This is a genomic window from Clostridium sp. AF35-15 (assembly GCF_003477745.1).
Lineage (GTDB): Bacteria > Bacillota > Clostridia > Lachnospirales > Lachnospiraceae > Otoolea > Otoolea fessa.
The window spans coordinates 1-164323 of record NZ_QUDY01000005.1; the positions used below are offsets into that span (position 1 = coordinate 1).

149 protein-coding genes, 2 tRNA genes and 3 pseudogenes are annotated in these 164323 nt (G+C 49.2%); 140 read left to right on the forward strand and 14 right to left on the reverse strand.

The genetic code is table 11. The features are described 5' to 3' along the window. The 33 genes and pseudogenes from DWZ76_RS15045 to DWZ76_RS07155 form a co-directional block, all read left to right on the forward strand. Positions 1-199 (forward strand): annotated as a pseudogene (locus tag DWZ76_RS15045) (hypothetical protein); the annotation flags it as partial. A 118-nt stretch (positions 200-317) separates the two neighbouring features. Next, positions 318-440 (forward strand): hypothetical protein, encoded by a 123-nt coding sequence (locus DWZ76_RS15405; RefSeq protein ID WP_279220581.1) that lies wholly within the window; start codon positions 318-320, stop codon positions 438-440. Between the two features lie 48 nt (positions 441-488). Next, the gene (locus tag DWZ76_RS07010; RefSeq protein ID WP_118472257.1) at positions 489-1397 is read left to right on the forward strand and encodes a hypothetical protein; all 909 of its coding nucleotides are present in this window, start codon (positions 489-491) and stop codon (positions 1395-1397) included. A gap of 288 nt (positions 1398-1685) precedes the next feature. Further along, complete coding sequence (locus tag DWZ76_RS07015) at positions 1686-2525, forward strand: ParA family protein (protein WP_118472258.1); 840 nt, start codon at positions 1686-1688, stop codon at positions 2523-2525. Next, positions 2518-2916 carry a hypothetical protein gene (locus DWZ76_RS07020; protein ID WP_118472259.1) on the forward strand — a complete coding sequence of 133 codons (399 nt, stop codon included), beginning with the start codon at positions 2518-2520 and terminating at the stop codon, positions 2914-2916. Before DWZ76_RS07015 ends, DWZ76_RS07020 begins: the two co-directional genes overlap by 8 nt. Next, entirely contained in the window at positions 2906-3568 is a 663-nt protein-coding gene (locus tag DWZ76_RS07025) for a hypothetical protein (protein WP_118472260.1), read from the forward strand. Before DWZ76_RS07020 ends, DWZ76_RS07025 begins: the two co-directional genes overlap by 11 nt. A 288-nt stretch (positions 3569-3856) precedes the next feature. After that, positions 3857-4309, forward strand: coding sequence for a hypothetical protein (locus DWZ76_RS07030; protein ID WP_182431284.1), 453 nt, complete (start codon positions 3857-3859; stop codon positions 4307-4309). Between the two features lie 144 nt (positions 4310-4453). Then, positions 4454-4526: transfer RNA gene (locus DWZ76_RS07035), tRNA-Ile, on the forward strand. Between the two features lie 230 nt (positions 4527-4756). After that, positions 4757-5614 (forward strand): terminase small subunit, encoded by an 858-nt coding sequence (locus DWZ76_RS07040; RefSeq protein ID WP_118472261.1) that lies wholly within the window; start codon positions 4757-4759, stop codon positions 5612-5614. Beyond that, entirely contained in the window at positions 5604-6977 is a 1374-nt protein-coding gene (locus DWZ76_RS07045) for a PBSX family phage terminase large subunit (RefSeq protein WP_118472262.1), read from the forward strand. The genes DWZ76_RS07040 and DWZ76_RS07045 overlap by 11 nt, the downstream gene beginning before the upstream one ends. A 6-nt stretch (positions 6978-6983) precedes the next feature. Continuing rightward, positions 6984-8348: a phage portal protein gene (locus tag DWZ76_RS07050; RefSeq protein WP_118472263.1), complete on the forward strand. Its 1365-nt coding sequence runs from the start codon at positions 6984-6986 to the stop codon at positions 8346-8348. Continuing rightward, positions 8345-9892, forward strand: a complete 1548-nt coding sequence (locus tag DWZ76_RS07055; RefSeq protein ID WP_118472264.1) for a phage minor capsid protein — start codon at positions 8345-8347, stop codon at positions 9890-9892. The genes DWZ76_RS07050 and DWZ76_RS07055 overlap by 4 nt, the downstream gene beginning before the upstream one ends. After that, positions 9873-10052, forward strand: a complete 180-nt coding sequence (locus tag DWZ76_RS07060; protein ID WP_118472265.1) for a hypothetical protein — start codon at positions 9873-9875, stop codon at positions 10050-10052. Before DWZ76_RS07055 ends, DWZ76_RS07060 begins: the two co-directional genes overlap by 20 nt. Before the next feature lie 160 nt (positions 10053-10212). Further along, entirely contained in the window at positions 10213-10758 is a 546-nt protein-coding gene (locus tag DWZ76_RS07065) for a phage scaffolding protein (RefSeq protein ID WP_182431286.1), read from the forward strand. Between the two features lie 3 nt (positions 10759-10761). Next, a complete protein-coding gene (locus DWZ76_RS07070; RefSeq protein WP_118472267.1) occupies positions 10762-11958 on the forward strand; it encodes a phage major capsid protein in 1197 nt (398 codons plus the stop codon). 15 nt (positions 11959-11973) lie between these two features. After that, complete coding sequence (locus DWZ76_RS07075; protein WP_118472268.1) at positions 11974-12366, forward strand: hypothetical protein; 393 nt, start codon at positions 11974-11976, stop codon at positions 12364-12366. A gap of 2 nt (positions 12367-12368) precedes the next feature. Then, positions 12369-12728 carry a DUF6751 family protein gene (locus DWZ76_RS07080; RefSeq protein ID WP_118472269.1) on the forward strand — a complete coding sequence of 120 codons (360 nt, stop codon included), beginning with the start codon at positions 12369-12371 and terminating at the stop codon, positions 12726-12728. After that, positions 12728-13162, forward strand: coding sequence for a minor capsid protein (locus DWZ76_RS07085; RefSeq protein ID WP_118472270.1), 435 nt, complete (start codon positions 12728-12730; stop codon positions 13160-13162). The genes DWZ76_RS07080 and DWZ76_RS07085 overlap by 1 nt, the downstream gene beginning before the upstream one ends. Before the next feature lies 1 nt (position 13163). Then, positions 13164-13601, forward strand: a complete 438-nt coding sequence (locus DWZ76_RS07090; RefSeq protein WP_118472271.1) for a hypothetical protein — start codon at positions 13164-13166, stop codon at positions 13599-13601. After that, entirely contained in the window at positions 13598-14104 is a 507-nt protein-coding gene (locus DWZ76_RS07095; protein ID WP_118472272.1) for a hypothetical protein, read from the forward strand. The genes DWZ76_RS07090 and DWZ76_RS07095 overlap by 4 nt, the downstream gene beginning before the upstream one ends. A gap of 10 nt (positions 14105-14114) precedes the next feature. Further along, complete coding sequence (locus DWZ76_RS07100) at positions 14115-14420, forward strand: hypothetical protein (protein WP_118472273.1); 306 nt, start codon at positions 14115-14117, stop codon at positions 14418-14420. Further along, positions 14417-15043 (forward strand): Gp15 family bacteriophage protein, encoded by a 627-nt coding sequence (locus tag DWZ76_RS07105; RefSeq protein WP_118472274.1) that lies wholly within the window; start codon positions 14417-14419, stop codon positions 15041-15043. The genes DWZ76_RS07100 and DWZ76_RS07105 overlap by 4 nt, the downstream gene beginning before the upstream one ends. Before the next feature lie 191 nt (positions 15044-15234). Then, complete coding sequence (locus DWZ76_RS07110) at positions 15235-17859, forward strand: phage tail tape measure protein (protein ID WP_118472275.1); 2625 nt, start codon at positions 15235-15237, stop codon at positions 17857-17859. Further along, a complete protein-coding gene (locus DWZ76_RS07115) occupies positions 17856-18554 on the forward strand; it encodes a mtfA protein (RefSeq protein ID WP_118472276.1) in 699 nt (232 codons plus the stop codon). Before DWZ76_RS07110 ends, DWZ76_RS07115 begins: the two co-directional genes overlap by 4 nt. Next, complete coding sequence (locus DWZ76_RS07120) at positions 18555-20792, forward strand: phage tail spike protein (RefSeq protein ID WP_118472277.1); 2238 nt, start codon at positions 18555-18557, stop codon at positions 20790-20792. After that, complete coding sequence (locus tag DWZ76_RS07125; protein WP_118472278.1) at positions 20789-20992, forward strand: hypothetical protein; 204 nt, start codon at positions 20789-20791, stop codon at positions 20990-20992. Before DWZ76_RS07120 ends, DWZ76_RS07125 begins: the two co-directional genes overlap by 4 nt. Positions 20993-20994: 2 nt before the next feature. Beyond that, a complete protein-coding gene (locus DWZ76_RS07130) occupies positions 20995-21927 on the forward strand; it encodes a hypothetical protein (protein ID WP_118472279.1) in 933 nt (310 codons plus the stop codon). Between the two features lie 452 nt (positions 21928-22379). Next, complete coding sequence (locus tag DWZ76_RS07135; protein WP_118472280.1) at positions 22380-23402, forward strand: tyrosine-type recombinase/integrase; 1023 nt, start codon at positions 22380-22382, stop codon at positions 23400-23402. 933 nt (positions 23403-24335) lie between these two features. Beyond that, positions 24336-24713: a hypothetical protein gene (locus DWZ76_RS07140; RefSeq protein WP_118472281.1), complete on the forward strand. Its 378-nt coding sequence runs from the start codon at positions 24336-24338 to the stop codon at positions 24711-24713. Beyond that, positions 24713-24835 (forward strand): CD1375 family protein, encoded by a 123-nt coding sequence (locus tag DWZ76_RS15410; RefSeq protein WP_279220582.1) that lies wholly within the window; start codon positions 24713-24715, stop codon positions 24833-24835. Before DWZ76_RS07140 ends, DWZ76_RS15410 begins: the two co-directional genes overlap by 1 nt. Beyond that, entirely contained in the window at positions 24832-25320 is a 489-nt protein-coding gene (locus DWZ76_RS07145) for a phage holin family protein (RefSeq protein ID WP_118472282.1), read from the forward strand. The genes DWZ76_RS15410 and DWZ76_RS07145 overlap by 4 nt, the downstream gene beginning before the upstream one ends. 117 nt (positions 25321-25437) lie before the next feature. Beyond that, the gene (locus tag DWZ76_RS07150) at positions 25438-25761 is read left to right on the forward strand and encodes a DUF4406 domain-containing protein (protein ID WP_118472283.1); all 324 of its coding nucleotides are present in this window, start codon (positions 25438-25440) and stop codon (positions 25759-25761) included. A gap of 4 nt (positions 25762-25765) precedes the next feature. After that, the gene (locus tag DWZ76_RS07155; RefSeq protein WP_118472284.1) at positions 25766-26614 is read left to right on the forward strand and encodes a M15 family metallopeptidase; all 849 of its coding nucleotides are present in this window, start codon (positions 25766-25768) and stop codon (positions 26612-26614) included. Positions 26615-26766: 152 nt separating this feature from the next. Here the strand turns inward: DWZ76_RS07155 and DWZ76_RS07160 are convergent. Further along, positions 26767-26849: transfer RNA gene (locus DWZ76_RS07160), tRNA-Leu, on the reverse strand. A 207-nt stretch (positions 26850-27056) separates the two neighbouring features. Between DWZ76_RS07160 and DWZ76_RS07165 the strand changes: the two genes are divergently transcribed. The 7 genes and pseudogenes from DWZ76_RS07165 to DWZ76_RS15450 all read left to right on the forward strand — a co-directional run bounded on the left by DWZ76_RS07165 (position 27057) and on the right by DWZ76_RS15450 (position 34866). Then, the gene (locus DWZ76_RS07165) at positions 27057-27395 is read left to right on the forward strand and encodes a zf-HC2 domain-containing protein (RefSeq protein ID WP_022360432.1); all 339 of its coding nucleotides are present in this window, start codon (positions 27057-27059) and stop codon (positions 27393-27395) included. A 38-nt stretch (positions 27396-27433) separates the two neighbouring features. Beyond that, positions 27434-30106: a DNA polymerase I gene (polA, locus tag DWZ76_RS07170; RefSeq protein ID WP_118472285.1), complete on the forward strand. Its 2673-nt coding sequence runs from the start codon at positions 27434-27436 to the stop codon at positions 30104-30106. Next, positions 30093-30707, forward strand: coding sequence for a dephospho-CoA kinase (gene coaE, locus DWZ76_RS07175; protein WP_333549076.1), 615 nt, complete (start codon positions 30093-30095; stop codon positions 30705-30707). The genes polA and coaE overlap by 14 nt, the downstream gene beginning before the upstream one ends. Positions 30708-30714: 7 nt before the next feature. Beyond that, complete coding sequence (locus DWZ76_RS07180; protein WP_022360435.1) at positions 30715-31512, forward strand: MBL fold metallo-hydrolase; 798 nt, start codon at positions 30715-30717, stop codon at positions 31510-31512. A gap of 261 nt (positions 31513-31773) precedes the next feature. Next, positions 31774-32046: an ACT domain-containing protein gene (locus tag DWZ76_RS07185; RefSeq protein WP_022360436.1), complete on the forward strand. Its 273-nt coding sequence runs from the start codon at positions 31774-31776 to the stop codon at positions 32044-32046. A 30-nt stretch (positions 32047-32076) separates the two neighbouring features. Next, entirely contained in the window at positions 32077-33441 is a 1365-nt protein-coding gene (locus tag DWZ76_RS07190) for a PFL family protein (RefSeq protein ID WP_106999746.1), read from the forward strand. 12 nt (positions 33442-33453) lie between these two features. Further along, a pseudogene (locus DWZ76_RS15450) lies at positions 33454-34866 on the forward strand (SAM-dependent methyltransferase). Positions 34867-34910: 44 nt separating this feature from the next. On the opposite strand, the gene DWZ76_RS07200 reads toward DWZ76_RS15450, so the two are convergent. Next, positions 34911-35804 (reverse strand): selenium metabolism-associated LysR family transcriptional regulator, encoded by an 894-nt coding sequence (locus DWZ76_RS07200; RefSeq protein ID WP_147341917.1) that lies wholly within the window; start codon positions 35802-35804, stop codon positions 34911-34913. A 341-nt stretch (positions 35805-36145) separates the two neighbouring features. Here DWZ76_RS07200 and yedE point away from each other — a divergent pair, with 341 nt between their 5' ends. The 3 genes from yedE to DWZ76_RS07215 are packed head-to-tail and all read left to right on the forward strand — an operon-like array spanning position 36146 to position 37804. Continuing rightward, a complete protein-coding gene (gene yedE / locus DWZ76_RS07205; RefSeq protein WP_117795250.1) occupies positions 36146-37294 on the forward strand; it encodes a YedE family putative selenium transporter in 1149 nt (382 codons plus the stop codon). A gap of 19 nt (positions 37295-37313) precedes the next feature. Next, positions 37314-37535: a sulfurtransferase TusA family protein gene (locus DWZ76_RS07210; protein WP_106999760.1), complete on the forward strand. Its 222-nt coding sequence runs from the start codon at positions 37314-37316 to the stop codon at positions 37533-37535. A 32-nt stretch (positions 37536-37567) separates the two neighbouring features. Continuing rightward, the gene (locus tag DWZ76_RS07215; RefSeq protein WP_117795253.1) at positions 37568-37804 is read left to right on the forward strand and encodes a DUF3343 domain-containing protein; all 237 of its coding nucleotides are present in this window, start codon (positions 37568-37570) and stop codon (positions 37802-37804) included. Positions 37805-38027: 223 nt separating this feature from the next. On the opposite strand, the gene udk is transcribed toward DWZ76_RS07215, so the two are convergent. Next, positions 38028-38663, reverse strand: coding sequence for a uridine kinase (udk, locus tag DWZ76_RS07220; RefSeq protein WP_243017787.1), 636 nt, complete (start codon positions 38661-38663; stop codon positions 38028-38030). Positions 38664-38881: 218 nt separating this feature from the next. After that, complete coding sequence (locus DWZ76_RS07225; protein WP_118472288.1) at positions 38882-40099, reverse strand: nucleotidyltransferase family protein; 1218 nt, start codon at positions 40097-40099, stop codon at positions 38882-38884. Positions 40100-40396: 297 nt separating this feature from the next. Between DWZ76_RS07225 and pta the strand changes: the two genes are divergently transcribed. From pta to DWZ76_RS07300, 15 genes are all read left to right on the forward strand, one after another. Next, complete coding sequence (pta, locus tag DWZ76_RS07230; protein ID WP_118472289.1) at positions 40397-41392, forward strand: phosphate acetyltransferase; 996 nt, start codon at positions 40397-40399, stop codon at positions 41390-41392. A 231-nt stretch (positions 41393-41623) separates the two neighbouring features. Then, the gene (locus tag DWZ76_RS07235; RefSeq protein WP_022360442.1) at positions 41624-42814 is read left to right on the forward strand and encodes an acetate kinase; all 1191 of its coding nucleotides are present in this window, start codon (positions 41624-41626) and stop codon (positions 42812-42814) included. A 98-nt stretch (positions 42815-42912) separates the two neighbouring features. Beyond that, entirely contained in the window at positions 42913-43431 is a 519-nt protein-coding gene (locus tag DWZ76_RS07240; RefSeq protein WP_022360443.1) for a DUF177 domain-containing protein, read from the forward strand. Positions 43432-43433: 2 nt separating this feature from the next. Further along, a complete protein-coding gene (gene rpmF / locus DWZ76_RS07245) occupies positions 43434-43616 on the forward strand; it encodes a 50S ribosomal protein L32 (RefSeq protein ID WP_003499726.1) in 183 nt (60 codons plus the stop codon). A 788-nt stretch (positions 43617-44404) separates the two neighbouring features. Continuing rightward, a complete protein-coding gene (locus tag DWZ76_RS07250; protein ID WP_022360446.1) occupies positions 44405-45406 on the forward strand; it encodes a hypothetical protein in 1002 nt (333 codons plus the stop codon). Positions 45407-45815: 409 nt separating this feature from the next. Beyond that, positions 45816-47168, forward strand: a complete 1353-nt coding sequence (locus DWZ76_RS07255) for an SLC13 family permease (RefSeq protein WP_118472290.1) — start codon at positions 45816-45818, stop codon at positions 47166-47168. A 12-nt stretch (positions 47169-47180) separates the two neighbouring features. After that, on the forward strand, positions 47181-47795 hold the full coding sequence (locus DWZ76_RS07260; RefSeq protein WP_118293659.1) for a cytidylate kinase-like family protein: 615 nt from the start codon (positions 47181-47183) through the stop codon (positions 47793-47795). A 326-nt stretch (positions 47796-48121) separates the two neighbouring features. Then, positions 48122-48988 carry a patatin family protein gene (locus tag DWZ76_RS07265; protein WP_106999767.1) on the forward strand — a complete coding sequence of 289 codons (867 nt, stop codon included), beginning with the start codon at positions 48122-48124 and terminating at the stop codon, positions 48986-48988. 176 nt (positions 48989-49164) lie between these two features. Further along, the gene (gene plsX / locus DWZ76_RS07270; protein WP_106999768.1) at positions 49165-50154 is read left to right on the forward strand and encodes a phosphate acyltransferase PlsX; all 990 of its coding nucleotides are present in this window, start codon (positions 49165-49167) and stop codon (positions 50152-50154) included. Between the two features lie 101 nt (positions 50155-50255). Then, positions 50256-50486, forward strand: a complete 231-nt coding sequence (gene acpP, locus DWZ76_RS07275; RefSeq protein ID WP_106999769.1) for an acyl carrier protein — start codon at positions 50256-50258, stop codon at positions 50484-50486. Between the two features lie 185 nt (positions 50487-50671). Next, positions 50672-51364, forward strand: coding sequence for a ribonuclease III (gene rnc, locus DWZ76_RS07280; RefSeq protein ID WP_107000387.1), 693 nt, complete (start codon positions 50672-50674; stop codon positions 51362-51364). Between the two features lie 2 nt (positions 51365-51366). Then, on the forward strand, positions 51367-54948 hold the full coding sequence (smc, locus tag DWZ76_RS07285) for a chromosome segregation protein SMC (protein ID WP_118472291.1): 3582 nt from the start codon (positions 51367-51369) through the stop codon (positions 54946-54948). Positions 54949-54988: 40 nt separating this feature from the next. Continuing rightward, positions 54989-55939, forward strand: a complete 951-nt coding sequence (gene ftsY / locus DWZ76_RS07290; protein ID WP_106999771.1) for a signal recognition particle-docking protein FtsY — start codon at positions 54989-54991, stop codon at positions 55937-55939. Positions 55940-56107: 168 nt separating this feature from the next. After that, positions 56108-57385 (forward strand): threonine ammonia-lyase, encoded by a 1278-nt coding sequence (ilvA, locus tag DWZ76_RS07295; protein WP_118472292.1) that lies wholly within the window; start codon positions 56108-56110, stop codon positions 57383-57385. 48 nt (positions 57386-57433) lie between these two features. After that, positions 57434-58687 carry a chloride channel protein gene (locus tag DWZ76_RS07300; protein ID WP_118472293.1) on the forward strand — a complete coding sequence of 418 codons (1254 nt, stop codon included), beginning with the start codon at positions 57434-57436 and terminating at the stop codon, positions 58685-58687. A gap of 128 nt (positions 58688-58815) precedes the next feature. Here DWZ76_RS07300 and DWZ76_RS07305 read toward each other — a convergent pair whose 3' ends face one another. After that, positions 58816-59109, reverse strand: coding sequence for a helix-turn-helix transcriptional regulator (locus DWZ76_RS07305; RefSeq protein ID WP_022360458.1), 294 nt, complete (start codon positions 59107-59109; stop codon positions 58816-58818). Between the two features lie 528 nt (positions 59110-59637). Here DWZ76_RS07305 and pyrH point away from each other — a divergent pair. The 13 genes from pyrH (at position 59638) to DWZ76_RS07370 (ending at position 79323) form a co-directional block, all read left to right on the forward strand. Continuing rightward, positions 59638-60339, forward strand: coding sequence for a UMP kinase (pyrH, locus tag DWZ76_RS07310; protein WP_106999774.1), 702 nt, complete (start codon positions 59638-59640; stop codon positions 60337-60339). A gap of 13 nt (positions 60340-60352) precedes the next feature. Beyond that, a complete protein-coding gene (gene frr, locus DWZ76_RS07315) occupies positions 60353-60907 on the forward strand; it encodes a ribosome recycling factor (RefSeq protein ID WP_022360460.1) in 555 nt (184 codons plus the stop codon). Positions 60908-61032: 125 nt separating this feature from the next. Further along, complete coding sequence (locus DWZ76_RS07320; protein WP_117795278.1) at positions 61033-61758, forward strand: isoprenyl transferase; 726 nt, start codon at positions 61033-61035, stop codon at positions 61756-61758. A gap of 12 nt (positions 61759-61770) precedes the next feature. Then, complete coding sequence (locus DWZ76_RS07325; RefSeq protein WP_118472294.1) at positions 61771-62571, forward strand: phosphatidate cytidylyltransferase; 801 nt, start codon at positions 61771-61773, stop codon at positions 62569-62571. A 42-nt stretch (positions 62572-62613) separates the two neighbouring features. Then, positions 62614-63756 carry a 1-deoxy-D-xylulose-5-phosphate reductoisomerase gene (locus tag DWZ76_RS07330; RefSeq protein WP_117795280.1) on the forward strand — a complete coding sequence of 381 codons (1143 nt, stop codon included), beginning with the start codon at positions 62614-62616 and terminating at the stop codon, positions 63754-63756. A gap of 1 nt (position 63757) precedes the next feature. Beyond that, positions 63758-64885, forward strand: a complete 1128-nt coding sequence (gene rseP / locus DWZ76_RS07335; protein ID WP_118472295.1) for an RIP metalloprotease RseP — start codon at positions 63758-63760, stop codon at positions 64883-64885. Between the two features lie 228 nt (positions 64886-65113). Beyond that, the gene (ispG, locus tag DWZ76_RS07340; protein ID WP_118472296.1) at positions 65114-66190 is read left to right on the forward strand and encodes a flavodoxin-dependent (E)-4-hydroxy-3-methylbut-2-enyl-diphosphate synthase; all 1077 of its coding nucleotides are present in this window, start codon (positions 65114-65116) and stop codon (positions 66188-66190) included. A 4-nt stretch (positions 66191-66194) separates the two neighbouring features. After that, positions 66195-70721, forward strand: coding sequence for a PolC-type DNA polymerase III (locus DWZ76_RS07345; protein ID WP_118472297.1), 4527 nt, complete (start codon positions 66195-66197; stop codon positions 70719-70721). A 72-nt stretch (positions 70722-70793) separates the two neighbouring features. Further along, positions 70794-72068: an aminotransferase class I/II-fold pyridoxal phosphate-dependent enzyme gene (locus DWZ76_RS07350; RefSeq protein WP_117795288.1), complete on the forward strand. Its 1275-nt coding sequence runs from the start codon at positions 70794-70796 to the stop codon at positions 72066-72068. Between the two features lie 262 nt (positions 72069-72330). Next, positions 72331-73872 (forward strand): cardiolipin synthase, encoded by a 1542-nt coding sequence (gene cls / locus DWZ76_RS07355; RefSeq protein WP_347560922.1) that lies wholly within the window; start codon positions 72331-72333, stop codon positions 73870-73872. Positions 73873-73978: 106 nt separating this feature from the next. Beyond that, complete coding sequence (locus DWZ76_RS07360) at positions 73979-74539, forward strand: DNA-3-methyladenine glycosylase I (protein ID WP_118472299.1); 561 nt, start codon at positions 73979-73981, stop codon at positions 74537-74539. A 113-nt stretch (positions 74540-74652) separates the two neighbouring features. Next, positions 74653-77832 carry an ATP-binding protein gene (locus DWZ76_RS07365; RefSeq protein ID WP_118472300.1) on the forward strand — a complete coding sequence of 1060 codons (3180 nt, stop codon included), beginning with the start codon at positions 74653-74655 and terminating at the stop codon, positions 77830-77832. A gap of 39 nt (positions 77833-77871) precedes the next feature. Beyond that, positions 77872-79323 carry an AAA family ATPase gene (locus DWZ76_RS07370; protein WP_118472301.1) on the forward strand — a complete coding sequence of 484 codons (1452 nt, stop codon included), beginning with the start codon at positions 77872-77874 and terminating at the stop codon, positions 79321-79323. A gap of 136 nt (positions 79324-79459) precedes the next feature. Here the strand turns inward: DWZ76_RS07370 and rpmB are convergent, their stop codons facing one another. Continuing rightward, positions 79460-79645, reverse strand: a complete 186-nt coding sequence (gene rpmB / locus DWZ76_RS07375; RefSeq protein ID WP_003504147.1) for a 50S ribosomal protein L28 — start codon at positions 79643-79645, stop codon at positions 79460-79462. A gap of 442 nt (positions 79646-80087) precedes the next feature. On the opposite strand from rpmB, the gene DWZ76_RS07380 reads away from it, so the two are divergent. The 3 genes from DWZ76_RS07380 (at position 80088) to recG (ending at position 84490) form a co-directional block, all read left to right on the forward strand. Then, positions 80088-80444, forward strand: coding sequence for an Asp23/Gls24 family envelope stress response protein (locus DWZ76_RS07380; protein ID WP_022359718.1), 357 nt, complete (start codon positions 80088-80090; stop codon positions 80442-80444). 15 nt (positions 80445-80459) lie between these two features. Continuing rightward, the gene (locus DWZ76_RS07385) at positions 80460-82154 is read left to right on the forward strand and encodes a DAK2 domain-containing protein (RefSeq protein ID WP_118472302.1); all 1695 of its coding nucleotides are present in this window, start codon (positions 80460-80462) and stop codon (positions 82152-82154) included. Between the two features lie 278 nt (positions 82155-82432). Then, on the forward strand, positions 82433-84490 hold the full coding sequence (recG, locus tag DWZ76_RS07390; RefSeq protein WP_118472303.1) for an ATP-dependent DNA helicase RecG: 2058 nt from the start codon (positions 82433-82435) through the stop codon (positions 84488-84490). A 136-nt stretch (positions 84491-84626) separates the two neighbouring features. On the opposite strand, the gene DWZ76_RS07395 is transcribed toward recG, so the two are convergent. After that, positions 84627-85814, reverse strand: coding sequence for a ribose-phosphate pyrophosphokinase (locus DWZ76_RS07395; RefSeq protein WP_022359714.1), 1188 nt, complete (start codon positions 85812-85814; stop codon positions 84627-84629). Positions 85815-86093: 279 nt separating this feature from the next. On the opposite strand from DWZ76_RS07395, the gene DWZ76_RS07400 reads away from it, so the two are divergent. From DWZ76_RS07400 to DWZ76_RS07720, 65 genes are all read left to right on the forward strand, one after another. Beyond that, positions 86094-87548, forward strand: coding sequence for a DUF512 domain-containing protein (locus DWZ76_RS07400; RefSeq protein WP_118467626.1), 1455 nt, complete (start codon positions 86094-86096; stop codon positions 87546-87548). Positions 87549-87779: 231 nt separating this feature from the next. Continuing rightward, positions 87780-89111, forward strand: coding sequence for a ribosome biogenesis GTPase Der (gene der, locus DWZ76_RS07405; protein WP_118472304.1), 1332 nt, complete (start codon positions 87780-87782; stop codon positions 89109-89111). After that, on the forward strand, positions 89111-89743 hold the full coding sequence (gene plsY, locus DWZ76_RS07410; protein ID WP_022359710.1) for a glycerol-3-phosphate 1-O-acyltransferase PlsY: 633 nt from the start codon (positions 89111-89113) through the stop codon (positions 89741-89743). Before der ends, plsY begins: the two co-directional genes overlap by 1 nt. A 258-nt stretch (positions 89744-90001) precedes the next feature. Then, positions 90002-91012 carry an NAD(P)H-dependent glycerol-3-phosphate dehydrogenase gene (locus tag DWZ76_RS07415; RefSeq protein ID WP_118472305.1) on the forward strand — a complete coding sequence of 337 codons (1011 nt, stop codon included), beginning with the start codon at positions 90002-90004 and terminating at the stop codon, positions 91010-91012. A 322-nt stretch (positions 91013-91334) separates the two neighbouring features. Next, positions 91335-92528: an ABC transporter substrate-binding protein gene (locus DWZ76_RS07420; RefSeq protein ID WP_118472306.1), complete on the forward strand. Its 1194-nt coding sequence runs from the start codon at positions 91335-91337 to the stop codon at positions 92526-92528. A 290-nt stretch (positions 92529-92818) separates the two neighbouring features. Further along, positions 92819-93700 (forward strand): branched-chain amino acid ABC transporter permease, encoded by an 882-nt coding sequence (locus tag DWZ76_RS07425; protein WP_022359707.1) that lies wholly within the window; start codon positions 92819-92821, stop codon positions 93698-93700. A 112-nt stretch (positions 93701-93812) separates the two neighbouring features. Then, a complete protein-coding gene (locus DWZ76_RS07430; protein WP_118472307.1) occupies positions 93813-94877 on the forward strand; it encodes a branched-chain amino acid ABC transporter permease in 1065 nt (354 codons plus the stop codon). Between the two features lie 3 nt (positions 94878-94880). Next, positions 94881-95639 (forward strand): ABC transporter ATP-binding protein, encoded by a 759-nt coding sequence (locus tag DWZ76_RS07435; RefSeq protein ID WP_022359705.1) that lies wholly within the window; start codon positions 94881-94883, stop codon positions 95637-95639. Positions 95640-95652: 13 nt separating this feature from the next. Next, positions 95653-96363, forward strand: a complete 711-nt coding sequence (locus DWZ76_RS07440) for an ABC transporter ATP-binding protein (RefSeq protein ID WP_022359704.1) — start codon at positions 95653-95655, stop codon at positions 96361-96363. Between the two features lie 94 nt (positions 96364-96457). Beyond that, positions 96458-97933: a stage IV sporulation protein A gene (gene spoIVA / locus DWZ76_RS07445; RefSeq protein ID WP_106999830.1), complete on the forward strand. Its 1476-nt coding sequence runs from the start codon at positions 96458-96460 to the stop codon at positions 97931-97933. Between the two features lie 209 nt (positions 97934-98142). Continuing rightward, complete coding sequence (locus DWZ76_RS07450) at positions 98143-99750, forward strand: MBL fold metallo-hydrolase (RefSeq protein ID WP_118472308.1); 1608 nt, start codon at positions 98143-98145, stop codon at positions 99748-99750. 33 nt (positions 99751-99783) lie between these two features. Next, a complete protein-coding gene (rnhA, locus tag DWZ76_RS07455) occupies positions 99784-100257 on the forward strand; it encodes a ribonuclease HI (RefSeq protein WP_022359619.1) in 474 nt (157 codons plus the stop codon). 252 nt (positions 100258-100509) lie between these two features. Continuing rightward, complete coding sequence (locus DWZ76_RS07460; RefSeq protein ID WP_118472309.1) at positions 100510-101352, forward strand: lysozyme inhibitor LprI family protein; 843 nt, start codon at positions 100510-100512, stop codon at positions 101350-101352. Between the two features lie 214 nt (positions 101353-101566). Then, on the forward strand, positions 101567-104176 hold the full coding sequence (alaS, locus tag DWZ76_RS07465; RefSeq protein WP_207722918.1) for an alanine--tRNA ligase: 2610 nt from the start codon (positions 101567-101569) through the stop codon (positions 104174-104176). A 137-nt stretch (positions 104177-104313) separates the two neighbouring features. Beyond that, complete coding sequence (rpsU, locus tag DWZ76_RS07470; RefSeq protein ID WP_003504099.1) at positions 104314-104490, forward strand: 30S ribosomal protein S21; 177 nt, start codon at positions 104314-104316, stop codon at positions 104488-104490. A 97-nt stretch (positions 104491-104587) separates the two neighbouring features. Beyond that, positions 104588-106462 (forward strand): DUF6020 family protein, encoded by a 1875-nt coding sequence (locus DWZ76_RS07475; protein WP_118472311.1) that lies wholly within the window; start codon positions 104588-104590, stop codon positions 106460-106462. A gap of 65 nt (positions 106463-106527) precedes the next feature. After that, positions 106528-106800 carry a YabP/YqfC family sporulation protein gene (locus tag DWZ76_RS07480; RefSeq protein ID WP_106999834.1) on the forward strand — a complete coding sequence of 91 codons (273 nt, stop codon included), beginning with the start codon at positions 106528-106530 and terminating at the stop codon, positions 106798-106800. 9 nt (positions 106801-106809) lie between these two features. Next, on the forward strand, positions 106810-108099 hold the full coding sequence (locus DWZ76_RS07485) for a sporulation protein YqfD (protein ID WP_182431287.1): 1290 nt from the start codon (positions 106810-106812) through the stop codon (positions 108097-108099). Next, positions 108074-109108: a PhoH family protein gene (locus DWZ76_RS07490; RefSeq protein ID WP_243017788.1), complete on the forward strand. Its 1035-nt coding sequence runs from the start codon at positions 108074-108076 to the stop codon at positions 109106-109108. The genes DWZ76_RS07485 and DWZ76_RS07490 overlap by 26 nt, the downstream gene beginning before the upstream one ends. Then, positions 109105-109602 (forward strand): rRNA maturation RNase YbeY, encoded by a 498-nt coding sequence (gene ybeY, locus DWZ76_RS07495; protein ID WP_022359625.1) that lies wholly within the window; start codon positions 109105-109107, stop codon positions 109600-109602. Before DWZ76_RS07490 ends, ybeY begins: the two co-directional genes overlap by 4 nt. 82 nt (positions 109603-109684) lie before the next feature. After that, complete coding sequence (locus DWZ76_RS07500; RefSeq protein ID WP_118472313.1) at positions 109685-110809, forward strand: DUF3048 domain-containing protein; 1125 nt, start codon at positions 109685-109687, stop codon at positions 110807-110809. Next, complete coding sequence (locus tag DWZ76_RS07505) at positions 110790-112601, forward strand: polysaccharide biosynthesis protein (RefSeq protein ID WP_243017789.1); 1812 nt, start codon at positions 110790-110792, stop codon at positions 112599-112601. Before DWZ76_RS07500 ends, DWZ76_RS07505 begins: the two co-directional genes overlap by 20 nt. 75 nt (positions 112602-112676) lie before the next feature. Continuing rightward, positions 112677-113054 (forward strand): hypothetical protein, encoded by a 378-nt coding sequence (locus DWZ76_RS07510; protein WP_106999838.1) that lies wholly within the window; start codon positions 112677-112679, stop codon positions 113052-113054. Positions 113055-113138: 84 nt separating this feature from the next. Further along, a complete protein-coding gene (locus tag DWZ76_RS07515; protein WP_118472315.1) occupies positions 113139-114383 on the forward strand; it encodes an NAD(P)/FAD-dependent oxidoreductase in 1245 nt (414 codons plus the stop codon). Continuing rightward, positions 114380-116020: an FAD-dependent protein gene (locus DWZ76_RS07520; RefSeq protein WP_118472316.1), complete on the forward strand. Its 1641-nt coding sequence runs from the start codon at positions 114380-114382 to the stop codon at positions 116018-116020. The genes DWZ76_RS07515 and DWZ76_RS07520 overlap by 4 nt, the downstream gene beginning before the upstream one ends. 90 nt (positions 116021-116110) lie before the next feature. Then, positions 116111-116338, forward strand: coding sequence for a DUF896 domain-containing protein (locus tag DWZ76_RS07525; RefSeq protein WP_022359502.1), 228 nt, complete (start codon positions 116111-116113; stop codon positions 116336-116338). 16 nt (positions 116339-116354) lie between these two features. After that, positions 116355-116933 carry a 5-formyltetrahydrofolate cyclo-ligase gene (locus DWZ76_RS07530; protein ID WP_118472317.1) on the forward strand — a complete coding sequence of 193 codons (579 nt, stop codon included), beginning with the start codon at positions 116355-116357 and terminating at the stop codon, positions 116931-116933. Positions 116934-117288: 355 nt separating this feature from the next. Next, positions 117289-118656: a tRNA (N6-isopentenyl adenosine(37)-C2)-methylthiotransferase MiaB gene (gene miaB, locus DWZ76_RS07535; protein ID WP_243017797.1), complete on the forward strand. Its 1368-nt coding sequence runs from the start codon at positions 117289-117291 to the stop codon at positions 118654-118656. Positions 118657-118669: 13 nt separating this feature from the next. Further along, positions 118670-119947 carry a L,D-transpeptidase family protein gene (locus DWZ76_RS07540; protein ID WP_118472319.1) on the forward strand — a complete coding sequence of 426 codons (1278 nt, stop codon included), beginning with the start codon at positions 118670-118672 and terminating at the stop codon, positions 119945-119947. Between the two features lie 102 nt (positions 119948-120049). Beyond that, positions 120050-122692, forward strand: coding sequence for a DNA mismatch repair protein MutS (mutS, locus tag DWZ76_RS07545; RefSeq protein WP_118472320.1), 2643 nt, complete (start codon positions 120050-120052; stop codon positions 122690-122692). 32 nt (positions 122693-122724) lie between these two features. Further along, positions 122725-124821, forward strand: coding sequence for a DNA mismatch repair endonuclease MutL (gene mutL, locus DWZ76_RS07550; protein WP_118472321.1), 2097 nt, complete (start codon positions 122725-122727; stop codon positions 124819-124821). 24 nt (positions 124822-124845) lie between these two features. Next, positions 124846-125829, forward strand: coding sequence for a tRNA (adenosine(37)-N6)-dimethylallyltransferase MiaA (gene miaA, locus DWZ76_RS07555; protein ID WP_118472322.1), 984 nt, complete (start codon positions 124846-124848; stop codon positions 125827-125829). 241 nt (positions 125830-126070) lie between these two features. After that, a complete protein-coding gene (locus tag DWZ76_RS07560; RefSeq protein ID WP_118472323.1) occupies positions 126071-127369 on the forward strand; it encodes a methionine gamma-lyase family protein in 1299 nt (432 codons plus the stop codon). Positions 127370-127504: 135 nt separating this feature from the next. Beyond that, positions 127505-127759, forward strand: a complete 255-nt coding sequence (locus DWZ76_RS07565) for a DUF4321 domain-containing protein (RefSeq protein WP_106999848.1) — start codon at positions 127505-127507, stop codon at positions 127757-127759. Between the two features lie 67 nt (positions 127760-127826). Continuing rightward, the gene (gene radC, locus DWZ76_RS07570; protein WP_118472324.1) at positions 127827-128573 is read left to right on the forward strand and encodes a DNA repair protein RadC; all 747 of its coding nucleotides are present in this window, start codon (positions 127827-127829) and stop codon (positions 128571-128573) included. Next, positions 128570-129424, forward strand: a complete 855-nt coding sequence (gene mreC / locus DWZ76_RS07575) for a rod shape-determining protein MreC (protein WP_118472325.1) — start codon at positions 128570-128572, stop codon at positions 129422-129424. The genes radC and mreC overlap by 4 nt, the downstream gene beginning before the upstream one ends. Then, positions 129405-129923, forward strand: a complete 519-nt coding sequence (mreD, locus tag DWZ76_RS07580) for a rod shape-determining protein MreD (protein WP_022359512.1) — start codon at positions 129405-129407, stop codon at positions 129921-129923. The genes mreC and mreD overlap by 20 nt, the downstream gene beginning before the upstream one ends. Then, a complete protein-coding gene (locus DWZ76_RS07585) occupies positions 129916-132816 on the forward strand; it encodes a penicillin-binding transpeptidase domain-containing protein (RefSeq protein ID WP_118472326.1) in 2901 nt (966 codons plus the stop codon). The genes mreD and DWZ76_RS07585 overlap by 8 nt, the downstream gene beginning before the upstream one ends. A 14-nt stretch (positions 132817-132830) precedes the next feature. Then, positions 132831-133496: a septum site-determining protein MinC gene (locus DWZ76_RS07590; protein WP_118472327.1), complete on the forward strand. Its 666-nt coding sequence runs from the start codon at positions 132831-132833 to the stop codon at positions 133494-133496. A gap of 84 nt (positions 133497-133580) precedes the next feature. Beyond that, positions 133581-134372: a septum site-determining protein MinD gene (gene minD, locus DWZ76_RS07595; protein ID WP_022359515.1), complete on the forward strand. Its 792-nt coding sequence runs from the start codon at positions 133581-133583 to the stop codon at positions 134370-134372. Between the two features lie 11 nt (positions 134373-134383). Continuing rightward, positions 134384-134683, forward strand: a complete 300-nt coding sequence (locus tag DWZ76_RS07600) for a cell division topological specificity factor MinE (RefSeq protein WP_022359516.1) — start codon at positions 134384-134386, stop codon at positions 134681-134683. A 28-nt stretch (positions 134684-134711) separates the two neighbouring features. After that, positions 134712-135788 (forward strand): FtsW/RodA/SpoVE family cell cycle protein, encoded by a 1077-nt coding sequence (locus DWZ76_RS07605; protein ID WP_347560923.1) that lies wholly within the window; start codon positions 134712-134714, stop codon positions 135786-135788. An 82-nt stretch (positions 135789-135870) separates the two neighbouring features. Next, positions 135871-136266, forward strand: a complete 396-nt coding sequence (locus DWZ76_RS07610) for a methylglyoxal synthase (RefSeq protein WP_022359519.1) — start codon at positions 135871-135873, stop codon at positions 136264-136266. Further along, the gene (locus DWZ76_RS07615; RefSeq protein ID WP_182431289.1) at positions 136263-137240 is read left to right on the forward strand and encodes a serine hydrolase; all 978 of its coding nucleotides are present in this window, start codon (positions 136263-136265) and stop codon (positions 137238-137240) included. The genes DWZ76_RS07610 and DWZ76_RS07615 overlap by 4 nt, the downstream gene beginning before the upstream one ends. Positions 137241-137327: 87 nt before the next feature. After that, entirely contained in the window at positions 137328-137747 is a 420-nt protein-coding gene (locus DWZ76_RS07620; RefSeq protein ID WP_022359521.1) for a hypothetical protein, read from the forward strand. Positions 137748-138159: 412 nt separating this feature from the next. After that, entirely contained in the window at positions 138160-139401 is a 1242-nt protein-coding gene (locus DWZ76_RS07625; protein ID WP_118472329.1) for an aminopeptidase P N-terminal domain-containing protein, read from the forward strand. A 2-nt stretch (positions 139402-139403) separates the two neighbouring features. Continuing rightward, complete coding sequence (locus DWZ76_RS07630; RefSeq protein ID WP_118472330.1) at positions 139404-140465, forward strand: Xaa-Pro peptidase family protein; 1062 nt, start codon at positions 139404-139406, stop codon at positions 140463-140465. Between the two features lie 24 nt (positions 140466-140489). Continuing rightward, entirely contained in the window at positions 140490-142151 is a 1662-nt protein-coding gene (locus tag DWZ76_RS07635; RefSeq protein WP_118472331.1) for a peptide ABC transporter substrate-binding protein, read from the forward strand. Between the two features lie 194 nt (positions 142152-142345). Continuing rightward, a complete protein-coding gene (locus DWZ76_RS07640) occupies positions 142346-143266 on the forward strand; it encodes an ABC transporter permease (RefSeq protein ID WP_117795360.1) in 921 nt (306 codons plus the stop codon). Between the two features lie 8 nt (positions 143267-143274). Next, on the forward strand, positions 143275-144285 hold the full coding sequence (locus DWZ76_RS07645; RefSeq protein WP_243017790.1) for an ABC transporter permease: 1011 nt from the start codon (positions 143275-143277) through the stop codon (positions 144283-144285). A gap of 13 nt (positions 144286-144298) precedes the next feature. Continuing rightward, positions 144299-145390 (forward strand): ABC transporter ATP-binding protein, encoded by a 1092-nt coding sequence (locus DWZ76_RS07650; protein WP_118293701.1) that lies wholly within the window; start codon positions 144299-144301, stop codon positions 145388-145390. Continuing rightward, a complete protein-coding gene (locus DWZ76_RS07655; RefSeq protein ID WP_118472332.1) occupies positions 145374-146348 on the forward strand; it encodes an oligopeptide/dipeptide ABC transporter ATP-binding protein in 975 nt (324 codons plus the stop codon). Before DWZ76_RS07650 ends, DWZ76_RS07655 begins: the two co-directional genes overlap by 17 nt. 332 nt (positions 146349-146680) lie before the next feature. Beyond that, on the forward strand, positions 146681-147862 hold the full coding sequence (locus DWZ76_RS07660) for a MalY/PatB family protein (RefSeq protein ID WP_118472333.1): 1182 nt from the start codon (positions 146681-146683) through the stop codon (positions 147860-147862). Positions 147863-147907: 45 nt separating this feature from the next. Beyond that, positions 147908-148471, forward strand: coding sequence for a cupin domain-containing protein (locus DWZ76_RS07665; RefSeq protein ID WP_117795366.1), 564 nt, complete (start codon positions 147908-147910; stop codon positions 148469-148471). A 189-nt stretch (positions 148472-148660) separates the two neighbouring features. Then, positions 148661-150064 (forward strand): HlyD family efflux transporter periplasmic adaptor subunit, encoded by a 1404-nt coding sequence (locus DWZ76_RS07670; protein ID WP_118472334.1) that lies wholly within the window; start codon positions 148661-148663, stop codon positions 150062-150064. A 41-nt stretch (positions 150065-150105) separates the two neighbouring features. Next, on the forward strand, positions 150106-150804 hold the full coding sequence (locus DWZ76_RS07675) for a YggS family pyridoxal phosphate-dependent enzyme (protein ID WP_106999861.1): 699 nt from the start codon (positions 150106-150108) through the stop codon (positions 150802-150804). 4 nt (positions 150805-150808) lie between these two features. Continuing rightward, positions 150809-151318, forward strand: a complete 510-nt coding sequence (locus DWZ76_RS07680; protein WP_022358650.1) for a cell division protein SepF — start codon at positions 150809-150811, stop codon at positions 151316-151318. A 149-nt stretch (positions 151319-151467) separates the two neighbouring features. Next, positions 151468-152226: a YlmH/Sll1252 family protein gene (locus DWZ76_RS07685; RefSeq protein WP_243017791.1), complete on the forward strand. Its 759-nt coding sequence runs from the start codon at positions 151468-151470 to the stop codon at positions 152224-152226. Positions 152227-152247: 21 nt separating this feature from the next. Continuing rightward, complete coding sequence (gene aroB / locus DWZ76_RS07690; RefSeq protein ID WP_118472335.1) at positions 152248-153357, forward strand: 3-dehydroquinate synthase; 1110 nt, start codon at positions 152248-152250, stop codon at positions 153355-153357. 22 nt (positions 153358-153379) lie between these two features. Further along, positions 153380-153904: a signal peptidase II gene (lspA, locus tag DWZ76_RS07695; protein WP_106999863.1), complete on the forward strand. Its 525-nt coding sequence runs from the start codon at positions 153380-153382 to the stop codon at positions 153902-153904. Then, entirely contained in the window at positions 153901-154824 is a 924-nt protein-coding gene (locus DWZ76_RS07700; RefSeq protein ID WP_118472336.1) for an RluA family pseudouridine synthase, read from the forward strand. The genes lspA and DWZ76_RS07700 overlap by 4 nt, the downstream gene beginning before the upstream one ends. Before the next feature lie 161 nt (positions 154825-154985). After that, on the forward strand, positions 154986-155633 hold the full coding sequence (locus DWZ76_RS07705) for a cytidylate kinase-like family protein (protein ID WP_022358645.1): 648 nt from the start codon (positions 154986-154988) through the stop codon (positions 155631-155633). A 144-nt stretch (positions 155634-155777) separates the two neighbouring features. Beyond that, positions 155778-157634 carry an NlpC/P60 family protein gene (locus DWZ76_RS07710; protein ID WP_118472337.1) on the forward strand — a complete coding sequence of 619 codons (1857 nt, stop codon included), beginning with the start codon at positions 155778-155780 and terminating at the stop codon, positions 157632-157634. A 274-nt stretch (positions 157635-157908) separates the two neighbouring features. Then, entirely contained in the window at positions 157909-158748 is an 840-nt protein-coding gene (locus tag DWZ76_RS07715; RefSeq protein ID WP_022358643.1) for a tRNA 2-thiocytidine biosynthesis TtcA family protein, read from the forward strand. A 1-nt stretch (position 158749) separates the two neighbouring features. Further along, entirely contained in the window at positions 158750-159805 is a 1056-nt protein-coding gene (locus DWZ76_RS07720; protein ID WP_117795383.1) for a tyrosine-type recombinase/integrase, read from the forward strand. Between the two features lie 262 nt (positions 159806-160067). On the opposite strand, the gene DWZ76_RS07725 is transcribed toward DWZ76_RS07720, so the two are convergent. The 7 genes and pseudogenes from DWZ76_RS07725 to DWZ76_RS07765 all read right to left on the reverse strand — a co-directional run. After that, positions 160068-160430 carry a helix-turn-helix transcriptional regulator gene (locus DWZ76_RS07725; protein ID WP_118467674.1) on the reverse strand — a complete coding sequence of 121 codons (363 nt, stop codon included), beginning with the start codon at positions 160428-160430 and terminating at the stop codon, positions 160068-160070. 277 nt (positions 160431-160707) lie between these two features. Continuing rightward, complete coding sequence (locus DWZ76_RS07730) at positions 160708-160998, reverse strand: DUF4491 family protein (protein WP_182431291.1); 291 nt, start codon at positions 160996-160998, stop codon at positions 160708-160710. A 172-nt stretch (positions 160999-161170) separates the two neighbouring features. Continuing rightward, entirely contained in the window at positions 161171-161455 is a 285-nt protein-coding gene (locus tag DWZ76_RS07735; protein ID WP_118472339.1) for an Ada metal-binding domain-containing protein, read from the reverse strand. 539 nt (positions 161456-161994) lie between these two features. Next, positions 161995-162366, reverse strand: a complete 372-nt coding sequence (locus DWZ76_RS07745; RefSeq protein ID WP_106999873.1) for a DUF2500 domain-containing protein — start codon at positions 162364-162366, stop codon at positions 161995-161997. A gap of 288 nt (positions 162367-162654) precedes the next feature. Then, positions 162655-163257, reverse strand: coding sequence for a Type 1 glutamine amidotransferase-like domain-containing protein (locus DWZ76_RS07755; RefSeq protein ID WP_007888235.1), 603 nt, complete (start codon positions 163255-163257; stop codon positions 162655-162657). A 270-nt stretch (positions 163258-163527) separates the two neighbouring features. Next, entirely contained in the window at positions 163528-163665 is a 138-nt protein-coding gene (locus tag DWZ76_RS15050) for a hypothetical protein (RefSeq protein ID WP_181357141.1), read from the reverse strand. A gap of 132 nt (positions 163666-163797) precedes the next feature. Continuing rightward, a pseudogene (locus tag DWZ76_RS07765) lies at positions 163798-163908 on the reverse strand (AraC family transcriptional regulator); the annotation flags it as partial. 11 nt (positions 163909-163919) lie between these two features. On the opposite strand from DWZ76_RS07765, the gene DWZ76_RS07770 reads away from it, so the two are divergent. Continuing rightward, a complete protein-coding gene (locus DWZ76_RS07770; protein ID WP_333549080.1) occupies positions 163920-164078 on the forward strand; it encodes a helix-turn-helix domain-containing protein in 159 nt (52 codons plus the stop codon). Positions 164079-164323 lie beyond the last annotated feature (245 nt).

Here is a 164323-nt window from a genome sequence, read left to right on the forward strand (position 1 = left end):
CGTTGGCAGAGATAAGCAGATATATGAGGCTGCTGGGGAGGTGGAAGGAATGAAGAAAGATGCGGAGGACAGCATCCCCAAAGCGGCAGTGCTGGAGCTGATAAAAGAGATGGGCGGCTGTGATGCGGGCGATGAGTTTGCCAGGGGATGGGATGCCGCCTGTGATGCGTTTTACAAGACTATCATGGAGAGGTTTTGAGATGAATAGAGCAGAAACGACAAAATTAATTCATTATGCGTGGATATGAATTTGGGTGGAGATATCAAACAGAAACTATTGACGGGGAAGCTACCGAAGAAGAGGTAGAAGAAAGGACATGGAGATGAATGATAATTGCAATAGAGCGTGCTGGAACTGCTGGTATGACGAGTTTTGTGACTGGCATCCGGCGGGCGATGAGGAAGTGTGCGAGGAGTACATAGCAGATGACGAGGGTTAAGTGGTTAGATAAATCAGCCATAAGCGGGCGGCAGAAGAGGAAGAGCGGATGAGAGTAGCGTTGATCGATGTAGATGGACACAATTTTCCGAGTCTGCCGATTATGAAGTTGTCAACGTGGCATAAGCGGAAGGGCGATGCCGTGGAATGGTACGATCCGCTGACTGCATGGATGAATCCACCGGATAGGGTGTATATGAGCAAGGTCTTTACATTTACACCAGATTATCCGCATCCGATAAATGCCAGAGAAATCATAAAAGGCGGGACCGGCTACAATTATCCATCGGGCGGCGTCAGCTTGCCAGATGAAATTGAGCATATTTATCCCGACTATGGCCTGTATCCAGAACTGTGCAAAGATACAGCATATGGATTTCTGACTAGAGGATGTCCGCGCGGATGTAACTTTTGCATTGTGGGGGAAAAAGAAGGAAAGTGCAGCCGGAAAGTGGCAAATCTGTCCGAGTTCTGGGCAGGACAGAAGAATATTGTGCTATTAGATCCAAATATGTTTGCCTGTCGCGAATGGAAAGATTTGAGCCAGCAGCTCATTGAGAGTGGAGCGTGGGTTGATTTTTCACAAGGATGCGACATTCGTATTATGACGGCAGAAAAAGCGCAGTATCTCAAACAGATGAAGATTAAGCGGATTCATTTCGCTTGGGATCGATACGATGATAAAGACAAAATCGTTCCGCAGTTCGAGGCATTTAAACGTGTGACAGGCTGGGATTATCGTAAGATGGGCGTGTATGTGCTTTGTGGATTTGATACAACACTGGAACAGGATTTGGAACGGATTTATACTTTGCGGGATATGGGATATACCCCATACGTGATGATTTATGAGAAGTACAAACTTCGGCGAGGGGATGATTTGATAAGGTTGCAACGATGGGTTAATTCCAAATATGCGTTCGCATCAGTCAAAAAATTTGAAAACTATAAGGCGTAAAAGGCGAAGCGGCTGCCGAATTGCCGGGCGGATCGCCTGGGCGAGGATGCGGGCGGGCAGTTGAGGTTCGCGTAGAAAAATAGAGTGAGGTGGTAAGCACAGTCGATAGAGCGTCTTACATCCAGCGCGGAGGTTTGAACTCTTTCGTTCCGATTTGCCTGGTTTGGGGATTCTACGCCCGGATATTCCAGGGAATATGAGACATCTTTCAAAAAGGGTGTCTTTTTGTCGTTGTTTTTTGGGCAACATGTGTTATACTGAAAGAAAAATGTCGAAGGGGAAGATTACATGAGCGGAAAAGTTATTTCATTCATTAATATGAAGGGTGGAGTTGGAAAAACAACTTTATGCATTGGAATTGGAGAATACTTAGCTACATATTGTAAAAAGAAAATTTTATTTATTGATTTAGATCCACAGTTCAATACGACACAAAGTTTAATCAATGAGTTTGACTTAGAAGATGAGTATATGAACGAATATTCTAGTGGAGACAACAATAAAACAGTAATGAAGCTATTTCAATCACAACTTACACTTGCAAAAAAAGTTGACATTCCAACGCCGGATGATGTGTTAGTAAAATTGAATGATAATATGGATTTGCTTCCTGGAACTATCAATTTAATTCTTGTAGAAAGTGATAAAGATGGGACTAAAGCGAGAAAAGTAAAGCGTTTTATCAATGAGAATAAATTGAGAGATAACTATGATTTTATTTTTATAGATTGCCCACCTACCATTAGTGTATATACAGATGCAGCATTAATAGCTTCGGACTTTTATTTAGTTCCAAATCGAATTGATAGATATTCTATTTTGGGGATTAAATTATTAAAACAGGTAATAGATCGCTTGGATGACAATGAACATATAGGAATTCTCCCGTTAGGTATTGTATATACTATGATTAGAGATTTGACGCAAAAAACACTAATGCTTAAAGAAACATTTGAAAAAGATGATATCGTTAAAAAAATTGGATTGTTTTCAAATTCAACCTCTTTTGTTAACGACTTACTGGTTGGATTGCAGGGGAATATTTCTTCAAAGTATAAAAAATCGCGAGAAGAGATTGCTGTGCTTTGCGATGAATTTTTGAAAAAGGTGGAACAGTATAATGAATAATAGTGAATTTTTGTTTGAAAAAATAGTTAAAGATCGATTGAAGAAAAAACAGCTTGATATGTTAGATATAATAAGTTTGTTTTGTGTTTTTATTATATCAAGAAAATATATTAAGACCAATGTAGAAGTTAGTGAATTTATTGAACAGACATTAAAAGAAAAGTTTCCACCGTATGTGGTTAAATCACGTACTTTAATGGCAGCGAGAACTTGCAGGGTATTGCTAAATATTGAAGAAATCGATGGTGATAAAGTTTTACATATCATGCGTAAGATTATGAAAAATTCGGAAGAGATTTCAGAAAAAGATAAAGTTATAAAAAGATCTCGTAAAGGAAATGAAAATGATAAATTAGAAAAATGGTTAAGAGGATTTGGCGATGCTGAATAGATACTATGAAGCAGATAATTGCAAAAAAGACATTGAAAGATTTTGCAATATGGTATGCGGTGATAAAAGAATTCAGAAAAGTAAGATTACGTGTGTGGCCAAAAACGTGCTGTTCTTAAAGAAGTTTTTTTATTTTTATGTAGATAATAATCAGACGCATTATTATAGTTGCTTGATAAATGATATGCTAGTATTAGTACATTCATTATCTCAAAATTCAATAAGAATATATTATGTAACATTTCGTTCATTGATCGAAAATTTAATAAGAGTTTTATTGAAATATGATGATATGAATGCAACAGGTGTTAGGAATATGTTTACAGAATTTGCGGAAAATAGTTGTAAGGAATATTATAGCTATTTAGAGGGAGAATATGGAAAATGCTGTAATGTTGTACATAGTAATGCCAATTTTACACTTCCGATGTATAGTTTCTATGAGGAGTTATTGCTGGCAGATGAAGTGAATGATAAAATAATAGATGCGTTTTGTGATAGTATGATGACATTTTATAAGAAGCTAAAAGATTTCTTGATAGATAATAAACCTGATGATATATGGGCGGCTTTTCGTAACAACAATGAAGTTCTTTATACACTGGTTGGACAAAGAGATTATGAGCGTTTAGAAGGAAAGATAGAAAAATAGTAGTAGATTTAGTAAATGGGGCCGCCACTGCGTGGCTCTTTTCATTTATTTTAAGCTCGATGAGGTGAAATGAGAGCAATCAGCGCCTGTAGAATTAACAAAAGCATATGCATCTTTAATATCGGGGCTGTCGTATTAATGTGCGGCAGCCTTTTTCGATCCCCAAAAATCCAAACGTGCAGAGAACCCCTCCCGCCCCACCATGATAAAATAATGGCAGAATGCCAGAAATAAGGGAAGTGATAGGCATTGAAGGCTTGTGAAGTAAAATAGAGGGAGGTGGTACCGTTGGAGAAAAAGGTGCTGCTGCAGTATTGCGAAGTCATGGAAGAGATAAAAGATATTAGAAGACGCATCCGGGAACTGGACAAGTTCCTGGAAAACCCGCCGATTGTGGCGGACACCGTAAAAGGGAGCAGGGCGGATTTAACGATAGGCCCGATCAAGGTCAATGGTTTTCCAGATCCGATGCTGTATAGAAAGAAGCGGGCGGCGGAACGCTACCGGAAGCTTCTGACAGCCAAGGAAGCGGAGCTTCTGGAATTAACGACAAAGGCAGAGGAGTACATAGAGGCGATTAAAAAGCCTGATTTGAGAATTATGTTCCGCTTCTATTATCTGGAGGGATTGACATGGATTCAAGTAGCCTATCGACTGAACCGGATGTTTCCAAAACGTCGGGTTAAATATACGGAAGATGGATGCCGGATGAGAAATTCCCGATTTTTTGAAGAAAAATAAAAATGTTCGGTCGTGTTCGCTATAAAAGTAGTAGTATGGTATTAAGCATTCGTGTGACGGCGAATGTGGACGGTTCACGATGACGGAAAAATCCTCCGTATGTACTTCAACCCCGCTGGAAGATGGTCCCGGCGGGGAACCCCCTGGAACGTAGCTCAGTTGGTAGAGTGGCCGGCTTATATCCGGTGGGTCGAGGGTTCAAGTCCTTCCGTTCCGATTTGGCATGTTGAGCGGGCAGCATGCCGGTCTACTTGTGTTAGACATAATAAAATATCCTTTCGAGATGGCACCTGTCGCAAGATGGGTGCTTTTCTTCTGCCTATTATCATACGGCGCGCACGGCACCAGCCCACCTCCTGCGAGAAGGCAGCAGTCGGCTGTCTTGTATGGTGCCGGCGGGATCGTATTTGGTTACATAAAACTTAGAGAAATGAGAGGTGGTGGTGCATGGCCAGAGCGCCGGATGCCAGAGTAGATCAGGCGAAAGAATTATATCAGCAGGGTAAAAAGCTGGTTGAGATATCGGCGCAGCTGGGAGTGCCAGAAGGCACCGTCCGCCGGTGGAAACATACCTATGGATGGGATGGCGAACGTTCGGAAAAGAAAAGTGAACGTTCGAAAAAGAAGAACGAACGCTCGGAAAGAGTAAAGAAAGCAGTTGCTGAGGAAGTGGAGCGGGTTATAGAGAACCCGAATCTGACTGACAAGCAGCAGCTTTTTTGTTTGCACTATGTTCGATGCTTCAATGCGACGAAGGCATATCAGAAAGCGTATGGTTGCAGCTATGAAACGGCAGGGTCAAACGGCTATGCCCTACTGCAAAATACTGCAATAATAGCAGAGATTCAGAGGTTGAAACAAGCCCGCCTTAACCGTGAGCTTCTGGACGAGAGTGATATCTTCCAGAAATACATGGATATTGCCTTTGCTGACATCACAGATTATGTGGAGTTTGGGCGAGAAGAGGTTCAGGTTATGGGCGCGTTCGGTCCGGTACTGCAGGAGGACGAGGAGACAGGAAAGAAGATTCCAGTTACCAAAGTCGTCAATACAGTTCGCTTCCGGGAGTCTGGAGAGGTTGATGGTACGATCGTCACGGAAGTAAAGCAGGGCAGAGACGGAGTCAGTATCAAGCTGGCGGACCGGATGAAAGCGCTGGAATGGCTGGCGGCGCATATGGACTTAGCCACACCCGAACAGAAGAGCCGAATGGAGCATCTGAAAGCCCAGACCGATAAAATAACCGGACAGGGGCAGGAGATAGAGGATCTGGATGAGATAGAGGGCGAGATTTATGGCGGGTAAGGTAGTCAAAAAGAAAACCATAGAGTTTCACTTCTCAGAGAAACACAAGGAATACATCCGGCGGTGTCAGCAGTGCTCCTATAATGTGGCAGAGGGCGCAGTTCGAGCAGGCAAGACGGTGGACAATATCTTTGCGTTTGCGCATGAGTTAAAAACAACTCCGGATCGAATCCACCTGGCAACCGGTTCAACGGTCGGCAATGCAAAGCTGAACATCGGAGACTGCAATGGTCTGGGACTGGAATGGATTTTTCGGGGACAATGCCACTGGGGAAAATACAAAGATAATGAAGCTCTGTTTGTAAAGGGACCTTCGACGAGCTGGCAGCAGAAGATTGTTATCTTCGCAGGTGGCGGCAAGGAAGACAGTTATAAGAAGATTCGAGGCAACTCTTACGGAATGTGGATTGCCACGGAGATCAACCTGCACCATGACAAGACCATCAAAGAGGCGTTTAACCGTCAGCTGGCGGCGAAACGCTTAAAAGTATTTTGGGACTTAAATCCGGACAACCCGCGGGCGGCTATCTATTCAGAATACATCGACCGCTACCAGAAGCAGCAGGAAGCGGGGGAGTTCCCTGGTGGATACAACTACATGCACTGTACCATCTACGATAACATCAACATCACGCCGGAGCGTCTGCATGAGATAGAAAGCCGGTATGATGTCAATTCGATTTGGTTTCTTCGTGACATCAAGGGAATGCGTGTAGTAGCAACCGGTCTGATTTACCGACGCTTTGCGGATGATATCACTGCGGGAATCGGAACATTCCGGATCCAGGGCAAACCGACGGACCTCATGGAGATCAATCTGGGGATTGACTTCGGTGGCAGCGGATCGGGGCATTCGTTCACGGCTACCGCCATTACAAGAAGTTACCACAATGTGGTGGCGCTTGCATCGGAGTGGATTCGATGCAAGGATGAGTCGGGCAACCAGATAGAGATAGATCCTCAGATGCTGGGAGATATGTTCTGTAACTTCGTCCGGAAAGTCTTAGGGCAGTACGGCTATATTACGACGGTTTATGCAGATAGCGCAGAGCAGACGCTGATTGCAGGCATCCGGAGCAGTCTCCGGCACAACGGACTCGGTTGGATTCGGGTCGAGAATGCGCTGAAAGCTCCCATCAATGACCGAATCAACGCGGTGCTGATATTGATGGCGCAGGGGCGTTTTCAGTATGTTGAGGGAGAATGCGAGAGCTTGGTCAATGCACTATGCACAGCTGTGTGGGATCCAAAAGAACTGACGAAGAATGTTCGGCTGGATGATGGAACCAGTGATATCGACTCTCTGGATAGTTTTGAGTACACACTAGAGCGGCGAATCAGCCAGCTCATTAAATATGGGTGATGAAAAATGGATTATACGAAAATGTATGAGGCATTGCGGAAAGTCCTTGGAAATGAGCAGATTGATTTTGCCATGTCCGGGCGGAGCAGTGCCTTAATTGAATTGTGGTCCCGGATGTATGAAGAAAAATCGCCGTGGCTCCATGAGATAGATAACGCGAATATCCCGGCAACGGTGGCGGGAGAGATTGCCAGACTTACGACCCTGGAATTACAGAGCAAGGTTGATGGCAGTCCGAGAGCGGATTTTCTAAACAGCATGTATCAAAACGTTCTTGGAAAGCTCCGGGTTCAGACAGAATATGCCTTTGCGAAAGGCAGCATGGTATTCAAACCGTATGTTTCCGTAAATGGTATCGCGATCCAGTACATCCAGGCGGATATGTTCTTCCCACTGGATTTTGACTCTGAGAAAATGACGCGCTGTGCCTTTTTGGATCAGTTCCGGAAGGGCAATGCCATTTATAGCCGAATCGAATTGTATTCGCTGGATGGAGACACGCTCTCAATTAAGAACCGGGTCTTCGTGGCGAGGACAAAGGGAACTTTAGGCTCGGAGATTTCGATCGGAAGCGTTCCAAGATGGTCGGAACTGGCGGAAGAAATGCAGTTTTCTGGTGTCAGCAAGCTGCCGATTGGGTATTTTGCGGTGCCGCTTGGAAATAACAAAGATTCCGGCAGTCCGCTGGGCGTTTCTGTTTATTCACGGGCAATTAAACAGATTGAGGATGCAGATCGGCGGTATTCACAGATTAACTGGGAGTATGACAGCAAGGAAACGGCGGTACATATCGCTCAGAGCTTGCTTAAATACAATCCAGATACAAACAGCTATGAGTATCCGGGCGGCAAGGAACGTCTGTACAGGGGCGTCGAATATGCCGCTGGCGCGCAGGACAAGCCGCTTCTGGATGTCTTTTCCCCGGCTATCCGTGATTCGTCATATTACAACGGATGGAATCAGCAGATGCGCCTGATTGAGTTCCGCTGTAATCTGGCTTACGGTACTCTGTCGGATCCGAACAACACGGATAAGACGGCGGAGGAAATCAAAGCCAGTAAGCAGAGATCCTATGATTTCATTTCAGACTGTCAGAGAGCCCTGCAGAAGGCACTGACGGATTTGGTGGATGCGATGGCATTCTGGTGCGACATTTATTCTCTATGTCCTGCCGGAGCCTATCATCTGTCCTTCCAGTGGGATGATTCCATTGTGGTCGATGCGAAAGCCGAACGAGATAATGACCGCGCGGATGTGGCGATGGGTGCGATGGCTCTGTATGAGTACCGAATGAAGTGGTACGGAGAAACCGAAGAGGAAGCCAAAGCTGCAATCAGTGAAATCAGCAGCACAGGGGAAGTGATTGAGTGACGCAGGGAGAACTTGAAAAACTGGCGCTGAAAACCGGAAACTTGTTTTCGGAATTGGAGATCCGTATCATGTCGGATGTTGCCAGGCGAATCAAAGACGCAGGCTTTTCGACTGCTTCGTCTGACTGGCAGATCCGGAGGCTGGAGGAACTCGGAAAGGCAGAATCAGAAATAAAAGACTGGGTGCAGGAAACACTGCAGAAGAGTGACGAGGAAATGGAACACATTTTTTCGGATGAAGTGTATGAGCAGTATTATCAGCACTCCAGAGCCTACAAAGCATCCGGCGTCAAGATGCTGCCGTTCGAAGAGAACACGCCGCTCATCCGGCTGACCGAAGCGGTCAAGTCTCAGCTTTCGGGAGAATATAAGAATATCGCCGGTTCAATGGGCTTCGCGATTCGCGGACCTGATGGACGCATACAGGCATCGCCGCTTATGACGTTCTACCGCTCCACGCTGGATAATGCTGTTCTGGATATACAGTCTGGCGGGTTTGACTATGGGACTGTCCTCAAGCGTACCGTGAGCCGCATGACGAACTCAGGACTTCGGTGGATTGATTATGATTCCGGTGTTCACAGCCGCGTGGACGTAGCAGCTAGGAGAGCGGTTTTAACAGGATTTCGGCAGGTGCAGGGTAAGATAAACGAACAGGTGGCAGCAGACCTCAAAACGAACAGCTATGAGGTTTCTTATCATGTGGGTGCCCGCCCATCGCATCAACCTTGGCAGGGACGGGTCTGGACGATGGAACAGCTTCAGAGCGTTTGCGGACTCGGTACGGTGACTGGATTGCATGGAGCAAACTGCTATCATGATTACAGTCCGTTTATCCCTGGTATGTCCACGCGGACATATACCGACGATCAGCTGCAGGAGATGCTGGATGAAGAAAATACTCCGAAAGATTATTACGGCAAGTCCTATACCACTTATGAGGCGTTACAGGAGCAGCGCAAGATGGAGAGGAATATGCGTGCGACCCGGCAGCAGGTGAAGCTGTTGCAGACGGGCGGCGCGGATGAAAAGGATGTTATTCTCAAAAAAGCCAAGTATCAGGGACAGTTGCAGAAATATGCTGATTTTTCAAAGACAATGCATCTGCCAGAGCGGAAGCAGCGGATCACACAAGATGGTCTGCGCGGGCGGTTTACACCAACAAAGACAGAACAGAAAAGGCTTGAAGAGTCGGAGAAAAATGATAGAATAAAGGTAGAGCTAGCAGAAGCGAAGATTCGAGGAGTTCCGAAACTGAATCCAGATAAAGTGGATGTCTCTGGATTTACTTACGATACGGAGCATATCAATGACGAACGCCTACACGGAGTTACCAGAGCCGACGCAGAAAAGTTTATCCAAGAAGCGGATATTTCTCTTACAAGATGGAATGGTCAGTTTATAAATTATTACAGCCCTAACGGTGCGACGTATGTGGATGTGAAAAATAGAAATATAAGAACCGCATTTAAGAAAGAGCAATTTGATGAGCCAACACTGAAAATAAGGGAGGTGGCAGAACAATATGGCAATAAAAAAACTTAGCTGTCCGTTAATGGATGCGGAAATTGATGAAGGAATATGCTATGACATCCACATGAATGTGGAAGGGCTGGCACCAGAATGGACAATTCCCGAGAAGGTGTTAGAAACTCCAGATTATAAAAAAACATGCTTGCAATGTCCGAACCATAGGGACGATTAAATACCACCCGTCAGCAGATAGGTGGTATTTTTATACCCAAAATCAGTAATCAGCACGCAGAAATGTGTGTTATTTTTATACCCTTTTGGCGTGGCTGCCGTAAAAGCCTACTTTTAAGATGGACGGCTACCCATCGGAAAAAGCCGAGAAAGGAAGCAACATGGCAATTTTTAAGACTGAGGCACTCAAGGAAAAAGGACTGACACAGGAACAGATTGATTATATCATGGCGGAGGCCGGAAAGCAGGTGAACTCCCTGACGGCGGAGAGGGACGGCTATAAGAATCAGCTTGCGACCGCACAGGCATCCCTGAAAGCAATGGAGGGGATCGATGCAGCGGGACTCCAGACCAAAATCAATGAATTATCCGAGCAGATGAAGGGCAAGGATGCGGAGATCGAGAAAATCAAATCTGATTATGCATTTGATGCGGCGGTCAAGGAGGCGATCCGGAAGGCATCCGGCAAGAACGAGCGCGCGATCATGGCGCTTCTGGATGTGGATGGCTTAAAGGCATCGAAGAATCAGACACAGGACATTGACGCGGCTCTGGCAGCGGTTAAAAAGGATAATGATTACCTGTTTGGCAGTTCTGCGCCGGTTCCGAGAGTGGTAAGCAGCACATCAGGCATCAATAACGATGCACAGACAAAGAGAGAACAGGCGAACGAAGCACTGAGAAACCTGTTCGGAAAAGGAGAGTAAAATATGGCAGTAAATATCACAGATAGATCAGCAGTTGAAGCTTTAATCCGTGAGCAGATTGTATCTACCATCTTCCAGGATGCACCGAAACAGTCCGCATTCATGGGGATGGCGCGCAAGCTTCCAAACATGACATCCAAGCAGACCCGTATCCGCGTTCTGGATTTTCTTCCGACGGCTTATTGGGTGGATGGAGATACTGGAATGAAGCAGACCTCTATGCAGGCGTGGGACAACGTATACCTGACTGCGGCAGAGCTGGCGGTTATCGTGCCGATTCCGGAGTCTGTATTTGATGATGCCGAGATTGATATTCTGGGCGAGATTACCCCAAGAGTCAATGAGGCAATCGGTCAGAGAGTCGATGCGGCAATTATCTTTGGCGATAACAGACCGAGAGAGTGGCAGGCAGATATCATTACCCTGGCGCGTCAGGCTGGGAACAATGTTTCCCCATCTTCCGGCAAGGACTACTACGATCTGACCCTTGGAGAGGGCGGTGTATTTTCTAAAGTTGAGGATGATGGCTATGCGGTAACCGGAGCAATCGCCCCGATGACGTTCAAGTCCAAGCTGAGAGGACTGCGTGATTCAAACAAGCAGCCGATTTTCACACATAATATGCAGGATTCCAGCAAGTATGCGCTGGATGGCGTACCGATCCAGTTCCCGGAGAACGGTTCCTTCATGCCGGATATCGCACAGCTGGTTGTCGGCGATTTCTCCAAGGCTGTTTACGCGATTCGCCAGGATATTACCGTAAAACTGCTGACAGAGGGCGTTATCCAGGATCCGAATACGAAGGATATCGTTTATAACCTGGCACAGCAGGATATGATTGCGCTTCGTGTAGTATTCCGCATGGGCTGGGCGCTCCCGAATCCGGCAACCCGCCTCAATGAGGATCGTACCGGCTGCACATTTGCTTATCTGGAGCCGGGCACTCCGGCTGTTACCCAGAAGGTAACCTTTACGGTAACGGATGGCAAAGAGTCCAGCCCGACGGCCTATGAGGATGTCCGTATCAACGTAGATGGTGCGATCCTTAAGACGGATTCGGCTGGTAAAGCGGAGTTTAACCTGAGAAAAGGCACCTATGCGGCAAAGATCACGAAGAAAGGCTTTGTTCCGGTAACGGAGACGTTCACGGTTGACGCTTCTGCCGTAAACAAGGCGATCACTCTGGTAGCGCAGGCCTAGTAAGGAGCTGATGCAATGGCTTATGCAACGCGGGACTATTACATTTCTGGTTATCTGCAGGGGCGTTCCCCTGCGGTGCCGGATGCGGATTTCCTGTTCTGGGAAAAGCAGGCGGAGCGGATCGTAGACAGCTATACATTCGACCGAATCAAGGCGAATATCAGCCTTTTGACGGAGGGTGTGAAAGATTGCACCTGTGAGCTGACAGAACTGCTCTATCGGGCGGACAAGGCTTCGCAGAGCACATCTGATTTTGGCGGTCCGTTGACATCGTATTCCAACGACGGAGAATCCGGCACGATTGACCTGTCAAGGTCGATTTACACCGAAGAGGGGAAACGGAAAAAGTGCCGGGAGATCATCTGCCGGTATCTGGGAAATACGCCACTGCTTTATCGGGGGGTGTGAGAATGAACCCGAATTACAATCAGATAATTACAGTCTTCCGGAAGGTTGGAACGGCGTGGAGCAAGAGTGTGTTCGAGCAATGTTTTTGGAAGTCTGGGATCACCGTGGTTCAGAATGATACTGAAGCATCGCAGACGAACACCTACACAGTACGTATTCCCCTGGAAGCGGCTGGAAGCGATTTTTCGGTGTCTCCGGGGGATGTAGTAGTGTTAGGCGAATGTGCGGACGAGATCACTGGAAAAAGCCCTAACACGGCGGCGGAAGTCCTGCGCCGGAATAAGCCGAATGCGTTTCTTGTCAGCGCATATTCAGACAATACCGCCTATCGGATGGCGAAGCACTACAGACTGGGGGGCTGATGATGGATGTCGAAATCAAATGGAATAAAACATCGGATCAGATTGCCAAAGAGAAAACAAGGGGCAATGATGGTCTTCTGTTTCTCGCCAACGAGGCAAAACGGCTGATGGATCCGTATGTTCCGGCTGACAGCCTGGCACTTGCCCAGAATGTCAGTGTCCATGTAGAGGGAGACACTGGTGTGATTGAGTATCAATCGCCATATGCTCATTACCAATACAAGGGCGTGGCATACGGTCCGAACTATCCGCTGATGGATGGCGGCGCTGTGATGGGATATTATTCCCCACCACACAAGTCCTCCACCGGAAAGAAGCTGAAATACAGCCATTTCCGCCATCCGCAGGCTACATCCGAATGGGACAAGGCTATGATGAGGGCGCGCAAGGGCGATCTGGTGCGGGCACTGGAAAACTATCTCGGAGGTAAGTGACATGACAAAGCATGATGCAGTGACGGCGTTCTTCCAACCAAAAGCCGAGGAGCTGGCGGGTCAGTACCTGGAATTTAACTATTCGGATGATTACAGCGGCATTTCGCTGGTAACAAACTATTCGGACAAGCTGCTTAAAAAGTATCTTTGGGGGTCTGAAAAAGAATATGGTTTCTCGATTATAATTGTGCAGCCGTATTCGACCGATACGGACGATCTGAACCTCACGGCGATGAATTTCGCCCAGGCTTTCATGGATTGGCTGGAAGAGCAGAATAAAAAGCGGAACTATCCGGAATTTCCGAATAGTTGCCAGATAAAGAAGATGGAGACGCTCCAGAATATGCCAAATCTGGCGGGCGTCAATGTAAAGGAAGGAATGGCGCGGTACATGGTACAGTGCCGGATTGTCTATTTTGAGAAAGGAGACAAGCGATGAAAATCAGTGAATTAATGGCAGGCGTTACACCAAACGCATCTTATGAAGGCTGGGTAACGGCAGATGACTGGGTACTGGCGATTGATACCAGGCCGTCGGCAGAAGCAGCTACAGAAGTAAAAAATTATGAGGTTGTCCAGATGGGCGTCGAGGGACTGGATGCGAATCTTAACCCGGTAACGTCAGAAAAAACCTATATCCGTGCCGGAAAATCGACCCAGAAGACTGGAACAGCAAGATCCTTTGCGGTATCCGGTGATCGTTATATCGGCGATCCGGCGCAGGATTTCATGCTGTCCCATGCGATGAAATATGCGAAAGGTAACGCAGCGGTAACGAATTATGTGTACTTCTGTATGCTCAATGGTAAAGGTGAGAAAGGTCAAGTGTCCGTAATCGTCAATTCAGAGGGCGGCGGCAATGCGGGAGAATCATCGTCTATCGATATCAACCTGCAGAAGATTGGGGCAGAACCGGCGGAGTATACATATTCAGCGGAATAGGAGGATAAACATGCAGATCAGAGGAAGAGAAGTTGATTTTAAAATCGGGCGTTTAAAGGATGCCGCAGCATTTGAAAAGGCTCTTGACAAGATGAGCAAGACGGAAAAGGAAGTCAATAAAAAGGGGACACTCAGCGAGATTATTGCAGCAGAGATTGAAATGTTTCGTACTTTTGTTAAAGAATCAACAGGCGAGGATGTTCTGGAAGACTGTGATGATCTGGAAGAGGCGAAAGGCGCTTACATTGATATGCTTTTAGGAATCAAAAAACAGAAAGAAACGCTGCTCGGATTTTCAATGGATGAGATCAAATGAAATGGTCAGTAACGTTTGACAAACTTCCCGGTACGGCACGCATTGGTGGGATAGTTTATGACATTTCTTTTGGCTACCGCACCATGATGGCAGCGGAGATTGAAATGTTCCGGCAGGACATCAGCGACGAACAGAAGATGCTCAATGCGCTGAATCTGTTCTATGCCCGCAATATCCCGCCGGATCTGGATGCGGCAGTTGATTATATGCTCTGGTTCCACCGCGGCGGGGAGTCTGTCCGGAAGGGCAGCGGAGCAAAAAAACGAACAGCGCGGCGGGGATACTGTTTTTTGAAGGATGCCCCGCTTATCTACGCGGCATTCCGGCAGCAGTACAGCATCAATCTCAGGCAGACGCCGAACGACTCCCTGCATTGGTGGGAGTTCCTGGCGATGTTCGAGGCGTTGGATGAAAACACCCGGATGGCGAAGGTCATGTACTGGCGGACCTGTGATACCAAAGGAATGGGAAAAGAGCAAAAAGCGTATATCAAGCAGATGCGGACACTTTATTCCCTGGAAGAGCCGCAGGCAACGATGGATAGTCGGTTGAGACTGGCAAAGCGTAACGCAGATATGCGGGCGTATGTGAAAAGAAGGATGGAAGAATGCCAAAACGGGTAAAGTGCCCTTACTGCGGTTATTCCATGCTTATTTTTTTTTCTGAAAAATCAGATTGTCATGGGATAACCGTACCGTGTAAAGGGCGGAATTGTGGAAAAGAATTTGAAATTAAGATAAAGAATGGAGAGCAAATCAAGTAGAGCCATTATGAGCCGATGATTTTCTCTTGTCCGAGAGGCGAGGTGAAATGAATGGGCTATGATGGAACTGTAAAGATTGGCACGGAACTGGATAGTAGCGGAGTCAAAAAAGGCTTAGACGAGATTAATGGAACAGCGCAGTCAGGATTCTCAAAGTTTAGTGAGATTGGAAAGAATGCGCTGTCTGTTTTTGCCGGAAATATGCTGACCGGCGTTGTATCACAGGCCAAGAATGCCGCCGGGGCTGTCCTTGATATCGGCATGAGCTTTGAGTCGGGGATGTCGAAAGTAGAGGCAATCTCCGGTGCGACCGGCGAGGACCTGGCAGCCCTGACAGATAAAGCGAAAGAAATGGGCGCAAAGACGAAGTTCAGCGCCACCGAATCCGCCGAGGCGATGCAGTACATGGCAATGGCAGGCTGGAAAACCAGCGATATGCTGAACGGCATTGAGGGTATCATGAACCTTGCCGCGGCATCCGGCGAAGATCTGGCTACGACTTCTGATATTGTCACAGACGCACTTACCGCGTTCGGCTTGTCGGCACAGGATTCTACTCATTTTGCGGATATACTGGCACAGGCATCCTCCAACGCAAACACCAACGTCAGCATGATGGGTGAGACGTTTAAATACGTGGCTCCGGTCGCTGGTGCGATGGGATATTCGGCGGAGGATGTGGCGCTGGCGGTCGGATTGATGGCGAACTCCGGTATCAAAGCCAGCCAGGCGGGCACCTCACTGAAAGCGGCGCTGGTAAACATGGTAAAGCCAACGGATGATATGCGGGGCGTCATGGAGCGGCTTGGCATATCGATCCAAAATGCCGATGGAAGTATAAAGCCGTTTGGTGAGTTGATCGGGGATCTGCGAGACAAGTTTGCGATTACCACGGACGCTGAGCGTGCTCAGAACTATGCGATGGCGGAGCAGAAACTTACAGCGGAGGGGCTGGCAGACAGCCTGTCAGGGTTAAGTGGAGAGCAGCGGAATGCACAAATCGCATACCTTGAAGGCGTTGAGCTTATCAAGGATATGACCAAAGAAGAGATTAAGGCTCAGGCAAAGCAGAAACTTGGAATCAAGCTGACGAAAGAAAGACAGCTCTCGGAGGAAGAGCTATATCAGCTTGCATCTTCCCTCGGTAAAGAATCGTTGGATGGCATGACGGCGGCGATGCAGGAGGAGGCAGCTGCAACCCTGTTCGGAAAAGAGGCTATGTCCGGAATGCTGGCGATCATCAATGCGTCGGATGCAGACTATGAAAAACTGGCAGGTTCGATCGAAAACTGCGATGGTGCAGCGGCAGCAATGGCAGAAACCATGCAGAATAACCTGGAAGGGCAGCTGACAATTCTGGGATCCGCGGCACAAGCACTCGCCTTGGAGTTGTATGAATCAGTTAAGGAACCGCTGACGAACTTCACAAAGCTGGGAATCGATGTAGTCTCAAACTTAACGCAGGGGTTTGAGGAAGGCGGCGTCGTGGGAATGATCGAAGCCGCTGGACAGATGGCAAATGCGTTTGCCGAGAATCTTCCGTCGATTATCGAACAGGGGCTTCCGCTGGTAGAGGGCTTTACCGAAAACTTACGTTCCAACGCCGGAAAACTGGTTGATGGCGGCATTGATTTGATATTAAAGCTGGCACAGGGTCTGATGGACGGGCTGCCCGCGATGCTTCAGTATGTTCCGCAGATCATCATAAACATTGCCGGAATCATCAATGACAACGCACCAAAGCTGTTAATGGCCGGTGTACAGTTGATAGTGGTTCTTGGAAAAGGACTGATTCAGGCAATTCCGGATATTATTGCAGCCTTGCCGCAAATTATCCAGGCGATCGTAAGTACCTTGCAGGCATTTAACTGGGTTAATTCTGGAATATATATTATTACGCTGCTGAGAAATGGCATTATATCAATGGTAGGTGCGATTGCCTCAGCTGCTGCAGAGATACTCAAAGCAATTGTTGGAGCAATACAGAGCTTACCGCAAAAGCTTCTTGAAATTGCCAAAAAGGCAGGTGAAGGAATTTCAAGTGGCCTAAAAGGGATGCTCGGAGCGATTAAAGGAGCGGCTACCAGCATCCTGAGTGGCATTGTGAGTGCCCTCACATCGCTGCCATCCAAACTCTTAGGTCTTGCGAAAAATGGCGCCCAGAGCATCGTCAAGGGATTCACAGGGCAGTCGTGGGGCAATATCGGAAAGAATATCATCACAGGCATTACAGCCGGAATCACGGGTTCGGTTGGAAAGCTGGCAGAGGCGGCGAAGAATGCAGCGAAGAAAGCGTTTGACGCGGCAAAGGATTTCCTTGGTATTCATTCCCCATCGAAGCTGATGCGGGACGTTATCGGTAAGAACATGATCGCCGGATTTGAGAGAGGTATCGTGGCAGAAACACCGAATCTGGAAAAAACGTCGGCTGGCTCTGCTCAAAGGGCGGTGGAGAGTATGCAGGGAATTGCATTACAGAGATCCGGAACTGTGGTAGCAGGGAATCAGGTACCGCCGGCACCAACGCCGGGCGGCGGACAAGGAAGCACAGTGGTTGTCCTCGAAAAAGGCAGCATAACCGGAGATGTGACAATGGATGGAGAAAAAGTAGGCACACTTGTAGCGCCTACAGTGGATACCGAGATTGAACGAGCGCGGAAGGAGAGTGAACGATGATTTATCCAGATGTGCAGATGGCAGATATAAAAACCTTTACAGACTGGGGGCTGAAATTGGAATCGATAAATATTTCCTTCCCCGAAGCTAAGACGGATCTGTTAGATATTCCAGGAGCGAACGGGCTCCTGGATCTGTCTGAGGTAAACGGTCAGATTTGTTATAAAAACCGAACGCTGACCTTGAATTTTTCCCTGTTTGACGATTACACGGAATGGCATGATTTAAGCAGTAAAATCGCCAAGACGTTGCACGGAAAGGTTATCAAGTGCGTTCTGCCAGACGATCCGAACTATTACTATGAGGGGCGTTTTTCATTGCAGACGACAAAAAGCAATGATGTGCTGGCGGATTTTGTGATTACTGGCGATGTGCAGCCATTTAAAATGGAACGGTACACAGCGGCGGAAAATTGGCTGTGGGATCCGTTTTCATTCGAGAACGGCATAGTCAGAGGATATAGCGGCATATCAATATCCGGTTCCCTGTCGGTTGATGTGACCGGATCTGATATGCCGATAGTTCCGGAGATTACCTGCAGTGCGGCCATGACGGTAGAGGTAGGCGGTAAGACGTTTGAGCTGACAGAAGGAGTCAATAAAAACTATGACATCATCCTGGGATCCGGAACAAACGTTATGAAATTTACTGGCACCGGCACCGTGTCGATTGATTTCAGAGGAGGTGTGCTGTAGATGTATAAAGTTACAGTGGTTACGGAGGGAAAGGAATATCCGCTTTTGAACCAGGTTCTCCGGCTGGAGAATCCAACGCTGAAAGAATATGCCGGCAACTCTCCAGGGTATCTTAAATTTAAGATTACGCCGAAGCATCCGTATTATGACAAGATTCTGCCACTGTCTTCCGAATTATTTGTTTATGAGGACGGAATGGAGATCTTCCGAGGGCGGAGCATGACGACCGAAGAAGAGTTTAACCGGACACATCAAATCACTTGCGAATCGGATCTCGCATACCTATGCGATAGCATCATCCGGCCATTTGAGTTCCAGGGCAGTATTGTGGAGTTTATGACTCAGGTGTTGAAGGTTCACAATGAACAGGTAGAGGTACGTAAACAGTATCTTCTGGGGCGCGTCAATGTGGTAGATAGTAACAACTACATTAACCGTAGCAACTCTGATTATGCGTGTTCTCTGGACTGCCTGCGGGATAAGCTGGTAAAGACCCACGGCGGATATCTCCGGACCCGGTGCGAAGCTGGAAAGCGCTATCTGGACTATCTGACGGATGGCGGCGGGACAAACGATCAGGTTATCCGGTACGGCGTCAATCTGGCAGATTACAGCAAGACACAGGATGCCACGGAGCTTTTTACCGCACTGATTCCGACCGGCGCAGACCTGGAAGATACCTCCTCCAGCGGAGAGAGTACCACCAAAACAGTCGATATTACATCCGTGAATGGCGGCAAAGATTTTATTTACGATGAGGATGCGGTGCAGCGGTACGGCTGGATCTTCCGTCAGCACAAATGGGAGGATGTCACACTGCCGGAAAACCTCATCAAAAAGGCGCGGGCGTATCTGGAGCAGTCCATCTATTTGAGTGATGTTTTAAAGCTGACGGCGGTGGATCTGGCGAACGTGAATGTCGATATCAAGCGTTTGGAAACTGGGTACTGGACAAAGGTTATATCCCGTCCTCACGGTGTGGATGTTATGTATATCCTGGAAGAACGTACGCGAAACCTGCAGGAGCCAGGAAAAGACACAGTTTCTCTGGGCGGCACGATTGCTACGTTATCTGGCAGCATGGCGAAATCCCAAAAGGAATTATCTGCGAAAGTGGAGCAGGTGGGACAGGCGGCGACAAAGGGCATCGACCAGAAGATTAATAATGCAACGCAGCTCATCAGCGGCGGACTCGGCGGATATGTAGTGATCGGGCGGTCTGAAAATGGTCATCCGGAGGAAATACTGATCCTGGACGCGCCGACAAAAGCCAACGCCAAGAATGTAATTCGGCTCAATAAGAACGGTATCGGATTTTCCACCAGCGGATACAATGGAGTGTATCGGAATGCCTGGACCATCGACGGAAATCTGATTGCGGATTTTATTACATCTGGAACAATGTACGCAGACCGGATTAAGGGCGGGACGCTGATGCTTGGCGGCGTCGGCAATTCGAACGGTGTATTGAAAGCGTATGATACTGCAGGAAATGCAATTTGTTCACTTGATAACGAGAGTTTTTTGCTTACAGGTGATGGTGTGTCAGTGAGTTTCGATATATCTCATTATGTAGGAGATTCTGGCAATGGCGATGAGGGTTTGTGGTCGGCTGTAAAAATTTCCGATAAGTATACATGTATGCATATGACTCCGGACGATCTTAGGGTGTTCGATGGGATGGATGATAATTTAGATGGCAATTATTGTGAGTTATATCATTTTGGAATCGGATTTTACGAAAACGGATCTGTGACAGCTCAACTCAACCCAGATGAGATGTATGTTGCGGGTGATGCGACTGTCGAAGGTGATTTGAATGTTACCGGAAAGAAGCACAGAACAATACAAACTCCCAATTACGGGAAAATTAGTCTATCTGCCTATGAAACAGCATCACCAATGTTTGGCGATATTGGAAGCGGGCAGATTGGAGCTGATGGTTTGTGTTACATCTGGATCGATCCGGTGTTTGTGCAAACCATCTTCGGGGAATACCAGGTATTTGTTCAAGGTTACTCAGATGCTCCGTTTTATGTCACAGAAAGGGCTTCTGGTTATTTTGTGGTTAAAGGTCCGGCCGGAGCGTCCTTTGGTTGGGAGATTAAAGCAAAGCAGGCAGGGCTTGAGCAGGAGCGAATGGACGCGTTTCACCGGAGAGAAAAGAAAGAAAAAGAGACATATGGCAAAGACGGCGCAAGATACTATCAGGAATACATGGAGGGATTGACGAAATGAAAAAAGTAACAGCAATTACAATTTTTGATACGGCAGTTGGGACAAGAGCAAGCATCGTTTACAGCGAGATCAATGATGATGGCGTGATTGTAAAGGACAATATCCGTTTGGATCGCATCATCGTGGATAAGGCAGTTCTTAAGAGTGTGGCTGCGGTAACATCCTACGCACAGGAGCTGGTTGATGGATTGGAGGGCTAAAGATGGCGGTTGATAACATTGATTTAAGCGGAGAGATTAAAGCCTGGAAAGATGCGGCTTACGGCAAGGATGTCAGGGCGGCAAATGTAGCGGCATTTGAGAAGATACAAGGAACTGTGAACGATACGGTGCAGAATGTTAATCAGGCGTCCGAGGATGCTTCCAGCGCATCGCAGAATGCACAGAAAGCGGTTGATGATATCCAGTCCGCGATCGAAACTGCCACAAGCAAAGCGAGTGAGGCGGCCGGAAGTGCAACAGCAGCGGATACCTCGAAGAAAGCGGCGGCAAGTAGCGCAGCGGCAGCGGATAATTCAAAGACACAAGCGGCAGCATCGGCAGCGGAAGCAAAAAAGATTGCTCAGGGTTTGGGCGATTTTGACGGAACGGCTGCGAAAGTCAAGATTACCGATACATACGGTTTGGTAGTGAGTGCCTTAGGGGAGAGTACCGCGCAGGCGCTGATTGATGCGATTGCCAATAAGGTTGTGAATGAGCTTATCAATAAAAATAAGATTGTAAATAACCTTCTGGCAACGGATGCCTCCACCGTTCTGGCGGGAACGCAGGGCGCGGCGCTGGATAAAAGGTTGGTGGCGGCGGAGAAAGCGGTTACTCAGTTAAATAGCGAAATAGGGTATATCCAAAATTATGATATAGATACATTATCATCTCCATCTCAATTAACTCATTCTGGTTATTATCAATTTGTAAATTGTAGTTCAACAGTTAATGATAATGCATCCACTAAATTTACAGATTATCAAATTGGAGACTTTGTAGGCTTATTAATTACGAGAAATGGCTATGCTACTTCAGATGCAGGTTGCCAATGGGGTACATTTATCATTACTTCACCTAGATTCACAAATAAGTTTTGGATAGGTCGAATTTGGGGATATAAGTTCGTAAATTTCATTAAAATTGGATCATAAGTTCAGATTATGAGAACATTACACATTATACTGGTAACAGGCGTGTCATTCAGAATTACAATGTGGATACAGCAGCTTGGAAAAAGTATGAATTTCAAATTACCATGAAATAGCGAGGCCTTATTTACCAATGCTCTTCATACTGTCAGTGCCAACGACAGTAACGGCATAAAAAATGACATGTATGCTAATTGGAATACTTTTAAAACTGGTGTAGCTGCACTTCTGTACCGAAATTCTGCCGAGGCATGGATCGGACTTATCAATAAATACGATAATGCTAAAGGAAGCGTTTTACTGATCAACTCCTGGGGCTCAATTAAAGTTTACCGACACTATGGAACCGTTTTAACTGACATATATGTGGCATCTTGAAATCGTAATTTAACTGAGTAAATTTTACAGAATCTCTCCTTTTTGATACTCTGAAAGAGCTAGAAGGGAGAGATTTTATGATTGAAGAATTATTGATGAATGTAGTAAATGCGATGAGCAACAGCCTGGATGAGGAGCAGTTGGACAAGTTGCAGAATGTCCTGTACATCAATTTCCACGGCGTGAGAGTAGTAGAAGAGAAGAATGAACTCCAGGCAACTGGCACAGACAGCGACACTGTAAAGATGCGGCTGTTTGTTGCCAGTAAAAAAGTTTCCGGACGACAAGATAACACACTGGCTCAGTACATCCGGGAAGTTACCAACTGCCGGAATGCACTCCAAAAGAACATTGAAGATATCACCACAATGGACCTACGGTGGTATTTTGGAATGCTCCGGGAGCGGAATAAAATCAGCATGGTCACTCTGCAGGGGCGGATGCGGTATCTAAATAGCTTCTGGACCTTCCTACAAAAAGAAAACCTTGTGAAAGATAATCCTGTGGCGCGAATTGAATCACTCCGGATCGAAAGCACAATCAAAAAAGCCTTTTCGGCACAGGAGCTGGAAGCCCTCCGGATCGCCTGTGAGCGTCCGCGGGATAGAGCACTGATAGAGTTTTTGTATGCGACGGGAGTGCGTGTGTCCGAGCTATGCAGCTTAAGTGTAGGAGATATAGATTTATACAAGCAGGAGTTCAAAGTTATGGGTAAGGGCCGAAAGGAGAGGAGATTATACGTCTCAGACGTAGCTTGCTTTCATCTCTACCGATATCTAAGGTGGAGAATGGCAAAAGAGGGGCTGACAATGGAAGAACTGGCGCAGAAACCGCTTTTTGTATCTGCGAAGAAGCCGTATAGCTGCATGACAGTGGCGGGAGTACAATATCTTGTGAAATCTTTAGGGAAAAAGGCAGGGGTCGGAAATGTGCATCCGCATCGATTTCGCCGAACCTTTGCGACAGATCTCTTGAATCGAGGAATGCGGATCGAGGAGGTCATGGTGCTGATGGGACACACAAAGATAGAGACCACATTAATTTACTGCAATATCAAGCAGGATAACGTGAGAGAGTCGTATCGTAAATACGCAGCATAGAAGAGGAGAGGAGTAGTTTTTTGAGTCGGCAGAAATGGCGGCTTTTTTGTTGTACATAAAAATAGGAGAGCGGAGAGAAGAGGAGATCAGGCAGCATTTTGACCCGGAAGATGGGTAAGATTTTCACGGTTAAATTACGATTTCCTTAGTTATCTATAAGACACCCACATGTGCGAACTTTCTTTAACTTCCTGCCCGTATAATAATACTGAATCTATATAAATCCTCTGAATCGACACACCTATTCTGCCGCCTACATATGTTCCAGAATTAAAATACATACCAAAATTATAAAATCGAAATTCATTGCCGGATGCACGAACCAGAGGATAGACCAGTGGAATCGAAAAAGTCACGTGGTTATTTGAATTAACGATGATAAAAACATGAATTGCTTTCCATGACAAACTGCTTATATCTACTGATGATACGCCATTTGCAAAAGATTTCCACGATAGCTCGCTATTTCATGGGGACAACCTTTTGGCATATTATCCTATTTTTAAATACGTAACCGCTTTTAAAGCCAAATTATTAAATATCTGTGAACTACCTTTGAACAAGATACGAAACGTTACGGTTCCGGTATTCGAATCGAACGAAGCCTGAATTGTGCTTTTCCAATAAGGATCATCCGTAAATGTGTTTGCCACTGTCGTTCCATATGTGCGACCATTGCCTGTTAAGATAAGTATGTCGTATACTGCAGATTCAAAAGCCAAACTTACCATATTTGCGCCGATTAAACTATTGTGCTGATATTTATAGTCCGTATTTATTGCGCTTGGAATTACATTTATCCATAGTGTTTTAGGTGTGGCATTGTTCCAGCGGGCAGAGACCTCGCTATTTAAAAGAATAACTGAATTTGAAAATACTGAGCCGAAAGGCTCTTTATTTATATATCAAAAAAAGAAAGAGAGGGAAAAGAACATGGACAAAATGATTCTCAAAGACAACACAACAATCGAACTGCAGACGGGCGCATCCCTGTCAGCGGTGACAGCCAAGTTTGACAGCAAGGATGCTATGCTGGTGGCTTGGAAAACACTGACTCCGGAAAATCTGGCAGAAGTAAAATTCCAGAATAATGCTGGAATGACTGTCGGGACATATACGGACTTGATTCTTGAATCTGAAACCTCGCAGGAAGTATCTGATGGCGTACAGACCACGTTTTCTTTCCGTGAGAAAACCGATACGGAAAAACGTTTGGATGCCCTGGAAGAGGGACAGGCGGTGCAAGATGAGGCGATCAATGATCTTGGAACAGCGACAAGCGAGCTGGCAGAGAAAGAAGGTGTAGAGTAATGGGGGCGTTTTATGGGAAAAGAATCAGAAGCGGGAAAATGACACTGGAAGAGGTGCCGACTTACTGGAAAAAAGCGACTGAAAAATGGCTGAAAGAACATCCGGAGGAGGTGGAAAGATGAGTAGAAATGCGTGCGTAACAATGCAGATGCTGGCGACCGGATTGGTGGCCTACCTCAGCGACAAGCTGGGAGTTACTTTTTATTTGCTGGGGTTGCTTCTGGCTCTCATGGTGATTGATTATCTGTCCGGTATGGCAGCAAGCAGGGTGGAGGCGTTGGAGCATCCAAACGATAAGACTTATGGGTGGAGTAGCCGCAAGGGGGCGATCGGGATCGCCAAAAAAGTGGCTTATCTGTTTGTGATCGCGGTGGCGATGGTAATTGATTACGTTATTATCCAGACATCAAGTGTGCTGGGAGCATCGCTGCCTAATACGATGCTGTCATTACTGGTAACGGTCTGGTATTTACTCAATGAGGCATTGTCGATTACTGAAAATGCCGGGCGCATGGGAGCACCAGTGCCGGAATGGCTTGCAAAATACATAGCCGTCCTTAAAAACAAGATTGACAGCAAAGGCGAAAACGGAGACAACCATGCATAGAAGGAGGTGATCCGGATATCTCCCGCGGCAGCCTGGGTCATGGCTGCCATTGCGATATCGCAACAGGGCGGACCTAGTTCCGCTCCTTACATATTATAAAGAAAAGAGGACAAATCAATGATGAAAGCAATGTTATCTCAGCCGATGGCTGGAAAAACGGATGAGGAAATTATCGCAACCAGAGAAAAGGCGATCAAGGCGCTGGAGGCGCGGGGATACGAGATCGTGAATACCCTGTTTACAGATGAGTGGTACAACCGTGAAAACATGGAGAAACGCGGCGTGGTGCAGATCCCGCTTTGCTTCCTTGCAAAGTCACTGGAAAATATGTCTCTGTGTCATGCGGCGTATTTTTGTAAAGGATGGGAACAAGCGCGGGGCTGCCGGTTAGAGCACGAGGCGGCTGTAGCTTACGGTCTGACTGTTATTTATGAGGAGTGAGATTATGAGAGATATTACATTATGCCATCCGCGTCTCCAGACCCTGACTGCGCAGCTCGTCGATAAGTGTGCCGGTGCAGGTTTGCCGATTAAAATCGGGGAATCTTTCCGGAGCGTCGCCGAACAGGACGCTCTGTATGCACAAGGACGCACGCAGCCGGGCAGTATTGTCACGAATGCAAAAGGCAGCAGCTACAGCAGTCAGCACCAGTGGGGCATCGCAGCGGATTTTTACCGCGCTGACGGAAAAGGTGCATACAACGAAGCAGGAGATTATTTCAATCGGGTTGGAGCGATCGCCAAGCAGCTGGGGCTTGCATGGGGAGGCGATTGGAAAAGCATCGTAGACAAGCCACACGTATATTTGCCGGATTGGGGCAGCGGTACTGGGATTTTGAAACAGAAATATGGGACATTTGAGGCGTTTAAAAAGACCTGGGCGGTGGAGAACAGCACGGTACCAGAACAGTCAAAAACGGTGATCACCGATCTTAAAGAAATTAAGAGCGGCATACGCGGGTTGAGAGTCACTGCGTCCTCACTTATCATACGAACAACTCCAAAAGGTACAGACACAGGCAAGCGCTACACCAAGGATCAGCGTGTGCAGCCAATTAATAAATGCTTTGCCGACGGCGATCCGTGGATCCAGACTGCGGACGGCTGGGTGTCTGGCAAGTATCTTACTGGCTGGGTGTGCCAGGACGGGCGTTGGTGGTATCTGCTGAGTGGGTACACCTACCGGCACGATGCAGTCTGCCAGATTGACGGACAGGCGTATGCGTTTGATTCTGACGGCTGGATGATTACGGCTGACCGGATAGCAGAGGACGGTCATATCCAGAATGTGTGAAGTGATGTAAAAATAGTCCTTTTTTCGTGTTGCATTCGTGTTGCATAATACCTTTAAAAAGCCTGTTTTTACATTTACATGTTTTACCTCTAAAACGCCGAAACCCCTTGAAAATAAAGGAAAAATCCAATATTTTCAAGGGGTTTCAAATATGCCGGCTGCGGGACTTGAACCCGCACGGTGTTGCCACCAATGGATTTTGAGTCCACCTCGTCTGCCATTCCGACAAGCCGGCTGTCTATCGACGCTTTTTATCTTACCAAAATTGGAGACAGATTGCAACTGTTTTTTTGTTTGTTTTGAAATTAAGAAGCGAAGCATTCGCAGGGGCTTGCGTGTTTCATTAAAATAAGGTATGATTAGGTTCAAATGGGTTTATGAACGCGTCATGCGTGAATGATAATTCATATGGAATGACAGACTGGAAAAGGAGGTGGCGTCTGTGACCTGTCGGGAAGCGGAGCGTCTTGTGACGCCGTATATCCAGGATAAACTGAGCGGGGATGAGCTGGAAGCGTTTCTGGAGCATCTGGAACATTGTCGCAACTGTCAGGAAGAATTGGAAATTTATTTTATGGTGGATGTCGGACTGAAACAGCTGGACACCGGATCGGGTACTTTTGATATCATGGGCGCACTGCAGAAGCGGATCGCTGAGTCATATGCCCGTGTGCGCCGGATGTGGCGCTTCCGGAAAATGGAGTATGCGGTCAATACGCTGGGCGTGATGGCGGTATTGGTGACGGTGATGCTGCAGGTCAGGATTTGGCTGGCACCATAGAAAAAAGCAACAAGTGATAGAACAGGAGACGGAAACAGATGGGCAAATTAGTGCTGATAGATGGTCATAGTATACTCAACCGGGCATTTTACGGGGTGCCGGAGTTGACAAATTCGAAGGGACTCCACACCAATGCAGTGTACGGATTTTTAAATATCATGTTCCGGGTGATCGAAGATGAGGGGGCAGACTATCTGGCAGTGGCATTTGACTTGAAAGAGCCGACATTCCGTCACAAAATGTATGCGGCATACAAGGGAACGAGAAAACCGATGCCGCAGGAGCTGCATGAGCAGGTTCCGGTGATGAAGGAAGTGCTGACAGCGATGGGCGTGCCGATTCTTACCAAGGCGGGGTATGAGGCAGACGATATTCTGGGAACGATCGCGAAACGCTGTGCGGCGGAGGGCGTGGAGGTTTCTATCGTATCAGGAGATCGTGACCTGCTGCAGCTTGCAGATACGCACATTAAGATTCGGATGCCGCGTACTTCGAAAGGTACGACGGAGATACGCGACTATTACCCGGAGGATGTGAAGGCGGAGTATCAGGTGACGCCGATCGAATTTATTGATGTAAAGGCGCTGATGGGCGATACTTCGGATAATATTCCGGGCGTGCCATCGATCGGTGAAAAGACGGCAACCAGCCTGATTACCACCTACGGAAGCATTGAGAATGCGTATGCACACATTGATGAGGTAAAGCCGCCGCGCGCACAGAAAGCGCTTCGGGAGCATTATGACATGGCGCAGATGAGCAAGGATCTGGCAACGATCCGCATCAATTGCGAGATTGGTTTTTCGCTGGAGGAGGCGAAGCTGGATTCGCTTTATACGCCGGAGGCATATCAGTATATGAAGCAGCTGGAATTTAAGTCCATTCTGCAGAAATTTGGTGAGGACGCCTTTGCGTCATCAGAAATGGAAAAATCTTTCCGTCTGGTAAATGATTTTGGCGAGGCACAGGTGATTTTTGACCGTGCACAGCGGGCGGAGGAGATCGGCGCGCAGCTGGTGATTGAAAAAGGAGAGGTTGTGGCACTGGCACTCTGCCTGGACGGGACATCGATCTATGCGATCCCGGCGGTTGGGTTCCTGACCGGACAGTATCTGGCGGAGGAGCTGGAACGCCTGATGGAGGTGGTTCCGTCTGTGACGGTTCTGGATCTCAAAATCCAGCTTCCATTTCTTAAAAATCACAGCCGCCGGATCGTGGACGGCATCCGGAATGCAGAAGGAAACCGTGCGGTTATGGACGCAGGCGTGGCGGCGTATCTGTTAAATCCGCTCAAGGATACCTATGGATATGATGACCTGGCGCGCGATTACCTGGATATGACCGTGCCGTCACAGGTCGATTTGCTTGGAAAAACGGCGCTGTCGGATGCATTTGAGACAATGCCGGAGAAAGCGTTGAATTGTGTCTGCTACATGGCATATACGGCGTGGAAATCGCGGGAAATCCTGCTGGGGCGGCTTCGAAGACATGGAATGCTGCATCTCTTTTATGAGATAGAGATGCCGGTTATTTACAGCCTCTACCATATGGAAGAGGAAGGTATTCAGGTGCGCCGGGAGGAATTGAAAGCCTACGGCGAACGCCTCCAGACGCAGGTAGAGAAACTGGAGCAGGAGATTTACGCCGAGACGGGCTGTGAATTTAATATTAATTCCCCGAAGCAGCTGGGTGAGGTTTTATTTGAAAAAATGTCCCTGCCGGGCGGCAAAAAGACGAAGACCGGCTATTCGACGGCGGCGGATGTGCTGGAAAAACTGGCGCCGGAGTATCCGGTTGTGCGGAAAGTATTAGACTATCGCCAGGTGGCGAAACTCAAATCGACCTATGCGGACGGGCTGGGTGCATTTATCCGGGAGGACGGACGAATCCACGGAACCTTTAACCAGACGATCACAGCGACAGGACGTATCAGCAGTACAGAGCCGAACCTGCAGAACATTCCGGTGCGTATGGAGCTGGGACGCGAGATCCGGAAGCTGTTTGTACCGCGCGAGGGCTGTGTGCTGGTTGACGCTGATTATTCCCAGATTGAGCTGCGTGTGCTGGCGCATATGTCGAATGATAAGAACCTCATCCAGGCATACCGGCAGGCGGAGGACATCCACGCGATCACGGCGTCGCAGGTATTCCATGTGCCGCTTGAGGAAGTGACACCGCAGCTTCGCCGCAATGCAAAAGCAGTCAATTTCGGTATCGTATATGGTATCAGCGCGTTTGGACTGGGCGAAGATCTCGGCATTTCCCGCAAGGAAGCGACCGAGTACATTGAGCGCTACTTTGAAACCTACCCGGATGTCAAACGTTTCCTCGATGGTCTGGTAAAAACGGGCAGGAAATACGGCGAGGTCAAGACTATGTATGGGCGTGTGAGACCGATTCCTGAGCTGAAATCCGGCAATTTTATGCAGCGTTCGTTCGGTGAGCGTGTGGCGATGAATTCCCCGATTCAGGGAACTGCAGCCGACATTATCAAGATTGCGATGATCCGCGTCGATCAACGCCTGCGCCGCGAAGGACTGCGTTCCCGCATTGTCCTCCAAGTGCACGATGAACTCCTGATTGAAACCTGGAAAGAAGAGCTGGAACAGGTGCAGTCGATTCTGGCGACGGAGATGAAACGTGCGGCGCAGCTGCAGGTGGAGCTGGAAATCGATATGAAGATGGGAAATTCGTGGTTTGAAACGAAATAATGGAAAGGTACAGATAAACATGAAGATAATCAGTATTACCGGAGGCGTTGGTTCCGGTAAGAGTGAGGTCCTGCGTGTGCTGCAGGAGGAATTTGACGCGGAAATTATTAAGGCAGATGAAGTGGCTCACCAGCTCATGGAGCCGGGTAAGAAAGGCTATCAGCATGTGGTAGAGGCGCTGGGTGATTCCTTTTTAAATAAGGACGGCAGCATTGACCGCAAAAAGCTGGCGGCGCTTATTTTCCAGAATAAAGAGGCGGTGGAGACGATGAACGCCATCATCCACCCGATGGCGTGGGAGGAGATCCGCTATGCGATCAACCATTCCGACAAGGAGATCATCGTTGTGGAGGCAGCTCTCTATGATGACGAGCACAATGCGATGTTTGATGAAATCTGGTATGTATACACATCGGTGGAGAACCGCATCAAACGTCTGATGGCAAGCCGCGGCTACAGCGAGGAAAAATGCCGGGGCATCATGGCAAATCAGGCATCCGAGGACGATTACCGGAGTTTTGCGACGCGTGTGCTGGACAACAACGGCGGGATTGAGGATATTCGGAAGCAGATAGCGTCATTTTTAGGAAAAGAGGATTAGGATACATATGCGGATGGTTAGTATTGCCAGCGGCAGCAGCGGGAATTGTATTTATATAGGAAGCGACAACACCCACGTTCTGGTGGATGCGGGGATCAGCAACAAGCGTATTGAGATGGGGTTAAATGACCTGGGGCTGAATGCGCGGGAACTGGATGGAATTCTCATCACGCATGAACATTCCGACCATATCAAAGGGCTCGGCGTGCTGGCGCGCAAATATGGCACACCTATTTACAGCACAAAAGAGACATTAGAGGAAATTCAGGATTCCAAGAGTCTTGGCGAGATTCCGGAAGATCTGATGCACCCGATTACGCCGGATGTTGATTTTATGGTAGGAGATCTGGAAGTCAAACCGTTCCGGATCGACCATGATGCAGCGAATCCTGTTGCCTACCGGGTTCAGAATGAAAAAAGATCGGTGGCGGTGGCGACGGATATGGGGCATTATTCCCAGTACATCATTGACCATCTGCAGGGGCTGGATGCGATTTTGCTGGAAGCCAACCACGATGTCAAAATGCTGGAGGCAGGACCGTATCCGTATTACCTGAAGCGTCGTATCTTAGGCGATTACGGACACCTTTCCAATGAAAATGCGGGACGGCTTTTAAGTTCCATTCTGCATGACAATTTAAAGCATATTTTCCTGGGGCATCTGAGTAAGGAAAATAATTACGAAGAGCTGGCATATGAGACGGTGCGTCTGGAGATCACAGAGGGAGATACGCCGTATAAGGCGAATGATTTCCCGATCACAGTGGCAAAACGCGATGCAGTGTCGCAGATTGTGACGGTGTAGAAGACGTAAAAGTATTAAAATTGGTTATACAAAGTCTGAAAATAAGCCAGAAGATATATTTGGGGTTATGGCTTGGAGGCATGGACAAACGTGTGGGGTTGACAGAAATATCGTTACTGTACACGCATACGTGTCCAGTAACGGAATATCATTTTAGGTGTAAAAGTCAGCAGCCGGATGGCAGTTGAGTTTTTATAGAAATTAGTAAGTCATAAAAACATTTCCGCCATAGGACGGAGAGCACACAGGAGGATGAAACCTATGAGTAAGATTATTATTACTATCGTTGGACAGGACCGCGTCGGTATCGTTGCAAAAACGTGTAATTATCTGGCTGACCACAACATGAACATTCTTGACATCACGCAGACGATCCTGCAGGAATATTTCAACATGATGATGATCGTGGATATTTCCGGTTCCAAGACATCCTTTGATGATATGGCGCATGAGCTGGACAAGCTGGGACAGGAGATCGGCGTAAAGATTCTCTGTCAGAGAGAAGAGATTTTTACCAGTATGCACAGAATCTAAGCAAATATTTTCAGAAAGGACGTAAAACCAATGATTAACATGCAGGAAGTTCTGGAAACTAATAACATGATCGCGCATGAAAAACTGGATGTGCGGACGATCACGATGGGTATCAGCCTCTTAGACTGTGTGGACAGTGATCTGGCGAAGATGAATGAGAAGATCTACAATAAGATTACAACTTATGCGAAAGATCTTGTATCGACCGGCGATGCCATCGGACGTGAATTTGGGGTTCCGATCGTCAATAAACGTATCTCGGTTACTCCGATCGCGCTGGTAGGTGGAAGTGCCTGCAAGAAGAGCGAGGATTTTGTAGAGATTGCGAAAACACTTGATAAGGCAGCGAAAGAAGTGGGCGTCAACTTTATCGGAGGCTATTCCGCATTGGTTTCCAAGGGAATGACACCGGCGGAAGAGCTTCTGATCCGCTCGATCCCGCAGGCACTTGCCTGCACCGACCGTGTGTGCAGCTCCATCAATGTCGGTTCTACCAAGACAGGTCTTAACATGGATGCGGTCCGTCTGATGGGCGAGATGGTTGTGGCAACCGCAGAGGCAACGAAGGACAATGATTCCCTCGGCTGTGCGAAGCTGGTTGTATTCTGCAACGCGCCGGATGATAACCCGTTCATGGCAGGTGCATTCCATGGCGTGACTGAGGCGGATGCGATCATCAACGTCGGCGTCAGCGGTCCGGGAGTTGTAAAGACGGCTCTGGAAAAGGTACGTGGCGAGAACTTTGAGGTGCTGTGTGAGACGATCAAGAAGACGGCGTTCAAGATCACCCGTGTTGGACAGCTGGTAGCACAGGAGGCGTCCAAACGTCTGGGCGTTCCGTTTGGCATCATTGATCTGTCGCTGGCACCGACTCCGGCAGTCGGAGACAGTGTGGCGGAGATTCTGGAAGAGATCGGCTTAGAGCGCAGCGGTGCCCCGGGTACAACAGCAGCGCTGGCAATGTTAAATGATCAGGTTAAGAAGGGCGGCATCATGGCGTCCTCCTATGTTGGCGGACTCAGTGGTGCGTTTATTCCGGTCAGCGAGGATCAGGGCATGATCGATGCAGTTTCTGAGGGTGCGCTTACGATTGAGAAGCTGGAAGCAATGACCTGTGTCTGCTCTGTAGGTCTTGATATGATTGCGATCCCAGGCGATACGAAAGCGACCACGATCGCCGGTATCATCGCGGACGAGGCGGCAATCGGCATGATCAACCAGAAGACAACGGCAGTCCGCCTGATTCCGGTCATCGGGAAAACAGTGGGCGATACGGCAGAGTTCGGCGGTTTGCTTGGCTATGCGCCGATCATTCCGGTCAACCGTTTCTCCTGCGACAACTTTGTCAAACGTACCGGACGTATCCCGGCACCAGTACACAGCTTTAAGAACTAATAGGAGTTTCATATGGATAAATCACAGGAACTGAGAGAGGTGCTTCTGCGGTATCTTGATGCCGATCTGGAGCGAATCATTTTCAGCAACCCGAGAACCCGTGAATCCTATCTGAAATTAACCGTGCGTCCTCTGCTTCTGCGGGGGGCGCTTGCTTTTCAGACGGAAGAATTTACGGAAAAACAGGCATTTCAGAAAAATCAGAACGCAGAAAAGACCGTCGAGTACCTGCTCGGAGAACTGGAAAACCGTTACCGCAATGCGGAGATCGCGTCGCTTCACGGGATTGTCAATATTCTGATCAGTAAGAAGGGGACAGTGACGATCAAAGAGAAGAAGGTAGGGGTTAAAAGGGCAGAGAATCGGACGGTATCGGTGGCAGCAGGTGATGTGCAGAAAGCTGGAAAGCAGATGCCGGCGAAGAGTCATGCAGATGTGAAAGAAAATTCGCTCGAAAAATCGGGTCAGAGTCAGTCAAGTCACGAAAACGGAAAGATGCAGAGAAGTGCTAAAATACAGGGAAATGGTAAACTGCAGAGCAATGCGAAACAGCAGAAAAATGCAGGAACAGGACTGTCGGCTGGCATGGATGCCGCAGCGTTTTCAGAACGTCTGGCTTCGTTATCCCATAACCGTACTAAAAAATACGTCCTTCAGGAAGGCGTCCCAGTCCCATTTCTGGTAGATCTCGGTGTCATGACGGCAGAAGGCAAAGTTGTGAAATCCCGCTACGACAAATTTCGCCAGATCAACCGTTTCCTGGAATTTATTGAGGATGTACTTCCGAATCTCGATCCGAACCGGACGAATACGATCATTGATTTCGGATGCGGGAAATCATATCTGACGTTTGCGATGTATTAGTATCTGCATGTGCTGAAAAAATATTCGATCCGTGTCATCGGTCTGGATCTGAAAAAAGATGTCATTGCGCTCTGCAACCGCCTGAGCAAGAAGTTTGGATTTGAGAACCTGACCTTCCTGCACGGCGACATCGCCGGATATGAGGGCGTCGATCAGGTCGATATGGTCGTGACGCTGCACGCCTGTGATACAGCGACCGATTATGCGCTGGCAAAAGCGGTCAAATGGGGCGCAAAAGTCATTCTTTCCGTTCCATGCTGTCAGCATGAGATTAACAAGCAGATTCAGAACGACCTTCTGTCGCCGGTTTTACAGTACGGTCTTCTGAAAGAACGTATGTCGGCGCTTCTGACCGACGGAATCCGTGGGCAGCTCCTCGAAATGTCCGGCTACCGGACGCAGATTCTCGAATTCATCGACATGGAACATACACCGAAAAACATCATGATCCGTGCGATCCGCCAGGGCAAGAAAGCAGACGGGGCGGCATTAGAGACAATGATGAAGGAATTGCATGTGAAGCCGACATTGTATGGATTGTTGGTGGGGGAAGAGGCGTAGGAAATTTAGAAAGCACTTTTATGGGGGTTGATAATGCTGGACAGTTATAGCTGATAAAACCTCTTCGCAAATTCCAAAAACACCCCGCCTTCCTCCGCCATATACTTAACCGGTGAATACACCAGATAGAGTTTCCGGAGAAAGGCAGCTTCCCCAAGCGGAAAGAGAAGCAGTTTCCCCTGCCGTGCATCTGCCTGTATAGTTGCTTTTGAGAGAATGGAGATGCCCATTCCCAGCATGATACACTGCTTGAGGGCGGCGGCATCGTCCATCACGGCAATAACATTTAAATCATCGAGTGAAAGCCCTTTATTTTTCAGGAAATAAAGGGTTTCCTGTTTTGTGCCGGAATTATCTTCCCGGAGCAGAAACGGTTCTTTTAAAAGGGCATCCAGCGGTGATGGAATAGACTGGTAAGCCTGATAATGCGGTGTGGCGGGGGCAGCGATCACAAGCTCATCGGAGGCAAATGGGAGAAATTCGCAGGAGGTGTCCGAGGTAGTAGTTCCGACCAGACCGATGTCGCAGATGCCGTCATCCACCTTATGTACAACGTCCAGGCTGTCTGAGCAGGAGGCATAGACACGGATATCAGGATGAACTGCGTGATAAGCGCTTAAAAGTTCCGGCAGAAAATAAAGGGACGGAACGGAGGATGCGCCGATCCGAAGCTGCGGTTTCGTCTCGTTGGCGAGTTCCACGATTGCTTTCTGCTGCAGGGTCAGAATCTCCGTGGCATAGGAATATAATTTTGTCCCGGCAGGAGTCAGGGAGAGCGATTTGGTGGTGCGCTTTAAAAGCTGGGTGTGAAATTCCTCCTCCAGACTGCGGATGTGGGCGCTGACAGTCGGCTGTGAGATGTACAGCTTCTGGGCGGCAAGCGAAAAACTCTGATATTTGACGGTGTACACGAAAGCTTCTAATTGGCGGATGTCCATATATTTAAAATCCTTTCTATAGATAAAATCAATTTTTAATGATTCTGTGATAAAATCCAAAATTAAAATGAATAGTAGACAGGTGAAAACAATCTCTAAAGAAGAGTGTAGCTTTATTTATTGAAAATATCAATAAGTTTATAGCAAATATCAATATAAACGATTTTACCATAAAAATACAGGATGTTATACTTGTCTGCGGAAAGTATGGATAGATCCATGAAATGTACGCGCTTGAAATTTTTCTTGTTTGATTTTGTGAGATGATTTTTTTGCCAGATGCACTCAAATTTCTGATATGTATTGATGAAATGCGAGTGTGGTGCGTGAAATCACCCACAATGACGAGGGTGAGAAAAACTTTAAGAGTACATGAAATAAAAAAGGAGGCAGGTATGAAAGTATTTGACAAGACATGGAAGCTGGCAGTGGCAGGCGCGCTTGTGGGTGTGCTGGCAGCATTGCTGGCGTATTTTGGAAATCCGGCCAATATGGCGATCTGTATTGCGTGCTTCGTACGTGATACGGCGGGCGCGCTGAAACTTCACTCAGCAGCACCGGTTCAGTATTTCCGTCCGGAGATTGTAGGATTTGCAGTGGGAGCATTTGCGATCTCACTGGTGACGAACGAGTATAAGGCGACAGCAGGTTCTTCACCGATGATCCGCTTTGTTCTGGGTGCGATCATGGTAATCGGCGCGCTGGTATTCTTAGGGTGTCCGCTGCGTATGGTTCTGCGTATGGCAGCCGGTGACCTGAATGCGTATGTAGCGCTGGTTGGATTTGCAGGCGGTATTGCAACTGGTTCGTTCTTCCTGAAAAAGGGATTTTCACTGGGCAGAGCGTATGAGACGCAGAAATCAAGCGGATATGTGCTTCCGGTGCTCCTTTTGGCGCTTTTTATCATTGGAGCAGTAACAGGCGTATACGCAGCCAGCACGGAAGGACCGGGAAGCAAGCACGCACCGGTTCTGATTTCCCTGGTTGCGGCTCTCCTGATTGGTGCATTGGCACAGAAGAGCCGTATGTGTTTTGCAGGTAGCATCCGTGATGTGATTCTGATGAAAAACTTTGATCTGCTCAGCATTATCGGCGCACTGTTTGCAGTCATGCTGATTTTTAACCTTGCAACTGACAATTTCCATTTGAGCTTTTCCGGTCAGCCGATCGCGCACTCCCAGCATCTCTGGAATATTCTGGGTATGTATGCCGTTGGATTTGCAGCCGTTCTGGCTGGCGGATGCCCGCTGCGTCAGATCATTCTGGCAGGGCAGGGCTCCTCGGACAGTGCGGTAACCTTTCTGGGAATGCTGTTAGGGGCGGCACTTGCACACAATTTTAACCTGGTTGGTGCGGCAGCAAAAGCGGCAACCGAGACAGAGGCAGCCGTTTTGGGTGGTCCGGCGATGCCGGGCAAAATTGCCGTAATTGTATGTATTGCCCTGTTATTCGTGATTGCAGCGGCAAATATGAAACGTAGAAAGAAATAAAGAAAAGAGGAAACGGAAAATGTCAGATTTTGTTGAGGTAGATGTGCGGGGACTCTCCTGTCCGGAACCGGTTTTGATGGTGATGGATGCGATGGATGAACATCCGGGAAAACAGATCCGTGTGCTTGGCGATGAGGCACACACCCGGACGAATATTGAGCGCACGTTGGAGTATCATGGAAAAGAGGGGCACACCGAGGTGCTGGAAAACGGCTGTTTCACCATTACCTTTGAAGCGTGATGCTGCTCTGGAATATTAAATAGGTGGAAATGATGAGGCAGAAACGGGAATATCGGATTTTTACCTTTCACACGACGGCTGCGGCGATGGAGATGGAGGCATTCTGCCGGGAACAGGGAATCAGAGGGCGCCTGGTGCCTGTCCCACGCGAACTCTCAGCAGGCTGTGGAATTGCCTGGCGGATGGAACCGGCGGAATATGAACGGTTTCAGGGAGTGATTGCGGAGAGCCAGATTGAGATCGAGCAGAGCTGTGTGATGATGAATTAAACAAAATGTTATGTTAGAGCAGATATCATAGAAAAAGTATATAGGAAAAAGCGGCGGTATCGGCAGCAGCGAGACATTCAAAAAAGAATGGAGCGCTGACAGTGTGATACCGCTGCTTTTTGGTGTGTAAATCGAGGTCAGAATGAGGTCATTGAGGTCAGAAATCAAATCATGACCTCGATGACCTCATTTGTGACCTCGATGATCCCAATATTTTGAAATATTATTCTCCCGCCTTCGCCTCATTCAGCAGCCGTGCAATCTCCCCGCGCACCAGCGAGAATGCAACCTCATTCCGCCCGCTGTTGGTAACCACATCCGCATAGGCGCGGGTCGGTTCTACAAAGAGGGCATGCATCGGTTTGACGGTGGTCAGGTACTGATCGATGATGTTTTCGATATCGCGTCCGCGCTCTTTCGTGTCACGTAAGATTAGGCGGAGAATTCGCTCATCGGCATCGGCATCGACGAAAATGCGGATGTCGAGCAGATTGCGGAGTGCTTCGTCATAGAGAACGAGAATGCCCTCCAACAGGATAACCGGGCGCGGCTCGATGTGAATGGTTGCTTCGGCGCGGTTGTGGTTGGCGTAGTTGTAGGTTGGACAGTCGATCGCCTCCCAGTTTTTCAGTTTATTAAGGTGCTCAAGAAGCAGCTCTGTTTCAAATGCATCCGGGTGGTCGTAGTTCAGCTTTTTGCGCTGTTCAAATGGCATGTCATCGTGGGCGCGGTAGTAGTTGTCGTGGTAAAGCACGGTTACCTGATCACCAAATGCGTCTTTCAGACGGTTTGTAAAAGTGGATTTTCCTGAACCGGTTCCTCCGGCAATTCCGATGATAATAGGTGATTTTCTATTCACTATGTTTTCCTCCATTTGTAAGTTTTATCTCAGTCGAGAAGAGTCCCACCTCTTTAGGTGGCGAGTAATAGCAAATTTGTCTCAGTGGGAGGTGGGTCTCCGACTGAGATAAACGCTCCGCGGGGATGCGCAGTGATTCTGTATGGAATATGTCAGCTTTGCTGACCAGAATCACGCGCCAAGTCTCACGGACGTTCGACTTGAAAATTGGTTCATTTTTATACAAAAACCAGTCCTTCTGTATATTCATTTTGAAATACGCCGCTGCGCTTCATCCGCACCGTCTGGTATAAATGCGAGGCGTACACCTCCTGCTCCAGCAGCGCGAGCGCCGACGGGGAGAGGTTCTGGGCGGCATCTGCCATTTTAGTGATGAGGGGGATGCTGCTTTTTTTATGCAGACAGGAGAGCAGAGGGCTGCTCTGCCTGCGAAAACCGAGAATTCGTGCATAGAGTGCATAGCCCTCGTCCTTCCACCGGGAAATATCTTCCTCGCGCATACCGAGTACCAGATGCAGAAGCGCCCGGCTGACACGCGTGTAGGTAAGCTGGCGCGTCTTTAACGCCTGAATCCGTTCTTCAAAAGAGAGAGGAAAGTAAGGTGGTTTTGCAAGACGGGCGGCAAGCTCCGGGGAGAGATCTGCGATAGAGAATGTCGCCTGCATCTGTAAAACAGCAGCATTCAAAAGCTCTGAAAAATCATCCACAAAAACTGGAACCGCACCTGTATATGCGGGATGTGTTACGGCTGGCAAGTGAGATGCCAGAATATCGAGCAAATCTTTGTCTTTTGAAAGTGAGTTTCGAATTATCCCGCGAATTGCCGAAGCCGATGGAAAGTTAGCATCTGCCAGTGTATCTTCATGATATCCGCTTCCCTTCCGCGAAATCGTATAAAATTCCATCGGACTATGCAGATCTTCCGCCGCCCGCAGATATTCAATCCCGAGAATATTGTTCGGAGAAGTCAGAACCGAAGCCCATGTATCCTCCATTTCCAGCGCCTTCGCCCGTGCCTGCGGATAAGTCAGTCCCGCCTTCAACCCTTTCCGCAGCCGTTCCTGAAATTCTGCCGATTCGTGGTTCAGCGCAGAAGCAGCCTGCTTAAGGAATTCAATCTGCCCGCATTCACTGCCGAACACAACGGCATCCACACCGATCGCCGACAGAAGCGCGACTCCATAGGCGGCAAATTCATGCGCCGAAGCGGTAGAAAAAGCGACCGGCATCTCAAGTACCAGGTCGGCACCGGCGAGAAGAGCGGCTTTTGTACGACGGTACTTATCAAAGATGGCGGGTTCGCCGCGCTGGACGAAGCTGCCGCTCATCAGGACGACGCAGTAGTCTGCGCCGGTCAGTTCCCTTGCCCGCTGCATATGATACAGATGTCCGGCATGGAACGGGTTATATTCGGTAATTAAACCTACGATTTTCATAAATTTCAATCCTGTTTTTTGCATTTTTGCGAAGAATTTTGTAGCAGCCTTTTATAATAGAAGTAAAAACAAAAGTCTGTTGCTGTTGCGGCAGAAAATTCTGTAAAAAATAGCAGCCATTTTCTGCCTCATTTACATTATATAGTGGAAGTGCGGGAGCGTAAAGGACAAATTATAGTGCATCTTGTTAAAAATTTAATTAATCAAAAATTTGAAAATCGCTCTTGTATACAATAAACAACTGGTATATAATGTTAGCAGTAATAGACACACACTTATGAAAGGGGTTTTATAACCATGGCATTTATTGACAAAATTAAGGAAAGAGCAAAAACTGACAAAAAAACCATCGTTCTTCCAGAGTCAATGGACAAGAGAACATACGAGGCAGCTGAGAAAATTCTGAAAGAGGGTATCGCAAATCTGATCATCATCGGTACTCCGGAGGAGATTGAGAAAAACGGCAAAGGCTTCGACATTTCCGGTGCCACCATCGTTGACCCGTACAATGATCCGAATAAGCAGAAATACATCGACAAGTTCGTTGAATTAAGAGGCAAAAAAGGTGTTACTCCGGAAGTCGCAAAAGAGCAGATGGAGAAAGACTATATGTACTATGCTTGCCTGATGTGCAAGTGCGGCGATGCTGACGGCGCTGTATCTGGTGCATGCCATTCTACCGGCAACACCATTCGTCCGGCTCTGCAGCTTCTGAAGACCAAACCGGGTATTAGCTCTGTATCTGGCTTCTTCCTGATGGAAGTTCCGGATTGCGAGTTTGGTGAGAACGGTCTGTTCGTATTCGCTGACTGTGCAGTAAACACTGACTTCGATTCCAACAAGCTGGCTGAGATCGCTGGTCTGTCCGCAGAGAGCTTCAAGATGCTGGTTGGCGCAGAGCCGAAGGTAGCTATGCTGTCCTATTCTTCTATGGGTTCCGCTAAACATGATGATGTTACCAAGGTAGCAGATGCAGTTAAGATTGCTCATGAGAAGTTCCCGGAACTGAAACTGGATGGCGAGCTTCAGCTTGATGCAGCACTGGTTCCGTCTGTAGGCGAGGCTAAGGCACCGGGCAGCTCCGTAGCTGGACATGCTAACACCTTAGTATTCCCGTCCCTGGAAGCAGGAAACATTGGTTACAAACTGGTTCAGAGACTTGCAAAAGCAGGCGCTTATGGTCCGGTTCTTCAGGGTCTGTCCATGCCGGTAAACGATCTGTCCAGAGGATGCTTCGCAGACGATATCGTAGGCGTAGTAGCTATCACAGCTGTACAGGCTCAGCAGGCATAATTAATACCAATTGGAATCAAATGGATGGAGAACTGGCACCGCGTCAGAGAATCTTAAATCCGTTTAATTAAGAATTAAAAGTGATAATTACAGTTCAGCCCGGTATTCATACATAATCCTGCAGTTCACAACAGGGCAGTGCAGACGTTTTTGCAGATGCTTCCGTGTGAACCGCATATAGAGAATACCTGCGGCTGAATTGTGATGTTATAAAGAAAGGAATCTATTACCATGAATATTTTAGTTATTAACTGCGGAAGTTCTTCCTTAAAGTATCAGTTAATCAACTCTGAGACAGAGGGCGTTCTGGCTAAGGGTCTTTGCGAGAGAATCGGCATCGACGGTATGCTGACTTACCAGCCGGAGGGCGGCGAAAAAGAGAAATCTGAGATCGCTATGCCGACCCATACAGAGGCTATCAACGCAGTTCTGGCAGCCCTGACTAACGAGAAGAGCGGCGTTATCAAGAGCCTGTCTGAGGTAGGTGCAGTTGGACATCGTGTCGTACACGGCGGCGAGAAATTTACTTCTTCCTGCTTAATCAACGACGAGTCCATGAAAGCGATCGAAGAGTGCAACGATCTGGCACCGCTTCACAACCCGGCAAACCTGATCGGTATCCGTGCCTGCCAGGAACTTATGCCAGGCGTACCGATGGTAGCTGTATTTGATACCGCTTTTCATCAGACCATGCCGGATGTTGCTTACACCTACGGTATTCCGTATGAATACTATGAGAAATACAAAGTTAGACGTTACGGCTTCCATGGTACTTCCCACAGCTACGTATCTAAGAGAACCGCTGAGATCGTGGGAAAACCGTATGATCAGATGAAGATCATCGTTTGCCATCTGGGTAACGGCGCCAGCATCTCCGCTGTAAACTGCGGCAAATCTGTAGACACCAGCATGGGTCTGACTCCACTGGAAGGTCTGGTTATGGGTACACGTTCTGGTGACCTCGATCCGGCTATCATCGATTTCGTAGGTAAAAAAGAAGGTCTGTCCCTGGATGAGATGAACGAAGTCCTGAATAAGAAATCCGGTATGCTCGGTATCTCCGGCGTATCCAGCGATGGTCGTGATCTGGAAGCAGCAGCTGAGACTGGCAACAAGAGAGCACAGCTGGCTCTGGACGTATTCGATTACCGCGTAATCAAATATATCGGTGCATACGCAGCAGCTATGAACGGTGTAGATGCTATCGCATTTACCGCTGGTATCGGCGAGAACAACATCAAGATGAGAAAAGATGTTTGCAGCAGCCTGACCTACTTAGGCGTTAAACTGGATGAGGAGAAGAACAACGTAAGAGGTGAGGAGAGAATTATCTCTGCTGACGACTCCAAGGTTCAGGTTCTCCTGGTTCCGACCAACGAAGAGCTGGCTATCGCTCGCGAGACTCTTGCACTGGTAAAATAATTAAATATGAATTAAAATTTGCAAAAATATGTAAAATTAATCATTGACAAACGCGTTCGACCTTTGTATAATATCAAAGTGCGTATTAGGAGATTAGTATGCTGATTCATTTATCGGAACTTTTTAACTGCGAGGGTAGAAAGAAAGTCTATACAGTCGAGACTGCGCTGGACTCTGTCGATTTTGACGGAGAGACGTTTCAGATTGAGAAGGCTGAGCCTTTTGAACTGGAACTGACGGCTAAGACACGGCATAAGTATACGATGAGTGGTCATGCGACGCTGACGGTGGGAGGTCACTGTGCGCGTTGTCTGGAGCCAGTATCTTTCGACTGCGAACTGGATTTTGGACGAGAGTTTGAGGTGCAGGATGGTCAGGAGGAGAGTTTAGATGATGAACCCTTTATGAAGGGGTACAATCTGGATGTAGACCAGTTGGTTTGCAACGAACTGCTACTGAGCTTGCCTATGAAAGTCCTGTGCAGAGAAGACTGCAAGGGGATTTGCAATAGATGTGGTACAAATCTTAATCTTCGGACTTGTACCTGTGACACTAGGTCGCTCGATCCAAGGATGTCGGTTATCCAGGAGATATTCAATGAATTTAAGGAGGTGTAACCATGTCTATCTGTCCTAAGAACAAATCTTCCAAAGCAAGAAGAGACAGCCGCAGAGCTAACTGGAAAATGAGTGCTCCGAACTTAGTAAAGTGCAGCAAGTGCGGTGCTCTGATGATGCCTCACAGAGTGTGCAAAGCTTGCGGAAGCTACAACAAGAAAGAAATCGTTAAAGTAGAAGACTAAGCTACAAGTATTGAAAAATAAGGGGTTAAGCGATTTTTGCTTAACCCATTTTTCGTATTTTAGCCCATTTTTAGCCCATTTCAAGAGGGTGTTTAACAGGTGTTTTTGGGTAGATTTTAGCAACTATAACTTATGGCTTATAAAATGTGGTCAAAAACAGGAGAGATTATTAATTTGCAATAATCTCTCCATTTTTTATATTTCGTGAATATTATCAAATCTGTGATTTTTATTAGTAAAAATGTAAAAAATGGGGATAGAAGAGCATTAAGCTCAACTATCCCTATAAGAATGTTATTTAACAAAGTATTTTATGTACTGTTATTTGTTATTTAACTTTTACTAGCGAAAGTCATATATGTGCCTCCTGTAAATGAAAATATATTTCTAATTACAGGGGCCGCTCTCGCTACTTCTGAAAAAGATCAATAGCGAGAGCGGTCGCATATTTTGACATTTTTGTCAAGTATCAATTTAAAAATATGTTAGACTCCTATAGGGGATTTAACGCTAAAGCTTAACTTACTGACATTGGTTCATGGGTAGGCACTTTTGGAACCGAAAGTGCCGTAAGAAAACGTGGTGGCAGCAGGAATTTGCCGTGTTTAAATGCGAAGCCACGGCAAATTCAGTTACTGGACACGTATGTGTGTACAGTAACTGAGATACTATGTAGATGGCGGTGTTGTATGCAAAAAGGTGTACAATACCGCTATTTTTTGTTAATATAGAGAAGAAGAAAAAAGAGGGATATTGTTTTATAAATATCACGTTAGGAGGTTTTACATATGAAAAAGGGAAAATATTTACTTTTGACCGTCACAGCCGCCGCGCTTCTGGCGGCGATCCCATTTCAGGCATTTGCGTCGAAGGATACGGAGGACCGCAGCCCGGTTGGCTCGATCGGCTTAAATGTTTCGTCCTCGATCCATGTCGGTGATGAGAGTTCAGATGTGGATGTTTCGCTCGATTTCGGTGACTGCGATATTTCCAATGTTGATGTGATCAATGAGCCGTCCGGCAAATGGGTGGACAAGGATAAGCCAAAGCTGGAGGTTACTCTGGAGGCGGACGATGATTATTATTTTAAATCCGGTTATGCGAAAAAGAATGTAACCCTGAGCGGTGACAGTGCGACGGTTACTTCTATCAAGCGCAAGGGCGATGAGGAACTCCGGGTCGTGATCACCCTGAAAGCTTTAAAAGGAACCTCCAGTGATTACAGCCTGGATGTTGATGAGGCAGAGTGGGATCAGATGGATGGCGTTGCAGAGTGGAACGGCAGTGAGGATGCGAAATACTATGAGCTGCGCGTTTACCGGGATGAGAAATTTTTAAGTACGGTAAAACCGGGAAAAGAAACGAAATACAATCTTGGACGTTATCTTACGCAGGCGGGAACCTACACGTTTGATGTGCGCGCGGTTTACAGCGATTCACGGCACGGCGAATGGCAGACATCGGATTCCTTCACAATCACGGCGGAGCAGGCGCAGGAAATTCAGAAGACGCTTGTCTTCAAGGAAGCAGGCAGCGGTCCGGCAGCCGGTGCGTGGGAACAGGATGCGCTTGGCTATAAATACCGCAATTCCGATGGAAGCTATGTGACCAATAACTGGCAGCAGATCGGCGGTGTGTGGTATTTCTTCGATGAAAATGCATATTGCAAGACGAATACCTGGGTGTTCTGGAATGGAAAATGGTATTATCTGGATGTAAACGGTGCGATGTTAGTTAATACGACGACGCCGGACGGCAAGCAGGTCGGGGAAGACGGGGCGCTTCTGTAAAATGTTTAAGAAACAATTTTGATGAAAATCCGTCAGGGAAGATGGAGACAGAATTGTAAAATAGATGTGAGAAGAGGCAGATTGCACGGAATATGCGGTCAGTCTCTTTTACATTTAAAAGCAGAGAAAAATAAAGAGAATATTTGCAAACAGAACGATGGGTAGAATGAAAACACATACATGAAAAGAGTGCTGAAGAACAAGCTGACAGTTATTTCTGATGAAATAAAAAAAATAACAAAAAGTATACTTGCATATTGTGAAATAAGTAGTAAGATAGAGGTGGTATCTCATGACTGCCTATTTTTTAACAATCTAGGGGAAGAGGCGGTCTGAGAAGAGACTGCAAGGGGTTCTAAGCCAGTATGGAGGATGGCAGAAAAAGGACTGACAAAGGAGGGGCACAAAGATGGCAGCACAAATTTTGGCTGTGATTATTTTTATTGTAATGTTTGGACTTATCATCTGGGATCACATTGAGAGGCATATCGTATCGCTCGGATGCGGGCTTCTGACGCTGGTGCTGGTGTTTGGCGTCTGTATGCACAGTGAGGCGGCAGCGGCGGAGACACTGAGCCTGCACAGCTTCATGGTTCCGAACTTCTGGTTTCAGACCGAGGCGGCGGCAGAGTCCTCGAGCGGCATCAACTGGGCGACGATTCTTTTTATTGCCGGTATGATGCTGATGGTGGAGGGCATGGAGCGCGCGGGATTTTTCCGGTGGCTGTGCCTGACAATCGCCAAGGCGGTACATTATAAGACGATCCCGATTTTTATTTCATTTATGCTGATGTCGGCGTTTCTGGCGATGTTTATCGACAGTATTACCGTTATTCTTTTTTTGGCAGCGGTCACGGTAGAGCTGGCGCATCTTCTGCATTTTGATCCGATTCCGATGATCATTTCAGAGATCTTCTGTTCGAATCTGGGCGGCTCTGCGACGATGTGCGGCGATCCGCCGAATATCATCATCGGAACCTCGCTCGGATATTCATTTAAAGATTTTATTTTAAATACAGGTATGATGGCGGGTGTTTCGCTGATTTTTATCGTACTGTTTTTCTATTTTTCCTTTAGGAAAGAATTAAAGGCGAGTGAAAAGCATGACGAAGCGGTTACATATCCATCCCCACAGGAGGCGATCGCGGATCGGAAACGGTTTGCGGTCAGCGTGGTGATCTTTGCGGCGGCGATCGTGATGCTGGTGACGCATGCACAGACGGGACTGACAGTTGCGACGATCGGCGTATTTATCGGTGCTTTTTCACTGCTGGCATCCGGCGGTGAGGCGCTCAGCATGATTAAGAAGCTTGACTATAAGACGCTGCTATTCTTCATTGGTCTTTTTGTCGTGGTCGGCGGCATGGAGCAGACGGGCGTCCTAAATTCTTTAGCAGGGATCATTGACGCAGTCAGTGGAAATAATGTAAAATGGGTAGTAGCGATTGTGCTGTGGCTGTCGGCGCTTGCGAGTGCATTTGTGGACAATATCCCATTTGCGGCAACGATGATCCCGGTTATCCGGAGTCTGGCGCAGGCAGGCGGCATGGATCTCTCGGTTCTGGCGTGGGCGCTTTCGATGGGTACGGATATTGGCGGCTGCGGAACTCCGATCGGAGCCTCGGCAAACGTAGTTGGTATCTCAGTGGCAGCGAAAAACGGACATTTTATCGGCTGGGGGAAATATTGCCGGTATGCAGCTCCGGCGACGGTGCTGGTAATCCTGATTTCCATGGTTTGTATATATGTGAGATACTTTTAAGGGGGCTTTTATATGGAGGAGAGGAAAAACAGAGTGATCATCTCGGTCAGCAGACAGTTTGGCAGCGGTGGACACAAGATAGCGGAAGCGCTGGCAGAGCATTTTGAACTTCCGATTTATGATCATAGGATGCTGGACAGTATTGCCAAGGAAAAGGGTGTGGATCCTCGTGTGCTGGAAAAATACGACGAGAAGCCGCTAAACCGTTTTCTGGCGCGCAATGTCAGCGGATTTTCAAGCTCTCTGGAGAACAATCTGGCGCAGATGCAGTTCAGTTACCTGAAAGACAAGGCCGATTCAGGGGAATCGTTTGTGGTAGTTGGACGGTGTGCGGAGACGGTTTTAAAGGAATATGACGGACTGATCACGATCTTTGTGCTGGGCGATGAGGAAACACGGGTGAAGAGAATTGAGCAGCTGCACGGACTTTCAGAGGACGAGGCGAAACGTCTGGTAAAGACGAAGGACTGGCGGCGGAAATCCTACCACAACTGTTACAGCCGCGGACGCTGGGGAGATTCCAGAAATTATGACCTTTCGATCAACAGCAGCCGGCTGGGAATTGAGGGAACGACGAAGATGCTGGAGGAGTATGTGCAGGCGCGGATGGACGCGATGCAGAAATAAAATAATAGAGATATCGAAGGAAAAGAGAAAGGGGAACGTGTGCATAGGCGGCGCACGTCCCCCTTTCCCTTTTTCTGCCGAGGTGTTATACTGTTACTGTTCCCAGGTGGGCACTTTTGGAACCGAAAGTGCCGTAAGAAAACGTGGTGGCAGTAGGAATTTGCCGTATTTAAATGCGAAGCCACGGCAAATTCCGTTACTGGGCACGTATGCGTGAACAGAAACGTTATACTAAAAAATATGGAATTAGATAGAAAAATCGTATTTGCTATCTGTTCGATCTTGTTTTATAGTATATAAGATATTTAATAGGAGTTTGATGATATATGACAGAGTTAAAAAAAGAAAAAAAGACCGGTCTCGTTCTGGAGGGCGGCGGGATGCGCGGTATTTACACAGCGGGCGTCCTGGATGTGTTTTTGGATCATGATATTTCATTTGACGGCGTGATCGGCGTCTCGGCGGGGGCAGTGCATGGGGCTTCGTTTGTGTCGGGGCAGAAGGAGCGGAGCATCCGCTATTATAAAAAATACTGCAATGACAAGCGTTTTATGAGCTTTAAAAACTGGCTGCGGACGGGAAATCTGGTGGACGAGCAGTTCTGCTTCCATGATATACCGGAACGGCTGGATCCGTATGATTACGAGGCATTTGACCGGGGAAATACACGGTTTTATGTTGCATGCAGCAATGTGGAGACAGGGAAAGCAGAGTATCTGGAGATTAAAGATATGTTCAAAGATGTCGAATATTTCCGTGCGACGGCATCCCTTCCGTATGTGTCCCATATGGTCGAGGTTGGTGGAATGAAGCTTTTGGACGGCGGCTGCACGGACAGCATTCCGTTGCGTGCCTTCGCTAAGATGGGGTATAAAAAATGCGTCGTTGTGCTGACCCGTCCGGCGGGCTACCGCAAGAAACCGGGCAATTTCTGGCTGCCGGAGGCGGCATATCACAAATATCCGGCGTTCGTGAGGGCGCTTCGCAGCCGCTATTATTTCTATAATAAGACGGTGGAATGGATCGATCGCCTCGAACAAGAGGGAAAAATTTTTGTTATCCGTCCGAGCGTGGCGCTTCCAATCGGCAGAACCGAACATAGTGTTGAAAAATTGCAGGAGACGTATGATATCGGCAGGAAGGATGCTGCCAATCAGATGCATGCAATGGAAAATTGGTTCAAATCTTATTGATTTATAGATTGATCTCTAGTATAGTAAAGATTGATGTAATGTGGCTGTGGACAATAAAAAGCGGGACAGCTGCAGCGTGACGATGAAAGAGCGATTCGTTCGGACCACATATGCCGCAGTGGCGGAAGACAGGTTTGGTATGTGTATCGTTATAAATTATAGAAGGAGAACACGCAATGGTTAAGATAGCAGTAGATGCCATGGGGGGCGACAACGCACCGGGTGAGATCGTGGCAGGTGCCGTGATGGCAGCCCAGTCGAGGGAAGATATTCAGATTTTCCTGATCGGCAAGGAAGAAGTCGTATCAGAAGAATTAAAAAAGCATACATATAAGAAAGAACAGATCGAGGTTGTCAATGCGACTGAGGTCATCGAGACGGAGGAACCGCCGGTCAATGCGATCCGCACGAAGAAAGATTCGTCCATCGTGGTCGGCATGAATATGGTCCGCAGGGGTGAGGCGGATGCATTCTGTTCCGCGGGCAGCTCCGGCGCGATTCTGGTCGGCGGACAGGTGATCGTTGGCAGAATCAAGGGCGTTGAACGTCCGCCACTGGCTCCATTGATTCCGACAGAAAAGGGCGTGTCCCTGCTGATCGACTGCGGCGCCAATGTCGATGCAAGACCGTCCCATCTGGTACAGTTTGCAAAGATGGGATCCATCTACATGGAACACGTGGTTGGAATCAAGAATCCGCGTGTGGCGATCGTCAACATCGGTGCGGAGGAAGAGAAGGGCAATGCGCTGGTGAAAGAGACATTCCCGCTCTTAAAAGAATGTAAGGACATCAATTTCATCGGCAGCATCGAGGCACGCGAGATTCCGCACGGCGGCGCGGATGTCATTGTTTCCGAGGCATTTGTCGGAAATGTCATCCTGAAACTCTATGAAGGTGTCGGTGCAACCCTGATTTCCATGGTAAAACAGGGCATGATGACGAGCCTGCGCTCAAAGATCGGCGCATTGCTTGTAAAACCGGCGTTGAAGACGACGCTCAAAGCATTCGATGCGAGCCAGTACGGCGGCGCACCACTTCTGGGATTGAAGGGGCTGGTTGTCAAGACGCACGGAAATTCCAAGCGCATCGAGGTGTGCAATTCGATTCTTCAGTGTGTGACCTTTAAAGAGCAGGCGATTAATGAAAAGATCAAGGAAAGTCTGTGAAACTTTCGTGAAATTATAAAATGTAGCGAAAAAACGATATGTTTTTAATCAATCTAGAATTCTAAATATTTTAAAATAAGTTCATAGAAAGGAAGAAAATTATGGAATTTGAAAAATTACAGAACATTATCGCGGAGGTACTGAATGTTGAAGCAGATGAAATTACGTTAAATACGACGTTTGTGGATGATCTGGGCGCAGATTCGCTGGATATTTTTCAGATTATCATGGGAATCGAGGAGGCGTTTGATATCGAAATTCCGACTGAGGAGGCAGAAAAGATTGTATCTGTGGGCGACGCAGTAGAGCAGATCAAGAACGCACTGAACTAATTCAATGTTTGTTAAAAAGTTATAGAGAAGTCTGTCAGGCAAAGGGGCTGGGCGGGCTGCCGAAGGGCAGGATCGCGACAGCTCCTTTCCAAAAAGAACGGATGTTTGACTCTGGCTCACAGACACAAATAGCAATGATTGCCGGAATCAGTCAGCAGCAGGACAGGCTGGAAAGAGAGAAATATATGGAGTATACATTAAATAAATTGGAAAAACGGATTGGCTATTCGTTTCAGGACAAGAAGCTTCTGGAACACGCGATGATACACAGTTCGTATGCTAATGAGCACCATCTTGGAAAACTGGGATGCAACGAGCGTCTTGAATTTTTAGGCGACGCGGTGCTGGAAGTGGTATCGAGTGATTTCCTGTTTCGCACGTTTCCGGAGATGCCGGAGGGCGATATGACAAAGACACGTGCGAGTCTGGTCTGCGAGCCGACGCTTGCATTCTGCGCACAGGAGATCGATCTGGGTGGATTTTTGCTGCTTGGAAAAGGCGAGGATGCGACCGGCGGACGGGGGCGCGATTCGGTGGTGTCGGATGCGATGGAGGCACTGATCGGTGCGATTTATCTGGACGGTGGTTTTGCTAATGCAAAAGAGTTTATTCATCGATTTATTCTCAACGATATGGAACACAAAAAGCTCTTTTATGATAGCAAGACTATCTTGCAGGAGATTGTGCAGGGACATACGGACGAGACACTTACATACGTTCTTCTGAAAGAAGAAGGACCGGATCACAACAAGAGCTTCGAAGTGTCCGCGATGCTGGACGGTCAGGAGATCGGGCGCGGCATCGGACGGACGAAAAAATCAGCGGAACAGCGTGCGGCGTACCGTGGGATTCTCACTATCAGAAAACCGCAGGAGTAGGTATGTATTTAAAGAGTATTGAAATACAGGGTTTTAAGTCATTTGCCAATAAAATTCTGTTTGAGTTCCACAACGGAATCACGGGCATCGTCGGGCCAAACGGCAGCGGCAAGAGCAATGTCGCCGATGCAGTGCGCTGGGTGCTCGGTGAGCAGAGAAGCAGGCAGCTGCGCGGCGGCACGATGCAGGACGTTATTTTTGCTGGTACGGAGCTTCGAAAACCGCAGGGATTTGCCTACGTGGCGATCACACTGGATAATGCCGATCACAAACTTCCGATTGAGTACGACGAAGTCACGGTTTCAAGACGTCTTTACCGTTCTGGTGAGAGTGAATATAAGATTAATGGAACGAGCTGCCGTCTAAAAGATATCAACGAGCTCTTTTACGATACGGGTATCGGTAAAGAGGGATATTCCATCATCGGACAGGGGCAGATTGATCAGATTTTAAGCGGGCGGCCGGAGGAACGGCGCGAGCTGTTTGATGAGGCGGCTGGAATCGTGAAATTCAAGCGGCGCAAGGCGATCGCACAGAAGAAGCTGGAAGATGAAAAACAGAATCTGATCCGCGTGACGGATATTTTGTCCGAGCTGGAAAAACAGGTAGGGCCGTTGGAACGGCAGTCGGAGGAGGCGAAGGAGTATCTGCGTCTGCGGGAAGAGCTGCGCTGCCTGGACGCCAACCTGTTTTTGGCAGAATCGGAGGAATTGAAGCGCCAGATCCGGGAAGTGGAGCAGAAGGAGATGATTCTGACCGGCGATCAGGAGAGTGTGCGGGCGGAATCGGAGACACTGAAATCGCAGTACGAATTGCTCGGAACCGAGCTGGATGCGCTGGATGCGGCGATTGCCGCGGATCGTGAGGCGTGCAGCCGGGAAGACCTGGAACGCCAGGAGAAGACCGGACGGATCGGAGTTCTCAGAGAACAGATCCGGACGGAGCAGATGAACGAAGAACATATCCGCAGCCGGATGGCGTCGATCGACGGCGAAATGCATCAGAAAGAGGAAGAACAGGCGGGATATGAGTCTGAAAAACAGGCATTAAATGCATCGGTGCAGACGATCGAAGCAAAACAGCAGGAAGCGGAGGTAGCAGTCCGTTCGATGGACGAGGCGGTCAGCCGGACGGAAACCTTGATCGAGACGGCAAAAGCCGAGATCATGGACGCTCTGAACCAGAAAGCGGAACTTGCCGCCCGCCGTCAGCGCTATGAGACGATGCTGGAGCAGGCGGACGTGCGCCGGGCGGAAGTGACGCAGAAGCTTTTGAAATTCAAGAGCGATGAGTCGGTTCAGGAAGAGCAGAAAAAAGAAGAAGAAGCCAAATTAGGGAAGGTGCGGGAATGTCTGGAAGCGTTTTCGGCGCAGGAAAAAGAGCTGCAGGAGCAGACGCGCACGGAGGAAGAACAGGAACGCCGCCTGAACCAGAAACTTTCGAGCCTTCAGCAGGATTACCACACGAACCGGACAAAGCTGGAATCGATGCGGAATCTGGCGGAGCGCTACGAGGGCTACGGCGGCAGTATCCGCCGCGTGATGGAAGTCAGGGACCGTGTTCCGGGCATTCATGGCGTTGTGGCGGATTTGATCAGCACGACGAAGAAATATGAGACGGCGATCGAGACGGCGCTTGGCGGCAGCATCCAGAACATTGTGACGGATTCCGAGGAGACGGCGAAACGCCTGATTGAACATCTGAAAAAGAACCGGTATGGCCGTGCGACGTTTCTGCCGCTGACCAGCATGGAACGCCGCCAGAGTTTTGGACAGCCGGGGGCGCTGAAAGAAATGGGGGTTCTTGGACTGGCAAGCGAACTGGTCTCTGCGGATGAGAAATACAGCGGGCTGGTGTCCTATTTGCTGGGACGCGTGGTCGTGGTGGATCAGATCGATCATGCGATTGCGCTGGCAAAGAAATACCGGTATTCTCTCCGGATCGTGACGCTGGACGGCGAGCTTTTAAGCCCTGGCGGTTCGATGACCGGTGGTGCATTCAAGAACAGCAGCAATCTGCTGGGACGCCGCCGTGAGATCGAAGAACTGGAAGCTGCCTGCAAAAAGGCATTGGAACAGGTGGAAGCGGTACAGAAGGAGCTGGCAGAGACGGGACGCAGGTTGACGGAAGCGAAGAGAACACTGGCATCCGTCCAGGAGAGGCGCCAGCAGATGCAGATCCAGCAGAATACGTTGGAACTGACGATCTGCCAGTTAGAGGCGAGACGGCAGGAGATTGCAGATTCCTCGCAGGATCTGTCTTCAGAAAATCAGGAACTCGAACTGCAGGTAGGCGATCTGCGCGGGGCGCTGCGGGAGCTGCAGACCGAAGAGACGAAGCTTGAAACGCTAAGCAATGAGAAGAACCAGTACGTGGAAGAGCAGCAGACGGGTCTTGAGACGGCGAAAAAGCAGCGTGGGGAAGCGGCGGCAGCCCTTTCAGAGATACAGCTTGGGCATTCCCAGGCGGAGCAGAAGGGCGCGTTTATCGAGGAAAATCTGCGCCGTGTATTGCAGGAGCAGGAACGTCTCCGGGCAGAGAAAGAGAAACTTTCCGGCGGTCACGCGGACAGCAGCGAGACGATCGCTGCCAGAGAGCGCGAGATTGCAGCGCTGGAAGCCGAGATACAGGCGTCCGGGGACAAGCGGACGCAGATGGAACTGGTAATCCAGAACAAGCAGCGTGAGAAGGAAGAAAAGGCGGGGCGGCAGAAAACTTTCTTTGATAAAAAGGAAGAGCTGAACGAACGTCTCCAGCTTTTAGACCGAGAGAACTTCCGTCTCCAGAATCAGAGAGAACGCCTGAATGAGCGCCTGGAGTCGCAGGTCGATTATATGTGGAGTGAGTATGAGCTCACGTATTCGCGTGCGGAAGAGCTGCGGAAGGAAGCGTTGACCTCGATTCCGGAAATGAAGCGGTCGATCAATGAGAAGAAGATGGAGATCCGCGCTCTTGGGAATGTCAATGTCAACGCCATCGAGGACTACAAAGAGATATCTGGCCGCTACGAGTTTATGAAAAACCAGCATGAAGATCTGGTAGCGGCACAGGCGGCGCTTGAAAAAATTATCGAGGAGCTGGATGAAGGAATGCGGCGTCAGTTCCGGGAAAAATTTGGCGAGATTCGCCGCGAATTTGATAAAGTATTTAAGGAATTATTCGGAGGCGGAACAGGTACGCTGGAGCTGTCGCAGGAGGAAGATATCCTGGAGGCAGGCATCCAGATCATTTCACAGCCGCCGGGCAAAAAGCTACAGAATATGATGCAGCTCTCCGGTGGGGAGAAAGCATTGACGGCGATCGCACTGCTTTTTGCAATTCAGAACTTAAAACCGTCGCCATTCTGCCTGCTTGATGAGATTGAGGCGGCACTCGACGATTCCAACGTAGACCGGTTTGCCGGGTACCTGCATAAGCTGACGCGCTACACGCAGTTTATCGTCATCACCCACCGAAGAGGCACGATGGTGTCGGCAGACCGCCTGTACGGTATCACGATGCAGGAAAAAGGTGTGTCCACGCTGGTATCGGTCAGCCTGATCGAGGCGCAGATGGAGCGGGAAGAGGAAAAAGCAGAATTATAATTGCAAAAAAGAGTTCAGAAATAGAAAAGGAGGCGCAGCCATGGGAGATAAGAAAAAGGGTTTTTTCAGCCGTCTGGTAGAAGGGCTGACGAAAACGAGAGATTCCATTGTAAGCGGAATTGATTCCGTATTCAGCGGTTTTTCCGCGATCGATGATGATTTCTATGAGGAGATCGAAGAGACGCTTATCATGGGCGATCTAGGTATCCAGACGACGATGGCGATCGTCGAGGATCTCCGGAAAAAGGTAAAAGAAAACCACATCAAGGATCCGGCAGAGTGCAAGGATCTTCTGATTGCCAGCATCAAGGAACAGATGGATCTGGGCGAAAATGCCTACGAATTTGAAAACCGCAAGTCGGTTGTGCTGGTGATCGGCGTCAACGGCGTCGGGAAGACGACCTCGGTCGGCAAGCTGGCGGGTCAGTTAAAGGATCAGGGCAAGAAGGTCATTCTGGCGGCGGCGGATACATTCCGTGCGGCAGCGATTGAGCAGCTGACGGAGTGGGCAGGACGCGCGGGCGTTGAGCTGATCGCCCAGCAGGAAGGTTCTGATCCGGCAGCTGTTATCTACGATGCGATCGCGGCGGCAAAATCAAGAAATGCCGATGTGCTGATCTGCGACACGGCAGGTCGTCTGCACAACAAGAAAAACCTGATGGAAGAGTTAAAGAAGATCAACCGGATCATCGACAAAGAATATCCGGACGCCTACCGTGAGACATTGGTTGTCCTTGACGGAACGACCGGTCAGAACGCGCTTGCACAGGCAAAACAGTTTATGGAGGTGGCAGATATCACCGGCATCATCCTGACGAAGCTGGATGGCACGGCAAAGGGCGGTATCGCGGTTGCGATTCAGTCCGAGCTTGGTATTCCGGTTAAATACGTCGGAATCGGCGAGAAGATCGACGATTTACAGAAATTCGATGCGAATGATTTCGTCAATGCACTGTTTAAGAGAAATGAAGCATTGACAGAGAATGAATAAAGCTCTAAAAATAGCTGAGCATGCCACGGCTGAAACTGGTTTGGCGGAGAACAAATCTGCTTAAGCCGTAGATTCAGATAAACAGGACACACCCGGCAGACTGTCTGGTCAGAGAACCGACAAAAGCAGGGCGCATTCTGAGAAATACGGATAAATGGAGGAAAGACAATGAGTGAGACAATAAAGGAAGAGACAGCAGAGGCAGTACAGGCTGAGCCACAGGGACTGACACTGGAGAAATTCGAAGAAGCAACTGAGGTTGTCAGCAAGGTTATTTCCGAGACAAAACTGGTTTACAGTGAATATTTTTCGAATTTGACCGGCAATAAAGTATATTTAAAGCCGGAAAATATGCAGTATACAGGTGCTTACAAGGTAAGAGGTGCATTTTATAAGATCAGCACCCTAAGCGATGAGGAGAAACAGCGCGGTCTGATCACCGCATCGGCTGGAAACCATGCACAGGGCGTTGCATACGCGGCAAAACTGGCTGGCTGCAAGGCAACGGTTGTTATGCCGACGACCACGCCGCTCATGAAGGTAAACCGTACCAGAAGCTATGGCGCAGAGGTGGTTCTTCACGGCGATGTATTCGATGAGGCGCTGGCATATGCAAATGAGCTGGCAGCGGAGCACGGATATACCTTTATCCATCCGTTCAACGATCTGGACGTAGCCACCGGTCAGGGAACCATCGCGATGGAGATCATCAAAGAGCTTCCGACCGTTGATTATATTCTGGTTCCGATTGGCGGCGGCGGACTCTGTACCGGTGTTGCAACGCTGGCAAAACTGCTGAATCCGAAGATCAAAGTGATCGGTGTAGAACCGGCAGGCGCAAACTGTATGCAGGAATCCCTGAAAGAAGGAAAAGTAGTGACTCTCCCGAGCGTCAACACAATCGCGGATGGTACTGCCGTTAAACGCCCGGGCGATCTGCTGTTCCCGTACATCCAGATCAATGTGGATGATATCATCACCATCGAGGATTCCGAGCTGATCGTGGCATTCCTTGATATGGTAGAAAACCACAAGATGATCGTTGAGAACTCCGGTCTTCTGACTGTGGCTGCTCTGAAACACCTGAATGTGAAGAAGAAAAAAGTCGTATCCATCCTGAGCGGCGGCAACATGGACGTGATCACAATGGCATCCATCGTACAGCATGGTCTGATCCAGAGAGACCGCGTATTTACCGTATCGGTACTGCTGCCGGATAAGCCAGGCGAACTTGCAAAAGTCGCAACCCTGATGGCAGAAGAACAGGGCAATGTCATCAAATTGGAGCATAACCAGTTTGTCAGCATCAACCGCAACGCAGCAGTGGAGCTGCGGATCACCGTTGAGGCGTTTGGTACGGATCACAAGAATAGGATAGTGGAAGCGCTCAAGGAGGCAGGCTACCGTCCGAAGCTGGTAAAATCCAAAAATATCTATGATGTCTAAGGTGGAAATGAAAAGCAGTGTAGATAGAGCAGACAGGGGAGAATTGAAATGAAGCGGGAGAAATATGAGCCGGTGTTAAAAAATATTTCCTATTTTATAAAATGGGTGGAAGGCGCGATTGTGATTGGAATTGTGAGCGGCTGCATCGGCACGGCATTTGGAAAATGCGTCCTATGGGTGTCGGCATTCTTTCAGAGCCACCCGTGGATGGTCTTTCTGCTGCCGCTCAGCGGTCTTCTGGTTCTGGGCGTTTACCATGTGCTGGGAGAGGATAATAACCGGGGCACAAATATGGTGATTGAATCGATCTATTCGAACACAGAGATCAGTTTTGCGACTGCCCCGGCAGTCTTTGCAGGAACGCTTCTGACGCATTTGGGCGGCGGTTCTGCCGGACGCGAGGGCGCGGCGCTGCAGATGGGAGGAAGCATCGGAACCCAGATCGGAAAATGGCTGAAATTTGATGAGAAAGATAAGAAGATTGCGGTCATGTGCGGCATGAGCGGTGTATTTGCCGCCTTGTTTGGCACACCGATGGCGGCGGCGATCTTTTCAATGGAGGTTATCAGCATCGGCGTTATGTACTATGCAGCGCTGGTTCCGTGTGTCTTTTCTGCCTTTACGGCGGCGGCGCTGGCGAGGTTCTGGGGACTGATGCCGGAGCAGTTTGCGATTGGTGCGGTTCCGACGTGGAGTATTGAAACAGCGATCGTGGCTGTCGGTCTGGCGGCTGGCTGCGCGCTGGTGTCGGAGCTTTTCTGCATCACGCTTCACACAACGGAACATCTCTACAAAAAATATCTTCCATCGCCGGTCTGGCGGATTCTATCCGGCGCGGCGATTGTGATTGTTTTGACGCTTCTGACCGGTTCGACCCGCTACAACGGAAGCGGCGTCTCCCTGATTGAAAAATGTTTCGAAGGCGAGGGACTTCCATGGGATTTCCTGATGAAAATTCTCTTTACGACGGTTACGCTGGAGGCAGGCTTCAAGGGAGGCGAGATCGTGCCGACCCTGACGATCGGCGCGGCGTTTGGCAGTTTCTTTGCATTTCTCTTTGGACAGCCAGTCGGTCTTATGACCGCCTGCGGTATGCTGGGACTCTTCGTGGGAGTCACAAACTGCCCGATCTCAACGCTTCTGCTGGGCTTTGAGCTTTTTGGCTATGAGGCGATGCCGTTTTTCGTGCTGGTGATTGCAGTCAGCTTTAGTTTCTCTGGTTATTACAGCCTGTATGCGAGTCAGAAATTTATCTACTCGAAGACGAGGACGGAGTTTATTAACCGGAAGACGAATAAATAGGTGGAAAATGCTCACCATAATTTTGATTTTTTACTTTTGAATACCACAAAAAGGGTTCCAATTTATCTTTGGAACCCTAAAATGTCATGCTTTAAAGAAATTCATGAATCTACGTGCTCTATCATGATTTATTCATGAAAATCCTGCGGTTTCTCATCACGGAAATCGAGCAGGGCGCGCGGTGCAACCTGCAGAACACCTGCAATATCAAAGAGACTCTCTAAGGAAAGACTCGTTTTCATGTTCGGTGCCTCGATGTTAGATATATGAGTCCGGCTTAAATCGGTCGCCTCTGCTAAAGCCATCTGGCTCATGCCGCGGAGTTTGCGGTAATAAGCGATGTTGAGACCTATCTGACGGTAATATTTTTCATAACGGTTTGTCTGCTGCTTGTTAATTTGTTTTTGATCGATTGCTGTCATATTTTTCAAGTGCCTCCCCGATCCGAAAGAATCATGCGTTATTGTTATTTCAGAGATAATAAATAATTACAACTGATATAACTATTGTAGCTGGAAATTGATTTTTATCAAACAATATAATGATTCAAATTTGCAATGTTATAAAATGCATATCCAATAAAATAATGCACATACATGGATTGCACCTAGGAAGGTTGTTAAATAATGCACAGAAAAAGATTGCAGAGGATAAGTGCAGATAAATAATGAGAAGCTGGGGGCAGAATGAGAGCGGCGGGAAAAGGTGAAATAGAAAAAGAAGTAAAACGGGCACTAAAATTTGGAAAAAAATGAAAAACAGGGCGAAGAATCCGTATACAGAAAGGCGTTTGGGGAAAATGATGAAAGGATGCACAGGATTTACGAAAATTCTATCGCACATTCGGATTTTTTGTGGTAGAATATCTTTGATAAGGTGACGCGGCTTTTTACGGTCATCACAGATAAAATGTACATCAGAACGTACATATAGACAGGGAGAACCGAATTATGGAATTAAAGCGGGTATTACTGAAGCTGAGCGGAGAAGCGCTGGCAGGCGACAAGAAAACCGGGTTTGATGAAGCAACGGTCAAGGAAGTAGCCAGACAGGTTAAGACGGCGGTCGATGACGGAATCGAAGTAGGTATCGTGATCGGCGGCGGAAACTTCTGGAGAGGCCGCCAGAGCAATGCAATCGATCGGACCAAGGCGGATCAGATCGGAATGCTGGCAACGGTCATGAACTGTATTTACGTGTCGGAGATCTTCCGGAGCGAGGGTATGATGACACAGATTCTGACACCATTTGAGTGCGGTTCCATGACGAAGCTGTTTTCAAAGGACAGAGCCAATAAATATTTCTCAAAGGGTATGGTCGTATTTTTTGCAGGTGGTACAGGCCATCCGTATTTCTCAACTGATACCGGCGTAGCGCTGCGTGCGATTGAGATGGATGCAGACTGCATTCTTCTGGCCAAGGCGATCGACGGCGTCTATGACAGCGATCCGAAGATCAACCCGGATGCAAAGAAGTATGATACGATCACGATTCAGGAGGTGATCGATAAGCAGCTGGCGGTCGTAGACCTCACAGCTTCCATCATGTGTATGGAAAATCACGTTCCGATGGCAGTATTCAGCCTGAATGAAAAAGACGGAATTGTAAATGCAATGCGCGGAAAAATTAACGGTACAGTGGTTACCGCATAACTAGGAGGATTTTATGCAGGAGAGATTAAAAGTTTACGAAGAGAAGATGAATAAGTCCTATGACGCACTGCTGAATGAGTATACATCCATTCGTGCTGGACGTGCGAACCCGCATGTACTGGACAAAATCAAAGTAGATTACTACGGCGCACCGACCCCGTTACAGCAGGTGGCAAATATCTCTGTACCGGAGCCGCGTATGATTCTGATCCAGCCGTGGGAGAAGAAGCTCATTAAGGACATCGAGAAAGCGATCCTGACTTCCGATCTGGGTATCAACCCGAACAACGATGGAAGTGCAGTACGCCTGATTTTCCCGGAGCTTACTGAGGAACGCCGTAAAGATCTGGCAAAGGATGTTAAGAAAAAGGGCGAGGGCGCGAAGGTTGCAGTCCGCAATATCCGCCGTGATGCAAACGACCTGTTAAAGAAGCTGGAAAAAGGCGGCGAGATCACCGAGGATGAGCTGGCAGATGGCGAGGATCAGATCCAGAAGCTGACTGACAAGATGATCGCAAAGGTTGATAAAGCAGTAGAAGAAAAAACAGCTGAGATCATGACTGTATAAAAATACAATAGAGTTTAAATGTAAAAATCAGGCTGCCTCAAGCAGGGCTGGCCGGCATTGCAGATGCGGATGGCCGGCTGGTCCTGTTTTCTGGCTATTAAGGGAATATTATGGAGGAAAACTGGATGGAAAGGGACATCGAAAACCTGGTAATTCCGCAGCATGTCGCCCTCATTCTGGATGGCAACGGCAGATGGGCGAAGAAGAGAGGTCTTCCGAGAACCGTAGGTCATAAACAGGGGTGTGTGACGGTTGAACAGACGGTTGAGGATGCAGCGAGACTGGGAATCCGTTATCTGACGGTATATGGTTTTTCAACGGAAAACTGGAAGCGTTCTGCTGAAGAAGTAGGGGCGCTGATGCAGCTCTTCCGTTTTTATCTGAAACGGCTTTTAAAGATTGCCAAGAAAAATAATGTAAGAGTCAAAATGATCGGCGACCGCACGCGCTTTGACAGCGATATCATCGAGGGCATCAACCGCCTGGAAGACGAGACGGCGGCAAACACGGGCATGACCTTTGTGATCGCAGTCAACTACGGCGGCAGAGATGAGATCACGCGCGCGGTGCGCCATATGATGATGGACTGTCAGGACGGAAAGCTGGTGCCGGAGAACGTGACAGAGCAGACCGTTGCGTCCTATTTAGATACGGCGGGCATCCCGGACCCGGATCTTCTGATCCGCACCAGCGGCGAGATCCGCCTGTCCAATTATCTGCTGTGGCAGCTTGCCTACAGTGAGATTTATATCACGGACTGCCTGTGGCCGGATTTCAACCGCGACGAGCTTATAAAGGCAATTGAGCAGTTCAATCAAAGAGACAGACGCTTTGGCGGAGTCAAGGCATAAGGAGGAGTTGCCATGTTCAGAACGAGGCTGATAAGCGGGATTGTGCTTGTAGCACTCGCGATTTTACTGGTTACAAAGGGCGGTGTCCTTCTGTACTGTGTGACCGCCGCGATCTCCCTGATCGGTATGTTTGAGCTTTACCGGGTTATGGGGATTGAGAAAAAAGCGCCGGGCATCGCCGGGTATCTGGCGTGTCTGGGATATTATGGGCTGGTGTGGTTTGAAGGGCAGCATTATGTGACGCTGCTTGCGATTGCAGCCCTGATGGTGCTGATGAGCATTTACGTGTTCACGTTTCCGAAATATGGGACCGAGCAGATTACAGTAGCATTTTTCGGCATTTTTTATCTGGGAATTATGCTTTCCTACCTGTATCAGGTGCGGGCAATGGCGGATGGAAAATACCTTGTCTGGCTGATCTTTTTAAGCTCCTGGGGCTGTGACACCTGCGCATACTGCGCGGGAATGCTCCTTGGAAAACACCGTCTGGCACCGGTTTTAAGCCCGAAAAAATCGATCGAGGGCGCCGTCGGCGGTGTGGTCGGATCGGCTCTGTTAGGCTGCATTTATGCATATTTCTTCGGTGTGAAGATGGACGAGGTCAGCAATCCGATGGTGGCATGCGCGGTGGCGTGTGCGATTGCGGCGGTCATTTCCCAGATCGGGGATCTGGCGGCGTCGGCGATCAAGCGGAACCACAATGTCAAGGATTACGGAAACCTGATTCCGGGACACGGCGGCGTGCTGGATCGGTTCGACAGCATGATTTTTACGGCACCGGCGATTTATTTTGCACTGACGTTTTTACGATAAAACGAAAGTATGTATGAAAATACAGAAACAGGAGAATAAGAAATGAAAAAAATTGCGATACTTGGATCAACCGGATCGATCGGAACACAGACATTGGAAGTGGTCCGGGCGAATAAAGATATAGAAGTAACGGCTCTGGCGGCTGGAAGCAATATTGATCTTCTGGAGAAACAGATCCGGGAGTTTTCTCCGAAGATCGCGGCGGTCTGGAACGAGGAAAAAGCAAAAGAACTGAAAGACCGTGTGCGGGATCTGGATATCCGTGTTGAGAGCGGCATGGATGGACTTCTCGCAGTGGCGACAGAACTGAGTGCGGAGATTGTGGTGACAGCGGTGGTCGGCATGATCGGCATCCGCCCGACAATCGCGGCGATGAATGCCGGAAAGGATATTGCACTTGCAAACAAAGAAACTCTGGTGACGGCGGGGCATATCATTATGCCGTTGGCAAAAGAGAAACATGTCCGCATTTTGCCGGTGGACAGCGAGCACAGCGCGATTTTCCAGAGCTTGAACGGCGAGACGGGAAATAAGATCCACAAGATTCTCCTGACAGCGTCCGGCGGACCATTCCGCGGATGGACGAGAGAGCAGATGAAGGGTGTGCAGGTTGAAGATGCGCTGAAACATCCGAACTGGACGATGGGACGCAAGATCACGATCGACAGTTCCACGATGGTAAACAAAGGTCTGGAAGTTATGGAGGCGAGATGGCTTTTTGGCGTGGAGATGGATCAGGTGCAGGTGGTTGTGCAGCCGCAGAGTGTGATTCATTCAATGGTAGAATACGAGGACGGCGCGGTAATAGCGCAGCTTGGCACGCCGGATATGAAGCTTCCGATCCAATATGCGCTGTATTATCCGGAACGCCGCTTCCTGGCGGGCGACCGGCTGGATTTTGCAAAGCTGGCACAGATTACCTTTGAAGCGCCGGATTTTGAAAATTTCCACGGGCTTTCCCTGGCATACAAAGCCGGACGGCGCGGTGGCACGCTTCCGACCGTCTTCAACGCGGCAAATGAGCGGGCAGTCCAGAAATTCCTCGATCGCGAGATCGGATATCTGACCATCACTGATATGATTGAGGCGGCGATGGAACACCATACCGTGAAAGAGAATCCGACGGTTGAAGAGATTCTGGCAGCAGAACAGGAAACCTATGATTTTATAGAGAGCAGGTGGTAGATTGGTAAGTTTGCTGGCGGCGCTGATTGTATTCAGCCTGATCGTGCTGTTTCATGAATTTGGACATTTTTTATTGGCAAAACGGGGCGGAATCTGCGTCGTTGAGTTTTCACTCGGCATGGGACCGAGACTCTTCAGTTTTGTGAAAGGCGGGACGCGGTACTCGCTGAAACTGCTTCCGTTTGGCGGTTCTTGTATGATGCTGGGGGAAGATGAAGGGTATGATGCGCCGGATGAGGCGGAAAAAGGAAGTTCCTGCGATGAGAACCAGAGTCTGACAGATGGAAAAACGGAACGGATCCTGCTGCCTCCGGGCGCCTCCGGGACTTATTTTAATGCAGTTTCTGCCTGGACACGTTTTAAAGTCGTGGTGGCAGGACCCGTATTCAACTTCATTCTGGCGTGGTTTTGCGCCTTTTTCGTAATCAGCTGTGTGGGCTTTGACCCGGCATCGGTTGTCAGTGTCGAGGACGGCTATCCGGCACAGGAGGCGGGGCTGCAGGCGGGCGATACGATCGAGCGCTTAAATGGCACACGCACCTATCTGTACCGCGACGTGCAGACCTATCTGCAGTTCCATCCGGGAAAGAGTGTCACGGTGGAGTATGTGCGGGATGGGAAATCCCACACGACGCAGATGGTTCCGCGTTATTCCGAGGAGGCGGGACGCTATCTTATTGGAATCAGCGGCGGCGTTTACCAGAAACCGGCGTCTGTGATTCAGACAGCGCAGTATAGCTTCTGCGAAGTGCGCTACTGGATCCGTGTGACATTCAGCAGCCTTGGCATGATTCTGAAGCGGCAGGTCAGCTCGAACGATATCGCAGGTCCGGTGCGGATTGTGTCAATGATCGGCACGACGGTCAAGGAAAGCCAGAGCTACGGACTTATGATTGTGCTTGTCAATCTGGCAAATATGTGTATTCTGCTCAGCGCCAATCTGGGTGTCATGAACCTGCTTCCAATCCCGGCGCTGGACGGCGGACGGCTCGTCTTTATCATTCTGGAGATGCTGCGCGGCAAGCCGGTTGATCCGGAAAAAGAGGGCATGGTTCATATGGCGGGCATGGCGGCATTGATGACGCTGATGCTGTTTGTGTTGTTTAATGATATTAGAAATTTATTGTAATAATTCATGTAACTGTTCAGTAGGTCTGCGCATTTACTGCGCTGACCGTACGAAAACATGGGTCAGCAGGCAAAAATCCCATTGCCGTAGGCAATTTTTGATGGATTTTTGCGCGTGACTGTGAAGGTACTGAACAGTTACTAATTCATTTAATTCAAAGGCATGAAAGATTCGCTCGAAAAAGACCGGAAATTTCATGTCGGAGAAGAAAGGTTTGGGAGGAACGATATGGGATACCGGGACGAGACGAAAGTGGTGCAGATTGGAAAACGTCAGATCGGCGGCGGCAATCCGATTCTGATCCAGTCGATGTGTAATACGAAAACAGAGGATGTGGAGGCGACCGTCGAGCAGATTCTGGCGCTGGAGCACGCGGGCTGCGATATTATCCGTGTGGCAGTGCCGACAATGGAGGCGGCTGCTGCCCTGACGGAGATTAAACGCCAGATACATATTCCATTGGTGGCGGATATTCATTTTGACTATCGTCTCGCGATCGCGGCGATCGAGTGCGGCGCGGACAAAATCCGTATCAATCCGGGAAATATCGGTTCCAGAGAGCGGATCCAGGCGGTGGTTGACAAGGCAAAAGAGTATGGCGTGCCGATTCGTGTCGGCGTCAACAGCGGTTCTTTGGAAAAGCCATTGGTAGAGAAATATGGCGGCGTGACAGCGGAAGGACTCGTTGAGAGTGCGCTGGATAAGGTTGCCCTGATTGAGCAGATGGGTTATGATAATCTGGTCATCAGCATCAAATCTTCGGATGTTATGATGTGTGTAAAAGCACATGAACTAATTGCAAAAAAGACTCATTATCCGCTGCATGTCGGTATCACAGAGGCGGGAACTGTGATTGCGGGCAATATCAAGTCAGCGGTCGGTCTGGGACTGATTTTGAGTCAGGGAATCGGTGATACGATCCGCGTGTCCCTGACAGGCAGCCCGCTGGAGGAGATCAAGTCGGCAAAGCTGATTTTGAAGACGCTGGGACTTCGTCGGGGTGGCGTGGAAGTTGTTTCATGTCCGACCTGCGGACGCACGCAGATCGACCTCATCGGTCTGGCAAACCAGGTGGAGACGCTGGTACAGGGATATCCGCTGGATATCAAGGTTGCCGTCATGGGCTGCGTGGTCAACGGACCGGGCGAGGCGAAGGAAGCCGATCTCGGTGTAGCCGGCGGTATCGGCGAAGGACTTCTGATACGAAAGGGCGAGATTGTGAAAAAACTGCCGGAGAGTGAACTTTTACCGGCGCTCAAAGCGGAGCTTGACCGGATGGTGGAAGAGAAAAAAGCAAAGGAATGATAGAATGAAAACATTTCTGGAGGTATTTCCAGATTTACATATTGCGGAAAATGTGCGGGGACTGCTTGAAATGGTCGGGATCGAGAAGATCTCGACGAACCGTGACCGGAGCGTGATCCGCGTCTACATCGACAGCCCGCGCCTGATGCACAAGCAGAGTATCTACGATCTGGAAAAAGGCATCAAGGAGCAGTTGTTTCCGGGCAAACGGGTGACGATCAAGATTTTGGAGAAATACCATCTGTCCAGCCAGTACACGCCGGAAAAACTCATGAATGTGTACCGGGACAGTATTTTGATGGAGCTGAAAAATTACAGTATCCTTCTTTATAATATGTTCCGTAAGGCGGAGATGGATTTTGAAGAAGAAGGATACCTGAAGCTGTCGCTGGAGGACACGATGATCGTGCGCGATAAGGCACAGGAACTGGTGCGGATTCTGGAGAAAATCTTCACCGAGCGCTGCAATGTGCCAATGGTTGTGAAGACTTCCTACCGTCCGGTTGAGAAGAAGAATACTGAGCCGGAGATCATCTACATGAAGCCGCAGGCGGCAGGCGAGAGTGGCTCGGCAGGCGGAAGCGGCGCGGCTGCCGGGGCAGCAGGTGCCAATGAGGCGTATATGGAACCGTCGGGGGCAGAACCTGCCTCTGGCGGTGTCGATCTGCCATTTGACGAGGGAAAGACTGTTTTAAAACCGGTTGGTAAGCTGAAAGCCGGAGGGAATCCGGCAGGAGGCAGAAACCAGGCAGGCAGCGCAAATGCTGGATCTAGCAAGGGCGGCGAGTACCGCCGTTCGGGCTATATGAAGAAATCCGACAATCCGGATGTGCTGTTTGGGCGCGATTTCGATGAGGAGGCGAGCCCGATCGAGGAGCTGGAAGGCGAGGTTGGGCAGGTTGTCATCCGCGGAAAGATCCTGACCTGCGAGCTAAGGGAGCTTCGCAGCGGCAACACATTGTTTATGTTTTCGGTAACGGATTTTACAGATACAATCGGCGTCAAGATCTTTGCACGGGAAGATACGCTGGATGATTTGAAGATGGCGACCAAGGCGGGACAGTTTGTCCGCATCAAGGGTGTTGCCAACATTGATAAATTTGACGGCGAGCTGACGATCGGTTCGGTTTCCGGCATCAAGAAATGCGAAGATTTCACCAGCAAGCGGATGGACAACAGTCCGGTCAAGCGCGTGGAGCTTCACTGTCACACAAAGATGAGCGATATGGACGGTGTTTCCGAGGTCAAGGATATCATCAAACGTGCCAAACAGTGGGGCATGGACGCGATCGCTGTCACCGACCACGGCTGTGTGCAGGCATTTCCGGATGCGAACCATGCGGTCGATAAGGGCGAAAACTTCAAGATCCTCTATGGTGTTGAGGGCTATCTCGTCGATGATATGAAGGAGCTGGCGGAGAATGAGAAAGGACAGACGTTAGACCACACCTGCGTTGTATTCGATATCGAGACGACCGGTTTCAGCCCGATCAAGAACCGCATCATCGAGATCGGCGCGGTGCGTGTGACGGATGGAAAGATTGTGGACAAATTCAGCACATTTGTCAACCCGGAAGTGCCAATCCCCTATGACATTGAACAGCTGACAAGCATCAACGACGGCATGGTAATCAGCGCGCCGACGATCGAAGAGGTTCTGCCGGAGTTTCTGGCATTCTGCGAGGGTGCGGTCATGGTCGCGCACAACGCGTCGTTTGATATCAGTTTCATCAAAGAAAATGCGAGACGGCAGGGACTCACATTCCAGCCGACCGTTCTCGATACGGTTTCGCTGGCGCGTGTCCTGCTGCCGAACCTGAACCGCTTCAAGCTCGACACGGTAGCGAAAGAGCTTAAAATTTCCCTCGAAAACCATCACCGGGCGGTCGATGATGCGGGGGCGACGGCAGAGATTTTTGTCAAGTTCATCGAGATGTTAAAGGCTCGTGATATCGAAAACCTGACGCAGCTCAACGAACTCAGCAAAATGACACCGGAAATGATCCGGAAGATGCCGACCTACCATATTATTATTTTGGCGAAGAATGATGTCGGGCGAATCAACCTGTACCGGCTGATTTCCCAGTCAAACCTGACGTATTTTGCAAAACGTCCGCGGATTCCAAAGAGTCTGCTGGCGAGCCACCGCGAGGGGCTGATTCTTGGATCGGCGTGCGAGGCGGGCGAGCTGTTTCAGGCGATTCTGCGCGGGGTTCCGGAGGAGGAACTGGGAAAAATAGCGAATTTCTACGATTATCTGGAAGTGCAGCCGCTTGGAAACAACGCATTTATGCTGCGGGATGAGAAAAGTTCGGTCAACACCTGGGAGGATCTGCAGGATCTGAACCGCAAAGTGATTGAACTTGGCGAACAGTGGAACAAGCTGGTCTGCGCGACCTGCGACGTACATTTTCTCGATCCGGAGGATGAGGTCTACCGCCGTATCATCATGGCGAGCAAGGGCTTTAAGGATGCAGACGATCAGGCACCACTGTATCTGCGGACCACCGAGGAAATGCTGGGGGAATTTGAATATTTAGGCAGCGATAAGGCGGAGGAGATCGTTATCACAAACACGCGCAAGATCGCGGCGATGTGTGAGCGCATTTCCCCGGTACGCCCGGACAAGTGTCCGCCAGTTATTCCGAATTCGGATGATACGCTGCGTACCATCTGCTACAACCACGCGCATGATATGTACGGCGATAAGCTGCCGAAGGTGGTAGTCGATCGGTTGGAGCGTGAACTTCACTCGATCATTTCCAATGGATTCGCCGTTATGTATATCATCGCGCAGAAGCTGGTTTGGAAGTCGAATGAGGATGGATATCTGGTTGGTTCGCGAGGATCCGTTGGTTCCTCGCTGGCGGCGACGATGTCTGGTATCACGGAGGTAAATCCGCTGAGCCCGCATTATTACTGCCCGAACTGCCATTATTACGATTTTGATTCCGAAGACGTAAAGAAGTTTTCGGGTATGGCGGGCTGCGATATGCCGGATAAGATATGTCCAAAGTGCGGAAAACCGTTGAAAAAAGACGGGTTCGACATCCCGTTTGAGACGTTCCTGGGATTCAAGGGCGATAAGGAGCCGGATATAGACTTAAACTTCTCCGGCGAGTACCAGAGCCGGGCGCACAGCTATACGGAGGTCATCTTCGGAAAAGGACAGACCTTCCGTGCGGGGACGATCGGTACGTTGGCGGATAAGACAGCGTATGGTTTTGTGGCGCATTATTATGAGGATAAAGGAATCCGTAAGCGCCGGTGCGAGATTGAGCGCATCGTGTCCGGCTGCGTCGGCGTGCGGCGTACCACCGGACAGCATCCGGGCGGTATCATCGTACTGCCCCTCGGAGAGGAGATTGACACGTTTACACCGGTGCAGCACCCGGCGGACGATATGACGACACGCACCGTCACGACGCATTTCGATTACCACTCCATCGACCACAACTTGTTGAAACTCGATATTCTCGGACACGATGATCCGACCATGATTCGTATGCTGCAGGATTTGACGGGACTCGACCCGGTTAAGGATATTCCACTGGATTCGAAGGAGGTCATGAGTCTCTTCCAGAACACGGAGGCGCTCGGTGTCACGCCGGAGGATCTCGGCGGCTGTAAGCTCGGGGCGCTTGGCATTCCGGAGTTTGGTACAGACTTCGCGATGCAGATGTTGATCGATGCCAAACCGAAATATTTTTCGGATTTGGTGCGGATTTCCGGTCTGTCCCACGGTACGGATGTATGGTTAGGAAACGCGAAAGACCTTATCCTGAGCGGACAGGCGACGATTCAGACGGCGATCTGTTGTCGAGACGATATTATGATTTATCTGATTCAGAAAGGACTCGAAGAGGGACTCTCCTTCACTATCATGGAGTCTGTCCGAAAAGGAAAAGGACTGAAACCGGAGTGGATTGAGGAGATGAAAGCTCACGATGTGCCGCAGTGGTATATCGATTCCTGCCTGAAAATCAAGTATATGTTCCCGAAAGCGCACGCGGCGGCTTACGTTATGATGGCGTGGCGTGTGGCGTACTGTAAGGTATTTTACCCGCTGGCGTACTATGCGGCATATTTCAGCATCCGTGCGAGTGGATTTACCTACAAGCTGATGTGCCAGGGGCGCGATAAGCTGGAGTACCATCTGGCGGAGTACAAGAGCCGGTCGGATTCTCTTTCCAAGAAAGAGCAGGACACGCTGCGCGATATGCGTATCGTACAGGAAATGTACGCGCGCGGATTTGAGTTCATGCCCATCGATATTTACCGGGCAAAAGCCCGCAATTTCCAGATCATAGACGGAAAGCTGATGCCATCGTTAAGCAGTATCGACGGACTCGGCGAGAAAGCGGCAGACGCGATTGTTTTTGCGGCGGAGGACGGAAAGTTCTTGTCGAAAGAGGACTTTATCAATCGCACCAAGGTTACGAAGACGGTGTGCGATCTGATGGCAGAGCTGGGAATTCTGACGGGGCTGCCGGAGAGCAATCAGCTTTCGCTGTTTGATATGGTGATGTAAAAGAGCCGTACTAAAAAATGGGCTCAATTACTATATAATTATTTAAAAATAAACATATGAAGGAGAAGAAAAATGAAACGTTCAATGGAAACAACGTGCATCCAGGGCGGATGGCAGCCGAAAAATGGCGAGCCGAGAATTCTGCCGATCTACCAGAGCACGACCTTTAAGTATTCAACCAGTGAGCAGATGGGAAGACTCTTTGATCTGGAAGAAAACGGATATTTTTATACCCGTCTGGCAAACCCGACCAATGATGCAGTCGCAGATAAGATCCGTGAGCTGGAGGGCGGCGCGGCAGCAATGCTGACATCCTCCGGACAGGCGGCAAACTTTTATGCGGTATTTAATATCTGCGGCGCGGGCGATCATCTGGTCTGCTCGGCAACCGTATACGGCGGCACATCAAACCTGTTTGTCGTTACGATGAAAAAAATGGGCGTCGATGTTACGTTAGTTGACCCGGATGCGCCGGAAGAGGAGATCGAGAAGGCGATCCGCCCGAACACAAAGTGTATATTCGGTGAGTCGATTGCAAACCCGGCTCTGGTAGTGCTGGATCTGGAAAAATTTGCCCGGATTGCACACAGAAATGGTATTCCATTTATTGTAGATAATACGTTTGCAACTCCGATCAACTGCCGTCCGTTCGAGTGGGGCGCAGATATTGTAACGCATTCTACTACAAAATATATGGATGGACATGCGATGACCGTCGGCGGCTGCATCGTGGACAGTGGCAACTTTGACTGGGAGGCACATGCAGATAAATTCCCGGGTCTGACGACGCCGGATGAGTCTTACCACGGCATTATTTACACGAAGAAATTCGGTAAGGCGGCTTATATCACCAAGGCAACCGCACAGGTAATGCGTGATCTCGGTTCCATCCCGTCCCCGCAGAATTCCTTCTTATTGAATATCGGTCTGGAGACACTGCATCTGCGTGTGCCGCGCCACTGTGAGAATGCACAGAAGGTCGCCGAGTATTTACAGAGCCGTGAAGATGTGGCCTGGGTGAATTATCCGGGACTTGAAAATGATAAATACCATGCACTGGCGCAGAAATATATGCCGAACGGTACATGCGGCGTTATTTCTTTCGGCTTAAAGGGCGGTCGTCAGGCAGCTGGCGAGTTCATGGATAAGCTGAAACTGGCAGCCATCGTAACCCATGTTGCCGATGCGAGAACCTGCGTTCTGCATCCGGCAAGCCATACTCACCGTCAGCTCTCCGATGAGCAGCTCAGGGAGGCAGGCGTTGATCCAAGCCTGATCCGTTTGAGTGTCGGAATTGAGAATGTGGATGATATCATCGAGGATATCCGTCAGGCGCTGGAGGACTAAAATGCCAAGAATGGCGATATAACAGCTTTATGCCGGGTATCCGTGAGATGTTTCAATGCGGTTGTTAAAATGAGCGCTTACAACGACAGGTCAGTCGGGATGACACATAAATCTGTGTTAGTCTCTGGCTGACCTCTTGTTTTATTTGCAAAAATCTGTCATACTATGAGAGATGGCACTGTAGTTTTAAATGATATGGCAGATGCCCGATGAACAAGATAGAGAAATGGACTGGTAGAAAATGGAGAAAATACTTAAAAAATTGAAAAAACTGCTGCGTCTGATTTTCGGTCGTACCACGCTGGGAACGCTGTTTCTGCTGATACAGATTCTTGTGCTCTTTGCCGGGTTTGACTGGTTTAGAGAGTACCTGATCTATATGTATGGCGGATCTGCGATACTCAGTGCCCTGATATTGATCTATATTATCAGCGATGAAGGAAACAGCACGATCAAGCTGTCCTGGGTTGTGCCGATTCTGGTATTTCCAGTGTTTGGAACGCTGTTTTATCTGTTTTTGACGCTGCAGCCTGGCACGCACCGTATTAACCGGCGGATCGAGGAAGTTGGGACAAAACTGCGTCCGTACCTTTTACAGGATCCGGAGGTGCTGGCACACTATGAGAGCATCAGCGCCAGTGGCGGCAATCTCGTCCGCTATATGAACCAGTACGGACGTTTCCCGGCGTATGAAAATACGGGGGCACGTTATTTCCCGCTGGGAGATGATATGTTTCCAGTATTATTGGAAGAACTCAAAAAAGCGGAACATTTTATATTTATGGAATATTTTATCGTAGAACACGGAGTGATGTGGGATGCGATTTTACAGGTGTTAGAGACGAAGGCCGCCGAGGGCGTGGAAGTCCGATTTATGTATGACGGCATGGGAAATCTCTTCACGCTGCCGCACGGCTATGAGAAGGCGATGCAGGAGAAGGGGATTCAGTGCAAGATTTTTGCGCCGGTGCGTCCGGCTCTCTCGAGTTATCAGAATAACCGCGATCACCGGAAGATCTGCGTGATTGATGGTCATACTGCGTTTACCGGAGGCGTGAACCTGGCGGATGAGTATATCAACCAGCGGGTGCGCTTTGGACACTGGAAGGACACGGCAGTCCTGATCAAAGGAAAAGCCGTGGATAGTTTTACGATGATGTTTCTGCAGCTCTGGGATGTGACGGAGCGGGATGGCGAGGAGTACCGCCGATTTTTATGTCCGCCGGAATTTCATATGCCGGCGGGGATGGATTACGGCGGCTTTGTGATGCCGTATGCGGACAGCCCGCTCGACGGGGAAAATGTCGGCGAGTCGGTGTACCTCGATATTTTAGGGCGTTCACGCCGGTATGTGCACATCACGACTCCGTATCTGATTCTCGACGATACGACGCTGGCGGCGCTCAAGTTTGCGGCAAAACGCGGCGTGGAGGTCATTATTATCATGCCGCATATACCGGATAAGTTATATGCGTACCTGCTGGCTCGCAGCTATTACGCGGAGCTTCTGCGGGCTGGTGTCCAGATCTATGAATACACGCCGGGCTTTATCCATGCGAAGATGTTTACGAGCGACGATGAGAAGGCGGTGGTCGGAACGATCAACCTTGATTTCAGAAGCCTGTATCTGCATTTTGAGTGCGCGTCCTATTTCTTCCGCAATGCGGTTGTGATGGATGTGGAAGAAGATTTCCAGAAAACACTTGCAAAGAGCGAGCGGATCACTCTGGAAAGCTGCCGGAAGTATCCGTTTATCCGGCGGTTTGCGGGGAAGGCGCTGCGGATTCTGGCGCCGCTTATGTAGAACTTCAAAACGAGAGATATGGCATATTTATGTTTTCTTGAATGAAAAACAAGGATAAATAAGCAAAAAATGTGAGAGCAAATGACGAACAGGGAGAGATAAACGTATGGAATGGCACGATGGAAAACACCGCTGCCGCTGGGCGAATCCAAAGAATGAATTGTATATCCGTTACCACGACGAGGAGTGGGGAAAGCTGGTTCGGGATGATGCGAAGCTCTTTGAGATGCTGATCCTTGAATGCTTTCAGGCAGGGCTTTCGTGGGAGTGCATTCTCAATAAGCGGGAGGCATTCCGCGCCGCGTTCGATGAATTTGACCTGGACAAGGTGTGCGGTTACGACGAGGCGAAGGAGGAAGCACTCCGGACCGCCCCGGGAATTGTACATAACCGGCTGAAAATTCATGCCGCTGTCACGAATGCACGGATATTCCGGGAAATTCAGAATGAATATGGGAGTTTTGACGCGTATCTGACTCACTGGACAGGAGATGCGGTGATTCATGAGACAGGCAAGGTCAGCTCGCCGCTCTCAGATGCAGTGTCGGCAGATCTCAAAAAGCGTGGGATGAAGTTTGCCGGGACGGTGATTATTTATTCGTATCTGCAGGCGGTCGGGCGGATTGAGTCGCATGAGGATGGATGCTTTCTGGAATATAAGATGTAAAATAACAAGATGGCAGGTGCAGGAAAAAGGGCGTACCAGAAACATGTCGCAAGCGACCGCGCTTGGCGCGAGAATGTGCCAAGGCACATTCTTTTTCACGGGAGGACGGAGCGATGGATTCCGAGAATGCGAATAAGAGTAAGAAGAAAAAGACTTCAAACATAATACAGATCTGCATCGGCGTGCTGGCGGTTGTGCTGGCGGCACTGATTATCGTGATGATGGGAATTGTCTCCAGTATTCAGGGAACGGCGCGTGTGGTCAATTATGCGGGACTGGTGCGCGGAAAGACACAGCGTATCATTAAATTGGAAATTTCCGGTCAGCCGGAGGATGGTATGATTCAGGATATTGAGGCCTTCGTCGACGGTCTGCGAAATGGCAATGGCGAACTGGGGCTGGTGCGCCTTGATGACGGGGCGTTTCAGAGTAAGATGCAGGAGTTGGAGGAGTACTTTGCCGCGCTTCACTATGAAATCCTGCGTGTCCGAGAAGTCGGCTATGAGAATACAGAGATCATTGATAAGAGCGAGCGGTTCTTTGAAATCTGTGATGAGGCGACGGGACTGGCGGAGGCGTATTCCCAGAGGAAGGCATCCTCGCTGACGGTAATTGAAAAATATATCACGATTGATATTATTGTTCTGATGCTTCTGATTGGATATGAATTTATCAAGGCGGTGCGCTTTGCGGCGATGAACCGTGCGCTGCAGAAAAAGGTGTATTTGGACAAGGCGACCGGACTTCCCAATAAGAATAAATGCGAAGAATTGCTGGATGATCCGGAACCGGCGGCGGAGAATGTGGGAGTATGCAGTTTTGACCTGAATAATCTCCGCCGAATCAACAACAGCATGGGGCATGAGGCGGGGGATGCCTACATCAGGCGGTTCGCCGTCTGCCTGCGCGCGTCCATGCCTGCGGAACAGTTCGTAGGGCGGGACGGCGGCGATGAATTTATTGCCGTTACGCATGGTCTGGATGAGGAGGCCATGCGGGAATGCCTCACCCATGTGCGGGAGGCGATGACAGAGGAGTCAAAGGGATATCCGGATATGCCGCTCAGCTATGCGGTCGGGTATGCACTTGCCAGTGATTTTCCGGGCAGTACGATGCGGGAGCTTTTCAATTTTGCCGATAAAAATATGTATATCAACAAAAACCATGTAAAGCGCGAGGAAGCGGCAGCGGAAAAACGGCTGGATTTCCGCCTGCTCAAGCTTTTAAACCGGTTCGGGAGAAACTTTTCGGATTGTCTCTACTGCGACGCGCACATGGATACCTACCGGACACTCCGTGCCAGTGTTGATTTCTTCCTGGCGTCGGACGGAAGCTATTCCGGTGCGGCGGAGCAGATAGCAACGGAACGAGTGCCTCGTGCTGACCGCGCCTACATCCGCCAGAGTCTGCAGATTTCAAAGCTTTCCGGGAAGCTGCAGGCGGAGGGAGATCTACTTGAATTGCAGTATGACACTAACGATCAGGGACTCTACAGCCGCCTGACGCTGATCCCGGTAGATTGGGATGAGAAAGGAAAGCTGCATCATTTCCTGCTGGCATTTGAGACGATCCGGAAAAGTTCAGAAGGACGGGCAGATGCGAAGGAACAGCTGACGCTTTATTATGAACAGCTCAAACAGTCGATTCTGGAAAATGACAGCTATGTGGATGCACTCCTGGATCTGTCGGATATGATATATACAGTTAATTTGACAAAGGATCTTCTGGAGAAGGGTGTTGTTCTGAATGGAAAAGAAGAGAGATGCCGGGAGCTATTTATGGACTATCCGCTGCCGTGCTCTTACCGTGATTATTGCAGTGAATATATGAAGATGGTCACCCAGGAGACCTTGGGAAGCTATCGCATAGCAGATGATCCGGCTAAGCTTTTGAAGCGGTTTGAGGCAGGGGAGAAACATATTTCCGTGGAATACTGTATCCAGGAGGAGGATGGCACGATCTGCTGGGTACAGAAAACAGTTCTGATGACGCAGACGATCGTGTTTGATACGGAGCTTTCTTGTGAGATGCCGGTGGTTCATGCGATCATTCTTCTGCAGGATACGTCGCAGATGCACGCGCGGGATGAACAGGAGCACGCGCGCCTGCAGGCGGCATTTGATGAAATGCGGACGGCAAACCGGGCGAAAACAGATTTCTTAAGCCGCATGAGTCACGATATCCGGACACCGCTCAATGGCATTATCGGGCTTTTGAAAATCGATGAGGCACATTTTGATGATAAGGAGATGCTGATGGAAAATCACCGGAAAATGCAGGTGGCGGCGGGGCATCTGCTGTCCCTCATCAATGATGTGCTGCAGATGAGCAAGCTGGAAGAGGGAAAGATCATTCTGGCACATGATTATATTTCATTGGCAGAGATGACGCGCGATATCGTGAGCATCATCATCGAGCGCGCGGTAGATGCGGGCATTCAATGGGAGTATGATAAAAGAAAAGCGGAGATTCCGTATCCGTATATTTATGGAAGCCAGCTCCATCTGCGCCAGATTTTCCTGAATATTTATGGAAACTGCATCAAATACAATCGTCCGGGCGGAAAAATCAGTACCAGGGTGGAGGCGCAGGATGTACGGGACGGCTGGTGCGTCTATAGGTGGACGATCTCGGACACGGGAGTTGGCATGAGCCAGGAATTTCTGGATCACATCTTTGACCCGTTTGCACAGGAGAAAAATGATGCGCGTAGTGTTTACCAGGGAACTGGGCTTGGCATGACGATCGTCAAAGGGCTGATTGAACAGATGCACGGAAACATCGAGGTGACGAGTGAGGTCGGCATTGGAACGACGTTTGTGGTGGAAATTCCATTTGAGATTGCACCGCCGCCGGAGGAGTTCCCGGTTAAGGAAGCAGCGCCGTCAGGAGATATTCACGGTTTGAAGCTGCTTTTGGCGGAGGACAATGAGTTGAATGCAGAGATCGCGGAAACACTTCTGACCGATGCGGGTGCCCATGTCACGATTGTGAAGAACGGGAAGAAAGCAGTAGACTGCTTTGAGGCGGCACCTCCGGGGACGTTCGATGCGATTCTCATGGATGTGATGATGCCAGTGATGGATGGTCTGGCTGCGACACGCGCGATCCGGGCGATTCCGCGGGCGGATGCAAGGCAGATTCCGATTCTTGCCATGACGGCAAATGCCTTTGAAGAGGATGCCAGGCAGTGCTTGGCAGCTGGGATGAATGTGCATCTGGCAAAACCACTGCAGATGGATAAGGTGCTGGCGGCGCTCATGGAGTGCTGCGGCAAAAAGAGGGATCTATAAAGTTTGGAAAGGGCGAAAAGGAACGCAGGCGGTACAGGTATGAAAGCAATCTCTATTTACACGATTACCCGAAATCAGAATACGGAATACCTTCAAAAGCTGGAACGACAGCTTTCGGGGCGGGATGTGTTTCTGAAAATACGGGAATGGGAGCTGGACAGCATGAAAGCGCTTGTTTCGGAGTTGGAGAGACATATGCAGGCGGTGTACGCACTGCGTTTTTTCTATTCGTTTCAGATTCCGAGACTGGGGAAAGAGTTTGATCTGCTTCAGATCAAGGAAGAACAAATTTTAAACCTTGAATTAAAGAGCGGACAGGTGTCGGATGAGGCGATCCGCAAGCAGCTCATACAAAACCGGTATTATCTGGCGGCGCTGGGAAAGCCGATTCGTTCGTACACTTATATTAGCAGCCAGAACCGCCTGGTGCGTCTGACGAATCATGACCGCATTGTGGAGGCGGACTGGGAACAGCTCTGCTGGGATTTGCAACAGGAGAGTGCTGATTATCCAGGTAATATCGAAGACTTGTTTCAGGCGGAGCTGTACCTGATTTCGCCGCTCACAGAGCCGGGACGGTTCTTAAAGAAAGAATATTTCCTGACATACCAGCAGAGGGATATTGAACGCCAGATTTTAAAGAAAATCCGGGCAGACCGGACGGGATATTTCTGGTTTACCGGGCTTCCGGGGACGGGAAAAACGCTGCTTTTATATGATATTGCGATGAAACTCTCCGGGCGGCAGCGGGTGTGCATGATCCACTGCGGTGAAGCGGGAAAAGAGTGGAAGGTGCTGCATGAGCGGCTGCGGCGGGTGGAGTACCTGGCGGAGGATAGTGTTCAAACGGGAACGGAAATCAGGTTTGAAGCATACAGCGCGATCTTAGTAGATGAGGCACACCTTCTGTCGCCCAATACATTGGAAATTTTGCTGGAGATCGGCAAAACGCGTCCGATTATTTTTTCCAGTAACTGTGAGGATATGATTTCGCCGGAAGAATTGGAACTGGGTGCAATAAAGCTCTTGGGGGAGCAGCCGGGAATCCAGACATTCCACCTGACGAATCGGATCCGTGCGAATGCAGAACTTTCCTATTTTATACAAAATATGATGCACCTGCCGCACGGACGCGGAATGCGGCGCTATCCCCATGTCGCGGTGGTTTATGCCAACGATGAGTCAGAAGCAGCTAATTTGCTGAATGATTACATCCGTCAGGGATATGAGTGCCAGGAATCCGATTGGCAGGAAAAACTGGAAGAGCAATCCGATTCTGCCGTAGAAATACAATCTCGCCATACGCGAGAAGTCGATTGCATGGTGCATCGGCTGGATGGGCGCTATTATTATGATGAAATGGGATATCTGCGCTCGACGGAGCGCGATGTGAGGCATCTTTTTTATCAGCTCAGCGAGGCAAAAGAAGAGCTGGCGCTGGTGGTGATGGGAAATGAGAAGCTGTATGGAACGCTGCTGAACTTGTTTTAAGGTGTTTTGAAGGAAAAGTTTTATATAAAATGTTGGAATGTGTTCAAAAAGCATATTTCCAACATTTTTTGTCGTTCATTATGCTAAGGACAAGAAAAAAGCCTCAGGCAGACACCTGAGGCCAGTTAAACTCGATTTAGGCTCTTTCAACTAAACCGGATCTTAAGCAAGAAGTACATACATACATCTTCTGAGCTCCGCCATTAGTTTTAACCTTAACAGACTTAACGTTAGCTTTCCACATTTTGTTAGATCTTCTATGTGAATGACTCACTGCATTACCAAAATGAGCAGCTTTCTCGCAGATTGCACACTTAGCCATCGTAGCACCTCCTTAACCGATCATTGGACTTCCTATTAAAATCCATAACAAAGGTATAATAGCAGAAAATAGGAAAATATGCAAGTGAAAAACCAAAAAAAATAAAAAAAGTTTTCGACAGATGTCTATTTTCTATTTCCTTTTTAACGTGGGTGGTGTATAATATACGCGTAAGCCATGAGTCATGCGGATAAAAAAGGCTGAAAAACGGTGTTGTGCTTGCACATAAGCCGTATTTCAGACATTTTTATCCATAGGGCGAAGCCCGTGAGCGAGATGGAGCGAAGCGGAATCGAGCTGCATGACGGGGTAGAGAGACGCATATATTTCATCCCACGCGCCGACACAGGAGCCGCTCAGGCTCCGCATGTCCAGCCCGTAAAAAATCATGGCATAAAATTCGAATCAAACAAAAACAAGTAAAGAAACGGAGGCTGTCAATATGAAAGGACGCATCGACAATAAAATGGGTTCGATCCAGATCGATCCGGAAGTAATTGCAATGTACGCCGGAACGACAGCAGTAGAATGCTTCGGTATCGTTGGCATGGCGGCTGTCAGTATGAAAGATGGTCTGGTAAGACTGCTTAAAAGAGAAAGCCTGACACACGGCATCAACGTAGCCATCAAGGACAATGCACTCAGCATCGATTTCCACGTAATCGTGGCATACGGGGTCAGCATCTCTACCGTTGCGGACAACCTGATCGAGAGTGTAAAATATAAAGTAGAAGAGTTTACTGGCATGAAGGTTGAGAAAATCAGCATTTATGTTGAAGGCGTAAGAGTGATAGATTAAGGAGGAACAAACCCTGTGGGCATGAATTATATAGATGCCGGGATGTTAAAGAATGCATTTCTGGCTGGAGCAAAAGGCCTGGAGGCCAACAAGGAATGGATCAATGAGCTGAACGTATTTCCTGTTCCAGATGGAGATACCGGTACGAACATGACGATGACGATTCTGTCAGCCGCCAGAGAAGTGGCAGCCGTTGAAAATCCGACGATGGAGGCGTTAGCAAGAGCGATTTCCTCCGGTTCCCTGCGTGGCGCACGAGGCAATTCCGGCGTTATCCTTTCACAGCTCTTCCGCGGATTTACGAAAGAGATTAAGACGGTAGATGTCATTACGACGAGTGTTCTCTCAGACGCATTTAACCGTGCGACGGAGACAGCTTATAAGGCAGTTATGAAGCCGAAGGAAGGTACGATTCTGACTGTTGCCAAGGGAATGGCGGATAAAGCGGCAGAACTGGCACCGCAGACCGAGGACGTACTTGAATTTTCAGAGAAAGTATTGGAGTACGGCGAATATGTTTTAAGCCAGACACCGGAGATGCTTCCGGTTCTGAAAGAGGCAGGTGTAGTGGATTCTGGCGGACAGGGTCTGATTCAGGTTATCAAGGGCTGTATTGAGGGCTTAAAAGGAAAAGTCGTGGATATCGACGCGGCAGTTACTCCGTCTGTATCGGGAAATGGAGCGGCAAAAACAGCAACAGGCGCCGGAAGCACGCAGGCAGCGGATATCCGTTTTGGTTATTGTACGGAATTTATTATCAATGCAGAAAAACCGGCGGATGAGACGACAGAGCAGGAACTGAAAGATTATCTGAGCACGATCGGCGACTCCCTGGTAGTTGTGGCAGATGATGATATTGTCAAGATTCACGTTCATACAAACGATCCAGGTCTGGCGATTCAGAAGGCACTGACCTACGGTTCCCTGTCCCGCATCAAGATTGACAATATGCGCGAGGAACATCAGGAGAAACTGATCAAAGATTCCGAACGTCTGGCGGCACAGCAGAAGGCAGAAGAAGAAGCCAAAGAGAAGAAGGAAGAACCACGCAAGAAATATGGATTTATCGCCGTATCGGTCGGAGAAGGTCTTTCTGAGATTTTCAAGGGTATCGGCGCTGACTATATCATCGAGGGGGGACAAACGATGAATCCGAGTACGGAGGATATGCTGGAAGCAATCGAAAAAGTCCATGCCGAGACAGTTTACATTCTGCCGAACAATAAAAATATTATTCTGGCGGCAGAGCAGGCAAAGAGCCTGTCAGAAGATACCAAGGTATATGTAGTTCCGTCCAAGACGGTTCCGCAGGGTATCACGGCGCTGATTAATTTTGCTCCGGATCTGACGGTGGAAGAAAATATGGAACAGATGACCGAGGAGATGAGCCACGTTAAGACCGGTCAGATTACCTACGCAGTCCGCAATACATCGATCGATGGTATGGAGATCGCAGAGGGCGATATCATGGGGATCGGCGACAGCGGCATGCTGGCAGTTGGCAAGAATATCGAGGAGACCGCGATGGAGTCACTTCGTAAGATGGTAGATGATGAGTCTGAGCTTGTGACGATCTATTATGGTGAGGATGTCACGGAAGAGGACGCAGAGGCATTCTGTGAGAAAGCCCGCAAAGAATTTACATCCTGCGAATTTGAATGCCAGAATGGCGGGCAGCCGATTTACTATTATATGATTTCGGTAGAGTAGATTTAGGTCGTTTAAAGTGATTGAAATGCGTTAAATGAATCTGCACTATTGGCTGAGAAAATGCAGATAACGAGAAAATGAATTTTCTATGTGATGGCGCAGATAAAACATTTGACGTATAAAACAAAATAATTCATAAGTATGAAATGAGGCAGGTCAGGGGAGAGATCCCTGCGTCCTGCCTCTCTTTCATTCCAATGTATTCCCGGATTTTTTGTCCGGTAACTGTCCGCGTGGCTGATTTTCCGGAGAATATTCTGAAAAGCAGGAGGAGATAAATGGAACAGCAGAATATAACCGCTGTCAAGGGCATCGGTGAAAAGACGGCAAAGCTATTTCAAAAAATAGGCGTGGAAACGGTGGAAGAACTGCTTCATTATTATCCGCGTGCTTATGATGAGTTTAAGGAACCGCAGCCGATCGCGGAACTGAAGGAAGATACGATCGCGGCAGTCGGCGGAATCCTGGCAAAAACGGCGGATGTGGTGCGGTATGGAGCGCGCCTGCAGGTTACGACGGCTGGATTGCGGGATAGCGGAGGCACACTGGCGCTGGCATGGTACAATATGCCCTATCTGCGCGGGACGCTCAAGGCGGGGGAACGCTTTATTTTCCGTGGCCGTGTGGTAAAAAAACGGGGAAGACTTACGATGGAGCAGCCGGAGATCTACCGCCCGGAACAGTATGCGAAAGTCGTGTCGTCTATGCAGCCGGTTTACGGACAGACGAAGGGACTTGGCAATAAGACGATCGCAAAGGCAGTCACGGAAGCCCTCACGATGCGCCAGATGGAACGGGAATATCTGCCGGCTGGTCTGCGGGAAAAGTACGGATTGGCGGAAATCAACTATGCGCTGGAGCACATCCATTTTCCGGCAAACCGGGAAGAACTGATGTTTTCCCGGAAACGTCTTGTGTTTGATGAATTTTTCATGTTCCTGATGTCAGTGCGCCTGCTCAAAGACAAAAAAGAAGATAAAAAGAGCGCATATCCATTTACGTTTTCTGGGGAAATGGCGTCGGTGGAAGAGCGCCTCCCATATGCTCTGACCGGGGCACAGAAAAAGGTAATCCGGGAGGTGTACGCCGATTTGTCCGGCGGGCATATCATGACCCGATTGATTCAGGGCGACGTTGGTTCGGGTAAGACGATTGTGGCGATTCTGGCGTTGCTGCAGGCGGCGGCAAATGGATATCAGGGGGCGCTGATGGTGCCGACGGAGGTACTGGCGCGCCAGCATTACGAGTCGATGACCGAATTGTTTGCGTCGCTGGGAATCACATATCGTCTGGTGCTTCTGACCGGTTCGATGACAGCGAAGGAAAAACGGCTTGCCAGAGAGTCGATTGAAAATCATGAGGCAGATATCGTGATTGGAACCCACGCGCTGATTCAGGAAAAAGTGGTGTACGACAATCTGGCATTGGTAATCACGGATGAACAGCACCGTTTTGGAGTGGCACAGCGGGAAATGCTGAGCAAAAAAGGCGGCGAGCCGCATGTGCTTGTCATGAGTGCGACGCCGATCCCGCGGACGCTGGCGATTATTTTATATGGGGATCTTGATATTTCCATCATCGATGAACTTCCGGCAAACCGGCAGCCGATCAAGAACTGTGTCGTGAACCGTGAATTTCGCCCGAATGCCTACCGTTTCATCGAAAATGAAGTCCGTGCCGGCCGTCAAGCATACGTCATCTGCCCGATGGTCGAGCCGAGCGAGATGCTGGAGGCAGAGAACGTCATCGATTATACCGAAGAGCTGCGCCGCGCCCTGTCCCCGTCGATCCGGGTGGAATATCTGCACGGAAAGATGAAGGGAAAAGAAAAAAATGCGATCATGGAAGCATTTGCGGCAAATGAGATTCATGTGCTGGTATCCACTACGGTCATCGAGGTCGGAATCAATGTCCCGAATGCCACCGTTATGATGATCGAAAATGCCGAGCGTTTCGGTCTGGCGCAGCTCCATCAGCTCCGCGGGCGCGTCGGTCGAGGAAAAGATCAGTCCTACTGCATCATGGTCAACGCCTCCGGCGAGGAAGACGCCGGAAAGCGGCTGGATATTCTCAATAAGTCAAACGACGGCTTCTACATCGCCTCCGAAGACTTAAAACTGCGCGGTCCCGGAGACCTCTTCGGCGTCCGCCAGAGCGGCGATCTCGAATTCCATTTAGCGGATATATTTGCAGATGCAGATATATTGAAGGCAGTTTCGGATGAAGTGAAGAAATTAATGGATAAAGATCCGCTGTTGGAGGCGGAGGAGAATCAGGAACTGAAACGGAAGATGAATGGGTATTTGGAGAGAGGTTGGGAGAAGGTGAATTTGTGATGGGGATGGATTGAATTGCAAATCGCGGTTTGAGTAGATTAATTAGAAAAAGCTCCTGCATACACAGAATGAACATTCATCTGTGTATGCAGGAGTTTTTTGAAATTTCCAGCGGTTTATCAGCCGTCAATTCTCATTACATCTGTCCCTCGTTATACCGCTTAATCAGCTTCTGGATCTTCGCAGTCGGAGTCAGTGCGTTCTCCAGAGATACGTTATGGTTCAGGGAGTTGATGATTGCAGCGATAAACTTGCTCATATCAGCTTCTACATACCAGTCACGTTTAAGAAGTTCCGGCGTGTGGTAGTTTAAGTTGGTGGTTACGACGCAGTCGAGGTAACCTTTTGCGAAAAATTCGTCGAATTTCTCAAGTCCGTTGGTGAACAGACCGAAGGTAGCGCATACAACGACGCGTTTTGCCTTGCGCTCTTTGAGGGCGCGGCAGGTGTCCAGCATGCTCTCGCCGGAGGAGATCATGTCATCGATGATGAGAACGGTCTTTCCTTCAACGGAAGAACCTAAGAACTCATGGGCAACGATTGGGTTACGTCCATTGACAACACGGGAGTAATCGCGGCGTTTGTAGAACATACCCATGTCAACACCCAGGTTGTTTGCCAGATATACGGCGCGGGACATAGCGCCCTCGTCCGGGCTGATAACCATCAGGTTGTCCTTGTCGATCTTTAAGGTTTTGTCATGGTTCAGTAATGCCTTGATAAACTGGTAGGTCGGCATGAAATTATCAAAACCGCTTAACGGAATGGAGTTCTGTACACGCGGGTCATGTGCATCGAAAGTAATGATGTTGCTTACGCCCATCTGAATCAGTTCTTCGAGCATCATCGCGCAGTCAAGGGATTCACGACCGCTGCGCTTGTGCTGGCGTCCTTCATATAAGAACGGCATGATAACATTGACACGATGTGCGGTAGCAATGGATGCGCCGATGATACGTTTTAAATCCTGGTAATGGTCGTCCGGGGACATATGATTGGTAAATCCGCTCATTTTGTAGGTCAGGCTGTAGTTGGTTACATCGACCATGGCGTAAATATCGGTACCACGGACAGACTCATTGACGATGCCTTTTGCTTCACCGCTTCCGAAACGCGGGCACGCGCAGTCAAGCATGTAGGAATCAGCATCATAGCCGCGGTACTGTAAATTTTCCTGACGTTTTTTCAGGACTTCAATATCGTTGCGGCGGAAATTGATAATGTGGGAGTTGACTTTCTCAGCCAGATCCCGGCAGCTCTCCAGTGCGGCAATTTTAAGCGGCGCAACCGGAAGCGTGTCATTAAACACGTAGTCATTCGACATGATTATACCTCCAAACAGTGTAGGTCCTTCGATGCATGCGGGCAGAGCGTACAAGTTTGTCTGCCATTTGCAGGACATAATACAACTATTTTATACCATTTTACGATAAGAAACGTCAATAGCAAATGAGAAAATTACAAAAAAAATCAAATATTTGGCTTGCTTTTGAAAAAATCCACATCTGCGAATCAGAAGCACAACTTTACAAAAAAGCTGATTACTGTTAATATAATACTGGATTCTTAGGGTTTAAAAATATTTGAAATGAGGATTTTATAAATGAAAAAAGGTCATCTGATAAAATCGGTCGATCCGGGCTCGATTGCGGAGGAAATGGAGCTGGAGCCGGGGGACGTCCTTCTGACGATCGATGGAGATGAGATAGAGGATATTTTTGATTATGAATATAAGATAAACAGTGAGGAGATTACGCTGCTGGTCCGCAAGAAGAACGGCGAGGAGTGGGAACTGGATATCGTAAATGAGTATCAGGATCTGGGGATTACCTTTGAAAATGGTCTGATGAGCGATTATCGTTCCTGCAGGAATAAGTGCATCTTCTGTTTCATCGACCAGATGCCGCCGGGCATGCGTGAGACACTGTATTTTAAGGACGATGATTCCAGACTTTCGTTCCTGCAGGGCAACTATATCACGCTGACGAATATGAAGGATAAGGATATTGAGCGGATTATCCGGTTTAAGCTGGCGCCGATCAATATTTCAGTGCAGACGACGAATCCGGAGCTGCGCTGCAAGATGCTTCATAACCGCTTTGCCGGTGAGGCACTCCAGAAAATCGACCGCCTGTATGAGGCGGATATCCCGATGAATGGTCAGATCGTTTTATGCCGGGGCGTCAATGACGGGGCGGAGTTAGACCGTTCGATCCGTGATCTGACGAAATACATTCCGGCGATGCAGAGTGTTTCGGTCGTGCCGGTCGGTCTCTCGAAGTACCGCGATGGTCTGTATCCGCTTGAGCCGTTTACACCGGAGCAGTTGGGCGATACCATTGATTTGATAGAGAAATGGCAGAAGAAGATCTATGCGGAACACGGTATTCACTTCATTCACGCCAGCGATGAGTTTTACATGGGCGCCGGGCGCCCGCTTCCGGAAGCGGATCGCTATGATGGCTATATCCAGCTGGAAAATGGGGTCGGCATGATTCGCCTGATGGAGGAGGAGATAGCCGAGGCGCTGGAGCAGCTGCATCCGGGAGAGGCTGGCGAGGTGTGCCCGGAGGAGATTTCGATTGCAACGGGACGGCTGGCTGCCCCGTATATTGAGCAGTATGTAGAGCGCGTGTGCCGCCAGTTCCCGGGGAAAAAGGTACATGTATATGCGATCCGCAATGACTTCTTTGGTGAGCGGATCACGGTGGCGGGGCTGATCACGGCAAAGGATCTGATTGCACAGTTAAAGGAACAGCCGCTTGGCAGCCGCCTGCTGCTTCCAAGCGCCATGTTCCGAAGCGGCGAGGAGACATTTCTGGATGATCTGACCCGCACGGATGTACAAAATGCTTTACAAGTTCCGGTGGATATTGTAAAATCAAGCGGACGTGATTTTGTGGAAGCAATTCTGGCTCCTGTGAAGGAGGAAAGCTCCAGGCATGGCGAGTATGAGCCGGATCCGGAGGAATTTGCCGCTCAGATGGATGATAACTGGCAGGAAGAAGATCTGGATGGCGTACAGGTGTACGCATATGAGCCGGAAGACCTGGATTAGGATGCCCCGGACGAAGTCGTTTGTTTTGAAGAGGAAGACTCAGATCTGGAGGATGAGAAAGAAACGTGATGGCTGGAAATACAGAGGAAAACGTGCTTTCGGACACACAGAAAGAAAGCGTCTGGATGTGAAATGCATCACAATGAATGAAACAAGTAACTGGACAATAAAAATAGCAGCTGTGGATTTACAAACCAGCTGCGGAGCATGAAAATAAATGGAGGCATAAATATGAAAAAGAAACCGGTGGTGGCGGTCGTTGGACGTCCAAACGTGGGAAAATCCACCCTTTTCAACGTCCTTGCGGGCGATATGATTTCGATTGTAAAAGATACTCCAGGTGTAACGCGTGACCGTATTTACGCGGACTGTACCTGGTTAGACCATGCTTTTACCCTGATCGATACTGGCGGTATCGAGCCGGATACGAAGGATATTATCCTGTCCCAGATGCGTGAGCAGGCGGAGATCGCGATCGCGACGGCGGATGTGATCCTGTTTATCGTAGATGTGCGTCAGGGCATGACCGATTCGGATTCCAAGGTGGCGGATATGCTGCGTAAATCGAGAAAACCGGTTGTTCTGGCGGTCAATAAAGTAGACAATCCGGCGAAATTTGGCAATGATGTCTATGAGTTCTACAACCTCGGTATCGGTGATCCGGTAGCGATCTCGGCAGCCTCCCGTCTGGGACTGGGCGATCTGCTGGATGAAGTCGTGGCACATTTCCCGGAGGGAAGCGGTGACGAGGAAGAGGATGACCGTCCGAGAGTGGCGATTGTCGGAAAACCAAACGTAGGTAAATCTTCTATTATAAATAAGCTTCTGGGCGAGAACCGCGTCATCGTATCGGATATCGCCGGTACGACCCGCGATGCAGTCGATACAGAGATTGTCCGCAACGGTACCGAATATGTCTTTATCGATACGGCAGGTCTGCGCCGCAAGAGCAAGATCAAGGAGGAGCTGGAGCGCTACAGCATCATCCGTACCGTAACGGCGGTTGAGAGGGCTGATGTGGTTCTGATGGTCATCGATGCGAAAGAGGGAGTAACCGAGCAGGATGCAAAGATTGCCGGTATCGCACATGAGCGTGGAAAAGGTATTATCATCGTGGTAAATAAATGGGATGCGATCGATAAGACCGATAAGACTATTTATGAGTACACCAATAAGATTAAGACCGTTCTGTCCTTTATTCCGTATGCGGAGTTCGTGTTCGTATCCGCACTGACCGGACAGCGTATGAATAAGCTGTTTGAGATGATCGACATGGTGCGCGAAAATCAGACACTGCGTATTGCAACCGGCGTTCTCAATGAGATCCTGGCAGAGGCAGTGGCACTGCAGCAGCCGCCGTCTGACAAGGGCAAGCGTTTAAAGCTCTACTATATGACACAGGTAGCGGTCAAACCGCCGACATTCGTTGTGTTTGTCAATGATAAGGAACTGATGCATTTCTCATATACACGGTATCTCGAGAACAAGATCCGTGACGCATTCGGATTCAAGGGAACTTCCTTAAAATTCCTGATCCGCGAGAGAAAGGGGAAGGATCAATAATGGAACGTCTCATCTGTATTGTGATTGGCTATATCTTTGGTCTGATCCAGTCCGGCTATCTGTATGGAAAGGCAAATCATATGGATATCCGCCAGTACGGCAGCGGAAATGCCGGTTCTACGAACGTCCTGCGTGTGATGGGAAAGAAAGCGGGCGCGATCGTATTTTTAGGGGACTTTTTCAAGGCGGTGTTTGCAATGGCAGTCTGCCGTCTGCTGTTTAAGGGAAATGCGGATGTGGATCTTCTTGCATTGTATGCGGGTCTGGGAGTCACACTCGGTCACAATTTCCCGTTTTACCTGAAATTCAAGGGAGGCAAGGGAATTGCCTGCATGGCGGGCATCATGACAGCGATGGATCTGCGGATTACGCTGACCTGTTTCGTGATTTTCTCCGTAACGGTGTTCCTGACCCGCTATGTATCGCTTGGTTCGATTCTTGTGTCGATCACCTTTTTTGCAGAGCTTGTGATCTTTGAGAGCATGGGTTCCTACCGGGTAAGCACGCCGAACCGCATCCAGTTCTATGCACTGGGCGCGATTCTGATGTGCATGGCGATCTGGCGCCATCGGAGCAATATTGGGCGTCTGTTGTCCGGCACAGAAAACAAACTGGGCGCGAAGAAATCATGAAAGAAGTTTAGCAACACTTTACATAGTTGCCATAAGGTAATTGTTCACAGGTGGGCACTTTTGGAACCGAAAGTGCCGTAAGAAAACGTGGTGGCAGCAGGAATTTGCCGTATTTAAATGCGAAGCCACGGCAAATTCCGTTACTGGGCACGTATGCATGAACAGTAACGTCATAAGTAGTGGGAATGTATAAAAATTTCCAAATAACATTGACCTGTAGAGAGAAGAAGAGAGAAAAGCAGGTCGGGAGGTATCAGGATGGCAGCAGTAGGAATTATCGGAGCCGGAACCTGGGGCACAGCCCTGGCGGTGCTTCTGAACAATAATGGGCAGGATGTGACAATCTGGTCCGCATTTGATACAGAGATCCAGGAAATGAGCCGCACCAGACGGCACAAAAATCTGCCGGAGGTTGTACTTCCGGATCAGATCCAGATGACAGCTGATCTGCGCACCGCGATGGCGGAGAAGGATATGCTGATTATGGCGGTTCCGTCCGTCTATGTCCGCAGTACGGCGGCGAAGATGAAGGAATACCTGCGTTACGGTCAGATTGTCGTGGATGTGGCGAAGGGAATCGAGGAGCAGAGTCTTATGACGATGTCACAGGTCATCGAGGAGGAACTTCCGCTGGCGGAGGTAGCCGTCCTTTCCGGACCGAGCCATGCCGAGGAGGTGAGCCGGGGACTTCCGACTACCTGTGTGGCAGCGGCGCACCGCAAAAAGACTGCCGAGTTCATGCAGAGTGTGTTCATGAGTCCGGTGTTCCGCATTTACACCAGCCCGGACATGCTGGGCGTGGAAATTGGCGCGGCTCTTAAAAATGTCATTGCGCTGGCAGCCGGTACAGCGGATGGGCTGGGATGCGGCGATAACACGAAGGCGGCACTGATCACCCGCGGAATTGCGGAGATTGCCCGTCTGGGTATTGCAATGGGCGGAAAACAGCAGACCTTCTACGGATTATCCGGCATCGGTGATTTGATCGTAACCTGTGCGAGCATGCACAGCCGCAACCGCCGGGCGGGTATCCTGATTGGAAAGGGATACACGATGGATGAGGCGATGAAGGAAGTGCAGATGGTTGTCGAGGGCGTTTATTCTGCGAAAGCCGGTCTTCTGCTGGCACAGAAATACGGCTGCGATATGCCGATCGTTTCCCAGGTCAATCAGGTGCTGTTTGACGGAAAATCTCCGAAAGAGGCGCTGGCGGATCTGATGATGCGCGATCCGCGGATCGAATCGAGCGATCTTCCGTGGGAAGGATAATTCAGACGGCAGCCGTTTTTCTGAATTTGAGTGATAGAATTCGGAAAAATAGCAATGAGATCTACTATGTTTTTCTGGAAAATGCAGGTGTCTGTGTCAGGCGGACAAAACTTGTAAAAAGTGTTTACTATAACCCGTAAGAATATCTAATATAACTACAAGATCTGGAAAAGAGAGAATTTAGCGCAAAAAGTTGAAAATCTGCTAAATTCCCTCTTTTTTAGGTGGTTTTTGTATTGACAATTAGAGGGGTAAAATTTATAATTGCCTCATTCAAATAGTTGTTGTATTCCATTGCAGCATAGAATTGGAGGAGAATATTATGAAAAAAAGAGTAGTTAGTCTTGGGCTTGCGGCCATGATGGCGATGTCTATGACCGCTTGCGGCGGTTCTGGAAATGCGGGCACTTCTGAATCAGCAGCAGAAGATGCACAGGGCGCAGAGGGAGTTGACGGCGAAGTATTTAAAATCGGCGGCATCGGACCGATCACCGGCGCGGCTGGCGCTTACGGCGAGGCTGTAAAGAATGGTACTGAGCTGGCAATCAATGAGATCAACAAGGCTGGCGGTATCAATGGTTACCAGGTAGCGTTCAACTTCCAGGATGATGAGAATGATCCGGAGAAGGCGATCAACGCATACAATACCTTAAAAGACTGGAACATGCAGATGCTTCTTGGTACCGTTACTTCCAAGCCGTGTATCGCAGTTGTAGCAGAGACAGCAGCAGATAACCTGTTCCAGCTGACTCCGTCCGGATCTGCTGTTGAGAGTATTTCCGGCGACAACGCATTCCGCGTATGCTATTCTGACCCGGATCAGGGACGTGCATCCGCTCAGTACATCGGCGAGCACAAACTGGCAACCAAGATCGCTATCATCTACGACAGCTCCAGCGAGTACTCCGATGGTATCCGCGAGTCCTTCGTAGCAGAGGCCCCGAATCAGGGTCTGGAGGTAGTAGCCAGCGAGGCATTTACATCTGATAACAATACCGATTTCTCCGTACAGCTTGATAAAGCAAAAGAGTCCGGCGCTGATCTGGTATTCCTGCCGATCTACTATCAGGAGGCATCTGTTATCCTGAAACAGGCAAACGATAAAGATTTCCATCCGCAGTTCTTCGGCTGTGATGGTATGGACGGTATCCTGAGCGTTGATGGCTTTGATAAGTCCTTAGCAGAAGGTCTGATGCTTCTGACTCCGTTCTCCGTAGACGAGGAGTCCAGCCAGGACTTCGTAACTGCTTACCGTGATGCTTACGGCATCGACCCGCTTCAGTTCGCAGCAGATGCTTACGACGGCGTATATGCAATTAAGGCAGCTGCAGAGAAGGCAGAGATCACACCAGATATGAGCACTTCCGATATCTGCGATGCACTGAAAACAGCTATGACTGAGATCCAGATCGATGGTCTGACCGGTACAGAGATGCACTGGACGGCAGAAGGCGAGCCGCAGAAAGCGCCGAAAGCTGTAGAGATCAAAGACGGCAAATATGAGATGATGCAGTAATTAAAAATTTAAAAACTTCAGAACCGTTGCGGCTATATGTATGTAGCTCTGATGGGACTGCTACTGGATGTCCGGCGGCACAGATGGCTGCCGGGCATTTAGTAACAGCTTTCTTTTTAAAACGGTTCACTGCACATGCTTGCCTGCGACGGCAACCAGGTGTTTGCTTTCTGCAGACTGCGAGACGGTCATACTTGTTCTGCTAAATTCGGTCACAGGTAAACATGTGCAGCGAAATGCGTGTACAGGGAAATGCGAAAACGTAGAAACAAAGAGGTAGGTGTATACATATGAGTTTTCTTTCTTATTTAATCAATGGCATCAGTCTGGGAAGTGTCTATGCGATCATTGCACTGGGCTACACCATGGTTTATGGCATCGCGCGCATGCTGAACTTCGCACACGGCGATATCATCATGGTAGGCGGTTTCACAGTGTTTACGATTGTCACAACGATGGGCGGTTCTCCGGTTGTGGGTATTCTGGCTTCGGTGGTTGTGTGTACAGTGCTGGGCGTTACGATCGAGCGAGTTGCATACAGACCGCTGCGTGATGCGTCACCGCTGGCAGTTCTGATCACTGCGATCGGTGTCAGTTATCTGCTCCAGAACGTGGCGCTTCTGATTTTTGGTTCCAATGCGAGACAGTTTACATCGGTTATTACTGTACCGGCATTAAAGCTGGCTGGCGGCAAGCTTTCGATCTCCAGTGTCACGATCGTGACGATTTTAAGCTGTATCGTGATTATGGCTGCCCTGATGACATTTATCAATAAGACGAAAATGGGTCAGGCGATGCTGGCGGTTTCTGAGGACCGCGGTGCGGCAACCTTGATGGGTATCAATGTAAACCGCACGATCTCCGTAACCTTTGCGATTGGTTCCGCCCTGGCGGCAGTAGCAGGCGTGCTGCTCTGCTCGGCATACCCGTCCCTGTCTCCGTACACCGGTTCCATGCCGGGTATCAAGGCATTCGTGGCAGCGGTATTTGGCGGTATTGGTTCGATCCCGGGCGCATTTATCGGCGGTATCCTGCTTGGTATCATTGAAAACCTTGCCAAGGCGTACATTTCCTCCCAGCTTTCTGATGCGATCGTATTTTCTGTCCTGATTATTGTGCTTCTGGTCCGCCCGACCGGTATTCTCGGCAAGAAGATGACGGAGAAAGTATAATAGAGAAAATTATACGATGGTTCATGCCGGGGACTTTTGAAACGGAAAGTGCTGTGTGAAAACAAGATGGTGCATGAACTGCAATAAGCAAGAGAAAGTGCAGGTGTTTAAAATGAACGCATATAAAAATAAAATTCGGATTCAGAATGCGATCACGTATGCGATTGTAATCGGCTGTTACATTCTGATTCAGATTATGATGGCAGGCGGCCATGTAAACAGTCTTTTAAAGGGTATTCTGGTTCCACTTTGTACCTATACGATTTTGGCGGTTTCCTTAAACCTCACGGTTGGTATCCTCGGCGAGCTGAGTCTGGGTCATGCCGGATTCATGTGTGCGGGTGCGTTTTCAGGTGCATTTTTTAATCATGCCATGAAAAATCTGATCGCAAGCAACCAGGTACGCTTCATTCTGGCGCTCTTTGTCGGTGCGGCGGTAGCGGCGGTATTTGGTATCCTCATCGGTATTCCGGTTCTGCGTCTGAAAGGAGACTATCTGGCGATTGTAACGCTGGCATTCGGTGAGATCGTTAAAAATATTATCAATGTTCTGTACGTCGGCATCGACGGAAACGGAATCCACGTTTCCATGAAAGATGTAGCTTCCTTAAAGCTGGCAGCGGACGGTCAGGTGATCATCAAGGGTGCACAGGGTATCACAGGTACACCGAAGACGGCGACCTTTACGATCGGCATTATCCTGGTACTCCTGACCCTGTTTATTGTATTGAATATCATCAATTCCCGGACAGGCCGTGCGATCATGGCGATCCGCGACAACCGTATTGCGACAGAGTCTGTGGGTATCAATATCACGAAATACAAACTGATGGCATTTACCATCTCTGCTTCCTTAGCCGGTGTGGCAGGCGTTCTGTACGCACACAACCTGGCGACGCTGGCAGCGACCCCGAAAAGCTTCGGTTATAATATGTCCATTATGATCCTTGTATTTGTGGTTCTGGGCGGCATCGGAAATATCCGTGGTTCCATGATCGCGGCGGTTATCTTAACCCTGCTTCCGGAGATGCTTCGAAGCCTCAATAATTACCGTATGCTGATTTACGCGGTCGTCCTGATTGTAATGATGCTTTTGACCTCCAGTCCGAAGGCGATCGAGGTCCGCGGGCGCATCTTTTCATCATTCCGGAAAAAGAAGACAGAAGGGGAGGCGTAAATCATGGCAATGCTGGATGTAAAAAATTTAAGTATTTCTTTTGGCGGTCTGAAAGCGGTCGATGATTTCAGCATCACGATAGAAAAAGGACAGCTCTACGGCCTGATTGGACCGAACGGCGCTGGTAAAACGACTATTTTCAACCTTTTGACGGGCGTGTACAAGCCGGATGGCGGACGGATTCTGCTGGATGGAAAGGACATTACCGGTCACAAGGCAATCCAGATCAATCAGGCAGGCATCGCGAGAACCTTCCAGAATATCCGTCTGTTCAAGGAGCTGAGCGTGCTTGACAATGTAAAGGTTGGTCTTCACAACCATCATAAATATTCTACGCTGAGCGGCATTCTGCGTCTTCCGTCCTATTACAAGGTTGAGAAAGAGATGGATGAGCGCGCGATGGAGCTTTTGAAGGTGTTTGACCTCGACAAAGAGTTTGATTATAAGGCATCGAACCTCCCATACGGCAAGCAGAGAAAGCTGGAGATCGCCAGAGCGCTGGCGACCGAGCCGAAGCTTCTGCTTCTTGACGAGCCGGCAGCCGGCATGAACCCGAATGAGACGGCAGAGCTGATGAAGACGATCCGTTTCGTGCGCGATCATTTTGATATGACCGTACTTCTCATTGAGCATGATATGAAGCTGGTCTCCGGTATCTGCGAGCGCCTGACGGTCTTAAACTTCGGTCATATGCTGGCAGAGGGACCGACCAGCGAAGTACTCAGCAATCCAGAAGTTATCAAAGCATATCTGGGAGAATAGGGGGAAGTTTCGTATGTCAATGCTGGAAGTAAAAGATTTACAGGTATATTATGGTGTGATACAGGCACTCAAGGGAATTTCCTTTGAGGTAGAACAGGGCGATGTGGTAGCGCTGATCGGTGCCAACGGAGCCGGAAAGACGACGACGCTTCACACGATCACGGGTCTGCTGCCGTCCAAGGCAGGCAATATCACATTTGAGGGAACGGATATTACCCATGTACCGGGCTATAAGCTGGTATCAATGGGAATCGCCCACGTGCCGGAGGGGCGCCGTGTGTTCGCTTCCCTGACGGTTCTCCAGAACCTGAAAATGGGTGCGTATACGAGAAATGACAAGAAGGAAATTGAAGATACGATCGAAATGATTTACAAGCGTTTCCCGCGTCTGAAAGAGCGCAAGAACCAGCTTGCCGGAACTTTGTCCGGCGGCGAGCAGCAGATGCTTGCGATGGGACGCGCCCTCATGAGCCATCCGCGCCTGATCGTTCTCGACGAGCCGTCGATGGGTCTGTCCCCACTCTATGTTAATGAGATTTTCGATATTATCCAGGAAATCAACAAGGACGGAGTGACCGTTCTTCTGGTCGAGCAGAATGCGAAAAAAGCGCTCTCCATTTCCAATAAAGCATATGTGCTTGAGACGGGCAATATCGTTCTGAGCGGTGATGCGAAAGAACTGATGAATAATGAGAGAGTGAAGAAGGCTTATCTGAGCGAATAAAAATGTTCTGTGAGCCGGAGCTTTCCAAATGGGAATATTCATAACCCCCTTATGGTCTGAATACATTGTATCAGCAGACCAAGGGGGTATTTTTATGGATCATTTTAATGTATACAGCGATATCCAGGCGCGAACCGGCGGCGAGATCTATATTGGGGTGGTTGGTCCGGTTCGGACAGGGAAATCGACCTTTATTAAGCGCTTTATGGAACTTCTCGTCCTTCCGGGGCTGGAAGATGTCCATGCCCGTGAGCGCGCCCGGGATGAACTTCCCCAGTCTTCGGCGGGGAAAACGATCATGACAACGGAACCGAAATTTATCCCTAAAGAGGCGGCAAAGCTCTCGCTTGGGGACGGTGTGGAGGTGCGGGTCCGCCTGATCGACTGCGTCGGTTTCATGGTGGAGGGCGCTGCCGGTCATATTGAAAACGAGAAAGAACGCATGGTGCGGACGCCGTGGTATGAGGAGGAGATTCCATTTACAGCGGCAGCCGAGCTGGGAACGCGCAAGGTCATCACGGATCATTCGACGATCGGGCTTGTGGTTACGGCGGACGGCAGTTTTGGGGAGTTGAAACGGGAGAATTATGTTCCGGCGGAAGAGAAGACCGTGCAGGAACTGAAAAAACTGGGAAAGCCGTTTCTGGTGCTTTTAAACTCGCAGAAACCATATTCGGAGGAGACGCGGGCGCTGGCAGCCCGGATGACCGAAAAATATGAGGTGCAGGTGCTCCCAGTCAACTGTGAGCAGTTGCGCGCCGAGGATATCCGGGAGATTCTGGGGCAGGTGCTTCTGGAATTCCCGGTCACGGAGATCGATTTTTCGATTCCGAAATGGCTGGAGATTCTGCCAAACAGCCATTGGCTTAAATCGGAGGTCATACAGGCAGTCCGGGGGATGATGGATCGGACGGTACATATGCGCGATGTGGCGTTGGCGCTGCCGGAGGAAACCGGGGAAGCGATCCGTCGGATCCGGATTGTATCAATGAAAATGGATGATGGCAGCGTTCAGGCGGTGGTCGAGCTGGACGACGGGCATTATTATCAGATCCTCAGCGAGTATGTGGGAATGCCGATCGAGGGCGAGTACCAGCTGATGCAGACCTTGAAGCGGTTGGCGTCGATGCAGAGCGAGTATGAAAAGGCATCCGTGGCGCTCACGCAGGCGCGCAAGAAGGGCTATGGGGTTGTCACGCCGGAACGCGGGGAGATCGTCCTCGATGAGCCGCAGGTGGTGCGCCACGGCAATAAATATGGAGTCAAAATGAAAGCGCAGGCGCCGTCCATCAATCTCATCAAGGCGCAGATTGAGACTGAGATCGCGCCGATTGTGGGAAATGAACAGCAGGCAGAGGATTTGATCCGATACATCCGGGAGAATGCTGGAAAAGGTGAGGAAGGCATCTGGGAAACCAATATTTTTGGAAAATCAATCGCCCAGATCGTCGATGACGGGATTCAGGCCAAGATCTCCCAGCTCACTGAGGACTGCCAGGTGAAGCTGCAGGATACGCTGCAGAAAATCATCAATGACAGCAATGGGGGTATGATCTGTATTATTATATAATAGAATAGGTCTGGCTCTTGTTGGGAAAATGGTGCGTTGTCTGGAATGGGAATGTGGGACAGATAAGGTGATTTTATGAAAATTTTATCGAAACTTTATCGGGGAAATTGCAAAATTGTCAGAAATCAGTTATAATGAGGCTAATAGCAAAAACACTTTCCGCAAGGGGTATGCGGAGACACAAACGACAGAACAGGGGGGCTGATTTTATGAGGCTTACATTTATCGGTGCGGATCATGAGGTTACAGGCAGCTGTCATTTTCTGGAGGCATGCGGGCTGAATATTCTGATTGACTGCGGTATGGAACAGGGGATCAACAAGTATGAAAATGCAGAACTTCCGATTCCGTATTCGGATGTGGACTATGTGTTGGTGACGCACGCCCATATCGATCATGTGGGATTGCTTCCGCTTATCTATGCGAGGGGATTCCGCGGACAGATTATGGCGACGCGCGCGACCTGCGATCTGTGTGATATCATGCTGAAAGATTGCGCCCATATCCAGGAGTCAGAAGCGGAGTGGAAAAACCGGAAAGCCATGCGTGCCGGAAAACCGGAGGTGACACCGATTTACACGATGAACGATGCAGAAGGGGTACTGCATCACTTTGTCCCCTGCAATTACAATGAGATTATCCGTCTGAATGACAATCTGGAGATTCGGTTTGTCGATGTGGGACATCTGCTTGGTTCGGCTTCGATCGAGATCTGGATGAAGGAAGACGATTGTTCCAAGAAGATTGTATTTTCAGGTGATATCGGTAACAAAAACAAGCCACTCATTCGCAGCCCGCAGTACATCCGTCAGGCGGATTATGTTGTCATGGAGAGCACTTACGGCGGTCGGTTCCACAAGAATACAGGCGATCACGTGGAAGAATTTGCCCGCGTGATTCAGGAGACGCTGGATAAGGGCGGCAATGTCGTGATCCCGGCATTTGCGGTCGGCAGAACGCAGGAAGTGTTGAATTACATCCGTATTATCAAGGAGAAGAACCTTGTAACCGGGCACGGCGTATTTCCGGTTTACTTAGACAGCCCGATGGCGGTGGAAGCGACCGGCGTGTTCAAGGACAATATGATGGATTGCTACAATGAAGAGACGAAGGAGCTGGTAAAAAAGGGCATCAATCCGATTTCTTTCCCGGGTCTGCATCTCTCGATCACCAGCAGCGATTCCGTTGCAATCAACTTCAACGAGGAACCGAAGGTTATCATCTCGGCAGCCGGCATGTGTGATGCGGGCCGTATCCGCCATCATCTGAAACACAACCTCTGGAGACCGGAGTGTACGATTTTGTTTGCTGGCTATCAGGCAGTCGGCACACTGGGACGCAGCATTACTGAGGGACGCGAGGAAGTGAAGCTGTTCGGTGAGTCGATCGAGGTCAAAGCACGGATCGAGAAGATCGAGGGCATCAGCGGCCATGCGGACGAGACCGGGCTTTTGGAGTGGGTTGGCAGTTTTATGGAAAAACCGTCCCAGGTCTTCGTGGTACACGGCGATGACACAGTGTGCGATGCATTTGCAGAGACGGTCAAGGAGACTTACGGCATCAATGCGATGGCTCCGTTCTCCGGCAGTTCCTACGACCTGAAAGAGGGATGCTTCGTGACTGTTACGAAGGGTATTCCGATTCAGAAACCGGCAGTGAACGAAGCAACGAAGAAAGCGGCTGGTGTATTTGCCCGCCTGCTGGCAGCCTGCGACCGCCTGCGCCGTGTTGTTATGCATAACGAGGGCGGGGCGAACAAAGATTTGGCACGTTTTGCCGACCAGATCAACTCGCTCTGCGATAAGTGGGACCGCTAAGCTTCAATAATAGACATAAAGGAGATTTCTGACTTGAAAGTAACTATATACACAGACGGCGCCGCCCGCGGCAATCCAGATGGTCCGGGCGGATTTGGAACCGTCATTCACTATGTAGATCCGGCAGGAAAACTGCACACGAAAGAGATTTCCGGCGGCTACAAACGAACTACGAACAACCGTATGGAGCTGATGGCAGCCATCGCCGGTCTCGAGGCGCTCAACCGCCCCTGCGAGATCGAACTCTATTCAGATTCCCAGTATCTCGTCAACGCTTTTAACCAGCACTGGATCGAGGGCTGGATCAAAAAAGGCTGGAAACGCGGAAAAAATGAGGAGGTTAAGAATGTAGACTTATGGAAACGCCTGCTCGCTGCCAAGGAACCCCATCAGATTTCGTTTTTCTGGGTGAAAGGGCATAATGGACATCCGGAGAATGAGAGATGTGATTTTCTGGCTACTTCGGCGGCGGATGGGGACGAGCTGATGGTGGATCCGGGGGTATAGCTCGTTACTGCTCACACATGTGTGACCAGTAACAGGATTTTGCCGATGCTTCGCATTCCAAATCGGCAAAATCTGCATCCGGAACTGTATTGTACGGAATTTTCAGTTCAGAAAATTCCTACCTGTGAGCAGTTACTATAACAACCCTTACGATATGTTTACATCTTTCGATCATCTATTTTCAAACCGTCTTAAATGTGCTATTTTAAAATTATCAAGTGAACAGGAATAGCAAAGGCGGTTGAGAGTAATTTGAAAAATAAAGGAATGATCGCTGCCCTCGGTCTGATTCTGGTGCTGGGGATTGTGACGACGGCGGCAACGCGGCGTTATATCCGGGAGCAGGCGGGAAGTGAGAGAAGCCTGACGGTCGGACCGGAGGCGATGTATGAGGCGGAACCATTTGCGGCGGAAGCAGCGGAAAATGGTCTGGCGGAGGATGCGCCGGAGCCATCTTCTAAAAAAATGGCGCATGCGGAAAGCGTGGGGACAGAAGACAGAGCCTGTATGCAGGCGGAAGGAGATGTTTCTGTCCAGTCTTTAGGTGAACAAAAGGAAAAACGTGCAGATAATCGGGCGGCTGCTAAGGCGGCAGAGAAGCAGAGCGCGGGCGATGAGTCGGATCATTCTGTGAATACAGGGGCGGTTGTGTCCCCGGTTGAAAATGGAATTGTATCTCCTGCGCGAGGCGCGTCCTCCGGGACAGGTGCAGGCTCGGACCGGACAGCGGAAGATTACCGGAACCGGCTGGGCGAGATCGAGAATACGATTCAAAACCTGGAAAATTCGGGAAGTGCGAATACGACCGACGCGATGCGGGAGGCGGTCGCGTATGAGTACCGGCTCTGGGATGCCGAATTAAATCAGATTTATCAGGCAATCATGGCGGTGCTTCCAGACGAGGAGACAGACACGCTGCGTGGTCTGGAACGCAGATGGATCCGGGAACGTGATACGGCGGCGAAACAGGCGGCGGAGCGCTACAAGGGCGGCACGATGGAAAATGTCGAGTATACGGCGTCGCTGGCAAATTCGACGCGGGATCGGGCGTATGAGCTTTTGGATTTGTATGAATCGTATCTTCCGGCAGAGTAGTGAAAAAATTAGTAAATGGGACTTTTGCGGCATATAGAATTGCGGTAAGGGTCCCATTTTTGCACACTTTTTGTACACTTTTTGTACCGATAAACCTCTTGCGAAATGTAAATTCCTATGATAGGATATAAAGAATGAGGAAAATTTTACTTAAATAGAAGTAACTATAGGAGGAAGCAACGTGAAAAAATACGGTGTGAACGAACTTAGAAAGATGTTCTTAGACTTTTTTGAGAGCAAGGGACATCTGGCAATGAAGAGTTTCTCTCTGGTTCCGCATAATGATAACAGCCTTCTGCTTATCAACTCTGGTATGGCTCCGTTAAAGCCATATTTTACGGGTCAGGAGATTCCGCCGAGAACAAGAGTATGTACCTGTCAGAAATGTATTCGTACCGGCGATATCGAGAATATCGGTAAGACTGCCCGTCATGGTACCTTTTTTGAGATGCTTGGCAACTTCTCCTTCGGTGATTATTTCAAAGAGGAAGCGATTCACTGGTCCTGGGAATTTTTAACCGAGGTTGTCGGACTTGATCCGGATCGCCTCTATCCGTCTGTGTTCGAGAGCGATGACGAGGCATTTGATATCTGGAACAAAGAGATGGGTATTCCGGCAGAGCGTATTTTCCGCTTTGGCAGAGAGGATAACTTCTGGGAGCATGGCGCTGGTCCGTGCGGTCCGTGTTCTGAGATTTACTATGACCGCGGTGAGAAATACGGCTGCGGCAAACCGGGATGTACGGTAGGCTGTGAGTGTGACCGTTACATGGAGGTATGGAACAATGTATTCTCCCAGTTTAACAATGACGGTCACGGCAACTACACCGAGCTGGAGCACAAGAACATTGATACCGGAATGGGTCTGGAGCGTCTGGCAGTGATCGTACAGGATGTAGATTCCCTGTTTACGGTTGATACCAACAAAGCTCTGTTAGACCGTGTCTGCGAGCTGGCACATACCGAATATCAGAAAGATCATGAGACCGATATTTCTCTGCGTATTGTAGCGGATCATATCAAGTCCTGCACCTTCATGATTTCCGATGGCATTATGCCATCCAACGAGGGACGCGGATATGTTCTGCGCCGCCTTCTGCGCCGTGCAGCACGCCATGGCAAAAAACTTGGCATCGAGGGTGAGTTCTTAGCAGCTCTGTCCCGCACCGTTATCGACCTTTCCAAGGATGGTTATCCGGAACTGGAAGAGAAGAGCGCGATGATTTTCAAGGTTCTTTCTGAGGAAGAGGATAAGTTCAACAGGACCATTGATCAGGGTCTTGCGATCCTTGCTGATATGGAAGAAGATATGAACAAGAAGGGCGAGAAAGTGCTGTCCGGCGACAACGCATTCAAGCTCTACGATACGTATGGATTCCCGATCGATTTAACCCGTGAGATTCTCGAGGAGAAGAGTCTCGGTATCGATGAGGACGGCTTCAACGCAGCGATGAAACGCCAGAAAGAACAGGCGAGAGCGGCGAGAAAGACGACTAACTATATGGGCGCGGATGTTACGGTATATCAGTCCATCGATCCGGCTATTACAACTGAGTTTATCGGCTATGATCGTCTGACAGCGGAATCCGAGATTTCCGTTCTGACGACCGAGGATGAGATTGTAGAGGCACTGACTGACGGTCAGACTGGTACAATTATTACCAAGGAAACCCCGTTCTACGGAACCATGGGTGGTCAGGAGGGTGACTTCGGTCAGATTACCGCTCCGGACGGCTCTGTGTTTGAAGTAAAAGATACCATTCATTTACAGGGTGGCAAGATCGGTCATGTCGGTGTTGTAGTAAAGGGTATGTTCGAGGTGGGAGAAAAAGTAATCATGTCGGTTGACAAGGAAAACCGTGAGCTGACTTCCCGCAACCATTCCGCAACTCATCTGCTTCATAAAGCGCTGCGTACCGTACTTGGTAGCCATGTAGAGCAGGCTGGTTCCCTGGTAACCCGTGACCGTCTGCGTTTCGACTTTACTCATTTCTCTGCGATGACTCCAGAGGAGATAGAGAAGGTTGAAAAGATTGTAAATGATGAGATTGCAGCATCCCTGCCGGTTGTAACCGATGTTATGTCCTTGGATGAGGCAAAGAAGACGGGCGCAATGGCACTGTTTGGCGAGAAGTACGGCGAGAAAGTCCGTGTTGTCAAGATGGGAGATTTCTCCACCGAGCTTTGCGGCGGTACACACGTATCCAACACAGGCACAATTGCATCCTTCAAGATTCTCTCTGAGGCTGGTATTGCAGCAGGCGTCCGCCGTATCGAGGCGCTGACCTCCACCGGTTTGATGAACCACTACAAAGAGGTAGAGAATGAGCTGCATGAGGCGGCGAAACTGGCAAAGACCACTCCGGCTGCACTGAGCAGCAAGATTGAGTCCATGTTAGAAGAGATCAAGACTCTGCACGCAGAGAATGAGAAGTTAAAAAGTAAGCTGGCGAACGACTCTCTGGGCGATGTTATGAACCAGGTACAGGATGTAAACGGCGTGAAGCTGCTGGCAGTTGAGGTTAAGGATGTAGACATGAACGGTCTGCGTAATCTGGGCGATCAGCTGAAAGAGAAGCTGGGCGACGGCGTTGTTCTGATTGCATCTACTCTGGATGGCAAGGTAAGCCTGATGGCTTCTGTAACTGACGGCGCGATGAAGAAGGGTGCACATGCTGGAAACTTAATCAAAGCAATCGCAGGTCTTGTCGGCGGCGGCGGCGGTGGCCGTCCGAACATGGCACAGGCTGGCGGAAAGAATCCGTCTGGTATTGCAGCAGCCCTTGAAAAAGCGGCAGAAGTAGTAGCAGAGCAAGTAAAATAAAAAAATCATAAAAAAATGTAAAATGTTGTTGACGTATCATTTTTTTATGATATAATCTTTTTAGTGCTAAAAAAATACCCATACAGTTGTATTAATATGCACTTATTACACAACTGGAGGGAGGTTAGGTGTGAGCTATGTCAAATGTAATCGTTAAAGATAACGAGAGTCTGGACAGCGCTTTACGCAGATTCAAAAGAAACTGTGCTAAGGCTGGTATCCAGCAGGAGATTCGGAAAAGAGAGCATTACGAGAAACCGAGCGTTCGTCGTAAAAAGAAATCCGAAGCTGCTAGAAAACGCAAATACAATTAAGTAACGCAAAAGTCCTGGTTTTCATATGAACCAGGACTTTTTTGTGCAATAGGAGAAAGAGAAGAAATGCGATGTGGCGGATGATGGAGTGAGGGGCATGAGAGAAAAGCAGGAAAATGAGAGACGGGGAAAGGGATTGAAACAATATATTGCGGATCGGCGCCTGGCAGCAGTCAGCCTTGTGCTTGGCGTTTTGATGGGGCTGATGATTCTTCTGGGAATCCGTTACAGCCGCAATGAGCTGATTTACCGGACGGCGGGACAGTTTTTGGGACAGTTGGCGGGCTGGGCGGTGTGTATGACGGTGATGGTCTGGGCGATTTGTGTGGGACTGGATGCTTTGGGGCGTGGCTGGCCTGAGATACGGGATTTTCAGTTCAGAGAATTCCTGCCTGTGAACAGTTACCAGAAACGGACGCAAGCACGGAGGGGGAAAGACTGCGAAGACCAGGGAAGCAGCCGCGATGTGGAAAGCCAGGGACGGGAATCGAAACAGCGCGCAGCGAAAAATTCGGATTTGGGGACATGGCTGAAATGGATGTTTCTCTCCTGGTGCGTCTATCTTCCGGTTTTTCTGGCGGTTTATCCGGGCATTTATTCTTACGATGCGTCCGCGCAGCTCCTTCAGTTTTATGGAAAACTGCCGCTGACAACCCACCATCCATTAATTCATACGCTATATCTGGGACTCTGCATGAAGATTGCGGGGCGTCTGTTCCATACCTATCAGGCAGGGATGGCGCTGTATGCGCTGTCGCAGTCGTTTTTTATGAGTGCAGTATTTTCCCTGTGTCTGTGCCGGATGAAAGCGCGGCGGGCACCGCGATGGCTCTGCGTTGCTTCGTGGACGTTCTGGATCCTGAATCCGTATCTGACGGTCTTTTCCTTTGTCACGACGAAGGATGTGCTCTTTGGCGCATTTTTCCTGCTGGCATTTGATACGGCATGTTGTCTGGCGGAGGATCCGGAGCATTTTTGGCGGGGAATGTGCCAGAAGAAAGAGGATTTGGATAAAGAAAGAGAGCTGGATAAAGAGAAAAATCCGAATGGAACAGGTTCTCGGAAAGAAGTGGGAAAGACGGGTGATTGGCTGCTCTTTTTTGTGAGTGTGTTTTTCATGTGCCTGTTCCGGAATCAGGGAATCTATGTGTTCCTGTTTTTTGTTTTGGCAGTCTGCCTGTTTTTACGAAAAAAAGTGTATCGCAGAAACTGGTTTATCGGGGCATCTCTGCTGGTGGCAGCTTTATGGTATGTTTTATCCGGTCCGATTCCAACGGCGTTCGGCGTGGGAAAGGGCGATGCGAGGGAGATGCTGTGCGTGCCAATGCAGCAGCTGGCGCGCATATATCATGAAGTCCCGGAGAAATTGACGCCGGAGGAAAAGGATTATATCGAGACGCTGATTGACCCGCAGGCGCTCAGTGAGTATGTCCGTGTCAATGCGGATCCGGTGAAAAATGGATTCCATACGGAAGTGATGCAGGCAGATATGGGACGCTTCGTTCGTATCTGGTCGGAAATCGGGAAGCGCCATCCGGGTATTTATCTGGATTCATTTCTGATGGGGAACTGGGGGTACTGGTATATGGGAGACAGCCAGTACTGGATCAGCTATATTTTATACGACGGGGCATACTTGGAAGGTAATTTAAATATCCTGCATATCACGCGTAACAGCCATTTTCAGGCGCTTTCGGACTGGTTGAGGGAGGCGACACTGACACCGGCATTCCAGTCGGTTCCGGTGCTGTCGGTGCTTCTCAATCAGGCATTTCCGTTCTGGCTGATGCTGTTTGCGGCAGGATTTGCAGTCTGGAAGCACCGGGCGTATGAGATCATTCCGCTGATGCTTCTGCTAGGCTGCTGGGGAACACTTCTGCTGGGACCGGTGGTTTCCCTGCGGTATGCATTGCCGTTGATTTACTGTGTGCCGCGGATGCTGGAAATGATAGTGGGTTTGACGGGAAAATAGTAAACGGCATAGTTTCTGCTTTCCTACATATATTAGATAATAACAATGAAATAGGCGGTAGGCGCTTGTTTGGCAGACAGAAAAAAGCGATCGTTTCGGCACTTCATCTGCCGGAGGACGTCGTTCTCGGAGAGATGCTTCTGTATTTTACCGGCAGTCGGGCGGCTGTGGTAGAAAATTACAGGAGCATTCTCTTTTTTTCCGACGAAATGCTGCGGCTGACGGGAAAGAACATCCGGCTTACTATCAAGGGGAAAGGGCTTTCGATTGAGTATTATGACCGCGACAATCTGCGGGTCACGGGGCAGATTGTGTCTGTCGAATTTGGGGTGCTGTGAGGAATGAGTATGGCGAAGGTAAGACACCTTCTACATGGGATAGTGCGGCTTAACATGCGCGGCACCTCCCCGGAGAGATTCCTGAATCTCTGTACGCTGGCAGGTTTAAATGTCTGGCAGGTAAAAAAAGAGCAGGAAAATCTGCTGTTTTATATGGAAATCCGCGATTTTAAGCGGTGTGCGCCACTGGCAAGAAAAGCGGGAGTCCGTCTGCATATCGTTGAAAAGCGTGGACTGCCGGTGTTTCTCTGGCGGAACCGGAAACGGAAAGGGTGGGCGGTCAGCTTCGTCCTTTTTTTTCTGTTATTATTGTTTCTGGCACAATTTGTCTGGGAGATCGACTGGAGTGGAAACCGGCGTTATACCGAAAGTGAGCTGAATCATTACCTCCAGACGCTGCAGATTGAAGAGGGAATTCCCAAGAAGCGGATTTCCTGTGCGAGGCTGGAGGAAGAACTGCGGGAGTCATTTGAAGATATCACCTGGGTGTCGGTGCGCCTGCATGGGACGCGCCTTTTCATCCGTCTGCGGGAGAGCGAGGTTCCGGTCCGTCAGGAAGTGGAGTCCGGCGAGGCGTGCGATCTGGCGGCGGCATCCGACGCGCGGATCACGTCGGTAGTCGTCCGGAGCGGAATCCCGCTTGTGCAGGCGGGAGATACGGTGGAAAAGGGGCAGCTTCTGGTGTCGGGAACGGTGCCGATCACAGATGATGGAGGCGAAGAAATTTCCTCTTACCGGGTGCGGGCGGATGCGGATATATATGGGATCCGGGAGCGGGTCGGGAGAAAGGAGCTTCCGCTCTGGAGGGAAATGCGGACGGAAACGGGAAAGAAACGATACGGAATTGCTTTGGAAGCAGGAACACACACATTTTACTGGAAAATTCCAGAATTTTATGATATGATAGAACATACATTCGATATGGCGGAGCAGTGGGGCTTTTTCAGACGAAGCAGGCGGATGAAACCTGCCTGGACGATCCGGACGGAGTACCGGAAATTGCGGCTCCCGCTTGATTTTTATCTGCCGCTTTCTGTCGGGTGGAGTGAGTACCGGGAGACGTCTGTCTGCGAAAAAAGGTATACAGAACCAGAGCTTGCGGCGCTGTCAGCGGCATTTCAAAAGGAGACGGAAGAAAAATTGATCGAAAAAGGTGTACATATTATGGCAAGTGATGGTAGAATACTAATAAATGGCGGAGTCTGCCATTTTGAGGTACGGCTTCAGACGGAGGAGCCGATTCAAGTTGTGACACAAGGAGAACAGCAAAGGAATGAGCATAATAGAGACAATGATTGATATTCCGATGGAACATGAGCGGAATGTATGCGGACAGTTTGACGCGTATCTGAAAAAGATTGAGCGGACGCTGCACGTGACGATGATCACACGCGACGGCGCGCTGAAAATCATCGGTCCGGAGCAGACGATCCGGCAGGCGAAGAGTGTGTTCAACAATCTGTTAGAGCTTTCCAAGCGCGGCAATACCGTTACCGAGCAGAATGTTGATTACGCCCTGTCGCTGTCCTTCACGGAGAAGGATGATCAGATTCTCGAGATCGATAAGGATATCATCTGCCGGACGATCACGGGCAAGCCGGTCAAACCGAAGACGATGGGACAGAAACAGTACGTGGACCTGATCCGCAAGAAGATGATTGTATTTGGCATCGGTCCGGCGGGTACCGGAAAAACGTATCTGGCGATGTCGATGGCGATACAGGCATTTAAGAGTGGCGAGGTAAGCCGGATCATCCTGACGCGTCCGGCGATCGAGGCGGGGGAAAAACTGGGTTTTCTGCCGGGCGATCTGCAGAGCAAGATCGATCCGTACCTGCGTCCGCTTTACGATGCGCTGTATCAGATTATGGGGGCAGAAAGTTACCTGCACAATTCTGAGAAGGGCTTGATTGAGGTGGCGCCGCTTGCGTACATGCGTGGTCGTACCCTGGATAATGCGTTCATCATTCTCGATGAGGCGCAGAATACGACCCCGGCACAGATGAAGATGTTCCTGACACGTATCGGCTTTGGTTCCAAGGTGATCGTGACGGGCGACCAGTCGCAAAAGGATCTGCCTGCCGGAGCTGCGTCCGGACTGGATACGGCGATTCATGTACTCAAGAAAATTGACGATATTGGTTTCTGCTATCTGACCAGCAGCGATGTAGTCCGCCATCCGCTGGTACAGAAGATCGTAGAGGCATACGATGCGTATGAGAAAAAAGATGCGGATGCGTCCCGCGGTTTCCGGAGAAATAGTTCCGGGACGCGTGACCGGAAAGATGGAGGAAGAAAGAACAGATGACAATCCAGATCGAATATGAAGCAGAGCGGGAGTGGGAGATAGATTACCGGCCGATCATCGAGGAGATCGTGGTTGCGGCGCTCGATTATGAAAAATGCCCGTATGAGGCGGAGGTCAATGTAGTCCTGACAAATGATGAGGAGATTCATCGTATTAATAAGGAATTCCGAGGAATTGACCGGGCAACCGACGTCCTCTCTTTTCCGATGGGTGATTACGATGTGCCGTCCGATTTTGAACGGTTGGAAGAGCAGTCAGAGGACTATTTTAACCCGGAGACGGGCGAACTTCTTCTGGGAGATATCGTGATCTCGATCGATAAGGTAGACGAGCAGGCAGAGAAATACGGTCATTCTAAGGAGCGCGAACTGGCGTTCCTAGTGGCACACAGTATGCTGCACCTGTGCGGTTACGATCATATGGAAGATGACGAACGTCTTGTGATGGAGAAAAAACAGGAGGAAATCCTGGCTGGCAAAGGGTATACGCGCTAAAAGCAGGGAAAAGAACCGGAGGGAAAGGGGAGAGCCCATTCGGGAAATGAGGCATATGGGGATGTGATGGGGGAAGTACGGAATGAAAAAAAGCAGTTGGAAAATAAGGGCACTGGCACTGACTCTGATGGCAGTCTGCTGGCTGTCAGGCTGTTCGGCTCACAAAGAAATATCGGTAACGGTAGCAGAGACACAGGAGGAGACACGTGAGCTGTCCTTAAATACAGAGACGGAGGCCGAAACGCAGCCGGAAGCAGAGCCGGAGGAACGCTGCGAAAAAGACGGGAAGATACAGAGTTATCTGACCGGGGAATGGACGGATGTCGCAAAGGCGAACCGACGTCCGCTCGCGATCATGATGAGCAATGACAAGGTGGCGCTTCCGCAGTATGGCATCAACCATGCCGGAGTGGTCTATGAGGCACCAGTGGAAGGCAGCATGAACCGCTATATGGCACTGATAGAGGACTATGACGATCTGAACCGGATCGGTTCCGTCCGGAGCTGCCGCCCATACTATACTTTTTTTGCAAGGGAATTTGAGGCGGTCTATGCACATTATGGGCAGAATACGTTTGCACTTCCGTATCTGGAGCAGATGGAACATTTAGATGGAATCAAAGGCAATGGGGCATCTGCGTATTTCCGGACCAAGGATCGGAAGACCCCGCACAATGCCTATGCATCGGGACCAAAGCTGCGCCAGGCGATCGAGGCGAGCGGTTATGCGGATGTGTACCCGGAGAGCTATGAGGGGCATTATACTTTTGCGCCGGAGAGTGCGCCGGTGTGCTTTGAGGATGGTATCGCAGCGGCCAAAGTAGTGCCAGGTTATCAGTTAAGCAATCCCTGGTTTGAGTATCACCCGGAGGACGGGCTGTACTACCGGTATCAGTATGGCGGTCCGCATATGGGAGATGAAGGACAGATAGCGGTTAAAAATATTATTTTCCAATACTGTTTGTGGAAATATTATAAACCGACGGAATATCTGGATATTGATGTCCATACACCGGCGACGGGGTATTATTTTACAAATGGACACGGCATTCTGATTCGTTGGGAAAAAGACGGCGCTTACGGCGTCACAAAGTATTACGATATGGACGGTCAGGAAATCAAGCTGAATCCGGGCAAGACCTGGGTCTGCATCCTTCCGAATGACCGTATGGATAAGGCGGAATTCTATGGAGAACAGACGGAGTAGAAGAAAACCCGGAATGCGGGAAGAGACAGAAAGAGAGATAATCAGCCGGCAGCGTACGGCAGGACGTAGAGAAGAAGCAACCGGAGGCAGCCGGGAAAGTGCGGGTAGAAGCCGTAACCGGTCAGGAAGCAGCCGGAAGCCGGAAGCGGTTCCGGTGAGAAAAGAAAATTTTGTCATTCAGGGTACGATCCTGGCAGTTGCCGGTATCATTGTGCGTCTGATCGGTATTCTGTACCGCGTCCCGATGACGAATATCATCGGCGATGAGGGCATGGGATATTATTCGACGGCATTCAATGTATATAATATCATGCTGATCCTTTCATCGTACAGTCTGCCTCTGGCGGTGTCGAAGATGGTAGCGGCCCGCCTTGCGAAAGGGCAGTACCGCAATATGAACCGTGTTCTGCGGGCGGCGCTTGTCTATGCGACGGTCGTAGGTGGTCTGGCATGCTTTATTACCTGGAATTTTTCAGGCTTTTTTGCAACGACCTTGTTTAACACGCCGTTCTGCGTGTATGCACTCCGCACACTTGCGCCAACGATCTGGATCATGGCGTATCTGGGCGTGCTGCGCGGTTACTTCCAGGGACATGGAACGATGATTCCGACGGCGATCTCCCAGATCCTGGAGCAGGTGGTCAACGCGATTATCAGTGTGGTGGCCGCCAGCGTCCTTTTCAAGGTGGGACTGGATACAGCGAAAGTATATGGAAAAGATGGATATGCACAGGCATTTGGCGCGGCAGGCGGTACGATCGGCACAGGAAGCGGCGCGTTTGCAGCCCTGTTATTTGTGCTGGTATTGTTTTTACTCTACCGTCCGACGGCAAAACGGCGGATTGCCAAGGATCGGAGCGGTAGTGTGGATTCCTACCGTCAGATTTCGAGAATCTTCTTCTTTACCGTTATTCCGGTTATCGTAAGCTCGGGTGTTTACAATATTAACTCGGTTATTGACAACGGTATCATGGCGCACGGCATGGAGTCGCTGGGACGCGGCAAAGAGTTTTTAGCCCTCTGGGGTATCTACAACAACAAATATATGCTGCTGGTACATGTCCCGCTTGCGATGGCGAACTCACTGTCCTCATCGCTGATTCCTTCGCTGTCCGGTGCAATAGCGCGTAAGGACCGAAAGGCGGCGATTGAGAAGACAGCCCTTGCGATCCGGTTTGCTATGCTGATTGCGATTCCGTCGGCGGTGGGGCTGACGGTACTTTCAGCGCCGGTCAATAACCTGTTATTCCGGGGCGGCAACAATGCGGAAGCGATCCGTATGATGATGATTGGCGCTTCAGCCGTTATCTTCCTGTCGCTTTCGACGGTTACCAATGCAATCTTACAGGGACTTAACCGGATGAATGTTCCGGTGCGGAACGCCTTGATTTCGTTGGCATTACACGTGATTGCGCTGTATATTATGCTGATGATCTTCAATATGGGTATCTACAGTATGGTATTTGCAAGTATTTTATTTGCGCTCTTTATGTGCATTTTAAATGCGATCGCGATCCGCAACACACTCGGTTACCGCCAGGAGATGGTCAAGACCTTCCTGCTGCCGGCGATCAGCGCAGCATTTATGGGCGCGGCGGCATATGGCGTGTACCGTGGGGTTACGCTGGTGATCCACAGCAATGTGCTGGGAACGCTGCTGGCGGTGCTTGTGGCGGTCGCGGTATATGGCGTGCTTCTTATCAAGCTGCACTGTATCGAGGAAGATGAGATGTATTCGATGCCGATGGGACGGAAACTCACACGCATCTGCCGGAAGCTGCATCTGATGTAGGGTTAGAAATTTAGTTATGATTAAAATTTAGAAAAAAGTGAATAATAAGGATACACAACAGGAGGTATCCTTATTATGAGAAAATATCAGGGAATACTGTTTGCGGCGCTTTTTTGTTTTGCAATGCTTCTGCTTCTGGCGGCAGGGCTCTGGTGGTACCGTCCACGGCGGGCGGAACCGGTACCGGGGCGCGTGTATGAGTCAGAGCGGATGCCGGAGAATAATGCGGTTCTGAACCCGGAACCGGAAGTGGCGGAGAAACAATCCGGCTATTGTCTGACGGCGGAGGATGGGATGCTGCTTATCTTTGACGGAACAAGCGGCGAAGTCTGTTTCCAGACCCATATGCCGCTCTCAGAATTTTCCGTGGAAGAACAGGAAAAACTGCTGGAAGGAGTCTGGTTCGACACAATGACGGATGTGTTTCACTATCTGGAGTCTTTCAGCAGTTAGATGTGATTATAATACAGTCAAAAAACAAAGAAGAAAGTCCGCGTATGAACGGTACGAAGCAAACGGTCAGGAAGGGAAATAGGAATGAGTCAGAATAAAGTAATCATAGTGGGAGCGGGAGCAGCCGGAATGACGGCTGCCATTTTTGCTGCCAGGGAGGGCGCACAGGTGGTTCTGCTGGAACATAAAGACCGGGTCGGCAAGAAGATCCTGTCTACCGGCAATGGACGCTGTAACCTTTCAAACCGTTTGCAGGAGCCGTTCTGCTACCGCAGTGGTCAGCCGGATTTTCCATGGAAGGCGCTTGGGGCGTTTACGCTTCCGATGACACTGGAATATTTTGAGGATCTCGGCGTTTTGACGCGGGAACGGGACGGATATCTGTATCCATATTCCGGGCAGGCAAGCGCTGTTTTAGATGCACTCCGTCTGGGACTTGCGCGGGAGTCGGTTCAGGTGGTGACGGAATGTGAAGTTTTCTCGATCACGCCGCGCGAAGATGCGAAACACCGGTTTGAAGTGAAGACGTCCCAGGGGAGCTTTTCGAGCGAGACGCTGATTCTGGCGTGCGGCAGCAAGGCGGCACCGGGTACAGGTTCGGATGGAAGCGGATACAAACTGGCGAAACGGCTGGGACACCATATCATCAAGCCGCTTCCGGCACTGGTTCAGCTTCGTTGCCCGGAAAAGTTCTTTAAACAGCTCGCTGGAGTACGCGCGGATGCCTCTGTGATACTCTACAGCGATGGCAGAAAGCTGGCGGAGGACAAGGGTGAGGTGCAGCTTACGGATTATGGTATTTCGGGGATTCCGGTTTTCCAGGTCAGCCGCTTTGCGGCGCGCGCGCTCGATGAGGGACGGGATGTACGGGCGGTACTCAATTTTTATCCGGAATGCCCGGAAACGGAGACACGCCGGATATTAAAAGAGCGGAGTGAGCGCCTGAAAGAACGGCAGGTGGAGGACTTTTTTTCCGGCTGGATACATAAAAAACTGGCAGCTCTGTTTTTAAAACAGGCAGGAATCCGGCCAGATCGGACGGTTGGCAGCCTGACAGAGGTACAGATTCAGACGCTGGGGGATCTGCTCTGCCGGTTTGAGGTCAGCGTGAACGGTACAAATTCCTTTGAACAGGCACAGATCTGCTGCGGCGGCGTCGATGTGCGGGAGGTTGACGCACAGACGATGGAATCGAAGAAGGTAAAAGGGTTATATTTTGCCGGGGAGATTCTGGATGTCGATGGCATCTGCGGCGGTTATAATCTCCAGTGGGCGTGGAGCAGCGGCGCAGCAGCTGGAAAATGTGCTGGAAGGGAGTCAGATAAATGATACGAGTAAATCAGGTAAAACTGCCGGTCAGCCACAGTGAGGCGGATCTTCGCAAGAAAACCGCCAAAATGATGGGAGTATCGGCAGATCAGATACAGTCGGTGGAGCTGGTGCGCCAGTCTCTGGATGCGCGCAAAAAGCCAGATCTGTACTATTTATATGCATTAGATGTTGCAGTGGCAGGGAAAGAGGCGGCGATTGTCAAACGTGCGCGTAGTGTAAATGTGCAGATCCGAAAGGAAGAGGCGTACCGCCTGCCCGATCCGGGAATAGAGCCGCTTCGGGAACGACCGGTAATCGTGGGTTTTGGTCCGGCAGGTATGTTTTGTGGTCTGATGTTGGCGCGTGCCGGATATCGCCCGCTTATTCTGGAACGGGGGCTGGATGCGGACAGCCGTGCAAAGGCGGTTGCACGTTATTGGACAGATGGAACGCTGGATCCGGAGTGCAATGTGCAGTTCGGCGAGGGCGGTGCCGGTACGTTTTCAGATGGAAAGCTGAATACGCTGGTCAAGGATCCGTCTGGGCGGAATAAGGAAGTGCTGAAAATCTTGGCGCAGGCGGGCGCGGATCCGACAATTACCTATGTGAACAAGCCGCACGTTGGAACGGATGTTCTGCGGACGGTGGTAAAGAATATTCGAAGTGAGATAGAGAGCCTGGGCGGTGAGGTACGGTTTGGCTGCCGTCTGGAGGACTTTGAGACACAGAATGGTCATTTGTGTTCCATCCGCGTTAGTGCCCGTAAAGGCACGTCGGAGGCAGGACGGACGGTGGAGGAGATTCCGGCATCGGCACTGGTGCTGGCGATCGGGCATAGCGCCCGCGATACGTTTGCGATGCTGGCAGAGAAACCGCTCGACATGCAGGCAAAGGCATTTGCGGTGGGACTGCGGATCCAGCACCCACAGACGCAGATCAACTTAAGCCAGTACGGACGGGAAGAAGCCGGGAATCTGGGGGCGGCCAGCTATAAGCTGACGGCACAGACCTCCGGAGGCAGGGGCGTGTATTCTTTCTGTATGTGTCCGGGCGGCTTTGTTGTGGATGCATCCTCAGAGCCGGGACGGCTGGCAATCAACGGCATGAGCAACCATGATCGTGCCGGTGCAAACGCAAACAGCGCCCTGATTGTGACCGTTACACCGGAGGATTTTCCACAGCCGGGCACACTTGGCGGCGTGACGTTCCAGCGTCAGCTGGAGGAAGCGGCATACCGCTGCGGCGGCGGAAAAATCCCGGTACAGCTTTATGGAGATTTCCGGGAAAACCGGATTTCAACGGGATTTGGAGCAGTGACACCACAGTTTGAAGGGCAGTTTGCATTTGGAAATCTGCGGGAGGTGCTGCCGGAAGTGCTTTCGGCAGCGATGTTAGAGGGAATGGAACATTTTGGACATGTGATTCATGGCTTTGACCGCGAGGATGCGGTTTTTGCCGGAGTAGAGAGCCGGACCTCCTCGCCGCTGCGGATTCCGCGTGACCACGCGACGATGGAGAGCAGCACGATCGCGGGCATCTACCCATGCGGCGAAGGCGCTGGATATGCGGGCGGCATTACCTCGGCGGCGATGGATGGGATGAAGACGGCAGAGGCAATTATCGCGAAGTATGCTATCCCCAAAATTAAATTGTGAGAGAGAATGGTTCAGCGGCTTTAGGCTTTATAGTAAGGATGTCTGCCTGTAGCTGCGAAGAAACAAGCATTATAAGAGGAGAAATGATAGATGAAACAGGAAAGAATTGACCGTATTAATACGTTATATCATAAGAGCCAGGCAGTTGGATTGACCGAAGAAGAGAAAAAAGAGCAGGCAGCGCTTCGGAAGGAGTACATTGAGTCAATCCGTGGAAATATGCGAGGACAGTTAAATTCGATACTGATTAAAGAGAAAGACGGTTCTATTACGGATCTGGGTAAGAAATACGGCGGCGTTACGGATACGAAGAATTAATTGAAGGGTAGAAGAGATGGTTATTCATTCATCTGGATCGCAGATATCAAAACAGGAGGTTCGCGCATATGTCCTTCAAAAACGCGGGACTCTGCTGCCAGAAGAAAAACAACGATGGGATGAGGCATTGTTAGAACGTCTCCACCCCTTCTTTCCATCAGCCGGGACGGCAGTGTATGCCTATACGAGTGTGCGCGGTGAGGCAAGTACGGAATATTTGATTGACGAGCTGTTAAAACGCGGCTGCCGGGTGGCGCTGCCGCGGGTGTTTGGGCGTGAGATGCGTTTTTTCTATGTCACAGATCGGTGTCAGCTTGTGACGGGGGCATATGGCATCCCGGAACCGGCGGACGGATGTCAGGAGGCAGATGCGCCGAAAGCGCTGGTGATCACGCCTGGCGTAGGGTTTTCCAAGGATGGAAACCGCATCGGTTATGGGGCGGGGTATTATGACCGCTTTTTTGCGGCAGAACCGGATCATATGGCGGTGGGACTCTGCTATGGATTCCAGTTGTTTCCGGCATTTGAAACCGAAAAGCACGATAAAAAAATGGCATATATTGTGACACCGGAGCAGACAATTAAAGTTTTGTAATGTCTGGCGCACTCGCGCGAAGCAGAAACATATCAAAGGCATACAGGAACAGAGCAGCCGTGTGGTAAACTCTGTTTTTGCTTCCAGATACATGAACCGGAATATTTTGTAAGAAACTGGAAAGGATTCTGGCAGGAATGGGACTTGCGAAAATGAGCACCATATAGTAATATTATCTAATGTATGAAATATTAGGATTATTAGGATAATGAAAGAATAGTAAGGAGCAATACAATTTATGGATTTACATACAAACGATTCGTCCGAATCCGCAGCAGGCGTGTTTGTGTCTGACAAATGTCAGATTCCGGTGGGCGGTGTACCGCAGCAGGAACCGGAGCGCCAGCAGTATTATATGGCACTCTGCCGCCAGAAGGTACAGGAGATTTCGGACAAACTGGGGCGTCCGCTGACCTGCTTTATCTCGACGTTTGGATGTCAGATGAATGCACACGATTCAGAAAAGCTTCTCGGTATTCTGCTGGAAGCAGGATTTGTGGAAGGAACCAGTGAGGAATCGGATTTCGTCCTCTACAATACATGTACAGTCCGTGAAAATGCGAACCTGCGCGTGTATGGACGTTTAGGGTATCTTCACAGCCTCAAGAAAAAGAATCCGCACATGATGATCGCACTCTGCGGCTGCATGATGCAGGAGCCGGAGGTTGTAGAGAAATTAAAGAAGAGCTACCGCTTTGTGGACTTGATTTTCGGTACGCACAATGTATATAAACTGGCAGAGCTGCTGGAACAGCGCTTTGAGACGGGGAAGATGGTCATCGATATCTGGAAAGGAACTGATAAGATCGTTGAGGATCTGCCGTCGGAGCGCAAATATACATTTAAGTCTGGCGTTAATATCATGTTTGGCTGCAACAATTTCTGCAGCTATTGCATCGTCCCGTATGTGCGCGGACGCGAGCGCAGCCGTGCGCCGGAGGACATCATCCGTGAGATTGAAGAGCTGGTTAAGAACGGCGTCGTGGAGATCATGCTGTTAGGGCAGAATGTCAATTCCTACGGAAAGAACCTGGAATCTCCAATTACCTTTGCAGAACTTCTGCGCCGGGTAGAGCGGATTGAGGGGCTTAAACGGATCCGTTTCATGACCTCCCATCCGAAGGATCTGTCGGATGAGCTGATCGAAGTGATGGCATCTTCCAAGAAGATCTGCCGCCATCTGCATCTGCCGCTTCAGTCGGGCAGCAGCGAGATCCTAAAGAAGATGAACCGCCATTACACGAAGGAGCAGTATCTGGAACTGGCAGAGCGCATCCGCAAGGCGGTACCGGATATTTCCCTGACGACGGATATCATCGTTGGATTTCCGGGAGAGACGGAGGAAGATTTCGAGGAGACACTGGAGGTTGTGCGGAAAGTCCGCTACGACAGCGCATTTACCTTTATTTATTCGAAGCGCACCGGAACTCCGGCGGCAGCGATGGAAAATCAGGTTCCAGAAGAAGTTGTCAAAGAACGTTTCGACCGTCTGCTCGCAGAGGTACAGGCGATTTCTGCACAGGTCTGTGGACGAGATGTCCATACGGTGCAGGAGGTTCTGGTGGAGGAACCGGACAGTCACGTGGAGGGACTGGTAACCGGACGTATGTCCAATAACACAATCGTTCATTTCCCAGGTGGAAAAGAGCTGATTGGTAAAATTGTTAAAGTATATCTGAAGGAATCCAAGGGATTTTACTATATGGGATCCCTGGTAGATTAAGGAGGATAAATTTATGAAAAAGCATTATAAAGGATTGACGGTTCTGCTGTCAGCCTGCATGCTGGCAGGAAGTGCTTCTGTCGCATATGCAGGACCGGCAGATGACATTGCAAACGGTACAGTCGGTATGCCAAACACCGGTTCGTCAACATCGGCAGAGCAGTTCAACCAGGGAACCGGGCAGCAGGATGAGAACACGGCACTTCATGTCGGCGTCAATTATCTGTATAATGCGGAAGGCGATATTTCTGCATTTGCGATGGATTTGAAAAACTTTGAGGGGATCGGCGGCGTGTCCTATCGTGCATATACCAACACAGGCGGTTATCTGTGGTGGTACCATGACGGCATCCAGACCGGTGTGGTTGGTTCTGGAAGCTGGGTAGAGGCGATCCAGATTCAGCTTTCCGGTCAGGCTGAGAAGATGTACGATGTTTACTATAGCGTTACATCCAGCGGTCAGGGCAAGATGGGATATGCGAAGAACGGCGAAGTGGCTGGTACCGTGGATATCGGCGAGAAGATCCTTTCGATTGAAGTCGTATTAGTTCCGAAGGGAAGCGCAGGTCCGCAGAGTGCAGCACCGCGCTACAAATCAGCTGCTTCCGGCAGACTGAGCGTAGCAGAAAATGCAACGGTTATGTTCAATGAGGACGGAAGCGTATATAACGGCTGGCTTTCCGATGACTTTGTACGTTATTATTTTGAAAATGGCTATGCAAAGACCGGCTGGCAGTATATCGATGGTTACAAGTTCTACTTTGACTCCTGCGGTCGTCTGGTTCAGGACGTAGACAGCCTGATTGGCAAGCAGTCCGATTATCTCCTGAAGGTAAATAAGACACTGAACTGCCTGACGGTTTATGCAAAAGACGGCAATAACGGATATATTATTCCAGTGAAAGCGATGCTGACCTCCGTCGGTGATGATACACCGATTGGAACTTTCAAGACACCGGAGAAATATCGCTGGAGACTGATGGTAAATGATACTTACACCCAGTATGCAACCCGTATCACACAGGGATTCCTGTTCCATTCGATTACATACGCAACCCCGAATGAGAATAACCTTCTGACCGTCGGCTATAATGGTCTGGGTGTTTCCCGTTCTTTAGGCTGTGTACGCCTGAACTGTAGAAACTCCAAGTGGGTATATGATAACTGCCATCTGGGAACGACTGTACAGGTATACGAGGATGCCAATGTAGCATCTCCATTTGATAAGCCGGAGCTGGTACCGATCTCCGATCAGCAGACCTGGGATCCGACGGATCCGAAATTCAACTAAAATAAAACGACAGCGGTCTGTCCGGTCTGGCATTCAGATGAGTGAAGTGCCGGAAAACGGGCGGATCGCGATGAAGAGAGGTAAATTGTGGCACTTTCACCAATGATGACTCATTATCTGGAGACGAAAAAACAGTATCCGGACTGTATTCTGTTTTATCGTCTTGGCGATTTCTATGAGATGTTTTTTGAGGATGCCCAGACTGTTTCGAAAGAACTGGAACTTACCCTGACTGGAAAAGACTGCGGACTGGAGGAACGCGCGCCTATGTGCGGTGTTCCTTATCATGCCGTAGAGGGTTATTTGAGCCGTCTCGTCCAGAAGGGCTATAAGGTCGCCATCGCAGAGCAGATGGAGGATCCGAAACAGGCAAGGGGACTTGTGAAGCGGGAGGTAATCCGGGTGGTGACGCCGGGAACCCTGACAAATTCACAGGTTCTGGAGGAATCAAAAAACAATTACCTGATGGGAATTGTATACATAGACGGTGTATTCGGCGTTTCGACGGTTGATGTCAGCACGGGCGACTATCTTGTGACGGAGGTTCGCAACGAGCGCAGTCTGTTAGATGAAATTTATAAATTTTCGCCGTCGGAGCTTATCTGCAACGAGGCTTTTTACATGTCAGGAATCGATTTAGAGGACTTGAAAGTACGGTTAAACGCCGTGATCTCAGCACTTGAAAATCGGTTCTTTTCTGATGATTCCTGCCGGAGAATCCTGCGGGAACATTTTCATGTAGAGCACCTGGAAGCGTTGGGACTGGCAGACTATGAGACGGGCGCGATCGCGGCGGGTGCTGTCCTGCAGTATCTGTATGAGACGCAGAAAAATACACTGGAACACCTGACGCGCCTGACTGTCTATACGACCGGACAGTTTATGATGCTGGATACGTCCACGCGCCGGAACCTGGAGCTTACAGAGACGCTCCGGGAAAAGCAGAAGCGAGGAACACTTCTCTGGGTGCTTGATAAGACGAAAACGGCGATGGGCGCCCGTATGCTGCGGACACTTGTGGAGCAGCCGCTCATCAGCCGGGAGGAGATCCTGCGCCGCCAGAATGCGATCGAAGAGCTGAACATGAACTATATCAGCCGCGAGGAGCTGTGCGAATATCTGAATCCGATCTACGATCTCGAACGTCTGATCGGACGCATCAGTTACCGGACGGCAAATCCGCGCGATCTCATCGCGTTTGGCAATTCACTGGCGATGCTTCCGTATATCAAACAGATTTTGAAGGAGTTTTCAGGCGAGCTGCTTAAAAACCTGGAAACCGCTCTGGACCCACTGGCAGATTTGAAGGAACTGATTGACAAGGCGATCGTGGAAGAGCCGCCGATCACGGTGCGCGAGGGCGGCATCATCAAGGAAGGCTACCATGAGGAGGCAGACCGTCTGCGTCATGCAAAGACAGAAGGAAAAGACTGGCTGGCACAGTTAGAGCAGAGCGAGCGCGAAAAGACAGGCATCAAAAACCTGAAAGTCAAGTTCAATAAGGTATTTGGCTATTATTTTGAGGTGACTAATTCCTTTAAGGATCTGGTGCCGGATTATTTCATCCGTAAACAGACCCTGACAAACGCAGAGCGCTATACGACCGACCGGCTGAAAGAGCTGGAAGATATCATTCTCGGCGCCGAGGACAAGCTGGTTTCTCTGGAATATGATCTGTTCTGCCAGGTGCGCGACCAGATCGCGGGCGAGGTAAACCGGATTCAGAGTACCGCCCGTGCGATCGCGATGACGGATGTGCTGGCGTCTCTGTCGGTGGTGGCGACGCGTTACAATTACGTGAAACCTCATATCAACGAAAAGGGCATCATCCGCATCAAAAACGGACGTCATCCGGTCGTAGAGCGCATGATGGGCGGCGAGATGTTTGTCGCCAATGACACATATTTAGACAACGGAAAGAACCGGATTTCGATCATTACCGGTCCGAACATGGCTGGTAAGTCAACTTATATGCGTCAGACGGCGCTGATCACGCTGATGGCGCAGATCGGAAGCTTCGTCCCGGCGGATGAGGCGGATATCGGTCTCTGCGACCGTATTTTTACCCGTGTGGGCGCTTCGGATGATTTGGCATCCGGTCAGAGTACCTTCATGGTGGAGATGACCGAGGTTGCGAATATCCTGCGGAATGCGACGAAAAACAGCCTTCTGATTCTCGACGAGATCGGGCGCGGTACGAGTACCTTCGACGGCCTTTCGATCGCCTGGGCGGTTGTGGAGTATATTAGTAATACGAAGATTCTGGGTGCTAAGACGCTGTTTGCGACACATTACCATGAACTGACAGAGCTGGAAGGAACCTTAAGCGGCGTCAACAACTACTGTATCGCGGTCAAGGAACAGGGCGACGATATCGTCTTCTTGCGTAAAATCGTGAAGGGTGGCGCCGATAAGAGCTACGGCATCCAGGTGGCGAAGCTTGCAGGCGTTCCGGCTCCGGTCATCGATCGGGCAAAAGAACTGGTGGAAGAGTTGAGCGATGCCGACATTACAGCGCGTGCGAAGGAGATTGCAGAAAATGGTCCGGGAACCCAGACGCGCAAAAAGGTGGCAAAACCGGACGAGGTAGATCTGCAGCAGATGTCGATCTTTGACACGGTCAATGAGGACGATATCATCAAGGAGATCATGGAACTGGAAGTAAACCGGATGTCTCCGCTGGATGCGCTCAATACATTAGATAAGCTGCAGGCGAAGCTGAAAAACCGGTGGATGCACCAGTAAAAAAGAGTTTAGGAAGGATGTGGAGGAGATAGATGGCTGCGATTCAGGTCTTGGATTCCAATACAATCAATCAGATTGCAGCCGGCGAGGTCATTGAACGGCCGGCGTCGGTTGTCAAGGAGCTTTTGGAAAATGCGATCGATTCGAAGGCGACGGCGATCACGGTGGAGATTCAGGGCGGCGGTCTGCAGACGATCCGGGTGACGGATAACGGAAGCGGCATTGTACGCGAGGAGATCCCACTGGCATTTAAGCGCCATGCGACCAGCAAGATCCGGACGGCGTCGGATTTGTTTCAGGTGGCATCGTTAGGGTTCCGCGGCGAGGCGCTGGCGTCGATCGCGTCGGTGGCGAAGGTGGAACTGATCACGAAAACAAACGATTCGATCAGCGGTTCCCGTTACCGCATCGAGGGCGGCGAGGAACTGGGACTGGAGGAGGTCGGTGCGCCGGAAGGTACGACCTTTATCGCCAGAGATCTGTTCTACAATACACCGGTACGCCGGAAGTTTTTAAAGACGCCGGCGACAGAAGGGTCCCATGTGGCAGATTTAGTCGAAAAGATTGCCCTGTCGCATCCGGAAATCTCCATCCGTTTCATCAATAACAACCAGAGCCGTCTCCATACCTCTGGAAATCATAACTTAAAAGATATAATTTATGCGGTCTTTGGACGCGAGATCACGGCAAACCTGATTGAGGTGGATGCCGGAGCTGATCCGATCCGGGTAGGCGGCTTCATCGGTAAGCCGCTGATCGCGCGCGGCAACCGCACGTATGAAAATTATTTCATCAACGGACGCTATATCAAGAGCAGTATCATCGGAAAGGCGATCGAGGACGCATATAAACCGTTCATGATGCAGCACAAGTATCCATTTACGATGCTGCAATTTACGATCGATCCGTCGTATATTGACGTCAACGTCCATCCGGCGAAGATGGAGATCCGTTTCAGGGACGGCGAACAGATCTACCGGACGGTCTACCATACGATTGCGATGGCACTCGCTAACCGGGAACTGATTCCGGCGGTTTCGCTGGAGAATGAGAAGAATGCAGAGAAAGAGCTGAAGATTCCGGGGCTGGAAAAGGGAGTGCTGCCGGAGCTTCCAACCAGAAAGATGGAAAGCAGCCAGGGCAGCCGTCCGTCCTTAAAACCAGTCCGTATCCGTGAGGAACATCCGGAACCGTTTGAGACGAAACGTCTGGGGGCGTCGCAGGCAGAAATGATGTCGGTCTCGGAAGATGTGCCGGGATATGGGGCTGAAAACGGCAGCGGATCAAATGCGGCTGTGTCAGGAACGGGGCGGTTCGATGAAGTGTTTGGAAGAACCGACACAACCGGCAGAGTTGAAAATGTTTCAATTAATACAGAGTCAGATCTGCCAGAGCCGGCCACATCAGCGCCTTCCAGCGAATCCATCTCAGCTTCAGCGGGGCAAACTGCATCTCCTGCATCTGTTTCAACGGGAACGACCCAGTCCGCCCCATCTGAAAAGCCCCGTCAGATGGATCTGTTTGAAGATAAACTCCTGACCAAACCGGCGCGTGCGAACCACCGCCTGATTGGACAGCTGTTTGACACATACTGGCTGGTGGAGTATCATGATAATCTGTACATCATTGATCAGCATGCGGCGCATGAGAAAATCCTCTATGAGCGGACGATGGCATCCCTTCAAAAGAGGGAGTACACCTCCCAGATGATCGATCCGCCGATCATTTTGAGTCTCAACAGCAGTGAGCAGCTCAAATTAGAGCAGTATATGGAACATTTTACTTCGATCGGATTTGAGATTGAGCCGTTTGGCGGCAAGGAGTACGCGGTGCGTGCCGTCCCGGCGAACCTCTTTTCCGTCGCAAAACGCGAGCTTCTGATGGAGATGATCGACGATCTGGCGGAGGGCAATGGAAGCGGAACCCCGGATCTCATCAATGAGCGTGTGGCGACGATGTCGTGTAAGGCGGCGGTCAAGGGCAATCACACATTATCATTTGCCGAAGCGGACAAGCTGATCGATGAACTTCTGGAACTCAAAAATCCGTATGCGTGCCCACATGGACGCCCAACGATCATATCGATGAGCAAATATGAGTTGGAGAAGAAATTCAAACGGATTGTATAACCCATTAAAAGGAGAGAAAGTCTTATGGGAAATCTGGAACAAGCGGCTGAAAAAAAGCCCCTGATTGTCCTGACCGGACCGACGGCAGTCGGAAAAACGGCGCTGTCCATTCAGCTTGCCAGGCGGATCGGCGGCGAGATCATCAGCGCGGATTCGATGCAGGTGTACCGCCACATGGATATCGGTACGGCAAAGATACGCCTGGAAGAGATGGACGGTGTGCCGCACCATCTGATCGATATTTTAGAGCCAACTGAGGATTTCAATGTCGTGCGGTTTCAGGCACTTGCCCGCGCGGCGGCGGAAGATATTTACAGCCGCGGAAAAATTCCGATCGTGGCAGGTGGAACCGGCTTTTATATTCAGGCACTGCTCAATGATATTGATTTCACCCAGATCGACGAAAATACGCAGTTTCGGGAGGAGATGGAACGCCTGGCAGCCGAACAGGGGGCAGAAGTCCTGCATGAGCGTCTGCGGGCGGTCGATCCAGAATCGGCGGAGGCGATCCACGCAAACAATGTAAAACGTGTGATCCGCGCGCTGGAATATTATGAGCAGACGGGCGAGAAGATTTCTGCCCACAATGAGGCGGAGCGGGCAAAGACTTCACCGTACCATTTCTTCTATTATGTATTAAATACCGATCGGACGGTTCTCTATGAGCGGATCGAGAAGCGGATCGATGAGATGATGGAAGAGGGACTGGTCGAGGAAGTGAGGCAGCTGCAGGCGATGGGCTGCAGGCGTGATTCAGTGGCGATGCAGGGACTTGGATATAAAGAAATTCTGGCATATTTAAATGGCGAAATGTCATTGGAGACAGCGGTCAATATCCTGAAACGCGATACGCGCCATTTTGCGAAACGTCAGCTTACCTGGTTCCGGCGGGAACGCGACGTGCGTTTCTTATATTTGCCGGAATTTGATAATGACCGAGAACGCGTGCTGGAACATATTCTGCAGGAATTAGCGGCGGAAGCGGGTATTATGGAGTGTGATTCATAAGATGGATGGAACACTCTAAATTATAAGTTGTAAAAATCAAGAAAAGTTAAAGAAACAAAAAAAGAATTATAGAATAACCGTAACTGTTCAGTAGGTCTGCGCATTTACTGCGCTGACCGTACGAAAACATGGGTCAGCAGGCAAAAATCCCATTGCCGTAGGCAATTTTTAATGGATTTTTGCGCGTGACTGTGAAGGTACTGAACAGTTACGAATAACCGACAACAGGAAAGGAATCACCATGGAGTTAGAGAAAATGTATGGCGACCTCGGCATTTCGAAAGAAGTGCTTGAATATGGAGCCAGAATCGAAGCGGCTCTGGAAGACCGTTTCACAGAGATCGATGGCAATGCAGAGTACAATCAGTTAAAGGTAATCGCTGCGATGCAGAAAAACCGCGTCAGCGATATTCATTTTTCCGGTACAACCGGATATGGTTACAACGACCTCGGACGTGAGACGCTGGAACAGGTATATGCGGATGTATTCCACACTGAGGACGCGTTGGTGCGCCCGCAGATCGTGTGCGGAACGCACGCGCTCTACACGGCATTAGCCGGAAACCTGCGCCCGGGCGACGAGCTGCTTTCGCCGGTGGGAAAACCGTATGATACTCTGGAGGAAGTGATCGGCATCCGCGAGTCCAACGGTTCCCTGCGGGAGTATGGCATTTCATACCGTCAGGTTGACCTGCTGCCGGACGGAACCTTCGATTACGACGGCATCCGCGCGGCGATCAACGAGAAGACAAAACTGGTAACCATCCAGCGTTCCAAGGGATACGCATCCCGTCCAACCCTCTCGGCAGAGCAGATCGGTGAACTGATTGCATTTGTTAAATCCATCAAACCGGAAGTGATCTGTATGGTAGACAACTGCTATGGCGAATTCGTTGAGCGGATCGAACCGAGCGATCTCGGTGCGGACATGGTAGTCGGTTCCCTGATCAAAAACCCGGGCGGCGGACTGGCGCCGATCGGCGGCTATATCGCCGGAACCAGACAGTGCATCGAAAATGCAGCGTACCGCCTTGGTTCTCCGGGACTCGGACGGGAGGTCGGCGCGAGTCTTGGCGTCAACCAGTCCTTCTTCCAGGGACTTTTCCTGGCACCGACCGTTGTATCCGGCGCATTAAAGGGAGCTATCTTTGCGGCAAACGTCTATGAGCGCCTGGGCTTTGATGTGGTTCCGAACAGCACGGAGCCGCGCTATGATATCATTCAGGCGATCACGTTTGGAAAACCGGAGGGTGTTATTGCGTTCTGCCAGGGCATTCAGGCGGCGGCGCCGGTTGACAGCTATGTATCGCCGGAACCGTGGGATATGCCGGGGTATGATTCCCAGGTTATTATGGCAGCAGGTGCCTTTATCCAGGGATCCTCGATCGAGCTTTCCGCGGATGGTCCGATCAAACCGCCGTACAACGTCTTCTTCCAGGGCGGACTGACCTGGTACCATGCGAAGTTAGGCATTTTAATGTCCCTGCAGAAGCTTCTGGATGCAGGCATAGTAAAACCTGAGCAGCTCAAAATCGACTAGAAATGACGTTTTTTGAATGATTTTGTAATTAATTTTAAGAAAACTTTAAAAAAAAATCTGCCGGACTGTCTATACACATTCCGGCAGTTTGTGCTAAGATAATAAAGATTATAGAAAGGGACGGTATTCGGTATCATGAATCGAGCAAAAAATTTCTGGATTCTTCTGCTGCTCCTGATGACAGGGATTGTGTTAGGTGGATTTATCGGAAATATGGCATCCGGCGTCAGGGGACTGTCGTGGCTGAATTACGGACAATCCTTCGGTCTGATGGACCCGGTTGTTCTTGATTTAGGAATCCTGGTTATCACGTTTGGTCTGTCAATCCGGGTGACGATGGCGAGCATCATCGGCGTTGTCATTGCACTGATCGCATATCGTCTGATTTAATCAAAGAATCCCGCCTGGTGGGAATGGCTTTCTGTATGCAGAGGAGAGGCACGCAGGAGGACAATCAATGAAAAAAGAAACAGAGAAACCAGTAAAAAGTTCTGAACCGACCGCTGGATGGCGTCTTACCATGAAAGATATCCCTGAAAAAGACCGACCCTACGAAAAATGTGAGAGGGAGGGAGTTGGGGCACTGACGGACGCCGAGCTTTTAGCGATCCTTATCCGGACCGGAAACCGACAGGAGTCGGCACTTTCCTTGGCAACCCGGATTCTGGCGCAGGCGCAGCCACCGGGAATTTTAGGGCTTTTGCATCTGACTCTTCCAGAACTGATGGAGCAGAAAGGAATCGGCAGGGTCAAGGGAATCGAACTTTTGTGTGTGGGAGAACTGTCACAGCGGATCTGGCGCACCTTGACGCTTTCAGAAGCGCCTGCGTTTACGGCGCCGGAGGCGATCGCCGCCTTTTATATGGAGGAAATGCGTCACAAAGAGCAGGAAGAGATGCACCTGATGATCCTCAATACGAAGCAGAAGCTGATTCGGGATATCCTGCTGTTTCGGGGAACCTTCAATCACTCTCCGGCGTCTCCGAGGGAGATATTTATCGAGGCGCTGCGCTATCATGCAGCCAGCATCGTTTTAGTACATAATCATCCGAGCGGGGATCCTACCCCCAGTGCGGAGGATCGGCGGACGACCGTCCGGATTCAGGAGGCGGGCGCTATGCTGGGAATCCGGCTTTTGGATCATGTGATTATCGGCGAACAAGCCTATTTTAGTTTCAAAGAACGGGGAATACTATCATTATGAAAAACAGCAAGTATATTCTGGCAGGTATGTCAGCCTTCTGTCTTGTGCTGATTACAGCAACGTCTATCAAATCAAGCTTTCTGATGCCGCTTCGGACGGGTGTCGGTTTTGTTCTGGTACCGCTGCAGTCAGGCGTCAACGCGATCGGCACAGATCTCTACAATGCGCTTGAAAATTTTTCCTCCCTGCGGGAGGCGCAGGAGGAGAACAAAAATCTCCAGATGCGTCTGGATCAGATGGTGGAAGAGAACAACCGCTTGCAGTCGGAGCTTTACGAGTTAGACCGTCTCAGAGAGCTGTATCAGCTTGATCAGGAATATATGCAGTATAAAAAAATAGCCGCCCGTGTCATTGCAAAGGACTCTGGAAACTGGTTTCAGGTATTCCGGATCGACAAGGGAGCGGACGATGGCATCCAGGAAGATATGAACGTCATGGCAGGCGGCGGACTGGTCGGTATTGTAACCGATGTCGGGGCAAACTATGCAACTGTCCGCGCGATCATCGATGACGACAGCAACGTCAGCGGCATGTCCCTGCGGACCGGCGATACCTGTAATGTATCCGGCAACCTGACGCTTTACCAGGATGGACGGCTGGGACTTGACCATATCAAGAAAGAGGCAGATATCCAGGAGGGCGACAAGATCGTGACCTCCAACATCAGTGATATTTTCCTGCCGGGCATTCTCATCGGTTATGCCTCCGGGCTGACGACCGATGCCAACAACGTAACCAAATCCGGTACAATCATTCCGGTTGCAGATTTTGATAACCTGCAGGAGGTACTGGTAATCACCCAGCTGAAAAATGGGGATGGAGGCGACAATAATGCGGAAGCTGCTGATTAACCTTGTCATGCTGATTCTGGCATTCACGATCCAGATCTGCGTGTTCCCACAGATCGCCTTCTTATCTTCGGCTCCGAACCTGCTGCTGATTGTGGTGTTTGTGTGCAGCTTCATCGAGGGGCGCGAGCGGGGGATGTTCTACGGGCTGGTGGCAGGTCTTTTTATGGATCTGTTTTACAGTGGACCATTTGGCTTTTATACACTGTTTTTCATCAATCTGGGGTATGTCAGTGGAATCTGCAACAAGTATTATTATGAAGACTACATCACGCTGCCGCTGCTTTTGAGCCTGGCAAGTGATTTAATCTATAACCTGTACATCTATGTATTCCGGTTCCTGATACGGAATCGTCTGAATTTTGGGCATTATCTGGTCTCCATCATTATCCCGGAGATCATATTTACCACGGTTACGACGCTTGTCGTATACCGGTTTTTCCTTTTTATCAACCGGAAACTGAAAGAATGGGAACAAAGGAGAGATTCGAACATTGTTTGATGACCTGAAAGAATATCTGCGAGAATGGTTCAAAAAAGTGATTACCTCCCGGCTTTTTGTCCTGGTGGTTGTGTTCTGCCTGATGTCGTCCGCATTGGTGATGCGGTTGTTCAACCTGCAGATCATCAAGGGCGAAGAGTATCAGGATGCATATACAGCGATGACGGAAAAAGTCATAAAGACTGCCAGCACGCGGGGTAATATCTACGATCGGAACGGCAATGTGCTGGCGTACAACGAACTGGCATACGACGTTACCATACAGGATACCGGTGCGTACAAGACGGATGCACAGTGGAACACGATGCTCTACGATCTGGTATCGATCTTGAATAAACACGGTGAGAGCGCACAGACCAGTTTAGAGCTTACGCTCGATCACGATGGAAATGTCGTGTATACCTCCGAGACACAGTCCGGACGCAAGCGATTCCTGCGTGATTATTATGGTCTTAAAAATGTGGATGAGATGGACGATTCAGATGGAAAATACCCGTCCGACATTTCAGCGCCAGATCTGCTGGAGCGGATGAAAAAGGAGTACCACCTGACACTCGGTGACGATAAGAACCGGGACGGGCGCCCGCTTGACAAAGACGGCAATCCCATCGATGTTTCGGATGAGGTGGCGCTGCAGATCGTCGGTATCCGCTACACGATGCGTTTTACCGCGTTCCAGAAGTACGAATCGACAACGATCGCGACGGATATCAGCGATGAGACCGTTGCAGACATTTTAGAGCACGCAGCCGATCTGGTGGGCGTCAATATACAGGAATCGACGATCCGTATGTACAATGAAAGCCTCTACTTTGCGCCGATCATTGGATATACGGGAAAAGTAACGAGCGAACGTCTGGAGGAGTTAAAGGCGGTCAACGATGACTATGAGTTAAATGATGTCGTAGGCCGTACCGGCATCGAATCCTCGATGGAGCTGGAATTAAAGGGTAAGAAAGGTTCCCAGACGGCATATGTAGATAATGTCGGAAGAATCCTAAGCGTGACCGGGGAAGTCGCACCGGTGGCAGGCAACGATATCTGGCTGACCCTCGATCTGAACCTTCAGAAGGGTATTTACCACATTCTGGAGAAGCAGCTGGCGGGCGTCTTGTTAAAGACGATTGTCAACCAGGATGAGAAAGATATCGCTTATATCGATTCTTCCAGTATTAAGATACCGATCAAGAAGGCATACTTCCAGCTGATCAACAACAACGTCCTCTCGATTGACAATTTTGCTTCCGAAGAGGCATCCGATGTGGAACAGCAGATTTATCAGAAGTACGAGAGCTCACGCGTGCGAATTGAACAGGAACTGCGGGGCGAACTGCAGTCTGAAAATGCAACGCCGATGAACGCGCTTTCAGAGGAAATGCAGGCATATATGCAGTATATCTATTCGTATCTTTCTTCCAGCAACAAGGCGATTGTCCAGCGTGATGCGATCGATACGTCCAGTGACATGTATCAGGCGTGGAAGAACGGTACGATCAGTCTGCGGGAATACTTATATTATGGAATTGCCAACAACTGGATCGATACGACGAAGCTGGACATCCAGAGCCGGTATTCGAATGCGGACGATGTCTTCACGGCACTGCTGGACGACTGTTTCCGCGATCTGGAACAGGATCCGGCATTCGAGAAACTGATTTATCAGTATTTAATCAATAACAATGTTGTGACCGGGCGCGAGCTCTGCATGGCGCTCTATTCCCAGAATGTGCTTGCATACGATGAGAATGAGGTCAACCTGCTGCGTGTCAGCGGGGAAGAATATGCGTACCAGTTCCTGATGAATAAGATCCGCAATATTGAGATCACACCGGCGCAGCTGGCACTTGACCCGTGTACGGCGAGCTGTGTCGTGACGAGCGCGAAGACTGGCGAGGTGCTGGCACTGGTATCTTATCCAAGCTATGACAACAACCGGATTTCGGACAGCACCTATTTTGCCCAGCTAAATGCCGATCAGTCGCTGCCGCTGCGAAACAATGCGACGCAGACACTGAAAGCACCAGGCTCCACCTTCAAGCCGATCACGGCGATTGCAGGTCTGGAAGAGGGGGCAATCACGCTTTCTGATATGATTAACTGTACCGGTATTTATGAGGAAGTCAGCAATCCGATCCGATGCTGGAAATATCCGGGCTTCCACGGACCGTTAAATGTCGTGGGAGGCATCGAAAATTCCTGTAACTATTTCTTCTCGGAGGTGGCGCACCGCCTGTCCACAGAGGCAGATGGAAGCTACAAACCGGAGAAAGGTCTGGAGACGCTGAAAAAATACGCGACCATGTTCGGTTTGGACCGGACTTCGGGCATTGAAATCTCGGAGGCGACGCCGTCTATCAGTGATACCGATCCGGAGCGTTCCAGTATGGGACAGGGTACGCACCAGTTTGCGAGCGTGCAGCTTGCCCGCTATGTGACGGCGCTTGCCAACCGCGGCACGGTCTATGATCTGAGCTTGATTGATAAGGAGACGGATTCCCAGGGTAATCTGGTCAAGGATTATTCGCCGGCTGTGGCGTCAACCCTTGATTTCCAGACAAGCACCTGGGATGCAGTCCAACAAGGTATGCGCCAGGTAGTTACCAACAGTTCGACCAAGCGTGTGTTTGATGGTCTGGACGTACACGTGGCCGGTAAGACCGGTACGGCGCAGGAGTCCCAGAAACGGGGCAACCACGCGTTCTTTATTTCGTTTGCACCGTATGAGAATCCGGAAATTTCGGTGACGGTCAGTATCCCGAATGGATATTCTTCTTCGAATGCGGCGATGGTGGCAAAACACGTATATCGTTACTTCTATGGCTATGCGAGTCTGGATGATATCCTGAATTCAGGAGCATTGGATGCGTCCAATGAACGAATCAATGGAGATTAAGAGGTGATGGAACTATGAAAAGTTCCGTAGTAATAAAGGGATGTAAGTCCGGTATGACGGTAATTCTGAATCCGGACACTCCCTTTGAACAGTTACTGGAGGATGTAGGGAAAAAGTTTAAAGAAAGTGAAAAATTCTGGGGATCCGCCCAGATGACGCTGACCCTGGAGGGGAGGGAACTGACCCCAATCGAGGAACTGCAGGTGACGGATGCGATTACCGCCAATTCCCAGATAGAGATTCTCTGTCTGCTGGATACTGACGCTAACCGCATCGCCCGCTGTGAAAAGGCGCTGACCGAGCGGCTGATGGAGCTGACTGCCCGGACGGGACAATTTTATAAGGGTAATTTATCCCGGGGCGATCTGCTGGAATCCGATGCGAGCATCGTGATCATCGGGAATGTGGAGCGCGGCGCGCGTGTCAGCGCACGGGGCAATATCGTTGTCCTTGGCACGCTGGCGGGTTCCGCCCATGCTGGGGCGGCGGGAAGTGAGGACGCGGTGATCACCGCGCTGGCAATGTCGCCGATGCACCTTCGGATTGCTGATCTGACAGCCAAAACGCGCAGCCAGGGTAAAAAGATGGGGCGCGGACCGATGATTGCATCGGTATCCGGTGGAAACATTGACGTAGAATCGGTCAAAAAAAGTTTTTTAGATTATTTTCATTTTATTTAGCGTATTTAATGGATTTAAGACTGGAATTATTCTACTTTTTAGAGTAGAATAAAATGGTAAAACAGAATACAGGAGGATGTTCCTATGAGCGAAGTTATCGTTATTACTTCCGGAAAAGGAGGCGTCGGCAAAACGACAACCTCAGCGAACGTCGGCACCGGGCTTGCCATGCTTGGCAAACGGGTGGTTCTCATCGACACCGATATCGGTCTGAGAAACCTGGATGTCGTCATGGGACTGGAAAACCGGATTATCTACAATCTGGTCGATGTGATCGAGGGAAACTGCCGGATGAAGCAGGCGCTGATTCGAGACAAAAGATATCCTGACCTGTTCTTATTACCTTCCGCCCAGACGCGGGACAAGTCGTCCGTGAGTCCGGGGCAGATGATAAAATTAGTAGAAGACTTAAGAGAAGAGTTTGATTACATACTGCTTGACTGTCCCGCCGGGATTGAGCAGGGCTTTCGCAATGCGATCGCCGGGGCGGACCGGGCGCTGATTGTCACGACACCGGAGGTATCCGCGATACGGGATGCTGACCGGATCATCGGACTTTTAGAAGCATCCGGGGTCGGGCGTATGGACCTGATCATCAACCGGATCCGGAGCGATATGGTGCGCCGGGGCGATATGATGTCGGTGGATGATGTGATGGATATTCTGTCTGTCCCTGTGATTGGCACAGTCCCGGACGATGAGGATATCGTTATATCCACGAATCAGGGCGAACCGCTGGTCGGCATGAATGGATATGCCGGGCAGGCATATTTAAACATATGCAAACGAATACTTGGAGAATCGGTACCATTTATACAGCTTGATGCGTCTCCGGGCTTCTGGTCCCGGATATCCGGCTTCCTCAAACGTGCATAGGAGGGGACGCTATGATTCTGATTGCAGAACTGTTTACGAAAAAGAATTCCGGCGAGATAGCCAGAAAGCGTTTAAAACACCTTCTGACTGCCGATCGGGCGGGCTGTTCGCCGGAACTTCTGGATCTGATTCGCGCAGATTTCCTGAGGAGCGTGTCACGTTATCTGGAGATTGATCCGGGGGATGTGACACTCCGGATTCTGAGGACATCCTCAGAACAGCCGGCGGAGGTATTCCCGGCGGTCTGTGCGTCGGTGCCGGTTCTTACTTTAAGGAGCCATTTACAGCATGATATTCGATTACCAATTTAGAAATTACAACTTTCGAGCCCTCATTTATATGATTCTGCTGAGTGTTCTCGGCATTTTGGTTGTCGGGAGCGCCAGCAATCAGGACCGTTCCTCTGTGATAAAACAGGTTATCGGAGTGGTTGTATCCCTGATTATCTGTCTGGTTCTGTCTTTGATTGATTACCATCAGTATTTCCGATTTACCACGCTTATTTATGTGGTCTGTGCCGGAATGCTGGCGGCAGTTCTTTTGTTTGGACGTACCACCAAGGGCGCGACCCGCTGGCTGCGGATCGGCGGGATTCAGATCCAGCCGTCCGAGTTTGTAAAGATCGGTCTGATCCTCATCCTGGCGAATTTTCTTTCCAGAAACCGGGATAAAATCAATGAGCCAAAGACATTGGGGATGACGGCGCTTATCTGTGTCCTTCCGGTCGGCATGGTATATTTACAGCCGAACCTTTCCACCACCATCGTCATCTGCTTCATGATTCTGTGCATGGTTTATGTAGCCGGTATCAGTTACAAATGGATTGCCGGTGCGGTGGCGGTCGGGGTACCTGGATTTGCGGCGCTTATCTATCTGTCGCTGCAGGGATTCATCCCGTTTCTCCAGAAATACCAGGCACAGCGTATCATGGGAAAGATTTTCCACAGCAGCAGTGAATTTACGGATCTGAACCGTCAGCAGGATAACTCCATGATGGCGATCGGCTCCGGGCAGCTACGCGGCAAGGGGCTTTTTAACAACACATTAAGCTCCGTCAAGAATGGAAATTTCCTCTCGGAGGAACAGACGGACTTTATCTTCGCTGTTATCGGAGAGGAGCTTGGGTTTGTCGGCGGCGTGGCGGTCATTGCCCTCTATGCGCTGCTGGTGTATGAGTGCCTTTGGATTGCGGCGCGCGCAAAAGACACAGCTGGACGTCTGATTGCATCGGGCATGGCGGCGCTTCTGGCGTTCCAGAGTTTTGCCAACATTGCGGTAGCCACGGGAATCTTCCCGAACACGGGTCTTCCGCTTCCTTTCATAAGCTCCGGACTTAGTTCGCTGCTCAGTATGTTTATCGGAATGGGAGTTGTTCTCAATGTTGGATTGCAACGAAATAACGTAACCGTTCAGTAAGTACATGCATGGACTGTGAAGCTGCATGGAAATTGAATTTTATGGTTATGAAAAATAGGAATCATTAAGGAGGCAGGTATAGATGTATATCGGGTTAATCGCACATGATGCGAAGAAAAAACTGATGCAGAACTTCTGTATCGCATATCGCGGCATCCTGAGCAAGCATGAACTCTATGCGACAGGAACGACAGGCCGCCTGATTGAGGAGGTTACGAATCTGACCCTCCATAAATATCTGCCGGGTCATCTGGGAGGTTCCCAGCAGCTCGGCGCACAGATCGAACACAATCAGATCGATCTGCTGATTTTCCTGCGCGATCCGTTGGCGCCGAAGCCGCATGAGCCAGATGTTAATGATGTTGTCCGCCTCTGTGATATTCACAATATCCCGATGGCGACAAACCTGGCGACGGCAGAGCTTCTCGTCAAGGCGCTTGACCGCGGCGATATGGAATGGCGGGAGATGTACAAATGAGAAAACAGACAATCGGACTTGCGGGCGCACTGATGCTTTGCGGTATCGGCATGCTGACCGGCTGTGGTGCCCGCGGTCTGGAACAGGCATATTCATTTCAAGAACGGGAAGCGCAGATGACGCCAGCGGCAGGTGCCGGGCTGGCGCCCTTTTTTGCCTCTTCTCTCTGCGTACCGGAATCTGCAGACGGCGATATTGCTCCAGATGATGCGGTGACGGCGCAGGCGGGCGCATTGTTTGATGTGACCGACTCCAGCGTTATATATGGTAAGAACATCTATGACCAGATGTACCCGGCGAGCATCACGAAGGTAATGACGGCGATCATCGCGATCGAGGAAGGCAATCTTTCCGATGCGGTGACGGCAAATGACGATGTCGTGATCCGCGAGGCAGGCGCTTCGATGGCAGGCATCAAGCCGGGCGATACCTTTACGCTGGAGCAGCTCTTATACGGACTGATGATTCCGTCCGGCAACGATGCAGCCAATGCAATTGCGGATCATATCGCCGGAAGCACGGATGCGTTTGTGGAGAAGATGAATGCGAAAGCGAAGGAACTCGGTGCGACCCACACGCATTTTGTCAATGCAAATGGTCTGCACAGCACCGACCACTATACAACGGCATATGATCTCTATCTGATTTTCAACGAGGCGCTTAAACTGCCGCTGTTTTGTGAGATCATTAACGCGCAGTCTTATACAGCTGATTATACCGATGCAAATGGAGCCGCAAAACAGCAGGTCTGGAAGGTTGGCAACTGGTATCTGAAGGGAGACCGCGAGGCACCGGAGGGAGTGACTGTCTTAGGCGGCAAAACTGGCACCACACAGGCGGCTGGCTACTGCCTGATCATGGCGAGCGATGGGGACGATGGCAAGGAATATATATCGGTTGTGCTAAAATCTGCAAATCGTCCGTCACTTTATGACAATATGACGGAAATTTTGACTAAAATTTCAAATAAGTGATTGCAATATTTATAAATTTATACTATAATTATTTATACAATAAAAGATTTTACATACAACTTAAATAAACTCAAGGAGGAGATTGTTATGGTTCAGATCATCGCAGGAGCAAAGGGAAAAGGAAAAACTAAATATTTACTCGATATGGCGAACACGGCTGTCAAAGAAGCCAAGGGTTCCGTTGTCTATCTGGATAAGAGTTCCAAACATATGTATGAGTTGAATAACCAGATTCGCCTTATCAATGTACAGGAATATCCGATTGATACCAGCGATGGATTTATCGGATTTATTTGTGGTATTATCTGCCAGGATCATGATCTGGAGCAGATGTATCTTGACAGCTTCCTGAAACTTGCCTGCCTCGAGGGAGCGGATATTGAAGAGACCTACAAGACGCTGGAGACCATCAGTGAGAAATATCATGTAAAATTCGTTTTAAGCATATCCATGAATGCAGCCGATCTTCCAGAGTGCGCGAAAGAAAGTGTTGTAGTATCTTTATAAGAGATTCAAAATGAACGAAACCGCAGCTGTCAGCGCAGGGCGGAGACAGGAGACTGTCCGATTCATCTGAAAAAGGAGAATTGGATGGTCTCTTTTTTTTCTAATTTTCTAGTTTGGGCTCAAAACCATCTTTCCACATTTTCATTGAAATGCTTCTTTTGCAGGTACCACCTTTGGGAAAAAATAGATATGCTTTTACATTTTTTTCAAAATTATAAGTATTTCCTATCATGCATATGAAATTTTTTGTATTGGATAAAAAAATTACAAAATATACTGAAAAATAATTGTAAAATTTCGATTTATACGGTATAATGACACGTGTCGGGAGACAAAAGATTCCGATGCGTCTATTTGTGAGACAGATACAAAAGTATGCGGAAATCATTTAAAAGACAGGAAGGAAAATACTATGAATGCAGAATTCTACCAGGGGAACCGACAGCGGCTGTATGACAGCCTTCCGGATCACACCCTGCTTCTCCTGTTTTCCGGTTCTTCCATCCGAAAAACAGCCGATGAAAATTATCCGTTTTATGCCGATCGGAGTTTTCTCTATCTGACCGGCATCGGGCAGGAACACACAGTCCTGATGGCAGAGAAGGACGGAGAAGAGGTACAGGAAACACTTTACATACTTCCGCCGGATATGCTGGCCGAGCGGTGGACCGGGAAACGGTTCACACCGGAGGAGGCCAGGGCGCGATCCGGGACCGCGCAGATCGCATCGAGCGGCGAGTGGGAAAACCGTCTGAAACTTCTGATGCGGAGCGGACGGTTTGAGCGGATTGCGATGGATCTGTACCGGCACGATCCGGAGGATGCAGATACCGAGAGTATCCGGATGGCACGGAAACTTAGAAAGTGGTACCCGGCAGCCACACTCACGGATATTTCCCGTCAGATACGCCGCCAGCGCACCATCAAGCAGCCGTGTGAGATCGAGGCGATGCGGGAGGCAGTCAAGATTACAAGGGACGGCATTTTGGCGATGATGAAGGCATCAAAGCCGGGAATGTACGAATACCAGTATAAAGCCGAATTCGACTACGCACTGGCGCAGCACGGATGCCTTGCACCGGCATTTCCGAGTATCATTTCCGCGGGAGCCAATAATTTCTGTATTCACTATTATGAGTACACAGGGCAGGCGAAAGACGGCGATATGATTCTCAACGACGTAGGCGCCCAGTACGACCACCTCTTCAATGATGTATCGCGCGGCTGGCCGTGCAACGGAAAGTTTTCCGAACGGCAGCGACTTCTTTACACATGTGCATACCGGACTTCGCAGCATATGTTCTCCATCATTCGGCCGGGAATGAAGATGGCAGACGTGGACCGGCTGGCGAGGGAATACAATTTCGAACAGCTCAAAGCGATCGGCTTATGTGACCGGTATGAGGATGTCGGCAGATATATCTGGCACGGCGGCGCCCACCATGTTGGCTGGGACACACATGATCTGGTCGATGTCGATATCGTAGAGCCGGGTATGGTTTTCTGCGTGGATATCGGCATCTACTGCGAGGAATGGGGCATCGGCTTCCGCCTCGAGGATAACTGCCTGGTAACGGAGGATAGCTGTGAGAATCTGACAGCATCCATCCCCAGAACGATAGAAGAAATAGAATCAGTGATGGGAGGAGAGTAAGCATGGAACAGTTACTTGCGTATATGCAGAAAGAGCACCTGGATGGCATGTTCATCAGCCGCCCGGTCAATGTAAAGTATGTCAGCCATTATACCGGCGAAGATTCCTGGCTTTTTATCACGGAGCAGGAAAAATTCTTTCTGACAGATCCGCGCTACACCGAGCAGGTTTCCTATGAGTGCCCGGATTACACGATTTTGAACTGGAGAGACACCTACGGCTCCATCGGAAAGGCACTTGCCTACGCGGCGGAAAAGGTTGGAGCAAAGACGATCGGCTATGAAGCATCCCACCTGACCGTTGAACAGTACCAGAATCTCCAGTCGGAGGTAAAAGCAGAGCTGGTACCGGCGGACGGCATCATTGAGGAGTTCCGCTCCATCAAGAGGCCGGAAGAGATTGAGTGCCTGCGTATCTCCTGTGATATTGCTTCAAGGGCATATGAAAAGATCCAGAAGGATATCCGGGTCGGCATTACCGAGAAAGAGCTGGCGGCGCGTTTAAGCCTCTATATGGTTCTGGAGGGTGCGGATACACAGCCATACGGCAATATCCTCATCTCCGGTGCGAGAACGTCCCTGCTTCATGGAATCCCGTCTCAGAAAGCGATTGAGTACGGCGATCTGGTCCTGATGGATTATGGATGCCAGTATCACGGTTATTTATCTGATATGACGCGTACTCTGGTAGTCGGACGCGCAACGCCGAAGCAGAAGGAAGTATACAGGATTGAGCAGCAGATGGTCGCCGCGGTGGAAGGATTCTTAAAAGACGGGGTTTCGGCATCAGATGCATATTATGAATCCACGAAGATCATCGAGGGGACCGAGTATTTTCCATATCACTACACAGGAATCGGACACGGCGTCGGCATGTTTGTCCATGAGATTCCATTTATGAGCCCTGTTTCTAAAAATATCGTGCATGCCAATAATGTCATGACCGTGGAACCGGGTATCTATATTCCAGGATGGGGCGGTATCCGCATTGAGGATCAGCTTCTCATCACGGAGACAGGCAATGAAAACCTGATCAGCGCCACCAAGGAACTGATTGAGCTTTAATAAAAAAGGACAAGGAGGAATATTATGAGAAAAAACAAACTACTTGCACTGGGATTAGCTGCACTGATGGCAGCGAGTGTAGCGGGCTGTTCCACTCCGAGCGCTTCGGTGGATGATACGAAGGCAGCTGAATCGGGAAGTGACAGTTCCCAGAGAGCAGCAGCGGGCGAAAAGATTTTCCGTTATTCCAACACGGCGGATATCGCGACGATTGACCCTGATAAGACAAACTCCGTAGCAGACGCGACCGTCTCCTATCATATCTATGATGGTCTGTACCGCAACGTACAGGGCGAGCTGCAGCCGGCAACCGCTGAGAGCTATGAAGTCAGCGATGATGGTCTCGTATATACTTTCAAACTCCGTCAGGATACAAAGTGGAGTGATGGACAGACTGTTACGGCTAAGGATTATGAGTACGGTATGAAGCGTCTCTGCGATCCGGCAGCAGCCTGCCCTGCCAGCTATCTGGGTGCTGTTTTAAAGAACGGTGCCAAGGTCAGTGAGGGTGAACTTCCGGTGGATGAACTGGGAGTCAAGGCACTGGATGACTTTACCCTGGAGATTACGCTTGAGAATCCGGCTGATTACTTTGTCAGCATGACAAGCATGAGTGCATTCATGCCGGTACGTGAAGACCTGGTTGAGAAATATGGCAATGAGTTCGGCGGAAGTGCCGATAAACAGGTTTACAATGGACCGTTCGTTGTAAGTGAATACAGTAACGGCAAGGTAGAACTGACGAAGAATCCAGATTACTATGACAATGAAAAGATCAGTCTGGACGGCGTTGAGATTCTGACCGTAGCCGATCAGACTACTGCTGTTTCGATGTTCGATGCAGGCGAGCTGGATCTGGCAGAGGTTCCAACCGAGCTGGCAGCGCAGTATGAGGGCAAGACACAGTCCTACTACAACGGCGCAGACGATTATGCGGCACTGAATCACCGGAATAAATATCTGGCAAACAAGAACCTGCGTCTGGCGATGAACTACGCAGTCAACCGTGAAGAATACATTCTTCTGACCCACAATGGCTTATATCAGGCTAACCAGAGATATGTGCTTCCGCAGGTTCGCGGCGTGGACGGCGAGTACGGCACCGAGTATCCGTTAGAGGCATTCCCACTTCAGGGTGATATGGATAAGGCAAAAGAGTATCTGGATACGGCATTATCTGAATTAGGTCTTTCTAGTGCTTCTGATATTTCCCTGAAACTGGTTGTATCCGATTCTGACACAGCGAAGAAAGAGGCAGAGGTTGTTGCAAACCAGTGGAAGAACAACCTGGGTATCAACGTAGATATCAACATGGTTCCGTACGCAACGAAAAACGCACTCCTGGTTCCGGACAGTGATGAGTACGATATCATCATGAGCGGCTGGGCACCGGATTACTCTGACCCGTACAGCTACCTGGAGCTCTGGTACAGCACCTCCGGCTACAACTACTTAAATTACCACAGTGATGAATACGATAAGTACATCGACGCTTCCAAGACAACTTCCGGTAAAGAGCGTATGGACAATCTGTTCAATGCAGAGAAGACACTCCTGGAAGACGGCGCACTGGTAGCGCTTCAGTTAAGAGAGGTTCCGTATATGGTATCTGACCGTGTACAGAATCTGGGCGCATACTTTGTTGGACTGAACTATGACTATATGTATGTGGACATCACAAACTAATCCATCATCTATCCAAAACATATTGAAAAACCTTAGAAGATGATTGAAGCACCTGCGCTTCAGGATCCGGCAAAGCGGCTGGATTTCTGAAGCGCAGTACATATCCGGTGGCTGCCTGGCGGATGAATGAGCCGTAACCGGCGGCCGGAACAACCGGATTTGGGATGTTCCCGTAGTTAAAGGAGCGTGAACCTATGAAAAAATATATACTGAAGCGGGTGGGAATATCCATTGTGACTGTGTTTGTTCTCGTATCCGTTGTATTTTTCCTGGCAAGGCTGATGCCGGGCGGACCGTTCAATGATCCGAAAATGTCAGCAACCGCAAAGGCCAATTTAAGTGCCTACTACGGATTCGATAAACCCTTACTCCAGCAGTATCTGACATATCTGAATAATCTGATTCATGGAAATTTCGGTTTTTCTACCAAATATCCGAGCCGTACCGTCAATGACCTGTTAGCAGGTGCATTTCCGTATTCGGCAGACCTTGGTATCCGCGCATTATGTTTTGCGATTTCCTTTGGTCTTGTATTTGGTATTATCTCTGCATTAAACCGTGGCAATAAAATTGATTTAATCTTTGTGATTGTAGCTGTATTTGGTACAAGTGTCCCGGATTTTATCATGGGCGCGCTGCTGCAGCATTTCTTTGCAGTCAAATGGGGGCTGTTCCCGATCGCGCAGTACAAGGGCTTCGCCTACACGATCCTGCCGTCGATCGGACTGGGATTCTACACGATGGCGTCCGTCTCGCGTATCATGCGTGCGAGTATGCTGGAGGTAGTCCAGCAGGATTATATCAAGACAGCGCGATCGAAGGGCATTTCCAAGTTCCGTGTGACCTGGAAGCATCAGATCCGGAACGCGATCATGCCGGTTGTCACGATCCTCGGTCCGACGGTAGCAGCCGTTCTGACCGGTACATTTGTTATTGAGTCCCTGTTTGCTATCCCCGGCATGGGTAAATATTATGTTGAGAGTGTGCAGAACAACGATTACTCCCTGATCCTTGGCATGACGGCGTTTTACGGCACATTCCTGGTATTCTGCAACATGGTAGTTGATATTCTGTATGGCGTGATCGATCCGAGAGTGCGGATCGGCGGAAAGTAGGTGGCAGTATGGGTGAGATGAAAATGAAAGATGGAAATGTGCTGCCTTCTGAGAATTCCGGCGCAGCAGCAGGCACATCCGAAAACCTGACAGATGGACGCAGGATTACCCGCGACAAGTTTGAGATGGTAGGTAAAAATATTGAAAGAATGGAATCGATCTCCCGACCAAGCCTGACCTTCTGGCAGGAGGCGTGGAGACGAATCCGGACAAATAAGGCGGCATATTTCAGCCTGATTCTGTTGATTGCATATGGATTGTTAGCGATCTTTGCACCGATGTTCAGCCACTACGGATTTGACCAGCAGGATGCCTACTCGATGAGCAAGGGGATTTCAGCAGCTCATTGGCTGGGAACCGACTCTCTGGGGCGTGACCTTTGGGTACGTGTCTGGATGGGCGCACGTGTTTCTTTGACGATCGGTCTTCTGGCAGCCCTTTTAAATACTGTAATTGGTACGGTGCTGGGCGGTTTCTGCGGCTATTATGGCGGCAAGCTTGATATGATCGTCATGCGTATCATCGATGTTATTTATGGTATCCCATCCCTGATCGTCTGTATTTTGGTTATGGTAGTATTAGGCTCCGGCGTTAAGAGCTTAATCATTGCAATGGTTATCGTTGGATGGACGGGAACCTGCCGTTTCACCAGAGGCGAAGTATACCGCCTGAAAGAGCAGGATTTCGTACTGGCAGCCCGCGTCATGGGCGAGTCGGCGTTCACCATCATCGTGCGTGAGATCATCCCGAATATCATGGGTCTTCTGATCACAAACCTGACAATGGCAATCCCGAGCGCCATCTTCCAGGAGGCGTTCTTGAGTTATATCGGTCTCGGCATTTCCCCGCCGCAGGCAAGCTGGGGCGTTCTGGCAAAAGAGGGAACCCGTATGATGACGGCAGCGCCGCATATGCTGTACGTGCCGGCATTCTTTATCTGTACAACCGTACTGGCGCTCAACCAGCTCGGAAACGGTCTGCGGGATGCATTTGACCCGAGACTGAGAGGAACGGAATAGGAGGTAGGAGACAATGGCTAAAAATATATTGGAAATCAAGAATCTGACCTTTTCGTTCCATACATACGGCGGCGTGGTAAAATCCGTCCGGGATGTTAGTTTTAATGTACGCGAAGGCGAGATTCTTGGAATCGTAGGCGAGAGCGGATGTGGCAAGAGTGTTACCTCCCAGTGCATTTTAAAGCTCAATCCGGAGCCGCCGGGATTTTTTGAGGGCGGTTCGATCAAATATAAAGGCGAGGAGATCATCACCAAGACAGACCGCGAGATGCGGAAAATCCGCGGTGTGGAGATTGGATTTATCTTTCAGGATCCGATGACCTCGTTAAACCCGACCATGACAGTTGGAAAACAGATCGAGGAGGTCTTTGTCGGACGGAAGGGGATGACCCGGGCAGAAGTCAGGGAACGGGCGCTGGAGATCCTGCGTCTGGTCGGCATTAATGAGCCGGAGCGCCGTTATAAACAGTATCCGCATGAGCTGTCCGGCGGTATGAAACAGCGTGTCATGATCGCAATCGCGCTGGTTGGCAAGCCAAGCATCATCATCGCGGATGAGCCGACGACCTCGCTGGATGTAACAATCGAGGCACAGATCCTGGATCTTCTGAAGGAACTGCGCGATAAGATGAACACCTCGATTATCCTGATTACCCACGATCTCGGAGTTATCGCCAAGATGTGCGACCGCGTGCTTGTTATGTACGGCGGCAAGGTGGCTGAAAAAGGAACGGTTGATGAGATCTTCTATGAGACGGCACATCCGTACACGGCAGGTCTTATCAAATCAATCGCTACGCTGGATACCTCCAAGAATCAGAAGCTGGTGCCCATCGACGGAACACCGCCGGATCTGTTCGCACCGCCGAAAGGATGCCCGTTTGCAGCGCGCTGTGAGTTTGCGATGAAGGTCTGTTATGAAGAACAGCCGGAATTTCACAGGCTTTCAGACGAACATACCTGTGCGTGCTGGCTGCAGCATGAATATGCGCCGAAGGTGGATATCATGAAAGGGCTGACTGAGGCGCAGAAACAGGAAGAAGAGAAAAATGTTGCGGCACTGCCGGAAGAGAAACGGAGGGGACACCATGGCAAAACAAATTGATAGGAGCACACCCTTGTTTCAGGTCACCGATCTCTGCCAGTATTTCAATGTCGGCAGGGGTAAGGTGCTGAAAGCAGTCGATCACGTGCATTTTACGATTTATAAAGGAGAAACGTTAGGTCTGGTAGGCGAGAGCGGATGCGGCAAGTCCACGACGGGACGGTGCCTGGTAAAGCTCTATGAGCCGGCAGCAGGCACGATTACCTATAAAGGAAAAGATATTTTTAAATACACCCGTGAAGAGGAAAAAGCATTCCGCAAGAATGTGCAGATGATCTTCCAGAATCCACATTCTTCCCTGAACCCGCGTATGACGGTCAAGGATATCATCGGTTCCGGCATGAAACTGCATGGACTGGCGACGGACAAGGATGTGGATCAGAAGGTAGAGGCGATCCTGAAGCGCGTCGGTCTGAACCGCGACCATATGTCCCGTTTCCCGCATGAGTTTTCCGGCGGTCAGAAGCAGAGAATTGGTATTGCCAGGGCATTAGCGGTCGAACCGGAGTTTGTGATCTGCGACGAGCCGATCTCCGCACTGGATGTTTCAATCCAGGCGCAGGTATTAAATATGTTAAAGGAACTGCAGGAAGAAATGGGACTGACCTATCTCTTCATTGCGCATGACTTGAGCGTCGTCAAGTACATTTCCGACCGTGTCATCGTTATGTATCTGGGAACGATGGTTGAATTTGCCGATTCCGAAGAGCTGTATGCACATCCGCTGCATCCGTACACGCAGGTGCTTCTGTCCTCGATTCCGGTTGCGGATCCGAGACTGGTGCGTGAGAAGAAGCGTATCATGGTTAAGGGCGAGATTCCAAGCCCGATCAACCCGAAGGACTGCTGCCGTTTTGCCGAGAGATGTCCGTATGCGACGGAGGAGTGCAGGGCGAAGCTGCCGGAACTCCGGGAAGTGACGCCGGGGCATTTTGTGGCTTGTCATATGGTAAAGTAAATTAAATAGATTCGTGAAGGCGTCGAAGCTGACGGGGACAGGACAGCCTGGCTTCTCAGACTTATCATTGTTCGCTTGCTTTCGCTACAGATGCTCGCCTGATGCGGACTTACATCTGCCTCATTCGGACATCTGTGCTCAAAATGCGTACAATTTGATAAGCTGAAAGCCAGACCGCCCTGTCCTCGTCAGCTTCTTAGTTTTTTGGCTAATTGAAGGAGTAATTGTAGACATTGATCGCCGACTGGTGTAAAATATTAGTTAGAATTTTTTTAAAATTATGGCTGAATTTGGAAAATTTTAACGATATATAACAGAAAGGTGGATTTTCTATGCAGTACGATTTTGACACACCGATCGATCGAATCCATACGTGGTCGATCAAACACGATTTTAAGAAGGAGAATGGAAAGGCGGAGGATATTTTACCGCTCTGGGTGGCGGATATGGATTTTCGATCGCCGGACAGCGTGGTTGAAGCGCTGAAAAAGGCAGTAGATCACGGGATTTTCGGTTACAGCCGGGCAGATGAGTCGTACTTTGATGCGGTGGCAGCGTGGTATCAGAAACGCCATCATCTGACTCTGCAGCCGGAGTGGATGACCTGCACGCCAGGTATCGTGTTTGCACTCTCGATCGCAGTGCGGGCTTTTACCCAGGAGGGCGATGCGGTGTTGATCCAGCCGCCGGTCTACCATCCATTCAGCCGGGCGATCCTCCGCAATAAGCGGACGCTGGTGGAGAATCCGCTGGTTTTAAAAGATGGACATTATGAGATGGATCTGGAAGAGTTGGAGCAGAAGGTGCTGGATGAGCATGTCAAACTGATGATTTTATGCAATCCGCACAATCCGGTTGGCCGTGTCTGGACGAGGGAAGAGCTGACCGCACTGGCTGACATCTGCCTGCGTCACCATGTATACGTGATCAGCGACGAGATCCATGGCGATTTTGTATGGCAGGGGCATGAGCAGACTCCGTATGCGTCGATTTCAGAGGAAGCATGCCTTCATTCGATGATGTGTACAGCGCCGAGCAAGACCTTCAATCTGGCTGGCATGGCGACATCAAACCTCTTTATCCCGGATCCGGAGATGCGGCGTAAATTCCGGTCGGAGCTGCTGGATGTTGGTCAGGAAAATATGAACCGTCTGGGATTGTTCGCCTGCCGTGCAGCGTATGAAGGCGGCGGGGAATGGCTGGATCAGCTTATCGGCTATCTGGCTGGCAATCTGGCACTGGTGCGCGATTTCTGTAAAAACCGTGTGCCGCAGATTCAACTGGTAGAACCGGAGGGAACGTATCTGGCATGGCTGGATTGCCGTGAACTGGGGATGACGGATGATGAATTGATGGCATTCTTCTCGGATGAAGCGAAGGTATGGCTGGATCCGGGCACGCATTCAGGTGAACAGGGATCTGGATTTATGCGCTTTAATCTGGGCAGTTCGCGCAGTGTGATTGCACAGGCGCTCGATCAGATCGAGGCGGCATGGAAAAAACGGAACGCATAATGAAAAATAGCAGAACCGTAAAAATAAAACGTTCGGAGGGATTGCATGGAATTTGAAGAAGTGGAGAATATTGGACAGCGGATCAAGGAGATTCGCAAGAGTAAATCTATCACGATCCAGAAGCTGTCCCAGTTTACCGATCTGTCAGTGGGATATCTGAGCAATCTGGAGCGGAACCAAGCAAGCCCGACGCTGAACAATCTGCAGCGCATCTGCGTGGCGCTTGGTATTTCGATCCGGGATCTGCTCAGTCCTTCCGGCGAGGAGAGAACCCTGATCCGCCAGGAGGAGCAGCAGTTATATGAATATGATGAGTACAAGCTTCAAATCCGCCGTCTGGATTTTGGAAAGAAACGCGGTATTTATGAGTTTTCAACCTATGATCCAGAGACAAAAGATACACCGCCGTCCTGGGGGCTGCATCCATACGCGGAGGTCGGAGTCATTCTGGAAGGCAAGATGGAGGTCAATCTGGATGGAACGGTTTATCTCTTAGGACCGGGCGATTCGATCTATATCAAGCCGAATCTCTATCACACGATGCGGAATGCGGGCGATACTCCCTGCCGCTCCTTCTGGCATCTGCAGATTATGGATGATTCTGTATAATTGACGGGATGAATTGATCTTGAAATTTGGACAATTCACTCGTATAATAAAGGCTGTACGTTGGGCTATACAGAATATTGCAAAAGTCCATGGCCGGAGACAAATTTGCGTGGATTTTTGTCTGGTAACTGTGAAACTGCAGAAACAGCTGCCAGAGAAGTACATCGGGAAAAGGGAGGATAGAGCTGCATGGCCAAAAACAAGAAAATTGTACGCTACAGAAAGCCATTGAATATCAATGTAGGCATGATCATTTTTGCCATGATTTTCGTCTATCTTTCTTTCAGTGTCTATACATATCTCAGGCGGGATCACGTCCAGTTTTATGAGGTCGTCGAGGGAAGTATTGTAAATAATAAAGAATACAACGGAATCCTGTTTCGGGATGAGACAGTGGAAAATGCACCGCAGACCGGGTACGTCAACTATTATGTGCGCGAGGGAAAGCGGGCAGGCGCTGGGGCGCGCGTCTATTCGCTAGATGAGACCGGCGAGCTGGGGAAATTTTTGGAAGAAAATCAGTCCTCTGGGGTGTCCCTGTCAGCAGAAAATCTGGCTGATTTGAAGAAACAACTCAGTTCGTTCTGTTTATCCTACAACGATCAGCACTTTGAAAGCGTTTACGACGCCAAATATTCTTTGCAGGCTTCGGTTGCAGAGTATATGAATTTCAATGCGCTGGGCGATATGGATGCACAGCTTCAGGCACAGGGTATCAATTACAAACAGATATCGGCGCCCCAGCCGGGTATTATTTCCTATGTGACCGATTCTTTTGAGGGAGTCGCGCCGGAGGAGGTGACGGCGGATTCGTTTGACCGGAGTCAATATACGCGGCAGGTGGGACGAGCTGGGGAACTGATCGAGGCGGGCACGCCGGTGTACAAGATCATCACATCGGAGAACTGGAGTATCGTGTTTCAGATGGATGACAAGGATAAAGAGCAGTTTGCCGATCAAGATACACTGGCGATCGAGCCGTTGGGAAGTGATATGAAATTCCGGGGAAATTATTCGATGTTTACCGGTTCCGATGGCAATCTGTATGGACGCCTGGATCTGGACCGTTACATGATCCAGTTTGAATCCGAGCGTTTTATGACCTTTGAGATCTCCAGCGAGGAAACGCAGGGACTTAAAATTCCGGTATCATCGGTGATGGAGAAGGAATTTTATACCATTCCAGTTGACTATATGACAACGGGCGGCAACGCTACTGAAGATGAGGCTGGTTTCAATAAAGAAGTTTACGGCGAAGGCGGAAAGGCGTCGATTGAATTTGTCACGCCAGAGATTTACAGCTCGACCGATGAGTATTATTATGTCGAGAAGAGCGACGATGGGCTGTTAAAGAGCGGCGATTATCTGGTGAAGCCGGATTCAAACGAGCGCTTCCAGGTAGGACCGACGGCAAAGCTGACAGGTGCTTACAATATTAATAAGGGATACGCGGTGTTCAAGCAGGTGAAAGAACTTGCAAATAGCGGTGAATATTACATTGTAGAAAAAGGAACCAAATATGGATTATCGGTTTATGACCATATCGTGTTGGATGCCAGCACCGTATCGGATGGCCAGATCGTATATCAGTAATGATATTTCCAAAATATAGAGATAAGGAAGGTGTATCACATATGGTTCAGGAACAGTTAGAAGAAGTACGTCAGAATATACGGAACGCCTGCGAGCGGAGCGGACGGAAGGTGGAGGATGTCACGCTGATCGCGGTCAGTAAGACAAAGCCGGTGCCGATGCTTCAAGAGGCATATGATGCCGGCGCCAGAGATTTCGGCGAAAACAAGGTGCAGGAGATTCTGGAGAAGGAACCGCAGCTGCCGTCTGATATCCGTTGGCATATGATTGGACATTTACAGAAAAATAAAGTCCGTCAGGTAATTGACAAGGCAGTTCTGATTCACTCCGTCGATACGGTGGGACTGGCAGAGCAGATCGAAAAAGAAGCGGTCAAACGTGATCTGGACGTTTCTATTCTTCTGGAGGTCAATGTCGCCGGAGAAGAGTCCAAATTTGGTTTTGCCCCGGAAGAAGTCGAGGAAGCGGCACGCGAAATTGCAAAGTACCCGCATGTCCACATACAGGGACTTATGACGATTGCACCATTTGTAGAGAATTCGGAAGAAAATCGTGGTGTTTTTAAAAAATTATATGAATTATATGTTGACATGAAACGGAAAAACATTGATAATGTTACTATGAATGTCCTTTCGATGGGAATGACCGGAGACTATCAGACAGCGATTGAAGAAGGTGCAACTATGGTAAGAGTCGGTACGGGCATTTTTGGAACCAGGGCAAAGATAGGAGAGAAATAGGGTTATGAGTATTCTGAACAAATTAATGGATACAATGCGTCTCACAGAGAATGATGACGATTACTTTGATGAGGAAGATTACGAAGAAGAAAAACCGGTGATTAAGAAGCGTTCTTTCGGCAAGAGGGACGAAGAGATGGATGATTACCGCCACGAGGAGGAATCTAAGCCGCGTTTTCTGCCACGTTCCTCTAACAATAAGGTAGTGCAGATGCGCCGCAGCATGGAAGTATCTCTGATCAAACCTACTTCCATGGAGGATACGAGAGAGATTTGCGATTACCTGCTGGCTGGAAAAGCTGTTGTTTTAAATATGGAAGGAATCCACATGGAGGTTGCACAGCGTATCATTGATTTTACCTGTGGCGCGACCTATTCGATGGATGGAAATCTCCAGAAGATTTCCAATTACATTTTTATTGCGACACCGTCATCGGTTGAGCTGTCCGGCGACTTTCCCGAACTCTTAGCAGACGGTTCCATGAATGTTTCCGGGATGAATCTCCACTTCTGATACTGATATACTCCCAGGTTCGCTATATATCTGAACCTGGGAGTATTTATTATACAATCGGAAATTTGTGTGATTTCTGATTGTATACAGGCTCTCTGGGCAGGAGCATACTTTATATAAGCACTTTCGAACAGGAGTAGAAACACGCGATGCTGCAGGAAAAAGAAGAACAGCTTTTAAAAAAGAGAATGATAGAACTGGCCGGACTCTGTTATCAGCGCGATATACAGACAAGTACCGGCTTTTTGTCGTTAAATGAACAGGCGATCTTTCACTCGATCGAGAAGACGCTGCCGCCGGTGCGGACTTGCCTGACGGGTGGCTTTGAGGGCGCAGAGCGCAAACTTCTTTGTTTTCTGGCTTCGTATGATGATGAGGAGTTTGGACTTCCGATTGCCGTGTTGGAGGTCATTCCGGCAAACCTGCGTTACAGTGAGGCGCTGACGCACCGGGATTATCTCGGGGCGCTCATGAACCTGGGGATTGAGCGCAGCTGCATTGGGGATATTCTGATGAAGGAAAATGGCTGCTGCGTCTTCTGCCAGGAAAAGATGGCGGATTATCTCTGCCAGGAACTCACGATGGTGCGCCACACCTCCGTGATCTGCCGCAAGGCGGACGCGACGGAGCCGATCACACCGAAGATGGAGCGCGTGAGTGGAAGCGTTGCATCACCGCGTCTTGACAGTGTGATCGCGATGGTATTTTCATCCTCCCGCACGAAGATACTGCCGCTCATTGAGGGCGAAAAGGTATTTATTGACGGGAAACAGGTGACTTCCCCGGCGGTGCAGCTTAAAGAGGGCGAGATTGTATCTGTGCGCGGCATGGGAAAATTCCGCTTTGCCGGGAGCGGGGGATTGTCGAAAAAGGGACGTCTGTATGTTTATGCGGATAAATATGTGTAAAAAAGAAAGGACTGAAAACAAATGACAGAAGTAAAGAATGAGAAAATGAATCGCGTAACCGTTCACCTGGACGAGAAGGCGATCTATGATATTGTGATGACCGAAGATTTTTCGGCACTTCCGGGTGAAATCGAAAAACTCTCCATTTCAAACCGCCGTCTCTGCATCGTGACGGATTCGAATGTAGAAAAATTATATCTGAATGAGGTAAAAGAACTCCTGGCGCCGTGCTGCAAGACGGTAATTTCGTTCGTATTTCCGGCGGGAGAGGAGCACAAAAACCTCGACACCGTCCGGGATTTATATGAGACCCTGATTTTGAACCATTTTGACCGCAACGATATGCTGGCAGCACTCGGCGGCGGAGTTGTGGGCGATCTCTGCGGATTCGCGGCGGCGACCTATCTGCGCGGCGTTGCCTTCATGCAGATTCCGACGACGCTTCTTTCCCAGGTGGACAGCAGCATTGGCGGCAAGACGGGCGTTGATTTTGACGCGTACAAAAATATGGTTGGCGCGTTTCATATGCCGAAGCTGGTATTTACCAATATCAATACGCTTCAGACGCTTCCGGACAACCAGTTTTCCGCTGGTATGGGAGAGGTTATCAAACATGGTCTGATCAAGGATGCGGCATATTATGAGTGGCTGCTTGAAAATGCGGCAGATATCTGGGCGAGAAAACCGGAGGCACTCCGCAAGACAGTGACCTGGAGCAATGAGATCAAGCGTGCTGTGGTAGAGAAGGATCCGACCGAAAAAGGCGACCGTATGCTTTTAAACTTTGGTCATACGCTGGGACACGCGATCGAGAAGCTGAAAAACTTTGAACTTCTGCACGGTGAATGCGTGGCACTCGGCGCGCTGGCAGCGATGAAACTGTCGGAAAACCGCGGCATGATCAAACCGGAGGAAACAAACCGCTTCAAAGAAGCACTGGGAGAATTCCATATCGGTACGCAGGTATCCGGGCTTGAGAAAGATGCGATTGTGGCAGCGTCCAAGAACGACAAGAAGATGGATTCCGGCATCATCAAATTTATTCTTATTCATTCCATCGGCGATGCCTACGTGGATCGCACGGTAACCGAGGACGAGATGAAACAGGCACTCGATCAGGTGCTGGTATAATAGCAGGAAAGGAATCAGGTGCATGAACACGAAATTACGACAGTTCTTTATCTTTTTTATCGGGTTGGGAGTCAGCATCGGACTGGATCAGTTTACAAAACATCTGGCAGTTGTCCATCTGAAAGGGCAGAAGCCATTTGTGCTCATTAAAGGTGTGTTTGAATTTTATTATTCTGAAAACCGTGGCGCTGCTTTTGGAATGCTGCAGGGACGGCAGGGATTCTTCTTCCTGATTGCAGCGGCAGTCATTCTGGCGGTGTTGTGGGCGGTTTACCGGATGCCGGCAGGGAAACGGTATCTGCCGCTGATGTGCAGCTTGTTTCTGCTCGTATCAGGCGCAGTTGGCAATATGATCGACCGTCTGACACAGAAATATGTGGTGGATTTCCTGTATTTTAAGCTGATTGATTTCCCGATTTTTAATGTGGCAGACTGCTATGTGGTGATCGCGACTTTCTCGCTGATCCTTCTGTTTTTCTTCTTCTATTCGGATGAGGAACTGGAATTTCTTTCTTTTAAAGGTGCGAAAAAGGAGTCGGGGCGATGATGCAGGAATATCTGGTTCCAGAAGAGGCGGCTGGAACCCGCATCGATAAATTTCTGGCGGACGCCTGCCCGGATCTGTCCCGTTCCTTTTTGCAGAAACTTCTGAAAGAGAGCAGCGTGACAGCAGACGGAAAAGCGGTTAAAAGCAGTTTCAAGGTAAATGGCGGGGAAACTATCGCCTTTGAAGTTCCAAAACCGCAGGAGGCGGCGATCGAGGCGGAAAATATCCCGTTGGACATTTTGTATGAAGATTCGGATGTGATTTTAGTCAATAAGCCGAAGGGGATGGTTGTCCATCCGGCGGCAGGGCATTATACGGGGACTCTGGTCAATGCGCTGATGTACCATTGCAGGGATCAGCTCTCCGGCATCAACGGAGTCATGCGCCCTGGGATCGTCCACCGGATCGATATGAACACGACCGGCGTGCTGGTGGTGTGCAAGAATGATTTCGCCCACAATTCTCTCGCAGAACAGCTCAAGGTGCATTCGATCACCCGCGTGTATTATGCCATCGTATTTGGCAATCTGCGCGAGGATGAGGGTACTGTCCATGCACCGATCGGGCGTCATCCGACGGATCGCAAGAAAATGAGCATCCACTCCAAACAGGGGCGCGATGCGATCACGCATTACCGCGTACTGGAACGCTTCGGGGCATATACATTTATCGAGTGCCGCCTGGAGACGGGACGCACACACCAGATCCGCGTCCATATGGCAAGCATCGGTCATCCGCTTCTGGGCGATGAGGTGTACGGTCCGGCGCGGCAGCCATTTTCACTGGAAGGGCAGACCCTGCATGCGGGAGTCTTAGGCTTTATCCATCCGCGGACCGGGGAATATGTGGAGTTTTCTGCGCCGCTGCCAGCGTATTTTGAAGAACTGCTGGAGAAGCTGCGGAAAAAAGCTGGAAAGTAAAAGTAACGTGAATAGTAAGATCGTTCTGATTCGTATACACATTTTTTTCAGATAGTTTATTTCTGTGTCGCTAATAAATACCTTTTATTCCGAAAAAATGATGACTTTTCAGATAGCTTGTGTTATAATAAAGGCAGAACTTGAAAGGAGTTGAGGGAGACATGAAAAAAAATTTAGTAATTACAATCGGTCGCGAATGCGGCAGCTCCGGAAGAGCGATTGGACGAAAACTGGCGGAATCATTGGGAATCAAGTGCTATGATAAAGAGCTTCTTGCACTGGCAGCGAAGAACAGCGGTCTCTGTGAAGAGCTTTTTAAGACGCATGATGAGAAACCAACCAACAGCTTCTTATATTCACTGGTAATGGACACCTATTCGATGGGTTATAATACATCGGCTTATATGGATATGCCGATCAACCACAAGATTTTCCTGGCACAGTTTGACACGATCAAGAAACTGGCAGATGAAGAATCCTGTGTCATTGTAGGACGGTGTGCGGACTATGCGCTGGCAGATTATCCGAACGTAGTGTCTGTTTTCATCTGTGCAGATGAGGAAGTGAAGATTCAGGAATTGATGAAACGTCACAATATTACCCGCGATAAGGCAAAAGATGTGATGATCAAGACCGATAAGCAGCGTTCTGGTTATTATAACTATTATTCCAGCAAACGCTGGGGCAGCTCCAAGAGCTATAACCTCTGCATCAACAGCAGTGTCGTAGGCATCGACGGTGCCGTAGAAATTATTAAGGAATTCGCCAAAAAGAAACAAGAATTTCTTAAGATAAACGAGAACGCATAAAAGTATAATTAAAACCGGTGTGTTTGAATATCTGGTGAAGAATCAGAAAGGACGCACCGGTTTTTTGCGCCTGGATGCTTTGAAGATGAGATTGCGTTGGGGTATAAAAACAAAATAGTTACTTAAGATTTTGAATGTAGATACATGAAGAAAATGATGATGAAAGAAAGACATTCTTATATAATCCGAACGGCGCTCATGGCGGCATCGGGTATTTTATTGTGCGGGATTGCCGAAGCAGTGCGCCCGGAGGTGGATTTATCAGTCGGTGTGCCTGCTGATAAAGTTGTGATTGCAGATGGGATTTTAGACCAGGAGACACAAAATGATACAGACGAATCCTTCTGCGACCGTCTGATGAAGAAAATGGTACACCCGATTCACATGGCATCCCGATTTTTAAATGGTCTGGGAGCAGACTCGGAAGAATATATTCCGTCGGAAACGGAGTATAACCTGATGGCGCTCCGGACGGAAGAGAGCGCTGTTGATCTGTCTGATCCATTGGCGGCATTTGAGTCTCTTCCATGGTATAAACTTGCAAAACGATTCCGGAGTATGGGGACAGAAGATACCTGGGGCGCGAAGATGTACGAAGCGCTTGGAACACGGGATGCACAGTGGATATCGGAGATTTACGGGTGGATCCAGACGACACCGCTTACGGCTTCACAGAAAATGGGGCTGCTAGCTGCACAGGTACTCGGCAGCTATGATCCCTCCAATCCAGAGCATAACGCACAGGACCCGGCGAGCTGGGTAGTTCCAAATTGGAAAAATATCCGTTTCCAGATATGTGACGGAGACGGAAAGCCGACGTCCCTCGTATCCAATGCGACCGATATTTTGTCTATGGCAAATGTATATACATATAGCCTGGACTGGAAAAATACAGACCTGTTCAATACCTATATCAATCAGCTCTGGACCAGTTCCCACCAGTACCACGTGAGCATTAGCAATGTGTATTACTGTGAGGGCTGTACAGAACTGCCGGACGAGCCGGCGACAGAGGGAACAGCAGATGACGATGTGGAGAGCGGCAGTGCAGCAGGAGAGGCATCCTCGGAGGCTTTAGATGCCCAGGGCGCAGGAGACAGTCAGACAGCGGCAGAAGAGCCGTTAACGGAGAGCGAGGCGGCATCCACAGCAAATAATTATGTCAAACCGGCACAGGGACCGGGGGCTTCCACACAGGAGCAGGCAGCCGAATCAAAAGCGGCAGCGTCCCCGTCAGAGGCGACGTTCAGTGCGGAGAGCGCTGCGGCAGTTACATTAAATGAAAACGGAAAATATTGCCCGGGACATGTTGATCTGACCATTACCGTTAAGACAACCGGTCTGAAAGAGAAGCATAATCTGTTTGCACTCGATGGAACGGGAAATCAGGCTGTCGGGAACTGGCAGGGTTGGACGGAAGAAAAACAGACAGCCGCCCAGACACTCGCTGCTCAGGATTGGCAGGGAATGTACGGGATTGCCAGTTCAGAGTTTGCACTCGGGAATCCGCTGACACCGGCAGAAATTGCGTCTTACCTGGATTTACTTCCAGAGGATTTATCACCGGAGCGGCGTGCCGTTATCACATGCGCGCTCAATTCCGTTGGCAAGATTCCATATTATTATGGAGGAAAACCGAGTACAGCAGGACTTTCCGGCAATCATTTTGCCAGCGTGACAAGCCCGGATTACAAGGGACGGATTTTGTCAGGGCTTGACTGTTCTGGATGGGTCAACTGGGTATACTGGACCGCGCTTGGCAATAGAATGGGTGCCGCCAGCACCTACGAGATTGTGCGGACAGGACGGGCGATCAACAGCGCAGAGCTTCAGCCGGGCGACTTGCTTGTCCAGCTTGGCGGTGATTCGCACGTTGTAATGTTTTTAGGCTGGAACGCAGACGGAACCATACTGGGCGTACATGAATCCGGCAGTGCAAGCAATGTAACGGTCGGAAAGGTCCATACGGTCTGGCCGTATTACCGGGCGTTTTTGGATTAAGAGTTGGATGGATGTTACCTTTGTTTTTTTGCTGGTAAATGGCAAAGGCGGCATCCATCCATTTTGTGTTTAGGTTTGTTTTTATGCTGAAATACGATATTGAATAATTCATAAAATGATTTATTTACAAATAAAGGGAAACATGGTATGATAGGGAGATGGACAAAACTATTCGTGAAAGCCTACTTTATCGAATAGTTTGAAATATAAATATGTGTATGCACTTAATCTATTTGCTAAACTATTCATTCGTTATATTTGAAAGGATGTTCTCATGAAACTTCAACGTCTTCTAAGTTTAACCCGCCAGGCGGTTGATGACTATCGTCTGATTCAATCCGGCGATAAAATAGCTATCGGTATTTCTGGCGGTAAAGACAGCCTGACACTTTTATATGCTTTACAGGGGCTTCGCCGGTTTTACCCGGAACCATTTGAACTTTGTGCTATTACAGTTGATCTGGGCTTTCAGGCACTTTCTCCGGAGGTTTCGAACCGGTTGTCGCCGACGCTTTCATCGGATGCGGCTGCATTTGATTTAAAACCGGTTCAGGAGCTTTGTGATGAATTAAACGTGCCCTACACGGTCGTCCCGACGGAAATCGGCAAGATTCTCTTTGAAACCCGTCAGGAATCCAATCCATGTGCGCTCTGTGCCAAGATGCGAAAAGGCGCTTTAAATGAAGCGGCACTGAAACTTGGCTGTAATAAAATCGCCTATGCACATCACCGCGACGATCTGATCGAAACCATGCTTTTATCCTTAATATATGAGGGGCGTTTCTATTCCTTCTCGCCGAAAACCCATTTGGACAAAACGGGATTGACGCTGATCCGCCCGCTGATGTATGTCCAGGAAGCCGATGTGATCGGATTTAAAAACAAATATCATCTTCCTGTCTGTAAAAATCCATGTCCCGTAGATGGAAAAACAAAACGCGAGTATGTGAAACAATTAACAAGGAAACTCAACCATGATTCACCGGGGGTAAAGGATCGCTTTTTCCATGCGATTATTGATGGAAACAATCCCGGATGGCCGGAACGGACCGATCGACACCTGAAAAATTTGATACATTCGGACCTTTCATCATCACCAAAGGAGGAATTGTGATATGGCTGCACTCTCCTACCACGAACAGGAAGACATCGAAAACACAAAACGAATCCGAGGCATTCTGAAAGAGCTGCCACCGTTCTGTACCGATTTCTTCCGCGGCATTGAACCTCGTACATCAGCGCGCACCCGGCTTGCGTATGCCTATGATTTAAAGACATTTTTTGATTTCCTGAAACAAGCAAATCCAGAGCTTAAATCAAAGAAGCTGCGCGATTTGCCGCTCTCTCTTCTGGATGAAATCAAATTGATGGATCTGGAAGAATATATGGAGTATCTGAAATGTTATTCGACCGAAAAACGTGAGGATCTGATGAATACAGAGCGGGGTATCATGCGGAAAGTATCGACGGTCAAAAGCTTTTACAACTATTTTTACCGGACCGAGCGGATTCAGAATAATCCCGCTTCTCTTCTGCAGCTTCCCAAGATTCATGAAAAAGAAATTATACGCCTCGATGTTGACGAGGTGGCGCGTTTCCTGGATGAGGTTGAGGATGGCGAATGTCTGACCGAAAAACAGAAAGCCTACCATGCAAAGACCAAGCTGCGAGATCTGGCGATGATGACGCTTCTGCTTGGTACGGGGCTTCGTGTATCAGAATGTGTCGGACTGAATATCAACGATGTTGATTTCCGAAACGGTGGTCTTAGGATTCATCGAAAAGGCGGAAAGGAAGTCATCGTATATTTTGGTGCCGAGGTAGAATATGCGCTTCAGGACTATCTCAGCGAGCGTGAACATATTGTCCCAGAGGAAGGCAGCGAAGAAGCACTCTTCCTCTCCATGCAGCGTAAGCGCATTAACGTACGCAGCGTGGAAAAAATGGTCAAAAAATACGCACAGCTCGTCACACCGCTAAAAAAGATCACGCCACATAAACTCCGCAGCACCTACGGCACGAATCTGTACCGTGAAACCGGCGATATTTACCTCGTCGCAGATGTTTTGGGACACAGTGATGTCAATACGACGAAGAAGCATTATGCGGCGCTGGAGGATGAACGGCGGCGAAGCGCAAGGAATAAGGTGCAGCTGAGAGAAATAGAGTAAAGGGCAAAAAGGCAAAAAGTAAAAAAAATTTTTAGGTAAAAAAGGCTAATTTCGTACTTTATTTCCGTGTAAAGTGAAAATAGTATTTTGCTAAAATAAAGTTTAAAATTCATATTTGCCAAGTAAAAACCGATGACCTCGACTGCTTATAGTCTATGCCATCGGTTTTCCTAGTTCAAGCACTCTCACTCTGCTTCATCTGTGTCTCAATAACTTCGTCTAAGTTGGCTGCTGTAGTTTGTTCACTCATAGCCTTCTGCCTCTAATAATAAACACTGCAAAGGTTTAAAATATCCTGCAACAGATCATACTCCATCTTTGCCTTATCATTCATTTGATAATTTATCAGAGCCTTTTGCGAGTACATCGCATCTACGCTTTGCGTTTTCGTTGAAAATTCCATCAAAGTATCCGGGCCAATGCCCAAACTGGTAAAAATTTTATTCAAATGCTTATCGAATGAGCTTTTACTATCTATCTCGCCATTTAAAATTTTATCTAAAGTAGGTCGAGAAATTTCTGCCTTTTTGCAGAACGATACCTTAGAGAATCCATTGCCACTGATGTAGTCCTTTAATTTTATTCCTGTCAGTTTTCTCATTTCAAAAAGTTCATCAAAACGCACTCTCTATCTCTCCCAGTAACAAATTGTCAATAGTTTTTTAATCACTTTTCTTAAAAAGGCAAAAAATAGAACGTATAGTAAACGCTATGGTGCGTTGACAACGTATAGATTATTTCCATACGCTCTATCTCTCATTTCGTAAACGTTCCATAGCAAGTACCTTGCCAGCCCAAAGTGCTGCAACATGGTTTTGCAAGCAATAATCCGCAACGTTCGCTCCTCCAGTATTCACCTGTAATCTCCATACCGCCATCTTCTCATCTCCCCGCTTTCTTCTTTAGTGCTTATCCACCTTCCGCTTCGGGAACCATCCTTTTGCCACTCTTTTTTCCTGTTCTTTCAGTTCCTTAATGCTCCAAAAGCAACTGACGCCCAAAACACCCAGGGAAACCGACCAAAGTATTTCCTGCATTCTTACGGATAGAATCATACACAAAATGCCCACCAGCAAAAATACCGGCCAACAGCGGCTTCCAAAGTAATACTCCGCATATATAACAATAGGATGGAACAATTCAATCAGAAAAAAGGTAAGCACACCAATCAATATCCCACTAAAATTCATCATAACTCCTTGTCCTTTTCCTTATACAAACAGCACATTATCGCAGACCGGCGCAACTTACCTTCTGCGTGCAACAGTCGCCCTCAACAGCATATCCAATATGCGCAAAGAAGAAGTATTGCAATATAGAACTACAACCTTCCTCTTCCATATTTTTTAAATATCTGACACATTTTTACGGATTGCATTTTTTACACGGATCATAACCTGCAGCAATCAGCGCATCCCTACTCTCTGATGAGGATTTTTTATTACTCTCCTTCATCTGTTTGACCGATGAACAGGACGGCCGATGAAATTTCTTTGTATTGGTATTGAGGATATAGGATTCCGTGCTGGTCTGCCGAGAAGCTGCCTGCGTAACAGCCTGTGTGGCCTGCTCTGTTTCTGCCGTCTTGTTTGTTCCAGAAGCCGAGCTGTCCCCCGTCGCATAATTGATGTTAAAGGTCACTTTACCCATTTTGAGGGATGTAAAGTGACCTTCTCTTAGTCAAATATAATGCCGTTCCTTTCTTCGCAAACCTTTACAGAAAGTACAAGCATCCATGTTTCGTTTTTGATAAAGAATCCGTTGCTTTGGTGAGCACTTATAATCGTGTGCACACACTGGGCATGTCCAACAAACAGGTGTTATGCAATTATCCAAAATCTGATCAGGATCACATAACAAATAGTTATCCAAATGGTTCCACTCATTCATTAAATCCGGATGCAATACGGCAAAGGAATTAACACCCGGAAGAACTTCTTTCATTGAACAATACACACAATCCACGTTTCCCGTTGCCATATCTCGAATAGAACTTATATATTCGCCACCACAATCAGGGCATTTCCAGAGTGCTCGGTAACATGAATTATTTAAATAATGTGACATTGGTTCTTCATTATTAGAAGACCATCGCGACATTAATTCTGGATTCGTTAACTTGAATTGACATAAACTTTTTCTTAAAATCACCTCCTCGTCTACTTCCTTTCACACTATCACCTCCAGAATCACACGCGCTCAAATGACAGATATCTCGTTCCCTGAAACGTAAGTTTCCCAATGTCGCCTTCCGCCAGCATTCCATATTCTCTGCCAGAAACCGACAGTTCCATCCGGTCACCGCTCTCTACCTGAAACGTGACATAGTAGCTGGTACTTGAAGTCGAATGGTAGCCATGAGTTCCAGACAGGTCACCCGCATTTGCATGGCTATGATGTGTGATATTTTCACGCTTTGCGACGATGGTTGCACTCACCGACAAACGCGGTGACTGATTGTTTTTATGCCATGTTCCGATTCCTGTCACAAACTGGAAGATGATCATGCCAAAAACCATTACGAAGATAATCGGAAACATAAACTCAAACAGCATAAACATATAGCTCACCTCTTCTTCATCTTTCGTCCAATGATTACTCTGAGCACAAAACATACGACAATCACGAAAAGCGAGGCAGCGATATACAGTAATGCTTCTGTATACCACGGTGCAGAATACGATTCGTATAGTTTCGGAAAGCGCTTATACCCATAGAAATCCATACCCGTTTTAATCACAATTATGTAGAAACTCGCATAGATAATATATTTTAATAAATCGTATAGTCCATCGTCTCCGCGATATTCTGTTTTAACCTTTTAGCATCGGCAAACTGAAATTTTCAAATTAGTCTTTGCAAATAACCTTTGAATCTTCACCATCAATTACAATTCCCTGACGGTTGTTAATTGGGCATAGATTCAAATCCGAAAACTCAGTCATTATTTTCTCGGTAACTTTCTTAAATGGTGCTGTAAGATAATGCGGAAGAACATAGAAATCAATCAAATCAATCCCTGCATCATCTTCTTGTGAGTAGTCCTCCGGCTTTTCATCCATTTGCTCGATATATTGGATGCTTGGAGCGCATATAATTGCGCCTGCCGACTCGCCGATCATCAATTTTCCATTTGCCAATTCCTTTTTCAGCAGTCCATCAGTTCCCGTTTTACGGAGCTGGTCCATAAGAAAGAAAGAATTTCCGCCGGTAAAATATATCACATCTGCTTCTTCAAAAACAGACTGTATCGTTGAATAAGCCTCCGTTGAAATATCAATTTCAGTTACGATTGCTCCCAACTTTTTGAATAATTTTCGAGCCGAGCCGACATAACCGGTGTAGCCTTCACGCAGTGAAGCTGTTGGAATAAATGCGACTTTCTTATTTTCAATTTCTTCCTTTATCAGACTTCCTACACTTGAAAAGTGCGAACATAAAAATAGTTTCATCAATATTCTCCTTTATAAATCCCGACTTGTTACTCACATTATATCATATTTTTTCTTCAGTTACATCCACCAAATTTTAGTACACTGCCATTCGGCTTGCTTCTGTAACCGGCATCCGTTTAATCTTCTCCTGCATTGTTTCCTTTGTATCTTCATTGATTTCTATACGGATTTCCCTTATGTTTTGATTAAGAATACCCTCTCAATGTATGAAAGGCCGGTTCAATTATATGTGTCTATTTTAATTCTGGAAACAGTTTCTCCAATTCTTCATGAAATGTCCCATTCCTTAATGGTTTGCCGCAGCGTCTCGATGGTCTGCGTTTTCTGCTCATTGATGTTCCGGTTTACAGCCTGCATTTCTTCCTCGGTTGTAGTAGATTCCTGCCAGCCTCTGTTCACGATCATTTTTCTGGATCTTCTGTTGGTTCTGGAAGTCTCCGGCTGCTTTTCCTATAACGGTATGGGTTTCCGTCTGAAACTTCCGTTCCGGATTTTTCTTTGTGGATACAGAAAGCTCTTTTCCATTAATAGAACCGTTTATAACAACATATCTTTCACGCATTTACTCCGATAGTCACTCGGCGATATTTTGTATCTTTCTTTAAATGTTCGGTTAAACGTTCTTTGACTTTCAAATCCACTATCCAGTAGGAATCCGAATCACCAATGCTCAGATTTTACTTGAAACAACAACTTATTCCATCAATGAGATTTCTAAGATGGTCGGGTATGATAACCAGCTTTATTTCAGCCGACTCTTCCACAAGCTAAAAGGATATTCACCTAGAGAATACCAAAAGATAAGAAATAAGTTCTGAAAACCATAATATTATAAGAATCCAATTTATGTGAACTACTCGGTAACTAAGTTACCAGAGCATCTGAAATCTGGCGGGATACCGCCTTTTTTCAGGGTGCGTCCATGACACCACTACTGCTTACCTTTCGGCTATACAGCTACTTTTATTATTTCTGGATTCTTTAGTCCGGTTACGGACAGTTCTTTCTGTTTTCCGGATACGGAAAGATATTTACGCAGGATATTAAATGCTCCTACTGCATC

Excerpts from the sequence above, each read along its gene's own strand:
- DWZ76_RS15405 (WP_279220581.1), top strand. The coding sequence starts at position 318 with ATGGAGATGAATGATAATTGCAATAGAGCGTGCTGGAACTGCTGGTAT.
- DWZ76_RS07010 (WP_118472257.1), top strand. The coding sequence starts at position 489 with ATGAGAGTAGCGTTGATCGATGTAGATGGACACAATTTTCCGAGTCTG.
- DWZ76_RS07015 (WP_118472258.1), top strand. The coding sequence starts at position 1,686 with ATGAGCGGAAAAGTTATTTCATTCATTAATATGAAGGGTGGAGTTGGA.
- DWZ76_RS07020 (WP_118472259.1), top strand. The coding sequence starts at position 2,518 with ATGAATAATAGTGAATTTTTGTTTGAAAAAATAGTTAAAGATCGATTG.
- DWZ76_RS07025 (WP_118472260.1), top strand. The coding sequence starts at position 2,906 with ATGCTGAATAGATACTATGAAGCAGATAATTGCAAAAAAGACATTGAA.
- DWZ76_RS07040 (WP_118472261.1), top strand. The coding sequence starts at position 4,757 with ATGGCCAGAGCGCCGGATGCCAGAGTAGATCAGGCGAAAGAATTATAT.
- DWZ76_RS07045 (WP_118472262.1), top strand. The coding sequence starts at position 5,604 with ATGGCGGGTAAGGTAGTCAAAAAGAAAACCATAGAGTTTCACTTCTCA.
- DWZ76_RS07050 (WP_118472263.1), top strand. The coding sequence starts at position 6,984 with ATGGATTATACGAAAATGTATGAGGCATTGCGGAAAGTCCTTGGAAAT.
- DWZ76_RS07060 (WP_118472265.1), top strand. The coding sequence starts at position 9,873 with ATGGCAATAAAAAAACTTAGCTGTCCGTTAATGGATGCGGAAATTGAT.
- DWZ76_RS07065 (WP_182431286.1), top strand. The coding sequence starts at position 10,213 with ATGGCAATTTTTAAGACTGAGGCACTCAAGGAAAAAGGACTGACACAG.
- DWZ76_RS07070 (WP_118472267.1), top strand. The coding sequence starts at position 10,762 with ATGGCAGTAAATATCACAGATAGATCAGCAGTTGAAGCTTTAATCCGT.
- DWZ76_RS07075 (WP_118472268.1), top strand. The coding sequence starts at position 11,974 with ATGGCTTATGCAACGCGGGACTATTACATTTCTGGTTATCTGCAGGGG.
- DWZ76_RS07080 (WP_118472269.1), top strand. The coding sequence starts at position 12,369 with ATGAACCCGAATTACAATCAGATAATTACAGTCTTCCGGAAGGTTGGA.
- DWZ76_RS07085 (WP_118472270.1), top strand. The coding sequence starts at position 12,728 with ATGATGGATGTCGAAATCAAATGGAATAAAACATCGGATCAGATTGCC.
- DWZ76_RS07090 (WP_118472271.1), top strand. The coding sequence starts at position 13,164 with ATGACAAAGCATGATGCAGTGACGGCGTTCTTCCAACCAAAAGCCGAG.
- DWZ76_RS07095 (WP_118472272.1), top strand. The coding sequence starts at position 13,598 with ATGAAAATCAGTGAATTAATGGCAGGCGTTACACCAAACGCATCTTAT.
- DWZ76_RS07100 (WP_118472273.1), top strand. The coding sequence starts at position 14,115 with ATGCAGATCAGAGGAAGAGAAGTTGATTTTAAAATCGGGCGTTTAAAG.
- DWZ76_RS07105 (WP_118472274.1), top strand. The coding sequence starts at position 14,417 with ATGAAATGGTCAGTAACGTTTGACAAACTTCCCGGTACGGCACGCATT.
- DWZ76_RS07110 (WP_118472275.1), top strand. The coding sequence starts at position 15,235 with ATGGGCTATGATGGAACTGTAAAGATTGGCACGGAACTGGATAGTAGC.
- DWZ76_RS07115 (WP_118472276.1), top strand. The coding sequence starts at position 17,856 with ATGATTTATCCAGATGTGCAGATGGCAGATATAAAAACCTTTACAGAC.
- DWZ76_RS07120 (WP_118472277.1), top strand. The coding sequence starts at position 18,555 with ATGTATAAAGTTACAGTGGTTACGGAGGGAAAGGAATATCCGCTTTTG.
- DWZ76_RS07125 (WP_118472278.1), top strand. The coding sequence starts at position 20,789 with ATGAAAAAAGTAACAGCAATTACAATTTTTGATACGGCAGTTGGGACA.
- DWZ76_RS07130 (WP_118472279.1), top strand. The coding sequence starts at position 20,995 with ATGGCGGTTGATAACATTGATTTAAGCGGAGAGATTAAAGCCTGGAAA.
- DWZ76_RS07135 (WP_118472280.1), top strand. The coding sequence starts at position 22,380 with ATGATTGAAGAATTATTGATGAATGTAGTAAATGCGATGAGCAACAGC.
- DWZ76_RS07140 (WP_118472281.1), top strand. The coding sequence starts at position 24,336 with ATGGACAAAATGATTCTCAAAGACAACACAACAATCGAACTGCAGACG.
- DWZ76_RS15410 (WP_279220582.1), top strand. The coding sequence starts at position 24,713 with ATGGGGGCGTTTTATGGGAAAAGAATCAGAAGCGGGAAAATGACACTG.
- DWZ76_RS07145 (WP_118472282.1), top strand. The coding sequence starts at position 24,832 with ATGAGTAGAAATGCGTGCGTAACAATGCAGATGCTGGCGACCGGATTG.
- DWZ76_RS07150 (WP_118472283.1), top strand. The coding sequence starts at position 25,438 with ATGATGAAAGCAATGTTATCTCAGCCGATGGCTGGAAAAACGGATGAG.
- DWZ76_RS07155 (WP_118472284.1), top strand. The coding sequence starts at position 25,766 with ATGAGAGATATTACATTATGCCATCCGCGTCTCCAGACCCTGACTGCG.
- polA (WP_118472285.1), top strand. The coding sequence starts at position 27,434 with ATGGGCAAATTAGTGCTGATAGATGGTCATAGTATACTCAACCGGGCA.
- DWZ76_RS07180 (WP_022360435.1), top strand. The coding sequence starts at position 30,715 with ATGCGGATGGTTAGTATTGCCAGCGGCAGCAGCGGGAATTGTATTTAT.
- DWZ76_RS07185 (WP_022360436.1), top strand. The coding sequence starts at position 31,774 with ATGAGTAAGATTATTATTACTATCGTTGGACAGGACCGCGTCGGTATC.
- DWZ76_RS07190 (WP_106999746.1), top strand. The coding sequence starts at position 32,077 with ATGATTAACATGCAGGAAGTTCTGGAAACTAATAACATGATCGCGCAT.
- DWZ76_RS07200 (WP_147341917.1), bottom strand. The coding sequence starts at position 35,804 with ATGGACATCCGCCAATTAGAAGCTTTCGTGTACACCGTCAAATATCAG.
- yedE (WP_117795250.1), top strand. The coding sequence starts at position 36,146 with ATGACGAGGGTGAGAAAAACTTTAAGAGTACATGAAATAAAAAAGGAG.
- DWZ76_RS07210 (WP_106999760.1), top strand. The coding sequence starts at position 37,314 with ATGTCAGATTTTGTTGAGGTAGATGTGCGGGGACTCTCCTGTCCGGAA.
- DWZ76_RS07215 (WP_117795253.1), top strand. The coding sequence starts at position 37,568 with ATGAGGCAGAAACGGGAATATCGGATTTTTACCTTTCACACGACGGCT.
- DWZ76_RS07225 (WP_118472288.1), bottom strand. The coding sequence starts at position 40,099 with ATGAAAATCGTAGGTTTAATTACCGAATATAACCCGTTCCATGCCGGA.
- pta (WP_118472289.1), top strand. The coding sequence starts at position 40,397 with ATGGCATTTATTGACAAAATTAAGGAAAGAGCAAAAACTGACAAAAAA.
- DWZ76_RS07235 (WP_022360442.1), top strand. The coding sequence starts at position 41,624 with ATGAATATTTTAGTTATTAACTGCGGAAGTTCTTCCTTAAAGTATCAG.
- DWZ76_RS07240 (WP_022360443.1), top strand. The coding sequence starts at position 42,913 with ATGCTGATTCATTTATCGGAACTTTTTAACTGCGAGGGTAGAAAGAAA.
- rpmF (WP_003499726.1), top strand. The coding sequence starts at position 43,434 with ATGTCTATCTGTCCTAAGAACAAATCTTCCAAAGCAAGAAGAGACAGC.
- DWZ76_RS07250 (WP_022360446.1), top strand. The coding sequence starts at position 44,405 with ATGAAAAAGGGAAAATATTTACTTTTGACCGTCACAGCCGCCGCGCTT.
- DWZ76_RS07255 (WP_118472290.1), top strand. The coding sequence starts at position 45,816 with ATGGCAGCACAAATTTTGGCTGTGATTATTTTTATTGTAATGTTTGGA.
- DWZ76_RS07260 (WP_118293659.1), top strand. The coding sequence starts at position 47,181 with ATGGAGGAGAGGAAAAACAGAGTGATCATCTCGGTCAGCAGACAGTTT.
- DWZ76_RS07265 (WP_106999767.1), top strand. The coding sequence starts at position 48,122 with ATGACAGAGTTAAAAAAAGAAAAAAAGACCGGTCTCGTTCTGGAGGGC.
- plsX (WP_106999768.1), top strand. The coding sequence starts at position 49,165 with ATGGTTAAGATAGCAGTAGATGCCATGGGGGGCGACAACGCACCGGGT.
- acpP (WP_106999769.1), top strand. The coding sequence starts at position 50,256 with ATGGAATTTGAAAAATTACAGAACATTATCGCGGAGGTACTGAATGTT.
- rnc (WP_107000387.1), top strand. The coding sequence starts at position 50,672 with ATGGAGTATACATTAAATAAATTGGAAAAACGGATTGGCTATTCGTTT.
- smc (WP_118472291.1), top strand. The coding sequence starts at position 51,367 with ATGTATTTAAAGAGTATTGAAATACAGGGTTTTAAGTCATTTGCCAAT.
- ftsY (WP_106999771.1), top strand. The coding sequence starts at position 54,989 with ATGGGAGATAAGAAAAAGGGTTTTTTCAGCCGTCTGGTAGAAGGGCTG.
- ilvA (WP_118472292.1), top strand. The coding sequence starts at position 56,108 with ATGAGTGAGACAATAAAGGAAGAGACAGCAGAGGCAGTACAGGCTGAG.
- DWZ76_RS07300 (WP_118472293.1), top strand. The coding sequence starts at position 57,434 with ATGAAGCGGGAGAAATATGAGCCGGTGTTAAAAAATATTTCCTATTTT.
- DWZ76_RS07305 (WP_022360458.1), bottom strand. The coding sequence starts at position 59,109 with ATGACAGCAATCGATCAAAAACAAATTAACAAGCAGCAGACAAACCGT.
- pyrH (WP_106999774.1), top strand. The coding sequence starts at position 59,638 with ATGGAATTAAAGCGGGTATTACTGAAGCTGAGCGGAGAAGCGCTGGCA.
- frr (WP_022360460.1), top strand. The coding sequence starts at position 60,353 with ATGCAGGAGAGATTAAAAGTTTACGAAGAGAAGATGAATAAGTCCTAT.
- DWZ76_RS07320 (WP_117795278.1), top strand. The coding sequence starts at position 61,033 with ATGGAAAGGGACATCGAAAACCTGGTAATTCCGCAGCATGTCGCCCTC.
- DWZ76_RS07325 (WP_118472294.1), top strand. The coding sequence starts at position 61,771 with ATGTTCAGAACGAGGCTGATAAGCGGGATTGTGCTTGTAGCACTCGCG.
- DWZ76_RS07330 (WP_117795280.1), top strand. The coding sequence starts at position 62,614 with ATGAAAAAAATTGCGATACTTGGATCAACCGGATCGATCGGAACACAG.
- ispG (WP_118472296.1), top strand. The coding sequence starts at position 65,114 with ATGGGATACCGGGACGAGACGAAAGTGGTGCAGATTGGAAAACGTCAG.
- DWZ76_RS07345 (WP_118472297.1), top strand. The coding sequence starts at position 66,195 with ATGAAAACATTTCTGGAGGTATTTCCAGATTTACATATTGCGGAAAAT.
- DWZ76_RS07350 (WP_117795288.1), top strand. The coding sequence starts at position 70,794 with ATGAAACGTTCAATGGAAACAACGTGCATCCAGGGCGGATGGCAGCCG.
- DWZ76_RS07360 (WP_118472299.1), top strand. The coding sequence starts at position 73,979 with ATGGAATGGCACGATGGAAAACACCGCTGCCGCTGGGCGAATCCAAAG.
- DWZ76_RS07365 (WP_118472300.1), top strand. The coding sequence starts at position 74,653 with ATGGATTCCGAGAATGCGAATAAGAGTAAGAAGAAAAAGACTTCAAAC.
- DWZ76_RS07370 (WP_118472301.1), top strand. The coding sequence starts at position 77,872 with ATGAAAGCAATCTCTATTTACACGATTACCCGAAATCAGAATACGGAA.
- rpmB (WP_003504147.1), bottom strand. The coding sequence starts at position 79,645 with ATGGCTAAGTGTGCAATCTGCGAGAAAGCTGCTCATTTTGGTAATGCA.
- DWZ76_RS07380 (WP_022359718.1), top strand. The coding sequence starts at position 80,088 with ATGAAAGGACGCATCGACAATAAAATGGGTTCGATCCAGATCGATCCG.
- recG (WP_118472303.1), top strand. The coding sequence starts at position 82,433 with ATGGAACAGCAGAATATAACCGCTGTCAAGGGCATCGGTGAAAAGACG.
- DWZ76_RS07395 (WP_022359714.1), bottom strand. The coding sequence starts at position 85,814 with ATGTCGAATGACTACGTGTTTAATGACACGCTTCCGGTTGCGCCGCTT.
- DWZ76_RS07400 (WP_118467626.1), top strand. The coding sequence starts at position 86,094 with ATGAAAAAAGGTCATCTGATAAAATCGGTCGATCCGGGCTCGATTGCG.
- der (WP_118472304.1), top strand. The coding sequence starts at position 87,780 with ATGAAAAAGAAACCGGTGGTGGCGGTCGTTGGACGTCCAAACGTGGGA.
- plsY (WP_022359710.1), top strand. The coding sequence starts at position 89,111 with ATGGAACGTCTCATCTGTATTGTGATTGGCTATATCTTTGGTCTGATC.
- DWZ76_RS07415 (WP_118472305.1), top strand. The coding sequence starts at position 90,002 with ATGGCAGCAGTAGGAATTATCGGAGCCGGAACCTGGGGCACAGCCCTG.
- DWZ76_RS07420 (WP_118472306.1), top strand. The coding sequence starts at position 91,335 with ATGAAAAAAAGAGTAGTTAGTCTTGGGCTTGCGGCCATGATGGCGATG.
- DWZ76_RS07425 (WP_022359707.1), top strand. The coding sequence starts at position 92,819 with ATGAGTTTTCTTTCTTATTTAATCAATGGCATCAGTCTGGGAAGTGTC.
- DWZ76_RS07430 (WP_118472307.1), top strand. The coding sequence starts at position 93,813 with ATGAACGCATATAAAAATAAAATTCGGATTCAGAATGCGATCACGTAT.
- DWZ76_RS07435 (WP_022359705.1), top strand. The coding sequence starts at position 94,881 with ATGGCAATGCTGGATGTAAAAAATTTAAGTATTTCTTTTGGCGGTCTG.
- DWZ76_RS07440 (WP_022359704.1), top strand. The coding sequence starts at position 95,653 with ATGTCAATGCTGGAAGTAAAAGATTTACAGGTATATTATGGTGTGATA.
- spoIVA (WP_106999830.1), top strand. The coding sequence starts at position 96,458 with ATGGATCATTTTAATGTATACAGCGATATCCAGGCGCGAACCGGCGGC.
- DWZ76_RS07450 (WP_118472308.1), top strand. The coding sequence starts at position 98,143 with ATGAGGCTTACATTTATCGGTGCGGATCATGAGGTTACAGGCAGCTGT.
- alaS (WP_207722918.1), top strand. The coding sequence starts at position 101,567 with ATGTTCTTAGACTTTTTTGAGAGCAAGGGACATCTGGCAATGAAGAGT.
- rpsU (WP_003504099.1), top strand. The coding sequence starts at position 104,314 with ATGTCAAATGTAATCGTTAAAGATAACGAGAGTCTGGACAGCGCTTTA.
- DWZ76_RS07475 (WP_118472311.1), top strand. The coding sequence starts at position 104,588 with ATGAGAGAAAAGCAGGAAAATGAGAGACGGGGAAAGGGATTGAAACAA.
- DWZ76_RS07485 (WP_182431287.1), top strand. The coding sequence starts at position 106,810 with ATGGCGAAGGTAAGACACCTTCTACATGGGATAGTGCGGCTTAACATG.
- DWZ76_RS07490 (WP_243017788.1), top strand. The coding sequence starts at position 108,074 with ATGAGCATAATAGAGACAATGATTGATATTCCGATGGAACATGAGCGG.
- ybeY (WP_022359625.1), top strand. The coding sequence starts at position 109,105 with ATGACAATCCAGATCGAATATGAAGCAGAGCGGGAGTGGGAGATAGAT.
- DWZ76_RS07500 (WP_118472313.1), top strand. The coding sequence starts at position 109,685 with ATGAAAAAAAGCAGTTGGAAAATAAGGGCACTGGCACTGACTCTGATG.
- DWZ76_RS07505 (WP_243017789.1), top strand. The coding sequence starts at position 110,790 with ATGGAGAACAGACGGAGTAGAAGAAAACCCGGAATGCGGGAAGAGACA.
- DWZ76_RS07510 (WP_106999838.1), top strand. The coding sequence starts at position 112,677 with ATGAGAAAATATCAGGGAATACTGTTTGCGGCGCTTTTTTGTTTTGCA.
- DWZ76_RS07515 (WP_118472315.1), top strand. The coding sequence starts at position 113,139 with ATGAGTCAGAATAAAGTAATCATAGTGGGAGCGGGAGCAGCCGGAATG.
- DWZ76_RS07520 (WP_118472316.1), top strand. The coding sequence starts at position 114,380 with ATGATACGAGTAAATCAGGTAAAACTGCCGGTCAGCCACAGTGAGGCG.
- DWZ76_RS07525 (WP_022359502.1), top strand. The coding sequence starts at position 116,111 with ATGAAACAGGAAAGAATTGACCGTATTAATACGTTATATCATAAGAGC.
- DWZ76_RS07530 (WP_118472317.1), top strand. The coding sequence starts at position 116,355 with ATGGTTATTCATTCATCTGGATCGCAGATATCAAAACAGGAGGTTCGC.
- miaB (WP_243017797.1), top strand. The coding sequence starts at position 117,289 with ATGGCACTCTGCCGCCAGAAGGTACAGGAGATTTCGGACAAACTGGGG.
- DWZ76_RS07540 (WP_118472319.1), top strand. The coding sequence starts at position 118,670 with ATGAAAAAGCATTATAAAGGATTGACGGTTCTGCTGTCAGCCTGCATG.
- mutS (WP_118472320.1), top strand. The coding sequence starts at position 120,050 with ATGATGACTCATTATCTGGAGACGAAAAAACAGTATCCGGACTGTATT.
- mutL (WP_118472321.1), top strand. The coding sequence starts at position 122,725 with ATGGCTGCGATTCAGGTCTTGGATTCCAATACAATCAATCAGATTGCA.
- miaA (WP_118472322.1), top strand. The coding sequence starts at position 124,846 with ATGGGAAATCTGGAACAAGCGGCTGAAAAAAAGCCCCTGATTGTCCTG.
- DWZ76_RS07560 (WP_118472323.1), top strand. The coding sequence starts at position 126,071 with ATGGAGTTAGAGAAAATGTATGGCGACCTCGGCATTTCGAAAGAAGTG.
- DWZ76_RS07565 (WP_106999848.1), top strand. The coding sequence starts at position 127,505 with ATGAATCGAGCAAAAAATTTCTGGATTCTTCTGCTGCTCCTGATGACA.
- radC (WP_118472324.1), top strand. The coding sequence starts at position 127,827 with ATGAAAAAAGAAACAGAGAAACCAGTAAAAAGTTCTGAACCGACCGCT.
- mreC (WP_118472325.1), top strand. The coding sequence starts at position 128,570 with ATGAAAAACAGCAAGTATATTCTGGCAGGTATGTCAGCCTTCTGTCTT.
- mreD (WP_022359512.1), top strand. The coding sequence starts at position 129,405 with ATGCGGAAGCTGCTGATTAACCTTGTCATGCTGATTCTGGCATTCACG.
- DWZ76_RS07590 (WP_118472327.1), top strand. The coding sequence starts at position 132,831 with ATGAAAAGTTCCGTAGTAATAAAGGGATGTAAGTCCGGTATGACGGTA.
- minD (WP_022359515.1), top strand. The coding sequence starts at position 133,581 with ATGAGCGAAGTTATCGTTATTACTTCCGGAAAAGGAGGCGTCGGCAAA.
- DWZ76_RS07600 (WP_022359516.1), top strand. The coding sequence starts at position 134,384 with ATGATTCTGATTGCAGAACTGTTTACGAAAAAGAATTCCGGCGAGATA.
- DWZ76_RS07605 (WP_347560923.1), top strand. The coding sequence starts at position 134,712 with ATGATTCTGCTGAGTGTTCTCGGCATTTTGGTTGTCGGGAGCGCCAGC.
- DWZ76_RS07610 (WP_022359519.1), top strand. The coding sequence starts at position 135,871 with ATGTATATCGGGTTAATCGCACATGATGCGAAGAAAAAACTGATGCAG.
- DWZ76_RS07615 (WP_182431289.1), top strand. The coding sequence starts at position 136,263 with ATGAGAAAACAGACAATCGGACTTGCGGGCGCACTGATGCTTTGCGGT.
- DWZ76_RS07620 (WP_022359521.1), top strand. The coding sequence starts at position 137,328 with ATGGTTCAGATCATCGCAGGAGCAAAGGGAAAAGGAAAAACTAAATAT.
- DWZ76_RS07625 (WP_118472329.1), top strand. The coding sequence starts at position 138,160 with ATGAATGCAGAATTCTACCAGGGGAACCGACAGCGGCTGTATGACAGC.
- DWZ76_RS07630 (WP_118472330.1), top strand. The coding sequence starts at position 139,404 with ATGGAACAGTTACTTGCGTATATGCAGAAAGAGCACCTGGATGGCATG.
- DWZ76_RS07635 (WP_118472331.1), top strand. The coding sequence starts at position 140,490 with ATGAGAAAAAACAAACTACTTGCACTGGGATTAGCTGCACTGATGGCA.
- DWZ76_RS07640 (WP_117795360.1), top strand. The coding sequence starts at position 142,346 with ATGAAAAAATATATACTGAAGCGGGTGGGAATATCCATTGTGACTGTG.
- DWZ76_RS07645 (WP_243017790.1), top strand. The coding sequence starts at position 143,275 with ATGGGTGAGATGAAAATGAAAGATGGAAATGTGCTGCCTTCTGAGAAT.
- DWZ76_RS07650 (WP_118293701.1), top strand. The coding sequence starts at position 144,299 with ATGGCTAAAAATATATTGGAAATCAAGAATCTGACCTTTTCGTTCCAT.
- DWZ76_RS07655 (WP_118472332.1), top strand. The coding sequence starts at position 145,374 with ATGGCAAAACAAATTGATAGGAGCACACCCTTGTTTCAGGTCACCGAT.
- DWZ76_RS07660 (WP_118472333.1), top strand. The coding sequence starts at position 146,681 with ATGCAGTACGATTTTGACACACCGATCGATCGAATCCATACGTGGTCG.
- DWZ76_RS07665 (WP_117795366.1), top strand. The coding sequence starts at position 147,908 with ATGGAATTTGAAGAAGTGGAGAATATTGGACAGCGGATCAAGGAGATT.
- DWZ76_RS07670 (WP_118472334.1), top strand. The coding sequence starts at position 148,661 with ATGGCCAAAAACAAGAAAATTGTACGCTACAGAAAGCCATTGAATATC.
- DWZ76_RS07675 (WP_106999861.1), top strand. The coding sequence starts at position 150,106 with ATGGTTCAGGAACAGTTAGAAGAAGTACGTCAGAATATACGGAACGCC.
- DWZ76_RS07680 (WP_022358650.1), top strand. The coding sequence starts at position 150,809 with ATGAGTATTCTGAACAAATTAATGGATACAATGCGTCTCACAGAGAAT.
- DWZ76_RS07685 (WP_243017791.1), top strand. The coding sequence starts at position 151,468 with ATGCTGCAGGAAAAAGAAGAACAGCTTTTAAAAAAGAGAATGATAGAA.
- aroB (WP_118472335.1), top strand. The coding sequence starts at position 152,248 with ATGACAGAAGTAAAGAATGAGAAAATGAATCGCGTAACCGTTCACCTG.
- lspA (WP_106999863.1), top strand. The coding sequence starts at position 153,380 with ATGAACACGAAATTACGACAGTTCTTTATCTTTTTTATCGGGTTGGGA.
- DWZ76_RS07700 (WP_118472336.1), top strand. The coding sequence starts at position 153,901 with ATGATGCAGGAATATCTGGTTCCAGAAGAGGCGGCTGGAACCCGCATC.
- DWZ76_RS07705 (WP_022358645.1), top strand. The coding sequence starts at position 154,986 with ATGAAAAAAAATTTAGTAATTACAATCGGTCGCGAATGCGGCAGCTCC.
- DWZ76_RS07710 (WP_118472337.1), top strand. The coding sequence starts at position 155,778 with ATGAAGAAAATGATGATGAAAGAAAGACATTCTTATATAATCCGAACG.
- DWZ76_RS07715 (WP_022358643.1), top strand. The coding sequence starts at position 157,909 with ATGAAACTTCAACGTCTTCTAAGTTTAACCCGCCAGGCGGTTGATGAC.
- DWZ76_RS07720 (WP_117795383.1), top strand. The coding sequence starts at position 158,750 with ATGGCTGCACTCTCCTACCACGAACAGGAAGACATCGAAAACACAAAA.
- DWZ76_RS07730 (WP_182431291.1), bottom strand. The coding sequence starts at position 160,998 with ATGATGAATTTTAGTGGGATATTGATTGGTGTGCTTACCTTTTTTCTG.
- DWZ76_RS07735 (WP_118472339.1), bottom strand. The coding sequence starts at position 161,455 with ATGGGTAAAGTGACCTTTAACATCAATTATGCGACGGGGGACAGCTCG.
- DWZ76_RS07745 (WP_106999873.1), bottom strand. The coding sequence starts at position 162,366 with ATGTTTATGCTGTTTGAGTTTATGTTTCCGATTATCTTCGTAATGGTT.
- DWZ76_RS07755 (WP_007888235.1), bottom strand. The coding sequence starts at position 163,257 with ATGAAACTATTTTTATGTTCGCACTTTTCAAGTGTAGGAAGTCTGATA.
- DWZ76_RS15050 (WP_181357141.1), bottom strand. The coding sequence starts at position 163,665 with ATGATCGTGAACAGAGGCTGGCAGGAATCTACTACAACCGAGGAAGAA.